This window comes from Pseudoclavibacter sp. AY1H1, assembly GCF_002931055.1.
GTDB lineage: Bacteria > Actinomycetota > Actinomycetes > Actinomycetales > Microbacteriaceae > Pseudoclavibacter.
Window position 1 is genome coordinate 334,756 of the sequence record NZ_PSXX01000002.1, and the last position, 175,492, is coordinate 510,247.

171 protein-coding genes, 1 tRNA gene, 1 pseudogene and 2 riboswitches (1 of these 175 cut by a window edge) are annotated in these 175,492 nt (G+C 68.0%); of the genes and pseudogenes, 39 read left to right on the plus strand and 134 right to left on the minus strand.

All coding sequences use genetic code 11. The annotated features are described in order from the left end of the window. A protein-coding gene (locus C5E05_RS19785; RefSeq protein WP_146081050.1) for a hypothetical protein crosses the window boundary here: on the plus strand, positions 1-427 show its 3' portion. Its footprint begins 245 nt before the window's first position; 427 of the gene's 672 nt are visible here — the last part of the coding sequence; its start codon lies off the left edge, out of view; the stop codon is at positions 425-427. Between the two features lie 503 nt (positions 428-930). Here the strand turns inward: C5E05_RS19785 and C5E05_RS05940 are convergent. From C5E05_RS05940 to C5E05_RS06030, 18 genes are all read right to left on the minus strand, one after another. Beyond that, positions 931-1,464 carry a hypothetical protein gene (locus C5E05_RS05940; protein WP_146081051.1) on the minus strand — a complete coding sequence of 178 codons (534 nt, stop codon included), beginning with the start codon at positions 1,462-1,464 and terminating at the stop codon, positions 931-933. Between the two features lie 32 nt (positions 1,465-1,496). Continuing rightward, entirely contained in the window at positions 1,497-1,889 is a 393-nt protein-coding gene (locus C5E05_RS05945) for a hypothetical protein (RefSeq protein WP_104341398.1), read from the minus strand. A 2-nt stretch (positions 1,890-1,891) separates the two neighbouring features. Continuing rightward, a complete protein-coding gene (locus C5E05_RS05950) occupies positions 1,892-3,700 on the minus strand; it encodes a type IV secretory system conjugative DNA transfer family protein (RefSeq protein WP_104341399.1) in 1,809 nt (602 codons plus the stop codon). After that, positions 3,697-4,161, minus strand: coding sequence for a hypothetical protein (locus tag C5E05_RS05955; RefSeq protein ID WP_104341400.1), 465 nt, complete (start codon positions 4,159-4,161; stop codon positions 3,697-3,699). The genes C5E05_RS05950 and C5E05_RS05955 overlap by 4 nt, the downstream gene beginning before the upstream one ends. Next, positions 4,158-4,415, minus strand: a complete 258-nt coding sequence (locus C5E05_RS05960; RefSeq protein WP_146081052.1) for a hypothetical protein — start codon at positions 4,413-4,415, stop codon at positions 4,158-4,160. Before C5E05_RS05960 ends, C5E05_RS05955 begins: the two co-directional genes overlap by 4 nt. Then, a complete protein-coding gene (locus tag C5E05_RS05965; RefSeq protein ID WP_146081053.1) occupies positions 4,412-5,965 on the minus strand; it encodes a hypothetical protein in 1,554 nt (517 codons plus the stop codon). The genes C5E05_RS05960 and C5E05_RS05965 overlap by 4 nt, the downstream gene beginning before the upstream one ends. Then, complete coding sequence (locus C5E05_RS05970; RefSeq protein ID WP_104341403.1) at positions 5,962-7,461, minus strand: SCO6880 family protein; 1,500 nt, start codon at positions 7,459-7,461, stop codon at positions 5,962-5,964. Before C5E05_RS05970 ends, C5E05_RS05965 begins: the two co-directional genes overlap by 4 nt. Positions 7,462-7,497: 36 nt before the next feature. Then, a complete protein-coding gene (locus C5E05_RS05975) occupies positions 7,498-8,742 on the minus strand; it encodes a hypothetical protein (RefSeq protein ID WP_104341404.1) in 1,245 nt (414 codons plus the stop codon). A gap of 34 nt (positions 8,743-8,776) precedes the next feature. Beyond that, the gene (locus tag C5E05_RS05980) at positions 8,777-9,112 is read right to left on the minus strand and encodes a hypothetical protein (protein WP_104341405.1); all 336 of its coding nucleotides are present in this window, start codon (positions 9,110-9,112) and stop codon (positions 8,777-8,779) included. 64 nt (positions 9,113-9,176) lie between these two features. Continuing rightward, complete coding sequence (locus tag C5E05_RS05985; RefSeq protein ID WP_104341406.1) at positions 9,177-9,899, minus strand: hypothetical protein; 723 nt, start codon at positions 9,897-9,899, stop codon at positions 9,177-9,179. Next, positions 9,896-10,702 (minus strand): hypothetical protein, encoded by an 807-nt coding sequence (locus C5E05_RS05990; RefSeq protein ID WP_104341407.1) that lies wholly within the window; start codon positions 10,700-10,702, stop codon positions 9,896-9,898. Before C5E05_RS05990 ends, C5E05_RS05985 begins: the two co-directional genes overlap by 4 nt. Continuing rightward, positions 10,699-11,487, minus strand: coding sequence for a sigma factor (locus C5E05_RS05995; protein WP_104341408.1), 789 nt, complete (start codon positions 11,485-11,487; stop codon positions 10,699-10,701). Before C5E05_RS05995 ends, C5E05_RS05990 begins: the two co-directional genes overlap by 4 nt. Continuing rightward, positions 11,487-12,782 carry a hypothetical protein gene (locus C5E05_RS19790; protein ID WP_146081054.1) on the minus strand — a complete coding sequence of 432 codons (1,296 nt, stop codon included), beginning with the start codon at positions 12,780-12,782 and terminating at the stop codon, positions 11,487-11,489. Before C5E05_RS19790 ends, C5E05_RS05995 begins: the two co-directional genes overlap by 1 nt. Before the next feature lie 46 nt (positions 12,783-12,828). After that, the gene (locus tag C5E05_RS06010) at positions 12,829-13,635 is read right to left on the minus strand and encodes a hypothetical protein (protein WP_104341411.1); all 807 of its coding nucleotides are present in this window, start codon (positions 13,633-13,635) and stop codon (positions 12,829-12,831) included. Between the two features lie 47 nt (positions 13,636-13,682). After that, positions 13,683-14,441, minus strand: coding sequence for a hypothetical protein (locus C5E05_RS06015; protein ID WP_104341412.1), 759 nt, complete (start codon positions 14,439-14,441; stop codon positions 13,683-13,685). A gap of 56 nt (positions 14,442-14,497) precedes the next feature. Further along, positions 14,498-15,478 (minus strand): DUF2637 domain-containing protein, encoded by a 981-nt coding sequence (locus tag C5E05_RS06020; RefSeq protein ID WP_181059411.1) that lies wholly within the window; start codon positions 15,476-15,478, stop codon positions 14,498-14,500. A 142-nt stretch (positions 15,479-15,620) separates the two neighbouring features. Then, a complete protein-coding gene (locus C5E05_RS06025; RefSeq protein WP_104341414.1) occupies positions 15,621-15,836 on the minus strand; it encodes a hypothetical protein in 216 nt (71 codons plus the stop codon). Next, complete coding sequence (locus C5E05_RS06030; protein ID WP_104341415.1) at positions 15,833-16,033, minus strand: helix-turn-helix domain-containing protein; 201 nt, start codon at positions 16,031-16,033, stop codon at positions 15,833-15,835. The genes C5E05_RS06025 and C5E05_RS06030 overlap by 4 nt, the downstream gene beginning before the upstream one ends. A gap of 94 nt (positions 16,034-16,127) precedes the next feature. Here C5E05_RS06030 and C5E05_RS20700 point away from each other — a divergent pair, with 94 nt between their 5' ends. Next, a complete protein-coding gene (locus C5E05_RS20700; RefSeq protein ID WP_374953446.1) occupies positions 16,128-16,445 on the plus strand; it encodes a helix-turn-helix domain-containing protein in 318 nt (105 codons plus the stop codon). Here C5E05_RS20700 and C5E05_RS06035 read toward each other — a convergent pair. Next, positions 16,407-16,479, minus strand: a tRNA-Lys gene (locus C5E05_RS06035). The two genes, C5E05_RS20700 and C5E05_RS06035, sit on opposite strands and share 39 nt — an antisense overlap. 107 nt (positions 16,480-16,586) lie before the next feature. On the opposite strand from C5E05_RS06035, the gene C5E05_RS06040 reads away from it, so the two are divergent. Next, positions 16,587-17,018 (plus strand): DUF1801 domain-containing protein, encoded by a 432-nt coding sequence (locus tag C5E05_RS06040; protein ID WP_104341416.1) that lies wholly within the window; start codon positions 16,587-16,589, stop codon positions 17,016-17,018. Here the strand turns inward: C5E05_RS06040 and C5E05_RS06045 are convergent. After that, positions 16,933-18,075 carry an acyltransferase family protein gene (locus C5E05_RS06045; RefSeq protein ID WP_104341417.1) on the minus strand — a complete coding sequence of 381 codons (1,143 nt, stop codon included), beginning with the start codon at positions 18,073-18,075 and terminating at the stop codon, positions 16,933-16,935. The genes C5E05_RS06040 and C5E05_RS06045 overlap by 86 nt on opposite strands. A gap of 77 nt (positions 18,076-18,152) precedes the next feature. Between C5E05_RS06045 and C5E05_RS06050 the strand changes: the two genes are divergently transcribed. After that, a complete protein-coding gene (locus C5E05_RS06050; RefSeq protein ID WP_104299398.1) occupies positions 18,153-19,202 on the plus strand; it encodes a MauE/DoxX family redox-associated membrane protein in 1,050 nt (349 codons plus the stop codon). A gap of 151 nt (positions 19,203-19,353) precedes the next feature. Here the strand turns inward: C5E05_RS06050 and C5E05_RS06055 are convergent, their stop codons facing one another. From C5E05_RS06055 to C5E05_RS06075, 5 genes are all read right to left on the minus strand, one after another. After that, the gene (locus C5E05_RS06055) at positions 19,354-20,241 is read right to left on the minus strand and encodes a bifunctional methylenetetrahydrofolate dehydrogenase/methenyltetrahydrofolate cyclohydrolase (RefSeq protein WP_104242554.1); all 888 of its coding nucleotides are present in this window, start codon (positions 20,239-20,241) and stop codon (positions 19,354-19,356) included. Further along, positions 20,238-21,512, minus strand: a complete 1,275-nt coding sequence (glyA, locus tag C5E05_RS06060; RefSeq protein ID WP_104341418.1) for a serine hydroxymethyltransferase — start codon at positions 21,510-21,512, stop codon at positions 20,238-20,240. Before glyA ends, C5E05_RS06055 begins: the two co-directional genes overlap by 4 nt. Positions 21,513-21,561: 49 nt before the next feature. Then, positions 21,562-21,646, minus strand: a riboswitch (ZMP/ZTP riboswitch). A 3-nt stretch (positions 21,647-21,649) separates the two neighbouring features. Further along, positions 21,650-22,279 carry a Pr6Pr family membrane protein gene (locus tag C5E05_RS06065; protein WP_104242558.1) on the minus strand — a complete coding sequence of 210 codons (630 nt, stop codon included), beginning with the start codon at positions 22,277-22,279 and terminating at the stop codon, positions 21,650-21,652. Between the two features lie 102 nt (positions 22,280-22,381). Beyond that, positions 22,382-23,176, minus strand: coding sequence for an AraC family transcriptional regulator (locus C5E05_RS06070; protein ID WP_146081055.1), 795 nt, complete (start codon positions 23,174-23,176; stop codon positions 22,382-22,384). Positions 23,177-23,490: 314 nt separating this feature from the next. Next, entirely contained in the window at positions 23,491-26,964 is a 3,474-nt protein-coding gene (locus C5E05_RS06075; RefSeq protein ID WP_104341420.1) for a proline dehydrogenase family protein, read from the minus strand. Between the two features lie 83 nt (positions 26,965-27,047). Between C5E05_RS06075 and C5E05_RS06080 the strand changes: the two genes are divergently transcribed. Further along, positions 27,048-28,028: a LysR family transcriptional regulator gene (locus C5E05_RS06080; RefSeq protein ID WP_104341475.1), complete on the plus strand. Its 981-nt coding sequence runs from the start codon at positions 27,048-27,050 to the stop codon at positions 28,026-28,028. Here the strand turns inward: C5E05_RS06080 and C5E05_RS06085 are convergent. Next, a complete protein-coding gene (locus tag C5E05_RS06085) occupies positions 27,943-29,202 on the minus strand; it encodes an MFS transporter (RefSeq protein ID WP_181059413.1) in 1,260 nt (419 codons plus the stop codon). The genes C5E05_RS06080 and C5E05_RS06085 overlap by 86 nt on opposite strands. A gap of 146 nt (positions 29,203-29,348) precedes the next feature. On the opposite strand from C5E05_RS06085, the gene purU reads away from it, so the two are divergent. Beyond that, a complete protein-coding gene (gene purU, locus C5E05_RS06090) occupies positions 29,349-30,206 on the plus strand; it encodes a formyltetrahydrofolate deformylase (RefSeq protein ID WP_374953203.1) in 858 nt (285 codons plus the stop codon). 283 nt (positions 30,207-30,489) lie between these two features. Further along, positions 30,490-31,386 (plus strand): DUF559 domain-containing protein, encoded by an 897-nt coding sequence (locus C5E05_RS06095; RefSeq protein WP_181059415.1) that lies wholly within the window; start codon positions 30,490-30,492, stop codon positions 31,384-31,386. Between the two features lie 232 nt (positions 31,387-31,618). On the opposite strand, the gene C5E05_RS06100 is transcribed toward C5E05_RS06095, so the two are convergent. The 4 genes from C5E05_RS06100 to C5E05_RS06115 form a co-directional block, all read right to left on the minus strand. Further along, positions 31,619-33,769, minus strand: a complete 2,151-nt coding sequence (locus tag C5E05_RS06100) for an anthranilate synthase component I (protein ID WP_258064779.1) — start codon at positions 33,767-33,769, stop codon at positions 31,619-31,621. 24 nt (positions 33,770-33,793) lie between these two features. Then, complete coding sequence (locus tag C5E05_RS06105) at positions 33,794-35,572, minus strand: chromosome partitioning protein (RefSeq protein WP_104341423.1); 1,779 nt, start codon at positions 35,570-35,572, stop codon at positions 33,794-33,796. 16 nt (positions 35,573-35,588) lie between these two features. Next, a complete protein-coding gene (locus tag C5E05_RS06110; RefSeq protein ID WP_104341424.1) occupies positions 35,589-36,587 on the minus strand; it encodes a malate dehydrogenase in 999 nt (332 codons plus the stop codon). A gap of 97 nt (positions 36,588-36,684) precedes the next feature. Further along, positions 36,685-37,902, minus strand: coding sequence for an NADP-dependent isocitrate dehydrogenase (locus C5E05_RS06115; RefSeq protein ID WP_104242572.1), 1,218 nt, complete (start codon positions 37,900-37,902; stop codon positions 36,685-36,687). An 86-nt stretch (positions 37,903-37,988) separates the two neighbouring features. Here C5E05_RS06115 and C5E05_RS06120 point away from each other — a divergent pair, with 86 nt between their 5' ends. Next, positions 37,989-38,465 carry a GNAT family N-acetyltransferase gene (locus C5E05_RS06120; protein ID WP_104242574.1) on the plus strand — a complete coding sequence of 159 codons (477 nt, stop codon included), beginning with the start codon at positions 37,989-37,991 and terminating at the stop codon, positions 38,463-38,465. 105 nt (positions 38,466-38,570) lie between these two features. On the opposite strand, the gene C5E05_RS20475 is transcribed toward C5E05_RS06120, so the two are convergent. The 4 genes from C5E05_RS20475 to C5E05_RS06140 form a co-directional block, all read right to left on the minus strand. Then, the gene (locus tag C5E05_RS20475) at positions 38,571-39,872 is read right to left on the minus strand and encodes a dimethylarginine dimethylaminohydrolase family protein (RefSeq protein ID WP_258064780.1); all 1,302 of its coding nucleotides are present in this window, start codon (positions 39,870-39,872) and stop codon (positions 38,571-38,573) included. 77 nt (positions 39,873-39,949) lie between these two features. Next, the gene (purH, locus tag C5E05_RS06130) at positions 39,950-41,596 is read right to left on the minus strand and encodes a bifunctional phosphoribosylaminoimidazolecarboxamide formyltransferase/IMP cyclohydrolase (RefSeq protein ID WP_104341425.1); all 1,647 of its coding nucleotides are present in this window, start codon (positions 41,594-41,596) and stop codon (positions 39,950-39,952) included. Beyond that, positions 41,593-42,201 carry a phosphoribosylglycinamide formyltransferase gene (gene purN, locus C5E05_RS06135; protein ID WP_104299407.1) on the minus strand — a complete coding sequence of 203 codons (609 nt, stop codon included), beginning with the start codon at positions 42,199-42,201 and terminating at the stop codon, positions 41,593-41,595. Before purN ends, purH begins: the two co-directional genes overlap by 4 nt. 50 nt (positions 42,202-42,251) lie before the next feature. Beyond that, entirely contained in the window at positions 42,252-43,868 is a 1,617-nt protein-coding gene (locus tag C5E05_RS06140; RefSeq protein ID WP_104341426.1) for a DUF6350 family protein, read from the minus strand. Positions 43,869-43,900: 32 nt separating this feature from the next. Between C5E05_RS06140 and C5E05_RS06145 the strand changes: the two genes are divergently transcribed. Then, the gene (locus C5E05_RS06145) at positions 43,901-44,233 is read left to right on the plus strand and encodes a chorismate mutase (protein ID WP_104341427.1); all 333 of its coding nucleotides are present in this window, start codon (positions 43,901-43,903) and stop codon (positions 44,231-44,233) included. Between the two features lie 79 nt (positions 44,234-44,312). On the opposite strand, the gene C5E05_RS06150 is transcribed toward C5E05_RS06145, so the two are convergent. The 5 genes from C5E05_RS06150 to C5E05_RS06170 form a co-directional block, all read right to left on the minus strand. Then, on the minus strand, positions 44,313-46,133 hold the full coding sequence (locus C5E05_RS06150) for an ABC transporter ATP-binding protein (protein ID WP_104341428.1): 1,821 nt from the start codon (positions 46,131-46,133) through the stop codon (positions 44,313-44,315). Next, entirely contained in the window at positions 46,130-47,806 is a 1,677-nt protein-coding gene (locus C5E05_RS06155) for an ABC transporter ATP-binding protein (protein WP_181059417.1), read from the minus strand. The genes C5E05_RS06150 and C5E05_RS06155 overlap by 4 nt, the downstream gene beginning before the upstream one ends. Before the next feature lie 359 nt (positions 47,807-48,165). After that, positions 48,166-49,050 carry a succinate--CoA ligase subunit alpha gene (sucD, locus tag C5E05_RS06160; protein WP_068479974.1) on the minus strand — a complete coding sequence of 295 codons (885 nt, stop codon included), beginning with the start codon at positions 49,048-49,050 and terminating at the stop codon, positions 48,166-48,168. A gap of 32 nt (positions 49,051-49,082) precedes the next feature. Beyond that, positions 49,083-50,252, minus strand: a complete 1,170-nt coding sequence (gene sucC / locus C5E05_RS06165; RefSeq protein ID WP_104242588.1) for an ADP-forming succinate--CoA ligase subunit beta — start codon at positions 50,250-50,252, stop codon at positions 49,083-49,085. 165 nt (positions 50,253-50,417) lie between these two features. Next, a complete protein-coding gene (locus tag C5E05_RS06170; protein ID WP_104242799.1) occupies positions 50,418-52,877 on the minus strand; it encodes an ATP-dependent helicase in 2,460 nt (819 codons plus the stop codon). A 58-nt stretch (positions 52,878-52,935) separates the two neighbouring features. Between C5E05_RS06170 and C5E05_RS06175 the strand changes: the two genes are divergently transcribed. Further along, entirely contained in the window at positions 52,936-53,892 is a 957-nt protein-coding gene (locus C5E05_RS06175) for an aldo/keto reductase (RefSeq protein ID WP_104242590.1), read from the plus strand. A gap of 122 nt (positions 53,893-54,014) precedes the next feature. Here C5E05_RS06175 and C5E05_RS06180 read toward each other — a convergent pair whose 3' ends face one another. Further along, on the minus strand, positions 54,015-55,040 hold the full coding sequence (locus tag C5E05_RS06180; RefSeq protein ID WP_104242592.1) for a glycerophosphodiester phosphodiesterase family protein: 1,026 nt from the start codon (positions 55,038-55,040) through the stop codon (positions 54,015-54,017). A 38-nt stretch (positions 55,041-55,078) separates the two neighbouring features. Here C5E05_RS06180 and C5E05_RS06185 point away from each other — a divergent pair, with 38 nt between their 5' ends. After that, positions 55,079-55,498, plus strand: a complete 420-nt coding sequence (locus C5E05_RS06185) for a DUF3054 domain-containing protein (RefSeq protein ID WP_104307153.1) — start codon at positions 55,079-55,081, stop codon at positions 55,496-55,498. A 108-nt stretch (positions 55,499-55,606) separates the two neighbouring features. After that, on the plus strand, positions 55,607-56,485 hold the full coding sequence (locus C5E05_RS06190; RefSeq protein ID WP_104307154.1) for a Bax inhibitor-1/YccA family protein: 879 nt from the start codon (positions 55,607-55,609) through the stop codon (positions 56,483-56,485). Positions 56,486-56,559: 74 nt separating this feature from the next. Here C5E05_RS06190 and C5E05_RS06195 read toward each other — a convergent pair whose 3' ends face one another. The 9 genes from C5E05_RS06195 to groES all read right to left on the minus strand — a co-directional run bounded on the left by C5E05_RS06195 (position 56,560) and on the right by groES (position 67,113). Then, positions 56,560-57,450: a hypothetical protein gene (locus C5E05_RS06195; RefSeq protein WP_228496624.1), complete on the minus strand. Its 891-nt coding sequence runs from the start codon at positions 57,448-57,450 to the stop codon at positions 56,560-56,562. Positions 57,451-57,844: 394 nt separating this feature from the next. Next, the gene (guaA, locus tag C5E05_RS06200) at positions 57,845-59,434 is read right to left on the minus strand and encodes a glutamine-hydrolyzing GMP synthase (RefSeq protein WP_104242598.1); all 1,590 of its coding nucleotides are present in this window, start codon (positions 59,432-59,434) and stop codon (positions 57,845-57,847) included. A 55-nt stretch (positions 59,435-59,489) separates the two neighbouring features. Continuing rightward, positions 59,490-60,029, minus strand: a complete 540-nt coding sequence (locus tag C5E05_RS06205; protein ID WP_104299417.1) for a DUF3817 domain-containing protein — start codon at positions 60,027-60,029, stop codon at positions 59,490-59,492. 5 nt (positions 60,030-60,034) lie between these two features. Then, positions 60,035-60,985 carry an SURF1 family protein gene (locus C5E05_RS06210; protein ID WP_104341430.1) on the minus strand — a complete coding sequence of 317 codons (951 nt, stop codon included), beginning with the start codon at positions 60,983-60,985 and terminating at the stop codon, positions 60,035-60,037. Continuing rightward, positions 60,985-62,829, minus strand: coding sequence for a glycerol-3-phosphate dehydrogenase/oxidase (locus tag C5E05_RS06215; protein WP_104242604.1), 1,845 nt, complete (start codon positions 62,827-62,829; stop codon positions 60,985-60,987). The genes C5E05_RS06210 and C5E05_RS06215 overlap by 1 nt, the downstream gene beginning before the upstream one ends. Before the next feature lie 89 nt (positions 62,830-62,918). Continuing rightward, a complete protein-coding gene (locus C5E05_RS06220) occupies positions 62,919-64,043 on the minus strand; it encodes a GuaB3 family IMP dehydrogenase-related protein (protein WP_104299419.1) in 1,125 nt (374 codons plus the stop codon). A gap of 81 nt (positions 64,044-64,124) precedes the next feature. Then, on the minus strand, positions 64,125-65,630 hold the full coding sequence (guaB, locus tag C5E05_RS06225) for an IMP dehydrogenase (RefSeq protein WP_104242608.1): 1,506 nt from the start codon (positions 65,628-65,630) through the stop codon (positions 64,125-64,127). A 117-nt stretch (positions 65,631-65,747) separates the two neighbouring features. After that, positions 65,748-66,686, minus strand: a complete 939-nt coding sequence (gene rarD, locus C5E05_RS06230; RefSeq protein WP_258063883.1) for an EamA family transporter RarD — start codon at positions 66,684-66,686, stop codon at positions 65,748-65,750. Positions 66,687-66,819: 133 nt separating this feature from the next. Further along, positions 66,820-67,113 (minus strand): co-chaperone GroES, encoded by a 294-nt coding sequence (gene groES / locus C5E05_RS06235; protein ID WP_068479200.1) that lies wholly within the window; start codon positions 67,111-67,113, stop codon positions 66,820-66,822. Positions 67,114-67,251: 138 nt separating this feature from the next. On the opposite strand from groES, the gene C5E05_RS06240 reads away from it, so the two are divergent. Continuing rightward, positions 67,252-68,442 carry a class I SAM-dependent methyltransferase gene (locus C5E05_RS06240; RefSeq protein WP_104299489.1) on the plus strand — a complete coding sequence of 397 codons (1,191 nt, stop codon included), beginning with the start codon at positions 67,252-67,254 and terminating at the stop codon, positions 68,440-68,442. Between the two features lie 30 nt (positions 68,443-68,472). Here the strand turns inward: C5E05_RS06240 and C5E05_RS06245 are convergent, their stop codons facing one another. From C5E05_RS06245 to glmS, 10 genes are all read right to left on the minus strand, one after another. Continuing rightward, positions 68,473-69,204 (minus strand): hypothetical protein, encoded by a 732-nt coding sequence (locus tag C5E05_RS06245; RefSeq protein WP_104341431.1) that lies wholly within the window; start codon positions 69,202-69,204, stop codon positions 68,473-68,475. Between the two features lie 101 nt (positions 69,205-69,305). Beyond that, on the minus strand, positions 69,306-70,124 hold the full coding sequence (locus tag C5E05_RS06250) for a DUF4190 domain-containing protein (RefSeq protein ID WP_104341432.1): 819 nt from the start codon (positions 70,122-70,124) through the stop codon (positions 69,306-69,308). A 156-nt stretch (positions 70,125-70,280) separates the two neighbouring features. Then, positions 70,281-70,904, minus strand: a complete 624-nt coding sequence (locus tag C5E05_RS20070; RefSeq protein ID WP_104242614.1) for a DUF4190 domain-containing protein — start codon at positions 70,902-70,904, stop codon at positions 70,281-70,283. Between the two features lie 142 nt (positions 70,905-71,046). Then, entirely contained in the window at positions 71,047-71,583 is a 537-nt protein-coding gene (locus C5E05_RS06260) for a hypothetical protein (protein ID WP_104299422.1), read from the minus strand. Continuing rightward, on the minus strand, positions 71,580-73,160 hold the full coding sequence (gene tsaD / locus C5E05_RS06265; protein ID WP_181059419.1) for a tRNA (adenosine(37)-N6)-threonylcarbamoyltransferase complex transferase subunit TsaD: 1,581 nt from the start codon (positions 73,158-73,160) through the stop codon (positions 71,580-71,582). Before tsaD ends, C5E05_RS06260 begins: the two co-directional genes overlap by 4 nt. Beyond that, positions 73,160-73,768, minus strand: coding sequence for a tRNA (adenosine(37)-N6)-threonylcarbamoyltransferase complex dimerization subunit type 1 TsaB (tsaB, locus tag C5E05_RS06270; protein WP_104242618.1), 609 nt, complete (start codon positions 73,766-73,768; stop codon positions 73,160-73,162). Before tsaB ends, tsaD begins: the two co-directional genes overlap by 1 nt. 10 nt (positions 73,769-73,778) lie before the next feature. Next, positions 73,779-74,363, minus strand: coding sequence for a tRNA (adenosine(37)-N6)-threonylcarbamoyltransferase complex ATPase subunit type 1 TsaE (gene tsaE, locus C5E05_RS06275; RefSeq protein WP_104242620.1), 585 nt, complete (start codon positions 74,361-74,363; stop codon positions 73,779-73,781). After that, positions 74,347-76,242 (minus strand): alanine racemase, encoded by a 1,896-nt coding sequence (locus C5E05_RS06280; RefSeq protein WP_104341433.1) that lies wholly within the window; start codon positions 76,240-76,242, stop codon positions 74,347-74,349. Before C5E05_RS06280 ends, tsaE begins: the two co-directional genes overlap by 17 nt. Continuing rightward, positions 76,239-76,613 (minus strand): holo-ACP synthase, encoded by a 375-nt coding sequence (locus C5E05_RS06285; protein WP_104242624.1) that lies wholly within the window; start codon positions 76,611-76,613, stop codon positions 76,239-76,241. The genes C5E05_RS06280 and C5E05_RS06285 overlap by 4 nt, the downstream gene beginning before the upstream one ends. A gap of 6 nt (positions 76,614-76,619) precedes the next feature. After that, positions 76,620-78,470: a glutamine--fructose-6-phosphate transaminase (isomerizing) gene (glmS, locus tag C5E05_RS06290; protein WP_104242626.1), complete on the minus strand. Its 1,851-nt coding sequence runs from the start codon at positions 78,468-78,470 to the stop codon at positions 76,620-76,622. A gap of 60 nt (positions 78,471-78,530) precedes the next feature. Between glmS and coaA the strand changes: the two genes are divergently transcribed. Beyond that, a complete protein-coding gene (gene coaA, locus C5E05_RS06295) occupies positions 78,531-79,481 on the plus strand; it encodes a type I pantothenate kinase (protein ID WP_104242628.1) in 951 nt (316 codons plus the stop codon). Positions 79,482-79,640: 159 nt separating this feature from the next. On the opposite strand, the gene C5E05_RS06300 is transcribed toward coaA, so the two are convergent. From C5E05_RS06300 to C5E05_RS06550, 52 genes and pseudogenes are all read right to left on the minus strand, one after another. Next, on the minus strand, positions 79,641-80,780 hold the full coding sequence (locus tag C5E05_RS06300; RefSeq protein ID WP_104341434.1) for a mannitol-1-phosphate 5-dehydrogenase: 1,140 nt from the start codon (positions 80,778-80,780) through the stop codon (positions 79,641-79,643). Beyond that, positions 80,777-81,214: a PTS sugar transporter subunit IIA gene (locus tag C5E05_RS20075; RefSeq protein WP_181059421.1), complete on the minus strand. Its 438-nt coding sequence runs from the start codon at positions 81,212-81,214 to the stop codon at positions 80,777-80,779. The genes C5E05_RS06300 and C5E05_RS20075 overlap by 4 nt, the downstream gene beginning before the upstream one ends. A 75-nt stretch (positions 81,215-81,289) precedes the next feature. Further along, positions 81,290-82,837, minus strand: a complete 1,548-nt coding sequence (locus C5E05_RS06305) for a PTS mannitol transporter subunit IICB (RefSeq protein ID WP_181059423.1) — start codon at positions 82,835-82,837, stop codon at positions 81,290-81,292. 106 nt (positions 82,838-82,943) lie between these two features. Then, complete coding sequence (locus C5E05_RS06310) at positions 82,944-83,201, minus strand: HPr family phosphocarrier protein (protein ID WP_104242633.1); 258 nt, start codon at positions 83,199-83,201, stop codon at positions 82,944-82,946. Between the two features lie 293 nt (positions 83,202-83,494). Then, positions 83,495-84,859: a phosphoglucosamine mutase gene (gene glmM / locus C5E05_RS06315; RefSeq protein WP_104242635.1), complete on the minus strand. Its 1,365-nt coding sequence runs from the start codon at positions 84,857-84,859 to the stop codon at positions 83,495-83,497. A 15-nt stretch (positions 84,860-84,874) separates the two neighbouring features. Next, positions 84,875-85,360 (minus strand): 30S ribosomal protein S9, encoded by a 486-nt coding sequence (gene rpsI / locus C5E05_RS06320; RefSeq protein WP_104242637.1) that lies wholly within the window; start codon positions 85,358-85,360, stop codon positions 84,875-84,877. Between the two features lie 26 nt (positions 85,361-85,386). Further along, positions 85,387-85,830 carry a 50S ribosomal protein L13 gene (rplM, locus tag C5E05_RS06325; RefSeq protein WP_104242639.1) on the minus strand — a complete coding sequence of 148 codons (444 nt, stop codon included), beginning with the start codon at positions 85,828-85,830 and terminating at the stop codon, positions 85,387-85,389. A gap of 193 nt (positions 85,831-86,023) precedes the next feature. Beyond that, positions 86,024-86,353, minus strand: a complete 330-nt coding sequence (locus tag C5E05_RS06330; protein WP_104242641.1) for a hypothetical protein — start codon at positions 86,351-86,353, stop codon at positions 86,024-86,026. 35 nt (positions 86,354-86,388) lie between these two features. Further along, positions 86,389-87,312 carry a tRNA pseudouridine(38-40) synthase TruA gene (locus C5E05_RS06335; RefSeq protein ID WP_104341435.1) on the minus strand — a complete coding sequence of 308 codons (924 nt, stop codon included), beginning with the start codon at positions 87,310-87,312 and terminating at the stop codon, positions 86,389-86,391. A gap of 98 nt (positions 87,313-87,410) precedes the next feature. Beyond that, positions 87,411-87,974, minus strand: a complete 564-nt coding sequence (gene rplQ / locus C5E05_RS06340; protein WP_104242645.1) for a 50S ribosomal protein L17 — start codon at positions 87,972-87,974, stop codon at positions 87,411-87,413. A gap of 45 nt (positions 87,975-88,019) precedes the next feature. Next, positions 88,020-89,015, minus strand: a complete 996-nt coding sequence (locus C5E05_RS06345; protein ID WP_104242647.1) for a DNA-directed RNA polymerase subunit alpha — start codon at positions 89,013-89,015, stop codon at positions 88,020-88,022. 149 nt (positions 89,016-89,164) lie between these two features. Next, the gene (rpsK, locus tag C5E05_RS06350; RefSeq protein ID WP_068479244.1) at positions 89,165-89,563 is read right to left on the minus strand and encodes a 30S ribosomal protein S11; all 399 of its coding nucleotides are present in this window, start codon (positions 89,561-89,563) and stop codon (positions 89,165-89,167) included. Between the two features lie 42 nt (positions 89,564-89,605). After that, positions 89,606-89,980 (minus strand): 30S ribosomal protein S13, encoded by a 375-nt coding sequence (rpsM, locus tag C5E05_RS06355; RefSeq protein ID WP_068479246.1) that lies wholly within the window; start codon positions 89,978-89,980, stop codon positions 89,606-89,608. Positions 89,981-90,171: 191 nt separating this feature from the next. Continuing rightward, positions 90,172-90,285, minus strand: a complete 114-nt coding sequence (rpmJ, locus tag C5E05_RS06360) for a 50S ribosomal protein L36 (protein ID WP_008361054.1) — start codon at positions 90,283-90,285, stop codon at positions 90,172-90,174. A 69-nt stretch (positions 90,286-90,354) separates the two neighbouring features. Then, entirely contained in the window at positions 90,355-90,576 is a 222-nt protein-coding gene (gene infA, locus C5E05_RS06365) for a translation initiation factor IF-1 (RefSeq protein WP_066056559.1), read from the minus strand. A gap of 150 nt (positions 90,577-90,726) precedes the next feature. After that, positions 90,727-91,566 (minus strand): type I methionyl aminopeptidase, encoded by an 840-nt coding sequence (gene map, locus C5E05_RS06370; RefSeq protein WP_104341436.1) that lies wholly within the window; start codon positions 91,564-91,566, stop codon positions 90,727-90,729. A gap of 44 nt (positions 91,567-91,610) precedes the next feature. After that, positions 91,611-92,570, minus strand: a complete 960-nt coding sequence (locus C5E05_RS06375) for a hypothetical protein (RefSeq protein ID WP_146081056.1) — start codon at positions 92,568-92,570, stop codon at positions 91,611-91,613. A gap of 9 nt (positions 92,571-92,579) precedes the next feature. Further along, positions 92,580-93,497: a hypothetical protein gene (locus C5E05_RS06380; RefSeq protein ID WP_146081057.1), complete on the minus strand. Its 918-nt coding sequence runs from the start codon at positions 93,495-93,497 to the stop codon at positions 92,580-92,582. Between the two features lie 139 nt (positions 93,498-93,636). Continuing rightward, positions 93,637-94,788 (minus strand): CaiB/BaiF CoA-transferase family protein, encoded by a 1,152-nt coding sequence (locus tag C5E05_RS06385; RefSeq protein WP_258063888.1) that lies wholly within the window; start codon positions 94,786-94,788, stop codon positions 93,637-93,639. An 8-nt stretch (positions 94,789-94,796) separates the two neighbouring features. Continuing rightward, positions 94,797-95,969: an acyl-CoA dehydrogenase family protein gene (locus tag C5E05_RS06390; RefSeq protein ID WP_104341439.1), complete on the minus strand. Its 1,173-nt coding sequence runs from the start codon at positions 95,967-95,969 to the stop codon at positions 94,797-94,799. A gap of 210 nt (positions 95,970-96,179) precedes the next feature. Continuing rightward, positions 96,180-96,803 carry an adenylate kinase gene (locus tag C5E05_RS06395; RefSeq protein WP_104242657.1) on the minus strand — a complete coding sequence of 208 codons (624 nt, stop codon included), beginning with the start codon at positions 96,801-96,803 and terminating at the stop codon, positions 96,180-96,182. Continuing rightward, positions 96,800-98,158: a preprotein translocase subunit SecY gene (gene secY, locus C5E05_RS06400; RefSeq protein WP_104242659.1), complete on the minus strand. Its 1,359-nt coding sequence runs from the start codon at positions 98,156-98,158 to the stop codon at positions 96,800-96,802. Before secY ends, C5E05_RS06395 begins: the two co-directional genes overlap by 4 nt. A gap of 72 nt (positions 98,159-98,230) precedes the next feature. Then, the gene (gene rplO / locus C5E05_RS06405; RefSeq protein WP_104242661.1) at positions 98,231-98,704 is read right to left on the minus strand and encodes a 50S ribosomal protein L15; all 474 of its coding nucleotides are present in this window, start codon (positions 98,702-98,704) and stop codon (positions 98,231-98,233) included. Beyond that, the gene (gene rpmD / locus C5E05_RS06410; protein ID WP_104242663.1) at positions 98,701-98,889 is read right to left on the minus strand and encodes a 50S ribosomal protein L30; all 189 of its coding nucleotides are present in this window, start codon (positions 98,887-98,889) and stop codon (positions 98,701-98,703) included. Before rpmD ends, rplO begins: the two co-directional genes overlap by 4 nt. Next, a complete protein-coding gene (gene rpsE, locus C5E05_RS06415) occupies positions 98,889-99,566 on the minus strand; it encodes a 30S ribosomal protein S5 (RefSeq protein ID WP_104242810.1) in 678 nt (225 codons plus the stop codon). The genes rpmD and rpsE overlap by 1 nt, the downstream gene beginning before the upstream one ends. Before the next feature lie 32 nt (positions 99,567-99,598). Then, entirely contained in the window at positions 99,599-99,970 is a 372-nt protein-coding gene (rplR, locus tag C5E05_RS06420; protein WP_104242664.1) for a 50S ribosomal protein L18, read from the minus strand. A gap of 2 nt (positions 99,971-99,972) precedes the next feature. After that, on the minus strand, positions 99,973-100,509 hold the full coding sequence (gene rplF, locus C5E05_RS06425; protein ID WP_104242666.1) for a 50S ribosomal protein L6: 537 nt from the start codon (positions 100,507-100,509) through the stop codon (positions 99,973-99,975). A gap of 6 nt (positions 100,510-100,515) precedes the next feature. Then, a complete protein-coding gene (gene rpsH, locus C5E05_RS06430; protein WP_068479267.1) occupies positions 100,516-100,914 on the minus strand; it encodes a 30S ribosomal protein S8 in 399 nt (132 codons plus the stop codon). 125 nt (positions 100,915-101,039) lie between these two features. Next, positions 101,040-101,627: a 50S ribosomal protein L5 gene (gene rplE / locus C5E05_RS06435; protein WP_104242668.1), complete on the minus strand. Its 588-nt coding sequence runs from the start codon at positions 101,625-101,627 to the stop codon at positions 101,040-101,042. A 125-nt stretch (positions 101,628-101,752) separates the two neighbouring features. After that, positions 101,753-102,097, minus strand: a pseudogene (rplX, locus tag C5E05_RS06440) (50S ribosomal protein L24); the annotation flags it as partial. 3 nt (positions 102,098-102,100) lie between these two features. Further along, the gene (gene rplN / locus C5E05_RS06445) at positions 102,101-102,469 is read right to left on the minus strand and encodes a 50S ribosomal protein L14 (RefSeq protein WP_068479273.1); all 369 of its coding nucleotides are present in this window, start codon (positions 102,467-102,469) and stop codon (positions 102,101-102,103) included. Between the two features lie 39 nt (positions 102,470-102,508). Further along, positions 102,509-102,805: a 30S ribosomal protein S17 gene (gene rpsQ, locus C5E05_RS06450; protein WP_104242672.1), complete on the minus strand. Its 297-nt coding sequence runs from the start codon at positions 102,803-102,805 to the stop codon at positions 102,509-102,511. Next, on the minus strand, positions 102,805-103,134 hold the full coding sequence (gene rpmC / locus C5E05_RS06455; protein ID WP_104299433.1) for a 50S ribosomal protein L29: 330 nt from the start codon (positions 103,132-103,134) through the stop codon (positions 102,805-102,807). The genes rpsQ and rpmC overlap by 1 nt, the downstream gene beginning before the upstream one ends. A gap of 2 nt (positions 103,135-103,136) precedes the next feature. Next, a complete protein-coding gene (gene rplP, locus C5E05_RS06460) occupies positions 103,137-103,553 on the minus strand; it encodes a 50S ribosomal protein L16 (RefSeq protein WP_068479279.1) in 417 nt (138 codons plus the stop codon). 2 nt (positions 103,554-103,555) lie between these two features. Next, positions 103,556-104,314 carry a 30S ribosomal protein S3 gene (rpsC, locus tag C5E05_RS06465; RefSeq protein WP_104242676.1) on the minus strand — a complete coding sequence of 253 codons (759 nt, stop codon included), beginning with the start codon at positions 104,312-104,314 and terminating at the stop codon, positions 103,556-103,558. Beyond that, a complete protein-coding gene (rplV, locus tag C5E05_RS06470; protein ID WP_104242678.1) occupies positions 104,314-104,697 on the minus strand; it encodes a 50S ribosomal protein L22 in 384 nt (127 codons plus the stop codon). The genes rpsC and rplV overlap by 1 nt, the downstream gene beginning before the upstream one ends. Before the next feature lie 24 nt (positions 104,698-104,721). Beyond that, positions 104,722-105,003, minus strand: coding sequence for a 30S ribosomal protein S19 (gene rpsS, locus C5E05_RS06475; protein ID WP_068479286.1), 282 nt, complete (start codon positions 105,001-105,003; stop codon positions 104,722-104,724). Between the two features lie 11 nt (positions 105,004-105,014). Further along, a complete protein-coding gene (rplB, locus tag C5E05_RS06480; RefSeq protein WP_068479288.1) occupies positions 105,015-105,854 on the minus strand; it encodes a 50S ribosomal protein L2 in 840 nt (279 codons plus the stop codon). Positions 105,855-105,879: 25 nt separating this feature from the next. Next, positions 105,880-106,179: a 50S ribosomal protein L23 gene (gene rplW / locus C5E05_RS06485; RefSeq protein WP_068479290.1), complete on the minus strand. Its 300-nt coding sequence runs from the start codon at positions 106,177-106,179 to the stop codon at positions 105,880-105,882. Continuing rightward, positions 106,176-106,823, minus strand: a complete 648-nt coding sequence (gene rplD, locus C5E05_RS06490; RefSeq protein WP_104307186.1) for a 50S ribosomal protein L4 — start codon at positions 106,821-106,823, stop codon at positions 106,176-106,178. Before rplD ends, rplW begins: the two co-directional genes overlap by 4 nt. Positions 106,824-106,829: 6 nt before the next feature. Then, positions 106,830-107,483, minus strand: a complete 654-nt coding sequence (gene rplC, locus C5E05_RS06495; RefSeq protein ID WP_104242682.1) for a 50S ribosomal protein L3 — start codon at positions 107,481-107,483, stop codon at positions 106,830-106,832. Positions 107,484-107,491: 8 nt separating this feature from the next. Next, positions 107,492-107,800, minus strand: a complete 309-nt coding sequence (rpsJ, locus tag C5E05_RS06500; protein ID WP_068479296.1) for a 30S ribosomal protein S10 — start codon at positions 107,798-107,800, stop codon at positions 107,492-107,494. Between the two features lie 369 nt (positions 107,801-108,169). After that, positions 108,170-110,284 carry an acyltransferase family protein gene (locus C5E05_RS06505; protein WP_104341440.1) on the minus strand — a complete coding sequence of 705 codons (2,115 nt, stop codon included), beginning with the start codon at positions 110,282-110,284 and terminating at the stop codon, positions 108,170-108,172. Positions 110,285-110,491: 207 nt separating this feature from the next. Continuing rightward, positions 110,492-111,685, minus strand: coding sequence for an elongation factor Tu (tuf, locus tag C5E05_RS06510; protein ID WP_104242686.1), 1,194 nt, complete (start codon positions 111,683-111,685; stop codon positions 110,492-110,494). A 121-nt stretch (positions 111,686-111,806) separates the two neighbouring features. Further along, the gene (fusA, locus tag C5E05_RS06515) at positions 111,807-113,921 is read right to left on the minus strand and encodes an elongation factor G (protein WP_104242688.1); all 2,115 of its coding nucleotides are present in this window, start codon (positions 113,919-113,921) and stop codon (positions 111,807-111,809) included. A 54-nt stretch (positions 113,922-113,975) separates the two neighbouring features. Next, positions 113,976-114,446, minus strand: a complete 471-nt coding sequence (gene rpsG / locus C5E05_RS06520; protein ID WP_068479304.1) for a 30S ribosomal protein S7 — start codon at positions 114,444-114,446, stop codon at positions 113,976-113,978. Next, complete coding sequence (gene rpsL / locus C5E05_RS06525; protein WP_068479306.1) at positions 114,446-114,820, minus strand: 30S ribosomal protein S12; 375 nt, start codon at positions 114,818-114,820, stop codon at positions 114,446-114,448. Before rpsL ends, rpsG begins: the two co-directional genes overlap by 1 nt. Positions 114,821-115,081: 261 nt before the next feature. After that, positions 115,082-115,600: a hypothetical protein gene (locus C5E05_RS06530; protein ID WP_104341441.1), complete on the minus strand. Its 519-nt coding sequence runs from the start codon at positions 115,598-115,600 to the stop codon at positions 115,082-115,084. A gap of 19 nt (positions 115,601-115,619) precedes the next feature. After that, positions 115,620-116,111 (minus strand): hypothetical protein, encoded by a 492-nt coding sequence (locus C5E05_RS06535; RefSeq protein WP_104341442.1) that lies wholly within the window; start codon positions 116,109-116,111, stop codon positions 115,620-115,622. Then, positions 116,108-117,898: a hypothetical protein gene (locus C5E05_RS06540; protein WP_104341443.1), complete on the minus strand. Its 1,791-nt coding sequence runs from the start codon at positions 117,896-117,898 to the stop codon at positions 116,108-116,110. Before C5E05_RS06540 ends, C5E05_RS06535 begins: the two co-directional genes overlap by 4 nt. Positions 117,899-118,024: 126 nt before the next feature. Further along, the gene (locus C5E05_RS06545) at positions 118,025-121,903 is read right to left on the minus strand and encodes a DNA-directed RNA polymerase subunit beta' (RefSeq protein ID WP_104242696.1); all 3,879 of its coding nucleotides are present in this window, start codon (positions 121,901-121,903) and stop codon (positions 118,025-118,027) included. Positions 121,904-121,951: 48 nt separating this feature from the next. Further along, positions 121,952-125,440, minus strand: coding sequence for a DNA-directed RNA polymerase subunit beta (locus tag C5E05_RS06550; RefSeq protein ID WP_104242698.1), 3,489 nt, complete (start codon positions 125,438-125,440; stop codon positions 121,952-121,954). Between the two features lie 439 nt (positions 125,441-125,879). Between C5E05_RS06550 and C5E05_RS06555 the strand changes: the two genes are divergently transcribed. The 3 genes from C5E05_RS06555 to C5E05_RS06565 all read left to right on the plus strand — a co-directional run bounded on the left by C5E05_RS06555 (position 125,880) and on the right by C5E05_RS06565 (position 129,589). Beyond that, a complete protein-coding gene (locus C5E05_RS06555) occupies positions 125,880-126,167 on the plus strand; it encodes a DUF1540 domain-containing protein (RefSeq protein ID WP_104242700.1) in 288 nt (95 codons plus the stop codon). A 177-nt stretch (positions 126,168-126,344) separates the two neighbouring features. Continuing rightward, positions 126,345-128,489 (plus strand): lamin tail domain-containing protein, encoded by a 2,145-nt coding sequence (locus C5E05_RS06560; RefSeq protein WP_104341444.1) that lies wholly within the window; start codon positions 126,345-126,347, stop codon positions 128,487-128,489. Positions 128,490-128,767: 278 nt separating this feature from the next. Continuing rightward, positions 128,768-129,589 (plus strand): hypothetical protein, encoded by an 822-nt coding sequence (locus tag C5E05_RS06565; RefSeq protein WP_104299439.1) that lies wholly within the window; start codon positions 128,768-128,770, stop codon positions 129,587-129,589. 76 nt (positions 129,590-129,665) lie between these two features. Here C5E05_RS06565 and C5E05_RS06570 read toward each other — a convergent pair whose 3' ends face one another. Further along, positions 129,666-131,162 carry a catalase gene (locus C5E05_RS06570; RefSeq protein ID WP_104242704.1) on the minus strand — a complete coding sequence of 499 codons (1,497 nt, stop codon included), beginning with the start codon at positions 131,160-131,162 and terminating at the stop codon, positions 129,666-129,668. Positions 131,163-131,215: 53 nt separating this feature from the next. Then, positions 131,216-131,680 (minus strand): Fur family transcriptional regulator, encoded by a 465-nt coding sequence (locus tag C5E05_RS06575; RefSeq protein ID WP_104242706.1) that lies wholly within the window; start codon positions 131,678-131,680, stop codon positions 131,216-131,218. Between the two features lie 84 nt (positions 131,681-131,764). On the opposite strand from C5E05_RS06575, the gene C5E05_RS06580 reads away from it, so the two are divergent. From C5E05_RS06580 to C5E05_RS06595, 4 genes are all read left to right on the plus strand, one after another. Beyond that, positions 131,765-132,661, plus strand: a complete 897-nt coding sequence (locus C5E05_RS06580) for a spermidine synthase (protein ID WP_258063889.1) — start codon at positions 131,765-131,767, stop codon at positions 132,659-132,661. A gap of 86 nt (positions 132,662-132,747) precedes the next feature. Beyond that, on the plus strand, positions 132,748-133,320 hold the full coding sequence (locus C5E05_RS06585) for a hypothetical protein (protein WP_104242710.1): 573 nt from the start codon (positions 132,748-132,750) through the stop codon (positions 133,318-133,320). Positions 133,321-133,331: 11 nt separating this feature from the next. Beyond that, on the plus strand, positions 133,332-133,805 hold the full coding sequence (locus tag C5E05_RS06590; protein WP_104299441.1) for a SprT-like domain-containing protein: 474 nt from the start codon (positions 133,332-133,334) through the stop codon (positions 133,803-133,805). A 136-nt stretch (positions 133,806-133,941) separates the two neighbouring features. Next, entirely contained in the window at positions 133,942-135,147 is a 1,206-nt protein-coding gene (locus C5E05_RS06595; protein ID WP_104299442.1) for a mechanosensitive ion channel family protein, read from the plus strand. 20 nt (positions 135,148-135,167) lie between these two features. On the opposite strand, the gene C5E05_RS06600 is transcribed toward C5E05_RS06595, so the two are convergent. After that, positions 135,168-136,196, minus strand: a complete 1,029-nt coding sequence (locus C5E05_RS06600; protein ID WP_104341445.1) for a pirin family protein — start codon at positions 136,194-136,196, stop codon at positions 135,168-135,170. A gap of 65 nt (positions 136,197-136,261) precedes the next feature. Between C5E05_RS06600 and C5E05_RS06605 the strand changes: the two genes are divergently transcribed. The 3 genes from C5E05_RS06605 to C5E05_RS06615 all read left to right on the plus strand — a co-directional run bounded on the left by C5E05_RS06605 (position 136,262) and on the right by C5E05_RS06615 (position 139,558). Beyond that, positions 136,262-137,305 (plus strand): low specificity L-threonine aldolase, encoded by a 1,044-nt coding sequence (locus tag C5E05_RS06605; protein WP_258064781.1) that lies wholly within the window; start codon positions 136,262-136,264, stop codon positions 137,303-137,305. Between the two features lie 41 nt (positions 137,306-137,346). Beyond that, positions 137,347-137,865, plus strand: a complete 519-nt coding sequence (locus C5E05_RS06610; RefSeq protein ID WP_104341447.1) for a hypothetical protein — start codon at positions 137,347-137,349, stop codon at positions 137,863-137,865. 94 nt (positions 137,866-137,959) lie between these two features. Further along, positions 137,960-139,558 (plus strand): HNH endonuclease signature motif containing protein, encoded by a 1,599-nt coding sequence (locus C5E05_RS06615; RefSeq protein ID WP_104341448.1) that lies wholly within the window; start codon positions 137,960-137,962, stop codon positions 139,556-139,558. Between the two features lie 34 nt (positions 139,559-139,592). On the opposite strand, the gene C5E05_RS06620 is transcribed toward C5E05_RS06615, so the two are convergent. Next, positions 139,593-139,811 (minus strand): hypothetical protein, encoded by a 219-nt coding sequence (locus C5E05_RS06620; RefSeq protein WP_104341449.1) that lies wholly within the window; start codon positions 139,809-139,811, stop codon positions 139,593-139,595. Between the two features lie 188 nt (positions 139,812-139,999). Here C5E05_RS06620 and C5E05_RS06625 point away from each other — a divergent pair, with 188 nt between their 5' ends. Together C5E05_RS06625 and C5E05_RS06630 are read left to right on the plus strand one after the other, a co-directional pair. Continuing rightward, positions 140,000-140,503, plus strand: coding sequence for a GNAT family N-acetyltransferase (locus C5E05_RS06625; RefSeq protein WP_104341479.1), 504 nt, complete (start codon positions 140,000-140,002; stop codon positions 140,501-140,503). Positions 140,504-140,519: 16 nt separating this feature from the next. Further along, positions 140,520-141,314 carry an alpha/beta hydrolase gene (locus C5E05_RS06630; protein WP_258063302.1) on the plus strand — a complete coding sequence of 265 codons (795 nt, stop codon included), beginning with the start codon at positions 140,520-140,522 and terminating at the stop codon, positions 141,312-141,314. Here C5E05_RS06630 and C5E05_RS06635 read toward each other — a convergent pair. After that, a complete protein-coding gene (locus C5E05_RS06635) occupies positions 141,311-141,889 on the minus strand; it encodes a TetR/AcrR family transcriptional regulator (protein WP_104242726.1) in 579 nt (192 codons plus the stop codon). The genes C5E05_RS06630 and C5E05_RS06635 overlap by 4 nt on opposite strands. Positions 141,890-141,999: 110 nt before the next feature. Between C5E05_RS06635 and C5E05_RS06640 the strand changes: the two genes are divergently transcribed. After that, positions 142,000-143,046 carry an NADP-dependent oxidoreductase gene (locus C5E05_RS06640; protein ID WP_104242728.1) on the plus strand — a complete coding sequence of 349 codons (1,047 nt, stop codon included), beginning with the start codon at positions 142,000-142,002 and terminating at the stop codon, positions 143,044-143,046. Here the strand turns inward: C5E05_RS06640 and C5E05_RS20480 are convergent. Then, positions 143,009-143,302: a hypothetical protein gene (locus tag C5E05_RS20480; RefSeq protein WP_228496627.1), complete on the minus strand. Its 294-nt coding sequence runs from the start codon at positions 143,300-143,302 to the stop codon at positions 143,009-143,011. The two genes, C5E05_RS06640 and C5E05_RS20480, sit on opposite strands and share 38 nt — an antisense overlap. Positions 143,303-143,437: 135 nt before the next feature. Between C5E05_RS20480 and C5E05_RS06645 the strand changes: the two genes are divergently transcribed. Both C5E05_RS06645 and C5E05_RS06650 read left to right on the plus strand, forming a co-directional pair. Then, positions 143,438-144,850: a M20 family metallopeptidase gene (locus C5E05_RS06645; protein WP_258063892.1), complete on the plus strand. Its 1,413-nt coding sequence runs from the start codon at positions 143,438-143,440 to the stop codon at positions 144,848-144,850. Further along, positions 144,847-145,851, plus strand: coding sequence for a RimK family alpha-L-glutamate ligase (locus C5E05_RS06650; RefSeq protein WP_104341450.1), 1,005 nt, complete (start codon positions 144,847-144,849; stop codon positions 145,849-145,851). The genes C5E05_RS06645 and C5E05_RS06650 overlap by 4 nt, the downstream gene beginning before the upstream one ends. 95 nt (positions 145,852-145,946) lie before the next feature. Here the strand turns inward: C5E05_RS06650 and C5E05_RS06655 are convergent, their stop codons facing one another. Next, on the minus strand, positions 145,947-147,314 hold the full coding sequence (locus C5E05_RS06655; protein WP_258064782.1) for an NtaA/DmoA family FMN-dependent monooxygenase: 1,368 nt from the start codon (positions 147,312-147,314) through the stop codon (positions 145,947-145,949). Between the two features lie 24 nt (positions 147,315-147,338). Then, complete coding sequence (locus C5E05_RS06660; RefSeq protein WP_104242736.1) at positions 147,339-148,532, minus strand: LLM class flavin-dependent oxidoreductase; 1,194 nt, start codon at positions 148,530-148,532, stop codon at positions 147,339-147,341. 121 nt (positions 148,533-148,653) lie between these two features. Between C5E05_RS06660 and C5E05_RS06665 the strand changes: the two genes are divergently transcribed. The 6 genes from C5E05_RS06665 (at position 148,654) to C5E05_RS06690 (ending at position 154,270) form a co-directional block, all read left to right on the plus strand. Beyond that, positions 148,654-148,995, plus strand: a complete 342-nt coding sequence (locus tag C5E05_RS06665) for a VOC family protein (protein WP_104242817.1) — start codon at positions 148,654-148,656, stop codon at positions 148,993-148,995. A 25-nt stretch (positions 148,996-149,020) separates the two neighbouring features. After that, a riboswitch (TPP riboswitch) is annotated at positions 149,021-149,130 on the plus strand. A gap of 25 nt (positions 149,131-149,155) precedes the next feature. Further along, positions 149,156-149,830, plus strand: a complete 675-nt coding sequence (locus C5E05_RS06670; RefSeq protein ID WP_104341452.1) for a YkoF family thiamine/hydroxymethylpyrimidine-binding protein — start codon at positions 149,156-149,158, stop codon at positions 149,828-149,830. Continuing rightward, a complete protein-coding gene (locus tag C5E05_RS06675) occupies positions 149,827-150,417 on the plus strand; it encodes an ECF transporter S component (RefSeq protein ID WP_104341453.1) in 591 nt (196 codons plus the stop codon). The genes C5E05_RS06670 and C5E05_RS06675 overlap by 4 nt, the downstream gene beginning before the upstream one ends. Beyond that, positions 150,407-152,131 carry an ABC transporter ATP-binding protein gene (locus tag C5E05_RS06680; RefSeq protein WP_181059425.1) on the plus strand — a complete coding sequence of 575 codons (1,725 nt, stop codon included), beginning with the start codon at positions 150,407-150,409 and terminating at the stop codon, positions 152,129-152,131. The genes C5E05_RS06675 and C5E05_RS06680 overlap by 11 nt, the downstream gene beginning before the upstream one ends. Then, positions 152,128-152,892 carry an energy-coupling factor transporter transmembrane protein EcfT gene (locus tag C5E05_RS06685; protein ID WP_104341455.1) on the plus strand — a complete coding sequence of 255 codons (765 nt, stop codon included), beginning with the start codon at positions 152,128-152,130 and terminating at the stop codon, positions 152,890-152,892. The genes C5E05_RS06680 and C5E05_RS06685 overlap by 4 nt, the downstream gene beginning before the upstream one ends. Next, a complete protein-coding gene (locus C5E05_RS06690) occupies positions 152,885-154,270 on the plus strand; it encodes an NtaA/DmoA family FMN-dependent monooxygenase (protein ID WP_228496628.1) in 1,386 nt (461 codons plus the stop codon). Before C5E05_RS06685 ends, C5E05_RS06690 begins: the two co-directional genes overlap by 8 nt. Here the strand turns inward: C5E05_RS06690 and C5E05_RS06695 are convergent. The 14 genes from C5E05_RS06695 to C5E05_RS06760 form a co-directional block, all read right to left on the minus strand. Further along, entirely contained in the window at positions 154,261-155,778 is a 1,518-nt protein-coding gene (locus tag C5E05_RS06695) for an aldehyde dehydrogenase family protein (RefSeq protein ID WP_104341480.1), read from the minus strand. The two genes, C5E05_RS06690 and C5E05_RS06695, sit on opposite strands and share 10 nt — an antisense overlap. 13 nt (positions 155,779-155,791) lie before the next feature. Further along, positions 155,792-156,799, minus strand: coding sequence for a proline racemase family protein (locus C5E05_RS06700; protein ID WP_104307220.1), 1,008 nt, complete (start codon positions 156,797-156,799; stop codon positions 155,792-155,794). Positions 156,800-157,005: 206 nt separating this feature from the next. Further along, complete coding sequence (locus C5E05_RS06705; protein WP_104242750.1) at positions 157,006-157,947, minus strand: dihydrodipicolinate synthase family protein; 942 nt, start codon at positions 157,945-157,947, stop codon at positions 157,006-157,008. Then, positions 157,944-159,395: an FAD/NAD(P)-binding oxidoreductase gene (locus tag C5E05_RS20635; RefSeq protein ID WP_104341457.1), complete on the minus strand. Its 1,452-nt coding sequence runs from the start codon at positions 159,393-159,395 to the stop codon at positions 157,944-157,946. The genes C5E05_RS06705 and C5E05_RS20635 overlap by 4 nt, the downstream gene beginning before the upstream one ends. Next, complete coding sequence (locus tag C5E05_RS06715; RefSeq protein WP_104242754.1) at positions 159,392-159,652, minus strand: (2Fe-2S)-binding protein; 261 nt, start codon at positions 159,650-159,652, stop codon at positions 159,392-159,394. Before C5E05_RS06715 ends, C5E05_RS20635 begins: the two co-directional genes overlap by 4 nt. After that, the gene (locus C5E05_RS06720; protein ID WP_104341458.1) at positions 159,649-160,833 is read right to left on the minus strand and encodes an FAD-binding oxidoreductase; all 1,185 of its coding nucleotides are present in this window, start codon (positions 160,831-160,833) and stop codon (positions 159,649-159,651) included. Before C5E05_RS06720 ends, C5E05_RS06715 begins: the two co-directional genes overlap by 4 nt. Positions 160,834-160,939: 106 nt before the next feature. Continuing rightward, a complete protein-coding gene (locus tag C5E05_RS06725) occupies positions 160,940-161,650 on the minus strand; it encodes an ABC transporter ATP-binding protein (RefSeq protein WP_104242758.1) in 711 nt (236 codons plus the stop codon). Continuing rightward, a complete protein-coding gene (locus tag C5E05_RS06730) occupies positions 161,647-162,591 on the minus strand; it encodes an ABC transporter ATP-binding protein (protein ID WP_104341459.1) in 945 nt (314 codons plus the stop codon). Before C5E05_RS06730 ends, C5E05_RS06725 begins: the two co-directional genes overlap by 4 nt. Further along, positions 162,588-163,718, minus strand: a complete 1,131-nt coding sequence (locus C5E05_RS06735) for a branched-chain amino acid ABC transporter permease (RefSeq protein ID WP_104242762.1) — start codon at positions 163,716-163,718, stop codon at positions 162,588-162,590. The genes C5E05_RS06730 and C5E05_RS06735 overlap by 4 nt, the downstream gene beginning before the upstream one ends. 4 nt (positions 163,719-163,722) lie before the next feature. Next, positions 163,723-164,613, minus strand: a complete 891-nt coding sequence (locus C5E05_RS06740; protein WP_104242764.1) for a branched-chain amino acid ABC transporter permease — start codon at positions 164,611-164,613, stop codon at positions 163,723-163,725. Between the two features lie 57 nt (positions 164,614-164,670). Beyond that, entirely contained in the window at positions 164,671-165,870 is a 1,200-nt protein-coding gene (locus tag C5E05_RS06745; RefSeq protein ID WP_104242766.1) for a branched-chain amino acid ABC transporter substrate-binding protein, read from the minus strand. A gap of 150 nt (positions 165,871-166,020) precedes the next feature. Beyond that, positions 166,021-166,695 (minus strand): GntR family transcriptional regulator, encoded by a 675-nt coding sequence (locus C5E05_RS06750; RefSeq protein WP_104242768.1) that lies wholly within the window; start codon positions 166,693-166,695, stop codon positions 166,021-166,023. A 132-nt stretch (positions 166,696-166,827) separates the two neighbouring features. Beyond that, positions 166,828-167,370, minus strand: coding sequence for an EVE domain-containing protein (locus tag C5E05_RS06755; RefSeq protein WP_104341460.1), 543 nt, complete (start codon positions 167,368-167,370; stop codon positions 166,828-166,830). Positions 167,371-167,406: 36 nt separating this feature from the next. After that, positions 167,407-167,943: a DUF4916 domain-containing protein gene (locus tag C5E05_RS06760; protein WP_104242772.1), complete on the minus strand. Its 537-nt coding sequence runs from the start codon at positions 167,941-167,943 to the stop codon at positions 167,407-167,409. 31 nt (positions 167,944-167,974) lie between these two features. Between C5E05_RS06760 and C5E05_RS06765 the strand changes: the two genes are divergently transcribed. Continuing rightward, positions 167,975-168,673 (plus strand): alpha/beta hydrolase, encoded by a 699-nt coding sequence (locus C5E05_RS06765; protein ID WP_181059427.1) that lies wholly within the window; start codon positions 167,975-167,977, stop codon positions 168,671-168,673. Positions 168,674-168,686: 13 nt separating this feature from the next. Here C5E05_RS06765 and C5E05_RS06770 read toward each other — a convergent pair whose 3' ends face one another. Continuing rightward, the gene (locus C5E05_RS06770; RefSeq protein ID WP_068479399.1) at positions 168,687-168,866 is read right to left on the minus strand and encodes a PspC domain-containing protein; all 180 of its coding nucleotides are present in this window, start codon (positions 168,864-168,866) and stop codon (positions 168,687-168,689) included. A gap of 126 nt (positions 168,867-168,992) precedes the next feature. Here C5E05_RS06770 and C5E05_RS06775 point away from each other — a divergent pair, with 126 nt between their 5' ends. The 3 genes from C5E05_RS06775 (at position 168,993) to C5E05_RS06785 (ending at position 175,446) form a co-directional block, all read left to right on the plus strand. Then, positions 168,993-173,900, plus strand: a complete 4,908-nt coding sequence (locus C5E05_RS06775) for a DEAD/DEAH box helicase (RefSeq protein WP_104341461.1) — start codon at positions 168,993-168,995, stop codon at positions 173,898-173,900. A gap of 87 nt (positions 173,901-173,987) precedes the next feature. Continuing rightward, positions 173,988-174,680: a pentapeptide repeat-containing protein gene (locus C5E05_RS06780; RefSeq protein ID WP_104341462.1), complete on the plus strand. Its 693-nt coding sequence runs from the start codon at positions 173,988-173,990 to the stop codon at positions 174,678-174,680. After that, positions 174,667-175,446 carry a DNA-formamidopyrimidine glycosylase family protein gene (locus C5E05_RS06785; RefSeq protein WP_104341463.1) on the plus strand — a complete coding sequence of 260 codons (780 nt, stop codon included), beginning with the start codon at positions 174,667-174,669 and terminating at the stop codon, positions 175,444-175,446. Before C5E05_RS06780 ends, C5E05_RS06785 begins: the two co-directional genes overlap by 14 nt. Positions 175,447-175,492: the final 46 nt, after the last annotated feature.

The following is a 175,492-nucleotide window of genomic DNA, read 5'->3' on the forward strand; positions in this document are numbered from 1 at the left end:
TGTGTACACGGGTTCATACAACTTCCTCTTCGCGGAGGCACCGCAACGCACTGCTGCACAAGCGATTGGCACGACGAACCTCGGCCTCTACTTCGTGGCAGGCATTGTCAGCTCACTCAGCAGCAACGCGTCGGCTACCTCTTTCAGCGGAAGCCTCGTGTCCTCCACGTACCAGGAGATCAGCCGCGGACCAAATGGCTTGGGTGGTACGCGCGTAGATTTCACGATGACTCGCTCGCGAACCATCACGGTTACCAACCTTGGCGCCAGCGGCGCTGCTGGCATCGGGTATCTCATCAGTGCCGGTGTGACGCTTCCCGGTGCATCCGTCAACAACATCCTGACGGCAAACCCGGGCTCAGGTGGCCTCATCACCACCGACAATTCGGCGATCCTCGACTGGGACCTGCTGAGCATTGGCTGCTGAAACCCCTCACGCACGAGCTTGAGCTTGAAGTGGCGAGCCCACGTGGAAACGAGATTGAGCTGAGTTGGCAGGATGAATCTGCCTCTCTCGATACTGGGATGCTGTCAGCAGTCAACTGCGCAGGTCTCTAAACGCCACCAGGCGAAGGGTGCCGGCCGCGAGGACGCTGGGGAGTCTCCTGCGCCTACCCTACAAACGAGACTGGGGATTCTCGCGCCTGGTTGGAACGCGGGGGTTCGCATCGCACGCCGATGCGAACCCCCGCTGTAAAAAACAAGGCCATGCTCTCACGTCATGCGGTTGAGCAAGCGGGACCAGGTGCTCTGCCTTTTCTCGGCATCGACTCCTCCGCACCGTTGGGCACGGTGCTCGGACACCACCAGTGCCTGCGTTGGGGCGTCCAAGTGGGCCCGGCGGACGAGCGACTCCGGCGGCTCTGTGGATAGGCTTGGTGTGATTCATCGCGTGCAGCAGCAGCGGCGGCACCTATCCCGCTAGTTCGATCAGTCGGAAGTGTGCGAAGTTCCTCCCGGAGCATCGCCCCCGGGGCGGGGGATTGTCGCAGCGAGCAGCTGAGTCCGCCATCCTCCTTGAGCCCACTGCGTCCACACCGCGGTCGGGGTGTCGGACCATGCTCTGGTGGTACTGATGTGCTCTTCACGGCAGTCGCCGCGGTACCACTCCTTGATGCGCTGTTGGGCCAGGTGGAATCGTTCGTGCCAACCGATTGGGCCGATGCCCGAGTCCCCAGCATCGAAGGACGCGACGTGCGCCGACTTCAACGCCGACAGCTCTTCCACGAGCGCGCCATGGAGGTGCCAGCACTCGGGGATGATGTCGAGCTCGTAGCGCACGACGATCCAGCGCACGAACTTCGCGAGCTCCGTCCATTCCTCGTCGACGTCGGCGTTCTCCAACGCGAAGCGCTGCCAGGCCAGCACCGTCGGATACAAGCCAGGCACAACCTCGCCCCGATTGCCCGGGTCCACGTCGGTCGGGAACAGGTCATCATCGAACTCGAAATCCCCGTCGTCCACGTCTGGCTCGTCCGAGTTGTGGCCGTCGGCATTCATCGTGCCCCAATCAGGCTGCGCAGCCGGGATCGCACTTTGGCGATCGCCAGCAGCGTGGCTTCCTTGCGGCTGCGCATGTACCGAAGCGCGCCGTCGTTGTCCATCAGCTCGTGCACCAGGCGGTGACAGAGCGGATGCATCGGCAGCAGATCCTCGTCGCGTTCGTCGGCGAGCCAACCGCCGTTCAGGAGCTGCGTCACACCGCGGTAGTCAATGTGGTGCAGCTCGAGGCGGCGCTTGGCCTGCGGCTCCATTCGCTTGCACACGCAGCACTGGTGCCGGTCCGGGTTCTGGTCGAACCACCGGGCACGTCGGGTGTGCCACTGCTTCGACTTCAGGTACTGCAGCCGGTACGCGCGTGACGCGATGCCCGCTCGACCGTTCGACATGGTTACGACACCTCCAGTTGCAGTGGCTGCGGCATCAGCCGGCCCTGCCGGCGGAACTCGTCCGCCTGCTCCGCCTCGGTCTGCTTCTTGCCCGCCGAGATCTCGTCCGCGTCGGCTCGCTTCGTCCATCCGGGCATCTCCAGGAGCACGCCGCGCTTGTTCTTGTAGGCGAGCACGCCGTACCCGGTGGGGATGCGGTGCAGCTCGTCGACGCTGAGCACGGGTAAGCGTTCGATGCCGAGCTGCGTGGAGTTGCCCTGCAGCGACACCGACCGCGACTTCGTCCGCACCTCCCGCGTGCCGAGGATCGACTCGAGCCCCTTCAGGTGCGACTCGTCACTCCCGCCGCCGTAGAGGATCTTCGCGATCGCGGACGTCCAGATCGTGTCTGCCTCGTCTGCGCTCCACGCGGTGCGCGCCTGGGAGAACCCCTGCAGGACGACGAGCGTCCAGATCCCGATGCCCCCACCGTCGGAGAGCACCGTGGGCAGAGCCTTCCAGGAGAACATGTTTGCGATCTCGTCCAGGACCAGCCCCAGGGGCGGATCCAGACGACTCCCTGGAGAGGTGAGCGCCTTGCGGCGTGCCTGCTCCACGACGTCGTCCAATAGGGCGCCGAGGAATCCGCCAGCGGCTCCCGCGCCTGACCGGGTGCCGATGAGGTAGAGCGTATTCTGCCCGGACAGGAACGCCTGAACGTCGAACGCGTCGTCGTCCCCCGTCGGGCACATCGCCGCCGCGACGCTCGGCAGCTGCAGCGGCGCGGTCGCGGCCGCGACCCCCATCCACCGGGAGCCGAGCAACTTCGAGTCCCCGTCGAGCACGGTCTTGAGCGCGGACGCCCAGCCGGGAGGGCCCTGGTTCTCGAGGATCTTGACCGCGGGCCTAGCGAGGTCAGGGGACGCGCCCCAGTCCCGGAGCGTGTTCACGTCCTTCTTGCCCAAGGCGCATGCCATCAGCAGCCGCGAGAGCAGCACCTCGGCTTCCTGCGCCCACTCCGAGTTCGAGCTCGACATGCCAAGTTCCGTGCCGCCGATGAGTGCGGCGGCACGCTGCCTCGCGACCAGCGCATCGTCGCAGCCGCGGATCGGGTTGATCTTCATCGAGTTCGCGATCCCAGACAGGCCCTGCGGGTCGAACACGGTCACCGTGCCGAGCTTCGCGCGGCGCTTCATGGTTGCGGCCAGGTTGTCGTTGCGCGTCGACGTGGTGATCAGCGGGCCGGGCCAGTCGATGATGACGCCAATGAGGAGGCGAAACCCCTTGCCCGAACGCGGGGATCCCTCCACCACCACGGAGTCCTCGACCGACAGGTACACGCTACGTCCATGCCCCAGGCCGATGTGAATCGCCACATCCTCGGGACGCGGATTCTCCAGCGTGGGGCGCACCGTGACGGCGGACTTCAGCCGGGTCTTCGCGCCGAACGTGATGCGCACCTCGCGCCCCCGCGCGAGGCCGTCCCGCGCCCGGAGCTGCTTCACGAAGTATGCGTCGGACTGCTTCCATGACCCCCACAGCAGGAACCCGACGAGCGTGCCCGCACCGATGAGCACCAGCGTGCCCACGATGAGGCCGCGACCCCACCCTGCGGCCGCGCCGTGGCAGGCCTCGGGGAGCTCGAGGCTCGAACCGTCGGCGTGGATCAGGAACCCGAGGCCCGACCACATCGAGGGCCAGACCGGTGCTTGCCCGCAGGCGAGCAGCGCGGCGACGAACACCGATGCCACGCAGAGGCCGGCGACGATTCCAGCACCGGCAAGCACGAACACGAAGGCGCGCACCCAGGGTGCTTCTCCCCCGCCGTTCATGCGCGAGCCTCCTGCTCGTCGAACGCCGCCTTCAAGCAGTTGCCGCGCATCCGTTGGTACACCGCCAGATCTCGCTGGAACTTACTTGCGTAGTCCTCGAACCATTCCTCCAGCCCGCGATTGGTTTCCTCCTGCTTCGACGCGCAGAACTCGCGGAAACGCTCCGCCCTCGCTTCCTCGGCCAGCCGTTCCGGGGACGGATTGTTGATGTCGTCTAGAACCCGGTCGAGTTCGGCTTCCTCTTCTGGTGACAGGTCTCGCGAGAACGCCCCGGTCATGGGCTGCCCGTCGTATCCGACCATGACGATCGGGCCGGGGGTGTTCTGCAAGATCAGCCCATCGAGCGCAACGAGACACGCTGGCACGGGGCCGATCAGGCGCTCGTCGAGGAGGTCGAGGGCGGCCCCAAGCTCTTTGCCGAGTCTGATGGGCATCGTGATGGTGATGTGCTGGTCGTTCATGCGCGGTTGCCTCGCTTGATGAGGTGTGCGCGAAGCGCGAAGAAGGCCTCAACGAGGAAGAACATCGTGGAGAAGCCGCAACCGAAGAGGAGCCCTTGAGCCGCGTCGAGGGTCACGAGCTGGTCGCGGCGGTCCGCCATCGGTGCGCCCCAGATCAGGAGTCCTAAGCCCATGACGAGCAGCGCTGCGTTGAGGATGATCATGCCGGTTCGCCACTGGTGTCGTGGCGCACGCGGGGAGGCTGAAGGGGTCATGCGTGGATCTCCTCTGATTCAGTAGCTGTGCTGTCGGTTGCTGGGATGTCGCGCATGGAGCCCGAAGTGTCGAAGTAGGTGCGCTCCCAGTCGGTGGTGAGCTCGGTGGTGTTCAGCACGATGGAGGTGGAGCCGATGGCGACGACGCATTCCCCGATCTCGAGGTCCGCGATGAGGTCGGACTGTTCTCGGGTGAGGCCCACGGACGCGGCGGACGCGGCGAGCTGGCCGATCTCTTGCGCGAAGCTGATCTTGACCGCGAAGCCCTTCGCCAATTGCTGTGCGAGCTCCCGCTCCTTTGACCCTGCGGGGCCGACCGCGTCGAAGTCGCCGCCCTCATGGACGACGAGCAGCTGGACGATGCCGAGCTCGCCCGCGAGCTTCTGCTGCGCGCGTTGCGCCTCGAGCGCGGTGACGGAGTTCATGTCTCGCCATCCCTCTTCGCGGGCGACGACGAACTTGCGTCCGGACTTCTTGTCCGAGAGCACGGACATCACCCACGCCTGCGTGACGGCCTGCGCGATCGCGAGGGCGTCCTCGCCGCGGATCGCCATCGCTTCCGTGTCGAACACGGTGTAGGGGCTGTCGACGTCGAACTCCACGGTCGATTCGTCCTCGAACATGCCGGACAGGTTGCCGACGGTCAGGCGGCGCAGCGTGGACCACAATTCGCGGCCAGCTTCCCGCATGTCGCCCATCTCCTCGTCAAGGATTTCGCCGCGCGCGATCGCGGCCAGCTCCAGCCACACGAGGCGAATCGTGGGCCGGTCACCGGTCGCGGTCACGACGTTGGTCAGCGCGACGTCGAGGACGTTGCGCTCGTGGGAGGTCATCGCGCGCAGTCCCGAGTTGAGGATGGTCACGATCTGCTGCAGTACGAGGCTGCGTCGTGTCCGGACAGCGTCCGCCCACTGGTCCGCGTTCCACCCGCGTGGCCGGTGGCCACCGTCGAGCGCGTTGATGCGGAGCCGCGAGCCGGGGACGCCGACCTGGATAACGGTGCCTCCGACCGCGTGCGCGACGCGGACGTGTTCGCCCTTGGAGTCGGACGTTTTGATGGCCTGTCGCCCGAAGAGCACCAGCAGCACGATGAACCGCTTGAGGAACCAGGACTTCCCCTTCCGGTAGCCGCCCATGATGAGCACGCCCGTCGAGGGAATGAGGTCCCGGTTGTAGGCCTCCCACGGGTCGAAGCACCAGAGCTGTTCCGTTTCGAGGTCGATACCCATGGCCGGTCCGATGGCCGGCCACGGCTGGCCGGTCAGGTACGGCCAGAACGCGGCCACCTCCTCCGACGTGAGCCGGTGCGAGGGCGGCTTGATGCGTAGCGTCGACCGGAAGCCACCCGACTCGGGCTGCGCGGCTTTGGGGCCGTGTTTGGCTCCGCGGGTGACCGTCGGGAGTTCGGAGTTCGTCCAGGAGCGGCGTTCGAGTTGCACTGGTTGCCGAAGCCGGTCGCGGATCTCCTTACGTGACTGGCGCTGCGACTTGGTGTCTCCGTCGATGTGCCCGACTGCCTGGCGGCGTGCTTCTTGACCGCGCATGCTCATGCGAGTCCCTCCCCGGTGGGGATGGCGCACATCATGAGCGCTTCGCCCTGCTGGGCGACCAGGACGTGCGGTTCCATGCCTGCGTTTGAGATGTGGGTGCGCAGCGCGGACGAGGCTTGGTCGAGCTCGTCGATGTCCGTCGCGGACACCGCGATGTAGACGGACAGCTCGAACTCGCCCTGGCCGGCCACGAGGGCCTGTTCCTGGTCGATGAGTAGCTCCCACTCGTGTTTGTCCGCCTCGGACGTGATCTGGTTGCGCTTCTGCCGCAGCCCTTCGGACGCGATCCAGGACTTCTTGGAGCTCTCGATGCGCTTCATGGCCCGAGCGATCGACACGGGCGCGGACGTGATGCTCGCGATGTGCCGCACGGGGCGACCGTCCGGAAGCTGTCCGAAGATGATCGAGTCGAACAGACCTGGCCGCACCTCGAAGGCGGGGAGCTGGCCGATCCAGAACACGCGGTGCACGGCGCTGTCGGTGCGGACAAAGTCACGGTGCTCCTCGAAGTACATGACCGCCTCCCCGCCCGCCTCCACTCCGGCTTCGGGATCCCGAGAGGCGCGCTCCATGAGCTGCGGCTGCATCACCGGGTCGAGCAGACTGCGGATGCTCATGCGGATCCCCGCGGGGCTCTGCCATTCCACGCGCACGAACCCAGCTCCGCGCAGCGCCGCCTGGATCGCCTCCGCCTCGAGCAGCGCCACGCGGCGCAGCCCGTCGACGCCACCTCCCGAGTTCTTGATCTGCCCCGCGAGGGCGTACAGATCCAGGGTGATCGCCATCTCGGTAACGTGGGAGCGCACGATGTTGCCCGCCAACGTGAGCATCTCCTCGTAGGACTCGCGCACCGCATCAAGGCTCGAACGAGTGGAGACTCGATCCCGCGCATGCGCCCGCTCAGCGGCCACCGAACCCGTCGAGGTGCGGGCGATCTGCGTGAACCGCTTGATGCCGGGTCGCAGCGTCCACCCGCGCAGCACGGACGACAGGCCCGCGACCATGGCGTCCTGACGGCGGGGAGCGGCGTAGGTGAAGGACGGGGCGACGACGGTGGCGATCATCGTCGCGGTACGCTGCCCCGCGTCGTGCACGATCGCGATGCCGTCGGCTTCCAGGAGGCGCGCGTTCTGCAGTCGTCCCGGGAGCAGCAGCGTCCCTTCTCGGCGCATCTCGGACAGCACTGGCACGTCGGGACGCAGCACGTACGTGTTTCGGCGGCGCAGCTTCCTGAACTGGAACATGATTTCCCTCCACACGATGACGGGCAACGGGGTTGATCGGATCGTCACGAGCCCAATCGCGACGAACGGGAACCAGAGCGGGAACCCGATGAGCGCCCCGAGCGGGCCTTGACCGGTCGCGTACACGCAGATGAGCAGCAGCACGATGCCAACTGCGGTGACGATGAGGTTCTCCATCTGGAGATGCAGGATGATGCCCTGCTTCGGTAGGCGTGGAAACGCGAACTTGCGCTCCTCGTAGTCGTCGTACATGGTGATGCCCCCTCGAGCTGCTGGTGATGTGCCCGACTAGGGCTTCCGACGAGACGCAGGTGGTGTTGGTGGCGACGGGCGCTGTCCGCCACCACCTCGGCCTCGCTTGCCTCCCCCTGGCGAACTCGGACCGTTCCCCGGGGAGCCGCCTCGAGGCCCTGGGCTGCCGCCGCCCGGTGACGGAGCGGGCTTCGAATGGCCCGGCGAAGGGCGCTTTCCACTGCCACCGTCCCCGCCGGACTTGCCCCCGGATCCGGGCGTACCGGGGGTACCTCGTCCACCAGAGCGTCCGCCGCTTCCGGAGCCGCTGGAACGAAGGCGTCCGATGCCGGACTTCGTCTTCGTCGCAACAGCTTTCGCGCCGCGACCGGCGGCTCCTGCCGCGGCGGCTGCTCCGCGTCCCACGGCCGGAGCCGCCTGCCGGATCCCACGTCCCGCGCTGCGCCCACCGCGCTCGAGGCCCCGCATGGTCGCATGCCCTCCCGCGTCTCGGTCCACTCCCGCCCACGTGAACATGCCGAGCACCGCCATCGGTGCGATGCCGAGGATGGCCAGACCGAAGGAGATGATCAGGCCGTCGGTGCTCCACGGGTCCTCGATGATCGCGGCCATGCGAGTGAGCATGTGCATCATGCCGAGCAGGATCGGGTCCGTCAGCAACAGACCGGTGAGGAGGATCGTGTAGTTGCGGTGGACGTCCGAGCCTTCTCGAATGGGGAGCATCGTGAACACGAACGGCGCGAACGCCACCATGGCCATGACGCCGAGCCCGCGCACGATCCGGACCGCGCCCAGGGTGAAGAACCCGAAGAACGCGAGCACCCCGTTCAAACCCGCCGCGAACATGTTCCCTGCCGTCATATCGAGCAGCAGATCGGAGTCCTCATTCAGCCCGAAGTACTGGATGATCCCTTCCACGGCCGGGACGTCACCGTTGAGGCCGGTGAGCATGCCCGGGATGAGCTCGAGCAGCTTCAGGACTTCCGCGATGAACCAGATCGTGACGAGAGCGGCGGGCACACCGAACGCGATACCGAGGGCGGCACGCCAGGCTTCATCGTGCTTGTTCGTGATCACGCCTCGCGCGATGCCAAACGCGCCCACTCCGGTGGTGACGAAGAATGCGGTCAGCCCGATCCAGAACCCGGCGAGTTCACTGGCTGCGGCCCGCCCGGCGGTCCCTGGGCTGACGCTGCCCCAGTCGAGGGTCCACTCCATCATGTCGCGAGTGCCGTCCCAGATGAAGGTCAGTGCCCCGTCGGGGTTCCAAAGCCAGTCCATGCGTTGCCCCTTCCGGGCTTCAAGAAGGGGTGGGCTAGAAGATCTTGAAGCCGATGGCGAACCCGGCAATGCCCGTGAGCGAGCCCAGGATCACGAGCCCACCCAGCACGTACAGCGATGCCGTTGCAGCCCCTTCTTGCACGCGAGCGTTGCCGAGCCCCTTGCTGGCGATCAGGACGCCGCAGACGGCGAGCGCGAGGATGCACAGGATCACGGCCACACCCGCGACGATCGTCGTGAGACGCAGAGCGGCCTGCGCGAACGAGCTGCTCAGGTCTGGCTTGACCTCCGGGATGGACATCACGGATGCCCAGTCAGCGGTTGGGGTGGTGAGGGCGAGGTCAGAGATTCCGGTGATGAGTTCGAACATTGGTGGTGCCTTTCTCGGCGGTAGGTGGTGGTGAAGAGACGAAGTTCGTTGGAGACGCAGGCCGTTACAGGCGCAGGCCGTCGGTGACCGAGCGCCCGACATCGACATGCAGGTGGTTGGGGGCGTCTGAGATCTGCGAAACGCCGGGGATGTCGAAGTACGTGCCGTTCGCAATGCGGCCGTCGATCTGCCCAATCTGCGACCCGGCAGGGAGCACCCCGGCAACCGCGTTGACGTATTGCACGCTGAACGTGTCAGCCCCGGTCAGCGGGATCCCGTTGAAGGCGTAGAAGTCGATGGCCCGCCCGACCCAGTGGGCGGAGTAGCCGGAGGAGCCGGGAAGGTCACCCGTGCAGGCGCGGTTGAGGTCGCTGATCCCGACGGAATCGAACATGTTGAGCGCGATCTGGACCAGCTGCAGCGCCGGGAGCTGGATACGGCAGGACCCGGAGCCGTCGGCCATGCCACGGATCTGCATCGCGTAGGGATCGCTCGGACCGTAGAGGAACACAAGGCGACCGGCGTCCATCGCTGCGGCGAGCTGCTGCGCCGCCTCCTGCTCGGACGCCGACACGACACACGCGCCGGGCGCGCAAGCGGCACCACCTGGGGCTGTGGGCGTTCCCGGCAATGAGGGCACCATGATCCCGGCTTGGACGGCCTGCGCGAGCATCGAGCCCGTGCCGAGGAGTCCGACGAGGCCAATGAATCCGACGCCGAGCACCGCTCGGCGCGTGGTGGGCGAGTTCAGCGCTTGGGCTGCTTTCGCGGCCACGAGGAGCTTCACTGCACGACCTCGTTGGCCAGGAGCACGACGCCGCACTGGGTGCGCTGACCCGCGGCGTCCTCGTCGCAGTCCAGCTCGAAGCTCACCCACTGGGTGCCTTCCGTGGTGAGGCCACTCGCGTTTCCCACAAGCGTTGCGAGCTCGACGGTCACGAGGGCGTAGCCTTCGTCGGCGTCGTTGTAGCTCGGCTCCCAGCTCGGCCAGGACACGTGCTGTCCGTCGACGCGCACCGAACGCACCTCAGACGTCATCCACCCACCGTTCTGCCACATCTGCTCGAACGCCGATTCGGCCGGCAGGAACTTGCCACCGCGATTGAGCGCGGACTTCTCCCGGAAGGCTGCATCCACGAAGCTCTCGCCACCGTTCGCTGCGGTGGGGCCGACGTAGGAGTCCGTGGGCTGCGTGAAGGTGACGAAGTTCTCGAGCACGCGATCGCGCGTTGCCTGACCGGTGTTGTAGTTCGTCAGCGCCAGCGCTGCCGCCGATGCGTATGCTGCGGGGTCTCCCGTGACGGGCGGCATGACGAGCCCGTCGACCGTGCGCTGCAGCTCCCCCGAGGGCGCCGCAGAGGGCGCGTCGGGCGTCGCGCGCACACCGACGGGGGTCTGCTCCGGTGCCGGGGCGGCAGTGGCGGTCGAGGTGCCCGTCGGGCTGGCCTCGCCGCTGGTCCGGTTCCAATTCATGAGCAGCGCCGCCAACGCGATGATGAGCGACACGGTGAGCGCGACGAACAGCAGCTGCACGTTGCGCGAGCGGCGCAGCTCGCGCAGGCGGTCGCGGAAAGTGGTGGGCGTGGTCATGAGAACTCCCGAGTCAGTGAGCGTTGGTCGAGGACGGTGAGGGCGATGTCGAGGAGCTCTCGGACGCGCTTGATGAGGCGGTAGGCGGATGACGCGGACACGTCGAGTTCTGCCCCAAGGGCGTCCATGGACGCGGCTTCCAGCTCGACGCGCAGCAGCAGCGGCAGCACGCGGTCGGCGTCGAACACGTCCAGCGGGACACACGTCGCCGCAGTTGCTCGAAGGGCCGCGGGTGAGGTCGGCAATGGCGCATCCTGGGCGGCGCGAACGACGCGTCCGATGGCTTCGCACCGCTGGCGCACGGCCTGCACCTTGCGCAGGGAGAGGCCGTGGCGTTCAGCGACATCCCTGGGGTGCTCATCGGTGAGGGCGAGATCGAGCATCACGTCCCAGTCCTCGTCCCCCACGAACCCCGCGACCCGCTGCATCCAGTCGACCTGGTCGTAGCGGTCCGTCATCAGCTGCAGCGGATCCGTCGACGAGTGCTGGCTGTGGATGCGGTTCGTCTCGGCGCTGTCCGAGATGCGACGAGCTCGACTCGCGTCTGCCAGCACTTTGCGGATCATGTTGTGGCAGATGCCCCACACCCACGCCTCGACCTGGCCACGAGCCGCGTCGAACGTGGCGAGCTTCTTCCACGCCTCGATCAGCGTCAGCGAGAGCACGTCGTCGACCAGGTGGTCCGGAACACGTGCACCGACCCGTCCACGGCACTCCTCCACGGCCCGCTGCAGGGTCTCAACGCTGGGCGAGGCCACTCCGGGCCGTTCGGCTGCGAGCGTCATCAGGACACCGCCTGACGGTTCGCGGATGCGGCAACGTCGCAGCGGCGGCACAGGATCGTGCCCGCCGCGATCGTCCCGACCCGATACGGGGTCGGCAGCGCCCAGTCGTGCCCGGACGACTCGCACACCTCAGCCGCCTCGGCCTGGGCCGCAGCCCGCGCCTCGTGCAGCTGGGCCTCGCGGATCCCGCAGCGGTCGCAGCCGCGGTCGTCGGCGGCACCGACCACGAAGCGGTGACCACGTTCCTCGCAGGTCCGCAGCGCGGCGTTCGCGGTGGTCCCGAACCCGGTCTGCGCGGGACGCGCCATGGGGGCCGAGACTGGTGCTGCGGTGAGCGGGAAGTTGCGAACAAACGTGGCGAGGTCGGCGGACAGGGCTGAGGCCACATAGCCGTCGCGGTGCTTGATCGGCGTCCCGGAGAGACGTGCTCGCTTGAGGACTTCCACGGTCGCCGCGACCAGATCGAAGCGAGGAACGCTGGAGTGCTGGCGAGCGATGCGCTCGAGCACGGCACGGGCATCGACGCGAACCCCGGCGAGCTGCGCACGGCCAGCAGCTAGATCCACGAACCAAGAGCTCAGATCCGAATCATCATCATCCGGCGAAGCCGCGACGACTCCTGGGGTTGACTCGTTAACTGATGATGATTGATCTTGGTTTTCTTTATCTTGGTCTTCTTTAAGAGGCGGGAAACCCAACGTCGGATTTCCCTCCTTGGGTTGTCCACAGGCGGCGGCAACCCTCGGCGGGTTTTCCTCCGTGGCTTCTGCCGCGCCCTGGTGCGGAACAAGCCTTGGCGGGTTTTCCTCCATGGCTTCACGCGAGGTCGTCGCGGCAACCCTTGGCGGAAAATCCTCCTTGGCTTGTCCACAGGCTCCGGCAACCCTTGGCGGGTTTTCCTCCGTGGCTTCACGGGAGATGGTTTGGGCGCTCATCTCGACTGGTTTGAGCGGGTCAAGGAGTCGGAACTGCTTGAGTCGATGACCGCCGATGGGACGCCCCTGGGCGTCCTTCGACCCCGCTGGGTAGACGTAGTCCAGCACCTCGAGGAACCCTTGCTCCTCGAGGCAGCGACGGGCTTTCAGGAACGCGTCCTTACCCAGCCCGAGCTGCTCTCGCACCGACGTCTGTGTGAGCCGGTAGCCGGTCTTGTGGGAGCGGATGAACAGGTAAATAGAGAGCGGGTTGCCGACGATCTTCGGGTACCGCACCCACCAGTTGCGCACCTGAGAGAACTCGCGGTCGATCGCCAGCTCCTCGCGCAGAAACTCTCCCTGCAGGGGTTCTTCGGTCACTATCTGTCCCTTGATGAGTCGATGGATGCGGAGCGTTCGGCCGGTCTCAGCGGCCAGGGTTAGACGCTCGGTGGCGCATGCTGTGCCGCTGCAGCGCGATGGTTCCGGGCTCGGTGCGACGCACCGCGCCAAGCAGCCGTCGGGCGTCGCTGCGGTCTCCCCGAAGTCGGTATGGGCCTGCAGGCAGCACGCGGATAGGGTGCTCGATGGCGTCCATCCCTCGAAGCGGGTTCGTCAGCCCCATCCAGACCCGCGAAGGCAGGAACATTCGACCGTTGAGCGTCTCCCCGGTCGACCGGACGAACGTGACCTGAACGCCGTCGACGAGGCGACGCACGGCAGTCTCGTCGTCGTAGAAGTTGCGGCGCACCGTCGCGACGAGGTCGTGCTGCGACGCCGTGAGCGGGCGTCCAGCCAGGCGGGCCGTTTCCTCGGTGCCGACGTCGTGGGAGGTGCCCTGCGCCCAGATCAAGTCCAGATCGCTGCGCACAGCGAGGGTGACCACCTCGTGCCCGTCGAGCGCGTCGCTGCTGGCCACGGTCCGAGCGACCACGAGCGCGAGGCGGCGGGCCTCCCACGGCAACCGAACGTCCGACCGGACTCGGCTGTGCTCGTAGGACTCCTGCTCGAGCACCCAGGGCGCGGTCTCGTGCGCGGATCCCGAAGCTGGGATACACCGGAGCACGTCGACATGCTGCGGGCGCGGATCGCTGGCGCCGATGGCGGGTCCGATCTCGACGTGCTGGAGCACGTTGCCGACTTCGTGCACGTCTGCCAGCTCGAGCGCGCGTCGGTCCGAGTCAGCTCGAGACGTGGGCGCGGCTGGCTTGTCGGCGCGGGCGAATCGGATCATTGGTGGCTCCCAGGTCTTGGTGGCGGTGGCGATAGGTGCGGGCCTGGCTAATGCCGTGAGAAGCGGTGAGCTGCGCGTTCGGCGTGCAGCACCGAGTCGGCGGCGGCTTCGATGCGGCGCGCGATCGCGTCGCCGTCTGCCGCGATCGCGCGCTCGCGCGTGCTCACGAGGCCGAGGAGCATGGCGAGCTGCATTAGCTCCCCTTCGCTGAGCTCGAACGCGTACGTCGCGGAAGTCGCAGCGGGTGCGGCCTCGAGAGGCGGAGTGCCGCTGCTCGTGGCGAGAGTTCGGGTGGCGCGGGAAAGGTAGTCGAAGCCGTCGAGCGCGAGCGTGTCTGCGGGTGAGCCTTCGCTGTAGTCGGCGGGCTCCCAGGTCATCGGGAGGCGCGTCCGCTCGTGTGCCTGCTCAGCGAGCGTGCGGATCAGGGTGTTCTCGAACTGCCAGGCTCCGCCCGGGAGTCCGCTGATGTTCAGCGCCTCGATTGAGGCGGTGATGCCGTGCTCCCGGAACACGTCCTGCGCGGCGAGCCGATACAGCTCGAGGTACTCGCGCTGATCCTCAACGTGGCGGCGCAGGATTTCCGCCTCGAGCCACGCGAGTTCCTGCGCCTCGGCGGCGGGGAGCTCGTGGTCGTAGGACCGCGCACGAAGCTCGCCGCGCTGCAACCGCGCCTGCGCGTTCAAGCCGAGCTGCTCGAAGCGGCGGTCGACGTGCACGCCGAGGACGATCGGTTCCGTGCGGGCGCGTAGCGCGACGAGCTCGGGCAGTTCGATTGGTGCGGTCGTGGTGGGTGTTGCTGTGGTCATGACGCCCCCTCATTGGCGTGCCGGACGCAGCGCGCTCGGCTGGTATTGGCCCTGCCCTAAGAGGCAGGGAGTTCGCGGTACTGCGCGAGCTTTCGACGCCCGGTGCGCTCGGACACATTCAGCAGCGCCGCGACAGCTTTCGCCGTCAGCTCCCCGCCCTGCTCGTCGTGTGCTCGGATCAGTTCCAGGTCCGGCGATGACGTAGTCTCGGCGCGAGTGGTCGCCACCTGGGCGACCGTCTGCGCGAGAATCGGCGCACGCTCGTCGCCGAACGTGGCCGGTTCGACGGGCGCGGGCTGGCGCACGCCCTGAGCGGAGAACCGCTCGGGCACCTGCAGGAAGTCCGCCAGGTCCGGATCCGGCGTCTCAACGGCGGCCTTGGTCGACTCGTGCACGGGGGCGACGATCCGGGCTGATCCGATCTCGTGCTCAGTGCTAGCGCGAGGCGCTTCCTGCTCCCTAGCGATGCGTGTCTCGGGAACCGCAGCGTGCGAGGTCGTGCTCCGGGCCGATCCCAGGGCTGGAATCAGCGCGGACACCAGCTCGAGCTGCTCCTCGTCCACTAGCGTCACCGGGGGCAGTTCCTGGGCTGGGGCGACTTCGAGCGGCTCGGGGCGTTGCGAGATCATGACTACGAGCAAGTGCGAGGCGATGAGCAACGCCACGGGTGGCACCGACGCCACGGTGACCGCGATCCAATCCGCGACCACCACAACCCCCGGCGCGAGCGTCTGCACATGCAGGGCGTTTCCCGCGACCGAGACGACCGCAAACACCCCGAGAGCCATCCACGGGTACAGCTGCACACGTCCAGGGCGGGCGCTGAACGAGAACGCGGCCAACGTGGCGACGACGATGAAGCCGTCGACAATGACCGGCCATAGGAACGCCAAATGCTCCGGAACCCCGGACGCTACGGCGAGTTCCGCCAGTGCGCTGAAGGAGAGCGCGAAGCTCGACCCTGCCAACACGAACACGCCCGTCGCGACCGTCCACGCCAAGACGGGTGAAGTCGAGCGCACCGAGACGCCGCTCACGAGAGCTTCCCCAATGATCCAACCCACATGGCTGGAAGACTTGGAAGGTCAGGGCCGTCGAGCAGCAGCACCAGCGCCCCAGTGACCATCACCACGATCGCGAACGCACAGAACACGATGACCGCGATTTCCCGACCGCCGCTCACCGCGTCACCGCCGATCCGCCAGCTGGACGGTACTTCTCGAGGCTGCCATTCGCTGCCAGGGCACCGGCACCAACCAGGAGCGCGACACCTGCCGCTGCGATCAATGAGCCGTTCGTCTGACCTATGAAAGCCAGCGCAACTGCGGCAAGAACCGAAAGGCCTGCGAGCGTCAGCGTGACGTTGTTCAGGACGTTGAAGGTGCGGGAGCTCATGCCTGCTTCACCGCTTCGATCTGCTCATCGGTGAAAGCAATGTCGAGGGCACCCTCGAGCTCCTGGCGTGAGATGCGCCAGTTGCCGCCGAAAAGCTGTCTAGCCGGGAGCTTCTGGCTCTTGATCCAGCGGCGCACCGTGATGGGTGTGACTTCAAGGAGCGCCGCTACCTGGGCGACAGTCAAGTTCTGAGGCATAGATGCAAGCTAACACAAAAGATCAGATTGATATGCGCGCGCACATGAGCATCTAAAGCACCACGTCCGGTGGCAGTACGGTACGATTCGAGCTATGAGCATCGCAAATGAGCCTCAGCTAGACGAACGCGACCTGACGTCCGAACGAATCGTGGCACTGCTGTGGCGAAAGCGGATGCGACAGATCGATCTGTCGGCTGCGATCGGCGTTGCCCAACCAAACCTGAGCGCGAAGCTGCGTGGTGCTCGTCGCTGGTACCTCTTTGAGATCGTTGGCATCGCGCAAGCGCTCGGCACGTCCGTCGCGTATCTCATCGGTGAGACGGATGACGACGCGCCGTTGCGTTCGACCGCTGATCAGCAGGGAGAAGGGTGGGCCCGGTGGGGCTCGAACCCACGACCCGCGGATTAAAAGTCCGATGCTCTGCCAACTGAGCTACAGGCCCCACAGTCGCCTGGCGTGCGGCGACCGTGGGGAATCCTATCGCGAATCGAGACCTCGCCTCTGCTCAGGCGGCCCCCATATGTCGGCGGCCGGGGTCATACTCTCGTCATGGCAGATACGAAGACGAAGCCGTCCGACGTCTCACCCGATCTCCTCATCGATCAGGCAGAGCCCGCGGGGCGACGCGAGGACGCGCGCATCCTGAAGGAGATCATGGATCGGGTCACGGGCGAGGAAGCCGTCGTGTGGGGTCCCACGATGATCGGCTACGGCCGCTATCGCTACACGTACGAGAGCGGCCATTCCGGCGAGGCGATGATCCTCGGATTCGCCCCACGCAAAGCCTCGATGTCGATCTACGGACTCCAGATGTGGGCCTCAGAGGGACTCCTCGAGCAGCTCGGCAAGGCGAAGCTCGGCAAGGACTGCATCTGGGTGGGGCGGTTCTCGTCGCTCAATCTCGAGGTGCTCGAAGAGCTGGTTCGACTCGCCTGGTCGCGGCGGGAGGACCTGCAAGCAATGTTCCCGGGGGATGCCTGAGCGAGAGCACCCCGATGGCCCGCTCGAGCGGGCCGACCCCGAGGTACCGGCGCCAGAGGGTCGCGAACAGCAGGCACACGACCATGATGGCGACCATCGTGAGCAGGCCCTCCGGCTGCCGGTAGACGAGACCGGGGCCCGCGAGCCAGTTCTCTTCCCCAAGGAGCAGCTGCGACCAGATCGCCGTGAGGATGAGCACGTGCAGGCAGTAGACGGTGAACGCCATGGTGCCCATGTCGGCCAGCGGCCTCGTCAGGCGGGCGAACCAGGTGCGCATCCGCTCGCCCGAGAAGTCCCCGAGCAGCTGGATGCCCGCGTACGCGAGCAGCGCGAGCCCGAGATCCCGCGCCTCGTCGCCGTAGGACCCCGACTGGGTGACACCGGTCGCCATCTCCTCCCACCGCCGCGCGAACAGCGACACCCCAAGGAGCACCGCTCCCCCGCCGAACGCCCACGCCGTTCGGCTCCGGTTGCCGAGCTGCCAGCGGGCCAGGAGGAACCCGATCAGCAGCATCGGCAGCAGGTTCGTCAGGCGGTACGCGGATCCGAGGACCGTCCAGTCGAGCAGGAGGGCGGTCGGGTCGAACATCGACGACGGCGAGAACGCGGACGTCAGCGCCCAGGCCCGGGCTGCCTCGTTCACGATGGGCGCCAGCGCGAGGAAGAGCAGCGCCGCCCCGGCCGACCAGGCCGTCGGCAGGAAGAGGAACGGCGTGGCCACGAGCATCATGATGCCCAGGAAATCCAAGACGATGAGCACGCCAGAGAAGTTGATGCTCAGCAGCAGTCCCACGAAGATGAGCACGATCGCCTTGATGACCCACGAGAGCGCGAAGAAGCTCTTCCGTCGGGAATCCCACCGCGCCGCATCCCGCAGCTGATAGCCGGCCGTCACGCCGATGACCAGCGCGAACAGGGGTGACGCGGCGTCGTTCAGGAACTGGAAGAGCACCTGCAGCGCGCGCGGTTCGCGGTCGTCCAGGAACACGACCGTGTGGGCGATGATCATGGCGAAGATCGCGAAGCCGCGCACCACATCGAGGGAATTCAGGCGCATGCGTCGATCTTCGACGGCCCCGCGCCACCGGTCAAGCTCAGCGAGACGACGCGCCGCCCAAGGGCGATAATGAACGAGTGCTTCCCACCTTCGTGATCTTTCCCGCGCTGATCGCCTGCGTCCTCATCGCCAGCGGCGCGCTGAAGCTCCCCCAGCGCTCCCGCACCCTGCAGTCGTTGGCCGCGTTCGGCGTCCCCGCCCCGCTCCGGAAGCCGTGGGCCGCAGTCGCACTGCCGGTGGGCGAGATCATCCTGGGAGCCGCGCTGCTGCTCCTGAGCGGACCGGCCTACCTGATCGCGGCCACCCTCGCCGCCGCCCTCATGGCGACCTACCTGGTCGTGGTGGCACGCAGCGTCTCCAAGCGACAGGCCGTCGACTGCAACTGCTTCGGGGCGCTCAGCACCGAGCCGGTCAGCCAGATCACGATCTGGCGGAACGCGGGCCTCACGCTCGCAGCGCTCCTCGCGATATTCCTCCCGGGCATGGCGCTCGGAGTCCCGACCCAGCTTGCGCTCTTCTCGGTCGACGACTGGCTGTGGCTCGCCGCGACCACGACCGTCGCACTCGTCGGCATCGTCGCCGGCATCGTGAAGCCTCCCGTCTCCGCGCCGACGACGACTCGCGACGCGACGGCTGGTCAGGACTTCGAACTCGTCGAGGGTCCCGACCTCATCTCCGACCCAGCCGCTCGGGATGCCATCCCCCACACCCTTGAACTCGTCTCCGGGGACGGGGCGCCGGAACTGCTCTACAACCTCGTCGTCGTTCCCCAGAAGACGACGATCCTCATCTTCGCCCGCGTCGGCTGCGGTTCCTGCGGACCCGTGCTCAGCCAAGTCGGCGACTGGTCGCGGCGGCTGGGCGACGACGCGCAGATCATCGTCGCCACCTCGTCGAGCCGCGCATCCGTCAAGAAGAGCTACCCGAGCGCGCTGCCCCACACCTACTTCGGCGCGAAGGCCGCCACGGAGTTCTTCGAAGCTCACGCGACCCCCGCGGCGATCCTGCTCGCGGCCGACGGCACCATCGCATCGCCCCCCGAGTTCGGTGGCGACATCATTGCGGATCGCGTCGAGCAGCTGGTCGCCTCGTTCGCTGCGCAGCGCCAGTCTCAGCCGCACGGCTGAGCCTCAGGTCGCGACTGACTTGGTCCAGTTGGCGCACACGCTCGCCTGCTGGTGGCACGTGGCGGCGGACTGCGGGTTGCGGAGAAGCTGATACGCAAAAGGGTGCGGGCAGTTCGATGAACTGCCCGCACCCTTGGCACGAACCCGGTTGTTAGACCGCCGGGTTCAGGCGCTCGGCCTGCTCGACGACGTTCTCGAGGAGCAGCGCCCGCGTCATGGGGCCGACACCGCCGGGGTTCGGCGATACCCAGGCGGCCACGTCCCAGACTCCCGGGTCGACGTCGCCCGCGACTCTGGACTTGCCCGTCTCCGGGTCTTCGATGCGACTGACGCCGACGTCGAGGACAGCGGCGCCCGGCTTGACCCACTCGGGGCGCACGATGCCGGCGACACCGGCAGCCGACACGATGACGTCAGCCTCACGTGCCAGCACGCCGATGTCGGGCGTGCCCGTGTGGGTGAGCGTGACCGTCGCGTTGTTCTCGCGTCGTGTGAGGAGCGGACCGATCGAGCGGCCGACCGTCACGCCACGGCCGATGACGAGCACGTGCTTGCCGTTGAGCGAGATGTCGTTGCGGCGGAGCAGCTCGATCACGCCGCGGGGCGTGCAGGGCAGCGGCGTCGTGATCGGGTCGTTGGCGTTCAGCACCAGACGTCCCAGGTTGGTGGGATGCAGCCCGTCCGCGTCCTTCGACGGGTCGATGCGCTCGATCACACGGTCCTGGTCGATGTGCTTCGGCAGCGGCAGCTGCACGATGTAGCCCGTGCACGCGGGATCGGCGTTGAGGCGGTCGATCTCCGCCTCGAGCTCCTCCTGCGTGGTCTCGGTCGGGAGGTCGACGCGAATCGACTCGATGCCGACCTCAGCGCAGTCGCGGTGCTTGCCCGCGACGTACCACTTCGACCCGGGGTCTTCTCCGACGAGGATCGTGCCGAGTCCGGGGACGACGCCTCGCCCCGCGAGCGCGGCTACGCGCTCCCGCAGCTCGGCCTTGATCTCAGCCGCGGCCTTCTTGCCGTCGAGGGAGGCAGCCGTCATGCTTCGCCGAGGCCCGGGTAGAGCGGGAACGCGTCGGCGAGCGCCTTGGTGCGGGCGCGGAGAGCCGGCACGTCGGCGTCGGGGAGGAGCGCCAGGGCGATGACGTCGGCGACCTCGGTGAACTCTGCGTCGCCGAAGCCGCGCGTCGCGAGAGCGGGCGTGCCGATCCGCAGACCCGAGGTGACCAGCGGCGGGCGCGGGTCGTTGGGGACCGCGTTGCGGTTGACGGTGACGCCGACCTCGTGCAGAAGGTCCTCGGCCTGCTTGCCATCGATCTCAGCGTTGCGGAGGTCGACGAGGATGAGGTGCACGTCGGTTCCGCCCGAGCGGACCGAGATGCCGGCCTCGGCCACGTCTGCCTGCTGGAGGCGGTCGGCGACGATCTTCGCGCCGCGCAGCGTGCGCTCCTGGCGGTCCTTGAAGTCGTCGCTCGCGGCGAGCTTGAACGCGGTCGCCTTGCCGGCGATGACGTGCATGAGCGGGCCACCCTGCTGGCCGGGGAAGACGGCGGTGTTGATCTTCTTGGCCAGGTCGGCGTCGTTCGTCAGGATGAAGCCGGAGCGCGGCCCGCCGATGGTCTTGTGCACCGTGCTGGACGTGACGTGCGCGTGGGGCACCGGGTTCGGGTGCAGGCCAGCGGCGACGAGTCCGGCGAAGTGCGCCATGTCGACCCACAGGTAGGCGCCGACCTCGTCGGCGATCGCGCGGAACTTCGCGAAGTCGAGCTGACGGGGGTACGCCGACCAACCGGCGACGATGACCTTGGGCTTGTGCTCGAGTGCGAGCTCACGCACCTGCTCCATGTCGATCTGCGAGGTCTCGGCGTCGACGCCGTACGCGACGATGTTGTAGAGGCGGCCGGAGAAGTTGATCTTCATGCCGTGCGTGAGGTGTCCGCCGTGGTCGAGCGACAGGCCGAGCAGCGTGTCGCCGGGACGGGCGAGGGCGTGCATGACGGCGGCGTTGGCCGTCGCGCCGGAGTGCGGCTGCACGTTCGCGAAGGCCGCTCCGAACAGCGACTTCGCGCGCTCGATGGCGAGGTTCTCGGCCACGTCGACGACTTCGCAGCCGCCGTAGTAGCGACGTCCGGGGTAGCCCTCGGCGTACTTGTTGGTGAGAACGCTGCCCGTTGCCTCGAGGACGGCGCGCGGAACGAAGTTCTCACTGGCGATCATCTCGAGCGTGGAGCGCTGGCGGTCGAGCTCCTGCTCGAGAACCGCAGCGATCTCAGGGTCTACTTCACTCAGAGGGGCGTTGAACGTATCGGTCACGAAGACTCCTTCAGGAAACCGGATGGCACGGCGAACATGTGGTCGTGAACCGGCGAGCCCAGGCGAACGGCTCGAGAACCCGAAGAGCCGCTCCCTGGTGGTGACCCACCTGAACGCCAGTCGCGGCCGCGATAAGTCTACCGCGACTTGGCTGGCCTCCGCGAGAGCAGTGTCACGAGCCAGGTCAACGCCAGGCCGAGTGCGACGAGGCCGATGATGGTCAGCACGACGGGCGCGTAGCCCTGGTTCGTCGGGTTCAGGAACGGGTAGGGGTACCAACCGGTGAGGTTGCCGCGGATGAGGGAGAACGCCGCGTATCCGGCGGGGAAGATGAGCCAGATGAGCGCGGGCGCGAAGCGGATGCGCTTGGTCGGCCGGTCGATGAGGAGATCGATCAGCATGACGACGGGCATGACGTAATGCAGCACGGTGTTGTTCCACGGCACGGCCGTGAAGTCGACGTCGCTCAGGCCGGAGAGCAGCAGGGAGAACCCGATGCCGACGATGAGGATGTAGACCGCCACTGCCGCACGGAAGGCGTTGATCCGCGCGCCCTGCGCATTCGCGGCGGTCGCGACTCCGCTGATCAGCAGCGAGAGGACAACGAGGATGTTCGTCTCGATCGTGAAGTACGCGAAGAACTGATCCGGCACCCAGGTTCCGCGTTCCACGATCGTCGCTATCTCCGACACGATGGAGGAGAAGGCGAGCAGACCGAGCCCGATCTTGGCGGTGACCAGCGCGGGGCGGTGAATCGACGAAGCCACGAGGCGTCCTTTGATCGGCGGCGGGGAATCCTTGATCGCGGTTCTCCGCATTCGACGGAGAGCCGCCGTGCGTGCGGGAGTCGCAGGGATGAGGCTACGCGGTCAGACGTTCTCTCTGCGGTAGTCGGCGGGTGTCACGCCGAGTTTGGAGAGAAAATGCCGCCGCATGGTTGTCGCGTCCCCGAATCCTGCCGCAGCCGACACCTCGCTGAGCGGCATGGCCGGCTGCTCGAGGAGGATCGCGGCGGCAGATCTCACTCTGCGCGCGGCGATGAGCCCGGCGACACCCTCGCCGTGCTCCGCGAGGTCGCGGTACAGCTTGCGGCGGCTGATGTGCAGCGCTCGCGCGATGCTGTCCGCATCGAAGCCCTGCAGCACGTGGTACTTCTCGATGAGGTCGTGCACGGCGACCTGCAGGCGCAGCGACTGCTGGGCCGGAGTCATCGTCGCCGGCACGACCTGCAAGAGGGCGGAACGGAGCAGGTCGTAGAGCACCGGCTCGGCGAGCCCCGACGACACCTGCCCGCTGCCCTCCGCGGTGGCGTCCTCGACGAGGTAGCGACCGACGAACGCCAGGAAGGCGGACGTGAGCGCACTCTCGGGCAGACGCACCGGCCACTGGCCGCCCGTGACCCGCGAGTCCTTCGAGATGTCGTCGATGGGAACTGCCATGCCGAGCGTCTCGACCACGCCGATGCTCGCGGTGACGAGCGGATGCGTCGAGTTGACGACAAGCACGTCCCCCGGCCCCAGCACGCCCGTGTGCTTCCCATTCCGGTACTTCAGCGAACCCCGCAGCATGCCGATCGCGATGAGCTTCTCGTGCGCATCCCGAGTGAAGTCCTCCCCGCCGCGCTCGACGCCGGAGCTCGTGCGCAGCGTTCCGTAGAGATGCACCGAACCGACGAAGGCTTCGAGAGTGTATGCGTGGAACGCCGCGGCGGCGGACGAATTCACCGGCTTGGAGAGACCGAAGAATTCGGCAATCCCGGATTCCCCGTGGAATTCTCGGAATGCGCCGGAAACGAGATCATCCGTCGAGAAATGCGCGAACGGCTCCCCCGTGTGCGCGATCCTCGCGATCCAAGCACTGAGATCCTGCCTCGAACTCTCAAGCACCGAATACCCCCGAAAACAACCGCCCGAACTTCACGCCAGGATACCGAGAATTACCCGACGGTCGAACTGGAGGCGAATGCAGCGACGTCGGTTCAGCGCGAGAGAAGCCCCTCCGTGAGCCCATTCGGCGTTCCGAAACGGTGCGCGGTAATCGAGACAGCCTGCTCTCGCAGGAACGGCAGCAGCTCCACGCGGCCGGCCTCGGTCACCTCTCCCGAATAGATGGCGAGGTCGACACGGCCATCCACGGCTCGTGCAAGCGCCACGGGATCGCCGCCGATCATGCGCATGCGCCCGGCATGCAGCGAGCCAGCCGAGCCGAGGAACTCAGCATCGCTCTCGGTTCGCATCGGCACGCCGGCGCCGGCGAGGGCGGCCTTCGCCGAGGACGGCAGGGCAACACCCGTCGACACGCGCAGACGAGCACTCGCGACGAGACCCGCCGAGATCACCCGAAGGAGATCCGCGACCCGGGCATCCTCGGAGAGCCGGACGACGATCTCGCCGGGGAACGTCAGGTAGCGGAACACGTTTCGCTCCGCATACAGCGCCTGCACGTCGCGGTCGCGTCCGAACTCCTCAGCCCAGGCGCGGGCGTCGCTGCCGAGCGCACGCTCGAGCATCACCGTGTCGGCGTCGGAGAGCGCAGAAGGGTTCGCCTTCGCGACCGCCTTCGCCGCGTCGAGCAGCGACTGCGCGCCGGCGTCGACGATGGGAGCCGAGAGGGCGGAGGCCGACCGCTGCCACGTGCCGAGACCGACGAGGTAATTCGGCCCGCCCGCCTTGGTCGTGCATCCCACGACCGACTTCTTCCAGCCGCCGAACGGCTGACGCTGCACGATGGCGCCCGTGATCCCGCGGTTCAAGTAGAGGTTGCCCGCCTGGATGGTGTCGAGCCACTGCGAGACCTCGCCGCGGTCGAGCGAGTGGATGCCCGAGGTCAGTCCGTAGTCGACCTCGTTGACGATCTCGATGGCCTCCTCGAGCGTGTCGGCCGTCATGATGCCGAGGATCGGGCCGAAGTACTCGACGAGGTGGAACTCGGAACCGCGCTCCACGCCCACCCGCACTCCAGGACTCCAGAGCTTGCCGCTGTCGTCGAGCTGCTTCGGCTCCACTGCCCACCGCTCCCCCGCCCCGAGATTCGTGAGTCCGTCGAGCAGCTTCCCGGAGGCTGGGGTGATGATCGGCCCCATCTGCGATGCGGCATCCCACGGATAGCCGACCGTGAGGGAGCGCACCGCGTCGAGGAGCTGCTCGCGGAAGCGGCGCGAACGCTGCGCCTGCCCGACGAGCACCACGAGCGACGATGCGGAGCACTTCTGGCCGGCGTGACCGAAGGCCGAGGCGACGACGTCCTTCGCAGCCAGGTCGTAATCGGCGCTCGGCGTGACGATAATGGCGTTCTTGCCGCTCGTCTCCGCGAGCAGCGGCAGCTCGGGGCGGAACGAGCGGAACAGCTCAGCGGTCTCGATGCCGCCCGTCAGGATGACGCGATCGACCGAGGGGTTCTTGATGAGCTCACTGCCGAGCTCACGGTCCGAGAACTGCACGTACTGCAGCACCTCACGCGGCACCCCCGCCTCCCAGAGCGCCTCGACCATGACGGCGCCGCAGCGCGCAGCTGGCCGCGCGGGCTTGATGATGACGGACGCGCCGGCCGCGAGCGCGGCGAGCGTCGACCCCGCGGGAATCGCGATGGGGAAGTTCCAGGGCGGCGTCACGACGATGACCTTCGACGGCACGAACGACGCACCGTCGACGGCGTCGAGACCGCGCGCGAGTTCCGCGTAGTAATGGGCGAAGTCGATCGCCTCCGAGATCTCGGGGTCCGACTGGTCGAGTGTCTTCCCGGCCTCCGACGCGGCCACCTCCATGAGGTCCGCGCGTCGACGCTCCAGCGCGTCACCAGCCCGGTGCAGCACCTCCGCGCGTTCCGCGCCGGACAGCGCACCCCACGACTGGCTGCCCGCGACGGCACGCGTGACCCGTGCATCCAGTTCGCCGAGCGTGCCGACCGTGTTGGCCTCGATCGTCTCCGCGCCGAGGGTCGAAGCCTGCGCACGCTCGCGGATGCCGCGCGCCCAGGCCTGGTTCACGGGGAGCGACGGATCCGTGTCCGGCGTCTCCTCGAAGCGGTCGGCTGGCAGCGCCACCGGCTCGGCAGTGCGGTCCTGCACTCGGTTGCTGGGAGGGACGACGCGGTCGAGCGCATCGAGGGAGGCGACGAACCGCTGCGACTCGCGCTCGAACAGCTCCTCGTTGTCGGCCAGCTCGAATACCGCCGACATGAAGTTGTCCTGGCTCGCCCCCTCCTCGAGACGACGGATGAGATACGCGATGGCCACGTCGAACTCCTGCGGGTGCACGACCGGCACGTAGAGGAGGAGCCCGCCGACCTCGCGCTTGACGACCTCAGCCTGGCTCTGCGCCATGCCGAGGAGCATCTCGTACTCGATGCCGTCCGTCGCTCCCCGGCGCTTCGCGAGCAACCAGGAGAAGGCGACGTCGAAGAGGTTGTGGCCCGCGACGCCGACGCGCACGTTCTTCACCCGCTCCGGGGTGAGGGCGTAGTCGATCACGCGCTTGTAGCTCGTGTCGGAGTCCTGCTTCGTCCCCCAGGTCGCGAGGGGCCAGCCGTGCAGGGACGCCTCGACACGCTCCATCGGCAGGTTCGCGCCCTTCACGAGGCGCACCTTGATGGGGGCGCCGCCGCGGGCGACGCGCTCCGCCGACCATTCCTGCAGGCGCATCATCGCCGACAGCGCGTCTGGCAGGTAGGCCTGCAGCACGATGCCGGCCTCGAGGCTCAGGAACTCGGGGGCGTCCAGGATGCGCGTGAAGACCGCCATGGTCATCTCGAGATCCTTGTACTCCTCCATGTCGAGGTTGATGAACTTGCGGTTCGGGCTCTCGACCGCGAGGCGGTACAGGGGCGTGAGCTCCTCGACGACGTCGGTGACGGCTTCCTCGAACGCCCACGGCTGGTGCGGTGCCGTCGTGGAGGAGACCTTGATCGAGACGTAGTCGACGTCGTCGCGCGCGAGCAGCTTCGTGGTGCCCTCGAGGCGGCGGGCCGCCTCCTTCTTGCCCAGCACGGCCTCGCCGAGCAGGTTCAGGTTGAGCCGCACGCCCTTGCCCCGGATCTGCTCGATGGCCGGCCCCAGCTTCGCGTCCGTCGCGTCGATGATGAGGTGGCCGACCATGTCGCGGAGCACCTTGCGGGCCACCGGCACGACGACCCCGGGGAGGATCGGGGCCACGGCGCCTCCGACGCGCACGGCGCTCTTCATGTACCAGGGCAGGAAGCCGGGCACCTCGTCGGCGATCGAGCCGAGCTTGCGCGCGGCGACCTTGAGGTCCTCGGGGCGCACGACGCCGTCGACGAAGCCGACCGTGAAGTCGAGCCCCCGCGGGTCCTTGAGCACTCCGGCGAGCTGAGCGGCGGATGCATCCACCGGGATCTCGGCGGCCTCCGTGAGCCAGCGACGCACGAGTGCGACTGCCTCCGGCGCGAGGTCGGTGAGGGAATCTGCGGGGAAGACAGGCGTCACGGTGGCGGTCATGTGACCCAGTATCAGCACCGGACTTCCGTTAGGTAAAGTGAAGGAAATTGACGCGTTTCCATCAGCACGTGTGATGATTGATCATGCTCGACGTACGCAAGCTCCGACTCCTCCGCGAAGTGCAGCTTCGCGGCACCCTGGCCGAAGTCGCCAAGGCCCTCAACTTCTCTCCGTCGGCCGTCTCCCAGCAGCTCTCAGCACTCGAGACCGAGCTCGGCGTCGAACTCCTCCGCAAGCACGGACGCCGTGTGCAGCTCACCCAGCAGGCCGAGATCCTCGCCGGACACACCGCTGAGATCCTCGAACGCCTCGAGATCGCCGAGCAGGAAGTGCTCGCCTCCTTCACCAGCGCCGTCGGCACCGTCCGCCTCGCCGTCTTCCAATCCGCGGCGCTCACCCTCATCCCACCGCTGCTTCGCGTGCTCGCCGAAGAGCACCCAGGGCTCCGCATCGAGATGGTGCAGCACGAACCGGAGTCGGCGCTGTTCGACACCTTCGCCGGCGACTTCGACGTCGTCGTCGCGGAGCAGTACCCGGGCCACGCCGCCCCGCACCACCCCGGCCTCGACAAGCGCCTCCTCACCGACGACGCCCTCCGTCTCGCCGTGCCCGTCGACTCCCCCGTGACCACGCTCGCCGACACCAGAGACCTCGCCTGGGTCATGGAACCGCAGGGCTCCGCGTCGCGCCACTGGGGCGAGCAGCAGTGCCGCGTCGCCGGCTTCGAGCCGGACGTCCGCTACGAGACCGCCGACCTGCAGGCGCAGATGCGCTTCATCGAGACCGGGCACGCAGTTGGCATCCTCAACGACCTCACCTGGGCGCACGCCGCCCCCAACGTGCGCTTCCTGCCGCTGACAGGCGTCCCACGACGGGAGATCTTCACGTCCATCCGCACCGCGAGCGCCGCATCGCCGACCATCGCCGCCGTCCGCGACGGACTGCAGCGGGTCGCCGACGACCTCAGTTCGACCGAGCTCAGTTCGACTGCTGGAGCGGGCGCCGAGCCAGCACCGCGTCGAGCACCAGGGCACTCACGAGCCCCAAGCCGACCATCGCGATGAAGAACACGGGCAGCGCCACGAGCCCTGCCGCATCCAGCAGCAGACCGCCGACCAGCGCGCCCGAGCCGATGCCGAAGTTGAAGCCAGACGTGTACAGGGCGCTCGACAGGTCGCGGTGGCGAGACGGGGCTGCGTTCAGGATGCGGGACTGCAGCAGCGGCGGCAGCACGCCCATCCCGAGACCCCAGATGACCAGCGCGATGAGCGCGACCGTCGTGTCGTGCGCGAAGAGCAGCAGGGTCACCGCGACGAGCATGAGGAGGTACCCCGTTGCCAGGCCGACCCGCGGCCGCGCCGTGAACACGACACCGGCCAGCGCAGTGCCACCCGCCGACGCGATGCCGTACGCGAAGAGCACGAGGCTCAGCGTCGCAACCGGGAAGCCGATGACGTCGAGCGAGTACGGCGAGATGTACGAGTAGAACGCGTACTGGGCGGTCATCGTGATCAGCGTGATGACGCACAGCAGGATCACCGTCAGCAGGGAACGCTGCGCGAAGCGGATGCGCTTCACCGGCACCGCAGGCCCGTCGGAGTCATCCGGAAGCGCGATGGGCCGCGTGGAGAACGAGTCGTCGAGGTGGTTCACCCGAGGCAGCAGGAACCAGAGGAGCACCGCGACGAGCAGCGTGATGACCGCAAGCGAGCCGAACGCGAAGCGCCAGCCGAACGCCTGACCCAGCGCCGTGCCGATCGGAACGCCGAGGACGTAGGCGATCGCCCCGCCACCCAGCGTGATCGAGACGGCGCGCGTGAGCAGCTCCCTCGGGGCGATGAGCGAGATGTACGAGGCGACGACCGCCCAGAACACGCCGTGCGCGAGGCCCGTGATGACACGCGTCACGACGAGCCACGCATACGTGGGCGCGAACGCCGACGCGATCGAGCCGATCGCGAACACCGCGAGCACGACGACCAGCAGGGCATGACGCGGAACACGCTTCGTGAGTGCCGTCAGCGGCGTGCTCGTCAACACGACAGTGAACGCGAAGATCGTCATCAGCCAGCCGATCTCCGCGCGAGTCGCGCCCAGATCGACCGTCATGAGCTCGAGCAGCCCGGTCGGGAGCATCTCGATCGTGACGCTGATGAACGTCGAGAACGCGAGCGCGATGAGAGGGACGAGCGGCAGCTTGGGGGCAGACGTCAGCGGAGAAGAAGTGAGAGAAGTCATTCGCAGGATCCGAACGGCGCACTCCGGACGAGCGGGAAACCTCGTCAGGGAGTCGACTGCGTGCATACCGGCACGCCGGGGGCCGAGCGATCCGCTCGACCACGTCCGATTCTATACGGTGGCGTCAAGACGGCTACCCTGAACTCGTGATTCCAGAAGCGACTCGATGGGTGCTCACCCTCAACTGCCCAGACCAGCCAGGCATCGTCCACGCCGTCACGGGAGCCATCGTCGACTCCGCCGGCAACATCGAGGAGCTCCAGCAGTTCTCGTCGATCGACACTGGTCGCTTCTTCATGCGCGTGGACGTGCGCACCGACGCCAGCCGCGAGGAGCTCCTCGCGCGACTCGAGCCCGTCGCCGAGCGGTTCAGCGCGGAGGTCTCCCTCGACAACGCCGGCCGCCCCGTCCGCACCCTGGTCCTCGCGACCAAGGCCGGTCACTGCGTCAACGACCTCCTCTTCCGCCAGCGCTCCGGCCACCTGCAGATCGACGTGCCGCTTGTGCTCGCCAACAACGAAGCCCTCAAGGGCCTCGCCGAGTTCTACGAGGTGCCGTTCGAGTACCTGCCCGTCACCGGACCCGACGAGAAGGCGGCATTCGAAGCGCGCATCCTGCAGGTCGTGGAGGAGCAGCAGATCGAGCTGGTCGTGCTCGCTCGCTACATGCAGATCCTCTCCCCCGAGCTGTGCGCGGAGCTCGCCGGCCGAGCCATCAACATCCACCACTCGTTCCTCCCCGGCTTCAAGGGCGCGAACCCCTACCGGCAGGCGCACGCGCGCGGCGTGAAGCTCATCGGAGCCACCGCCCACTTCGTGACCAGCGACCTCGACGAGGGCCCGATCATCGAGCAGAACGTCGTGCGCGTCGACCACACGCGGGCGCCCCAGGAGCTCATGGCCATCGGCCAGGACGAGGAATCTCGCACCCTCACGCAGGCCGTGAAGTGGTTCTCGGAGCACCGCGTTCTCCTCGACGGGCAGCGCACGATCATCTTCCACTGATCGGAGCGGATCGCTCCGGTCACGCCGAATCGCGCGCTGCGGGCGGCCCGCGCTGAAACCGAGGCGGCGGCACGCGCCTGCGACACTGCCGCTGCCGCTGCCGCTGCCGCTGTCCAACATCAGTGCACTATGGCCGCATTCCCTGACCTGAGCGCCAGACGGCGTCGAAATCGCACTGATGTTGGTCAATCGACTTCTGCACTGCTGGTCTGTGGAGAGGGCGCTGTTCACAAGCACTGCATCTGTCACCACAACGATGCGCCCGGTGTCGTTCAGTGGGGCCATGCCGAAGAAGCTGCCACCCCAGCCGTTCACTCCGCCACCCGGAGGCGTCTTCTCGAGGCGGGAGTGGAATGAGAGCGGCAATACGCGTCGCTCCCTCGAGTCACTTGTCCGAGACGGCTCCGTGCAGCGCCCGGCACCCGGCTGGTACGCGATCACCGGAGCCTCTCAGCCGGCGATCCAAGCTGTGCGACTCCGCGCTCGCCTCACCTGCCTGAGTGCACTCAGCGTCTCCGGAGTCTGGAAACCGCCAGATGGGAATCTCCACGCCAGAATCGCCACGGGAGCCCGCGGTGTGACGAGCTCACGCAACGGAGATGGCGAACCGACGATCCTCTGGCACCGAAGCGTCCGCGGGCGCGGCGAAGCCCTCGCCCTGCGTGCTGTCGACGACGTCAGCGTCTCCCTGAGCTGCGCGCTCACGTGCCTGCCGACCCGAGACCTCGTCATCGTCGCGGACTCGGCGATCCAACTCGGCAAGATCGACCACAGTTCACTGATGGCACTCGCGGATGGCCAGCCAGCGCACGCCAGGAAGAAGCTCGATTTCGTGGACGGGAGCAGCCAGTCCGGCACCGAGAGCATCGTGCGTCTCTGGTGTCAGCTCCGGGGCTTCACACCGAGACCGCAGATGTGGATCTCTGGGGTCGGGTTCGTCGACCTCGTCGTTGGGGAGCGCCTGGTCATCGAGTGCGATTCCCGCGCGTTCCACGCCGATGAAGACCGGTATCGGGCAGACCGGGAACGCGACCTGGTCCTGAAGTCCCTCGGCTATCGGGTGCTGCGACTCACCTACGAGCAGATCATGCACCGATGGCCAGAGGTCGAGGGAGCACTGCTCGCGCTCCTCGCGAGTGGTGCGCACCTGGCTTCCGGTTGCCGGCGGCGTCGCGCGTGACCATTTTGAGTGCGATATCCGGTGCCAGAGCGCGTGAGACGCCGAGAACACCGAGATCTGCACTGATGTTGGACAGACCGGAGCCTCTGGGTCCCAGAAAACACGTCGGCGGCAGGGGCGAGCGCGAAACGTCGCCGCTCACGCCACCCCGCGGCGGCGGCGAGACGGCGGCGGCGGCGAGACGCCGGCGGCGGCGGCGAGACGGGAGGTCGCCACCGCCCCCGAATCCGCCTCAGGCGGCGGGGACTCGGGCCGGGATGCGCTCCATGACGGCTTCGATGATGCGCTTCCCGGCAGAATCGCGCAGGGTCATGAGCGATTCCGGGTGGAACTGCACGGCGAAGATCGGCAGCTCACGGTGCTGGATGGCCATCGGGATGCCGTCGTCGTCGGAGGCGACGAGCACGAGGCTCTCGGGCATCGTCGCGGGGTCGATGTGCAGCGAGTGGTACCGGCCCGTGACGAACCGTTCGGGGAGTGCGTCCAGGAAGCCCGGGTTGGTGACGACGACCTCGCGTTCCTGGCCGTGCAGCGGGTACCCGAGCTGCCCGAGGGACGCGCCGAAATACTCCCCGATGGCCTGCTGTCCGAGGCACACGCCGAAGACCGGCAGCGAGCGGTCGACGATCTCGTCGAGCAGCTCGGCGGACCTGAAGTCGCTCGGAGCGCCGGGCCCTGGCGACATGACGACCAGCGACGGCTGCTGCTCGTCGAGGATGCGCGCCATCTCCGCGCGCTCGATGCCCCCCTTCGGGATGCGGACCGTGCGCACCTCCGCGCCCGTCTCGCGCATGTACCCGGCGAGCATCTGCACGAACGAGTCCTCGTGGTCGAGGAAGAGGATGCGGTGCCCGACTCCGGAGCGCACTGCCTCGACCTCTGCGACGGGCTCGGGGGCGGCGCTCTCGGCGGAGGCGTCGAGCGCCTCGAGGAGCGCGGACGCCTTCATCTCCGTCTCGAGCTCTTCGGCTGCCGGGGTGGAGTCCATGAGGAGGGTGCCTCCCGCGCGAACCTCGGCGATGCCGTCGCGGATCATCGCGGTGCGGATCGTGAGGCCCGTGTTGACGTCGCCGTTGGCGAGGAGCACGCCGATGGCGCCGCCGTACCAGGTGCGGGGGCTGCGTTCGTGCTCGTCGATGAAGCGCATGGCCCAGATCTTCGGGGCCCCGGTGACGGTGACCGCCCACATGTGCGTGGCGAACGCGTCCAGTCCGTCGAACTCGGGCCGCAGCCTGCCCTCGACGTGGTCGACCGTGTGGATGACCTTCGAGTACAGCTCGACCTGCCGCCTGCCGATGATCTTGATCGATCCCGGCTCGCAGACGCGCGACTTGTCGTTGCGGTCGACGTCGGTGCACATCGTGAGCTCGGAGCGGTCCTTGTCGCTGTTGAGCAGTTCGAGGATGCGGTCGGCGTCTTCGATCGCGTCGGCCCCGCGGGCGATGGTGCCCGAGATCGGCACGGTCTCGACGCGGCTGCCGGCAACCCGGACGAACATCTCCGGGCTGGCGCTCACGAGGAACTCCTGGCCGCCGAGGTTCATGAGGGCTCCGTAGGGGGCCGGGTTGTTGCGCTTCAGGTAGGCGAAGACATCGGCGGGGCTTGTGCGCACGGGACGGCGGAAGGCCTGGCCTGGCACGACCTCGAAGAGATCGCCGCGTGCGAACGAGGCCTTGGCAGATTCGACGAGGGCCGCGTACTCCCCCGGCTCGTGATCGCGGGACGACTGGGCGGATGCTGCGGGCGAGACGAAGGGGCTGAGCACCTCGGTGCGGGGCATCCCTGCGGTCGAGGTCGTGCCGTCAGAGAACTCGAAGTCGTGCCTGGTGGCATCGCCGCGCTGTCTGTCGACGGCGAGCACGGAGTCGGGCAGGAAGACGACGAGGTCGCGCTGGTCTCCGCCGTTCGGCGCCTCGAGGGCCTCGATCTGCCGGACGAGGTCGTAGCCGAACGAGCCGTAGAGCCCGAGGTGCGGGATGTCGTCCGGCATGGTCTCGATGATGGCGCGCAGCACGCTGAAGCTCGACCGCCTGCGGGTGCGCTGCTCCTCAGGGATGATCTCGTCACGCTGCGAGGTGACGTCGATCTCGACGTCGCCGTCGGCGAGCATTCGCACGCTGACGCCGTCGAGGCGCTCGAAGGCGTCGGTGAATGCGCGCAGCGGGATGTTCCCGCGCTCGTTCAGCGAGCGCATGCGCAGCGCGAACCCGCGCCCCTCGATCATGAGCGGCGGATCGATGAACCCGATGTCCCATCGCGTGTACCTGCCCGGGTACTCGACGCCGGACGAGAGGACGACGCCGTAGCGGTCATTGAGACCGGTCTGGATGTCATCCATCTCTTCCGGGCTGGCAGCACGGGAGGTGTGGGAGATCGTGAGCACTGGGTTCCTAGGTCTGGAGTTCGGTCAGAGGCGTTCCGCGATGGCGGCGGTCGCGGTGCGCCACGCATCTCGCGTGGCCGGCTTGAGGCTCGAGACGCTGAGCTCGCCGCCGCCGACGAAGGCGTGGTCGTACGGTACCTCAACGACGGCCCGCGTGAGGCGCTCGAAGTGGTGGTGCAGGCGCTCCTTGAGCGCCTGGTCTTCCTTCGCGGAGGGGCTGGAGAGGATCGTGACGGCGTTCTCGAGCTTCTCCCCGAAGCCCCGCTCGCGGAGCCCGTCCGCGAGCCAGGCTGCGGACGCGGCGGTGTCCTCTCTGGCCGTGGAGACGATGACGAGCTGGTCGGCGACGTCGAGGGCCGCCTCCCAGTTGCTGGCGCGCATGTTGTTGCCGGTGTCGACGACGAGGACGCGGTAGAAGCGGCTCAGAGTGCGGTGCATGCGCGAGAAGGCCTCTGCGTCGATGATCGCCGCGGAGGCCGCGTCGTCATCGGATGCGAGCACGTCGAACTGCGCGTCACCCTGCGGTCGCACGAATCGGTCGACATCGGCGATGGTCGCGCCTCCCGACACCTCGAACCTCGGCAGCTGCCGCAGGAAGTCGACGGCCGTGTTGCGGTGGCTGCCGGCGTGCGAGCGCCACCCGAGGGTGCCGCGGGTCTCGTTGTTGTCCCAGGCGAGCGTGTAGCCGCCGCGGATCTCACCGAACGTGGCGGCGATCATGAGGGTCGCGGTGGTCTTGTGCGCGCCGCCCTTCGGGTTCATGACAACCACGGTGCGCGAGCCGTCGAACTGCCGCTGCACTCGTCGGATCTCGTCGCGCTTGACTCGCTCTGCCTCGCCTGGGCCGAGCTTGATGAGTCCGCCCGTTCCGAGGCGCAGGGCGCTGCGCCATCCCTGCTGCGCCGGTGCCTCCGGTGCCGCCTGCTTGTCGGCGAGCAGGTCGGCGAGCGTCGGGGCGGAGGTGTCGCTCTTCCGGCGTTCCGGCGCGGTCGCGGATGCTGCCCTGGCGACCGCTCCTGCGGTGGCGGATGCTGCGACCGGGGCCGGGTTCGCCGGCTCTGGCGCCGTGCTCGGACGAGCCAGCTCACGCGCTGCCGACTCGGCGCGTTCGAGCTCCTCGAGTTCGCGCATCTGACGCGCGTCCCGCGGGAATCTCGGCTGCCACGGCTGCGTGTCCTCGAGGCCGTCCTCGTCGATCCGGTCCTCGAACCAGACTGGGGGTGTCTCCGCGTTGGTCGGGGAGCCTGCCTCGTCCTCATGCTGGTCGGGGCTCTCGGGCGCGCGTCCGGTCTCGGGAAGCCCCGCTTCGAGCACTGGCGCTGGCTGCGCGACCTCCGCTTCCTGGTCGAGGGCGTGGTGCATCATCTCGACCCTCGGGATGCGCACGGTCTCGTGCACGTTGCCCTGCGGAAGGAACCCGTCGCTGTTCCCTGCGGACGTCTCGTCGTGGTGGTCCTGGGTGGCGGGGTCGCCCGAAGGCTCGGTCGCTGTCGCGCCGGGGGCGAGTCGGTCGGTGAGCTCGTCCTCGCCGGGCGCCAGCTCTGCGACGTCCCCCGTTTCGACGAGGCCCCCGTCCGGGGAGACGCGGAGCGGGAAGACACCGTCGATGTCGATCGTGCGCAAGTCGATCACGATCTCGTCGCGCGTCGCACGGTCGACGACGCGCGTCATGATCGCCGAGCGGAGCTCGTCCGCGTCGGCCGCGATGATGCGCTCGACCGAGTCGCCTTCCCGAATCTCGCCGACGCCGTCGCGGCGGATCAGCACCTCGAGCGCGAGGATGTCCGGTTCGGCATTGGTCATTGCAGCTCTTCTCACTTCAGGACGTCGACGGAACGAATCCGAGACTGACAACGGTATCGCGTTCGGCTTCGAGGTCTTCGACCGTCGCCGCGAGGCGCGTTCGCGTCAGCTCGCCGAGCTCGAGCCCCTGGACGACCTGCCAGTCGCCGCCGCTGGACGTGACCGGGACACCCGCGACGAGCCCTTCGGGAATGCCGTAATCGCCCTTTGAGGGGAGCGCGGCCGTCGTCCAGTCGCCTTCGGGGGTCCCGAGCACCCAGTCACGGACGTGGTCGACCGCGGCGGATGCCGCCGAGGCGGCAGAGGAAGCACCTCGCGCCGCGATGATCGCGGCTCCCCTCGTGGCAACCGTCGTGACGAACTCGCCATCGACCCAGGCGTCGTCGGCGATGCGCTCACGGATCGGGACACCTGCGATCGTGCCGTGATCGACGTCGGGGACCTGCGTGTTCGAGTGGTTTCCCCAGACGTGGATCCGAGAGACCTCGCCGGCGCCGACGCCGGCCTTCGCGGCGAGCTGAGCGATCGCGCGGTTGTGGTCGAGGCGCATCATGGCCGTGAAGCGCTCGCCCGGGACGTCCGGCGCCGCGGCTCGCGCGATCGCGGCGTTCGTGTTCGCGGGGTTGCCGACGACGAGCACGCGGACGTCATCGGCGGCGTGCTTCCCGATCGCGCGGCCCTGGGGCGCGAAGATGCCGCCGTTCGCTTCGAGCAGGTCGGCGCGGTCCATGCCCTCGCGCCTCGGCATCGACCCGACGAGGAGGGCGATGTTCGTCCCTTCGAAGGCCGCGTCCGCATCGTCGAAGACATCCACTGATCGGAGCAGCGGGAAGGCGCCGTCGGCGAGCTCCAGAGCCGTTCCCTCCGCCGCCTTGACCGCCTGCGGGATCTCCAGGAGCCGGAGCTCGACCGGAGTATCGCCGAGCATGGCGCCCGATGCGATGCGGAAGAGGAGCGAGTAGCCGATGTTCCCGGCTGCTCCCGTGACGGTGATGCGGACTGGCGTGGTGCTCATGTCTCCACCCTATTCGGACAACGCAGAAGCCCCGCATGCTGCCGAGGCAGGATGCGGGGCTTCCGAGGCAGGAGCCTCGTGTGCGGTCGGGTGTCGCTTACGCGGACACTCGTGCTGCGAGGTTCTCGGCGATCGAGTTCATGAAGTCGTCGGTCGTCTGGAAGGGCGTGCCCTCGCCGACGAGCGCGGCGAGGTCCTTCGTCATCTTGCCCGACTCGACGGTCTCGATGACAACCTCTTCGAGGGCCTGCGTGAAGTCGATGAGCTCCTGGTTGCCGTCGAGCTTGCCGCGGTGCGCGAGGCCGCGCGTCCAGGCGTAGATCGAGGCGATCGGGTTCGTCGACGTGGGCTTGCCCTGCTGGTGCTGGCGGTAGTGGCGCGTGACCGTGCCGTGCGCCGCCTCGGCCTCGACGACCTTGCCGTCGGGAGTCGTGAGGACGCTCGTCATGAGGCCGAGCGAGCCGAAGCCCTGCGCGACGGTGTCGGACTGGACGTCGCCGTCGTAGTTCTTGCAGGCCCAGACGTAGCCGCCCTCCCACTTGAGCGACGCCGCGACCATGTCGTCGATGAGGCGGTGCTCGTAGGTGATGCCTGCTGCGTCGAACTTCTCCTTGAACTCGGCCTCGAAGATCTCCTGGAAGATGTCCTTGAAGCGACCGTCGTACTTCTTGAGGATGGTGTTCTTCGTCGACAGGTACACGGGGTAGCCGCGCGTGAGGCCGTAGTTGAGCGAGGCGCGGGCGAAGTCGGTGATGGATGCGTCGAGGTTGTACTGCACCTGCGCGATTCCATCTCCCGGGGAGTGGAACACCTCGAACTTCTGCGGCTCCGAGCCGTCGTCCGGCGTGAACTCGACCGTGAGCTTGCCCTCTCCCGCGAAGCGGAAGTCGGTGGCACGGTACTGGTCGCCGAACGCGTGGCGGCCGACGATGATCGGCTTGTTCCAGCCCGGCACGAGGCGCGGGATGTTCGAGATGATGATGGGCTCGCGGAAGATGACGCCGCCCAGGATGTTGCGGATCGTGCCGTTCGGGGAGCGCCACATCTGCTTGAGGCCGAACTCCTCGACGCGTGCCTCGTCAGGGGTGATCGTCGCGCACTTGATGCCGACGCCGTGCTTCTGGATCGCGTGCGCCGCGTCGACCGTGATCTGGTCGTCCGTCTCGTCGCGCTTCTCGATGCCCAGGTCGTAGTACTCGAGGTTCACGTCGAGGTACGGGTGGATGAGCGTGTCCTTGATCTTCTGCCAGATGATGCGGGTCATCTCGTCGCCGTCGAGCTCGACAACCGTTCCTTCGACCTTGATCTTCGCCATAGAGTTCTCCTTCTGAGCGCGGTTTGCCTCCAGCTTACCGGGGCCGCATTCGGAGGATTACTCAGACGGAGCGCTACTCTGCATCCATGAGCGAGCTGTATATCGAAGAGCTGTCCGCCGACAACATCGTCGCCGCCAACACGCTCACACTGAAACCAGGCCAGGAGGCGTTCGTCGCGCCTGTCTCGCACTCCATCTCGGAGGCCTACGTCAGCCAGTCGACGTCGTGGCCGAGGGTCGTCGTGCTCGACGGTCGAGTCGTGGGCTTCATCATGGCCAACTTCGACGAGGACGCTCCCGACGAGCTGTTCCGGGCCACGATCATGCGCATGAACGTCGATGCCGACTACCAGCGCCGTGGTGTCGGGTCGTTCGCAGTGACGGCGATCCTCGATGAGGCTGCACGCCGCGGTTTCGACAAGGTGACCACCATCTGGGAAGAGGGCGACCTCGGGCCGGGCGACTTCTTCCGAAGCCTCGGGTTCGTCGTCACCGGCGAGACCCAGTACGGGGAGACGATCGGCGAGCGGGAGCTCAGCCAGCACGGAACCGGCTCGCTGTAAAGCCGTTCGACCGAAATCGCTGCCCGGCGTTTCACTCTCTTGCTGGACCGCAAGAGGGTGAGACGCCGGGCAGCGATCGTGGTGTGGTCGGGGATGCGGTCGCGTCTAGTAGGCGCGAGCCGACAGGCAGGTGACCCCGCCCTCGAGCTTCTCGAACTCCGAGATGTCGAGGGTGACGACGTTGTAGCCGAGGCGCTTCACGAGCTTCGCGGTCGCCGGCGCGGCAGCGGAGACGAGCACGGTGTCCGCATCCAGCGGCAGGATGCTCGCACCGAGCAGCTCGGGTGCCTCGATGTAGCCACCGAACAGCGAGGGCTGCTCGAGGGCGGGAGTCCAGGCGAGGACGGTCCCATCGGGCAGGGCGGTCGCGACCGTCTTCAAGTGCAGCGCCCCGGTGATGGGCACCGCGACGACGCGGTAGCCGAGATCGAGCGCGATCTCGCGCAGCGCGCGGATGCCCTCGGCGTTCGTGCGGGTGGACGCGCCGACGTAGACGGTGTCGCCCGCGAGGAGCACGTCGCCCCCGTCCAGGGTCGCCGGGGCCTCGATCTCCATCGTGACGAACTCGGTCTCGGCGAGCGCCGCCCGGACGCCAGGCAGCTCGGCGCGACGGGACGCCGCCCCGCTGCGAGCCAGGATCGCGACCTGGCCGAGCACGATGACCTGGTCCTCGGTGAAGACCGAGTCCGGCATGGTCTCAGCCGCTGGCACCTCGCGGGTCTCCCACCCGTGCTCGTCCAGCAGCGCGACGTAGGACTCCCACTGCTCGTTGGCGCGATCGCGGTCGACCGTCGCGCGCTCCTGGAAGGTGACCTGGGCATCCTGCGGGTTCGCGGCGGGGATGCGCACGAGCGCCAGTTTGCTGTTCGACTCCGCGAACCGGCGGAGCTCCCCCGCGTGCGCGACGCGAGAGGACACCTCCCGGAGCATCTCGGCGACCTGCCGGCGGAACAGCGTCGGCCCGATGAGCGCCGTGAACACGGTGCCGGAGACGAGGAACACGAAGTTGAGCCCGAAGAACTCCGTGAAGATCGCCGACCACGTCTCGCTGGTGAACTCAGCGCCACCCGTCGCGAGCCGGACGACGTAGCCGACCGTGCCCGCGATGAGCGCGAGCACGAATCCGGCGATCGCGGCGATCCACCAGTTGCGGAGCCACCCGAGCCAGCCGACGAGCGTGACGAGGATCAGCAGGAGGAGCACCGGCAGCGAGTAGAAGTCGAACGTGTCGGTGAGCGTCGTGAGCGGCGAGATGACCCCGGTGAGGTCTCGCTCGTTCATGACGACGAGCGAGGTGAGGAGTGTCGCCAACGCGACGCCCATCGCCGCGACGAGTGCCGCGTTGAAGCGCGTTCCGCCGTCGAGCTCGCTGACGCGGGTGACGGGTTGGGAGTTCTTGGTGCTCAATTGCTGCTCTCGTGGGTCTCGATTGCGGACACGCTCAGATCGCGCGAGTCGCGCGGATCAGCGCGGATCAGCGCGGATCAGTGGAAGAAGTGGCGCTCGCCCGTGAAGTACATCGTCACGCCCGCCTTCTCGGCGGCCGCGATGACCTCCTCGTCGCGGATGGATCCGCCCGGCTGCACGACGGCGCTCACGCCGGCCTCGAGCAGCACTTCGAGGCCGTCCGCGAACGGGAAGAACGCGTCGGACGCGGCGACGGACCCTGCGGCCCGCTCCCCCGCCCGCGAGACGGCGAGGTGGCAGGAGTCGACGCGGTTGACCTGCCCCATGCCGACTCCGACGGAGGCTCCGTCTGCGGCGAGGAGGATCGCGTTGGACTTCACGGCGCGGCAGGCTCGCCACGCGAACTCGAGGTCCTCGACGGTCTGCCCAGCGGCGGGGGCCCCGGCTACGAGCGTCCAGCTCTCGATGAGCGACACGCTCGGCTCGAAGCGGTCTGCGCTCTGGACGAGGAAGCCGCCGGAGATCTGACGCACCTCACGCTCCTCTGGAGCCGGGTCCGCGGGAAGCTGGAGGAGGCGGACGTTCTTCTTCGCGCGCAGCGCCTCGAGCGCCTCCGGCGCAAAGCTCGGCGCGATGACGACCTCGGTGAAGATCTTGGCGAGCGTCTGCGCCATCTCGAGCGAGACCTCGCGGTTGGCGGCGACGACGCCGCCGTAGGCGCTGACCGGGTCGCAGGCGTGCGCACGACGGTGGGCCTCGGCGATGGCCTCGGCCGGCGCGAGGCCTTCAGGCGCGATCGCGATGCCGCACGGGTTGGCGTGCTTGATGATGGCGACAGCCGGCGAGGTGTGGTCGAACGCCGCGCGGAGGGCCGCGTCGGCGTCGACGTAGTTGTTGTACGACATCTCCTTGCCGTGGAGCTGCTCGGCCTGGGCGATGCCCCGGCCGTCGACACGCCCGTACACGGCCGCGACCTGGTGCGAGTTCTCGCCGTAGCGGAGGACGGCGAGCTGGTCGCCCTCGATCGTGAAGGAGCTCGGGAGCGCGTCGGACGCCGAGCCGGCGGCGGGCTCCGTGGCTCCAGCGGCCTCGACCTCCAGGATGTGCGACGCGAACCACGCGCCGACGGCCTGGTCGTAGCTCGACGTGTGCTGGAACGCGGCGGCGGCGAGCGCGCGACGCGTCGACAGCGTCACACCTCCGCCCGAGATCTCGTCGAGAACCCTGGTGTAGTCGCTCGGTGACGTGACGATCGTGGCGTTCGCGAAGTTCTTTGCGGAGGCGCGCACGAGGGCGGGGCCGCCGATGTCGATCTGCTCGATGATCGCCGGAGCATCCGCCCCGGAGGCGACCGTCTCGACGAAGGGGTAGAGGTTCACGACGATGAGCTCGAACGGCTCGATGCCGAGCTCCTCGAGCTGGCGGAGGTGGTCGGCGATCCGCCGGTCGGCGAGGATCCCGGCGTGCACGCCGGGGTGCAGCGTCTTGACGCGACCGTCAAGCGACTCGGGGAACCCGGTCACCTGCTGCACGTCGGTGACGTCGAAGCCCGCCTCGCGGATGGTCTTCGCGGTCGAGCCGGTGGAGACGATCTCGACCCCGGCTGCCTGCAGTCCTGAGGCCAGCTCGAGCAGGCCGCTCTTGTCGCTCACGGACACGAGCGCGCGCTTGGGCTCAATCCGCTCGAGGGTGGTCAGCGATTCGTGTGAAGCGGGGCTGCTCATGCGTTGGCTCTTTCCTCGAGTGCGATTTCGCCGGAGGCCACGCCTCTGACGGTGTCTTCCAGCAGACGGCGCTCCGCGACCTTGATGCGGCCGTGGAGCAGCTCCTCGGTGTCACCGGGGAGTACGGGGATGCGGACGCGATCGACGATCGGACCGGTGTCGACGCCGTTGTCGACGATGATGATGGAGGCGCCCGTCTCTGCCACGCCGGCTTCGAGCGCGTCGCGCACGGCATGGGCGCCTGGGAACTCGGGCAGGTACGCGGGGTGGGTGTTCAGGAGACGCGGGGCCAGCGCATCCACCATGGCGGGTGGCACGAGCCGCATGAATCCGGAGAGCAGCGTGAGGTCTGGCTCGAAGCTCTGGATCTGCGCGAGCAGCTCCGCTCCCCAGGCCTCACGGTCGGCGAAGTCCTTCGGCCGCACCACGAACGACGGGATGCCGAATTCCTGCGCGAGGGCGAGGCCTGCGGCAGGCCGATCGGCGCCGATCGCCACGATCTCGGCGCCCATGGGCGACGCAGAATCGGCGGAGGTCCGGAGTGTCTCGAGCAGCGCCTGCAGGTTCGAACCCGCGCCGGAGATGAGGACGACTACCTTGAGCACCGGGTCAGTCTAATCGCTGCGCACGGTCGGGGCTCCCGGGTCAGACCCGCTCAGTCGTCGAGGTCGATGTCGGCGTAGATGTCCGGCTCGTCGTCGTAGCGCGGGTTCTCGACCTTGAGCCGCTTCGCCCGGCGGATCTCGGACGTCTGCCGCTCGGCCGGCTGATCGTCGGTGCGAACCTCGAGTGCGGTGCCGGGCTTCTTCTCGACCTCACCCGGGTCCTCGAAGCGCTTCGAGACGGCGTCGGCGACCCAGGTGCGTTCGTCCGTGCCATCCCGTCGTGAGCGTCGCTTGGAGGAAGCAGCACTTGCGCGTGCCGGTGACGTGCTCTCCTTCTCGCGTGGCTGCGGTCTGCTCGCCTGGTCACGTCCCGTCGGCGTCGAAGTCGGCGTGCCGGCGGATGCGCGGCTGTGCTTCTTTCGTCCGTCACGGTCGCCCCTGCCGGCTTCCTCGGCGTCGTCTTCGTCGGCCTCGTCGTCGTTCTCGAGCTGCTCGGCAGAGAGCGGCACCAGCGCCCCGACGAGGGCGCCGAGGAGAAGCGTGCCGAACGCGCTCGCGCCGGTGATTAGGGGGAAGGGGCCGATCTCCGCAAGGCGACCAGGGCCGGCCGAGCCGCCAGCGGCAAGGGCGAGGATCCCGATCGCGATGGCTGCGAGCGCCGCCGCCATCACCGCGACGGAGACGCGAGCCCACACGCCACGGGCTACACCAGCCGGGGCGTGCATCCGCACCCCCACCATCGCGGCAAGCCCGACCAGGACAGGAACGGCGATGATCGAGACCGCGAGCACCGGCGGCGAGGCCGGGATGGCGCCGAGAAGCGGGAGAACCGGCATGGGACCGACCAGCGTCTCCACGGGCGTGACCTGCGAACCGGTGCCGATCGCGAATCCCGAGCCGAGCATCCACGCCGCAGACCAGACGATGCCGTTCACGGCGATCACGAGCTGGCTGAGACCCACCACGATCGCGCTCGTCACATCGAGCGGGAGCGACTGGAAGAGCGCCAGGATGCTCGCGAGCCCCAGAAGGACCGCGATGAGCAGCAGTACCGCCCCAGCACCGAGGATGCCGGTGACCATGAGGCCGGCCGCCCTCAGTCCCTGAGACACGGACGCCCGTGTGCGCTCCTCGAGGTTCGAGAGGATCGAGCCGAACGGTGCGACCTGCCATCCGCGCGCCCCGACGAACGCGGCGCCAAGGAAGACGACCGCACCCACGATGGCGGTCTGCCAGACGCCGACGTCCAGGCCACGGGCGCTCGCCGCGAGCGAGACCCCGGCGGCGGCGGCGCCGAACACCGCTGCGGTGAGGAGGAGGCCGGGCCAGATGAGATCGGAGGCCGCACGCACGCGGACCCCGGTCACGTGTGCCAGCCACACCGTGATGAGCGTGAGGCCCAGCGGCATGACCCGCAGCGTGAAGCTCACCGCCTCGCTCCCGGCAGGCAGGAGACCCGAGCTCGGGTCGAGCACCGCCCCCACGGAACCCCCGAGCGAGAGAGCCCAGATGGCCGCCGCATACTCGAAGCCAGCGGCGAAGTCGCTGCCGAAGCCCGTCGTCGCCAGCTGCACCGCGACGACCGCGATCAGCGGGACGCCGAGGCCGACCGCAGCCGCGACGAGCGCGTCGACGGCCGAGTACAGGTACGTGATCGGGCGAGGCATAGCACCCCGACGATAGCCGCTAACCTGCCGGAATGACTGAATCAACAGGCCCGCACGAGATGACGGACATCCGACGCGCCATCGATGCGCTCGATGCCCGAATCGTGGAGCTCATCGGCGAGCGGCAGCGCTGGGTGGAGCGCGCGGCGGTCGCCAAGCGCGGTCAGGACACTGGCGCGGTGCGTGCTCCAGCGCGCGTCGAGCAGGTAGTCGCGAAGGTGCGGGCGCTGGCGGAACAGGGTGGGAGCTCCCCTGCGGTCGTCGAAGCGAGCTATCGCGCCATGATCGGCGCGTTCATCGAGCTCGAGCTGCGGCAGCACGGCGACAACGACACGGGTCGAACGGACACGGGCCGGTCCGACTGACCTCCGAGATCAGACGGCCCGCATCCTCGCGCTGACAGCAGTCAGGTGCTTCCTGCCGCGCGCTTCGGCGGCGCGGAGGTCAGCGCTCGAGGAGCTGCTGGAACGGGCCTCCCGCGGCACGGAGACCGTCGGGCGCCCCCTCCTCCACGACCCGACCTGCGTCGAGCACGATGACCCGATCGGTGTCGTCGAGCGTGTCGAGCCGGTGGCTGATCTCGAGGATGCTGCGCTGCCCTGCCCACTCAGCGAGGCGCGCGCGGACGGTGCGCTCGGTGGCACCGTCGAGCGCGCTCGTCGCCTCGTCGAGCACAAGCACTTCAGGGTTCGCCAGCACGGCGCGTGCGATCGCGACGCGCTGCCGCTGCCCGCCAGACAGTCCGCCGCCGCGCTCCCGCACCGGGGTGTCGAGCCCCTTCGGCTGCTCGCGCACCCACTCGTCGAGGGCCGCGACGCGCAGAGCCTTGAGTATCTCGTCGTCACTCGCGTCAGGTCGGGCGAGCGCCACGTTCTCCCCTACCGTGCCGTCGCTCAGGTACGGACGCTGTGGCACGAGTGCGATCCGGGTGCGCAGCTCGTCGAGCGGGATGCGCTGCAGGGGTCGCGGAGCACCGTAACGACTGCCGGCCAGCGACACCGACCCGAGATCCGGGTCCCAGAAGCGGAGGGCGAGCGACGCGATCGTGGACTTGCCGCTGCCGGACGGCCCCACCACGGTGAGGTGCTCGCCCGCGCGCAGCTCGAAGGAGACCCGATCGAGCACCGTCCTCGGTGCAGCGGAGGTCGAGCCGCCATTGACCGGGTACGCGAACGTCACGCCCTCGAAGGCGAGCGCCACCGGATTCGGCTGGGGTTCATCGACGTCGGTTCGAGCGGGCTGGACTTTCGACGCATTGTCGGCGAGCGCCTCCGTCACCAAGGGCGGCCGCTCGATGACCTCGTAGAGGCGAGCGGCGCTCGCGAACGACGCGTTGAGGTCGGTCACGAAGCTCTCGACGGCGCGGGTCGGCACGAAGAGCCCGACGGCGACCGCGAGCGCGACGAGCAGCTGCTCGTAGCCGAGGCTCCCGGTCACGACGCCAGTGCCCCCGACGAGCAGCACCGCGAGCACTGAGGCCCATTGGAGCAGCACGACCAGTCCACCGCGGAGCGCGGCGACGCGGGAGGCGAACGCGGAGGCGCGAGCCCCCGACTCACCGCGCGCATCCATGTCCGCGAGGCGAGCCTCGGCGTGCTCGAAGGCGAGCACCTCGCGCACGCCCTGGACGGAGTCGCTGACGTGCTGGGCGACGACGCCCTTCGCGGCGACGGTCTCCTGCGAGGCGCGCCAGCCTGCTCGACCCCCGATCAGTGGGATGACCAGCACGACCAAGGCGACGAACGGCGCGATGGCGAGGGCCAGCGCCGCGCCCTGAGTGGTGCCGAGCCAGATGAGCGCGGTGACGGGGACAGCAACGGCCGAGATCGCCGGTGGAGCCGTGTGCGCGAAGAACACCTCGACACGGTCGATATCGCGCGTGCCGCGTTCGCTCAGCTCGCCGCTGCCCGCGCCCTCGGTCGCGGCGGGAGCCTGCGGCGCGAGCCTGGCGTAGAACAGGTTCCGGAGACGCGCGAGGGCGGCGAAGGCCACGAAGTGGCCGCTGAATTGCTCGAGGTAGCGCAGGACGGCCTTGCCGAGCGCGAGCGCGACCATCGTCCAGATCGTGCCGGCAAGCGACAGCACCCCGGAGACGCCGAGCATCGCGACGACCAAGATGGCGATGCCAGCGAGCTGGCCGACGATCCGCAGCACGGTCGCGAGGGCCAGCGGCCAGAGCAGCGGCGCCGTCTGGCGCAGCAGCCAGGTGACGAGCTGGGGCCTGGTGGGCTGGCGAGTGTCGAGCGCAGTGGATGCGGCGGTCATCGTCGCGCTCCCCTTCCGTGTGGGTGGCCAGGGTGCTGCGGTGGCCCCGAGGGGGAACCGTCGGCGGCCGCAGAATGACTCGATGCGGTCGCTGTCGCTGTCGCTGTCGCCTCGAGCGTGACGACCCTGTCGGCTGCCAGGATGCTGGTCGGCCGGTGCGAGACCATGACCACCGTTCGCCCCTCGGCCAGCTTCGCGAGCGCACGCGTGATGAGGCGCTCCGAGCGCAGGTCGACCTGCGCGGTCGGCTCATCGAGGAGCAGCACGCTCGCATCGCGCAGGAACGCCCGGGCGATGGCGACGCGCTGCGCCTGCCCGCCCGAGATCGAGAGACCGCTCTCGCCGACCTGCGTCGCGAGGCCGTCCGGGGACCGCTCGAGGTCTTCGCCGAGTTCCGCCGCGGCGAGGGCAGCCCACAGCTCGTCGTCGCTGGCATCGGGCTTCGCGACTCGGAGGTTGTCGGCGACGGTGCCGGTGAAGAGGAACGTGGTCTGCTCGACGACGGCGAGCGCGGCCCGCGCCGGTGAGCTGCCTGCTGGCTCTCCCCCGACGAGCACGATGCCCTCACGAGGTGCGAGGAGCCCTTGGGCCAGGGTCAGGAGCGTCGACTTGCCCGAACCGCTCGGGCCGGTGATGACGACGCGCTCCCCGGGCTCGATGCGCAGCGAGTACTCCGAGAGCACCGCCTGCCCTCGCTCGTAGCCTGCGGTGACGCCGCGCAGCTCGAGCGCGGCCACCCCGCCTGATCCGGCGGGAGCCGGTGCCGCGCTGTCGGACACGGGCCGAGCGGCGACCGCGGCGCTCAGCTCCCGCTCAGCGTTGCGACCCGTCATGCCGATGTAGAAGAACTGGCCGACGATGTCGACGGGCCCCGTCAGCAGGGTCGAGAGCAGCACCAGGGCCGCGGCCTGACCCGGCGTGATGGCACCGTCCCCGAGTCGCCAGACGGCAAGACCCGCCGCGCCCGTGATCATGGCGAGCGAGAAGACGGCGTCGACCGCCAGGATGAGCACCTGGTTGCCGGCGAGCAGCCGCATGACCCGGCGCCTGTTCTGCTCACCTCGCTCGCGCAGGTCCTCACCCGTCCGCGCGGCGGCTCGGTTGAGGGTCAGGGTCGTGAGGCCTTGGATGGCGCTGAGGAAAGCCGCCGAGAGCTGACCCGCGCTGCGCCGGTACGCGCCAGTCGATGAACGGAACGCGCGCTGGACCCCGATGATGATGAGCGGGATGAGCGGCACGAGCAGCAGCAGGAGGCCAGCGGTGAGCGGGTCGATGGCGACGGCGATGACCGCCAGCACGAGGAGCGGCGTCGTGAGCGACGCGATGATCGGCCCGAGGAATCCAGCCCGGTAGGCGGATGCCCGGTCGATCGAGGCGGTGGCCGTGCTGACGAGGGAGCCAGTGCGTTCCCGGCCGAGGGCCAGCGGCCCGACGGCGAAGAGCTGGCCGACAAGAAGCCGGCGCAGAGCACGTTCGGTCGAGTTCTTGCTGCGCTGGACCAGGACCGTCGAGACCGCGGCGGCAGCGGCGGTCGCCACGACCAGAGCGCCCATGAGGATGACGCTGCTCGCGTTCGGCACCTCCCCCGCGAGGATGCCGTCGAGTGCTCCTCCGACGAGCAGCAGGACTCCGGCCAGGGCCAGGGCCTGCAGCCAGCCGAGTGCCAGGGGCACTGCGATCCTCGCCCTCGGGGTCGCACCGACGACGCGCGCGTCGAGCGGAACCGCGGCAGCCGGATGGCCGCCAGGGCGGCCGCCAGGGTGTCCACCGGAGTGGGCCGCGGGACGCCCTCCGGGCTTCGAGCCCGGCTGCGCGCCGGGGTGAGAGTTCTGTCGTGCTGGGGCCGACTCGGGTCGAGTCACGGGCATCCTGTCTCAGATCTCGGTACGGCGACCGCTCGGCGGTGCCAGGTTCACGTGCCCGCCGCGAGAGGGGGATCATCGCGTCGGTGAGACGAATGGGCTGCAGCCCGTGTCTCCACGGGGCTGCAGCCCACTTCGTCGTGTGCAGAGCCGTGCTCCGCGGCTGCTCGCTAGAGCGCTGCGTAGACCTCGCGGAGGAGGTTGGCGGTCTCGGTGGGCGTCGTGCCGACGCGGACGCCTGCAGCCTCGAGGGCCTCCTTCTTGGCCTGCGCGGTACCAGCGGACCCGGTGACGATCGCGCCCGCGTGTCCCATGGTCTTGCCCTCAGGGGCGGTGAAGCCGGCGACGTAGCCCACGACGGGCTTGGTCACGTGCGCCTTGATGTACTCGGCGGCACGCTCTTCGGCGTCTCCGCCGATCTCGCCGATCATGACGATCGCCTTCGTGTCGGGGTCGGCCTCGAACGCCTCGAGGGCGTCGATGTGCGTCGTGCCGATGACGGGGTCGCCGCCGATGCCGATCGCGGTCGAGATGCCGAGGTCGCGGAGCTCGTACATCATCTGGTACGTGAGCGTGCCCGACTTGGAGACGAGGCCGATGGGGCCGGCGCCCGTGATGTTCGCGGGCGTGATGCCGGCGAGCGACTTCTCCGGGGAGATGATGCCTGGGCAGTTCGGGCCGATGAGGCGCGTCTTGCCGACGCTCTGCGCGTGCGACCAGGCTTCGGAGGAGTCCTTGACCGGGATGCCCTCGGTGATCGCGACGGCAAGCGGGATCTCGGCGTCGATGGCTTCGATGATGGCGTCCTTGGCGAAGGCCGGCGGCACGAAGATGACGGTGACGTTCGCGCCGGTGGCCTCGATGGCCTCCTTCACGGTGCCGAAGATCGGGAGTTCCTTGCCCGCGAGCTCGAGCGTCTGCCCGGCCTTGCGGGGGTTGGTGCCTCCGACGATGTTGGAGCCGGCCTCGAGCATGCGCGTGGCGTGCTTCGAGCCCTCAGAGCCGGTGATGCCCTGAACGATGATCTTGGAGTTCTCGTCGAGGAAGATCGACATTGTTGTTCCTTCTCTGCTTTTCTTCGGGCGACTCAGGCGCGGGCGGCGAGTTCGGCGGCCTTGTCGGCTGCCTCGTCCATGGTGGCGACGACGGTCACGAGGGGGTGGTTCGCCTCGGCGAGGATGCGACGACCCTCTTCGACGTTGTTGCCGTCGATGCGGACGACGATCTGCTTCGTGGCCGAGTCGCCGAGCGTGTTGAGCGCGCCCACGATGCCGTTGGCGACGGCGTCGCAGGAGGTGATGCCGCCGAAGACGTTCACGAAGACCGACTTGACCTGCTCGTCGCCGAGGATGACGTCGAGACCAGCGGCCATGACCTCGGCGGATGCTCCGCCTCCGATGTCGAGGAAGTTGGCGGGCTTCTGTCCGCCGTGCTTCTCGCCTGCGCCGGCGACGACGTCGAGCGTCGACATGACGAGGCCAGCGCCGTTTCCGATGATGCCGACGGAGCCGTCGAGCTTCACGTAGTTGAGGTCGTGGGCCTTCGCCTTGACCTCGAGCGGGTCGAGTCCGCCTGCTGCCTCGGCGAGCGCGACGTGGTCGGCGTGACGGAACTCGGCGTTCTCGTCGATCGTGACCTTGCCGTCGAGAGCGACGATGTCGCCGCCCTTGGTGAGGACAAGCGGGTTGACCTCGACGAGCGTCGCGTCTTCCTGGTTGTACACCTCGTAGAGCTTGACGAAGACGTCAGCGACCTTGGCGACGAGCTCTTCCGGGAAGTTCGCGGCGCGCGCGATCTCCTCGGCCTTGGCTGCGTCGATGCCGCGGATCGGGTCGACGGCCACGCGAGCGAGCGCCTCTGGCTTCTCGACGGCGAGCTGCTCGATCTCCATGCCACCCTCGACGCTCGCCATGGCGAGGTACGAGCGGTTGGCGCGGTCGAGGAGCACGGAGAAGTAGAACTCCTGGTCGATGTCCGCGCCCTGCGCGATCATGACCTTCTCGACGATGTGGCCCTTGATGTCGAGGCCCAGGATGGCCTCGGCTGCGGTGAACGCCTCGTCGGGGGTCTTGGCGAGCTTGACGCCGCCAGCCTTGCCGCGGCCTCCGACCTTGACCTGTGCCTTGACGACGGTGACGCCGCCGATCTTCTCGGCTGCGGCCTTCGCCTCCTCGGGCGTGTAGGCCACGAGTCCCTGGAGAACTGGAACACCGTGGGCGTCGAATACATCTCGCGCCTGGTACTCAAAGAGATCCACGTTTCATCCCATCCGCGACGCGTCGTCGCGTTCGTTCGCCCGAGCCTTCGGATTCTCGCGCTCGAGCCTTCAGAATTTGCAGAGCGGACCGCATCGCCGGCAGGCAGTGTGTGCCCGCCGCCCGGCAAAACACGTCCGTCGTCCAGCCTAGTGCCAGCGGGGGCCTCAGTTGCCCAGCTTCTCGATCGGAGCGAGTTTCACGAGCAGCTTCTTGCGGCCGGCGCTGTCGAAGTCGACTTCAGCGATTCGCTTCGCCTCGCTGCCGAGGATCGCGCGCACGGTGCCCTCACCGAAGTCGACATGCGTGATGCGGTCGCCGGCGACGAGCTCCATGCCGCTGTTGTCGCGCATCTGTCCGGTGACCTCGTTGATCCACTTCTGCTTCGGCTTGGCCTTCGGGGCGGTCTCGCGACCCGCGTCGGAGTCGCGGAAGCGCACGGCGCTGGAGAAGCCCGCACTGCCGGCGTCGGCGGCGCTGCGCCCGTAGCCGCCCGCGGTCCCGTACCCCTCGCTGCCGAGCGGCTTGCGAGCGGAGGCCACCGATCGCTGCTCGAAGCCGCCCCTGCCTGCGGCGGATCCCGGCGAGACCCTCCATTCGATGAGCTCGGACGGAATCTCCTGGAGGTAGCGGCTCGGCAGCGCGGCTGCCGTCTCACCGAACTGCGAGCGCATCATGGCGAGGGAGAGGTGCAGGCGCTTGCGCGCACGCGTGATGCCGACGTAGAAGAGGCGTCGCTCCTCAGCCGGACCGCCTGGCTCGTCTGCGGCGATGCGGTGGGGCAGCAGCTCCTCCTCGACTCCCGTGATGAAGACCGAGTCGTACTCGAGCCCCTTCGCGGTGTGGAGCGTCATGAGCACGACGGCCCCGGACTCGTCGATGAGGTCGTCGGCGGCTGCGACGAGGGCGACGTCGGTGAGGAAGTCGATGACGGAGCCGCCCGCGTTGTTCTTGTCGAACTCGGCGGCCACCGAGATGAGCTCCTCGACGTTCTCGGCGCGGGCCTCGTCTTGAGGGTTGCCGGTCTGCAGGAGCTTCTCGAGGTAGCCGGTGCCCTTGACGATGGTCTTCAGCGTCTGGCTCACCGTCTTGCGTCCGGTCGGCGCGTCGATGTCGAGGCCGGCGGTCGCGTCGTCGAGCAGCTTGGCGAGCTGCGCGATGGCACCCGTGACCTTCGGCCCGAGCCCGAGCTCGCCCGCGCGGCGCATGGCGTCGCGGAACGTGATGTCGTACCGGTTCGCGAAGTCCCAGATCGCGGTCTCCGTCGCCGGTCCGATCGACCGCTTCGGGGAGTTCAGGATGCGCCTCGTCGACATCTCGTCGGCCGGGTTGACGAGGGCCGTGAGGTACGCGATGAGGTCCTTGATCTCGGCGCGCTCGTAGAACTTCGTGCCGCCGACGAGGCGGTAGGGCACGGCGGAGCGGATGAAGATCTCCTCGAGCGCGCGCGTCTGCGCGTTGGTGCGGTAGAAGACGGCCATGTCGTTGTAGCTCTGGCCGGCGTCGCGGAGCTTGTGGATCTCATCCGCGACGAACTGCGCCTCGTCGTGGGCGGAGAAGCCAGTGAAGCCGACGATCTTCGCCCCCTCGCCTCCGTCGGACCACAGCTTCTTGTCGACGCGGTCGAAGTTGTTGCGGATGACCGCGTTGGCGGCCGAGAGGATGTTCTGCGTGGAGCGGTAGTTCTGCTCGAGGAGCACCACCTTCGCGTCGGAGAAGTCGCGCTCGAACTCGCTGATGTTGCGGATGTCCGCGCCGCGGAAGGCGTAGATCGACTGGTCGGAGTCGCCGACGACCGTGAGCGAGGCCCCAGGGATGCCGCCGTTCGCGTCGAGTTCCATGCGGGTGTCGTGCGGCACGTGCTGCGGCTCCACCGAGCGCGTGAGCTCACGGATGAGCGAGTACTGGGCGTGGTTCGTGTCCTGGTACTCGTCGACCAGCACGTGGCGGAACCGGCGCTGGTACTGGGCCGCGACGTCGGGGAAGGCGCGGAGCATCCACACCGTCTGCGAGATGAGGTCGTCGAAGTCGAAGGCGTTGGCGCGACGCAGCGACTGGGTGTACTGCCGGTAGATGTCGAGGAACATCGCGTCGCGTGGGTCGCTCATGTTGGCTTGGCGGGCGAAGCCGTCGACATCGGTGAGCTCGTTCTTCAGCTTCGAGATGCGCGACTGCACGCTCGACACGGTGAAGCCGAGCACGTCGGCCTCGAGGGCCTTCACGATGCGCTTGATGAGGGCCTTCGAGTCGGCCGAGTCGTAGATCGTGAAGCTCGTCGTGAAGCCGAACTTGTCGGCCTCCCGGCGCAGGATGCGCACGCAGGCCGAGTGGAACGTGGAGATCCACATGCCATCCGCCGCACCTCCTACGATGTGCTGGATTCGCTCGCGCATCTCGGCGGCGGCCTTGTTGGTGAAGGTGATCGCGAGGATCTGGCTCGGCCAGGCCTCACGGGAGGCGATGAGACCGGCGATGCGGTGGGTGAGCACCCGCGTCTTGCCGGAGCCCGCGCCCGCCACGATGAGCAGCGCGGGGCCGCGATAGGTGACGGCTTCCTTCTGTTGCGGATTGAGTCCGTCGAGGAGGTCGTTTTCAGAGGGATCGAAGACAGGTGGCAGTAGCGTCATGACTCGTTGATTGTAGGTGCGGCCACCGACATCGCGGAGGCCGCGGAAGGGAATCACCTTGACCACGCAGCTCTCCCCCGCCCGTCGCGCGCTCGGCGGGACGCTCTCCGTCTCTCCCGTCGCCCTCGGCGGCAACGTCTTCGGCTGGACGGCCGACCGCGACGAGTCGTTCGCGATCCTGGACGCCTACGTCGAGGCCGGCGGCAACTTCATCGATACCGCCGACGTCTACTCTGCCTGGGTTCCTGGCAACTCAGGCGCGGAATCCGAGACCATCATCGGCGAGTGGCTCCGCTCGCGCGGTCGCCCGGAGGATCTTGTCATCGCGACCAAGGTCGCGCAGTTCGCGAAGCGGCCGGGTCTCAGCGCCGACAACGTTCGCGCTGCCGTGGACGACAGCCTCGAGCGCCTCGGTGTCGAGCGGATCGACCTCTACTACGCGCACCGCGACGACCCGGAGACGCCCATCGCCGAGACCGCCGCCGTGTTCTCCGAGCTTGTCGACGCCGGCAAGATCACGGCCATCGGCGTCTCGAACTACTCGCCGCCTCGGCTGCGCGAGTGGCTCGCGGCGGTCGAGAGCGGTCGCCTGCACCAGCCGACGGCCCTGCAGCCCGAGTACAACCTCCTCGAGCGCGACATCGAAGGCGAGCTGCTGCCGCTGGCCCGCGAGGCCGGCATCGGCGTCGTCCCGTACTTCGCGCTGGCGCACGGCTTCCTGACCGGCAAGTACCGCAGGGACGTCGAGGTCGAGTCGGCCCGCGCGAGCTCCGTCGAGCAGTACCGGAACGACCACGGCTACGCGATCGCGGATGCGGTCGCCACCATCGCGAAGAGCCACGACACCCAGCCGGGCACCGTGGCGCTCGCGTGGCTCGCCGCTCAGCCCGGCGTCGTGGCGCCGATCGCAAGCGCGCGCACGGCCGCGCAGCTGCCGCTCATCACGGACGCCTTCACGCTCAAGCTCAGCGACGACGAGCTGAAGACGCTCGACAGGGTCTCCGCGAAGGCCTGACTCCCGACCCGAGCGCCAGAGAGGTGCGAGAGATGCAGGCTCCCCGCACCGGGAGCCTGCATCTCTCGCACCTCTGTCGTCTGGCACCTCTGTCGCCTGGCGCTTCTCTCGTCTGGGCTGCCTCACCGAGTCGGGTGGAGTTCGTCGATCAGCGCCCGGACACGACCGGGCGCATCCGCGAAGACCCCGTCGACGCCGGTCCGCAGGATGCCGCGCCAGTAGGCCTCCGGTCTGCCCGCGAGCGCGGGAGGCAGGAAGTGGTCCTCTGGCCGCAGCGTCCACGTGAACACCCGCAGGTCCCTCGCGTGGGCGCGGCCGACCAGGCTCAGCCCCGCTTCCGGATGCACCGCGCCTGCCTCATCCGCGATCCCGAGCAGCAGGTGGCTTGGGCTGATGCCGTCCGCCCACTCCGCGACCGCATCCAGCCCCCGGTCGGTGAGATCGCTCGCGTAGTCGAGAGCCACAGCGCCGTCTCGGACCCGCCGGTCGTCGGGAACCCCCTCGCTGTCGATGAGATAGACGAGGGATGCCCCCTCGGCCACGCCGCGTCGCCGCACCTCGCGCAGCACCTCCCCTTCGAAGCTCTCGAGCACGAGGGCGTCGAGCACGGGCGAGCCCCAGAGACCGGCGAGCTCCCTGTCGAGGAGCTCGACGAGGTCGAAGCCGAGCGCACGGAACCAGCTCGCGTGCTTGAGCTCGATCACGAGGCGAGGCCGCTGGCCCGCGTTCGTCCGCCGCTCGGCGAGGAGCTCGACGAGCTCGCGGAGCCGGAGCATCGGCAGCTGCCCGTCGAACGCGGTGTTCGCAGGGCGGAGGCCCGGGATTCGCTCCACAGCGTTCAGCGTGCGCAGCTGCTCCCACGTGTAGTCGTGGGCGAACCAGTCGGTGACCGTGCCGTCCGGCGTCCACGCTCGCCGAGCGGGGCCGAACTCGGCGGCTCTCGCCCCGATGTCGGTGCTCTCGCCGAGCAGGGGCTCATGCCGCACGAGGAGCACCCCGTCGCGGGTCGGGACCACATCCGGCTCCAGCGCGTCGGCCCCCTGCCGCAGGGCCAGGAGGTAGCCGTCGATGGTGTGCTCAGGGAGATGGGCTGGAGCCCCTCTGTGGCCGATGAGGAGAGGCGAGGTCTGGTGAATGGGCGCGTTCACGCGCGCAGTATGTCGTACCCCGGCGTACCGTTGGTGTCATGCGGCGTACACGTTCGATCTATCGCGCTGGCGGCGGCTACGCGCTCCCACTCATCGTGGATCTCCTGCTCGTCGTGGTCTTCGCGGTCATCGGGCGCATGAGTCACTCCGAGGGGCTGTCCCTGGCCGGCATCGTGACCACGGGCTGGCCGTTCGTGCTCGCGCTCCTGGTCGGCTGGGTGCTCGTGACGCTGTTCAGGTGGAGGCCGTGGCGTCCGCTCCCGTCTGGAGCGTTCATCTGGGTCGTCACCGTCGGTGGCGGCATGCTGCTTCGCCTCCTCGTCGGAGACACGGCGGAGACGGCGTTCGTCGTGGTCGCATCGATCGTGCTCGGCGCGTTCCTGCTGCTCCCGCGCATCCTCCTCGGCACGGGTCGGGATGCAGGTGCGAGCGCACCTCGCTCGCCGAGTGTCCGCTGACGGCGCACAGCTCCAGGCTGGATTCACGAACTCTTTCGCTAGAATCCCGGCAACCCCGTCTACGGCGGGCATCTTGACCTTCGAGACAGAACGGACTCACGGACAGCCATGGCGAATTCCGCGCTAGAACGCAACCCTTACTTCAACGGGGAGGCACGCAGGCAGCACGGCCAACAGTTCGGCCAGGCGCCCACCGCTCCCCAATTCGGGAGGGCGCAGTCCGCGCCGACACACGGTCAGCAGCCTCCCGCGCCCCTCACGGCCGAGCAGCTGAACGCGCAGTTCCAGGCACCCCCTGCGAGCCCCGACCAGATGGACCGGATGTCCTACGAGGACACCATCGCCAAGACCGCGGGCCTCTTCGGCATCGTGCTCGTCGCGGCAGCGGTCGCGTGGTTCGTCCCCCTGCTGATGATCATCGGCGCCATCGGCGCCCTGGTGCTCTCGCTGGTGCTGGCGTTCCAGCGCGAGCCGAAGACCGGCCTCATCTTCGCCTTCGCGGCGGCTGAGGGCCTCCTGGTCGGCGGGCTCTCCTCGATCCTCGAGCAGCTGTACCCGGGCATCGCCATGCAGGCCGTCCTCGCGACGTTCTCCGTGGTCGCCGTGACGCTCGTGCTGTTCCGCTTCGGCAAGGTCCGCACCTCGCCCCGTATGACGAAGATCGTGCTCGTCGCCATGCTCGGCTACGCGCTCTTCTCGCTCATCAACTTCGGCATGATGATGTTCGGCTTCCAGAGCGCTGCCGGCCCCTGGGGCATGCGCTCCATGGAGGTCTTCGGCATCCCGCTCGGCGTCATCCTCGGCATCTTCGCTGTCCTCATGGGCGCGTACATGCTGGTCATGGACTTCGAGCTCATCAAGAACGGCGTCGAAGGCGGAGCTCCCCGCAAGTACGGCTGGATCGGTGCCTACAGCCTCGTCTCGACCGTCGTCTTCATCTACGTCGAGATCATCCGCGTCCTCGCGATCCTGCGCGGCAACAACTAGCGCAGCACGTCGTCGAAACACAGAATGGCCGCTCCTTCCGGAGCGGCCATTCTGTCGTTCGGGCGGGCTTGCGGCTACCGCCGCGCAGGCAGCGTCCGGTCGTCGATCCCCGCTTCCGGGTCGATGTCGAGGAGGTAGAGCTCGTCCTCGGAGACGAGACGATTGCGCACGGCGTAGTCGACGAGGCGAGCGCGCCGGTTGGTCGCGTACGAGCGTGCCCCTCCCCGGAGCCCCTCGACGCCGACGCGGTCGAGCTTCTCGCAGACATTGTCGAGCTTGCGGTTGAAGGCGGTGACGGTCCAGCCGAGCCGCTCAGCTGCTCGGGCGCTCGTGGGGATGTCGCCGAGCCCCTTCTCACCTCGAAGCAGCACCGATTCGCAGAGGGCGAGGAGCAGGAGCCGCTGCGCGGGCGTCAGCGCGATGTGGCTGGCCTCGCGTCCTGGAGCCTCCACCGTGGAGCCGGAGCCTGCGGGAAGGTCCATGTAGACAGGTGAGACCGCGTGGATCTTCACCTCGTAGTGGCGCTCGCCCGCCGAGAAGTGGATGCTCGTGCGCTCGAAGACGACCGGGATCCGCCCGCCAGGGAGGAGCCTGGCCTGCACTCGCCCAGAGCCGTCGACGACGCTGAGCGTCATCCTCGTGCCGATGTTGGCCACGAACCAGAGCCCGTCCTTCGCGGCGATGCGCAGGAGCTTGCGGTGCAGGAACGGGTTGGCGTCGAGCCGGATGTCGGCGTCGCGACCGATCTCGATGTGCTCCCCGGGCATGACGGAGACCCACTGACCCTGGTACTCGACGGAGACACCGTGATCGGGATTCACCTCTGCGAGCTGATTCGCGGCGTCCTGGAGGAGCGCGTGGTCCACGAGGTGGCCGGACGGCAGCTCCTCTCGTGGCAGGGATGGGAGCACGCCCGTCTCTGCCGGTACCTGGGGGTGCGGATCGGTGGGGAATCGTGGCGCCATGTCGCGAACTCTCTGAACTGAAGGGGAACTTGCCAGTCGTGAATTACCCCAACCATGCCACTACCCAACGACCTTGGCCAGCAACATCTTTCGCCGTGGAGTGTGCCTTTTCACGAGCGTGGAGCCGAAAAATCCCGATTCGAAAATCCGGAATCGACCACCGAAAAACCGAAAACCTTTCGTCTACTCCGTTTTTGACCTCTACTACCAGGCATTTATGTCCGGGCACAATTGCCCGGAGGTTTTTCACCCCGCGTATCGCCCTCGGAGGGTCACCATCGTGGGCTCGACGAACGCCGCCACAAAAGTGCGCAGATCTCTCACCAGATGGCACAAAATGAACGAACGGGGATGCACATGGTGCATCCCCGTCCGCCTCAGCCCTCGTCGAGAGCTACTCCCACTCGATGGTCCCCGGCGGCTTCGACGTCACGTCGAGCACAACCCGGTTCACGTCGTCGACCTCGTTCGTGATGCGGTTCGAGATGCGGGCCAGCAGGTCGTACGGCAGGCGGGTCCAGTCGGCCGTCATGGCGTCCTCGCTCGACACGGGACGCAGCACGATCGGGTGACCGTAGGTGCGGCCATCACCCTGCACGCCCACCGAGCGGACATCGGCGAGCAGGACGACCGGGCACTGCCAGATCTCCGTGTCGAGGCCCGCGGCCGTCAGCTCCTGACGTACGATCGCGTCGGCTTCGCGGAGCAGGTCGAGCCGCTCCTGGGTGACCTCGCCGATGATCCTGATGCCGAGGCCAGGGCCAGGGAATGGCTGACGTGCGACGATCGGCTCGGGAACACCGAGCTCGCGGCCGACCGCACGCACCTCGTCCTTGAACAGCGTGCGCAGCGGCTCGACGAGCTCGAACTGCATGTCCTCGGGGAGGCCGCCGACGTTGTGGTGGCTCTTGATGTTCGCGGTTCCGGTGCCGCCGCCCGACTCGACCACGTCGGGGTACAGGGTTCCCTGGACGAGGAAGCGGATGCGCTCCCCCGATTCCTGGGCCTCCTTGATGAGGTCGACCTCTGCCTGCTCGAAGCTGCGGATGAACTCACGCCCGATGGCCTTGCGCTTCGCCTCGGGATCCGTGATGCCCGCGAGCGCCGTGAGGAACTGCTCTCGCGCATCCACGGTCACGAGGCGCACGCCGATCGCATCGACGAAGTCCTCCTCGACCTGGCGGCGCTCGTCCTGACGGAGAAGGCCGTGGTCGACGAAGACGCACGTGAGCTGGCTGCCGACGGCCTTGTACACGAGGGCGGCTGCGACTGCCGAGTCGACACCGCCGGACAGTCCGCAGATGACCTTGGCGTCGCCGACCTGCTCGCGGATGCGCGCGACCTGCTCGTCGATGACCGAGGCGGGCGTCCAGTCGCTCGGGATGCCAGCCGCACGGTGCAGGAATCCCTCGATGAGTGCCTGGCCGTGCTCAGAGTGCAGCACCTCGGGGTGCCATTGCACGCCATAGAGCCCTCGCTCGGTGTTCTGGAAGGCCGCGACAGGCGTGTCCTCGGTCGTCGCGAGCACCGTGAAGCCCTCGGGGGCGCGCGCCACCGAGTCACCGTGGCTCATCCAGACGGTCTGGTCGCCCGGCTGGCCGTCGAGGAGCGTCGAAGCTCCGGCCTCGAGCTTGACCGCCGTCGAGCCGTACTCGCGACGGCCAGTCTTCGCGACCTCGCCGCCGAGCTGCGTCGCCATGACCTGGAATCCGTAGCAGATGCCCAGCGTCGGAACGCCGAGCTCGAGGATGCCGGAGTCGAGGGAGGGCGCCTCCTCCGCGTACACGCTGGAGGGGCCGCCGGAGAGGATGATGCCGACGGGGTTCTTCTCGGCGACCTCTTCTGCCGAGATCGTGTGCGGCACGATCTCCGAGTAGACGCTCGCCTCGCGGACACGCCGCGCGATGAGCTGCGCGTACTGCGCGCCGAAATCGACGACGAGCACTGGGCGCTGGTCTGTGGCCTGCTGGTCGGTGGTTGCCATGGACACCTTTCGGGTGGTGCGGAGAGAACTCGGTGCGACTGCGGTGGTGTGGGGGCTACTTCGTGCGGCGCTGGTGCTCGGCGAGCGACTGCTGCACATCGGCGTCGAGCTGTTCGCGTTCTGCCTCGCTCAGGCTCGCCTCGAACGCACGCAGCTGCTGCTCCTCGCCGGCTTCGGCGAGTCGCTGCTCTTCGCGGAGCACGAGGTCGCGCTTCGCCCGGCGCGACATGAACCACTCCGTGATGAACGACAGGAACGGGACGATGCCGCCGGCAGCCATGGCGATCAGCCACACGATGGGCCAGCGCATCTGCTGCCACAGCACATACGAGGCGATGAGGTACACGACGTAGAACCAGCCGTGGACGATGAGCACCCAGAGGCTCAGGTTGAGCGCCGTCGTCGTGTCCTCCTGGACCAGCGCGATGACCCCGAACGGGCCGAACGCCTCGACCTCGAGGTGGAAGACGTACTTGAGGAACATCTCGACGCACAGCAGCAGGAGGAGGATGCCGGTCACGTAGGCCGTCACCTGATAGAAGCGGAGCGCCCGTCGGAAACCGGGGTTGGCAGTCAGGAGGGCGTCGTGAGGCATGACCTCTAGTCTAGGCGAACGGCCTCGCGCTTCGTTCGCTCGTCCAGCATGGCCTTCAGCCGGTCGCGCCTGAGCTGCTCGGCCAGCACACTGGGAGCCTCGGCGGCCTCACGTCGCTCCTTCTCGTATTCGTCCCGAGCGAGGCGCCACCACATGAAGATCGCGAACCCCGCGAAGAGCACCCACTCGATGGCGTAGAAGATGTTCAGCCAGTTCAGCTGCGGGGCCTCGAGCGCCTGCGGCGTGATCGCGTCGAGCGGGGCGGCACTCGCGGACTCCCCGAGGACAGCCTGCATCGACGCCTCGTCGAGGCTCACGTAGATGCCGTAGTTCTGGGCCGCCGGTTCCACCCAGCGGTTGATGAGGTGCGTCGGGGCCATGGAGATGAGCGCCTGCGCGTCTTCGCCGCGATTCACCTGCGGCGCCTGGCCGTACTCGAGTCTGCCGGAGAGCGGAAGCTCTGCGCCTCGCCCCGAGCCCTGCAGCGCCGTGACGAGCTCTCGAGCGGAGGCCTCGTCCTCGGTCCACCCGAGCGCGACGGCGAGACCCGGTGCGACAGCGGCATCCGAGGATGCGCCGGCCTCGTCGTCGGTGACGGCGACGTGCCCGATCACCCAGTAGCCGAGCAGTTCGCCCTGGAGACGATCGGCGACGACATCGAAGTCGCGCGCGTCCACAGTGCCCTCGAACGTCACCTGACGCCCGACGGCGGCATCGGCCACCCGCTCCTGGGGCTGAGCCAGCTCACCGAGGCCGACGGGAGGCTGCGTGGCCTCCTCGGCGACGGTGCGACCGTGCTCCAGCGACAGGAACGCGGACTCCAGCTGCCAGCGCCCGAGCCACGCGAAGATCGACGCGACGACGAGGGCGAGCGCAAGGACACCCAGCCACTTGGGGCGTACAAGCACTCGACCCATCGACGGCGGCGCGGCCTGGGCGCGGACAGCTGCGGACATTACGACTTCTGAGCGTCCTTCGACTCCGCCTTGACGGTTGCCGCCTCGACGTCGACGGTCTCGTCGACCTCGATCATCGGCAGCGACGGGGCCGTGCCGAACGGCGTGTTGTCGCCGGCGTGACCCAGCACGGAGTCGATGTCAGGCGCCTCGAGGCGGATGCGGTCCGCCGACTCGTCGTCGGGCTGCTCCTGGCTCGCGAGCTCCGCTGCGACGCGCTCGACGTAGGTGTCGATCTCGCGCTGCGTGCGCTCCTCGTCCCAGCCGAGAGCTTCCGCCATGAGCCGCGCGGCGACGGGCGCGGCCGAGATGCCGCGGTCCCACGCCTCGATCGAGATGCGCGTGCGTCGCGCGAGCACGTCGTCGAGGTGCAGGGCACCCTCGTGCGTCGCGGCGTACGTGATCTCCGCCTGCAGGTAGTCGTCGGCACCCGGCATCGGCTCGGCCAGCTGCGGGTTCTGGCGGATGAGGTCGAGGATCTCGTCCGTCAGGGTTCCGTAGCGGTTGAGGAGATGCTCGATGCGCACGCGGTGGAGGCCGAAGGCGCGGGCGATCTTGCCGCGGCGGTTCCAGGCGGCCTTGTAGCCGACGGCGCCGAGCAGCGGGATGTCCTTCGTCGTGGAGGCGGGGATCTTGCCGTCGAGGGCGTCGGCCGCGGCGTCGATGGCGTCCTGCGCCATGATGCGGTAGGTCGTGTACTTGCCGCCGGCGATGAGCACGAGGCCCGGCACCGAGTGCGCCACCATGTGCTCGCGCGAGAGCTTCGACGTCTCCTCCGACTCGCCGGAGAGCAGCGGGCGGAGCCCGGCGTACACGCCCTCGACATCGGCACGCGTGAGCTTCACCGCGAGGACCTCGTTGACGTGCTCGAGGATGTAGTCGATATCGGCGGCCGTCGCCGCCGGGTGCGCCTTGTCGAGCTTCCAGTCGGTGTCGGTCGTGCCGATGATCCAGTGACGGCCGTTCGGGATGACGAAGAGCACGCTCTTCTCCGTGCGCAGCAGGAGCCCTGACGCGGACTGGAACCGGTCGCGTGGGACGACGAGGTGCACGCCCTTGGACGCGCGGACGCGGAACGACGCGCGCTCGCCGACCATCTTGTTCGTGTCATCGGTCCACACGCCGGTCGCGTTGACGACCTGCTTGGCGCGGATCTCGAACCGCTCGCCGGTCTCGAGGTCGACGACCTGCGCGCCGACGACGCGCTGTCCGACCTTCAGGAAGCCCTCGACGCGCACTCGCGGAGCGACGTGCGCCCCGTAGAACGATGCGGTGCGGGCGAGAACGGCGACGAAGCGAGCGTCGTCGACGCCGGCGTCGTAGTACGTGAGACCGCCGGAGAAGGCGTTCTTGGAGAGCCCAGGCGACATCTTCGCGACCTGGCCGCGGGTGTAGTGGCGGTGCATCGGCACACCGGGACGCACCTCGCCGGTCTTCGCGAAGAGGTCGTACATGAGCATCCCGGCCCCGATGTAGAACCGCTCGAGCGGGTTCTTCAGCGGGTAGAGGAAGCGGATGGGCTTGACCAGGTGCGGCGCGAGGCGCTGCAGCAGCAGCCCGCGCTCGAGGAGCGCCTCGCGCACGAGCCCGAAGTCCATCTGCTCGAGGTAGCGGATGCCACCGTGGATGAGCTTCGACGAGCGGCTGGACGTGCCGGACGCGAAGTCCCGCGCCTCGACCATGCCGACGCTCAGGCCGCGCGTGACGGCGTCGAGCGCCGCACCTGCGCCGACCACGCCGCCACCGACGACGAGCACGTCGAGGTTCTTGGTCTTGAGGGACTCGATAGCCGCCGCGCGTTCCTGGGGGCCGAGCTTGTCGCTTCGAGAGACGCTGTTCGCCATAACCTGCTCCTCGTTCTCAGTTGCTGCTTGTGGGGGAAGTCTGGACGCTCAACCTTCGGCCAAGCCGTCAGGCGGCTCAGTCGTCCTGATCAGGCGGTCGGCGTGTAGGGCGCGACGACCATCTCGGCTCGCTGGAACTCTTTGAGCCCCGAGTAGCCGGTCGTCGCCATCGAGTGGCGGAGCGCGCCGGTGAGGTTCGAGATGCCGTCGGCGCTCTCGGCGGGGCCGGCGACGATCTCCGCCATGGGCGCGACCTGGCCGACCTGCACGCGGTTGCCGCGCGGGAGCTTCTCGTGGCGTGCCTCGGCACCCCAGTGCCAGCCGCGACCCGGAGCGTCGGTGGCACGCGCGAGCGCGGCACCGATCATGACGGCGTCCGCGCCTGATGCGATGGCCTTCACGAGGTCGCCGGAGGTGCCGATGCCGCCGTCGGCGATGACGTGCACGTAGCGTCCGCCGGACTCGTCGAGGTAGTCGCGGCGCGCGCCAGCGACGTCGGCGATGGCCGTCGCCATGGGTGCGTGGATGCCGAGCACCCGACGGGTGGTCGAGGCCGCTCCCCCGCCGAAGCCGACGAGCACTCCAGCGGCACCGGTGCGCATGAGGTGCAGCGCTGCCGTGTAGGTCGCCGCACCGCCGACGATGACGGGAACGTCGAGCTCATAGATGAACTGCTTGAGGTTGAGCGGCTCCTGGTTGCGAGACACGTGCTCTGCAGAGACGGTCGTGCCGCGGATGACGAACAGGTCGGTGCCGGCCTCGAGCACATCGTCCATGAACTGCTGCGTGCGCTGCGGGGAGAGTGCGCCGGCGGCCGGCACTCCGGCCTCGCGGATCTGCTGCAGGCGCTCCTTGATGAGCGTGCCCTTGACCGGCTCCCGGTAGATCTCCTGCAGCTTGGCCGTCGCCTGCTTCGCCGGCAGATCAGCGATCTGCGCGAGCAGCGGGGCCGGGTCGTCGTAGCGAGTCCACAGGCCCTCGAGGTCGAGCACGCCGAGGCCGCCGAGCTTGCCGAAGCCGATCGCGGTCTCGGGCGACATCACCGAGTCCATAGGGGCTGCGATGAGCGGGATATCGAACGTGAATGCGTCGATCTTCCACGTGATGGACACGTCCTCCGGGTCACGGGTTCGCCGCGATGGCACGATGGCCACATCGTCGAAGGAGTACACGCGGCGGGCTCGCTTTGCGCGGCCGATCTCGATCTCAGTCACCTGCCTAGCCTAGCCCTCCGCGGTGCTCGCTGCTGCGGCGCGGCGGCGGGGAGACCCCGACCCGCCGCGCCGATCAGGCTGCTAGCGACGGTAGTTGGGGGCTTCCGAGACCATCTGCACATCGTGCGGGTGGGACTCCTTCAGCCCTGCCGGGGTGATCCGCACGAAGCGGCCCTTCTCCTTGAGCTCGGCGACGGTGCGAGCGCCGACGTAGAACATCGACTGGCGCAGGCCGCCTGTGAGCTGGAACACCGACTGGCGGATCGAGCCGCGGTACGCGACCTTGCCCTCGATCCCCTCGGCGATGAGCTCGTCATCGCTCGGCACGTCCGCCTGGAAGTAGCGGTCCTTCGAGTACGAGGTGCGCTCGCCGCGCGACTGCAGGGCGCCGAGAGATCCCATGCCGCGGTAGCTCTTGAACTGCTTGCCGTTGACGAAGATGAGGTCGCCCGGCGACTCGTCGGTGCCCGCGAGCAGCGATCCGACCATGACTGCGGATGCGCCGGCGACAAGCGCCTTCGCGATCTCGCCCGAGTACTGCAGGCCGCCGTCCGCGATGACCGGCACGCCAGCCGGGGTCGCGGCGAGCGACGCCTCGTAGACGGCCGTGATCTGGGGGACGCCGACTCCCGCGACGATGCGCGTCGTGCAGATGGAGCCAGGACCGACGCCGACCTTGACGGCGTCAGCACCCGCATCCACGAGCGCCTGGGCGCCCTCGCGGGTCGCGACGTTGCCGCCGACGACCTGCACGTGGCCCATGACCGGGTCGCTCTTGAGGCGGCGGATCATGTCGAGCACGCCGGCCGACTGGCCGTTCGCCGTGTCGACGACGAGGACGTCGACACCGGCAGCCACGAGGCGCTCCGCGCGCTCCCAGCCGTCGCCGAAGAAGCCGATCGCCGCGCCCACGCGCAGGCGCCCGGCGTCGTCCTTCGTCGCGTTCGGGTACTTGTCGCTCTTGTCGAAGTCCTTCACCGTGATGAGGCCGGCGAGCTTGCCCTCGTCGTCGATGAGCGGCAGCTTCTCGATGCGGTGCTTGCCGAGGAGCTTGTAGGCGTCGTCACCGGAGATCCCGACGGGACCGGTCACGAGGCCCTCGCCCGTCATGACCTCGTGCACGCGGGTCGTGCGCTTCTCCGACTCGGGAACGAAGCGCATGTCCCGGTTGGAGATGATGCCGACGAGCTTGCCCGTCTCCTCGTCGACGACCGGCAGGCCGGAGACGCGGTACTGCCCGCAGATCTCATCGACCTCCGCGACCGTCGCGTTGGGAGTCGTCGTCACCGGATTCGTCACCATGCCGGACTCGGAGCGCTTCACGCGATCGACCATCTCGACCTGGTCGTCGATCGACAGGTTGCGGTGCAGGATGCCCATGCCACCCTGGCGCGCCATGGCGATCGCCATGCGGGCCTCCGTGACCGTGTCCATCGCCGCCGAGACGAGCGGGACGCGCAGGGTGATGCCGCGCGTCAGCCGTGTCGTCGTGTCGACCTCAGACGGGATGACGTCGGTGTGCCCGGGAAGCAGCAGCACATCGTCGTAGGTCAATCCGGTGAAGCCAAAGGGGTCCGACTCGGTCATTACGCTCCAGGAGGTATCTGGGATGCGCCGTTCGGCGGCATCCTCGTGCATCGGGAAACAGCTCAGTGGTGATGGAACAGCGAGGACCCCGGACGCATTCCCGGGACCCTCAGCTCATCAGCCTCGTGTCGGTGGACCGAGTTCGTCCGCGACCGAGGGAATCTTGGCGCCAAGTCTAGCCGTGCGCACGAGGTCGATCGTGAAGAGGATGAGGGCGACCCAGACGATCGCGAACCCGATCCAGCGCTCGAGCGGCATGGGCTCCGAGAAGACCGCCACGGCGAGCACGAACTGCAGGATCGGCGCGATGTACTGCATGAGTCCGAGCTCGATGAGGCGCAGCCTCCTGGCGGCCGCCGCGAACAGCAGGAGCGGCACGCTCGTGACGACGCCCGCGAAGAGCAGGACGCCCGTGTTGACCGCCGACACGGAGCCGAAGGTGATGCCGCCGCCGAAGAGCACCGTCCAGAGCAGGCAGATCGCGCCGATGGGCATGATGAGCGTCGTCTCGACCGCCAGTCCGGAGAGCGCATCCGCCTGGACCCCCACCCGCTTCTTCACGAGCCCATACAGCCCGAAGGTCATGGCGACGCCCAGGCCGAGCCACGGGATGCGGCCGTAGCCGAGCGAGATCACGAGCACGGCGAGGAGAGAGAGCCCGACGGCGACCCACTGCAGGGGCCTGAGCTTCTCGCGGAGGAAGACCAGCCCGAGCGCGACGGACACGATCGGGTTGAGGAAGTAGCCGAGCGCGGCGTCGAGAGTGTGGCCTGTCGCGACCGCCTGCACGTAGAACAGCCAGTTCGCCGACACCAGGACCCCGGCGATGCCGAGGCCGAGCACGACCCGCTTCTTCGAGATGAGCTCCCGGAACGGACGCCAGGCCCGCATGACGAGCACGCCGAGCAGGCAGAACACGACGCTCAGGATGATGCGCCACGCGATGAGCTCCACGGGCGTCGTGGGAGCGGTCGCCACGACGTAGAGGGGCATGAAGCCCCAGAGCGCGTACGCGCTGAACGCCAGCCAGAGGCCGGACCGAGGAGATTCCGTCACCTCGAGATCGTACGCCCGACGTCGGGCCCCTGGAACACGAATGGCGCCCGACCCCGAGGGGTGGGCGCCATGCGCGATGCTGCTCCTGCAGATGAGACCGCCCGAACCGGCTCGGCCTCAGAAGGTCAGGAGACTAGACGATCTTCGCGAGGATGTCGCGAGCGGAGAGCACAAGGAGCTCCTCGCCGCCGTACTTGACCTCGGTTCCGCCGTACTTGGAGTAGATGACCTTGTCGCCGACCACGAGGTCGAGCGGCACGCGGTTTCCGTTGTCATCGATGCGGCCGGGGCCGACTGCGACGACTTCGCCCTCCTGGGGCTTCTCCTTGGCGGTGTCCGGAATCACAAGACCCGAAGCCGTGGTCTGCTCGGCTTCGACCTGCTTGATGACGATGCGATCCTCGAGCGGCTGAATGTTCACCGACACGGTTGACCTCTTTCTCAGCGATAGGAAGTTCAGAATTAGCACCCTCCCCATGAGAGTGCTAACTCAGAGTGTAGGGGCCAGGCGGCGACGACTGCAACGCGGCGACGTCTCGTGGCGTACGCCGGTAGCGTAGTGCTGGTGCAACGCGACGAACTCCTGGCCCTCCTCACACCGGAGGCGATGACCCTGCTCGACGACGCGCCGCCCGTCGAGTCGGCGGGAGACGCGCTCGCCCTCGTGACGAGGCTGCGCGCGGCAGGAGGGTCCGCGGACGTGGTCGCCGCCGTCGTCACGCAGGCGAAGCTCCGGCGGCGAGCATCCGCCAAGTTCGGCCCGTTCGCCGAGCGGATGCTCTTCACCGACGCTGGCCTGCAGCAGGCGACGCGTCTGCAAGTCGCGGCGCACCACGCGAACCGGTTCAGGCAGGCCGGCGCCGTGAGCGTGGCCGACCTCGGCTGCGGGATCGGCGCGGACTCCATGGCTTTCGCATCGCTCGGGCTCGAGGTCACCGCGTTCGACGTCGACGAGGTCACGGCTGCTATCGCGGCCCACAATCTGGCCCCGTTTCCGAACGCGCAGGTCAGGCACGACCGCGCCGAGGAGGTGGACCTGGATGCCTTCGATGCGCTCTGGTTCGATCCGGCCCGCAGGACCACAAACGGCGGGAGCACGGCACGCCACTTCGATCCGGCGGATTGGAGCCCATCCCTCGACTTCGTCTTCGCCGCAGGCCGCGAGCGCCCGACGGGTATCAAGCTGGGACCGGGGATCGACCACGCGTACCTCCCGGAGGACGCGGAGACGCAGTGGGTGTCCTCCAACGGCGACCTCGTCGAGGCGACGGTGTGGATGCACGGCACGGCGAGGGCGGGCATCCGCCGCTCGGCCCTCGTGATCAGCAGGCATGGCACCGCCGAGCTGACGACCGGCGAGGACGTCCGGGACGCGGACGTCGCTGCGCTGGGTGCCGTGCTCTACGAGCCGGACGCGGCGATCATCCGCGCTCGCCTCATCGGCGACCTCGCACGGTCGCTCGAAGCGTCGATGATCTCAGAGAGCATCGCGTGGATGACCGCCGAGCACTTCACGCCGACGCCGTTCGCGAGCGCGTTCTCGGTCCGAGAGGTGCTGCCCCTGCATGCATCGTCGCTCAAGGGCGAGCTGCGGAAGCGAGGCATCGGCGTGCTCGAGATCAAGAAACGGGGGGTCGACATCGACCCTGCGGAGTTCAGGCGGAAGCTCTCGCTCAAGGGAGACGCGTCCGCGGTGCTCATCCTCACGAGGATCGGCGACAAGCGCGTCGCCATCCTCGCCGATCGGCTCAGCTGAGGCCAGCCGAGCCGTCGGCGCGTCTCGTGCCTAGACGACCAGCACCACGACCAGCGTCACGATGGCGAGCAGGACCGCGAGGCCACCCGCCACGAGGCCCACGACGGCAAGGGTGCGTCCGAGGCCCTTCGGGGCGCGAAGCCCGGCGATTCCGAGCCCGACGGCGCCGAGACCGAGCACCAGGGCCACGATGTACGCCCACCCGGGAAGCAGGAGGAGGAGCAGCGAGAGCGCGCCGAGCGCCACGCCGATGATCCCGAGCACCGGCGCAGGAGCCTTCGGCTGCTGGCCGTATCCCTGCACGCCGAACTGCTGGCCGGGCTGCTGCCCGAACTGTCCCTGCTGCGGAGCACCGTGCTGCGGCTGCCCGTACTGCCCCTGCTGCGGGGCGCCGTACTGGGGCTGCCCGAACTGATCCTGTTGCGGGGCACCGTACTGCGGCTGCCCGTACTGGTGCTGCTGCGGCTGGCCATAGCCCTGCTGCGCCGGAGCCTGCTGCTGACCGGACGGCTGCTGAGCGCCATAGCCAGAGTACCCAGGCTGCTGCTGGCCGTAACCGCCGTCAGCCTGGCCATACCCGGGCTGCTGCTGGCCGTACTGCTGATCGTTCTGCTGCCCGTACTGCGGCTGAGACTGCCCGTACGACCCCTGGCCGTACTGGCCCTGGCCGGGCTGCTGCGCGCCGAAAGGGGGCTGGCCGGTCTGCGACTGGCCGTTCTGGTGGGGCTGCTGCGGGTACTGGGGGCCGTTCGGGTCAGACATGGTGTCCTTCTCAGTCGTCGACAAGGCTGCAGGTGCTGAACAAGCTTAGAGTGCGGGCGGATGCATCCACCCGCACTCCTGCCAGTTCTTGCAGCGGGTGGTCAGTATCCGTAGGACGACATGTCGCCGATGAACATGGCGGCGACGACGATGCCGATGATCGCCACGATCACCGACAGCACGATGGCTGCGATCGAGACCCAGAGGCCCCAGACGCGCAGCGGGCCGGCCTGCGGCTCCCGCGACTTGGCCATGATGGCGCAGACCAGACCTGCGATACCGAGGGGAAGCCCGAGGAACGCCGTGACGAAGGTGAGCAGGATACCCGCACCGCCGAGGGAAAGCGCGACGATGCTGAGCGTGCGCTTGGGAGCAGCGGACTGCGCCGGGTAACCGGGCGTCGCGTATCCCTGCGGCGCCCCATAGCCCTGCGGCTGCCCCTGCGACTGCGGAGCGCCATATGCCGGAGCTGCGCCGGCGGGAGCCTGGCTCGCGGATGGAGCCTGACCGTAGGGAGCTGCGCCCGGTGCCGCGGCTGGCTCGCTCGGCGGCGTGTAGCTCACCGAACCGGATGCTGCGGGCGGCGTGGAGCCGCTGCCGGATGACGAGGGAGCCGAGTAGTCGGTGCCGGATGCCGAAGGCGCCGAATAGTCGGAGCCAGAGCCAGGCGCGGCCGGCGGCGTGTACCCGCTGCCCGACGCTGAGGGTGCGGAGGAGTCGGAGTACGGCGCGGCCGGGGTCGAAGCGTCGGTGCCCGAGACGGAGGGCGGCGTGTAGTCGGTGCCGGTGGCTGCCGGGGCGGAGTAGTCGACCGACTCAGCAGGCGGCGTGTAGGCGGCCGGTGCCTCGTACTGGGGAGGTGTGCTGTCGTCCTCCGGGAGCCGTGGCTTGTCACCTGGGGTTGCGTTGCTGTCGCTCATTGCGGAGCTCCTTCCGGTTCAGCCGATTTCGCGGCGGTTGAGGCTGGTGTTCACGTGCGTGGAGCAAGCGGCGACGCCTTCAGTGGCGCACGCCCATGTCCTAGGTTCCCAGGGTTTGACTGGGAACCGTCACACAAGGTTCAGGAAAGACCACGCTCAGTAAGAGCTGAGGCCTCCGAGCAGTCCGATTCCCCCGAAGAAGAGGAGGGCGAGGACAAGCAGGAGCAGGAGCCCGAAGACCGAGATGAAGCCGAGCACGATGGCGGTGATGGCGAGCGCCCGTCCGCGCGGCTCGCGACGCAGCGCGATGAAGCCGCACACGATGCCAGCGATCCCGACCATCCACCAGACGAACTGGAGGATGGGGATCAGCGAGACGAAGAACGACCCTCCGCTCAGACACAGGGCCACGACGCTCAAGGTCAGCGTCCCGGCACCGGCCGGTCGAGGTGCCGTGTACGGCGCCTGGACGTAGGGCGTCACCGGATAGGCGAGGTGCTGCGAGGGGGCCGCCTGCGCCGCGTTGCCGCCAGGGCCCCAGCTGTCGCTCGGCGCGGTGTGGCCGTAGCCGGCGTCCTGGCCGTAGCCCGAATCCTGGCCGTAGCCGAAACCCTGCCCGTAGCCCGGATCCTGCCGGTAGCCCGAGTCGTGCCCGGAGCCGTTCCCGTTGCCGGCCCCGGGGGTGTCGCCTCGCGCTTCCCACGGCTCGCCGACGGGCTGCGCGGCGACGTTCGGGGCCGGTATCCGCTCGACGGGGCCATCTGGTGTCGACCAGGTCATGTCCGCTCCTTTCGAGAGGTGATGAGATGCTCCAACGTTACGGCGACCTGCTCAACGGCACGTCATCCCCATGGCCTCGGCCTCGTCATCCCGCAGGATGACTTCCAACCTCGCGGGGCACGGCGGTTGCTGGAGCGCGGACTCAGGCGACGACGAAGGCGAAGCCAATACAGCCCGCGACCGCCGCCACAGCGAGCACGAGCGCGAGCACCCAACCGCGGTGGCGCCGCCCCAGCACCGCGAGCAGGAGTGCGACCGCGCCCAGACTCGCCCCGAGGTACAGGGGCCAGAGCGGCGAGGGGGTCACGGATGCGGAGAGGGCGAGCGCCAGGGCTGCCGCGGCAAGCGAGAGCAGCACGGAGACGATGACCGCGAGGCGACTGAGCCCGAGCGCAGGAGGCGCCGGTGCCGTCGCGGCGCGAGCGGACGCAGGAGCCATCGCGGTCTCCTGCACGTGCGCGACGGCCGGGTCGATGTCCCGGTCGTTCTCCGGACTCCGGCGCTCCTCGGACCGGGGCGCAGAGCTCTCCACGGCCGGAGCCGACTTCTCCTCACCCCGCGAGCGCGGGGTGAGAGCCGAGTAGGCGGCGTTGCTGGTGTCATCGACCGGGGTGCGGTCGATCGGGGGAAGCTCCACGGGCTTGCGCGGCGGCAGCTTCGGCTGATCGGGTGCTGTCATCGGTGCTCCCCCAGAGCTGGTCTCTCCTGCGGCGCAGGCTGCGTGGCCACCGGAAGCGTCGAGTCCGCCGCGAAGTCGAGCGGGGACGGAGGCTTGCCGGCAGCGACGAGCATCGCGCCGACGGCTGCGATCATCGCCCCGTTGTCGGTGCAGAGCCGAAGCGGGGGGATGCGCAACTCGATGCCGGCGGCAGCGCACCGCTCCTCCGCGAGCTCACGCACGCGCGCGTTCGCGGCCACTCCCCCGCCGAGCACGAGGCGGGGGACGCCGAGGGCAGTGCAGGCCGCCACCGCCTTCGCCGTCAGCACGTCGGCGACGGCCTCGCGGAAGCTCGCCGCGACATCGGCAACCGGTACCGGCTCCCCCGCGTCCTCCTTCGCCTCGACCCAGCGGGCGACGGCGGTCTTGAGCCCCGAGAAGGAGAAGTCGTAGCGGTGCCGCTCGAGGTCCTTCGGCTTCGTGAGCCCGCGCGGGAACCGGATCGCCTTCGGATCCCCTCCGGCAGCGGCCTTGTCGATCTCGGGTCCACCCGGGTAGGGCAGGCGCAGCAGTCGCGCCACCTTGTCGAACGCCTCTCCAGCCGCATCGTCGATCGTCTCGCCGAGCTGCTCCACGTCGTCGACGAGGTCGCGAACGTGCAGGAGGGACGTGTGCCCGCCCGAGACGAGCAGCGCCACCGCTGGCAGCTCAAGCTGACCCACGTCGTCGCGCAGGACGTCAGCGGCGACGTGACCCACGAGATGGTTCACGGTGTAGAGCGGGATGCCGGTGGCGACGTGCAGGGCCTTCGCCGCAGCCGTTCCGACCATGAGCGCACCAGCGAGGCCAGGGCCCTGGGTGACGGCGATCGCGTCGAGGTCCTCGAGCGAGACTCCGGCCGTCTCGAGCGCCGCCGAGATGGTCGGCACGATCGCGTCGGCGTGGGCACGTGCGGCGATCTCGGGAACGACGCCACCGAAGATGGCGTGCTCGTCCATCGAGGAGGCGACCTCGTTGGCGAGCAGCACCCGACCGCGGACGATGCCGACCCCCGTCTCGTCACACGACGATTCGATGCCGAGCACAAGCGGCTCTCTGCGAGCACCGGCCGCGACACGAGCCTCGGCGGACACCCGCACGCTCGGCAGCTGTCCGCGCATCACGATCGCATCCACGCCCTCTCTCGGGTAGTACTTGGGTCGGCGCCCGATCTCCTCGAAGCCGAGCCGCGAATAGAGGGCACGAGCCGCATCGCCGTTCTCGCGCACCTCGAGGAACACCTGCTTCGCGCCTCGCCCTTCGGCCCACGCGAAGAGCTCGGCCAGCATCCGGGTGGCCCATCCGCCGCGCCGCAGCCGCTCATCGACGGCGATGGTCTGCAGATCAGCCTCACCACCACCCTGGAGAGCCATGACGCCAGCAGCCGCCAGGATCTCGCCGCTCGCGGCGTCCTCGACGACCACATATCGCGTGTGCTCGCTCTTGACCTCGCCAGCGAGCATCGAGGGCGACCACGGGTCGAGCGGGAAGGCGGCCTCGTCGAGACGCACCATCGAGGGGATGTCCTCGTGCGAGGCATCGCGCAGCACGGCGCGCATCAGCCGGTCACCCGCTTCGGGCCGTTCGACGGCACCGCGTCGGCACCCCGCAGGTACAGAATCGTATTGGCCTCGGCTTCGAGCCCCTGGACCTCGCGGTCGAGCCAGGCGAGCGCGAGGTGAGCGGCCGAGATGGTCCTCGTGTCGAAACGGTGGTCGGCAGCGGGGACGGCATCGGGCCGGTGCAGCTCTGAGCTGCTCGCAACGAGCAGCCCCTGCTCGTACCGCGAGCAGGCGAGCTCCCCCCGGCGGGCATCCGTCGTGACCAGCAGATCGCCGCCAGCCTCCGGATGCTCCGCGCGCCACTCGTGGGCCGCGGCATCATGGCTGGGCATCGGGATGAAACGCGCGGCGCGTGCGAACGCGAACGTGCGCGCGGCGGCCACGCCGACACGCAGCCCCGTGAAGGGGCCCGGACCCATTCCACCGACGACCTGCGTGACGTGCTGCGGAGAGAGCCCGGCGTCTGCGAGCACCTCCGCGATCGCCACGCCGACCACCTCAGCATGGTGTCGGGTGTCGGCGGTGCGCCGTTCTGCGAGCACCCGGCCGTGCGGGGTGACGATCGCGACATCCGTGCCCGCTGACGTATCGATCGCTAAGAGCATGCGAGTGATTCTACGCGGGGGCTGCGCCGAACTCGGTCCGCAGCGCGTCCACGAGAGCGGCGGCTACCGGGCGATCCCACGTGCCCGCGACCGTGAGCGTGACGCGGCGCGGGTCCAACGGCTCTTCGTCGCTCCAGTCGACACCACCGGGCCCCTCGACGACCCCGGGCTCGAGCGGCGGGGATGCCGCGGAACGGTCGATCGTGATCTCCAGCCAGCGGTCGGTGATCAGCGGAACCGCTTCGCGCCCCCACTCGACGACGGTGACGCTGGCTGCCAGATCGAGACCGAGATCATCGAGCTCGGCCGGATCGCCGAGACGGTACGCATCCACGTGGATGAGCTCGGGCCCCGCTCCGAGGGAAGGATGCGTGCGCGCCAGCACGAACGTCGGACTCGTGACCGGACCCCGCACGTCGAGCGCACTCCCGAGACCCCGCGCGAACGTCGTCTTGCCCGCACCCAACGGCCCCGTCAGCACGAGCACATCGCCCGCGAGCAGGAGCCCGCCGATGAGCTCTCCCGCGCGGACCATGTCCTCCGCGGTCGCGAGCTCCACCGTGATGCTCGGAGTCAGGTCAGTGCCCACACCCATCCGCCCTTTCCTCATCGCGTCGTTCCCGACGCACGACGCGCGGCCCGAGCGCAGCCACGAACGCCTGCGGTGACACTGCTGACCAGGATGCCCACTCCTGCAGGTGGATATCGCCCGGTTCGGGCCCGAACACCGAGACCGGCATGCCGATCCACGCCTCCTGGTCCTGCAGGTCGATGACCACCTGATCCATGGCGACCCGGCCGACGATCGGCCGACGCTGGCCGCCGACGACAACCTCACCCCGCCCCGCGACCCTGCGCGGGATGGCGTCGGCGTAGCCGAGGGGCACGAGCCCGAGCGTCGTCGATTCCTCAGCCACCCAGTCGTAGCCGTAGGAGACGCCGTGGCCGGCCGTCACCCGTTTCACGTGCACGAGCTCCGTCGTGAGCGCGACGGGAAGCGGCGCGCTCGGCTCGTCGAAGCCGTAGATTCCACGGCTGCCAGGATCCCTGGTCCGCTCGTGGTCGACGAGCGTGCTCGGCCGTGCCGCCTGCCCGACGTGCGCGAGGTCCGCATTCGCCGCGACGAGCGGCAGCAGGCCGTGCTCGAGTGCCAGACCGGCGACGAGAGCACCACCGAGTCCGTACGCGTCGGCGGAGACGTCGACGCTGAAGAGCCTGGCCGCGTGCCGCGCACCCATGCCGTTCCCCAGCGCCGCCGCGAGGTCGCGTGCCCGTTCGCCCATGCGGGCCTGCAGCAGGTCCACGTCGACCCAGAGCTCGCGGCGGGGCGCGAGCGCGAGCGCCGCCGACTCGTCCGGGGCGACCGCAGCCGCCCGGTGAGGCTCGACGGGAGAGCTCGCGCCCGAGGAGCGGCGCGGGATGCGGGAGCTCAGCCGAGTGACGACCTCGTAGTTGATGGTCCCGGCGGCCGAGGCCCAGGCGTCCGCACTCGCCGAGCGTGCGGCGTCGATGACCAGCAGCCGAGGCGGCTCGTCGCTGCGGTCCAGGCGTGCGGACGCCGACACGGTTCCCTCGAGCGGTTCGACTCGCAGCTCGAGGGTGTCGAGGGCGACGACATTCCAGCGAGCACCGGTGTCGTCCGCGAGCTCCAGCGAGCCAGGCTCGATCGGCGGCAGACCCGCAGCGTGCCCGAGGTCGACCCTGAAGCCGCGCTGATCCTCGAAGATCGGGGCGCTCAGCGACAGGGCGGGCCTCAACTCGACCGGGCAATCCGTGTCGGCGGAGAACGGCGAGAGGCCGTACAGGGAGACTCCGAGGCGCACGAGATCGAAGCGCGCCTCCGGCAGCGACATCGAACCGGCCGTCGCGGCGAGGTGACGCACCGACGGGGTCAGTCCACGCCGAGCCGCGAGCTCGAGCGCACGCTCGAACGAAGCCAGCTGCGCACGATCGGCGTCAGGACCCGCACCAGCCAGATGGCTGAACAATCCCTCGAGGCGGATGAGCCCACGCCCCTCGAGCTCCGCCGCCTTCGTGAACGCCGACTCCCACTCCGCCGGGCTGATCCCATTGCGCCCGAGGCCCGTGTCGAGCTTGAGGTGCAGGACCACGCAGCGCTCGGAGTGCTCGAGACGACCCAGTCCGATATCGACGAGCTCGAGCTGCGCGAGCGAGGAGATGCCGAGCTCGATCTCCGCATCCAGCGCGGCGAGCCAGTCGGTGCGAGCCCCGTGCATCCACGCGAGGATCGGCGCGGTGATGCCCGCCTCCCGGAGCGCGAGGGCCTCCCGGAGGTCGACGACGCCGAGGCGCACGGCACCTCCCTCGAGCGCGGCACGAGCCACCTCGGGCGCCCCGTGTCCGTACGCATTCGCCTTCACGACCGCGAGGAGCGGCGTGCGCGTGAGATCCGCGATCGCCCGGACGTTCGACCGGACCGCGTCGAGCTCGACATCGACGCGAGCGCCGCTCACGAGCCTGCCCCAGCCGTTGCCGCACGCTCGGCGATCACAAACGCCGTCGCGGTCGTGCGCTCGTGTGTCAGCGAGAGGTGCAGGTGATCGACCCCCACCAGCTCGAGGTGCGCCCGCAGCGCGGGCGTCACGGCGAACTCCGGGCGACCAGCTGGCCCGCTCTCGACCTCGAAGTCGAGGAAGCTGAGCGAGCCGATGCCGCCGAGCGCCTTCACCGCGGCCTCCCGAGCGGCGAACCGAGCGCCGAGCGACGCCAGCGACCTGTCGCGCTCCGCCGGCGCGAAGAGACGCTCGCGGAGGCGCGGGGCACGCTGCAGAGCCCGCGCGAACCGCGCGAGCTCCACCGTGTCGACACCGATACCGACGATCACGCTCAGCTACTCGACGGTGACGGACTTCGCCAGGTTGCGAGGCTGATCCACGTCGAGCCCCTTCGCCGTGGCGAGCTCGATCGCGAAGATCTGGAGCGGCACGACCGCGAGCAGCGGCTCGAAGAAGGGCTCCGTCGGCGGAACCGCGATGACCTCGTCCGCATACGGCAGCACGGCCGCGTCGCCGACCTCGCAGATCGCGAGCACACGGGCGCCGCGCGCGCGGATCTCCTGGATGTTCGACACGATCTTCGGGTGCAGCGTGTCGTCGTGGCGAGGGCTCGGCACGATCACGAACACCGGCTGGCCGGGCTCGATGAGCGCGATCGGGCCGTGCTTGAGCTCGCCGGCGGCGAAGCCCTCCGCATGGATGTACGCGATCTCCTTGAGCTTGAGCGCACCCTCGAGCGCGATCGGGTAGCCCACGTTGCGACCCAGGTACAGCACAGAGCGGGTGTCCGCCATCCAGTTCGCGAGCTCGTGGATGCGCTCCCGGACGCCGAGGACCGTGCGGACCTTCTCCGGGATCGTCTGGAACTCGGTCAGGAGCTCCTCGCGCCGCTCAGCCGCCATGGTGCCGCGCATCGTCGCCGTGTAGATGCCAAGCAGGTAGAGGGCCGTGATCTGGGCGAGGAACGCCTTCGTCGACGCGACAGCGACCTCCGGCCCGGCGTGCGTGTAGACGACCGCATCGGACTCGCGCGGGATGGTCGCTCCCTGCGTGTTGCAGATGGAGAGGGTCTTCGCGCCGCGAGACATCGCGTAGCGGACCGCCATGAGCGTGTCCATCGTCTCGCCGGACTGGCTCATCGACACGATCAGCGTGCGGGAGTCGAGCACCGGGTCGCGGTAGCGGAACTCGTGCGCGAGCTCGACCTGGACGGGCACGCGTGCCCACTTCTCCATGGCGTACGCACCGACCTGGGCCGAGTAGGCGGCAGTGCCGCACGCGACGATGATGATGCGGTGGATGTCGTTGAAGAAGTCCTCCCCGAGCGCGTCGAGGTCGGGAAGGTGCACGCGACCCTCGACGATCCGGCCGCGAAGCGTGTTCGCCACGGCCTCGGGATCCTCGTCGATCTCCTTGGCCATGAAGCTCGGCCAGCCGCCCTTCTCGGCAGCTGACGCGTCCCACGAGACCTCGAAGGCCTCTGCGGTAGCGGGCTCTCCGTCGAACGTCGTGATGGTCACGGAGTCAGGGCGCACGAGCACGATCTGCTCCTGGCCGACGGCCAGCGCGCGGGGCGTGTACTCGACGAACGCGGCCACGTCCGAGCCGAGGAAGTTCTCTCCGTCGCCGAGACCGATGACAAGCGGCGAGTTCAGACGCGCACCGACGATCAGGCCCGGTTCATCGGCGTGCACTGCGAGGAGCGTGAAGGCTCCATCGAGACGGCGGACCACTGCGCGGAACGCCTGCTCGAGGCTCCCCACCTCGCGGTAGACGTGGCCGATCATGACGGCCGCGACCTCGGTGTCGGTCTCCGACTCGAAGGTGTAGCCGAGCTCCACGAGCTCGGTCTTCAGCTCGGCGAAGTTCTCGATGATGCCGTTGTGGATGACGGCGAGCTTGCCGTCATCTGCGAGGTGCGGATGCGCATTCGCGTCCGTCGGACCGCCATGCGTCGCCCACCTGGTGTGGCCGATGCCCGTGTGACCGTCCGGCAGCGCGTTGCGCTCCAGGTCTTCGCGCAGCACCTTCAGCTTGCCCGCACGCTTGCGGGTCTCGATCCGTCCCTCGTCGTCGATGACCGCGACACCTGCGGAGTCGTACCCCCGGTACTCGAGTCTTGCGAGGCCGCCCATCAGGATGTCAAGGCTCTCTCGTGGACCAACGTAACCAACAATTCCGCACATACGGGCCATCTTAGGGGCACCGCTCTTGCGGGGTCGGACACCGCACTAGACTCGCCTTCTATGTCCGCAACTGGTCAGATTCCGCGCAGCGGAGGAGACTCGCCCTTCGTCGAGATCCTCCGCCAGGACTGGGCCGACCTCGCACCGTCGACGCCGATGGCGCTCGACGAATCGGACCTCATCAGGCTGCGCGGACTCGGCGACCACCTCGACCTCGACGAGGTGCGCGACGTGTACGTGCCGCTCTCCCGCCTCATCAACCTGTACGTCTCGAACGCTCGCTCGCTGCACCGTGCGACGAGCGGCTTCCTCGGCGAGCGCAGCGCCTCCACCCCCTTCGTCATCGGCGTCGCCGGCTCGGTCGCCGTCGGCAAGTCGACCGTGTCGAGGCTGCTTCGCGAGCTCCTCCGACGATGGGAGGACACACCCCGGGTCGAGCTCGTCACCACGGACGGCTTCCTCTACCCGAACGCCGAGCTCGAGCGACGCGGGCTCATGGAGCGCAAGGGCTTCCCCGAGTCGTACGACCAGCGTGCACTCCTGCGATTCATCACGAAGGTCAAGAGCGGCGCGGCGGAGGCTCGAGCGCCGTTCTACTCGCACCTGAGCTACGACATCGTGCCGGATGCTGAGATCGTCGTCAACCGCCCGGACGTCCTCATCGTCGAGGGCCTCAACGTGCTCCAGCCGCCCCGCGCTCACTCGCTGGCGGTGAGCGACATGTTCGACTTCTCCATCTACGTCGACGCCCGATCAGAGGACATCGCGCGCTGGTACGAGCAGCGCTTCCTTTCGCTGCAGCGAGGGGCGTTCACCAACCCGCGCTCGTACTTCCGTCGCTTCGCCGATCTGAGCACGGACGAGGCCATCGAGCACGCCCGCAGCATCTGGTCGCGCATCAACGGCCCGAACCTGCGCGAGAACGTCATGCCGACTCGGTCACGGGCTCAGCTCGTGCTGCGGAAGTCGAGCGACCACACGGTCCGCAGCGTCCTGCTCCGCAAGGTCTGAGCGGCCGGGGGCCCGTGCACCCCTCCCCCGCCACAGCTGGCGCCGCGCCGTGCTCTCAGCTGCCACCCGTCAGTCCCGGCAATGCCGAGAAAACCTGAAGAAGCCTCTCCCGGGTGAACCCGGGAGAGGCTTCGTCACGACAGGCGAGCTGTCAGAGCATCACGCTGCCACGCGTTCGGCCTGCGCCTGCGCGACCTCGGCGACGACCGCCGCGAAGAGCGCGCCGCCCTCGAGGCCGGTGACCTCCCGCGTGAACGTCTCCGCGTCGAGCGTCGAGAGCTTCTGCTGCAGCTCGACGCTCTCCTGATCGGCCGGGAAGTCGAAGCGGAGGGCCGCACCGATCGCTCGCACGAGCGCGTCGTACGGGAGTCCCGCGGCCTCGGCCTCCGAAGCGGGCCGCACGAAGCGCTCCTTCGCGGAGAGCTTGCGCAACGGCTGACGGCCCACGCGCGCGGGCTGGTCCGGCAGGTCGCGGTTGGCGAAGCGCGAGAGCGTCGTGGCGACGTACTCGGCGTGGTCCTCTTCCGAGAACCCGAACTGCGACACGAGCACGCGACTCGTCTCACCGAGCACGGCCTCGACCTCGGACGCGACCGCCGAGATGGCGAGCGCGTCCTGCATGTTCGTCGCGCCCGCCACGAAGCCGTGGTACGCGATCGTCGCGTGGCCCGTGTTCACCGTGAAGAGCTTGCGCTCGATGAACGGCTTCAGGTCGTCCACGAAGTGGGCATCCGGGATGCTCGGCTCGGCACCGTTGAACGGTGTCCGGTCGATCGTCCACTCGAAGAAGTCCTCGACGGTGACGTCGACGCCCTCGACCGCCTGCTCTGGGACGATACGGTCGACTGCCGTGTTGGCGAAGACCGCGCGGGCGTCGAGCTCCTCGGCACCCTCGAGGACAAGCCCCTTGAGCGTGTCGGAGGCACCGATCGCGTTCTCGCAGGCCATGACAGCCAGCTTCGGCGCGTCAGCTGCGCGGGCCGCGAGGCCCTTGCGGATGACGGGCGCGATGAAGCGGAGCACGTTCGGACCGACAGCGCAGGTGACGACGTCGGCAGTGGCGATCTCCTGCACGACCTCGTCCTCGTGCGTCGCCGAGTTGATCGCCCTGAAGCGATCGACGACGTGGCTCTTGGCTGCCGGCCCGACCTCGTGCACCGTGTAGGTGTCGACGGCCTGGAGCGCGCCGATGAGGTCGGCGTTGACGTCGGCGTAGACGAGGTTGTACCCGGCTTCATGCAGGACGAGCCCGATGAAGCCGCGACCGATGTTGCCCGCGCCGATGTGGACTGCCTTCATTCCTCGTTCACGTCCCCGAGGAGCTGAGCCAGCTCTTCCGGCGTCTCCGCCTTGAGGAGCGCCTCGACGTTGTCCTCGTCGCTGAACACGATCGCGACGCTCGAGAGGATCTCGAGGTGGCCCCCGTCCTTGCCTGCGATGCCGATGACGAAGCGGGTCTCGTTTCCGCCCCAGTCGATGGGCTCGTCGTACCGGACGACGGAGAGCGCGGAGCCGAGGATCGAGTCCTTGGCCTCGTTTGTGCCGTGCGGAATGGCGAGGTAGTTGCCCATGAACGTCGAGACGCTCTGCTCGCGGTCGTGCATCGCCTGGATGTAGTCCTGCGTCACGGCGCCAGCCGCGACGAGCAGCTCGCCCGCTTCCGTGATGGCTTCTTCTCGCGTGCGCGCGGTTCCGCCGAGGCGGATGCTGTCGAGGCTCAGTACTTCTGCCATTTTCTGCGTTCCTTCCGATAGGAGGCCCCGAGCTGGATGATCCAGCTCGGGGCCTGGGTCAGTCGAAGGTGCGACTCACTGGTTGGAGAGCCGTTCCACGACCTCGTCATACCTGGGGCTGTTCATGAAGTTTTCCACGGACACGTGGATGGCGTCTGGAGACTTCTGCTTCGCGCGGTCGGTGAGGTCCTGGTGGGTGACGATCAGGTCGGGGGTCGCGTCGAGGTTCGCGATCGAGACGTTCTTCACGTTGACCCCCTCGATTCCTGCCTTCTTGATCTTGTTGCGGAGGACGGACGCTCCCATCGCGCTCGACCCCATACCGGCATCGCAGGCGAAGACGACGTTGGTGATGACCCTCGTGTCGACGGAGCTGCCAGCGGCCTGCGAGGAGAGACCCGACAGCGCGTCGGACTTCTTCCCCTTGTTGGCCTCGGTCTTGGCGACAGCATCGGCGAAGCCGTTGCCACCCGCGGCCTCTGCGGCGAGATCCTTCTTGCGTGAGCTGAGCAGGATCGCCGCGGCGATCGCGAACGTGACCGCCGCCGAGAACAGGACCGACAGGATGACACCGAGGTGGCTGCCCTGGGCGGTCATGATCATGATCGCGAAGATCGAGCCGGGAGATGCCGGAGCGACGAGGCCCGAGTCGAAGATGACGTTGGTGAGCACACCCGTCGCGCCACCACCGATGACGGCGAGGATCAGAGCGGGCTTGGCGAGCACGTACGGGAAGTAGATCTCGTGGATGCCGCCGAGGAACTGGATGACGACTGCGCCGGGCGCGCTCGCGCGAGCGACGCCGACGCCGAAGAAGCAGAACGCGAGGAGCAGACCGAGGCCGGGGCCCGGGTTCGCCTCGAGGAGGAACAGGATGCTCTTCCCGGCTTCCTCCGACTGCGCGACACCGAGAGGCGTGAGCACTCCCTGGTTGATCGCGTTGTTGAGGAAGAGGATCTTCGCGGGCTCGATGAGGATGCTCGCGAGGGGCAGGAGCCCTGCGTTGACCAGCGCGTCGACGCCCTCACCGAGACGTTCCGTGAGCCACGTGATGACCGGGGCGATCGCGAAGAACCCGCCGAGGGCGAGCAGCATCGCGAGGATGCCTGCCGAGAAGTTGTTGACGAGCATCTCGAAGCCGGCACGGATCTTGCCGTCCCAGATGCTGTCGACCTTCTTCATGATCCACGCTGCAAGCGGACCCATGATCATGGCGCCGATGAACATCGGGATGCCCGCGCCCACGATGACGCCCATGGTCGCGATGGCACCGACGACGCCACCACGCGTGTCGTAGACCATCTTGCCGCCCTGGTAGGCGATGAGGAGAGGCAGGAGGTACGTGATCATCGGGCTCACGAGCCCCATGAACGTCGTTCCATCCGGGGTCTCGTCGGTGATGGTCGCGGGGTCGATCGCCCAGCCACCGAGGGTGCCCCAGAGCTGGCCGTTGGCGGGGAACAGCTCGTTCAGCCAGCCGGTCTCGATGAAGAGGCTGGTGATGAGGCCCCAGGCGATGAACGCCGGGATATTCGGCATGACCATGCCGGAGAGGAACGCACCGAACTTCTGGACGCCGACGCGGGCACCCTTGCGTTCAGTCGTTGTGGCTTCTGCAGTCATTATTGCTCCAAGCAATCCCCATGCGCGGGGATAGGAGGGGTGGGGTCAGTGCGACCGTTCCCGGATTTCAAGAATTGGCCGAACGGCCATGAGCGCGCGCGGCGGCTCAAGCGTCGTGATTGGTCTCCAGGAGAGTCACGAGCTGGTCGGCGACAGCTTCGTCGCCGTCGACGGAGAGGGTGATCTCGTCACCCTTGGACACGCCAAGCGAGAGCACGCCGAGGATGCTGGCCGCGTTGACGCTCTTGTCGCCCTTGGCGATCGTCACCGGGACGCCGGCTTCGGTGGCAGCCTGCACGAAGATCGCGGCGGGACGTGCGTGAAGTCCGTGCTCCGAGGCGACGGTGATCTTGCGTTCGATCATGGAGAGCTCCTTAGGTGTGGCGGGATTTCCGCGTGTTGAGCTTATCTACGCGAGAAGCCCCAGATGCGAGATTGTCACCAAAACTTTGCCTCGGCGCTTGTTTCTTTCTCACACTCGGGTGGTAACCCTGACCGAGAGGCTCTCTGAGGTTCGCCGCTTCGAAGCTGGCAGGGCAAGAGGTGTCCCGCAGAACGAGAAAGAGGTCCCGCTCCACCAGATGACGGTGGAGCGGGACCTCGTTCTGAGACTCGGTCCGAGCGGCATGAGATCAGAGACCTCGCGGAGCGCTGACCTTAGAGGGCCAACCGCTCGCGGACGACTGCGGCGAGGGCCTCCGCGTGACGCTGTGCGGTCTCCTGCTCCCCCGCCTCGATCATGACGCGCACGAGCGGCTCCGTTCCGGATGGCCGGAGCAGGACGCGTCCGGTCTCACCGAGTTCGAGGGCGACCTGGGCGACGGCAGCCTGGAGCGGCTCGTCGCTCGCGCAATCCTCCTTGCGCACGCCGGGCACATTGATGAGCACCTGCGGGTAGACGCGCATGACGGACGCGAGCTCGGCGAGCGTCTTGCCGGTTCGCCGCATCTCGGCCGCGATGTGCAGACCGGTGAGGATGCCGTCTCCCGTCGTGGCGTAGTCGGTGAGGATGACGTGTCCGGACTGCTCCCCGCCGAGGGCGAGCCCTCGCTCGTTGAGCTCCTCGAGGACGTAGCGGTCACCGACCTTGGTCTCGATCATGCGGATGCCGGCTTCGCGCATCGCGATCTTGAGGCCGAGGTTCGACATGACGGTGGCGACGAGGGTGTCCTCGCGCAGCGCGCCGCGCCGACGCATGGAGACGGCCAGGATGGCCATGATCTGATCGCCGTCGACGACCTTGCCGTCGGCGTCGATGGCAAGACACCTGTCTGCGTCTCCGTCGTGGGCGATGCCCAGGTCCGCCCCGAGCTCCGTGACCGTGCGAGCGAGTTCGCCGAGGTGCGTCGATCCGACACCCTCATTGATGTTGAGTCCGTTCGGCGCGTTGCCGATGACCGTGACTTGAGCGCCCGCGTCGGTGAAGACCTCGGGCGAGACGCCGGCAGCAGCACCATGCGCGCAGTCGAGGACCACGTGGAGTCCACGCAGCGGCGAGGTGCCGTCTTCGCGGAGCGGCAGGCTGCGGAGCAGGTGCAGGGCATAGCGGTCTTCGGCATCGGCGAAACGCTCGATGCTTCCGACCCCAGCTCCCGTCGGGGTCAGCTTCTCCCCGCCGAGGAGCGCCTCGATCTGGTTCTCGAGGTCGTCGGCGAGCTTGCGACCGCCGCGAGCGAAGAACTTGATGCCGTTGTCGGGCGCAGGATTGTGGGACGCCGAGATCATGACGCCGAAGTCGGCCCCGATCTCGGCGGTGAGAAACGCCGCGGCCGGCGTCGGGATGACTCCCGCGTCGAGCACGTCGACACCAGAGGAGGCGAGTCCCGCCGCCACGGCAGCAGAGATGAACTCACCTGAAACCCGCGGATCGCGGGCTAAAACAGCACGAGGCCGCCGCCCGTGCTCGCGAGCTGATGTCGCGAGCACGATGGCAGCGGCCTGGGCGAGGCTGAGGGCGAGCTCGACCGTGAGGTGGTCGTTCGCAAGCCCACGAACCCCGTCCGTTCCGAAAAGCCTAGGCATTCGAAATGTCTGGACTTAGCGCTTCGAGTACTGAGGCGCCTTACGGGCCTTCTTGAGTCCAGCCTTCTTGCGCTCCTTGACGCGAGCGTCGCGTGACAGGAAGCCAGCCTTCTTGAGCTCGGGGCGGTTGTTCTCGCGGTCGATCTCGTTGAGAGCGCGTGCGATGCCGAGGCGGAGCGCGCCGGCCTGACCGGAAGGTCCGCCACCCGAGATGCGTGCGATGACGTCGTATGCGCCACCCAGGCTCAGGATCGTGAACGGGTCGTTGATCAGCTGCTGGTGCAGCTTGTTCGGGAAGTAGTCGGCGATGTCACGGTCGTTGACCGTGATGGTGCCGGTTCCCGGGATGAGGCGCACGCGGGCGATTGCCTGCTTGCGACGGCCGACGGCTGCACCGGGAACGGTGAGCGCCGGACGAGGAGCCTGGACGGCCGCCTCTGCCTCGGGGGTTTCGGTCGAGTAGCTCTGCGGCTGCTCGATGGACTCTGCGATGGTTGCCACTGTGTTCTCTTTCCTAGCTCGGGCCGCTACTGGGCAACCTGGTCGAAGACGTACGGCTTCGGCTGCTGGGCTGCGTGCGGGTGCTCTGCACCTGCGTAGACCTTGAGCTTCTTGAGCTGGTTGCGTCCGAGCGTGTTCTTGGGGAGCATGCCGCGGATCGCCTTCTCGACGGCGCGCGTCGGGTGCTTCTCGAGCATCTCCGTGTAGGAGGTCGCCGTCAGTCCACCCGGGTAGCCCGAGTGGCGGTAGGCGAGCTTCTTCTGGAGCTTGGAGCCCGTCAGCGCGACCTTCTCTGCGTTGATGACGACGACGAAGTCGCCCATGTCAACGTGCTGAGCGTAGGTTGCCTTGTGCTTGCCGCGGAGCAGAGCTGCCGCGTGGGTTGCGAGCCGGCCGAGAACGACATCAGTCGCGTCGATGACCACCCAGTCATGGGTGATGTCACCGCCCTTTGGTGTGTACGTGCGCATGGATGTGCACCTTTCGTCGAAATGAGGAGGTCGTGAATCCCACTCGGTCGTGATGGTTGCGGTTGAGCCTCCGGGAAGGGTTCTCCCGGGGAGGCCTCACCACGAACGTCACCGTCGAGGGCTCAACTTCGAAGCCGACACCGGAGTGCAGACAACTTGAGTAGCTTACGTCAGTGGTCGCCTGGGCGCAATCTCAAACCGACGGAGCGGCGAGGCGTCGCGCTCGAACCGTCCTGAACCGGGCGGCCGCACCGAAGACGCCGACCATGAGCATTGTCCCAACTCCCCCAGCGATGAGCGACGCGGAGAAGAAGAAGGAGCCGAGGAAGACGTCGGGGTCGGTCGGGTCCAGTGCCGGCATCAGGATGCTGAGCAGCGCGTACGCCAGAACGAGGACTGCAACCCCGAGAGCCGACCAAGCCGCAGGCACGATGGCTCGGGGCCACAGCCTGCCGACCACGCTCAGCACGGCGAAGACGGCGACAGGCAGGGCCAGCGCCGCGTAGCTGATGAGGTCGACCATGACCCCAGTCTGGACCCTCGGAGGATTCCTGGGAATCAGTCGAGAGATGTAGATCGGTCAGCGATGCCCGCAGGCGAGGTGAGTGGCTCCACCAGACGGAGGGCGGGCCGCTGCGCCCGCGTCACGGCCTGGCGCTCACGGAGATGAGCGTCCGCCGGGTAGCCCACTCCCGTGAGCGTGAGCCCCTTCGCCGCCAGGACGGGGAAGGCGCTGCTTCGCTCCGTCGCCTGGAGCAGCGAAGGCACGTCCGAGAGCCGGATGCGCCCGGCACCGACCTCAGCGCACATGCCGACGAGGGACCTGACCATGGAGTGGCAGAAGGCATCCGCTTCGAGCTTCGCGACCACGACGCCCTGCTCGTCGCGGACCCAGTCGAAGCGCTGCAGGGTCCGGATCGTCGTGGAGTTCGGGCGCGGTCGGCAGAAGCCGGCGAAGTCGTGGAGGCCGATGAGCTTGTCTGCGGCCACCTGCATGAGGCCCGCGTCGAGCTCTCGCGGGACGACGGCCGTGCGGTGCCGCTCGATGGGGTTCGGAGGCGTTCGGCGATCTGCGATGCGGAACTCGTAACTCCGGGAGATCGCCGAGAACCGAGCGTCGAACCCCTCCGGCGCAGGCGCCACCGCCGCGAGGACGACGTCGCTGTCACGACCGAGGACCCCGTTCACCCGACGGAGCAGGATGTCGGACACCTCGTCGCTGGACCGACGTCGGACGTTCTCGACCCCGAGGTCGTCGAGGTCGAGGTGCGCGACCTGCGCCGTCGCGTGGACCCCAGCGTCGGTTCGGCCCGCGACCGTGAGCAGCGGACCATCGGGAAGCTCTCGTGCGACGAGCCTGATGGCGTCCTCGAGGGCGCCCTGCACCGTTCGCAGTTCCGGCTGCGCCGCCCACCCGCTGAACGCGGACCCGTCGTAGGCGATGTCCAGACGGAACCGTGTGCTGCCTCGTCCGTGCCCCATGCGCCCATCCTCCCTCACCCGAGCCGGTTTATCGACGACACGACGGAGCCCCCGAGCAATCGCGATGATTGCTCGGGGGCTTCGACGATCAGCTTCGACTACTTGGCGTCGTCGGCCTTCGCGTCAGCGTCCGACTCAGCGGCGTCTGCAGCCTCGGAAGGCTGCGTTCCGCCGTCGGACGTGGGCTCGGAAGCCTCCGTGTCGCCTGCGGCTGCGTCGACCTCGTCGGTCGCGGGCTCGTCGACCTCAGGCTCTGCAGGTGCGGCGGCCGGAGCCGTCTTCACTGCGGATGCCTTCGGCGTGACGGGCTCGAGGACGAGCTCGATGACTGCCATGGGGGCGTTGTCGCCCTTGCGGTAGCCGGTCTTGATGATGCGGGTGTACCCGCCTTCGCGACCTTCCATCTGCGGCGCGATCTCCGTGAAGAGCTCGTGCACGACGGTCTTGTCGGTGACAATCTGCAGCACGCGACGGCGAGCGTGGATGTCTCCGCGCTTCGCGAAGGTGATCAGGCGCTCAGCGAGCGGACGGAGGCGCTTGGCCTTCGTCTCGGTCGTCTGGATGCGCTTGTGCGTGTACAGCTGCGCCGCGAGCGTAGCGAGCATGAGGCGCTCGTGTGCGGGGCCGCCTCCGAGGCGAGGACCCTTGTTGGGCTTAGGCATTCGTCATTCTCTTTCGTGTGAAGTCGGTCTGGCGGGCAGGTCTGTTTAGACGTACTCGCCGGTGTCGTCGCCGGCACCGTAGAAGTGAGCACCCTCGAACCCGGGAACCGAGTCCTTGAGCGAGAGGCCGAGCTCGGTGAGCTTGTCGCGCACCTCGTCGACCGACTTCTGACCGAAGTTGCGGATGTTCATGAGCTGCGTCTCGCTGAGAGCGACGAGCTCGGAAACCGTGTTGATGCCCTCGCGCTTGAGGCAGTTGTACGAGCGCACGGAGAGGTCGAGATCTTCGATCGGCATCGAGAGCTCGTTGGTGAGGACGGCGTCGACCGGCGCTGGGCCGATCTCGATGCCCTCTGCCTGCTCGTTCAGCTCGCGAGCGAGGCTGAAGAGCTCGACGAGCGTGCGACCGGCAGATGCGATCGCGTCGCGCGGCGAGATGGCCGGCTTCGTCTCCACGTCGACGACGAGGTTGTCGAAGTCGGTGCGCTCACCGGCACGGGTCGCGTCGACGCGGTAGGTGACCTTGAGGACCGGCGAGTAGATCGAGTCGATCGGGACCTGACCGGCCTCGGAGAACTCGTTGCGGTTCTGGGTCGCCGAGACGTAGCCGCGGCCGCGCTCGATCGTCAGCTCGAGCTCGAACTTGGCGTCGTCGTTGAGCGTCGCGATGACGAGCTCCGGGTTGTGCACCTCGACACCGGCAGGTGCTGAGATGTCAGCCGCCGTCACTTCGCCCGCCCCGGTCTTGCGGAGGTAGGCCGTGATCGGCTCATCGTGCTCGCTGGAGACGACCAGCTGCTTGATGTTGAGGATGATCTCGGTGACGTCTTCCTTCACACCAGGGATGGTGGTGAACTTGTGGAGGACACCGTCGAGACGGATGCTCGTGACTGCTGCTCCGGGGATGGAGGACAGCAGGGTGCGACGCAGTGAGTTGCCGAGGGTGTAGCCGAAGCCGGGCTCGAGTGGTCCGATCGTGAACTTCGAGCGGTTCTCGGAGAGGCTTTCCTCGGTGAGCGTTGGACGCTGTGCGATAAGCACTATGGGTTCCTTTCGGCAAAGTGTCCGCTATATGACACTTGGCGATTCAGCCGACGCACGTCGTCGACCGGGTGTGGAGTTCGAGCGGGGACGCCGAACATCCGCCACGAGGCCCTCCCTCGCGGGAGAGCCTCGCGGCGGACGGGAGGCTAGACGCGGCGACGCTTCGGAGGGCGGCAGCCGTTGTGTGCCTGAGGGGTGACGTCGTTGATCGAGCCGACCTCGAGGCCTGCGGCCTGAAGCGAGCGGATCGCGGTCTCGCGACCGGAGCCCGGTCCCTTGACGAAGACGTCGACCTTCTTCATGCCGTGCTCCTGCGCCTGGCGAGCTGCGGCCTCGGCTGCGAGCTGCGCGGCGAAGGGCGTCGACTTGCGCGAGCCCTTGAAGCCGACTCCACCGGAGGAAGCCCAGCTGATGACAGCGCCGGACGGGTCGGTGATCGACACGATCGTGTTGTTGAAGGTCGACTTGATGTGAGCCTGGCCCACTGCGACGTTCTTCTTGTCCTTCTTGCGCGGCTTACGAGCGGCGCTCTTTGGGGTAGCCATTTTTCTCTCCTACGAAATCTGCGGGCGCTGTCGCGGCGGCGACTAGCGTGCCTTCTTCTTGCCGGCGACCGTGCGCTTCGGGCCCTTGCGGGTACGAGCGTTCGTCTTCGTGCGCTGACCGCGCACGGGAAGGCCGCGGCGGTGGCGGAGACCCTCGTAGCTGCCGATCTCGACCTTGCGGCGGATGTCAGCTGCGACCTCACGGCGGAGGTCACCTTCTACCTTGAAGTTGCCTTCGATGTAGTCGCGGAGCTGAACCAGCTGCTCGTCGTCGAGGTTCTTGACGCGGATGTTGCCGTCGATGCCGGTGTCCTCGAGTGCCTTGAGGGCGCTCGTGCGGCCGACGCCGTAGATGTAGGTGAGTGCGATCTCAACGCGCTTTTCGCGTGGGAGATCGACGCCTGCGAGACGTGCCATGGGATTTCTCCTGTGGGTTGAGGTGTGATGCACCGGATGGGCCCCGGCCTCGGTCCGAAGGTGTCCCCGCCTGGGCTGAGCCCGGCGGTTCTTACTGGTGCTGTTTCGTATTCAGTTGTGACGTCGGGCGCGTGTGCACCCATGGGACGTCTCGCGCGCCTGAACTGGCCGGCGAGGTGAGTCCCGAGCGATTAGCCCTGGCGCTGCTTGTGGCGCGGGTTCTCGCAGATGACCATGACGCGACCGTGGCGGCGGATAACCTTGCACTTGTCGCAGATCTTCTTGACGCTGGGGTTGACCTTCATTGAAGTTCCTTCTGTGATCGCTGGCCTCGTGCTGGGCAGACGTCTGCCCAGCCGTTCCTTACAGCGTGCCTACTTGTAGCGGTAGACGATGCGGCCGCGGGTCAAGTCGTACGGGCTCAACTCCACGATCACGCGGTCCTCGGGAAGGATGCGGATGTAGTGCTGACGCATCTTGCCCGAGATGTGAGCAAGAACCTTGTGTCCGTTCGAGAGTTCTACGCGGAACATTGCGTTTGGCAATGCCTCGACAACCGAACCCTCGATCTCGATGACGCCGTCTTTCTTGGCCATAGCCTCACTGTCGTTTGCTATTGAATGCACGCTGGTCGTGCGGATGGACGGTGACGACGCGCGCGAAAACGCAACGCAAAAGACACCAAGCGTCAACTCTAGGTGGTCTCCCCGTGGAGTGCAAGTGCGGGGATGCACCGCCGATGGAGGTCAGGCTCCTGCGCCGGCCGGCAGGGTGGGGACGACTCCGAACGGCTCGAGACCCGCCGCTCCCCCGTCATGGGCGGTGGAGACCCAGATGCCGTCGGCGTGCACCAGGATCGTGTGCTCCCAATGGACCCCGAGCGAGCCGTCCGCTGAGCGAACGGTCCAGTCGTCGTCATCGATGACGACGTCAGGGCCCCCGAGCGTGATCATGGGCTCGATGCAGATGGCCAGGCCAGGCTTGACCACCGGCCCGCGCCCGAAGACGCGGATGTTGTGCACGGTCGGTTCCTCGTGCATGCTGCGGCCGATGCCGTGCCCCGCGAAGTCCTCGAGGATGCCGTAGTCACCGGACTGTTCGATGGACTCCTCGACGGCAGCTCCGACCTCGGCGAGGTGCCGAGCGGTCGCCAGCTTCGCGATGCCCGCCCAGAGCGAGCGCTCGCAGGCCTCGCTGAGACGCGACCCGTCAGCCACCGCGTTCGTGTCCGCCGCTTCGCCGGGGACGACGAACGTTCGGGCCGAGTCGCCGTTCCAGCCCTCGAACATGGCCCCGGCGTCGATGGAGACGAGCTGGCCCGCCGTGAGCGGCTTGTCGTCCGGGATACCGTGGACAACCGCGTCGTCGACGGAGGCGCAGATCGTGTGTCGGTACCCCGGAACCAACGCGAAGTTCGGCACTGCGCCCCTCTCGCGGACGACGCGCTCGGCGATGCCGTCGAGCTCCAGCGTCGTCACCCCCGGACGGATCGCCTCGGCGACGGCATCGAGGGCGAGGGCCGTGATCCGGCCGGCTGGCACCATCGCCACGAGCTCGGCGGGTGTCTTGTAGATGCTCTTGCGCATCAGGAGAGTCTACGCGCCCGGCTCCTTCTCGCCGCCGAGGGCGCTCACTCGAGGGCGCGACAGGCTCCCGAGAGGCTGAGCACGTAGACCCCATCGGTGTCGTAATAGAGAATCGCGAAGCGCACGTTCGAGGCGGACTCGGACTCCCCGATGATCTCGCTCATCGTGCCCCGCACGACCAGCGGATGCTCAGCCCACAACGCGCGAACCGCCTCACCATCGAAGGCAGTCCCATCGGTCTGGAAGTACGAGGTCACGTTGACGGCGACGCCCGCTTCATCACCAGCACCGCAAGTGGTTGCCGTGACGAGCAGCGGCTCGGTACCCGCGGAGTCCCGCACGTACTCGGCCGTCGGGACCAACGCCATGGTGCTTTCCGCGAGCGCGAGAACTCCCTGCCGTTGCTCCGGCGTCACCCGCGTCAGCGCGTAGGCCGCGTCACCCTCCGCCGTGTCCGCGATCAATGCCCCGTCACCGCCATCCTCGTCGGCGCTGCCCGCATACTCCTCGTCGGCTCCGGACGGCCAGGTCGTCCCGAGCGCCGACATTTGAGGTCCGAGAAGGGCCGCAGCAGAGGCCGTGATGAACAGGCACGCGACGAGCAGCGTCGCCATGGCAGCGACGCGCGCAACCGCGCGTGCGGTGACCAGCGTGCCGGACAGGAGCTGCGCATCCTGGCTCCGCAGCTTGACGGCAAGATGCTTCGCGAGGCTCGACAGCACAGCAGGGACGGCAGCGGCGGCAACGAGAACGCCGAGCGCACCGAGCATCGTGAGGAAGGACTGCGGTTCGGGAACGGGGAACCAACCGACCCACGATGGCAACCGCGCGACACCGAGCGGCTGCGGCATGGCCCCCGGTGAGAGGAGCACGAGCCAGATGGCGGCGAACAGCGGAATGCAGAGCGTCAACAGCGCGAGCACGATGACGGTCTTCGCAATCTGCACGTCCCCGGAGGAATGCCGACTGCGTGCATCCGTACGATCGTCGAGTTTCGGATTCATCGTTGCCCCTCAGTCGCTTGGCGAGCAGTGGCTGGTGACGGTGATGTTGAGCCAGCCTTGGGCGTCGCCCCGCATCCTGACCTGGTCGATCGCCTGTGCGGTAGAGCCGCCCGCGTAGTTCGTGCCCATGGCCCGGTCGTATGTCAGTCCCCGCGCCTTCCAGAGCTCGATGATGTTCTGCTCGTCCGTGACGGTGTCGGGGCCGCTCACACTCAACTGCACCTCGTACGCGACTCCACGCGACGTTGTCTCGTCCGGGTAGTCGCCCGTCTCTCCGCCCGGCACACAGGCGATCTCGACCGGTTCGGCATCCAGGGGCCCGACCATGAGGTTGGGGACGGGACTCTCCATGGTCGCCACGGTCGCGTCACGCAGGTCGAGGACGCCGGCCCGCAGCTGGTCGGCAGACAGCGAGGTCACGGCGCCGGGCTCATCCAACGGCTCCTCACCTGGCCAGTAGGTCTGAGCTGGAGGTGCGGAGGGTTCTGCCTGAGGGGCCTCCGTCTGCACCTCCACCTGAGCAACGATCGTGCGCCCCGCCTCAAGCGTCCAGAGCAACGTGAAGCCGAGATGGGTGGCGGCGATCACCGCGGCCACACTCACCATCGCCAGCGACACGGACCGTGTGCGACGCAGCGCCACCACCGTGCACACCGCCGCCACGACAACTCCGGCCGGACACAGCGCCAGGAGCAATCCGGGACGGACGTACCGGTCCATGAGCGCTCCTGGCTCGGGCAGGGAAGGCCCTGGCTCCCACGGCACGAGTGCAAACGCATGCCACGGTGTGATGCCGACGAGAAGGGCGGCGACGAATGTCGCGATGGCGAGAAACTTGAGCCACCAGGCGGGACGTGGTGTGGTCCCCGGCACGTCAGCGGGTGGCGTGCTCGCCCGCACACTGTGCTCGACGGTCGACGGTCTCATAGGGCCTCCGTGTTCGTCCCGCACTCGATGATGTGCGGTCCTGTGACGCTAGCCCGACACCGGGATGCGGACCCCCCAACCAGCGACAACGCTTCTGCAACAGCGGCTCTGCGAGGGTCACGGTTGCGTAACCGGGAAGCTATCGCCAGTCGACGGACGTGCCCGCGGAGCCAAGATCTGGTGCCTGCTGTCCGTACACCGCCGGCGTCCGCGACAAGTGAATGGGGTTGGCCGTCAACCGCACCGATTCCCCAGCTCCTGCTCCCAGTTCCACGACAGGCTCAAGGCCAAGGCCCTCTGCGAACGCAAACGCCTCGGCGACGTCGTTCACGAGGCCGGCCGGCACGCGTGCACTCGTCAGGAGCTCGACCCATTCGCTGGCCGCGCGCTCCCCCAGCCTCGCCGCAATGAGCGCACGGAGGGCCTCGCGGTTGTGCACGCGGAGCTGGTTGGTGCTGAAGCGCGGGTCTCCAGCGAGGCCAGGAGCGCCGAGGACCCCGACAAGTGCTGCGAACTGCCGATCGTTGCCGACGGCGATCACGAGCGGACGGTCGCTCGCGTCGAACAGCTCGTACGGGGCGATGCTCGGATGCGCGTTGCCGAGCCGTGCGGGAGCCCGGCCCGTCGCCAGCGTGCTCGATGCCTGATTGGCGAGCGCCGACAGCAGGCTCGTCATCAGGTCCACCTCCACGCGCTGACCCGTCCCAGACCGCTCGCGCTCGCGCAGGGCGAGCAGAATACCCGTGACCGCGTTCAGCCCAGTCAGCACGTCGACGAGCGCGACGCCGACCTTGCTCGGCTCACCGTCCACCGGGCCCGTGATGCTCATGAGTCCGCCGACGGCCTGCACGAGGAGGTCGTAACCTGGCAGCGCCGCTCCCCCGCCTCCGCCGAAACCGGTGATGGAGCAGAAGATCGCCGACGGGTTCTCGGCCCGCACCGAGTCGAAGTCGAGCCCGAAGCGCGCCATGACCCCGGGCCGGAAGTTCTCGACGACGATGTCCGCCTCCCGCGCGAGTCGGCGCGCGGCCGCAGCGTCCTCGTCGCGGGTGAGGTCGAGCACCAGGGATCGCTTGCCGCGATTCACGCCGGAGAAGTACGTCGACTGACCGCGCGCATCCACCGGTGGAGTCCACGCTCTCGTGTCGTCACCGCCCGGGGGTTCCACCTTGATGACGTCGGCGCCGAAGTCGGCGAGCATCATCGTCGCGTACGGTCCGGCGAGCACGCGGGAGAAATCCGCGACCCGCACGCCGCTCAGCACGCCGTCGCGTTCGCGATCCGAGAGCACCGGTGCCCCTACCGGAACGCCGGAATGCCGGTGAGCTTGCTGCCAAGCACCAGCGTGTGGATCTCGTCGGTCCCCTCGTAGGTGCGGACCGACTCCAGGTTGTTGGCGTGGCGAAGCGGCGAGTGGTCGAGGGTGATGCCGTTGCCGCCGAGGATCGTCCTCGCCTCGCGAGCGATCGCGATCGCCTCGCGGGTGTTGTTGAGCTTGCCAGCGGAGATATGGTGCGGCTGGATGCGGCCCGCGTCCTTCAGCCGCCCGAGCTGGAGGGCGAGCAGGAAGCCCTTGTTGATCTCGAGGGCCATGTCCACGAGTTTCTGCTGCGTGAGCTGGAAGCCTGCCAGCGGACGGTTGAACGGCTGCCGCTCTCCCGCGTACGCGAGCGCGTCCTCGAAGCTGTCCCTGGCAGCGCCCATGACCCCCCAGGCGATACCGTAGCGGGCCTCATTGAGGCACTCGAACGGCCCACGCAGCCCGCGGGCGGCGGGCAGCATCGCAGCGGCGGGGACCCGGACCTCGTCGAGGACGACGTCGCATTGAACGGACGCGCGCATCGAGAGCTTCGGGCCGATGGGGGTCGCCGAGAAGCCGGCGGAAGCCGTCGGCACGATGAACCCCCTGATGCCATCGTCCGTCTGCGCCCAGATGATCGCGATGTGGGCGAGGGACGCCAGGCCGATCCAGCGTTTGGTGCCGCTGAGCACCCAGTCCGAGCCATCTCGACGCGCGAAGGTGCCCATCGTCCCCGGATCGGATCCGGCAGCGGGCTCGGTCAGCCCGAAGCAGCCGATGACCTCGCCAGCCGCCATGCGCGGCAGCCACTCGACCTTCTGCTCCTCGCTCCCGTGCTTCCAGATGGCGCTCATGGCCAGAGAGCCCTGCACGGAGACGAAGGTACGAATACCGGAGTCTCCCGCCTCGAGCTCCGCCGCGGCGATGCCGTACTCGACGGCGCTGCGACCAGCGCACCCGTAGCCGCTCAAGTGCATGCCAAGCAGCCCCTCGCTCGCGAGCATCGGCACGAGGTCGATCGGGAAGACGGCGTCCTCGTACCAGGACGCGATGTGCGGCCTGACGTGCTCGTCGACGAGGAGGCGGACGCGGCTGCGCAGCGCCAGCTCCTCCTTGCTCAAGAGCACGTCGAAGTCGATGAGGTCATGGGGCTCAGCTGAGAGTGAGGACATCTGTGTCTCCGTTCCTGGACGACTGCGTCAACAGGGTTCTCCGGCTCTCCGAGCTGGAGGCGCCGACAGGGCAACGCTAGCCGACGAAGACAGCACAGAACCAGGTGCGAACGGCCCTGCGGTGTCTCCGCGGCGTGCATTCCGGCCAACGCAAGAGGACCCGAGCGGGAGAAATCCGCTCGGGTCCTTGCTTGTCTTGCCGGGTAAGTCCTATTTGCCGCTCAGGCGGTGCAGTGGATGACGCAGGCCCCGCTGCTCGAGAGCAGCGAAGATGCGGTTCCGGACTTCCTCGACGGTGCCGAAGCCGTTGACGCTCACGAGCGATCCGCGAGCGGAGTACGTCTCGAGAAGCGGCGCGGTCTCCTGCAGGTACACGTTCTGACGGTGCCTGATGGCCTCTTCCGTGTCGTCGGCGCGGCCCTGCTCGAGCGCGCGGCGGCGGAGGCGCTCCACGACGCTGTCGATCTCGACCTTGAGCTCGATGACGGCATCGATCGCCGTGCCCTGGTCAGCGAGGAGCTGCGTGAGGAACGCGACCTGCTCGAGTGTGCGCGGGTAGCCGTCGAGGAGGAAGCCGCCAGCGGCGTCGGCCTCCGTGAGGCGGTCGCGGACGAGCTCGTTCGTCAGCGAATCGGGAACCAGGTTGCCGCTCTCGATGATCTCACGGACCTGGATGCCGAGGTTCGTGCCGTTCTTGATGTTGGCACGGAAGATGTCACCGGTCGAGATGGCTGGGATACCGAAGGCCTCGGCGATGCCGACGGCCTGCGTTCCCTTGCCGGCCCCGGGGGGACCAACGATGAGCAGGCGGAAGGTCTGGTCGTGATGTGTCATCGGAGAAGCCCCTCGTAGTTGCGTTGTTGGAGTTGAGCGTCGATCTGCTTCACCGTCTCGAGTCCGACGCCCACGACGATGAGGATCGATGCGCCGCCGAACGGGAAGTTGGCATTTGCATTGACCGTGGACAGCGCGATGAGCGGGATGAGCGCGAGCACGCCGAGGTAGAGCGAACCGGGGAAGGTGATTCGCGTGAGCACGAAGTTCAGGTACTCGGCGGTGGGGCGTCCGGCACGGATGCCGGGAACGAAGCCACCGTGCTTTCGCATGTTCTCGGCAACCTCCTCAGGGTTGAAGGCGATCGCGACGTAGAAGTACGTGAAGCCGATGATGAGGAGGAAGTAGACCGCCATGTAGAGCGGGTGGTCGCCCGTCGTGAAGTTGTTCATGACCCAGGTGACCCACTCTGGCGGGGTCTCCCCCGCGGCAGGCTGGTTGAACTGGGCGACGAGCGCGGGAAGGTACAGCAGCGACGAGGCGAAGATGACAGGGATAACGCCTGCCTGGTTCACCTTGATCGGGATGTACGTGCTGTTGCCGCCATACGTGCGGCGTCCGACCATGCGCTTCGCGTACTGGACGGGGATGCGACGCTGCGACTGCTCGACGAAGACGACGGCCATCATGATGAGCAGCCCGATCGCGATGACGATGACGAGCGTGGTCATTCCACCGGTACCGGCGGCGATGGCGCCGAAGGCGGACGGGAACGAGGCTGCGATCGACGTGAAGATCAGGAGCGACATGCCGTTGCCGACGCCGCGCTCGGTGATGAGCTCGGCCATCCACATGATGACCGCGGTGCCAGCTGTCATGGCTGCGACCATGAGCACGACGCGCACCATGTTGATGACGGCGTTCTCCGGGGTCGCGGCGGACTCGTTGAGCATGTCGAGGACGTTCTCGCAGGCAGGGTTGCCCGTGCCGAAGAGCGTTCCCGACTTCGCCACCGTCACGAGTGTCGTCGCCTGGAGGATCGCGAGGGCGATGGTCAGGTAGCGCGTGTACTGCGTGAGCTTCGACTGACCCGCCTGACCCTCCTTGTGGAGCGCCTCGAAGTGAGGGATGACCACACGCAGCAGCTGCGTGATGATCGAGGCCGTGATGTACGGCATGATGCCCAGCGCGAAGATCGACAACTGCAGCAGCGCGCCACCGGAGAACAGGTTGACCATGTCGTAGAGACCGGCCATCTGCGTTCCAGTGTCGAGACACTGCTGCACGTTGACGTAGTTCACAAATGGGCCAGGAACCGTGGTGCCGATCCGGTAGATGGCGACCATAGCGAGCGTGAAGAGGATCTTGCGACGAAGATCCGGTGTCTTGAACACTCGTGCGACGGCACTGAACACTACGTTCCTGCTTTCATTTCTCGTGAAAGAGACAAACGGGGGTCGGCAACCGCCGACCCCCGCTTGGAGTTGCTACTTGACGGAACCGCCGGCGGCAACGATCTTCTGCTCTGCTGAGCTGGAGACCTTGTCGACCGCGACGTTCAGCTTAACCGCAATCTCACCATTGCCGAGCACCTTGACGGGCTCGTTCTTGCGAACCGCACCCTTTGCCACGAGGTTCGCGATGGTGACATCGCCGCCCTCGGGGAAGAGCTCGGCCAGCTTGGAGAGGTTGACGACCTGGTACTCGACGCGGAACGGGTTCTTGAACCCGCGCAGCTTCGGCGTACGCATGTGCAGCGGCATCTGGCCACCCTCGAAGCCGATACGCACTGTCGTGCGCGCCTTCGAGCCCTTGGTGCCGCGACCGGCGGTCTTGCCCTTGGAGCCCTCACCGCGACCAACGCGCGTCTTGGACTTCTTGGCACCGGGAGCGGGGCGGAGGTGGTGGACCTTGAGCTGAGGCTCGGAGGTCACATCCTTCTCGTTCTCGTTCTTGGTCATTCGGAGATCTCCTCAACTGAAACCAGGTGAGCGACTGTCTTGACGTAGCCGCGGTTCACCGAGTTGTCCGGCTTGACGACGGTGTGGCCAATGCGCTTGAGGCCGAGCGAGCGCAGTGTGTCGCGCTGGTTCTGCTTCTCGCTGATCTTGGACTTGATCTGGGTCACCTTGAGACTCTTGGCCATCAGGCACCGACCTTCTGTGCTTCGGCTGCGGCCTTGGCCGCGTTGGCCTCGGCACGCAGAATGCGCTGCGGAACGACCTGGTCGACGGGCAGGCCACGACGAGCTGCGACTGCGCGCGGCTCCTCGAGCTGCTTCAGCGCCGCGACGGTTGCGTGCACGATGTTGATCGTGTTCGACGAACCGAGCGACTTCGACAGGACGTCGTGGATGCCCGCGCACTCAAGCACGGCGCGGACGGGGCCACCGGCGATAACACCGGTACCTGCAGCGGCGGGACGGAGCAGGACGACGCCTGCTGCTGCCTCGCCCTGCACGGGGTGCGGGATCGTCTTCAGGACGCGAGGAACGCGGAAGAAGTTCTTCTTCGCCTCTTCGACGCCCTTGGCGATGGCCAGCGGGACCTCACGGGCCTTGCCGTAGCCGACGCCCACGAGTCCGTTGCCGTCGCCGACGACGACCAGCGCGGTGAACGCGAAGCGACGACCGCCCTTGACGACCTTGGAGACGCGGTTGATGGTGACGACGCGCTCCAGGAACTGGTTCTTGTCATCGCGCGAGTTGCGGTCGCGGCCGCCCTGGCCACGCTCGCCACGACCACCGCGGCGGTTGTTGTCGCGACCTCCGTCGCGCTGTGCCGACTCACTCGACGCGGCCGTCTCAACGGGCGTGTCGGTCATGTTGTCGGGCGTGTTGGTGTCGATTTTCTCGGTCACAGGTTCAGCCCTGCCTCTCGTGCTCCATCAGCGATAGCCGCGACGCGACCGGCGTACTTGTTGCCGCCGCGGTCGAAGACCACGCTTTCGATGCCGGCGTCCTTGGCGCGTGCGCCGACGAGCTCGCCGACCCGCTTCGCCTTGGCCGACTTGTCACCGTCGAACTCACGCAGCTCGGCTTCCATGGTGGATGCCGAAGCCAGCGTGATGCCCTTGGTGTCGTCGACAACCTGGACGAAGACGTGACGCGCCGAGCGCGTGACGACGAGACGGGGACGCTGTGCGTCGCCGGAGACCTTCTTGCGAAGGCGGACGTGGCGGCGACGGGTCGCTGCCTGCTTGCTCTTTCCTCGAGTTCCGAGTCCCATGGTTACTTACCTGACTTTCCGGCCTTGCGGCGGATCTGCTCGCCCTCGTAACGCACGCCCTTGCCCTTGTAGGGCTCGGGGAGGCGGAGCTTGCGGATGTTCGCTGCGACCTCGCCGACAGCCTGCTTGTCGATTCCGACGACCGTGAGCTTGTTGTTGCCCTCGACCTGGAACGTGATGCCCTGGGGGGGCTCGACGTTGATCGGGTGCGAGTAGCCGAGTGCGAACTCGACGCCCGTGCCCTTGGAAACGATGCGGTAACCGGTTCCAACGACCTCGAGCTTCTTCGTGTAGCCCTCGGTGACGCCGATGATGTTGTTGTTGATGAGCGTGCGGGTCAGGCCGTGCAGTGCACGCGACTCACGCTCGTCGTTCGGACGCGTGACGAGAAGCTGACCGTCTTCGAGCTTGACCTCGATGGGGTTCGCGACGACGAGCGCGAGCTCGCCCTTCGGTCCCTTGACGGTGACGTTCTGCGCGTCGATCTTGATGTCAACGCCTGCTGGGACGCTGATCGGGAGACGACCAATTCGTGACATGACGGATTACCACACGTAGGCGAGGACTTCTCCGCCTACGCCCTTCTGCTCGGCCTGACGGTCCGTGAGGAGACCGGAGGAGGTGGACAGGATGGCAATGCCGAGGCCGCCGAGGACGCTTGGCAGCTCGGTCGAGCGCGCGTACACGCGGAGACCTGGCTTGGAGACGCGCTTGATGCCGACGATCGACCTCTCGCGGTTCGGACCGAACTTCAGCGAGAGAGTGAGGGTCTGGCCCACTCGTGCATCTTCGACTGTCCAGTCGGTGATGTAACCCTCGCGCTTGAGGATGTCGGCAATGTGGGACTTGAGCTTCGAGCTCGGCATCGACACGGAGTCGTGGTGCGCCGAGTTCGCGTTGCGCAGTCGCGTCAGCATATCTGCGACGGGATCTGTCATCGTCATGATGAGTGCCTTTCGCCTGGTTTCGCGGGGCCGTACACGGCCCCGCGACCTGTGGTGGACGGGCCATTGCGGTTGCAACAGCCCGATGGGGTCACGGCATACGCCGTGACCCTCGGGTGTTCAGACTAGTTCTGCTGGAGACCGGCCTGGAACGGGAAGCCGAGCTTGCCCAGGAGAGCGCGCCCATCTTCGTCGTTCTTCGCCGTCGTGACGACGGTGATGTCCATACCGCGTGTGCGGTCGATCTTGTCTGGATCGATCTCATGGAACATTACCTGCTCCGTGAGGCCGAAGGTGTAGTTTCCGTTTCCGTCGAACTGGCGGTCGTTGAGACCACGGAAGTCGCGGATACGGGGAAGAGCGAGCGAGAGCAGGCGGTCGAGGAATTCCCACATGCGGTCGCCGCGCAGTGTGACGTGCGCGCCGATCGGCTGTCCTTCGCGCAGCTTGAACTGTGCGATCGACTTCGTGGCCTTCGTGACCTTCGGCTTCTGACCGGTGATCGCCGTGAGGTCCGTGATGGCACCCTCGATGATCTTTCCGTCGCGAGCTGCTTCGCCAACACCCATGTTCACGACGATCTTCACGAGACCGGGAACCTGGTGGACGTTGCTCACGCCGAGGTCTGCCTGCAGCTGAGCCTTGAGCTCGTCGCGGTACTTCAGCTTGAGACGGGGCTGGATTTTGCCAGCCTCCGTGGCGATGTCAGTCATATCTACTCGTCGTCCTTCTTCTTCGGTGCGGCGGCCTTGGCCTTCGTCGCGGGCTTCTTCTCAGCCTTCTCAGCCTTGTCGGCCTTGGCGGCCTTCTCGACCTTGGCCGGCTTCGCAGCGCGGCGCGATGGCTTGAAGACGCGCGTGCGCACCGTCTTGGTCACGCCGTCCTTCGTGACCTCTTCGACCTGCACACCGGTGCGAGCCGGCTGCTTGGTCTCGGGGTCGACGAGTGCGACGTTGGAGATGTGGATGGGGGCCTCGACGGTCTCGATGCCACCCGTCTTCGTGCCACGCTGCGTCTGTCCGACGCGAACGTGCTTGGTCACGAAGTTGATTCCCTGAACGAGAATGCGGTTCTCTTCGCGGAGCACCTCGAGCACTTCGCCCTGCTTGCCGCGGTCTCCACCACGAGCCTGGCTCGGGCCCGAGATGACCTGGACCAGGTCGCCCTTGCGGATCGTTGCCATGGGTTAAATCACCTCCGGCGCGAGCGACACGATCTTCATGAACTTCTTGTCGCGGAGTTCGCGACCGACCGGTCCGAAGATTCGAGTGCCACGCGGCTCGTTGTCACCCTTGAGGATGACGGCTGCGTTCTCGTCGAACTTGATGTACGAACCGTCGGGACGACGGGTCGACTTGACTGTGCGAACGATGACGGCCTTGACGACCTCACCCTTCTTGAGGTTTCCGCCGGGGATCGCGTCCTTGACGGTCGCGACGATGACGTCACCGATCCCCGCGTAGCGGCGGCCGGAGCCACCGAGTACGCGGATCGTGAGGAGTTCCTTGGCGCCGGTGTTGTCGGCGACACGGACTCGTGATTCTTGCTGAAGCATCTGTCAAATTCCTTCGCTGAGTGGTCGAAGAGGCGAGGCCTACTTCGCCTTCTCCAGGATCTCGACCAGGCGCCAGCGCTTGGTAGCGCTGAGGGGACGGGTCTCTGCAATCAGGACGAGGTCGCCGATGCCGGCCTGGTTGTCGGCGTCGTGCGCCTTGACCTTGCTTGAGCGGCGGAGCACCTTGCCATAGAGGGGGTGCTTGACGCGCTCTTCGACCGAGACGGTGATGGTCTTTTCCATCTTGTCGCTCGTGACGTAGCCGCGCCGGGTCTTGCGGTAGTTGCGCTCGTGCGCTTCTTCCGTTGCCTCGGGCTGTGTCGTGCTTTCAGCCATTACTTGGTCTCCTCGTTCTCAGCCTCGGGCGCAGCCTCGGAGGCTTCGGCCTTCTTCGAAGCCTTGGTGGCCTTCGACTTCTTGGCCGGCTTCTCGACCGGGGCCGGGGTTGCGCGGATCCCGAGCTCACGCTCGCGGATCACCGTGTAGATGCGCGCGATGTCGCGCTTGACCTGACGGATGCGTCCGCGCTCTTCGACCTGGTTGGTCACGGCCTGGAAGCGCAGGTTGAACAGCTCTTCCTTGGCCTTCTTGAGCTCCTCGACGAGACGTCCGTCTTCGAAGTTGTCGAGCTCGGTGGTGGCGAGCTCCTTGGTACCAATCGCCATGATTACTCGCCTTCCTCGCGCGAAATGATGCGTGCCTTGAGCGGCAGCTTGTGGATGGCGCGCGTGAGGGCCTCGCGAGCGAGCTCCTCGCTGACGCCGGCGACCTCGAAGAGGACGCGGCCGGGCTTGACGTTCGCAACCCAGGAGTCGACTGCACCCTTACCGGAACCCATGCGGGTCTCGGCGGGGCGAGCGGTCATCGGGCGGTCCGGGTAGATGTTGATCCAGACCTTGCCGCCACGCTTGATGTGACGCGTCATGGCGATACGAGCTGCCTCGATCTGACGGTTGGTCACGTAGGACGGGGTGAGCGCCTGGATGCCGAACTCGCCGAACGATACGGTGTTGCCACCCTTCGACATGCCGCTACGGTCCGGGCGGTGCTGCTTACGGTGCTTGACTCGACGTGGAATCAACATGGTTACGCCTCAACTCCTGCGGCGACCTGCTTCTCGTTGTCGCGGCGCGGGCCACGGCGTGAGCGGTCGTTACGGTCCCCACGGGACGACTTCTGGTTGGCCTGTTCGCGGGCGAGTTCCTTGTTGGTCATGTCGCCCTTGTAGATCCACACCTTGACACCGATGCGACCGTAGGTGGTCTTGGCCTCGTAGAAGCCGTAGTCGATGTTGGCGCGGAGCGTGTGCAGCGGAACGCGTCCCTCGCGGTAGAACTCCGAGCGGCTCATCTCAGCACCGCCGAGGCGGCCGGAGACCTGGATGCGGATGCCCTTGGCACCTGCACGCTGAGCGCCCTGGAGGCCCTTGCGCATCGCACGGCGGAAGGCGACACGAGCAGAGAGCTGCTCGGCGATGCCCTGCGCGACCAGCTGAGCGTCAGCCTCGGGGTTCTTGACCTCGAGGATGTTCAGCTGGATCTGCTTGCCCGTGAGCTTCTCGAGGTCGGCGCGGATGCGCTCGGCCTCTGCTCCGCGTCGTCCGATGACGATGCCGGGGCGTGCCGTGTAGATGTCGACGCGAACGCGGTCACGCGTGCGCTCGATCTCGATGCGGGAGACGCCTGCACGGTCGAGTGTCTTCTGGAGATACTCGCGAATGCGGATGTCTTCCTTGACGTAGTCGCTGTAGCGCTGACCCGGCTTGGTCGAGTCTGCGTACCAGCGGGAGACGTGGTCGGTCGTGATTCCGAGACGGAAGCCGTACGGATTGATCTTCTGGCCCATTACTTGCTGCTCCCCTTCTCGGCCTCGGCGAGCTCCGGCGTCGCCAGCACAACCGTGATGTGGCTTGTGCGCTTGTTGATGCGGAATGCTCGTCCCTGTGCACGTGGACGGAAGCGCTTGAGGGTTGCACCCTCGTCTACGAACGCCTTGGCGATGTAGAGGTCGCGCTCGTCAAGGAACTGGCTTTCCTTGTCTGCCTTGACACGTGCGTTGGCGATTGCGGATGCAACGACCTTGTAGACCGGCTCAGAGGCACCCTGAGGTGCGAACTTCAGGATCGCGAGCGCTTCGAGCGCCTGCTTGCCGCGGATCAAGTTGACGACGCGACGAGCCTTCTGAGGGGTGACGCGGATGTGCCGCACGCGTGCGGTTGACTCCACCATATTTTCCTCCTTCACGTCGCCGCGTTAGCGGCGACGACCCTTCTTGTCGTCCTTCTCGTGTCCACGGAAGGTGCGGGTCGGTGCAAACTCGCCGAGCTTGTGGCCGACCATGGTTTCGGTGACAAACACGGGGATGTGCTTGCGACCGTCGTGCACGGCGATGGTGTGGCCGAGCATGTCCGGCACGATCATCGATCGGCGCGACCAGGTCTTGATGACGTTCTTCGAGCCAGCTTCGTTCTGCTTGACCACCTTCTGGAAGAGGTGTTCGTCGACGAAGGGGCCCTTCTTGAGACTGCGAGGCATCTTCTGATCTCCTACTTACGCTTCTTGCCGGCAGGGCGACGGCGGACGATGAGCTTGTCGCTCTCCTTGTTGGGGCGACGGGTGCGGCCTTCTGGCTTACCCCAGGGGCTCACCGGGTGACGTCCACCGGATGTGCGGCCCTCACCACCACCGTGCGGGTGGTCGACCGGGTTCATGACGACACCACGGACCGTCGGGCGAACGCCGAGCCAGCGCTTGCGGCCGGCCTTGCCCAGGTTGATGTTCGACTGCTCGGCGTTGCCGACCTCGCCGATCGTCGCGCGGCAGCGCACGTCGACGTTGCGGACTTCGCCGCTCGGCAGACGCAGCTGGGCGTAGGGGCCGTCCTTCGCAACGAGGCGAACGGAGGCTCCGGCCGAGCGCGCCATCTTCGCGCCGCCGCCTGGGCGGAGCTCGATGGCGTGGATGACCGTACCGGTCGGGATGTTGCGAAGCGGGAGGTTGTTGCCCGGCTTGATGTCGGCGCCAGCGCCCGACTCGATGATGTCGCCCTGCTTGAGCTTGTTGGGAGCCAGGATGTAGCGCTTGGATCCGTCGAAGAAGTGCAGCAGCGCGATACGAGCGGTGCGGTTGGGGTCGTACTCGATGTGAGCGACCTTGGCGTTCACGCCGTCCTTGTCGTTACGACGGAAGTCGATGACGCGGTACTGGCGCTTGTGGCCACCACCGATGTGACGGGTCGTGATGCGTCCCTGGTTGTTGCGTCCACCCGACTTGGTGAGGGGGCGGAGCAGCGACTTTTCGGGAGTCGAGCGCGTGATCTCGGTGAACTCGGACACCGAGGCTCCACGACGACCTGGCGTCGTGGGCTTGTAATTGCGAATAGCCATGTGAATTCGTCCTCTGTGCTCTCGATTAACCGGCGTTCGAGAAGATGTCGATGGTGCCGGACTTGAGCGAGACGATGGCGCGCTTGGTGTCCTTGCGCTTGCCGAGCCCGAAGCGGGTGCGGCGCGTCTTGCCCGTGCGGTTCAAGGTGTTGACCTTGTCGACCTTGACGTCGAAGATCTGCTCGATAGCGAGCTTGATCTCGGTCTTGTTCGAACGGGGGTCGACCTCGAAGGTGTACTTGCCCTGGTCGATCAGGCTGTAGCTCTTCTCGGAGATCACCGGCGCGAAGATGATGTCGCGCGGGTCCTTGTTGTTTGCGCTCATGCGCCCTGCTCCTTGCTGGTCTTGCTCTCGACGAACGCGTCGTAAGCAGCCTTCGTGAAGAGGATGTCGTCCGAGACGAGGACGTCGTAGGCGTTGAGCTGGTCCACGAAGAGCACGTGAAGTGCCTGCAGGTTGCGGACGCTCAGCAGGCTGAGCTCGTCGCTGCGGTCGAGGACGACGAGGATGTTGCGTCCCGCCGCGACCTTCGCGATTGCTGCGGCTGCGACCTTGGTCGAGGCCTTCTCGCCCGTGACGAGGGAGTCGACGATGTGCAGGTGGCCACCGCGTGCGCGGTCGCTCAGTGCGCCGATGAGGGCGGCTGCAATCATCTTCTTGGGGGTGCGCTGCGAGTAGTCGCGCGGCGTCGGTCCGTGGACGATGCCACCACCCTTGTGCTGCGGCATGCGGACCGAGCCCTGACGGGCGCGGCCGGTGCCCTTCTGCTTGAACGGCTTGCGACCGGAGCCGGAAACCTCTCCACGGTTCTTCGTCTTGTGCGTGCCCTGACGAGCAGCCGCACGCTGTGCGACGACGACCTGGTGGATCAGCGGGACGTTGGTCTGCGCGTCGAAGATGGCGGCAGGCAGTTCGACCGAGCCGGACTTCTTGCCGGCTGCGTCGGTGACGTCAATCTTGGTTGCCATAGGAAACTAGGCCCCCTTCACTGCGTTGCGAACGAAAACGAGACGACCCTTGGGGCCGGGGACAGCACCCTTGACGAGGAGGATGCCCTTCTCGGCGTCGGCTGCGTGAACCGTGAGGTTCTGGACGGTGACGCGGTCGCCACCCATCCGGCCAGCCATGCGCGTGCCCTTGAAGACACGGCTGGGGGTCGCGGAGGCACCGATGGAGCCGGGGCGACGGTGGTTCTTGTGCGCACCGTGAGATGCGCCGACACCGGAGAAGTTGTGACGCTTCATGACACCGGCGAAGCCCTTGCCCTTGCTGGTGCCGACGACGTCGATCTTGGTGCCGGGCTCGAACGTGTCTGCGCCGAGCTCCTGACCGATCGTGTACGAGGCTGCATCAGCGGTGCGGAGCTCGGTGATGTGGCGGCGAGGCGTGACGCCCGCTGCTGCGAACTTGCCGGCTGCCGGCTTGTTCACCTTGCGCGGGTCGATCGCGCCTGCGGCGATCTGGACGGCTTCGTAGCCGTTCTTTTCGACGGTCATGATCTCGGTGACGACGTTGGTGCTCACCTGGATGACCGTGACGGGGACGAGACGGTTTTCAGCGTCCCAGACCTGGGTCATGCCGAGCTTCGTGCCCAGCAGACCCTTGAACGTCTTGGTAGCGGTAGACATGTGTTTCCCTAGAGCTTGATCTCGATGTTGACATCGGCCGGAAGGTCGAGGCGCATGAGCGAGTCGACGGCCTTCGGCGTCGGGTCGACAATGTCGATCAGACGCTTGTGGGTGCGCATCTCGAAGTGCTCGCGGCTGTCCTTGTACTTGTGAGGGCTACGGATCACAGCGATCACGTTCTTCTCGGTAGGCAGGGGCACCGGACCGATGACGGAGGCGCCAGCACGGGTTACGGTGTCGACGATCTTGCGCGCCGAGCTGTCGATGACCTCGTGGTCATACGACTTCAGTCGAATGCGGATCTTCTGTCCCGCCATGGTTGACTCTCTCTCTCAATGACGTGCCGCCATTGCGGCTTCGCATGCAACCCCGTGGCGTCTTCACGCCGGGATTCGCACCACTGTTTTTCTGTCAAGTTCACCTGCTCGGAGCACAGGAGTGTACTCAAGCTGATGGACGGCCTTCGGGATTCGACCTCGGTGAGGTGTCTTCCTTTGGCCGGAGCTTTGCTCTGCTGCCGGCGGCCTAAGCTGCACACCAGGCGCCTTGCGACGCGGGGCGCTTATGCACACTCCGGGCAGTGATTCGAACACACGACTAGCGCCGTGCCCCGAAATACTGAACTCACCGAGTTTAGACCGGGGAGGCCTGTTCTTGCAACCCGGGCGTGTCGCGGATTTCGCTGGTCACTCGGTGCGCGCGTCCGCGAGGCCCTGTGCGATGACATCGGCGAGGAACACCGAGTACTCGCGACCCACGTGCGTCGGGTCCGAATGCACGGAGATCCCAGCGACGACGAGGGGGCAGAGCCCGAGCTCCACGTCGCAGAACCAGTCGGAGGTCCGGACGACCGCGGCTCCGCCTGCCGCCATCTGCTCGGCCTGGTGATCGCGACGCTCCACGAACTCCGGCCCGAAGGCGCTCGTGCAGGATTCCTCGGCCTGTTGCCGCGTCGATGCGGCGAGGCAGGCGTCCAGGGAGTTGGCGGGAGTCACTGCGTCGAGCCAGATGACGTCGATTCCCATCTCGGTGAGCTCGCGGACCAGTTCAACGGAGCCCTCGCCGAGCGTGGTTCCCTTGTTCCACGCGAGGTCACCGAACTGCTCCCCCACCCACCAGCCGCCGTAGGAGATGATCACCGTGTCCGGTCGGTCCGCAGCAGCGAGCTCCATGACCCAGTTGTTGTGGGCGGCGCACTCGTCCTTCATGTCGCCTGATCTGTCGAGGGCTGCGCCCTGAGTGAAGGGGCACATGCTCTTGCCAAGCAGTTGCACGGTCGTCTCGTCACCGACAGCTGCCCGGACGCCGGGTGCCCAGGAGACAGCCTGCGAGTCGCCGACGATCCAGAGCTCTTCGCCGGAGTCCTGATCGGCATCTTCGGGTGCGTAGCGGCAGTTGGCTCGATTGTCGTCGGTGACCGTCAGGCAGCCGTTCACCGACCATTCCGGGCCGAGTGCATCCCAGCCCGAGACCGCCTCGCCGTTGAGCGCGGTCGGCTCGAGGAGCGCCTCGGTGATCGCGAGGCTCAGCTGCTGCTCGCTCGTGACGGTCTGCCCGGGACCGAGGTCTGCGATGGCCTCCTGGCGCAGGCCAGGTGCGAGCTGCACACCCACGAAGGCCACGATGGCGATCAACGGCACGCTGACCGAGGTCAGCAGCCGGGGATTGCGCTTCCATCTCGGCGCCGTCGAATCCACCTGGGCCACCGGATTGCGAACCCGGCCAAGGAACGCGAGGAAGCGCGACATCGCCCAGGCGACGGCGATGGACACGGCGAGGAGCAGGAGACCGTCGAGGAACGACACCGGCTCACTGCGCTCGGGAAAGAGCTCGACGAAGAGCTTGAGGATCGGCCAGCTCGACAGGTACAGGCCGTACGAGAAGCCGCCGAGCCAGACGAGCGGTCGCCACGTGAGCAGACGATTCCCGCCGGAGAGCTCCCCTGAGGCACCTGAGATGAGCACGAGGAGCGCACCCCCGACGGGGTACAGGGCGATGAGGCCCGGGTACGGCCATTCACTCGGGAGGAGACCCGCGGTGAGCACGAGTGCGAGGCCGAGGCTGCCGAGAAGCGCTCGCACGGTCTTCGGCAGGTGGATACGCGTCATCACGAGCGCGGCGACGGCGCCGATGCCGAACTCCCAGAGGCGGGCCCAGGTGCTGTAGTAGGTGGGCACAGGATCGCTCGCGACGCCGTTGAGCGCGTAGATGAGCGATGCTGCAGTGAGGAGCGCGAGTCCCGCAGTAGCGACACGACGCACACGCCACTTCGCGAGCTTCGCAATGGCCCCCAGGATGAGCACGAATGCGAGCAGCAGCAGCGTCGCCTGCCCCTGGACCGACATCGCCCAGAAGTGCTGCACGGCCGACTTGTCGTGCCCCGCGGAGATGTAGTCGGTTGCGTCCCCCGCCAACCGCCAGTTCTCCCAGTACGTCGCGGCGGCGAAGATATCCGTCACGTTGCGCTGGAACGACAGCGGCGACTCGGTCATGAGGAGCACTGCTGAGACCACGATGAGGACGAGTCCGGCCATCGGGAAGAGCCGGGTGGCCGTGCGCTTGACGTACTGCCAGGCGCGGATGCTCCCCCGTCGCTCGAGCTCGCCGACAAGCGTCGTCGCCAGCAGGAAGCCGCCGAGGACGAAGAAGAGGTCGACACCGCCGGAGACCGTGCCGAACCAGATGTGGAACGACGCGACGAGCAGCGAGGCGATCGCGCGCAGGCCCTGGATGTCCGAGCGGTAGCGATTCGGCTCCGGCCGAGCTGGCACGCTCGTCGGGCGTTCTGCGCGTACGGACATACGTCGTGCTCCCTGACTGCACTGAGGCGATGGATGGCCCTCGGCTGGGGATGCGGAGGCGACCGATCAGCGCCAGGGAAGGGGCAGGCTTCGACCCGGCACACGAGAGACGAGTGTAGCTCGCATCTCGACTCCGTGAAAACGGATGAAAACACGAAATGGGGCCGGACCCGAAGGTCCGACCCCACTGCGAAGTGAGCTGGAAGCTTACTTGTTGATCTTCGTCACCGTGCCGGCGCCGACCGTGCGGCCACCCTCACGGATTGCGAAGCCGAGGCCCTCTTCCATGGCGATCGGCTGGATGAGCTCGACCGTCATGTCCGTGGTGTCACCGGGCATGATCATTTCCTTGCCCTCGGGCAGGGTGATGACGCCGGTCACGTCCGTGGTGCGGAAGTAGAACTGCGGGCGGTAGTTCGTGAAGAACGGGTTGTGACGGCCACCCTCGTCCTTCGAGAGGATGTAGGCAGTTCCCTCGAAGTTCGTGTGCGGCGTGACGGAACCGGGAGCGACGATGACCTGACCGCGCTCGACGTCCTCACGCTTGGTGCCACGAAGGAGAAGACCACAGTTCTCACCGGCCCACGCCTCGTCGAGCTGCTTGTGGAACATCTCGATACCCGTGACGGTCGTCTTGACGGTCGGACGGAGTCCGACGATCTCGACGTCCGAGTTGATGGCGAGCGTGCCACGCTCGGCGCGACCCGTGACGACGGTTCCACGACCGGTGATCGTGAAGACGTCCTCGACGGGCATGAGGAACGGCTTGTCCTTGTCGCGGACGGGCTCCGGCACGTTGTCGTCGACAGCCTGCATGAGCTCGACGATCTTCTCGGCCCAAGCCTCGTCGCCCTCAAGCGCCTTGAGGCCGGAGACCTGGACGACAGGAGCGTCGTCGCCGGGGTAGTCCTGGCTGGAGAGGAGCTCGCGAACCTCGAGCTCGACGAGCTCCAGGATCTCCTCGTCGTCAACCATGTCGGCCTTGTTCAGCGCGACGACCAGGTACGGCACGCCGACCTGCTTGGCGAGCAGCACGTGCTCACGCGTCTGAGCCATGGGGCCGTCGGTTGCGGCGACCACGAGGATTGCGCCATCCATCTGCGCAGCGCCCGTGATCATGTTCTTGATGTAGTCGGCGTGACCCGGAGCATCGACGTGAGCGTAGTGACGCTTGGGCGTCTCGTACTCGACGTGGGAGATGTTGATCGTGATACCGCGCTGACGCTCTTCCGGAGCGGAGTCGATCGACGCGAAGTCACGCTGCACGTTGGTCGCCGAAGGGTACTTGTCAGCAAGCACCTTCGAGATCGCTGCGGTGAGCGTGGTCTTGCCGTGGTCGACGTGACCGATCGTTCCGATGTTTACGTGCGGCTTGGTCCGCTCGAACTTGGCCTTGGCCACTGTGGTCCTCCTAGGACGTCGTTGGTGTCCATCCGCCAATGATGCAGAAGGACTTCCGGGTTTTCAGTGATGAATGTTACCCGCTCGGGCGACGCGCTGCGTCACCCGAGCCGGTAGAGGCTTATTCGCCCCGGTTCTTCTGGATGATCTCCTCGGCAACGGCCTTGGGGACCTCGGAGTAGGTTTCGAACGTCATCGAGTACACAGCGCGACCAGAGGTCTTGCTGCGCAGGTCACCGATGTATCCGAACATCTCCGACAGCGGTACGAGTGCACGCACTACCTTCACGCCACTGGCATCTTCCATCGACTGGATCTGGCCGCGGCGGGAGTTCAGGTCGCCGATCACGTCGCCCATGTACTCCTCAGGAGTACGGACCTCGACCGACATGAGCGGCTCGAGGATGACGGGACCGGCCTTGGGGGCTGCTTCCTTGAACGCGATCGAGCCCGCGATCTTGAACGCCATCTCCGAGGAGTCGACGTCGTGGGCAGCACCATCGAGGAGCGACGCCTTGACGCCGACCATCGGGTAGCCGGCGAGGACGCCGACCTGCATGGCGTCCTGGATGCCAGCATCCACGGAAGGGATGTACTCACGAGGCACGCGACCACCGGTGACGGCGTTCACGAACTCGTAGGTCTTCTCCGCGTCCATCTCAAGCGGCTCGAGCTTGATCTGGATCTTGGCGAACTGGCCGGAGCCACCCGTCTGCTTCTTGTGGGTGTAGTCGAACTTCTCGACGACCTTCGTGAGCGTCTCGCGGTAGGCGACCTGGGGCTTGCCCACGTTCGCCTCGACCTTGAACTCGCGCTTCATGCGGTCGACGAGGATGTCGAGGTGCAGCTCGCCCATGCCCTTGATGACCGTCTGACCGGTCTCCTGGTCGAGCATGACGCGGAACGTCGGGTCTTCCTCGGCCAGCTTCTGGATAGCCGTTCCGAGCTTCTCCTGGTCGGCCTTGGTCTTCGGCTCGATCGCGACCTCGATGACGGGGTCCGGGAAGGTCATCGACTCGAGGACGATCTGCTTGTCAGGGTCGCTCAGGGTGTCACCGGTCATGGTGTCCTTGAGGCCGATGACGGCGTAGATGTGTCCAGCGGTCATCGACTCGACCGGGTTCTCCTTGTTGGCGTGCATCTGGAAGATCTTCCCGATGCGCTCCTTCTTGCCCTTCGAGGAGTTCACGACCTGCGCGCCGGACGGGACGTGTCCCGAGTAGACGCGCGTGTAGATGAGGCGACCGAAGAACGGGTGCACGGCGATCTTGAACGCGAGAGCCGCGAAGGGCTCGTCGGCGCTCGGACGACGCGTGAGCTCCTCCGACTCGTCACGCGGGTTCATGCCGATGACGGCAGGAACGTCGAGCGGCGACGGGAGGTAGTCGACGACGGCATCGAGCATCGGCTGGACGCCGCGGTTCTTGAACGCGGAGCCGCAGAGCACCGGGTACATCTCGCTCGTGACGGTGAGCTTGCGGATGGCTGCCTTGATCTCGGGAATCGAGATCTCCTCGCCGGCGAAGAAGCGCTCCATGAGCGCGTCGTCGGTCTCGGCGACGGCCTCGAGCAGCTTCGTGCGGTACTCCTCGGCGCGCTCCTTGAGGTCTTCCGGGATCTCCTGGGTCTCGTACGCAGCACCCAGGGTGGTGTCACCCTTGGAGTCGCTCGGCCAGACCTTGGCGTTCATCTCGACCAGGTCGACGACGCCGATGAAGTCGTTCTCAGCGCCGATGGGGAGCTGGATGACGAGCGGCTTCGCGCCGAGGCGGTTGATGATCGTGTCGACCGTGAAGTAGAAGTCGGCGCCGAGCTTGTCCATCTTGTTGACGAAGCAGATGCGCGGGACGTCGTACTTGTCAGCCTGACGCCAGACGGTCTCCGACTGGGGCTCAACGCCCTCCTTGCCGTCGAACACGGCGACGGCACCGTCGAGGACGCGGAGCGAGCGCTCCACCTCGACGGTGAAGTCGACGTGACCAGGCGTGTCGATGATGTTGATCTGGTTCTTCTTCCAGAACGACGTCACAGCAGCGGAGGTGATCGTGATGCCACGCTCCTGCTCCTGCTCCATCCAGTCCGTCGTCGAGGCGCCGTCATGCGTCTCGCCGAGCTTGTGGTTGACACCGGTGTAGAACAGGATGCGCTCGGTGGTTGTCGTCTTGCCAGCATCGATGTGCGCCATGATGCCGATGTTGCGGACCTTGTTCAGGTCAGTAAGCACGTCCTGTGCCACGGGTGTCCTCCGAAAGGATTGAAGCGAGAGTGGTGAGGGCTACCAGCTGCTGGATTACCAGCGGTAGTGCGCGAAGGCCTTGTTCGACTCGGCCATCTTGTGCGTGTCTTCACGGCGCTTCACCGCGGCGCCGAGGCCGTTGGATGCGTCGAGGATCTCGTTCGTGAGGCGCTCGGTCATCGACTTCTCGCGACGGTTCTTCGCGTAGCTCGTGAGCCAGCGGAGAGCGAGCGTGTTGGCGCGGTGAGGCTTGACCTCGACCGGGACCTGGTAGGTCGAGCCACCGACGCGGCGCGAGCGAACCTCGAGCGTGGGGCGCACGTTGTCGAGCGCCTTCTTCAGAGTCGCGACTGCGTCGAGCTCGGACTTGGCAGCGACACCCTCGAGTGCGTCGTAGACGATGCGCTCGGCGAGGCCCTTCTTGCCATCAAGAAGGATCTTGTTGACGAGCTGGCTGACGATGGGGGCGCCGTACACGGGGTCGGCGACCACGGGGCGCTTGGGGGCTGGACCCTTACGTGGCATTACTTCTTCTCCATCTTCGCGCCGTAACGGCTGCGAGCCTGCTTGCGGTTCTTCACTGCCTGGGTGTCGAGTGCACCGCGGACGATCTTGTACCGCACACCCGGGAGGTCCTTCACACGGCCGCCACGGACGAGCACCATCGAGTGCTCCTGGAGGTTGTGGCCCTCACCTGGGATGTAGGCGGTCACCTCGGTGCCGTTCGACAGCTTGACACGGGCAACCTTGCGGAGCGCCGAGTTCGGCTTCTTAGGCGTCGTCGTGTAGACGCGGGTGCAAACCCCGCGCTGCTGAGGGTTGGCCTTCAGGGCTGGCGTCTTGGACGCCGACGCCTTGGGGCGGCGGCCCTTGCGGACCAACTGCTGAATTGTTGGCACGAATAATCTCCTTGGTTTTGTACTGCGTGATCGTGGTAAGCACGATTCCTGTGCCTACGAGGCACTGTTTGCCTCTTGATAACCGACCGGCGGTACAAAATCTCTGGTATCGCTGGTTGGTGAAGCGGTGGCAGTCGAGGCGACTGGCGTTGCTTACAGTTGCGCGTTGAGCTGCGGTTTTACACAGTTTCAACGTTCGCACGGTTTTGGGCGCGACAGGGCGCGCGCACCGAAAAATCCTACCCCGTCAGTTTTGCAGGGTCAAGCCACACCCCGATCGCGTCCGGACGGACGTGCCGTCGAGAGGAGGACGGCGATGATCACGATGATCGCGAGCGGCACGATCGCGATCCCGAACGGACTCGTGGAGAGGCCCACGGCGACCTGGCTCGGAAGCGTGGAGATCGCATCCGACGCCCCCGGCTCCGGCCGGGAGCTCGATACCGCGATGCCGGCCATGATCGCGAACGCGAGCCAGGCGAGCAGGCCACCCGGAAGCGACAGCCAGAGCGAACCCGGCTTGCCGAGGAAACTCCTGCGGAGTGCAACCGCCGCGGAGAGGGCGACCACGGCCGTCGCGGCCGCCACCGCCAATGGCGCCACGAGGACACCGACGCCTGGCAGCTCGATGACGTCCCGATCGAGGCCGAGGGAGACGAATCCCCACGTCGCGATGACGAGCGACGCGAACACGAGGCCGCTGACGGCACCCCACGTCCCAGCCCTCCCCCACGAGGAGCCGGGATCAGGCGGCAGCTCGGCATCGAAGCGTTCGATCATGAGCTCGCAGCCGCCTTCCTCAGGACGTGACCTCGACCTGCAGGCCGCGGACGATGCCAGCGATGTCCTTGCCGATATGCGCCGACTGTCCTGCGGTGCTCGTCCCGACAGCCGTCACGATCTCCGTGACGGGCCCACGGTGCAGGATCACCATCTTCGAGCGGACCTCGAGTCCGCCCAGCCTCTGGTCCCGCTGCGTGGACTCGACGTAGTGGGACAGCTGGGGCTGGTCGAGCGTCTCCGCGGTTCGCTCCTTGCCACCCCCCTGCGTGATGCGCTGCCGGAGCACGGTGAGCGCATCCTCTGGCGAGATCGTTCCAGGCCATCGCTCGATCGTGACCAGCACGTTCGGGTTGAATCCGTTGGTCGCCACCAGGTGACGGGCGCCGAGCACCGACCCCGCCCACTGCAGCGGCTCCCAGCCGGCAGGGACGTCGAGGGACACAGCTGGGAAAGCGGGGAACTCCTCGCTCGGCAGCGTCAGCCGTCGGAGCTGCGTGCCATCGCTCACTCTGCCGTTCCGTTCGCCTCTGCGGTCTCGGCGGCGCGATCGGCCATGCGCTTCTCGTAGCTGAGCTTGGCCCTGCGGTTCGCGCGGGACACCCGGCGTCCGCGTGCCGCCGCGATGCCTCCGACCCACGTGAAGGCCTCCCGGGCCGCGATGGCCGCGACCAGAGCCGTGAGCAGGTGCTCGGAGGCGCCGAACTTCGCGATCACCTCGTCGATCCGGATGCTCGTGAGCGGCAGCCCATCCGCGAGGTGCTGCTGCAGCGCGGCACCGAAGTAGTAGCCGAGGACGACAAGCGCGGCAGCGAGGAAGCCCCCGAGCACGTAGGCCCACCAGCCCGCGCGATTCACGATGAGCGCCCAGATGACTCCGAACGCGGCGAAGACCGTCACCGGCACCGTGAAGGCCGCCGTTATGGCGAACTCCGAAGCCTCGCCGATCGGGTCGAGGCCGGTGTTGAACGCCGTGCGCAGCACAGCGAAGGCCAGCAGATACAGGGCGGCGAACACCACGGCCGCGACCAGCGCGACGAACACGGCGAACATCCGGTTCCCGCGTTTCTTCGGCTTCACGGGCGCGAGGTCGTCGCTGTCCGTGGGGGCAGAGAGACGCAGCGGGGCGAAGGTCGCGTCGTCCGTCGAGGACGTCGTGGCGACAGCTCCGGCGACGCGCTCGTCGTCGCCCTCGTCGCTCAGGCGCTCAGATGGGCCCGTGGCGTCGCCCTCAGCCTCGGTCGAGGAGATGTCTGCCTCCGTGACTCCGTCACCCTCAGCGAGCCCTCCTGACGTCTCTGCGGCCACCGCGGGCACAACCGGGTCCGTGGCCGAGGTGCCCTCCACGACATCGACCCGCTCGGTGACGGTGACGGCCTCGACCGTCTCGCCGTCGTCGGCGAGCTGCTCGGTCACCGTCTCCGTGACGACGACCTCCGCCTGCACGGCATCGCCGGCATCCCTCTGAGCCGCTCGTTCACTGTCGAGCGCTGCTGCGGCGACAGGCGCGACGGCGTTCACCGCCGCGACGCGGGCAGCGGTGCGGTCGATCTCCAGGGTCCGGCGGGGAGCGTCGAGCTCGTCCGCGGGGGCGGTCGCCGAGCCGGCGGCGTCCACCGTGATCGCGGCGACGGATTCGGCGCCGATGGCGTCGGCAGCCAGCTCCTGTGCGGGCACGGGCTCCGTGACCGGGAAGTCGGCGGCATCATCCTCCTCGGCGACCACTCGGTCGACGACGGGAACGGAGCCGTACGAGTCGACGAGGCCCTCGCGGCCGTCGGGGCGGACGTCCGCGGAATCAGCGGCCTCGGACGGCTCCGAGATGTCATGGTCGAGATCCTGAGACGGGGCGGCGACGTCGACGTCGTCGGTCTGCTCGGGGACGGCGTGGGACTCCGCAGCAGGTGGCTCAGTGGCATCCCGATCAGGCTGGTGGCCGAGCACGGCTGCGAGCTCCTCGCGGTCCAGGCCCACCGTGGCGTTGGGGTCTGCCGCCTCGGCAGCCGTCGAGCCGTCCGCGGCCAGCGGGTCGGAGAATGCCACCGCGACGTCGTCCTGCGGGGCGAGCGCCGGATCGGTCGGTGCCTCAGCGCGCCCATCGAACGCGAGGTCGTCCGCCGCGAGCACGTCGCCAGAGCGCACGTCGCCGTCCTCGCCGATACCTCGGCTGCGCGCAAGCGCGGCCTCCAGCTGGTCCTGGGCGTCCGGAAGCTCTCGGGGCTCGCCCGTCCCTCCGCCGGCCTCCGGCTGCGGGCCGTCATCGAAGGGCTGGCGAGGCGCGCGCGTGTCGTCACTCATGAGGCCAACGTTAGGGCCGTCCGCACGCATCGGGTCGGTGACAAGCCGCAGACGCACGAACGCCCCCACCCGAGACGGGTGGGGGCGTTCGCGCTGGAGCTGCGTCGAGTCGACGCGAGCGAGTGACTAGCTGAAGTTGGATCCGCCGAAGTCGTCGCTCGAGAAGGCCTCGAAGTCCACGAAGGTGAGGTCGTTCTCGTCGAAGCTGCCCTCATCGGCACCGAACGGGTACCGCTCGGCGCGAGCCTCGTCGGTCGGCTCGACCGACATCTCGCGGTACTTGGTGAGACCAGTACCGGCCGGGATGAGGCGTCCGATGATGACGTTCTCCTTCAGGCCGACCAGCGGGTCGGTCGTCGCTTCCATGGCGGCCTGCGTGAGCACGCGGGTCGTCTCCTGGAACGAAGCCGCCGAGAGCCACGACTCGGTCGCAAGCGACGCCTTCGTGATTCCCATGACTTCCTGACGGCCGGTCGCGGGCTTGCGGCCCGACATGACGGCTGCGCGGTTGATGGAAGCGAAGCGCTGTCCATCAGCCAGCTCACCCGGCAGCATGTCGGTCTCGCCGTGGTCGATGACCGTGATCTTCCGGAGCATCTGACGAACGATGACCTCGATGTGCTTGTCGTGAATCGGCACACCCTGCGAACGGTAGACGCCCTGCACACCGCTGACGAGGTACTTCTGCACCTCGCGAGCACCCTTGACGCGCAGCACGTCCTTCGGGTCGATGGGACCCTCGTGCAGCTGCTGGCCGTGCTCGACGTGCTGGCCATCCTCGACGAGGAGCTCAGCGCGCTTCAGCACCGGGTAGATGTGCGGCTCGTCGCCGTTGTCCGGGATGAGGACGATCTTGCGCGACTTGTCGGTGTCCTGGATCTCGATGCGACCAGCGGCCTCGGCGAGCGGCGATGCGCCCTTCGGGGTGCGGGCCTCGAAGAGCTCCTGGACACGCGGCAGACCCTGCGTGATGTCACCGGCGCTCGACACACCACCGGAGTGGAAGGTACGCATCGTGAGCTGGGTGCCCGGCTCGCCGATGGACTGTGCCGCGATGATGCCGACCGCCTCGCCGATGTCGACGAGGTTGCCCGTGGCGAGCGAGCGGCCGTAGCACGCCGCGCAGACGCCGACGCTGGACTCGCACGTGAGGACAGAGCGGATCTTGACCTCGGTGATGCCCGCATCCATGAGCTGGTCGATGACGACGTCGCCCATGTCGGTGCCTGCAGCTGCGACGACGTTGCCGTCGGCGTCGACTGCGTCGACCGAGATGCTGCGGGCGTAGACCGCGTTCTCCACGTTGTCGTCGACGACGATCTCGCCGCCATCGGTGATGTGGGCGATCTGGATGTCGAGACCACGTGCGGTGCCGCAGTCGTCCTCACGGATGATGACGTCCTGCGAGACGTCGACGAGTCGACGCGTCAGGTAGCCGGAGTCGGCCGTACGGAGAGCCGTGTCGGCCAGACCCTTGCGGGCACCGTGGGTCGAGATGAAGTACTCGGCAACCGTCAGGCCCTCGCGGTACGAGTGCACGATCGGGCGAGGAATGGTCTCACCCTTCGGGTTGGCGACCAGGCCACGCATACCGGCGATCTGGCGAACCTGCAGCCAGTTTCCGTTTGCACCTGCCGTGACCATGCGGTGGATGGAGTTGGTCGACGGGAAGGCCGCCTGCATCTCGTCGGCGACGAGCGCGGTTGCAGCTTCCCACTTCTTGATGACCTCTTCGCGGTACTCCTGCTCGGAGATCGCGCCCATGACCTGCCACTCGTTGCGCAGCTCGGCGACCTCAGCCTCGGTGCGCTCGACGATCTCGCGCTTCGAGTCGGGCGTCACGAGGTCGCTCAGCGCGATCGAGATGCCCGAGCGGGTCGCCCAGTAGAAGCCGGAGTCCTTGATGCGGTCGAGGGTCTCTGCGACCTCGTCCTTCGAGTACCGCTCAGCGAGGTAGTTGACGACACCGGACAGACGTCCCTTGGTCATCGTGTCCTCGACGTAGGGGTAGTCGGAAGGAAGCAGCTCGTTGAAGCGAGCGCGGCCGAGCGTCGTCTCGACGAGCGCGGTCTCTCCCTGCACGTAGCCCTCTGGAGCCTTGCCCTCTTCGAACGTGATGCCCGTGAGGCGGAGCCTGATGGGCGCGTTCAGGTCGAGCGAGCCCTGGTCGAACGCCATGATCGCCTCGGCCGTGGACGAGAAGACTCGTCCAGCACCCTCGACATCGTCCTGCAGCGTCGTCAGGTGGTACAGACCCGCGACCATGTCCTGCGAAGGCAGGGTGACGGGGCGGCCATCCGACGGCTTGAGGATGTTGTTCGACGCGAGCATGAGCACGCGAGCCTCGGCCTGAGCCTCGACCGACAGGGGCAGGTGGACTGCCATCTGGTCACCGTCGAAGTCGGCGTTGAACGCCGCGCAGACGAGCGGGTGCAGCTGGATCGCCTTGCCCTCGACGAGGAGCGGCTCGAACGCCTGGATGCCCAGACGGTGCAGCGTCGGTGCGCGGTTGAGCAGCACGGGACGCTCGCGGATGACCTCTTCGAGGACGTCCCACACCTCGGGCTTCGCGCGCTCGACGGCGCGCTTGGCTGCCTTGATGTTGGAAGCGTGCTGCAGGTCGATCAGGCGCTTGATGACGTACGGCTTGAACAGCTCGAGCGCCATCTGCTTCGGGAGACCGCACTGGTGCATGCGCAGCTGCGGGCCCACGATGATGACCGAACGGCCCGAGTAGTCGACGCGCTTTCCGAGGAGGTTCTGGCGGAAGCGGCCCTGCTTGCCCTTCAGCATGTCGCTGAGGGACTTGAGAGCGCGGTTGCCGGTGCCCGTGACGGGGCGGCCACGACGACCGTTGTCGAACAGCGCGTCGACCGACTCCTGGAGCATGCGCTTCTCGTTGTTCACGATGATCTCGGGAGCACCGAGGTCGAGCAGGCGGCGGAGGCGGTTGTTGCGGTTGATCACACGACGGTAGAGGTCGTTGAGGTCGCTCGTTGCGAAGCGGCCACCGTCGAGCTGCACCATGGGGCGGAGCTCCGGCGGGATGACCGGGACGACGTCGAGGACCATCGCGGCGGGGCTGTTGCCCGTCGCGAGGAACGACGAGACGACCTTGAGTCGCTTGATGGCGCGGATCTTCTTCTGGCCCTTGCCCTCGGCGATCTGCGTGCGCAGGAGCTCGCCTTCGGCCTTGAGGTCGAAGTTCTGCAGGCGCTTCTGGATCGACTCCGCGCCCATGAAGGCCTCGAAGTAGTCGCCGTAGCGGTCGACGAGCTCGTGGAAGTCGGTGTCCTCGGGCTTGAGCTCACCGACCTTCAGGTTCTTGAACGACTCGAAGACGCGCTCGACGCGGGTGATGTCCTCGTCGAACCCCTTGCGGAGCTGACCCATCTCCTTCTCGCCGGCGTCCTTCGTCTTGCGAAGCTGGTCTGCCTTGGCGCCCTCTGCCTCGAGAGCACCGAGCTCCTCCTCGAGCCGCAGCATGCGAGCCGCGATGGCCGCATCCTTCTGGTCGTTGAGGCTCTTGAGCTCAAGACGCATCTCGCTCTCGAGACCGCTGAGGTCGTCGCGACGCCCCTCGGTGTCGACGGAGATGACCATGTACGCGGCGAAGTAGATGACCTTCTCGAGGTCCTTCGGCGCCATGTCGAGGAGGTATCCGAGACGGCTCGGAACGCCCTTGAAGTACCAGATGTGCGTGACGGGCGCTGCGAGCTCGATGTGGCCCATGCGCTCGCGGCGCACAGCCGACTTCGTGACCTCGACGCCGCACCGCTCACAGACGATGCCCTTGAAGCGCACGCGCTTGTACTTGCCGCAGGCGCACTCCCAGTCACGGGAAGGTCCGAAGATCTGTTCGCCGAACAGGCCGTCCTTCTCGGGCTTGAGCGTGCGGTAGTTGATGGTCTCGGGCTTCTTGACCTCGCCGTACGACCACTTGCGAATGTCATCTGCCGTGGCTAGGCCGATGCGCAGTTCATCAAACTTGGTTGCATCCAACAATGCTGTTGTCTCCTTGTGAAGAATGAGTCTTCGTCGTGTCGGGGAGGCTTAGATCTCGTCGACGGACGAGGACTCGAAGCGGCTGGAGATGTTGATGCCGAGTTCTTCGGCGGCCCGGTAGGCCTCGTCGTCGTTGTCGCGGAGGCTCAGTGCTGTTCCGTCTGCCGAGAGGACCTCGACGTTCAGGCACAGCGACTGCATCTCCTTGAGGAGAACCTTGAAGGACTCGGGGATACCCGGCTCCTGGATGTTCTCGCCCTTGACGATGGCCTCGTAGGCCTTGACGCGTCCGACGATGTCGTCGGACTTGATGGTGAGGAGCTCCTGGAGCGTGTACGCGGCACCGTATGCGTACAGCGCCCACACCTCCATCTCACCGAAGCGCTGTCCACCGAACTGCGCCTTACCACCGAGTGGCTGCTGCGTGATCATCGAGTACGGACCCGTCGAACGCGCGTGGATCTTGTCATCCACGAGGTGGTGCAGCTTCAGGATGTACATGTAGCCGACGGAGATCGGGTCCGGGAAGGGCTCTCCGGAGCGGCCGTCGAACAGGACGGTCTTTCCGGTCGAGTTGATGAGGCGGTCGCCGTCGCGCGTCTTGAGCGTCGAGTCGAGGAGGCCCGTGAGCTCTTCCTCGGTCGCGCCGTCGAAGACTGGGGTTGCGAGCTTGACGCCCGGCGTTCCCTCGTAGGCCTCGGGAACGAGGTTCTTCGCCCACTCGGGCTCGCCCTCGATCTTCCAGCCGGTCTTCGCGACCCAGCCGAGGTGCGTCTCGAGCACCTGACCGAAGTTCATGCGCTTCGGGATGCCGAGCGGGTTGAGCACGATGTCGAGCGGAGTTCCATCGGCGAGGAACGGCATGTCCTCTTCCGGCAGGATCTTCGCGATGACGCCCTTGTTGCCGTGGCGGCCAGCGAGCTTGTCGCCCTCGGTGATCTTGCGCTCCTGGGCGATGTACACGACAACGCGCTGGTTGACGCCCGAGCCGAGCTCGTCGTCGCCCTCCTCGGAGTCGAAGACCTTCACCTGGATGATCGTGCCGGCTTCACCGTGAGGAACCTTGAGCGAGGTGTCGCGCACTTCGCGGCTCTTCTCGTTGAAGATCGCGCGGAGGAGTCGCTCTTCTGCGCTGAGCTCGGTCTCGCCCTTCGGCGTGACCTTGCCGACGAGGATGTCGCCAGGCTGGACCTCTGCACCGATGCGGATGATGCCGCGCTCGTCGAGGTCCTTCAGGAGCTCGGGCGAGACGTTGGGCAGGTCGCGGGTGATCTCTTCCTTGCCGAGCTTGGTGTCGCGAGCGTCGACCTCGTACTCCTCGATGTGGATCGAGGAGAGCGTGTCGTTCTTCACCAGGTTCTGGCTGAGGATCATGGCGTCCTCGAAGTTGTGGCCTTCCCACGGCATGAAGCCGACGAGGAGGTTCTTGCCGAGCGCGAGCTCGCCGTTCTCCGTCGCGGGTCCATCCGCGATGACCATTCCCTCTTCGACGCGCTCGCCGGCCGAGACGACAACACGGTGGTTGTAGCAGGTGCCGTGGTTCGAGCGGTCGAACTTGCGGAGGAAGTAGGACTCGGTTCCACCCTCGTCGAGCTGCAGGACGACGTGGTCGGCCGAGACCGACTGCACGACACCTGCGCGGTTCGCCGTGATGACGTCACCGGCGTCGATGGCCGCGAAGCCCTCCATACCGGTTCCGACGACAGGGCTCTCGCTGCGAACGAGCGGGACGGCCTGACGCTGCATGTTGGCGCCCATGAGGGCGCGGTTCGCGTCGTCGTGCTCGAGGAACGGGATGAGGCTCGTCGCGACCGACACCATCTGGCGCGGCGAGACGTCCATGTAGTTGACCTCGCCGGCTGGGACGAGCTCGACCTCGCCGCCCTTGCGTCGGACGAGAACCTCGTCCTCGACGAAGTGGCCGTCTGCCCCGATGGGAGCGTTGGCCTGCGCGACGACGTACTCGTCTTCCTCGGACGCGGTCAGGTAGTCGACCTGCTCCGTGACCTTGGTCTCGACGACACGGCGGTACGGCGTCTCGATGAAGCCGAACGCGTTGATGCGCGCGAACGTCGCCAGCGAGCCGATGAGGCCGATGTTCGGGCCTTCAGGCGTCTCGATGGGGCACATGCGTCCGTAGTGGGACGGGTGGACGTCACGGACCTCGACGCCGGCACGCTCACGCGAGAGACCGCCGGGCCCGAGGGCCGAGAGGCGACGCTTGTGCGTGAGACCCGCGAGCGGGTTGTTCTGGTCCATGAACTGCGAGAGCTGGGACGTTCCGAAGAACTCCTTGATCGCAGCGACGACGGGGCGCACGTTGATCAGGGTCTGCGGCGTGATCGCCTCGATCTCCTGCGTCGTCATGCGCTCGCGGACGACGCGCTCCATGCGGCTGAGGCCCGTGCGGACCTGCGACTGGATGAGCTCGCCGACGGCGCGGATGCGACGGTTGCCGAAGTGGTCGATGTCGTCGACGTCGAGGCGGATGTCTGCCGGCTCGCCGCCGCGCTTGCCATCGAACTTCTCGTCACCGGCGTGCAGCGCGACGAGGTACTTGATCGTCGAGACGATGTCCTCGACGGTCAGGACCGACTCGCTGATCGCGGACTCGATGCCGAGCTTGCGGTTGATCTTGTAGCGACCGACCTTCGCGAGGTCGTAGCGCTTCGAGTTGAAGTAGAAGTTGTCGAGGAGCGCACGCGCGGCTTCCGTCGCGACCTGCTCGCCCGGACGCAGCTTGCGGTAGATGTCCTTGAGGGCATCTTCCTTGGTGCGGATGTCGTCCTTCTCGAGCGTGAGCTCGATGGACTCGTATCCGGCGAACTGCTCGCGGATCTCCTCCGTCGTGAGGCCGAGGGCCTTCATGAAGACGGTGACCGACTGCTTGCGCTTGCGGTCGATGCGAACGGCGACCTGGTCGCGCTTGTCGATCTCGAACTCGAGCCAGGCTCCGCGGCTCGGGATGATGCGGGCCGAGAAGACGTCCTTGTCGCTGGTCTTCTCGGGGGTGCGCTCGAAGTAGACGCCCGGGCTGCGGACGAGCTGCGAGACGACGACACGCTCGGTGCCGTTGATGATGAACGTTCCCTTGCTCGTCATGAGCGGGAAGTCGCCCATGAAGACTGTCTGGGTCTTGATCTCGAGCGTCTGGTGGTTCATGAACTCGGCCTCGACGTACAGAGGCGCGGAGTACGTCTTGCCGCGCTCCTTGCACTCCTCGAGGGAGTACTTCTCGGGCTCGAGGTACGGGTTGGTGAAGCTCAGCTGCATCGTCTCGCCGAGGTCCTCGATGGGAGAGATCTCTTCGAAGATCTCGTCGAGGCCCGAACGGAGAGCGACGTCGGTGCGGCCTTCAGCCTGCGCCTGAGCGAGGCGCTGCTTCCAGGCGTCGTTGCCGACGAGCCAGTCGAAGGATTCGGTTTGCAGGGCGAGAAGATCTGGGACATCGAGTGTGTCGCTGATCTTCGCGAATGAGAGTCGGCGTGCATTCCGACCGGTCGTAGGCGTCGGAGATGCGTTGCGCGCAGCAGCCAAGGAAGTTCCCTCCACGATCCCGCGGATTGCGCGAGATGCCAGTAGTGTCGTCGGTGAGGTTCCGCCACGTTTCACGATGTACAAGGCGTGCCCATCGCCAACGGACGCAGTCGATGAAGACCCGCGAAGAAGTTGGTGAGAGAAGCACTGCCAGGCCGACCGCAATATGAAGGCATGGTGAGACGAAGCGCAAACATCGAGTGTATGCGCCGTTTGGTGGTATGTCTACCCCGACCTTGCCTCAATCTGGATTCTCAGGTATAACGCGCTGTCCGACGACGTTCGTTCGCCTCCGAACTCACCCACCCGAGACAGGCAAGGCTCTGCTCAGCAAGGGGACCCTGGCCTTATCAGAAAGGTGCCGCAGAGTCCAGTGTCGGCTTGAGTACCGGCCTCTCCGGCTCCTACCGTGGGAGCAACCCAACATCGGAGGCACACCATGACACTGCTCGATCTCCCCAACGTCAGCACCTGTTCAGTTGCCGGCTGCTCGTTCAACCACGACGGCTGCCACGCTCCCGCGGTGACCATCGACGGCCACGAGGGCTGCGCCACGTTCATCCCGCTGGACCGCAAGGGCGGCCTCGACAAGGTCATCGCCGGCGTCGGCGCCTGCCAGTCGACCGACTGCCGCTTCAACAAGGACCTCACCTGCACCGCTCCTGCGATCCGGGTGGGCGCGCAGGGCAGCGATGCCGCCGACTGCCTCACCTACGAAGCCGCCTGACCGCGCCGTAGTTCACCTCGAAGCGCCGACCTCCGCACGGAGGCCGGCGCTTCGGCGTTCTCCTGCCGTTCAGGTGCCAGCTACCGCTACGGCACCCGCTCCCGCTTCCATGGGCGAGGCGCTGGCGCTCGCCCCGAGCGCACTTCGCTTCATTCCCGAGCGCAGAGGAGCGCGTGCGTGCAAGCACAACGAATCACCCTGGCGGCCTTCGTCGCCGCCATCATCGGCGGAGGTGCGGCCCTGGCAGTTCCCATGTCGGCGAACGCGGCCACCACCCCCGCACCTGACCCGACCGGCGTCGTCATCAACGAGGTCGAATCCTCCGGTGGCGAGCCGGGCGACTGGGTCGAGCTCTTCAACCCGGGCATCGGCGCCATCGACCTGAGCGGCTACGTCTTCACCGACAACTCCCCAGAGGACGCCACGCACCGCTACGCGCTGGCGGACGGCACGACCCTGCAGCCCGGCGACCACCTCGTCATCGAGGAGGCCGACTTCGCCTTCGGCCTGGGCGGCGGCGACAGCGCCATGCTCTTCGCGCCGGACGGGACCACGCTCGTGGACGAGCACACCTGGACCCAGCACGCGGCGACCAGCTACGGCCGCTCCCCGAACGGCACCGGCGCCTTCACGGAGACCTCGGAGCCAACCAAGGGAGCCGAGAACCTCTTCGCCGGCGTCGCCCCCACCTCCCCCGTGGTCATCAACGAGGTCGAGTCGAACGGCGGCACCCCCGGAGACTGGGTCGAGGTCTACAACCGCAGCGCAGAGACTGTGGACATCTCCGGCTGGACGATCGTGGACGACAACGCGGACCACACGCCTGCGCCCGCTCCCGCATCCACCGTGCTCGCGCCCGGCGAGTTCTACGTCTACGAGGAGAGCAGCCTCGGCTTCGGGCTGGGCAGCGGGGACAGCGCCACGCTCGCCGACTCCGCCGGAACGATCCTCGACTCGACCACCTGGATCGACCACGCCGATGTCAGCTGGGCCCGCTGCGCCGACGGCGACGGCGACTTCCGCGCGACGACGGCATCGACCAAGGGCGCACTGAACACATGCTCCGACGTGCCCGTCGAGACGCCAGCTCCCACGGCTCCCGCGCCCGAGCCCTGGACGGGCTCCCCCGAGGTGGCTCCCATCGCGAGCGACGTCATGCTCGGCGAGGACATGTCCGGCCTCGAGTACCAGTACTCCGCAGAGGGCAGCACGCTCTGGGCTGTCGACAACGGCACGGGCGGACTGTACCGCTTCGACGTCGCGGTCGACGGCGGCGTCACCCCGGCGGCCGGCTGGGAGGAGCCCAAGCGGGTTCGCTTCCAGGCGGATGCGGGCAACCCCGCTGCTGCGGGCCCGGACGCCGAGGGCGTGACGGTCTCGGCCGCGCACCCCGAGTCGGTCTACATCGGCTCGGAGCGCGACAACTCGGACAAGGCGACGAACGAGAACACGATCCTCAAGGTCGACCTCGTCGACGCGAGCGGTCCCGACGTGGTCGCGGCCGCCGAGTGGGACCTCACCTCCAGCCTGCCGCAGGTCGGTGCCAACACGGGCATCGAGGCCATCGAGTGGGTCGCGGACAGCGAGCTGGAGGGGCGCCTGCTCGATGAGCGCACGGGAGCGCCATACGACGCCGCGAACTACCCGGGCGCGGACGGCCTGTTCTTCGTCGCCGTCGAGGAGACCGCCGGGGTGTACGCCTACGCGCTCTTCGATGACGGGACCGCCGCCCGCGTCGCGACGCTCGAGTCGGGCCTGGGCGGCGTCATGGCCCTCGACTACGACGAGTCGACGCAGACCCTGTGGGGCATGTGCGACAACGGGTGCGGCGGAACGAGCGCGCTCTTCCAGTTCGGTGCGGCAGACGGCTCCGCCGGCTACTCCGTGACGCACGTCGCACGCCCGGCCGGCCTGCCGGACACCAACAACGAGGGCTTCGCGATCGCTGCGAACGAGACCTGCCTCGACGGCACCCGTGCTGCGTACTGGCTCGAGGACGGGGTGCAGACGGATGCCCTCAAGCAGGGTGCCCTCGCGTGTGCCCCGCTCGCGACGCCCGACCCCACGGAGACTGCCGGCCCCACGGAGACGCCTATCACCACGGAGACGCCCGTCACCACGGAGGCCCCGAGCACCACGACGACGCCAGGCACGGCCACGGGCTCGGACGGCGCTTCGACCGGCGGAAGCGGCGCGAAGGGCCAGGAAGGTGGCACGACGCTCGCGACGACGGGCGCAGAGGATCTCGTCATCGTCACGCTGACCGCCCTCGCGGCACTCGCGCTCGGATCCCTGGCGCTCGCACGCCGCCGCGACGCGTAGCGGCGGCTCGACGAGCACCGCATTCGTCGCAGTGAGGGCAGTGGGGGCAGTGGCATTCGTGCCGCTGCCCCCACTGCTCTCGCGACGCTCGCTGCCACGCTCACCGCCAGGAACGCGCGTGCGCAGACACGGCCGCGGATGCGGGGAGTACTCCCCCGCATGCACGCCGGATGGTCCTGTTCCGTTAGCGTGTCTTCCAGCAGATCGGCTCCGTCGGGTCGCGAGGAAGCGACCCGCTGGCCTCGGACGCGCCAAGCCCCGCATCGAAGGAGACCCCCGTGAAGAAGCTCATGCGCTCGTCGGCGCTCGCGCTCACCGCCCTCTTCCTCCTCTCGGGATGCGCCCTCGTCAACCAGGCGACGGGCGGCCAGTCCCCTGAGGTCGAGGCGACCTCCACCTCCTCGGCGGAGACGACACCCTCGGGACCAGGCGAGCCACCGTCGGCCACATCCTCCGGCTCCGCGGCCTTCGCCGTCACCTACTCGTGCAGGATGGCCGACTCACGGAGCTTCACCGAAGCACCCTCCGATCTCGCGGAGATCTGGGCGCTCGGCGATGACGTGACGCGCTGCACAGGCAAGTCCAACGGTGGGACGACCTTCACGGAGACCGAGCAGAAGGCGCTCGATGCCCTCGGGCAGGCCGCCACCGATGACGCCAAGGAGGAGGCGGGCGCCGACGACGTCCGTCTTGCGGACGTCTACGCGCTCTGCGCGACCCCCGGCTTCTACTTCGCGGTCTCGCCAGGCATCTCCAACGATGAGCAGGCATCGCAGATCGCGGCCGCGCTCATCCTGTGCCCAGATCACCCTGATGCAGACCCGACCAAGACCTCGCTCAGCACCTATGAGGCGAACGTGAAGGCAGGCATCGACGGCACGCGATTCAACGATGGCGTCTGGAAGGTCGGCAGCGACATCAAGCCGGGCACGTACAAGCCGGAGATGCCGAGCGACACCTGCCGCTGGTTCCGCTACGACGCCAAGGGCGAGTGGATCGAGTCGTCCTACGACAAGCCCCAGGCAGAGATCGTCGTGACGATCGACGCGAGCGACAGCACCTTCGAGTCCCGCAACTGCGGATACTGGCGAGCATCCTGACCCTCGGCTCCATCACGAAAGGCGTGCCCCCTCGAGAAGCTCTCGAGGGGGCACGCCTGTCTCTGCGGGTCAGCGACTAGTGGCCGACGCCCACGGGTGCCGGGTCGGTGTCCACGGCGTTCGCCTCGACGGCGGCGCGGATGCGCGCACCCGTCTCGGCGTCGATGTTCGTCCAGTACTGGAAGGCGTTCGAGCGGACGGGCTCGACAACCGTCTCGAGGGCTCCCGCCACGGTCTCCACGAGGCGGTCACGCTGCTCCGGCGAGTAGACCTCGCGGATGAGCGTGCCGGCCTGCGAGAAGTCGTCGTCGTCCTGGCGGAGCGTGTACGCGCTGCGCACGAGATCGCCGTCGGTCTCCCACGAGTTCTCGACCGGGCCCGTCTGGTCCGCGTAGGGGCGACCGAACGAGTTCGGCGCGTAGACAGGAGCCGCACCGGAGTGCGACACCGTCATGTTGCCGTCGAACGTGTACGAGTTCGTCGCGTTCTTCGGCCGGTTCACGTCGAGCTGCTGGTAGTTGGTGCCGATGCGCGCGCGCTGGGCATCCGGGTACGCGAAGACGCGGCCGAGGAGCATCTTGTCCGGCGAGATGCCGGTTCCCGGCACCTGGTTCGACGGGGAGAACGCAGCCTGCTCGATCTGCGCGAAGAAGTTCTCCGGGTTGCGGTTCAACTCGAGCGTTCCGACCGGGATGAGCGGGTAGTCGGCGTGCGGCCACACCTTCGTCAGGTCGAAGGGGTTGATGCGGTACGTCTTGGCCTCCTCGAAGGGCATGACCTGCACGCTCAGCTTCCAGCGTGGGAAGTCCTTGCGGCCGATCGCGTCGAAGAGATCGCGGCGGTGGAACTCGGCGTCCGAGCCGGCGAGCTTCTCCGCCTCATCGTTCGAGAGCACCTCGACGCCCTGCTCGGAGATGAAGTGGTACTTCACCCAGAAGCGCTCGCCTGCCGCGTTGATCCACGCGTAGGTGTGCGAGCCGTAGCCGTTCATGTGCCGCCAGGACTGCGGGAGTCCGCGGTCGCCCATGAGGTAGGTCACCTGGTGGGCGGTCTCCGGGTTGAGGGTCCAGAAGTCCCACTGCATGCTGTTGTCGCGGAGTCCGGAGTCAGGGAGGCGCTTCTGCGAGCGGATGAAGTGCGGGAACTTCATCGGGTCGCGGAGGAAGAAGACCGGCGTGTTGTTGCCGACGATGTCGAGGTTGCCCTCACTCGTGTAGAAGCGAAGCGAGAAGCCACGAACGTCGCGCCACGTGTCAGGGGAGCCCTGCTCGCCGGCGACGGTCGAGAAGCGGAGGAGCGTCTCGCTCTCGGCACCCTGCTGGAAGACGGCGGCACGCGTGTACTGCGACACGTCTTCCGTCGCCGTGAACGTGCCGAACGCGCCGGCACCCTTGGCGTGCGGGTTGCGCTCCGGGGTGCGCTCGCGGTTGAAGCTCGCGAGCGTCTCGACGAGGCGCACGTCGTGGAGCATCAGGGGGCCGTCTGCTCCGGCGCTGAGGGAGTTGCGGTCGCTCTCGGTGGGCGAGCCGTTGGTCTCGGTCGATGGGACTGTCGGGTCGATGTACTCAGTCATAAACGCTCCTTGTCGGATTCATCTGGGCAGTGGACTGGGAAGGGGATCTGGGGTCAGGGCGTCGCGCAGTCGGCGCAGACACCCCGATACACGACTTCCGCCGTGTGCACCGCGAAGCCGCTCGGCGAAGCCGGAACGAGGCACGGTGCCTCGCCGACGGCGCAGTCGATGTCCTCGATGCGGCCGCATTCGTCGCAGACGGCGTGATGGTGGTTGTCGCCGATACGGGTCTCGAACCGGGCCGCGGTGCGCGGCGCGTCGAAGCGGCGCACGAGGCCGGTGCGGCCGAGGTCGTCGAGGATTCCGTAGACGGCCTGCAGGGTGAGCGAGCCGAGCTCGGCGCGCTGGGGGGTCGCCGCGGCGAAGATTCGCTCCGCGGACGAGTGCGGGCTGGCGTCGAGCAGCTCGAGCACCGCGACCCGCTGACGGGTGACACGAAGACCGGCCCGGCGCAGCGAGGTCCGCCAGAACGCGGCGTCCCGCCGCTCTCTGCTCGCGTGCTCGATGCTGGTGGTCATGAGACCATCGTGGCCGTTCTTTTGAATGATTCCAAACAAGGTCACCCTTGCTCGAAATCCGCGTGTCTCTGCTTGACTTGCCAGGTGTCGCCAGCCAGCAGCAAGACCCCAAGCAGTGCAATCCCCGCGACGAGCGTGACGCTCGACTCCGGAGCTCAGGCGCGGTTCTCGCGCGACGGAGAGGAGTGGACCCTCATCGTCGACGGCACCCCGCAGTCCGCGGTCAACCCGCTCGACCCCAGGGAGCTCTCCTTCGGCTACATCCGGCACATGGGCTACGTCCTCGACCTCGCGTTCCCCGAGGCAGAGGCGATCACCGCCCTCCACCTCGGCGCCGGAGCACTCACGATCCCTCGCTACGTCGACGCCACGCGGCCGCGCTCGAGGCAGCAGGTCGTCGAGCTCGAGCGGTCCCTGGTCGACTTCGTGCGCGAGGTCGTTCCGCTTCCCGCCGGCGCGAGCATCCGCATCCGCTACGGGGATGCACGAGAGCAGCTCGGCAGACTCCCCCGGGGGCTCCTCGGCTCGGTCGATGCGATCGTCGTCGACATCTTCTCCGGCGCACAGACGCCGGCGCATGTGACGAGCGTCGAGTTCTTCGCCGAACTCGAGCCGTTCCTGCGCCCGGACGGCATCGTGCTCGTCAACATCGCCGACGGCCACGATCTCGCCTTCGCGCGGGCCGAGGTCGCGACCCTGATCGAGGTATTCGGCGAGGTCGCGCTCGTCGGCGACCCTGCAATGCTGAAGGGCCGCCGCTTCGGGAACATCGCCGCGGTCGCCTCCCGCTCGCCGGAAGCGCTCTCGCTGCCCGGCCTCGAGAGGCGCGTCGCATCTGGCTTCCCGCCAGCCGTCGTCGTGCGCGGGAAGGCGGTTCGCGAGTTCGTGCGCGGCACGGAGGCCGCGCGCGATGCCTCCGCGACGGCGTCTCCACTGCCCGGGAAGAGCGTCTTCCGCGAGCGCAGGCAGGGCGGCTGGTAGTCGGGAGCAGAAGGCCGACCGACCGGCTCTCCACAACGCGGCGAGGGATGCGCCCATTCCGTCACGGCTGCGGCTAACCTGCTGGGGTGTCAGACGCTCCCATCATCCTCGGCTACGACCCGGAGACCCTCCGCGAGCGCATCGACATCGACGCCGCGGAGGCTCGCCTGGCGGAGATCGCCGTGCTTCGGTCCCTCTCCGCGCTCAACGAGAAGGTCGCGCTGCTGCGCATGCTCGGTCGGCTCGACGAGGCGTTCGACACCGCACAGACCGCCTACCGGCAGTCCCGGTTCACGGGAGCCCGCGAGGATGCCCTCGCCGCTCGCATCCGCAAGGCTCAGGTCCAGCAGTTCCAGGGCAAGCACGACGTCGCGCTGCAGGACCTGAACAACTGCGTCGACGAGGCCCTCACCCACGAATGGGACGAGCTCGCGGCCTTCGCCCTGCAGCATCGAGGCAAAGTGCGCTTCGAGCAGCGCGAGTACACCGACGCGCTCGTCGACTTCGAGCGCGCGCACGAGCTTCGCCTTGCGAGGGGCGTCGCGGCCGACCAGCTGCAGTCCTCGAAGTTCGCGATCCGCGTCACCCGCGCGATCCTCGAGGGCGACGAGGAGCCCTCCTCGGAGCTGAGCGAGCCGATCACCTCGATCGACTCCTAGGGGCGGGGCCCGTGGCCGACCTGGCCAAGGTGCGAGTCTGGGCGGAAGCGCTCATCCGCATGCACCTCGACGAGAGCTGGAGCTTCGGCTTCGATCACGCGAAGAAGCGCGCTGGCGCCTGCAACTTCCGAGACAGGCGCATCACCGTCTCCCGCTACCTCTCGGCCCGCTACGACGACGACACGGTGCACCAGACGCTGCTGCACGAGGTCGCCCACGCCGTCGCCGGGCACAAGGCGGGACACGGCCCCGAATGGAAGCGCATCGCCGACGAGCTCGGCTACGTCGGCGGTCGCACGCACGACGGCGAAGTGGCGACCGAGTTCGCGAAGTGGGTCGGGGTCTGCCCCAATGGGCACGAGGTCCTGAGGTTCCGCCGCCCGACGCGCGGCAGGCTCGTCTCCTGCCTCCGGTGCGCACCTTCCTTCGACCGGCGGTACCTCATCCAGTGGCGGGAGCGCTCGGAGGCTGAGCGACGGGGCTGAATCCCGGGTCTGAACCCCGGTGCGGAGATGTGCGCGCTGGCAGGCAGGCCAGGCAGCACGGAGGCTCGCTCACTAGCGTTGCTTCCCCAGCCCTCCACTCCCGCACGGAGGGGCCCTCCACTCCCCGAGGAGGAACGTGCTCGATCCCTGGTGGAACTTCGCCCTCTCGATTGCCGTCGCCGTCGTCGCGGCCGTCACGCTCACCGCGCTCGTCGCGCTCATCATCCGCCTCGTCGCGAAGCGCCTTCGCTGGCCGGAGCCGCTCGTGCGACACACGCGGCGCCCCTTCCGCGTCGTCGTGCTCATCATCGCGCTCTGGGCCGCAGTCGCCGTCGCCTTCCCGTCCGACGGTGACGGGTCCTGGCGCGACCTCATCTACCACGCGCTCACGATCTTCATCATCGCCGCCGGCGCCTGGCTCATGGCGGGACTCGTCGCCTTCTCGACGGACATCACGCTGGGTCGCAACCGCATCGACGTGGCGGACAACCGCGTGGCTCGGCGCATCCGCACGCAGACCCTCATCCTCCGGCGGCTCGCAGTCGCGGTGATCATCGTCATCGCTCTGGGGGCGATCCTCCTCACGTTCCCTGCGGTGCGGACCGTCGGGGCGAGCCTCCTCGCCTCCGCCGGCATCGCCTCCGTGGTCGCGGGCCTCGCAGCCCAGTCGGTCCTCGCGAACATCTTCGCGGGCCTGCAGCTCGTGTTCAGCGAGGCGCTGCGCGTGGACGACGTCGTCGTGGTCGAAGACGAGTGGGGGCGTATCGGCGAGATCACGCTGAGCTACGTCGTCGTCGACCTGTGGGACGACCGCCGCCTCGTGCTGCCGTGCACCTACTTCACGACCCAGCCCTTCCAGAACTGGACGAGGCAGGGCAGCGAGCTCCTCGGCTCCGTGGAGCTCGACGTGGACTGGCGCGTCTCCCCGGCGCTCATGCGAGAGCGCCTCGCCGAGGTGCTCACGCAGACCGACCTCTGGGATGGGCGGGCGCAGGTCCTCCAGGTGACCGAGGCGACCGGCGGGCTCGTTCGCATCCGCATCCTCGTCACCGCGGTGGATGCGCCCACCCTCTTCGACCTGCGCTGCTTCGTGCGCGAGGCCATGGTGACGTGGATGCAGCGCACCATGCCGTCGGCGCTGCCCGTGCAGCGTGTGCTCATCACCGAGTCGGCAGGTCCGGGCGATGCCGCATCGCGGGCATCGCAGGCGGAAGACACCAGAAACGACGACGACAGCGCCGGCGGGTCCGGGCTCTTCACCGGGAGCGTCCAGGCGCAGGAACGGGCATCGGTGTTCACGAACGCCATCCCCATCATCGACCCCGAGGACCGCGCGCGATAGCGGTCCCGCTCAGGGCCGGCTCAGTCCTCGCGGGTTCGCCCGCGCGGGCTGAGCCGGACGTTCGGGAGCGTCGGAGCGGCGAGCGTCCTGCCCTCGTGGCTGTCGACGCGGCCGAAACGGGCATCAGTGCCGGCGCTCGACCTGCTCCGCTGCCACTCGTCGCGAGCTGCCGCGACGTCGTCGTGGGAGGAACCGACGAAGTTCCAGAACATGACGATCTTCTCCTCGAAGGGCGCTCCACCGAGCAGCAGGGCGCGCCCGCCATCACTCGCGCCCAGGATCGCGCGGTCGGTGCCGGTGGGCAGGTAGCCCACGGCTCCGACGGGAAGCTCGACGTCGTCGACCGTGATGCCGGGAGAGCACGCGAGGATGCCGTGCTCGTAGCTGGGCTCGAGGTCGAGCTGCGCCTCCGCGCAACCGGATAAGGCGAGCTCGACGCCGACAAGCGGCGAGAAGCTGGGCGCAGGCGAGCGGAGGCCCGCGAACTCCCCCATGAAGATGGTCGCCTCGACGGGGGTCCCAGCCGTCGTGGGAGACGGCAGTCGCAGCGATGGGCATCGGTCCAGGCCGACGAAGGCCGGCGCGATATCCCGCTGCGCAGCTGGCAGGGCCACCCAGAGCTGCACGCCATGCAGCACGCGGGCCCGATCAGGGCGATCAGCGGACACCTCCGAGTGGGCGATGCCACGCCCGGCGGTCATCACGTTGACGCCACCGGGCTCGACCTCATGGAAACTGCCGATGGAGTCCCGGTGCACGACCTCGCCGGAGAACAGCCAGCTGACGGTCTGCAGCCCCGTGTGCGGGTGCGGGGGCACATCCATGCCAGCACCCGACGGCACGTCCACGGGGCCGTAGTGGTCGATGAAGCACCAGGCGCCGATGAAGTGGCGGAACTTGTTGGGCAGCGAGCGCAGGACAGGCAGCGAGCGCGGGCCACCAAGCGGCACCTCACGCGGCAGGAGCAGCTCGATACCGGCCACCACCTGCCCGGTCTCATAGGCGGCCTGCAGCTGTGCCTCGATGGGGTTGGCCTCCGCGTTGCTCATAGCTCAGAGCGTAGACGCGAACCCATGAGTTCTCATCGATGTGGCACGTGCGGAAGAATGGATCGGTGATCACGCAGCTGCACGACCCCCACCTCCGCACCTTCACGAGCGACAACGCCGCGGGCGCTCACCCGCAGGTCCTGGATGCGCTCGTCACCGCCAACGGCGGGCATGTCGGCGCCTACGGGGGCGACCCCTACTCGGCGGCATTCCAGGCGCTGTGCAGGGACCTCTTCGGCGCGGAGGCGATCGGCCTGCCGGTCTTCAACGGCTCCGGTGCCAACGTCGTCGCGCTGCAGTCGATGGTGCCGCGCTGGGGCGGCGTCGTATGCCCGGCTTCAGCGCACATCAACACCGACGAGAACGCCGCCCCGGAGCGCGTCGGCGGGGTGAAGCTCCTCACCGTCGAGACGGCGGACGGCAAGCTCGTTCCGGCGGACATCGAGCGGGCCGCAGCCGTGCGCCGCGACGTGCACCGGGCCACGCCCCTCGCCGTGAGCATCAGCCAGGCGACCGAGGTCGGCACCGCCTACTCGCCAGATGAGGTTCGGGCGCTCGCCGACGTCGCCCACGCGAGCGGCATGTGGCTGCACGTCGACGGCGCGCGCCTCTCGAACGCCGCCGCCCACTTCGGCTGCACGCTCGCCGAGGTCTCCAGCGCGGCCGGGGCCGACGTCATCAGCCTGGGCGGCACCAAGAACGGCGCGCTGGCCGCCGAAGCGGTTGTCGTCGTCAACCCGGAAGCCGTCTACGGCACCGAAGAGGCCCGCAAGATCGACCTGCAGCTGTCATCGAAGATGCGCTTCATCTCCGCCCAGCTCCTCGCGCTGTTCGGCGACGAGCTGTGGCGCGAGAACGCGGAGCACGCCAACGCCATGGCCGCGCGCCTCGCCACCGGCATCGAGCGCGTCCACGGCTGCTCAGTGCCACTCCCCCGGCAGGCGAACGGCGTCTTCGCCATTCTCCCCGGCGAGGTCGCCGAGCGCGTCAGCGAGAGCTACGCGTTCCACACCTGGGACGCGTCTCGCGGCCTCGTCCGCTTCCTCTGCTCCTGGGACACCACCGAGCACGACGTGGATGCCCTCATCGCGGCAGTCGCGGGAGCGTAGGCCAGCCGCGCGGCCCCGGGTGGGCAGGTACCCTCGGGGCCGTGACTGACTACACCGCCTGGCAACGCCTCTGCACGCTCATCGACGACGACCCCGAGATCTGGCCGAGCGTCCAGCAGGCTCTCGAGGGCGACTCTCGGGACGAGGACGAGGACCAGGGCGAGGACCAGTCCGGCGACGACGACCGAGACGAGAGCGGCGTCGAGGAGGACGACGGCGCGGATGAAGCCTGGGGCGCGCTCATCGACGCCCTCGACGACTGCGGAGCGCTGGCCTACCTCCACGCCGAGGACACAGGCATGGAGCTCGCAGACGCCCTGGCCGGAGTTCCGCGGATCGTCCGCCTCGGCCTCGACACCGATGAGGTCGGCGACGTGGACGGCGACGTGCCGACAGCAGCCGCCGCAGCTGATGCGCTCCTCGCGCCCGTGGGGCTCGCACTCGTGTTCCTCGAGGAGGACAGCGACGCCCACCCGCTGGTCGTCGTACCGCGCGAGTCCGTCACCGAGATCGTCGACACGGCCGCCGCGCTCGGCTTCGTCGCGAGGCAGCTGCCCTGAGGCAGGCCTGAGGACGCGTCGATGGCAGCGATCTCGCCTCGAATGTTATCCACGATTCCTCGAATCTACATTCGAGTAATGCTACGATCGGACCATGTACCAAGCGGCGGCGAAGTTCGAGGAGCGGTGGCATTTCGATGTCAACGATCCGGCTTCCGTCGCCGCTGAACGCGCCACCATCCTGTCCGAGACCGCCCGCATCGAATCCGCCAAGCGTGCGATCGACGCCGAGCAGATCCTGCTCGAAGCTCGTGCGTACAACTTCGGCTACCTCCTCGACCTCGCCGAAGGGCATCCCGAGATGGGCATGCACGTACGGTCGATCTCGGCAGAGATCTCGATCGAGGTGCAGGCGAAGCACGGCTTCGTCATGAGGCAGCTCGCCGGTTCGTGGAACGCCGTGCGTGAATTTCCTGCCGCAGTGGATGCCGTGGCCGACGGGCGCATCTCCGGTCGCCACCTCGATGCCATCGTCAGCTCAGGGCTCCTCGTCACCCACGAGGTCGAAGCCGAGCAGACCGCCCTGCGTGCCCGCTACGTCGACCTCGCACTCCGCGAGGTAAGCACCCAGATCCTGACGGACGCGGCACTGAAGCGGCTGACCGCCCGCATCGCAGAGGAACTCACGCGGGTCCCACTCGCCGAGCGGCGCAAGGTGACGCGCATGAAGGGCTTCGTGTCCGTGACCGACTCCGGTGACGGACACGGAGTGCTCCACGTCGGCGGCTCACTCCTTCTCCTCACCGCGGTCCGGGACAGAGTCAGAAAGCAGGCGACACTCGTCCTGCGAGCTCGATCACGGGCGCAGAAGGCTCAAGCAACGGGAGAGGTACCGCAGGGCGCCGCCGACGAGCGCACCCTCGGCGAGGTCAGCGCCGACCTCATCTGCGACCAGCTCCTCACGAGCGAACCGAACTCCGCACCCCTGGCATCCGGGGTCCAGGCGAAGGTGCACCTGGTCATCCCCACGACCACGCTGCTCGCCGACGAACGCGACCCCGGCCACCCTCCGGCTCTGCTCGACGGCCTCACACCGGTACCGCTCGACGAAGCCAAGCGCCTCGCGGCCAACGCCCCCATGTTCACGAGAATTCTCACCCACCCGATCACGGGCACCGTCCAGGCCGTCGACACCTACAAGCCAACAGCGGCGATGCGGCGATTCCTCGCGGCGCGCGACGTGCACTGCCGGTTCCCCGGCTGCCGACTCCCAGCACGCGGGTGCCACATCGACCACACCCATGAGTGGGAGCACGGCGGTGCAACCTGCACGAACAATTTGGAGCACCTCTGCGTGTTCCACCACGTCATGAGGCACGCAACGCCGTGGTCGGTTCTGCAGCTCGAAGGCGGAGTCCTCCAGTGGACGACACCAAGCGGAAAAGTCCTGACAGACAGACCCGACAGGCAAGGCGTTCGCTTCGTGCCGTCGGCGGATGCCGGAAGCACCAGCCCGCCGAAGGCAACGAGTGAGGCGGATGCAAGGTCAGGGCCTGAGCCCGGGCCTGGGCCAGGGACAGAGACAGAGACAGAGACAGAGACAGAGACAGACGCAGGATCAGGCACAGGATCAGGCACAGGATCAGGCACAGGCACAGGCATAGGCACAGGCATAGGTACAGGACCGGACGTCGAGCGGGGCAGCAGCGCCCGGCGAGAACGCGACGCGGGCACCGACCCTCCGCCGTTCTGAGGCCTCACCGAGCGAGACCTCCTCACTCCCCGAGCTAGACCTCTTCGATACCGACGCCGCGGAGCAGAAGCCTCTGCTCCCCAACCCCTGCGCGCTCCGAGAGGAAGACCCGCGAGAGCACCTGCTGCAGGCGAGCAACGAACAAGGGAGCGCCGGCCGCATGTCCATCAGACGCGCGCGCGTCGGTCGTGCGCCCGCCCGTCGTGCGCTGGTCGGTCAACTGGCCGTGCGTCATGCGGAGCGTGATGCTCATGATCTGCCCTTTCGTTCGTCACCGGTTGGATAGGTCGTCGCGTCAGCGTAGGAATCCCTGGTCCGGGTGAACAGCAACCTGCGCAAGACGGGCACACGAGACGACACCGCGCTTCGCGGGGCGAAACACGGCGTCACCTGGGGGCCGAACGAAGAGCGAGACGCCCGGAGGCGGAGCACCATGTGCGCATGACAAACGCGCTCACCGTCCGCCACCTCGACATCACCTCTGCCGAGGTGTCGGAAGTGCTCGACATCCTCGACGCGGAGTACCGAACCAGGTACCGGGAGTTCTACACAGACGACATCACCGCGTACCCCGTCACCGACTTCACGTCCCCCGACGGCGCCTTCATCGGCATCCTCGAGGGTGACCTCCTCGTCGCCGCCGGCGCCATCCGCCGATACGACTCCACCACCGCAGAGGTCAAGCGCATGTGGACACGCGACACGCACCGCCGCCGCGGATTCGCCCAGCGGGTCCTGCGAGAACTCGACGCAGCAGCCGGAGACCTCGGCTATACCCGCATCTTCCTCACCACCGGCTCTCGGCAGCCCGAAGCAGTCGCCCTCTACCGAGCGTCGGGCTTCGAAGGCGGCGAGCGACGCATCCCGGAATTCGACCTCCCCGTCTTCGCGTTCGAGAAGCCCGTCGGCCGCACCACCCTCGTCGAGCACCCCTCCCACAGCTGAGCGATATCCTCGGCGGGTGCCAGCAACTCCCCCGAACCAGCAGCCACCGCGACGCAGACGCAGCCGGCTGCGACGCGCGCTGATCTGGACCTTCTCGATCATCGCCGCGGTCTTCGTCGTCGCCATCGCAGCATTCCTGATCTGGGCGAACGTCGGGGTCATGGCAGCCGAACCGGAACCCCTCGCATCGGTCACGAACAACCCAGCTATCTCGGTCACCGAGGTCGACGGCTCCCTCGTGCTGAGCCCGAGCGAGGAGCCAAGCGACACCGGACTCGTGTTCATCCCCGGAGCCAAGGTCGAGCCGTCGGCCTACGCCGCGAAGCTCTCGAGCCTGGTCACCGACGACAACATGACCGTCGTCATCCCGCAGCCGCTCCTCAACCTCGCGTTCTTCGACACCCGCACGCTCGACGACTACACGACCGCCGCCCCCGAGGTCACCACCTGGTCCGTCGGTGGGCACTCCCTCGGCGGAGTCCGCGCCTGCCAGCTCGCCGAGTCGCCGGACGTCGCCGGCCTGCTGCTGTTCGGCAGCTACTGCGCCAACGACCTCGCCGACGACGAATCGCTCGACGTGCTCAGCATCACAGGAAGCGCCGATGGGCTCAGCACCCCGCAGAAGGCAGCGGACGCACGCGGCCTGCTCCCCGCCGACGCCGAGACCCTGGAGATCGAGGGCGCGAACCACGCGATGTTCGGCAACTACGGCCCGCAGTCCGGCGACGGAACCGCGACGATCCCCGACGAGGACGGGCGCCAACAGATCGCCGCGGCGACCTCAGCCTGGGCGGCAGAGCTCCAGCCCTAGGCGGAAGGCACGGCGTCAGGCGAAGCGAGCATCCGCCGCACGGTCGGCTGCACGTCGACGGACGCGTCGGGGAGGTCCTCCTCTAGCAGGGAGAGCCGGTGCAGGACGACCCCGTCGATGAACGCGAACAGCGCAGACGCACGGGCCTCGGCATCGTCGACGCCGAGACCTGCGATGGCACCCGCCGCCCAGCCCCGCAGGCGATCGCGGCCCACCCGGATCGCCTCGGCGACCACCGCGTTGTGGGTTCCCTCGAGGACCAGGGCGTACCTGGCGAGCGTCTGCGTGCGGCCGACGCCCGTCATGTCGTCCACCCCAGCGCAGATCGCCGCGCAGAATCGCTCCACGCTCGGCTCGCCCCACTCGTAGCTCAGCAGCCACTCGGCGTAGTCGCTGCGCTCCAAGCGACCGATGACGCCCTCGATGAGCGCCTGACGTGTCCTGAAGTGATTCGACGTCGACCCCCTCGGGAGCACCGCCTCGGCGTCGACCCGCGCGTGCGTGAGCGCACGCATCCCGCCAGATGCGAGGAGCTCGAGGGCGGCGGTCAGCGAACGATCACGCGTGGAGGGCACCCCCGAACTCTAGACGCAGAGATCTCGACACAGAAACTACGGGCGTAGTGCATCCACTACGAATGTAGTCATCGACCGGTCTGGTCAGAATGCTGTGATTGTCTGACGTGATGACCTCAACCGCCATCAGCACGCAGATCCAGCTCGCCTCCCGCCCGAAGGGGTGGCCCAAGGAAACGGACTTCCGCACGGTGACGGTCGAGTACGCCGAGCTGCAGCCAGGTCAGGTGCGCGTCGAGAACCTCTTCCTCTCGGTCGATCCGTACATGCGCGGCCGCATGACCGACGCGCCGAGCTACGTCGCCCCCTACGCCCTGGGCGAGACGCTCACCGGCGGCGCGGTCGGCGTCGTGGTCGAGTCGGCCAGTGACGAGGTCCCGGTCGGGGCGCACGTGCTCCACGCATTCGGGTGGCGCGACATCGCCCAGGAGGACGCGGCGTCGTTCCGCGTCGTCGACGAGATTCCCGGCGTCCCGCTGTCGCTCTACCTCTCGATGCTCGGCATGACCGGCCTCACCGCCTACGTCGGCCTCACCGCGATCGCGGGCCTCAAGGAGGGCGAGACGGTCTTCGTATCGGGTGCGGCGGGTGCCGTCGGCACCGCGGTCGGACAGATCGCCCGCAAGCTCGGCGCCGGCCGCATCATCGGCTCAGCGGGCTCCGACGAGAAGGTGGCCCTCCTCACGGAGAAGTACGGCTTCGACGCCGCCTTCAACTACAAGGAACGGCCCGTGCGGGAGCAGCTCGCGGAGGCGGCGCCAGACGGTATCGACGTGTACTTCGACAACGTGGGAGGCGACCACCTCGAGGCGGCCCTCGACGTCTTCAACCGGGGCGGCCGAGCGGCGCTGTGCGGTGCCATCTCGAGCTACAACGAGCGCGAGAAGCCAGCGGGTCCGGACAACATGGCCAACCTCATCAAGCAAGCCCTGCGGTTGGAGGGCTTCACTGTCGGAGGCTACGGCCACCTCGCCGGGGAGTTCCAGCCGCGGATGGTCGAGTGGCTGCGGGCGGGCGAGATCGCCTACGACGAGACGGTCGTCGTCGGCCTGGACAGCACCGTGCAGGCGTTCCTCGACATGATGCGCGGCGCCAACACGGGCAAGATGATCGTGGATCTCAGCGGCGAAGCGCGCGCTCGTGCCGTGTATGCATGACGAGCCCCGGCACGAACAGAACGAGAATGACGGGAAGCATCGCGAAGAGCCCGATGACGTGCCACAGCTGACCGGCGGCGACGACGGCCAGGAGGGCCCCGCCCATGCGCAGCCAGCTCGCGAGCTTCGGCGTCCCCGGCGGGTCCTTGAAGATAGGCAGCCTGCGCCCGGCACCCGCCCGTCCGACAAGGAAGTGCGCCCAGGTCGTGAGCGCGAGGCTGAGCCCGAGCAGCACGGCACCGAGGATGAACATCACGCTGCCACTGTAATCCAGCTTCACGTTACGGCCCACGACGGCGACCCCGACACGGCCCACCACGCTCCCGGAGAATCGAGGCACGATGGATGCGGACGGCCCACCCGGGGCTGCCGGCGGCAAGGAGCACACCACGTGAGCGAAGCAGCAGACCCGACCAGCGCACCCCGAGCAACAGGGGCGACCCGCGGAATCCGGGTGGGCGCATCTCCCACGACTCCCAGCAGCACCTACCTCGATCTCGTGGCCGCAGAGACCGCCATCGCCGCGGCCGCCGCGCCGCCCATCACCTCACCGCACGACGGAGCCTCCATCGAGGACACGTCAGCCATCCGCGCGGCCGCTGATTCCCTGCAGCCTGAGCTGGTCGAGCTCTCCCACCGCATCTTCGAATACGCCGAGGAGGGCTTCGAGGAGACGCAGAGCGTCGCCGACATCGCCGAACTGCTCGCAGAGCACGGCATCACGGCACAGCTGGGAGCCTTCGGGCTCGACACGGCGCTCGTCGCGGAGCTCGTCGTCGGCGAAGCGAAACCAGATTCGACGGAGGCGCCGACGGTCGCGATCCTCGCCGAGTACGACGCCCTGCCCGGCGTCGGGCACGGCTGCGGGCACAACATCATCGCCGCCTCCGCTGTCGGCGCCTTCCTCTCGCTCGTCGAGGCGAGCCGCCGCCACGAACTCCCCGCGGGCCGGATCGTGCTCTACGGCACGCCCGCGGAAGAGGGCGGCAACGGGAAGGAGATCATGGCGAGGGCCGGCGCATTCGACGACGTCGACGCCGCCATCATGATCCACCCGTTCGGCTACGACGTCACCGACCAGCCATTCATCGGGCGACGCATCCTGCGTGTGCGCTACTACGGCGTCCCGGCACACGCCTCAGCCTCGCCGTTCCAGGGCCGGAACGCGCTCGACGCCGCCAACCTCAACTACCAGGCCACGGGCCTCATCCGGCAGCACCTCTACCCCGGCGACCGCATCCACGGCGTCATCCTCGACGGCGGGCAGCGCCCCAACGTCGTGCCGGAGTTCGCGGAGCTCGAGTACTACGTCCGCTCGAACGCGGCGGAGACCTTGAAGGAGCTGAGCCTGCGCCTCGAGGACATCGCCAACGGCATCGCCCTCGCGACCGGCACGGGCGTCGAGGTCGAGTGGGACCCGCAGCCGTTCACGATGCCGCTGCGCTACAACACGCCCCTCTCCGAGCGGTGGGCGGTACACCAGGAGGCGCGGGGCCGACGCGTCCTCACGAAGGCGTCCGTGCCATCGCACCTCGCCGCCTCCACCGATTTCGGCAACGTGAGCGTTCGCGTGCCGGGCATCCACCCCGTCATCGCCATCAGCCCACCGGATGTGAGCCTGCACACACGTGAGTTCGCTCAGTACGCGACCAGCGACGCCGCGAGCACGGCCATCGCCGATGCGAGCACCGGCCTCGCACTCGTGGCCGCCGATTTCCTCGCCGACTCCAACCTCCGTGCCGCCGCACGCGCCGACTTCGACGCGGCCGGCGGCGCACTCGATGTCGAAGGGTTCTTCTCATGAGCGCATCCTCCTCCCCCCAGCCCGCAGCTGCTGGCCCTGTCGTCTACGCCCTGCACGAGAACCCCGAATGGTGGCCGCCGTTCCAGGCCGCCTTCGACGCGGCCGGTGTCCCGGTCGTCGAGTGGCGGCTCGTCGAGGGCGTGCTCGACATCGACGCGCTCCCGCCAGAGGGCATCTTCTGGTCCCGCATCAGCGCCTCGTCGCACACCCGAGACCACGCACTCTCGAAGGACTACGCACGCTCGGTGCTCAACTGGGTGGAGGCTGCCGGCCGGCGCACCGTCAACGGCCGGCGGGCCATCGAGCTCGAGGTCAGCAAGGTCGACCAGCTGACGCTGCTGCGCCGCGCCGGCATCGACACGCCCCGCACGGTCGCCGTCATCGGCAAGCAGGGACTGCGGGACGCGGCGAGGGAGTTCCCGACACCCTTCATCACGAAGCACAACCAGGGCGGCAAGGGCCTCGGTGTGCGCCGCTTCGACGCGTTCGCCGACTTCGAGAGCTACCTCGACTCCCCCGAGTTCGAGGAGCCGCTCGACGGCATCACCCTCCTGCAGGAGTACCTGCGACCGGCAGGCGGGTTCATCACCCGCGTCGAGATCGTCGGCGGCGAGCACATCTACTCGATCGCGGCAGACACCATCCACGGCGGGTTCCAGCTCTGCCCGGCGGATGCCTGCGCGATCGACCCAGACACTGGGCGCCCGGTCGTGCCCCCAGGTGCTGAGCTCGCGCCAGAGCCAGGCACCTCGATCTTCTCGCTCCGACAGGGCGGGCACGACGAGCTCGTCGAGCGCCTCATCGCGTTCACGAAGGAGATCGGCCTCGAGATCGCCGGCATCGAGTTCATCGAGACCGAGGACGGCCGTCAGGTGGTGTACGACATCAACACGAACACCAACTACAACGCCGACGTCGAGCGCGTCGCCGAAAGATCCGGGCCGGGCGCGATCGCCGCCCTCCTCGGGCGCATCCTCCGCGAGACCTACCCGAACTCGTAGTCGAACGCAGCGTCGAGCACGCAGCCGGACAGCGAAGAGGTGGGCGTCGGAGTTCAACTCCGACGCCCACCTCTTCTCCTCGGGCGGATTCCGGGTCAGTACGCGAAGGCCGAAGGTGCGCGCGTTCCTCGCTCGGGCACGGGGATGCCGAGGTTCTCCCGCAGCGTCGTCCCCGTGTACTCCTCGCGAAGCGAGCCGCGCTCCTGGAGGATCGGCACGACGTGGTCCACGAACTCGTCGATGCCGCCGGGCGTGAGATGCGAGCCGATGACCAGCCCGTCCGAGCCCTCGTTCTGCACGAAGTCGTCGATCTCCTCGGCGACCTGGGACGCCGTTCCGACGTACCGCACACCGCCGAGCTCGTGGCGCGCGAACTCGCGGATGCTCCAGCCGTTCTCCGCCGCCTTCTCGCGCCACTTGCGCACGGTCGCGAGGCGGTCGCCATAGGTGAAGGCGCGGCCCTCGATGATCGGCGCGCTCTCCCCATCCGGGTCGGAGTCGGGCAGCGGACCATCGAAGTCGATCTCCGAGAAGTCCCGGTTCCAGACCTGCTCGAGGCGCACCTGGATCGTGCGCGGGCTCAGCTGCTGCTCCGTCACCCAGCGCGCCTTCTCCTGCGCCTCCTCGTGGGTGTCGCCGAGCACGAAGCTCGACTGCGGGAGGATCTTGAGGTCGTCCCGGTTGCGGCCGAAGCCCTCGACCCGACCCTTGATGTCGGCGTAGAAGTCTCGTGCCTCCTCGAGGCGCGAGTACGGGGAGAAGATGACGTCGGCGTTGGCGGCCGCGAAGTCGCGACCCTGCGGCGAGATGCCTGCCTGCACGATGATCGGCCTGCCCTGCGGACTGCGGGGAACCGTGAAGCGACCGCTGATGTCGAACTGACTCGTCGAGACGTCGAAGCGTCCCTCCTCGGCGGAGTCCAGGAACTGGCCAGACTTCTTGTCGGCGACGATCGCATCCGCCGACCAGGAATCCCACAGCTCCCTGACCGTGTTGACCGTCTGCTCTGCCCGCTCGTAGCGCTCGGCGTGAGGGAGGAAGCCGCCGCGTCGGAAGTTGGCACCGGTGAACGCGTCGAACGATGTGACCACGTTCCAGCCCGCCCGCCCGCCGGACAGATGATCGAGGCTGGCGAACTGGCGCGCGAGCTCGAACGGCTCGTTGAAGGTGGCGTTGATCGTGCCCACGAGCCCGATGTGCTCGGTGACCGCGGCGATGGCGGCAAGCACGGGAATGGTATCGGGGCGCCCCGCGATGTCGTGGTCGAAGATCTCGCCGCGCCGCGAGCGCAGCGCGAGCCCCTCGGCGAGGAAGAAGTAGTCGAACTTCCCGGCCTCGGCCTTCTGGGCGGCGTGCTTGAACGTCGAGAACTCGATCTGGCTCCCGGCATCCGGGTGCTCCCAGAGGGTGTGCTCGTTGACTCCGCCGACGTAGGCGGCGAGGATGATCTGCTTCTTGGTCACGATGATCTCCTGATCGAGTCGGGCCTAGACGGCGGCGTAGCGGTTCGGGACGGTGGTCGGCAGGCCGAGGAGGCCCCGCAGGGAACGCGCTTCGTAGCGCTCCCGGAAGAGCCCCTTCTGCTGGAGGAGGGGAACGACGTCGGCGACGATGCGGGGAAGATCGTCCGTCACGACCCCGGGGTGCAGGCGGAAGCCGTCGTAGCCGAGCGCCGAGAGCGTCTCGAAGTGCTCGACGAGCTCGGAGGCCGAACCGGCGAACACCGCGGGCGGCTGCTCCAGCGTGCGGCCCTTCGCGTCGAGGCGAGCGAGACGAGCAGCCCCGGTCTCCTCGGGCCCGTCGAGAAATACCGCCACGTCGACGTAGACGGAGAGCGGCTCGCCGGCACGGCCCACGTTCTGCTCGGCGGCCCGCACCTCCGACAGGATGCTCACGGCCGAGGCGACATCCGACGGGGTGACGAAGAGCAGATCGGAGCTCGCGGCGGCGAACTCGTACGGCACCTGGGCGTGCCCGAGGGAGGCGACCACGGGCTGCCCCTGCGGCGGCCGCGGCGTGATCGACGGACCACGCACGCTGAACCATCTGCCCTCGAACTCGACGCGGTGCACCTTCGCGGCGTCGAGGAAGCGGTCCGTGGAGGCGTCGCGGATCTCCGCGTCGTCCTCCCAGCTGTCCCAGAGCCTGCGCACGACCTCCACGAAGTCGTTGGCCTCGGCGAAGAGGTCGCCGATGTCCGCGGTCGAAGCACGCTCGAGGGTCTCCAGGAACTCCGCCGGGTCGCGGCGCCCGAAGTGCGTGTGGTCCGACCCGATCGAGAGTCGAGCCTGCCAGCCGGCGCGGCCCTCGCTCGTGTAGTCGAGCGTCGCGACAGCCTTGGAGACGTGGAAGGGCTCGGTGTGCGTGGTCGTGACCGTCGGGATGAGACCGATGCTGTGGGTCACGGGGGCTACCCGCGAGGCGATGAGCAGCGCATCCAGTCGTCCCCGGACCTCGTCGGTGCGATCGTCGTCGTGCAGCCGCTCGGACGACTGCAGCGCCAGCGAGTCCTCGATGGTCGCGAAGTCGAGGAGCCCCTGCTCGGCGAGCTGGACGAGCCCCACCCAGTAGTCGGGCGTGAAGAGCTCGTCCGGACGGGCGCTCGGCTCCCGCCAGGCGGCCGGGTGGATGCCGGCGCCATCGAGTGCGACGCCGAGGTGGATTCGGTGTGGGTTCGTCATGATCTGACGCTAGGTGGCGCCACGCGGCGAGGCCACGGCACCTGACGCGCCCCGTTACGCGTCGCAACGTGGCGACATGTTCGTGGAGGCTCCTCGCACCGACGTCGAGCATCATCGGGGCATGGCTATCAAGGGCGTACTTGCGCAGATCACCGTGTCCGACCTGGCTCAGGCTACGGAATATTACGGCAGGCTCTTCGGGCGCGGCCCCGACGAGAATCCGATGCCGGGCCTTCTGGAGTGGCACTTCACAAGCGAGGCCGGCCTGCAGCTCTGGGCCGACTCGAGCCGCTCGGGCAGATCCACGGTGGTGTTCACCGAGGACGACCTCGCCGGTGTCGCCGAACGGCTCGACGCGGCCAGGATCGAGCACGGTGGAATCGAAGACGCCACTCACTTCCAGATCCTCCAGGTGCTCGACCCGGAAGGCAATCACGTGGTCTTCACGAGCGCAGGAAGCTAGGCGCGGACGGCGCCGGGGCTACAGTGTGGCCGTGCACGGGAGCCCGATGAGTCGGGCTGAGAGGGAGTACTCGAACTCCGACCGTTGAACCTGATCTGGGTAATGCCAGCGAAGGGAGTCAACTCACCCGTGCCGTCACGCTCCGACGGAAGGCACGCACATGGAAACCATCACCCAGGACCCGCTCGCATTCGGGGTGGGCGCACGAGTCACCGTCTCGGTCATGTCCGACCGCTACGTCGACGTGATCCTCGCCGCACTCGACGCCGCCGACTCTTCCGGCCTCGTGCTCGAGACGGGCGACGTGAGCACCTACGCGGGCGGCGACGAGCAGTCACTGCTGCGCTGGCTCACCGACCTCTCGCAGCACATCGCGGCGACGGGACTGCACGCCTCCATCCAGGTGCTGCTGTCTCGCGGCTGCCCCGGCGAGGCCGTCTGCGATCTGCCGGGAGGCGCCGGCCCCAGGCGAGTGGACGCGCCCCGCGGACGGAGGTCTGGGAGCTTCGCGAGCGCGGAGTGGGCGCTCTACCCCCTCGAGGATGCGGGCTCGGCAGAGCGGACGCCCGACCACATGCGCGAGATCTACGCGGCCATCGAGACGGCGAAGGCGAGCGGCACGTTCGTGGCCTCCGAGCATTTCGTGACGAAGCTCAGCGGCGACCTCGGGCGCGTGCTCGAGACGGTCGCGGTCGCTTGGGCGGGGGTCGGGGCGCACGTGCAGCACGTGACGAGCCACCTCACGATCTCGCTGAACAGCCCCAGCCACGCAAGCGGCCAGGCAGACACAGCAGTTGACTCGGCAATCGACTCGGGAGCCGAGGCTCGCGCATGAGCCTCAAGCTGCGGGACATCGTGCTCATGGTCGTGCTCGGCACGGTCTTCGGCTTCCTGTACTGGGCGCTCGTGCAGGCGTGGACTGCGCTCTCCATCGCGATGGGGCCAGCTGGCGACCTCGCCCAGCACTTCCTCTTCGGCGGCTGGCTACTCGTCGCGCCCATCGCGATCGCCATCATCCGCCGGCCGTTCGTCGGCGTCATCGCGGAGGTGCTCGCCTCCGTCATCGAGGTCGTGTTCCTCGGCTCGGCCGTCGGCCCCCTGCTCTTCGTCGCCGCCGCCATCCAGGGCGTCGGCAGCGAGCTGCCGTTCGCGCTCGGCCGGTACCGGAAGTACGGGTGGCTGCGGTATGCGATCTCCGGCGCGCTCGGCGCGGGCCTCGTGTTCTTCTACTCGGCGTTCCGCTCGGGCTGGTACGGCCAGGAGATCCTGTTCCTGCGCTTCGGCATCCAGCTCGCCTCTGGCATCATCCTCGGCGGCCTGCTCGCGAAGCTCATCGTCGATTCGCTCGTGCGCACCGGCGTGCTCGACAACTTCGCGATCGTGCAGGACTCGAAGCCGCTCGCCGTTCGCCGTGCGGTCTGACAGCTCGAGCGCCGATAGCTCGAGCACCGATATCTCAAGCGCCGACATCGAGGCGGTCGGTTTCGAGGCGATCCACTCCTCTGGAGACGGGCTCGGGCCAGTGGATCTGCGCGTGGCGCCGGGCGAGCACGTGCTCGTCATCGGGCCGTCTGGGGCGGGCAAGTCGACGCTGCTGCAGGCGCTCAGCGGGGTCATCCCCCATACCGTCCCCGCCCAGGTCAGCGGGCGCATCCGCATCTGCGGGGTGGAGACGCAGGAATCGGACGTGCCGCGCCTCTCCAGGCACCTCTCCGTCGTCGCGCAGAACCCGAGCTCCTCGGTGTGCCTCCCCGACGTCGCCGACGAGATCGCGTTCCCGCTCGAGAACCACGCCTGGGCTCCCGAGGCGATGGGGCCAGCGGTGCGCGCGGCCCTCGACCTCGTCGGCGCGGGGGTACTCGCCGGCCGTCGCACGGCGACGCTCTCGGGCGGTGAGACCCAGCGCGTGGCCCTCGCCGCGGCCATCGTCACGGAGCCCCGTGTCCTGGTGCTCGACGAGCCCACCTCGATGCTCGACCCTGCGGGAATCTCGTCGGTGCGCAAGGCGGTCGACGCGGCCTCTGCAAGAGCATCCACGATCGTGCTCGTCGAGCACCGGCTGGACGAGTACGCGGGAGCGCGCGGCATCGCGGGACTCCCGGGACGCACGGTCGTGATTGCGCGCGGTGGCGTCATCGCGCACGACGGCCCGACCGCACGGGTGCTGGTCGAGCACGCAGCGACCCTGCAGGAGGCCGGGTGCTGGCTGCCGCTCGACGCGGAACTCGCCGCGCTCACCGGCCTCGAGGGCGGACTCGCGAACGACGAGGTCGCGGACCGGGTCGCCGCGCTCGGGGCGCGCGCCGAGACCCGGACGGCCGCAGTGGCGCCCTCGGCACCGACCCGCGAGGCGGAGGCCCTCAGCGTCGACAGCCTCGACGTCGTCGCTGGCGGGGCGCCGAAGCGCACTCGCGCCAAGAACGCCTCGGAGGCGATCCTCCAAGGCGTGAGCTTCCAGCTCAGAGCGGGCGAGGTCGTGGCGCTCCTCGGCCGCAACGGATGCGGGAAGTCGAGCCTGCTGCGAACGCTCGCGGGTCTCGCTCGGCCCCGCTCTGGCCAGGTGCATGGCCCCCGCCCCGGCCTCATCTTCCAGAACCCGGAGCACCAGTTCTCCCAGCCGACCGTGCGGCGCGAGATCGAGCACGGCCTCGGAGCGGATAACGCGGGGCGCATCGCCGAGCTGGTCACCCGCTTCGACCTCTCGGCGCACCTCGACCACAGCCCATTCCGCCTCTCGGGCGGGCAGCAGCGGCGGGTGAGCATCGCCGCCATGCTCGCCCACGACCGGCCGTTCCTCCTCGCCGACGAGCCCAGCTTCGGCCTCGACCGCCGTTCGAGCATCGCTGCGATGCACGCCCTCGATTGCACCGCGCGCAGCGGCTGCGGCGTGCTCTTCTCCAGCCACGAGCTGCGCGCCGTCTGCACGTACGCCGACCGCGTGCTGGTCCTCGCCGAAGGCGGGCTCATCGCCGAGACGACGCCGTTCGAGCTCCTCGAGGACGAGGGCCTCCTCGCCGCAGCGGGCCTCGAGCGATCGCCGCTGCTGAGCTGGCTCCAGGCGCGGCGCTTCCCCGCCGAGCGGGCGCGCGCGATCCTGCGCGAGCTCGACGACGCCGCGACACGGGTCGCGGCATGAGCCCCGCGCTCGAGCGCCGCAACCCCACCGTCAAGCTCGCGGTGCTGTTCGCCTGCTCGCTCGCGACGCTGTTCATCCTGAACCCGCTGACCCTTGGCCTGCTGACCGTGCTCGCGATCATCGCCGTGCTGACGACGACGAGGCTCACCCCAGGAAGACTGCTCGCCGCATCCGTCCCCTTCGTCGCGTTCGGGGTCGGCCTGGTCATGGTCAACGCGCTCAGCCGTCCAGGGGGCGAGATCCTCGAAGGCCTGCCGGTTCGGGTGACCAGCGAGGGCCTCGCCATCGGGTTCGCCCTGGCGCTGCGCACGACGGTCATCGGCATGCTGTCGATCGCGTTCATCGCGAGCACTCCACCCCGTGACCTCATGACGAGCCTCACACAGCACGCCAGGCTCAGCCCCCGCTTCGCGTACGCCCTGCTCGCCGGATTCCGCCTCCTGCAGCTCCTGCCGAGCGAGTGGCAGAGCATCCGCGCCGCGCAGGCCGTCCGGGCGCCGCTCGGACGAGACGGCACGCCGCGCACCGGGATCACCGCGTTCGGCGCTGCCGCGTTCTCTCTGCTCGTCGTCTCGATCCGCTCCGGTGAGCGCATCGCCCAGGCCCTCGAGTCGCGAGGCCTCGGAGCGGGTCCCCGCACCGTCTGGCGCCCGGTCGCGCTCGATGCCCGCGACGCAACACTCGCCATCGTCGTACTCTGCGCGTTCGCACTCGCGGCCACGCTCGGCATCGCCGCGGGAACGGGGCTGTCGCTTGTCTGAGAACAGCACGCGTCGGCTCACGCTCGTCGGGATGGTCAACCCGCCGACCCAGCGCTACGCTGCCGCATGGCGCCACCCGGACTCGAACGGCGACTGGCTGCGCGCCAGCTCGTACATCGACATCGCGCGACTCCTCGAGCGCGGCGGCTTCGACCTCATGTTCCTGCCAGACGCGCTCGCGATCCCGGAAGACGCCCTCGGCGACGTCGCGACGACCCTCGCCAGCGGCGGCAAGGGAGCCGTGACGCTCGACCCCATCACCGTGCTGAGCGCCGTCATCGGGGCGACGCGGAGCATCGGACTCGGGGCGACCGTGTCGACCACGTTCCTGCCGCCGTACGCCATAGCGCGGACGCTCTCGAGCCTCGACCACCTCTCCGCGGGGCGCGTGGCCTGGAACATCGTGACCTCGACGACGGATGCCGAGGCGCGCAACCTCGGCCTCGACCGCATCCCACCGAAGGGGCAGCGCTACGACCGCGCCGACCGCGTCGTGGCGCAGGTGCTCGAGCTCATGGGCACGTGGGATCCGGCTGCGCTGGTGCAGGACGCCCGGAGCGGCGTGTTCGCCGACCCGAGCCTCGTCTCGCGCACTCCGGCGCCGCGAGAACGTGCGGCGGCACCCGGCCCGCTGAGCCTCCCGAGGAGCCCCCAGGGACATCCGGTGCTCATGCAGGCGGGAACCTCGCCGCGCGGCATGCAGTTCGCCGCGAAGTGGGCGGAGCTGGTCTTCGTCGCGGCCGACGGCATCGACGGCAACCGGGCGGTGCGCACCGAGCTTCGCGAGCGGGCCAGACTCGCGGGGCGTGATCCGGACGAGCTCCGCGTGTGCGCTGCGATCCAGCCGATCGCTGGATCGACGCGTATCGATGCAGTCGGCGTCCGCGACTCGCTCCTCGCGCACATCGACGAAGCCTCGGCCGTGCGCTCGCTTGCGCGGCTCATGCACGCTGACGCCGCGACACTGCGACTCGACGGGGACGCCGAAGGCTTCCTCGCCGCGCACCGGGGCGCGACGGGAAGCGATGGCTTCGAGGACATGCTCGCGGCCGTCTCCGCAAGGGAGGGCCTCACCGTCCGCGACCTCGCCCTGCGCCAGTCGCTCGACCAGCTCACGCCGTCCCCGCTCGGCAGCGGCGCCGACATCGCCGACGAGCTGTGCGAGTGGCAGGATGCCGGGGCGGCTGACGGCTTCGTCGTGACCCCGGCCCTCCTGCCCGGCTCGCTCGAGGACTTCGTCGAGCACGTGGTTCCCGAGCTGCGCAGGCGCGGCCGCCTCAGCGAACCTGCCGCAGCACCCTCGGCGCCGACGCTGCGTTCGCGCCTGGCCGCCAAGAACGCCCCGAGAGCTCAGTCACCCCCGAGAGCTCAGCCCTGAGCGCCCCAGGTGGCCGACTGACCCGCGGCGGCCCGCTGCTGCGGCACACCCCACGGGTTCGCGTCCTGCAGCGGCTCCGGGAGCGCCTCCTGCGGCGCACCCTGGTAGGCGACACCGCGCAGGAAGCGGGAGATGGATGCGGTGCCGACCGACGTGGAGGTGTCGTTCGACGTCGCCGGGTACGGCCCGCCGTGCTGCATGGCGGGCGTGACGGCAACGCCGGTCGGCCAGCCGCCGAAGAGCACTCGCCCCGTCTTCCTCGCGAGCCCCGCGACGAGCGCGGAGAGCGCTGGCGACTGCTCACCGGCGGCGGCGTGCACCGTGCCCGTGAGGTTGCCGACGTAGAGCTCGTCGAGACTCGGCGCGAGCGCCGTCTCGTCCTCGTACTCGACGATGACCGAGAACGGCCCGAAGACCTCGTCGAGCAGCGTCTCGTCGCCCGCCGCGAGCTTGCTCGCCGGCACGGCCACGATCGTCGGCGTCGCCCACACGTTGCCGTCGTCATCGCTGCGCACAGCACCTTCGGCGACGACCCGCACACCGTCCGCGTCGAGCACGTCCGCCCGACGTTCGAGGTACGCGCGGCCGATGCTCGGGTTGAGGAGCCGGTGCTCGGGGGCCTGCTCGGCCGCCTGCGAGACGCGCAGCTGCAGCTCGGCGGCCGCATCCGTCGCGGGAACCCAGAGGAAGCCGGGCTTCGTGCACAGCTGACCTGCCGAACCGGCGACCGACGCCGCGTAGCCCGCAGCGATCTCCTCTCCGCGCTCCGCGAGCGCGGCCCCCGTCACGAAGACGGGGTTGACGCTGCCGAGCTCGCCGTAGAACTGGATGGGGCGGGGGCGGGCCGCGGCCTTGTCGGCGAGCAGGCGGCCCACGCGGATCGAGCCGGTGAAGGTCCCGACGTCGACGCGGTTGTCCTCGAGCACGGTGACCCCGGCCTGCTGGCCGATCACGAGCGCGAAGACGCCATCGGGGGCGCCGCACTCGCGAAGAGCTCCCTCGACGACGCGGGCCGTGGCCACGGACAGCTCCGGGTGCCCCGAGTGCCCCTTCACGATGAGCGCGCATCCCGCCGCGAGCGCGGCGGCGGAGTCGCCACCGGCCACGGAGAAGGCGAAGGGGAAGTTCGATGCGGAGAAGTTGACGGCGACTCCCACCGGCACGAGCATCCGGCGCACGTCAGGCCGTGGGCCGAGCACGAAGTCCGGGTCGGCCTCGTCGAGGCGGACGTCGAGGTACGAGCCGTCGCGGATGACGTCGGCGAAGAGGCGGAGCTGCACGGTCGTGCGCTTCAGCTCGCCCGTGAGCCGCGCCTGCGCGAGCCCCGTCTCCCGCATGCCGATGGGGATGAGCTCCCCCACCGCGGCGTCGAGCGCGTCGGCGATCGCGATGAGGGCGGTGGCGCGCTCCGTGGGTGGGGTCGCCGCCCAGAGGGGGGCGGCCACGGCGGCTGCCGCGAGGATCTGCTCGAGCTCGGCGTCGCTGGTATGCGGGGTGGGTGTGCTCATCGATGAGTCCAATCTAGAATTCGAATCCAGCCGGGAAGGGGTCTGTCGGGTCGAGCATGTACTGGCCCATGCCGGTGATCCACGCGCGGCCGGTGATGGTCGGGATCACGGCCGGCCTGTCGCCGACCCGGACTTCGTCGATGAGCTGGCCGGTGAAGCTCGTGCCGATGAACGACTCGTTGACGAAGTCGGTGTGCAGTGGGAGCTCACCTCTGGCATGCAGCTCGGCCATGCGTGCGGAGGTGCCGGTGCCGCAGGGTGACCGGTCGAACCAGCCAGGGTAGATCGCCATCGCGTGGCGCGAGTGGGCGGCGGTGGAGCCGGGTGCGATGAACTCGACGTGGTGCACGTGGTCGACACCCTCGATGGTCGGATGCTTGGGCGCGTCGTGGGTGTTGATGGCGTCCATGATCGCGAGACCGGCGCGCATGATGTCGTCTTTGCGGGCCCGGTCGAAGGGCAGGTCGACGTCGTCGAGGTCGACCATGGCGTAGTAGTTCCCGCCGAACGCCAGCGAGTAGCGAAGCGCGTCGATGCCGAGTTCCGGCACCGGGACGACGGCGTCGAGGCGTTCGCAGAAGCTGGGCACATTCTCGATGGTAACGCTAACAGCGCGTCCTTCGCTCACTTCGACGCGAGCGATCACAAGACCCGCCGGAGTATCGAGACGAATGACGGTCTCCGGCTCGAGGACCTCCACCATGCCCGTCTCGACCAGCACCGTCGCCGTGCCGATCGTCCCGTGTCCGCACATGGGCAGCAGACCGGAGACCTCGATGTACAGGACGCCGAAGTCGGCGTCCGGGCGCGTGGACGGCTGGAGGATGCTGCCGCTCATCGCCGAGTGCCCGCGGGGCTCCCGCATCAGGAACGTCCGCAGGTCGTCGCGATGCTCCTGCACGTACAGCCGCTTGTCGTTCATCGTGGCGCCGGGGATGACCCCGACCCCACCCGTGACGACCCTGGTCGGCATGCCCTCGGTGTGGGAATCGACGGCGGAGATGACTCGTGATGCTCGCATGCGAAAAGACCTCAAGTTCGTGAGTGAGGGGCCGCCCAGGGCGGGGGGACGCCCCGGGCGGCCGGCCCAGCGGGATGAGGGGGGATCGCCCCGCGGGCCAGACGCAACCAGCGCTATTGCCGGATTGCGTCGCATTGGTGCGGGAAGAGCCCCCGCAAGCAGACGGCAGAGAGGCCAGGAAAGCGACCCCCGTGTCTGCTGCGACCCTACTTGAGGGTGGCGAGCGCGTCGAGGGCGCGCTGCGTGTCGGCACGCACGCGCGCCTCCATCTCCGGCGTCAGCGCAGCGCGGGGCGGGCGGCACGGCCCTCCGTTGCGGCCGACCATGTCCATGCCGAGCTTGATGGCCTGAACGAACTCGACACGGGAGTCCCAGCGGAACGCCGCGATGAGGCTCTTGTAGATCTCACGCGCCTCGACGTAGCGGCCCGCTGCCATGTGGTCGTAGATCGCCACGGCCTCGGCGGGGAAGACATTGGGGTAGCCGGCGAACCAGCCGGTGGCACCGTCGATCATGAGCTCGAAGAGCACGTCGTCGCTGCCCGCGATGACGTCGATCGTCGAACCGGCCGCCTCGCAGGCCTCCTGGATCTCGAAGGCGCGTCGGACGTCGCCGGAGAACTCCTTGACGGCGACGATGCCGTCGATCTTCGCGATCTCCGCGACGAGCTCCGGGCGGAGGTCGACCTTCGTGTCGAGCGGGTTGTTGTAGATCATGACGGGCAGCCCCACTTCGGCGACCTTCGCGAAGTGCTCGATGACATCCGCATCCGCCGACCGGTACATGGTGGGCGGGAGGCAGAGCACGCCGTGGGCGCCGTCTTCCTTGGCGAGCTGAGCCCAGTGCTGCGCCTGGTGCCAACCTGGACCGTGCACGCCCGCGACGACGATGCCGCGGTCGCCCACAGCCTCGACGGCGACCTGCACGACCTTGCGGCGCTCCTCATCGGTGAGGGACGAGTACTCGCCGAGCGAGCCGTTGGGGCCGACGCCCCGGCAGCCGTTCTCGATGAGCCAGTTGCAGTGCTCGGCGTACGCCTCGAAGTCGACGGCCAGGCCGGCGGGAGCAGAGGCGTCCTCCTTGTAGGGAAGGGCCGTCGCGACGACGACTCCGCCGAGGTCGAGGTGGGTTGAGGCTGCTTCGGTCATGGGTGTTGCCTTCCTGTCAGGGGATGCTGTTCTTCTGAGGTTCCTGCCAGCTCAGCGAGCCGGATGGGGGTCTGGATGGGGCGACGGTCGACGATGCCCTCGTCGAGACCACGCCCGAGCACCGTCTCGATGAGCTCCTCGGCGCTGCGGCCGCAGATGCGGGCCTGGCAGATGCCGAGACCGGCTCGAGTGGAGAGCTTCTGGGAGCGCAGACTGTGCGAGTGCGTGGCGGCGGCCTTCCGCCGCAGCTGACCGGCGGTCACCTCTTCGCAGCGGCACACGATGGTGTCCTCGCGCAGCCACTCCTGCCAGCCCGGCCGCACGCCGTGCGCCGCCTCGATGCGCGCCGCGAACGACCCGAAGATCGCGCGCTTGCGCTGGGCGCCGCTGATCTGAGGGTCGCTGGACGCACCACCCGCTGCGCAGTGCCCGGCCACGCGCCCCTCGGCGAGGGAGAGGTCGACACCGCCGATGCCCGTCACTTCGCCCGCCGCGTAGACGTCGGAGGTGCTCGTGGCGCAGGACTCGTCGATGATCACGAACCGGCTGTCATCGAGCGCGCAGCCGGCCGCGATCGCCACCTCGAGCCGCGGGGTGAAGCCGTGCGTCACGCAGACGGCGTCGCACGCGACCTCTCGCTCGCTGCCGGCGATGGGCCGCCACTGAGCGTCCACGCTCATGATCGTGACGCGCTCTACACGCCCATCCCCGTGCGCCTCGACGACCGCTTCGCCGACTCGGTACGGGATCCGATGCCGCAGCTGACCGGCGACGTAGCCGAAGAGCTCCTGCACCTTGCCAGGGGCGCCCGCGAGCTGCCACGGCTTGGGCAGCCAGCCCGAAGCGAGACGCGGGATGCGGTTGGCTTCGACGACCTCAACGACCTTGGAGCCGACCTGGGCGAGCGAGGCCGCGACGGGGAGAAGGAACGGACCCGCGCCGGCCACCACGACGGCGTCGCCGACCGCGATGCGCTCGCTCTTCGCGAAGGCCTGAGCAGCACCCCCGGTGTAGACGCCGGGGAGGTCCCAGCCGGGAAACGGGAGGGTGCGGTCGTGAGCACCCGTCGCGACGACAACCGCATCGGGCTCGAGGGTCGATCGAACGCGGTCGGCCGCATCGGACATGCCGGTGAGCAGCTCCAGCGCGGGCAGCCCGACGGCCCACACGCTCGTCTCGCCGAGCACCGTGATCCGGGCGTGCGAGCGGACACGTCGGTCGAGGTCCAGGAACGTCGACCAGCCGTGGTGCATGGCTGCCTGCCCCTCGCCGTCGCGCTCCTCCGGCAGATGACGCCAGTACTGGCCGCCGAGCTCCCGACTCGACTCGATGAGCGTCACGCGCGCCCCGCCCTCCGCTGCGGCCAGCGCGGCCGCGAGGCCTGCGGGGCCACCCCCGACGACGGCGACATGGCGTGGCGTCGACTGCTCGGTCCGCGTCGATCTCATTGGGAGCTCACCTCATCCCCCTCGCACGCGCGCCTCTGGCACGCTCGAACGTCCGGCACGCCGTCCACCGTGACGAGGCAGTCGAAGCACACGCCGATGCCGCAGAACAGGCCGCGCGGTTTTCCCGCGACGGCGGTCTCGCGCCAGGAGACGCGGCCGGAGCCGAGCAGGACGCCCGCGATGCTCTGCCCCTCGAGACCCTCGACCGTCTCACCGTCGACGGTGATGCGCACGGGCTTGTCGGCGCGCTCGCTCATGCGACCGCCTCCAGCTCTCGGGCGAGCGTCGGGCGGGTCGGTGAGAACAGGGCTGCATCGATCTGCGTCGATCTGCCGTCCATGAGATCCCCGATCAGCGACGCCGTGGGCAGCGAGAGGCCGATGCCGGCCCCCTCGTGGCCGGTGGCGTGCCAGAGGCCGGGCAGGCGCGCATCCTGGCCGATGAGCGGCAGGTGGTCCGGCATGAAGGGGCGGAAGCCCGAGTAGCTGCGGATGACGGCCGTCTGGGCGAGGAAGGGGAAGATCGAGATCGCCTTCACCGCGAGCTGGCTGAGCACGTTCGCGCGGAACGCGTCGTCGAAACCGACCTGCTCGCGACTCGAGCCGATGAGCACCGTGCCACCCGGAGTCGACTCGACGACGCTCGAGGTCATGAGAACCGCGTCGCCGGACCCGACGGCACCGACGTAGTCCGCGTCGTACACCTTGTGGAAGACGCGCTGGGGCATCTTCGCCGTGACCAGGACGACTCCGCGGCGCGGACGAACGGGGAGGGGCACGCCGAGGGTCGCGGAGACCTCGCCGGACCACGGGCCGGCGGCGACGACGATCTCGGCGCCGCGGACGTCGCCGGCCGAGGTGCGGACGCCGACGATGCGGCCCGCCTCGCGGATCGCGCCCAGCACGTCGTGGTGCTCGAGGATGCTCGCCCCGCGCGCCCTGGCGAGGGCGACGAGCGCTTCGGTTGCGATGGTGGGCTGCACCTGGCTGTCGCCCGGGTACCAGACGGCTGCGGTCATCCGCTCGGTGATCCACGGCTCGAGCTCTCGAGCCTCGGCGTGCGTGACGGGCTCCGCAGCGACCTGCGCGTGGCGCTGCGTGGACGCGAAGTCCAGGAGGGCGGCCGCTCCCCCGTCGGTCGTCGCGACGACGAGGCCGCCCTTGGCTTCGAACTCGATATCGGGAAAGTCGTGGCCGAGCTCGTCGCGGAAGGTTCCGGCGAGCGTCGACCAGGCTGCGTTGGCGAGCTTCGAGAGCTCGAGCTCGGCGCCTGGCCCCTTGTCGGAGACGAGCAGGTTGCCTTCGCAGTGGGCGCTTGTGCCGCTCGCGACGCGGCCGCGCTCGACGAGCGCGACTCGCCGGCCACGGCCGGCGAGCTCGGCAGCGCAGGCCGCTCCGATGATGCCACCGCCGATGATCACGACGTCGTACCTGACCATCTCGCACCTCCTGTCAGTAATATGTCACACACCATGTGTGGGTGCAAGCCTGGCCCGCCCCTCATCCGGGACGGGCCAGCGGGGGCTACCAGCTCCGCGAGCGCGCTCAGCCCAGGTACGCCTCGATGACCGCCTTGTCCTTCGCCAAGTCGGCAGCGAGGCCCGAGAGCGTCACGCGGCCATGCTCGATGACGTAGGCACGATGCGCCACCTTGAGCGCGGCGCGAGCGTTCTGCTCGACGAGCAGCACAGTGGCACCGCGCTCGTTGATGCGCCCGATGAGCTCCATGACCTGCTTCACGACCAGCGGGGCGAGCCCCATCGACGGCTCGTCGAGCAGCATCAGCTTCGGGCCGCCGACATACGCTCGCGCGATCGCCACCATCTGCTGCTCACCGCCCGACAGGGTGCCGCCCTGCTGAGCGCGTCGCTCGAGGAGCCGCGGCATGAGCTCGTAGCACTCCTCGACACGCTCAGCGACGACCTTCTGGTCCTTCACCTGGTAGCCACCGAGCAGGAGGTTCTCGTGCACCGACATCGTCGAGAAGATGCGCCTGCCCTCAGGCACGTGGATGAGCCCGTCGCGTACGAGGTCCCACGGCTTCGCATTCGAGATGTCCTTGCCGCGCCACATGATCGTCCCGCGCTTCGCTCTGGCCAACCCGGAGAGCATCGTGAGCGTGCTCGTCTTGCCCGCGCCGTTGTTGCCGAGCAGCGAGACGACCTCACCCTCGTTGACCTCGATCGACAGCCCACGAAGCGCCTGCACGCGCCCGTAGAAGAGATCCACATCCTTGATCTCGAGCTCGACGCTCATGACCGGTCCCCCTCGTCCACTCGCTGGTTCTCGGGCCCGCCGTCTGGCACGCCCTCGTGCTCGTCCTCAGGATCCTCGACGCCGAGGTACGCCTCGATGACCCGAGGGTCGTTCTTGACGTCCGCGGGCAGACCATCGGCGATCTCTCGTCCGAAGTTGAGCACGATCACGCGCTCCGAGATCTCCATCACGAGACCCATGTCGTGCTCGATGAGCACGATTCCGACGCCGAGGTCCCTGATCTTGCGGATCAGTGCGATGAGCTCCTGCTTCTCGTTGTGGTTGAGGCCAGCAGCAGGCTCATCGAGCAGCAGCAGCTTGGGCTGCGTGGCGAGCGCCCGCGCGATCTCCACTCGGCGCTGCTCGCCGTACGGCAGCTGCGACGCCAGCAGCTCGTCGTCGAGCGAGTAGCCGACGAAGTCGAGCCAGCCGCGCGCATCCTCGAGCGCCTGGGCCTCGATTTTCTTGTAGCCGAACGTGTGCAGCATCGTCTGGAACACGTTCTGACGGATGCGCGCGTGCATCGCCGTCTTCACGTTGTCGATGACCGACATGTCCCGGAACATGCGGACGTTCTGGAAGGTGCGGCTCAGCCCGAGGCGCGTGATCGTCGACGGCTGCTTGCGCATGATGCTCTCGCCGTCAAAGGTGATCGAGCCAGACGTCGGCCGATAGAAGCCGGTGATGCAGTTGAACGCACTCGTCTTGCCAGCCCCGTTCGGCCCGATCACCGAGATGATCTCACCCGCGTACGCATCGAACGACGTCCCGTCGACCGCCTTCACGCCGCCGAACTGCAGCCGAAGATCACGGACCGAGAGCAACGGCTCCCCTTGATGCGCCCGCCTGAACTCCTCGGCGACCGCGGTCACCGACTCCGTCTTCGGCACGTCGATGGGCGCCGTGCCGTAGACGTCACCCGTGCCTGAAACCTGGCTCATGCCTGCTCCTTCGAGAGGTCGATGTTGGCGTCGGGCGCCTCGTGCGCCGAGAAGCCGTCCTTCGGAGACGGCGCCTCGCCCTTGGCTCGCGACTTGAGGAACGGCAGGATCGCCGTCGCCGGCCAGATGCCCTGCGGCCGGAAGATCATCATGATCACGAGCAGCACGCCGAACACCAGGAAGCGCCAGTCGGAGAACTCGCGCAGGATCTCGGGCAGCAGCGACACGAGCAGCGCGCCGACGATGACACCCGGGATGGAGCCCATGCCGCCGAGCACGACCGCCATGAGCAGCAGGGCCGAGTTGAGGAACACGAAGGAGGTCGGGCTGATCGCCGTCTGGTGCGCTGCCATCAGCACACCCGCGAGACCGCCGAAGACGGCACCGAGCACGTACGCGCCGAGCTTCGTGGTGTACGTGTTGACGCCCATCGCCTCGGCGGCATCCTCGTCATCCTTGATGGCGCGCCAGGCGCGACCCATCTTGCCCTTGCCCAGCCTCGAAGCGGCGATGATCGCGGCACCACCGGCGATGATGACGCAGAGGAAGTACAGCAGGATCTTGCCGTTGAACTCGATGCCGCCGATCGTGAGGCCGTCCGCGAACGACCAGCCGAAGAACTCGAACGTGTCGATGCCGGAGATGCCGGATGGGCCACCCGTGACCTCGAGATTGTTGGCGGTGAGGCGGATGATCTCACCGAACCCGAGGGTCACGATCGCGAGATAGTCGCTGCGCAGTCGCAGCGTCGGCCCGCCGATGATGAGCCCGGCGAGGATGCACGCGACGATGACGAACGGGACCGTCGCGATGAGGGGCATGTCGAGCAGCGTGTTGAGGACGCCGGCCGTGTACGCACCGACGGCGAAGAAGGCGTAGTAGCCGAGGTCCAGGAGACCGGCGTAGCCGACGACGATGTTGAGGCCCATCGCGAGCATGATGTAGATCATCGCGGAGGTGCCGATGGAGATGACGTACGGCGTCGCGTTGATGAACGGCAGCAGGAACGCGAAGAGGAACAGCACGAGCCCGACGAGGTTCATGAACGTCTTCGGGTTCAGGATGCCCTTGCGCGGCGTGGGCCGCTCGACGGTGGGCGCGGGCGCCTGGAGTCTGATGTCGGTCATGGGATCACATCCGTTCCACGACGCGTGCACCGAGGATGCCGGTCGGTCTGAAGGACAGGAAGAGGATCAGGCACGCGAACGAGAAGACGTCACGCCACTCCCCGCCGAGCCAATGGGTGCCGAACGCCTCGAGCAGACCGAGCACGAGGCCGCCGAGCATGGCGCCGTAGAGGCTGCCGATGCCGCCGATGACGGCCGCCGTGAACGCCTTCAACCCGATGACGAAGCCAGCGAGGAAGTCGATGGTGCCGTAGTAGGCGCCGGCCATGACGCCGGCCGCGCCCGCGAGGGCCGAGCCGATGAAGAAGGTGCGCGAGATGACCTTGTTGACGTTGACGCCCATGAGCTGCGCGGCCGTGGGGTCGAGCGCGATGGCCCGCATGGCGCGGCCGTCTCGGGAGCGCATGATGTACGTGTTGAGCGCGAACATGAGCGCCGCCGCGACGAGCATCATGACGATCTGCGGCATCGTGATGCGGCCGCCGAGCAGGTCGAGCGTCTCCCCTTCGAGACGCGTCGGGTAGACCTTGGGGTCCGGGCCGAAGATCTGGCGCACTCCGTACTCGAGGATGAACGACATGCCGACCGCGGTGATGAGCACCGCGAGCCTGGGGCTCGAACGCAGCGGGCGGTAGGCGACCCGCTCGATGGTCACGCCGAGGATGCCCGTGAAGATCATCGCGAGGAGCATGACCAGCAGGATCGACAGGATGCCGCCGCCTGCGAGTCCGGAGAACGCCGAGAAGATGGTGAGGCCGGCGAACGCGCCGACCATGTAGACGTCGCCGTGCGCGAAGTTGAGCAGCTTGATGATGCCGTACACCATGCTGTAGCCGAGTGCGACGAGCGCGTAGAAGGATCCGACGAAGAGCCCGTCGATGATGAGTTGAATCACAGTGGTTCCTGACTGCAGAAGCGGGCGGGGAGTTCCCTCCCCGCCCGCCGTGGCTGACTAGCTCTTCAGGTCATCCTCGAGGATGAAGGTGCCGTCGGGCCCGACGGTGACGATGGCGAAGCCGCCCTCGCTGAGCGTTCCCTCATCCGTGAAGGTGAGGGGGCCGGAGAAGATGTCGAAGCCGTCCAGGGCACCGAGCGCCTCGATGACCGCGGGGCCCTCGGTGGTGCCGGCGTCCTCGATCGCCTGGGAGACGACGCGGACGGCGTCGTAGCTCTGCGTCGAGTAGGGTCCTGGCGCTGCGCCGAACTTCTCGGTGTAGGCGTCGATCCACTCGGTTGCACCCTCGAGCATGTCGGGGGTCTGCGTGAACGTGCCGAGCACACCCTCGGAGGCGCTGCCGGCGATCTCAGCGAACTTCGCATCGACCGAGCCGTCCGCGACCATGATCTTGCCCGTGTAGCCGGCCGATCGCAGCTGCTGGGTGATCAGGCCACCCTCCTGGTAGTAGCCGGTCCAATACATCATGTCGGGGTTCGCCGAGACGACCTTGTTGACGTTGGCCGCATAGTCGGACTCGCCGGCGTTGACCGACTCCTCGAGCACGACCTCGATGCCGAGCTCCTTCGCCTGCTCGGATGCCGACTTCGCGAGGTCCGTCGAGTAGTCCGTGTTGTCGTCGACGAGCGCCAGCGTCTTCACGCCCTGCTTCTCGGCGTACTTCAGCATCGCCTGAGCCTGCTGCGTCCCCGTGCCGTTGATGAGGAACACGTTGTCGAGGCCGGCTGCGACGAGCTGGTTCGAATTGGCCGCCGGGATCACCATGGGGATCTCTGCCGTGTTGAAGATCGGCAGCGTCGGGAGCGTGGCGCCTGAGCAGTAGCCGCCGACCGAGGCGACGACACCGTCGGTGACGAGCTTGTTCGCTGCGGCGGTCGCGCTTGTCGCGTCGCACGCGTCGTCGGCGGTGACCAGCTCCAGCTGCCGGCCGAGGACTCCGCCGGCCTCGTTGAGCTCGTCGATCGCCATCTGGGCCCCGTTCTCCATGTACGGGCCGAAGGCCGATTCCGACCCAGAGAAGGGTGCCGCGAGGCCCAGCTTGATGGGTCCGTCTTCCGACGCGGCGTCTCCGCCTCCGGCGACACCCCCGGAGCATCCGGTGAGGGCGAGTGCGGCCGTGGCGAGCAGAGCTCCTGGGAGGAGCACTCTCTTCCAGATGCCAGCACCCCGAGGGCTGGTGGAACGACGTGCAGTCATGGTGAGTTCCTTCCGAACAGACGTCAGAATCGCCGGACCATCTCCGGTGATGGGATGTCACACATTACTGTTCGGCGGAGGTCGGCAGAAGGCCCTTCCACAGCCTTGAAACAGAGTTGTTACAAAGTGTTTCGCTGTGTGGAGGGTTTGCTAAGCCTCTTCAGGTAGCCCAGCCCACCAGCCGACGACATGGCCGATGTGCCGATGCATGAGCTCCGCAGCCTCATCCGCCTTGCCAGCCTCGAGCAGCACCAGCAGATCCGCGTGCTCACGCGACGATGCCGTGAGCTCCTGGGAACCGAGCATCTCGGTCAGCCCCGTCAGCCTCGTCTGCCTGCGCAGCGCGGTCACGATCGACACGAGACGCTCATTGCCGGACAGCCCGAGGAGCTTCGCGTGGAACTCGATGTCGACCGCCAGGTACAGGGGAAGGTCCCCAGCCGCGGACGCCGCGTCGATCTGGGTCGCGAGCTCGCGCAGCTCGGCGCGAGGAGCCTCTGGGAACTCGACGGCCAGCTCGCGCACGATCGGCACCTCGAGCATCTGCCGCACCTCGACGATCTGTCGCAGCTCCTCGACGGAGACGTGCGTCACCCGGAACCCCTTGTTGCGAACGGGCTCCACGAACCCCAGCTTCTCGAGGTTCAGCATCGCCTCCCGCACGGGAGTCGCCGACACCTCGAAGCGAGCCGCGAGCGCTGGAACGGAGACGAGCTCGCCCGCCGCGAGCCCTCCCGAGACGATCGCGGCGGCGACGGAGTCCTCGATGGTGGCGCGCAGGTTCGACTGCTGCGCCGCCGGCTTGAAGTCCAACGCGTCGATCATGGGCACTCCGCTCGTAAGGCTCGCTCTGGTCGGAAATCGTAAGCACACCTCAGGGGTGTTCATCACTTCCACTCAATAATGTGTCACATGCGTCCGCAAAGCACGGCCTTCGGCGAATCTGTCCGCCGACGCTCAGAAGCGGATCGCGTACGGATCCTCGCCTGGGTCCCGATCTCGCTGCTCCCCGGACGGTTCCGACTGCGCGAGACCGGTCTCACGGATGAGCCCCATCCCGAGCGCACTCGGCTCCGGAGACGGCCGACGGACCGCATCCTCGAAGATCTCGAAGTCCCGACGAGAGAGCTCGAGCCAGCCCGCGCGCAGCCGCTCACCCCAGTACTTGTCGTTCCGCGTCAGATCCAGCAGATCGCGCAGCGGTCGGATGAGCGCAGGACGCGCCTCACGCATCCACTGCACCTCCCTGCGCCACGGCGACGACCCCCTCCCGCCAGCCCGGTACGGCTCGTCGTCGAGCACGTAGCCCGCCTGCACCACGCTGCGAAGCGGCTCCCCGTCCGGGTTCACCTCGCGCGGACAGTAGAGAGCCACGCCATCGGACACGCGCATCTGCTCGACCCCCTCGAGCGCACCCCACGGTGCCTGCACGAAACCGCCCTCGACCATCGCGAGGGCGCGATCAAAGGGCTGCACGACAAGCCAGTAGCGGATGGCCACGGTCAGATGGTCGAAGGACTGGAGGCTCTGGCGCCCCTAGGGCCAGAGGCCGAGGTGGCCGATCGCGGTGCGAAGCACCTGGCCGCGGCCACCCTCGAGCTCCTCGAGGAGGTCGGGATCGAGTGCCTGCTGCGGAGTCAGCCACGTGATCTCGAGCGCGTCCTGGCGAGGGTTGCATTCCCCGGCGACCGGAACGATGAACTCGAGCGCAACCGCATGCTGACGCGAGTCGAACAGCCCGGAACCGGGCATCGGCGAGAACTCCGCCACCGTGAAGGGGGCGAGCGCCTGCGGCAGAGCCGGGAACGCCATCGTGCCGAGATCCTTCTCCAGGTGCCGAAGGAGGGCGCCCCGAATCGACTCCCCGTACTGCACGCGCCCAGAGACGAACGAGCGCGTCATGACGCCCTCGTTGTCAGCCCGAAGCAGCACGCCCAGGTGCTCGACCTTGCCCGAGGCGTCGACACGCACCGGGATGGCCTCGACATACAGCATCGGCACGCGACGCCGCACGAGCGCGAGCTCGTCGTCGTTCATCCAGCCGGACTCAGGATCAGGAGTGCGCACCGTCATGACCCCATTGTGGACCATGTATGTTTCCCGGGTGAGCACAGCATCCACAGGTATCGATCCCAAGACGCTCCTCTGGCGGGGCGGCGACACCGAGACGGCGGCCACGAGCACGCTCCCGCTCGTCGTCGGACTGCACGGCTACGGCGCAGACGGAACGGACATCCTCAGCCTCACCGGGCAGATGCCCCAGGGCTTCAGGTACGTCTCCGTGCCCGCCCCGCACCCGCAGCCGGAGGGCGGCCGCGAGTGGTTCCCGCTGCGCTTCGCCGACCCGATGACGGGCGAGGTCGCGGTCGACGCCGACGCCCAGATCACTCTCGAGCAGGGCGCGAACGACGCTGCGGCAGCCGTCATCTCACTGCTGGACACGCTCGGCGTCCTCGACTCGGGCGCGCCACTCGCGCTGCTCGGCTACTCGCAGGGCGGCATCGTCGCCATGCAGGCGCTCCGTCAGCGACCCGCGGCATTCCGGGGAGCGCTGCTGCTCTCTGGCCTCGTCGCCGTCGGCACCGTTCCGGGGGACGCCGAGCTCGCGGATGCCCGGCCGCCAGTCTTCTGGGGGCGGGGCGACGCCGACACGGTCATCCCCTCGCTCGCGGTCGAGCACACGGCAGCATGGCTCGAGGCCCATGCCGACGCAGAGATCTACGTCGAGGCGGGCCTCGGTCACGCGGTCTCCGAGAAGGAGCTCGTGCGGATGGCGGGGTTCCTCGAGCGTGTGCTCGGGTAGCTCCCCCAGCGCTTTAGTCGTTCGGGATGAGCAACCAGAGCGCCAGGTAGATGATGACCTGCGGGCCCGGGATGAGGACCGACAGGACGGTCAGCAGGCGGACGACAAACGGCGACCAGCCGAATCGCTGCGCGATGCCCGCGCAGACTCCGGCGATGACGCGGCCGCTACGGGGGCGAACAAGACGCTTCATGTGAGATCACTCCTTCAGAACGTGGTGCATCCAGCTTCGCGCATGCCGGCTGGATGATCGTCCCCCGGGAGGTTGATCCGGTCCTCCTGGAGGCTGATGTCGGTGGTGTGTGGTTCTGTTGTCGTCATGCCTGAGACGACCGCACTCGACGCGTTCTCCCCCGCGACACGGGAGTGGTTCCGCGGCGCATTCGTGAGCCCGACCGCGGTCCAGGAGGCATCCTGGCGCGAGATCGCCGACGGGCACCACACCCTGGTCGTTGCTCCGACCGGCTCCGGCAAGACACTGAGCGCGTTCCTCTGGGCCATCGACCAGCTCGCGGCCGAGCGCGGCACTGAGAGCGAGCAGGCGAAGGCCGAGCGGCGCACGCGCGTGGTCTACCTGTCCCCGCTGAAGGCACTCGGCGTCGACGTCGAGCGCAACCTGCACTCGCCGCTCGTCGGCATCACGCAGACCGCCAGGCGGCTCGGCTCGGTGGCACCGGACATCCGCGTCGGGGTGCGCTCAGGAGACACGAGCCCCACCGAGCGCAGACAGCAGCTCCGCAACCCACCCGACATCCTCATCACGACGCCCGAGTCGCTCTATCTCATGCTCACGTCTCAGGCGCGGAAGACGCTCACCGCTGTGACGACGGTCATCATCGACGAGGTGCACGCCGTCGCCTCGAGCAAGCGCGGCGCGCACATGGCCCTCACACTGGAGCGCCTCGACGCGCTCCTCGACAAGCCGGCGCAGCGCATCGGCCTGTCCGCGACGGTTCGGCCCCTCGACGAGATGTCCCGCTTCCTAGCCGGCAACGCACCGGTCAAGGTCGTCGCCCCGCCGAGCACGAAGACGTTCAAGCTCGAGGTGCGAGTTCCCGTCGAAGACCTCAGCGACATCGGCATGACCCGAGCCGGGGCCGCGACTCCGACCTCGGCCGACGCATCCGGAGCCATCGCAGATGCAGACCCGTTCGCGGACTTCGAGGCTGGGGCCGCCGCCGGCTCACTGCGCGACCCCGCAGCCGACGCAGAGGCCTCAGGCTCGGTGTGGCCGCACATCGAGGAGGCCATCGCCGACCTCGTCGAGTCGCACCGCTCCACGATCGTGTTCGTCAACTCGAGGCGCCTCGCCGAACGGCTCACGGCCCGACTCAACGAGATTGCCGACGAGCGCGCGTCGGCCGATGCCCCGGCGGCCGAGACGACGGAGGCAGCAGACCCCTACAGCGCCGCAGCCCCCGGCGTGCGCTGGTCCTCCGGCGACCACAGCGCGAGCCCGAAGGCAGCGCCGCAGCGACCGCCTGCAGTGTCCATGGGGCAGGCGGGCCAGTCGTCCGGCGCCCCGCTCTCCTTCGCACGCGCCCACCACGGCTCCGTGTCGAAGGAGTCTCGCGCCGAGGTCGAGAACGCCCTCAAGAGCGGCACCCTCCGCTGCGTCGTCGCCACCTCCAGCCTGGAACTCGGCATCGACATGGGAGACGTCGACCTCGTCGTCCAGGTCGAGTCGCCTCCCTCGGTCGCGAGCGGACTCCAGCGCGTTGGCCGAGCCGGCCACCAGGTCGGCGAGACCTCCGAGGGCACGATCTTCCCCAAGCACCGCGCCGATGTCCTGCACTCCTCCGTGCTCGCATCGCGCATGGTCACCGGACAGATCGAGCGGATGCGGGTGCTCGCCAACCCCCTCGATGTGCTCGCCCAGCAGACGATCGCCGCAGCGGCCATCGAAGACCTCGACGTCGAGGAGTGGTTCGACCTGGTCCGGCGCTCGGCGCCGTTCGCGTCCCTGTCGCGACCCCTCTTCGAGGCGACCCTCGACCTGCTGTCCGGCAAGTACCCATCCGACCAGTTCTCCGAGCTGAGGCCACGCCTCGTCTGGGACCGCGACCAGGGCACCCTCACCGGAAGACCCGGAGCGGCGAGGCTCGCCGTCACCTCTGGAGGGACCATCCCCGACCGGGGCCTCTTCGGGGTGTTCCTCGCCGGTTCCGAAGACGCCGACGCGCAGCGAGGGCCGCGTCGCGTCGGCGAGCTCGACGAGGAGATGGTCTACGAATCGCGCGTCGGCGACATCTTCGCGCTCGGGGCGACCAGCTGGCGCATCGCCGAGATCACCTTCGACCGAGTGCTCGTGACCCCGGCCTACGGCCAGCCGGGACGACTGCCCTTCTGGGTCGGCGACGCGCTCGGGCGACCCTCCGAGCTCGGCCAGGCCATCGGCGCCATCACCAGGGAGATCGCCGCCAAGGGGCAGGTGCCCGATGCACTCGCCGCCCTCATGGACGACAACGCCGTGCAGAACGCCGTCGCCTACGTGCGCGAGCAGCAGGACGCGACCGGCCAGGTCCCGAGCGACCACACGCTCATCGTGGAGCGCACGCGCGACGAGCTCGGCGACTGGCGCATCATCCTGCACTCCCCCTACGGCTCCCCCGTGCACTCCCCGTGGGGCCTCATCGTGGCGGCGCGCATCCGCGACCGCTACGGCCTCGACGGCGGCGTCGTCGCAAGCGACGACGGCATCATCGTGCGAATTCCGGAAGGCGACGCCGAACCGCCCGGCGCAGAGCTGTTCGCCCTTGAGGCCGACGAGATCGAGCAGATCGTGGCTCGCGAGGTGGGCGGCTCGGCCCTGTTCGCGTCGCGCTTCCGCGAGGCGGCCGCGCGTGCGCTGCTCCTGCCGCGCCTCAACCCCGGCAAGCGCTCGCCACTCTGGCAGCAGCGACAGAAGGCGGCCCAGCTGCTCGACGTCGCCAAGCAGTATCCGACCTTCCCGATCATCCTGGAGGCCGTGCGCGAAGTCCTGCACGACGTCTACGACCTCGACGCGCTCGTCGACCTCGCGAAGCGCGTCGCCGGCCGCGAGGTGCGCCTCGTCGATGTGACCACCGAGCAGGCGTCGCCCTTCGCGCGGACGCTGCTCTTCGGCTACGTCGGCGCGTTCATGTACGAAGGCGACAGCCCGCTCGCCGAACGACGAGCTGCCGCACTCGCGCTCGACACGAGCCTCCTGGCCGACCTCCTCGGCAGGGTCGAGCTGCGCGAGCTGCTCGATGCGAAGGTCATCTCGAGGCTCGAGGCCGAGCTGCAGCGCACGGCCCCCGACCGCCTCGCGCGCGACGCCGAAGGGGTGGCCGACCTCCTGCGCGTGCTCGGCCCGCTCAGCGTCGACGAGATCGCGGAGCGCCTGCGCGGCGAAGACGTCGGCACCGATGGTCACGCTGATGGCGAGAGCGCCGCTGACGGCGACGAGCCCGCCGACGAGCACGTGCCCACGGCCACCGCTGCCGTCGCCGAAGAGCACGTCTCGGCGCTCGTGACGGCGAAGCGCGCGCTGCGGGTTCGCATCGCGGGGGTCGACCGCATCGCCGCGATCGAGGATGCCAGCCGCCTGCGTGATGCCCTCGGTGTCGCACTCCCCATCGGCGTCCCTGTCGCGTTCATCGACCCGGTGGACGACCCGGTCGGCGACCTCGTCTCCCGCTACGCTCGCTCGCACGGCCCCTTCTCCGTCACCGAGGTCGCCGAGCGCTACGGCACGGGCCAGGCGGTCGTGCGCGAGGCGCTCACGAGACTCGAGCTCGCCCGTCGTGTGGTCGAGGGCGAGTTCCGGCCAGACCGCGAAGGCTCGGAGTGGGTCGACGAGACCGTGCTCAAGCGCCTCCGCGCCCGTTCCCTCGCCGCGCTCCGCAGCGAGATAGAGCCCGTCGACCATTCCGCGTTCGCCCGGTTCTTACCGGCTTGGCAGCACGTCGGCGGCGAGCTGCGCGGAATCGACGGCCTGATCACCGTCATCGACCAGCTCGCGGGCGTACCCGTCCCTGCCTCGGCGCTCGAGAGCCTCATCCTCCCCGCGCGGGTGCGCGACTACCACCCGAGCATGCTCGATGAGCTCACGACGGCGGGCGAGGTCCTCTGGCGTGGGCACGGCGCAATCGGCTCGAGCGACGGGTGGATCAGCCTGCACCTCGCCGATACGGCGCACCTCACACTCCCCGACCAGCCAGAGGGCGAACCGGATGCGCGCGGCAGGCACATCCTCGACGCGCTTGCCGGGTCCGGCCCGGGATTCTTCCCCCAGCTGTCGCGGCACGTGCGGCTCATGCTCGAACCCGAGTCGACCAGCGACCGTGAACTCTCCGACGCCCTCTGGGCCCTCGTCTGGCAGGGACGCGTGACCAACGACACCCTCTCGCCGCTCCGAGCTCTGATCTCCGGTGGCCCCGGCTCGGCGAGCACCTCGGCGCATCGAGCGCCCAGCCGAGCCGCACGCGGCAGGCTCTACCGTGGCCGCGTCGCCATGGCACCGAGCGACTCCGCCGGAAGCCCAACCGCCTCCGCCTTCGCCTCCCAGCGGCCAGCGCCCTCGCAGCCCCACACGAGCGGCCGCTGGACCCTCGGCCTGCAGGGCGTGAGCGACGCCACCGAGCGTGGCCTCGCCATCGGCGACCTGCTGCTCGACCGCTACGGCATCGTGACCCGCGGCAGCGTCATGGCGGAGGAGGTCCTCGGCGGGTTCGCGCTCGTCTACCGAGTCCTCGCCCGCTTCGAGGAGTCGGGGAAGGCCAGACGCGGCTACTTCATCGAGAAGCTCGGCGCGGCCCAGTTCTCGACCGTCGGCGCCGTCGACCGCCTCCGCGGCTTCACGCAGGAGCTCGACGCCGAGAAGCAGTTCGAGACGCTCACGCTCGCCGCGACCGACCCAGCCAATCCCTACGGGGCGGCGCTCGCGTGGCCGAGCGACGAGGACTCGCAGACCAAGCACCGACCCGGCAGGAAGGCCGGTGGGCTCGTGACGATGGTCGACGGCGCCCTCGCGCTCTACGTCGAACGCGGCGGCAAGACGCTCCTCACCTTCACCGACTCCGACGACGTCCTGCGGGCGGCAGCGAGGTCCCTCGCCGACACGGTCCGGCGGGCGCGCATCCCGAACCTCGTGATCGAACGGGTCGACGGCACGTTCGTGCTCGAGACCCCCCTCGCGAGCATGCTGCAGGAGGGCGGGTTCTCGCTCACCACCCGCGGCCTGCGCATGCGGCCTGGCCAGTGAGCCACGCCGCGACGCGCATCGAGAGCAAGACCAGACCAGACCAGACCAGACCAGACCAGAAGCAGGACCGACAGCAGAGGCGGCACAGTGGCGACAGCACGCGGACGACGAGGAAACAGGGCAGGCGGCACCGAGCCGAGGATCGAGGCGCCGTACCTGCCGGAACTCGACGATGCCAGCGCCGCGGACTTCGCGACGGCGCGGGTGCACGAGCTGCAGCACTTCACCGAGGTGCGTGGCGAGGAGCTCGACGCCGCCGGCGTGACGTTCTCCGAATGCCGCATCGAGGGCCTCACGGCCCGCAGACTCCTCCTGCACTCGGGACGGGTGAGCGAGTGCGTGCTCGAGCGCATCGAGGTGCCGGTCGTCGAAGGGCAGCGCCAGTCGTTCCGGTCCGTGAGCTGGACGGCATCCCGACTCGGCTCCGCGGACCTGCACGAGTCGGACTTCCAGAACGTCGAGTTCCGCGACGACCGGCTCGGCTACGTCAACCTGCGCGGCGCAACCCTCACCGATGTCCGCTTCGCCGACTGCGCGTTCGATGAGATCGACCTCGGGGGTGCGACAGCACGACGCGTAGCCTTCACGGAGAGCCGCACGGGCATCCTCGACGTCACGGGCGCCCGCCTCGAGCACGTCGACTTGCGTGGGCTCGAGTTCTCGACCATCACGGGCCTCGAGGGACTGCGCGGCGTCACCGTCTCCCCGTCGCAGCTCGAGGCGCTCGCACCCCACCTCGCGGCCCACCTCGGCATCGAGGTGCGTGATGCCGGAAGGTGACACCGTCTACCGGGCGGCGACCCGGCTGAACCGCGCCCTTGCGGGCCGCGAGCTGACACGCTTCGAGCTGCGAGTGCCGAAGTACGCGGCTCTCGACCTCACCGGCCTCACCGTCGACGAGGTCGTTCCGCGCGGCAAGCACCTCCTGACCCGCATCGGCCCGCACACCCTGCACACCCACCTCGGGATGGACGGCAGCTGGCAGCTCGTGACAGCGGGCGGGAAGTGGCCCCGTCCGGCGTACCAGGCGAGGGCGGTTCTCGGTACGACTGTCGGCAGCGCCGTCGGCTTCGAGCTCGCCGTCGTGGAGATGCTCGCGAGCGAAGACGAAGCCGATGCCGTCGGGCATCTCGGTCCCGACCTCCTCGGCGACGACTGGGATGCCCAGCTCGCCGTCGCGAACCTGCGCCGAGATCCAGACGCCGAACTCGCCGGGGCCCTCCTCGAGCAGCGCAACCTCGCGGGTCTCGGGAACGTCTACGTGACGGAGTTGCTCTTCCTGCGCGGCCTGCATCCGCACACCCCGGTGTCCGGCGCCGGCGACCTCGACCGACTGGTCGAGCTTGGCCACAAGCTCATCGTCGCGAACCGCGACCGGGTGGAGCGCACGACGACCGGTGATCTGCGACCGGGCAGGCGAACCTACGTCTACGGCCGATATGGCAAACCGTGTCTGCGCTGTGGGACGCGCATCCAACGCGGCGTCCAAGGCCGCGAGCGGGTCGCGGCCTGGTGCCCCAGCTGCCAGCCAGCGCCGCCCGCCTGACTCCCGACTCCGCACCCCGCGCCGTCCCCCGCGCTCGCACCCGGCG

Coding starts and splice junctions, on each gene's coding strand:
- C5E05_RS05945 (WP_104341398.1), bottom strand. CDS start 1,889: ATGTCGAACGGTCGAGCGGGCATCGCGTCACGCGCGTACCGGCTGCAG.
- C5E05_RS05950 (WP_104341399.1), bottom strand. CDS start 3,700: ATGAACGGCGGGGGAGAAGCACCCTGGGTGCGCGCCTTCGTGTTCGTG.
- C5E05_RS05955 (WP_104341400.1), bottom strand. CDS start 4,161: ATGAACGACCAGCACATCACCATCACGATGCCCATCAGACTCGGCAAA.
- C5E05_RS05960 (WP_146081052.1), bottom strand. CDS start 4,415: ATGACCCCTTCAGCCTCCCCGCGTGCGCCACGACACCAGTGGCGAACC.
- C5E05_RS05965 (WP_146081053.1), bottom strand. CDS start 5,965: ATGAGCATGCGCGGTCAAGAAGCACGCCGCCAGGCAGTCGGGCACATC.
- C5E05_RS05970 (WP_104341403.1), bottom strand. CDS start 7,461: ATGTACGACGACTACGAGGAGCGCAAGTTCGCGTTTCCACGCCTACCG.
- C5E05_RS05975 (WP_104341404.1), bottom strand. CDS start 8,742: ATGGACTGGCTTTGGAACCCCGACGGGGCACTGACCTTCATCTGGGAC.
- C5E05_RS05980 (WP_104341405.1), bottom strand. CDS start 9,112: ATGTTCGAACTCATCACCGGAATCTCTGACCTCGCCCTCACCACCCCA.
- C5E05_RS05990 (WP_104341407.1), bottom strand. CDS start 10,702: ATGACCACGCCCACCACTTTCCGCGACCGCCTGCGCGAGCTGCGCCGC.
- C5E05_RS05995 (WP_104341408.1), bottom strand. CDS start 11,487: ATGACGCTCGCAGCCGAACGGCCCGGAGTGGCCTCGCCCAGCGTTGAG.
- C5E05_RS06010 (WP_104341411.1), bottom strand. CDS start 13,635: ATGATCCGATTCGCCCGCGCCGACAAGCCAGCCGCGCCCACGTCTCGA.
- C5E05_RS06015 (WP_104341412.1), bottom strand. CDS start 14,441: ATGACCACAGCAACACCCACCACGACCGCACCAATCGAACTGCCCGAG.
- C5E05_RS06025 (WP_104341414.1), bottom strand. CDS start 15,836: ATGAGCTCCCGCACCTTCAACGTCCTGAACAACGTCACGCTGACGCTC.
- C5E05_RS06030 (WP_104341415.1), bottom strand. CDS start 16,033: ATGCCTCAGAACTTGACTGTCGCCCAGGTAGCGGCGCTCCTTGAAGTC.
- C5E05_RS20700 (WP_374953446.1), top strand. CDS start 16,128: ATGAGCATCGCAAATGAGCCTCAGCTAGACGAACGCGACCTGACGTCC.
- C5E05_RS06040 (WP_104341416.1), top strand. CDS start 16,587: ATGGCAGATACGAAGACGAAGCCGTCCGACGTCTCACCCGATCTCCTC.
- C5E05_RS06045 (WP_104341417.1), bottom strand. CDS start 18,075: ATGCGCCTGAATTCCCTCGATGTGGTGCGCGGCTTCGCGATCTTCGCC.
- C5E05_RS06055 (WP_104242554.1), bottom strand. CDS start 20,241: ATGACGGCTGCCTCCCTCGACGGCAAGAAGGCCGCGGCTGAGATCAAG.
- C5E05_RS06075 (WP_104341420.1), bottom strand. CDS start 26,964: ATGACCGCCACCGTGACGCCTGTCTTCCCCGCAGATTCCCTCACCGAC.
- C5E05_RS06080 (WP_104341475.1), top strand. CDS start 27,048: ATGCTCGACGTACGCAAGCTCCGACTCCTCCGCGAAGTGCAGCTTCGC.
- C5E05_RS06085 (WP_181059413.1), bottom strand. CDS start 29,202: ATGACTTCTCTCACTTCTTCTCCGCTGACGTCTGCCCCCAAGCTGCCG.
- C5E05_RS06095 (WP_181059415.1), top strand. CDS start 30,490: ATGCCGAAGAAGCTGCCACCCCAGCCGTTCACTCCGCCACCCGGAGGC.
- C5E05_RS06105 (WP_104341423.1), bottom strand. CDS start 35,572: ATGACCAATGCCGAACCGGACATCCTCGCGCTCGAGGTGCTGATCCGC.
- C5E05_RS06110 (WP_104341424.1), bottom strand. CDS start 36,587: ATGAGCACCACGCCAGTCCGCATCACCGTCACGGGAGCAGCCGGGAAC.
- C5E05_RS06115 (WP_104242572.1), bottom strand. CDS start 37,902: ATGGCGAAGATCAAGGTCGAAGGAACGGTTGTCGAGCTCGACGGCGAC.
- C5E05_RS06120 (WP_104242574.1), top strand. CDS start 37,989: ATGAGCGAGCTGTATATCGAAGAGCTGTCCGCCGACAACATCGTCGCC.
- purH (WP_104341425.1), bottom strand. CDS start 41,596: ATGAGCAGCCCCGCTTCACACGAATCGCTGACCACCCTCGAGCGGATT.
- C5E05_RS06140 (WP_104341426.1), bottom strand. CDS start 43,868: ATGCCTCGCCCGATCACGTACCTGTACTCGGCCGTCGACGCGCTCGTC.
- C5E05_RS06145 (WP_104341427.1), top strand. CDS start 43,901: ATGACTGAATCAACAGGCCCGCACGAGATGACGGACATCCGACGCGCC.
- C5E05_RS06150 (WP_104341428.1), bottom strand. CDS start 46,133: ATGACCGCCGCATCCACTGCGCTCGACACTCGCCAGCCCACCAGGCCC.
- sucD (WP_068479974.1), bottom strand. CDS start 49,050: ATGTCGATCTTCCTCGACGAGAACTCCAAGATCATCGTTCAGGGCATC.
- C5E05_RS06170 (WP_104242799.1), bottom strand. CDS start 52,877: ATGACGCTACTGCCACCTGTCTTCGATCCCTCTGAAAACGACCTCCTC.
- C5E05_RS06185 (WP_104307153.1), top strand. CDS start 55,079: ATGCGGCGTACACGTTCGATCTATCGCGCTGGCGGCGGCTACGCGCTC.
- C5E05_RS06190 (WP_104307154.1), top strand. CDS start 55,607: ATGGCGAATTCCGCGCTAGAACGCAACCCTTACTTCAACGGGGAGGCA.
- C5E05_RS06195 (WP_228496624.1), bottom strand. CDS start 57,450: ATGGCGCCACGATTCCCCACCGATCCGCACCCCCAGGTACCGGCAGAG.
- guaA (WP_104242598.1), bottom strand. CDS start 59,434: ATGGCAACCACCGACCAGCAGGCCACAGACCAGCGCCCAGTGCTCGTC.
- C5E05_RS06205 (WP_104299417.1), bottom strand. CDS start 60,029: ATGCCTCACGACGCCCTCCTGACTGCCAACCCCGGTTTCCGACGGGCG.
- C5E05_RS06210 (WP_104341430.1), bottom strand. CDS start 60,985: ATGTCCGCAGCTGTCCGCGCCCAGGCCGCGCCGCCGTCGATGGGTCGA.
- C5E05_RS06215 (WP_104242604.1), bottom strand. CDS start 62,829: ATGGCGAACAGCGTCTCTCGAAGCGACAAGCTCGGCCCCCAGGAACGC.
- guaB (WP_104242608.1), bottom strand. CDS start 65,630: ATGACCGAGTCGGACCCCTTTGGCTTCACCGGATTGACCTACGACGAT.
- C5E05_RS06245 (WP_104341431.1), bottom strand. CDS start 69,204: ATGTCTGACCCGAACGGCCCCCAGTACCCGCAGCAGCCCCACCAGAAC.
- C5E05_RS06250 (WP_104341432.1), bottom strand. CDS start 70,124: ATGAGCGACAGCAACGCAACCCCAGGTGACAAGCCACGGCTCCCGGAG.
- C5E05_RS20070 (WP_104242614.1), bottom strand. CDS start 70,904: ATGACCTGGTCGACACCAGATGGCCCCGTCGAGCGGATACCGGCCCCG.
- C5E05_RS06260 (WP_104299422.1), bottom strand. CDS start 71,583: ATGACAGCACCCGATCAGCCGAAGCTGCCGCCGCGCAAGCCCGTGGAG.
- tsaD (WP_181059419.1), bottom strand. CDS start 73,160: ATGCGCGCCGTGCTGCGCGATGCCTCGCACGAGGACATCCCCTCGATG.
- tsaB (WP_104242618.1), bottom strand. CDS start 73,768: ATGCTCTTAGCGATCGATACGTCAGCGGGCACGGATGTCGCGATCGTC.
- tsaE (WP_104242620.1), bottom strand. CDS start 74,363: ATGGGTGTGGGCACTGACCTGACTCCGAGCATCACGGTGGAGCTCGCG.
- glmS (WP_104242626.1), bottom strand. CDS start 78,470: ATGTGCGGAATTGTTGGTTACGTTGGTCCACGAGAGAGCCTTGACATC.
- coaA (WP_104242628.1), top strand. CDS start 78,531: ATGTCCGCAACTGGTCAGATTCCGCGCAGCGGAGGAGACTCGCCCTTC.
- C5E05_RS06300 (WP_104341434.1), bottom strand. CDS start 80,780: ATGAAGGCAGTCCACATCGGCGCGGGCAACATCGGTCGCGGCTTCATC.
- C5E05_RS20075 (WP_181059421.1), bottom strand. CDS start 81,214: ATGGCAGAAGTACTGAGCCTCGACAGCATCCGCCTCGGCGGAACCGCG.
- C5E05_RS06305 (WP_181059423.1), bottom strand. CDS start 82,837: ATGACTGCAGAAGCCACAACGACTGAACGCAAGGGTGCCCGCGTCGGC.
- C5E05_RS06310 (WP_104242633.1), bottom strand. CDS start 83,201: ATGATCGAACGCAAGATCACCGTCGCCTCGGAGCACGGACTTCACGCA.
- glmM (WP_104242635.1), bottom strand. CDS start 84,859: ATGCCTAGGCTTTTCGGAACGGACGGGGTTCGTGGGCTTGCGAACGAC.
- rplM (WP_104242639.1), bottom strand. CDS start 85,830: ATGCGCACGTACACACCAAAGGGCGGTGACATCACCCATGACTGGGTG.
- C5E05_RS06330 (WP_104242641.1), bottom strand. CDS start 86,353: ATGGTCGACCTCATCAGCTACGCGGCGCTGGCCCTGCCTGTCGCCGTC.
- C5E05_RS06335 (WP_104341435.1), bottom strand. CDS start 87,312: ATGGGGCACGGACGAGGCAGCACACGGTTCCGTCTGGACATCGCCTAC.
- rplQ (WP_104242645.1), bottom strand. CDS start 87,974: ATGCCTAAGCCCAACAAGGGTCCTCGCCTCGGAGGCGGCCCCGCACAC.
- rpsK (WP_068479244.1), bottom strand. CDS start 89,563: ATGGCTACCCCAAAGAGCGCCGCTCGTAAGCCGCGCAAGAAGGACAAG.
- rpsM (WP_068479246.1), bottom strand. CDS start 89,980: ATGGCACGTCTCGCAGGCGTCGATCTCCCACGCGAAAAGCGCGTTGAG.
- rpmJ (WP_008361054.1), bottom strand. CDS start 90,285: ATGAAGGTCAACCCCAGCGTCAAGAAGATCTGCGACAAGTGCAAGGTT.
- infA (WP_066056559.1), bottom strand. CDS start 90,576: ATGGCCAAGAAAGACGGCGTCATCGAGATCGAGGGTTCGGTTGTCGAG.
- map (WP_104341436.1), bottom strand. CDS start 91,566: ATGCGCAAGAGCATCTACAAGACACCCGCCGAGCTCGTGGCGATGGTG.
- C5E05_RS06375 (WP_146081056.1), bottom strand. CDS start 92,570: ATGAATCCGAAACTCGACGATCGTACGGATGCACGCAGTCGGCATTCC.
- C5E05_RS06380 (WP_146081057.1), bottom strand. CDS start 93,497: ATGAGACCGTCGACCGTCGAGCACAGTGTGCGGGCGAGCACGCCACCC.
- C5E05_RS06390 (WP_104341439.1), bottom strand. CDS start 95,969: ATGTCCTCACTCTCAGCTGAGCCCCATGACCTCATCGACTTCGACGTG.
- C5E05_RS06395 (WP_104242657.1), bottom strand. CDS start 96,803: ATGACACATCACGACCAGACCTTCCGCCTGCTCATCGTTGGTCCCCCC.
- rplO (WP_104242661.1), bottom strand. CDS start 98,704: ATGACCAAGAACGAGAACGAGAAGGATGTGACCTCCGAGCCTCAGCTC.
- rpmD (WP_104242663.1), bottom strand. CDS start 98,889: ATGGCCAAGAGTCTCAAGGTGACCCAGATCAAGTCCAAGATCAGCGAG.
- rpsE (WP_104242810.1), bottom strand. CDS start 99,566: ATGACCGACACGCCCGTTGAGACGGCCGCGTCGAGTGAGTCGGCACAG.
- rplR (WP_104242664.1), bottom strand. CDS start 99,970: ATGGGACTCGGAACTCGAGGAAAGAGCAAGCAGGCAGCGACCCGTCGC.
- rplF (WP_104242666.1), bottom strand. CDS start 100,509: ATGTCACGAATTGGTCGTCTCCCGATCAGCGTCCCAGCAGGCGTTGAC.
- rpsH (WP_068479267.1), bottom strand. CDS start 100,914: ATGACGATGACAGATCCCGTCGCAGATATGCTGACGCGACTGCGCAAC.
- rplE (WP_104242668.1), bottom strand. CDS start 101,627: ATGACTGACATCGCCACGGAGGCTGGCAAAATCCAGCCCCGTCTCAAG.
- rplN (WP_068479273.1), bottom strand. CDS start 102,469: ATGCTTCAGCAAGAATCACGAGTCCGTGTCGCCGACAACACCGGCGCC.
- rpsQ (WP_104242672.1), bottom strand. CDS start 102,805: ATGGCTGAAAGCACGACACAGCCCGAGGCAACGGAAGAAGCGCACGAG.
- rpmC (WP_104299433.1), bottom strand. CDS start 103,134: ATGGCGATTGGTACCAAGGAGCTCGCCACCACCGAGCTCGACAACTTC.
- rplP (WP_068479279.1), bottom strand. CDS start 103,553: ATGTTGATTCCACGTCGAGTCAAGCACCGTAAGCAGCACCGCCCGGAC.
- rpsC (WP_104242676.1), bottom strand. CDS start 104,314: ATGGGCCAGAAGATCAATCCGTACGGCTTCCGTCTCGGAATCACGACC.
- rplV (WP_104242678.1), bottom strand. CDS start 104,697: ATGGTGGAGTCAACCGCACGCGTGCGGCACATCCGCGTCACCCCTCAG.
- rpsS (WP_068479286.1), bottom strand. CDS start 105,003: ATGCCTCGCAGTCTCAAGAAGGGCCCCTTCGTCGACGAACACCTCTTC.
- rplB (WP_068479288.1), bottom strand. CDS start 105,854: ATGGCTATTCGCAATTACAAGCCCACGACGCCAGGTCGTCGTGGAGCC.
- rplW (WP_068479290.1), bottom strand. CDS start 106,179: ATGAGCGCAAACAACAAGGACCCGCGCGACATCATCTTCGCGCCGGTG.
- rplD (WP_104307186.1), bottom strand. CDS start 106,823: ATGGCAACCAAGATTGACGTCACCGACGCAGCCGGCAAGAAGTCCGGC.
- rplC (WP_104242682.1), bottom strand. CDS start 107,483: ATGTCTACCGCTACCAAGACGTTCAAGGGTCTGCTGGGCACGAAGCTC.
- rpsJ (WP_068479296.1), bottom strand. CDS start 107,800: ATGGCGGGACAGAAGATCCGCATTCGACTGAAGTCGTATGACCACGAG.
- C5E05_RS06505 (WP_104341440.1), bottom strand. CDS start 110,284: ATGTCCGTACGCGCAGAACGCCCGACGAGCGTGCCAGCTCGGCCGGAG.
- rpsG (WP_068479304.1), bottom strand. CDS start 114,446: ATGCCACGTAAGGGTCCAGCCCCCAAGCGCCCCGTGGTCGCCGACCCC.
- C5E05_RS06530 (WP_104341441.1), bottom strand. CDS start 115,600: ATGATCGAACGCTTCGATGCCGAGCTGCCGCCTGATCCCGGCTCCTCG.
- C5E05_RS06540 (WP_104341443.1), bottom strand. CDS start 117,898: ATGAGTGACGACACGCGCGCGCCTCGCCAGCCCTTCGATGACGGCCCG.
- C5E05_RS06555 (WP_104242700.1), top strand. CDS start 125,880: ATGACACTGCTCGATCTCCCCAACGTCAGCACCTGTTCAGTTGCCGGC.
- C5E05_RS06570 (WP_104242704.1), bottom strand. CDS start 131,162: ATGACTGAGTACATCGACCCGACAGTCCCATCGACCGAGACCAACGGC.
- C5E05_RS06575 (WP_104242706.1), bottom strand. CDS start 131,680: ATGACCACCAGCATCGAGCACGCGAGCAGAGAGCGGCGGGACGCCGCG.
- C5E05_RS06600 (WP_104341445.1), bottom strand. CDS start 136,196: ATGAGCAACGCGGAGGCCAACCCCATCGAGGCACAGCTGCAGGCCGCC.
- C5E05_RS06615 (WP_104341448.1), top strand. CDS start 137,960: ATGTACCAAGCGGCGGCGAAGTTCGAGGAGCGGTGGCATTTCGATGTC.
- C5E05_RS06620 (WP_104341449.1), bottom strand. CDS start 139,811: ATGAGCATCACGCTCCGCATGACGCACGGCCAGTTGACCGACCAGCGC.
- C5E05_RS06625 (WP_104341479.1), top strand. CDS start 140,000: ATGACAAACGCGCTCACCGTCCGCCACCTCGACATCACCTCTGCCGAG.
- C5E05_RS06640 (WP_104242728.1), top strand. CDS start 142,000: ATGACCTCAACCGCCATCAGCACGCAGATCCAGCTCGCCTCCCGCCCG.
- C5E05_RS06650 (WP_104341450.1), top strand. CDS start 144,847: ATGAGCGCATCCTCCTCCCCCCAGCCCGCAGCTGCTGGCCCTGTCGTC.
- C5E05_RS06660 (WP_104242736.1), bottom strand. CDS start 148,532: ATGACGAACCCACACCGAATCCACCTCGGCGTCGCACTCGATGGCGCC.
- C5E05_RS06665 (WP_104242817.1), top strand. CDS start 148,654: ATGGCTATCAAGGGCGTACTTGCGCAGATCACCGTGTCCGACCTGGCT.
- C5E05_RS06670 (WP_104341452.1), top strand. CDS start 149,156: ATGGAAACCATCACCCAGGACCCGCTCGCATTCGGGGTGGGCGCACGA.
- C5E05_RS06675 (WP_104341453.1), top strand. CDS start 149,827: ATGAGCCTCAAGCTGCGGGACATCGTGCTCATGGTCGTGCTCGGCACG.
- C5E05_RS06685 (WP_104341455.1), top strand. CDS start 152,128: ATGAGCCCCGCGCTCGAGCGCCGCAACCCCACCGTCAAGCTCGCGGTG.
- C5E05_RS06695 (WP_104341480.1), bottom strand. CDS start 155,778: ATGAGCACACCCACCCCGCATACCAGCGACGCCGAGCTCGAGCAGATC.
- C5E05_RS06700 (WP_104307220.1), bottom strand. CDS start 156,799: ATGCGAGCATCACGAGTCATCTCCGCCGTCGATTCCCACACCGAGGGC.
- C5E05_RS06705 (WP_104242750.1), bottom strand. CDS start 157,947: ATGACCGAAGCAGCCTCAACCCACCTCGACCTCGGCGGAGTCGTCGTC.
- C5E05_RS20635 (WP_104341457.1), bottom strand. CDS start 159,395: ATGAGATCGACGCGGACCGAGCAGTCGACGCCACGCCATGTCGCCGTC.
- C5E05_RS06715 (WP_104242754.1), bottom strand. CDS start 159,652: ATGAGCGAGCGCGCCGACAAGCCCGTGCGCATCACCGTCGACGGTGAG.
- C5E05_RS06720 (WP_104341458.1), bottom strand. CDS start 160,833: ATGGTCAGGTACGACGTCGTGATCATCGGCGGTGGCATCATCGGAGCG.
- C5E05_RS06725 (WP_104242758.1), bottom strand. CDS start 161,650: ATGAGCGTCGAGCTCGAGATCAAGGATGTGGATCTCTTCTACGGGCGC.
- C5E05_RS06730 (WP_104341459.1), bottom strand. CDS start 162,591: ATGAGCCAGGTTTCAGGCACGGGTGACGTCTACGGCACGGCGCCCATC.
- C5E05_RS06735 (WP_104242762.1), bottom strand. CDS start 163,718: ATGACCGACATCAGACTCCAGGCGCCCGCGCCCACCGTCGAGCGGCCC.
- C5E05_RS06745 (WP_104242766.1), bottom strand. CDS start 165,870: ATGACTGCACGTCGTTCCACCAGCCCTCGGGGTGCTGGCATCTGGAAG.
- C5E05_RS06750 (WP_104242768.1), bottom strand. CDS start 166,695: ATGATCGACGCGTTGGACTTCAAGCCGGCGGCGCAGCAGTCGAACCTG.
- C5E05_RS06760 (WP_104242772.1), bottom strand. CDS start 167,943: ATGACGGTGCGCACTCCTGATCCTGAGTCCGGCTGGATGAACGACGAC.
- C5E05_RS06770 (WP_068479399.1), bottom strand. CDS start 168,866: ATGAAGCGTCTTGTTCGCCCCCGTAGCGGCCGCGTCATCGCCGGAGTC.
- C5E05_RS06775 (WP_104341461.1), top strand. CDS start 168,993: ATGCCTGAGACGACCGCACTCGACGCGTTCTCCCCCGCGACACGGGAG.
- C5E05_RS06785 (WP_104341463.1), top strand. CDS start 174,667: ATGCCGGAAGGTGACACCGTCTACCGGGCGGCGACCCGGCTGAACCGC.